Source organism: Mesorhizobium onobrychidis (genome assembly GCF_024707545.1).
GTDB lineage: Bacteria > Pseudomonadota > Alphaproteobacteria > Rhizobiales > Rhizobiaceae > Mesorhizobium > Mesorhizobium onobrychidis.
The window spans coordinates 2,930,000-3,152,139 of sequence record NZ_CP062229.1; the positions used below are offsets into that span (position 1 = coordinate 2,930,000).

A 222,140-nucleotide genomic window follows, 5' to 3' on the forward strand; every position below is an offset into this window, starting at 1 on the left:
CGTCATAGGCCAGCTTGTCATCGAACATCCCGGCGATGGTTTTCGCGGCGGCGGCCATCTCCTTCATCGAAGACTGGCGCGTCGCGACGATTGGGTCAGGTCCGGCCGCGGCCATCACTGCGGAGGCGCAGGCAAGCGACAGCATCACGGCGGCGGTCCATTTCACTGAACCATGCCTTCTCCCGCCAGTTCGTCGATGATCGGGCAGTCCGGCCGCTCGTCGCCATGGCAGTGCTCGACCAAATGATGAAGCAGGCCGCGCAATCCCACGAGTTCGGCGATCTTCCTGTCGATCTCCACCAGCTTGGCTTCGGCGATAGTCTTGACATCGGCGCTCTCGCGGTCCTTGTCTTGATAGAGCGACAGCAACTGGCGGCACTCGTCGACCGAAAAACCCAGGCTGCGCGACCGCTGCAGAAACCGGAGGCGGTGGATGTCTGCCATCGAATAATCACGATAGCCATTGTCCGTCCGGGCCGGGCGCAAAAGCCCGATGTCCTCGTAGTAGCGTATCGTCTTGGACGGCAGCCCGGATTTTTCGGATGCGATGCCAATGTTCATGATGAAATCTCCTTGCTCGGCTGAAAAGTAAACCTTCCTGTTACTGGAAGGTCAACCCGGCGCGGCAACTTAGGATGCGCCGCTGCAGCCGCCCGACAGTTCGAGCTGCCTGCCTGGCAACAGCACATGCTTGAATCGCGGGACGAAATCCGTTTTCAGAAACGTTCATCGAACAACACTCAAAGCCTGATGTCCAACATCTGGTGCCGATGAGCAATCAACCTCGGCGGTGGCCCTAGATTATACCTTGCACGACGCCGAGGAGACAGAATATGCCGGCCAAAGCGTATATCAACCGGATCGCGACAGCGGTGCCGGAATACGAGGTTCATCAATTCTATCTGCGTTTCGCGGCCTCCATGCTTGCGGCCGATCGCCGAAGAATTTTCAAACGCATGGCTGACCTTGCCGGCATCGAGCACCGCTATTCCTGTTTTGCACCTGCCGGCGACCCCGAAGGACTATCAGCAGATCTAGCCGGGAGGTTCATCCGGGGCGCCTTTCCAGGAACGGCCGAGAGAATGGCAATGTTCGGAGATGCCGCACCTGCTCTGGCGAAAAAAGGCGTCGACGGATTGGAGCTTGGTGATGGCGCTTCCCGCATCACCCATCTCATCGTTACCACCTGCACCGGTTTTGTAGCGCCGGGCATCGACCTGGAGCTGGTTACGCGATGCGGCGTGCCGGACAGGGTCGAACGCACGATGATCGGTTTCATGGGTTGCTACGCGGCGATCAACGGCCTCAAGCTTGCCCGCCACATCGTCCGCTCCGACCCACACGCCAAGGTCCTGCTGGTCAATATCGAACTTTGCACGATGCATCTGCGGGAAACCAGCGAACTGGAAAAGCTGCTGTCGTTCTGCCTCTGGGGCGACGGCTGTGCGGCCGCGCTCGTCACCGCCGAACCGCACGGCATCGAGCTCGATAGCTTTCACTGTATCGTGGCGGACGAAAGGCGGGAACTGATGAGCTGGAGCATTCGCGACCACGGTTTCGAAATGGTTCTTTCCGGCCAGGTCCCGGCAGCGATTCATGAAGCGTTGCAGAGCAACCGCGACGCCATCCTCGGCGGCCGGCCGACCGAGGCGATCGACCTCTGGGCCGTGCACCCGGGTGGACGTTCGGTTCTCGACGCCGTCGAAAAGGCACTGAAACTTGCACCCACCGCGCTGGCGCCATCGCGCGAGGTGTTGCGCCGGTATGGAAACATGTCGTCTGCGACCGTCATGTTTGTGATGAAAGAGATGTTGAAGGCGCCACCAGGCCTGCTCGGCTGCGGCATGTCGTTCGGACCCGGGCTGACGGCCGAAACCATGCTTTTTCGAACGGTGTCATGAGTGGCCTGGAGCACCGGCAGCTTGAGCCGGAAATCCTCGACGGACTTGCGGGCGACGATCCGCGCGCGCTTGCCGCGCGCCGTGACCTCCGTCGGATCAACGCGCTGATGTTTCAGGCGAAGATCATGGCGTCGCTGCTCAGGAAATTTGTGCCAAAGCCGCCACGCCGGATTCTGGAGATCGGCGCTGGCGATGGCAGGTTCATGCTGGCGGTAGCGCGGCGCATAGCCGGGCATTGGCCTGAGGTCGAGCTGGTGATGCTCGACCGCGTCGACCTCATCACCGCGCAATTGCGTGGTGATTTTGACAGGCTGGGATGGACGGTCGAAGGCGTCACCGCCGATGTCTTCGACTGGGCAAGAAAGAATGACGGCACGCGGTTCGACGCGATCACCGTCAATCTGTTTCTGCATCATTTCAACGATGCCGAGGTCGTGCGTCTGTTTTCGCTGATGGCGCCGAAGGCCCCGTTGCTGTTGGCGACAGAGCCGCTGCGCACGAAACTGGCGTTGGCCGCGACCCGTCTCCTTCCGGCAATCGGCGCCAATGACGTCACCCGAAACGACGCGGCTCAAAGTGTGCGTGCCGGCTTTCGCGGCAGCGAGCTTTCCGGTCTCTGGCTTGCGGCAAACGGCAAACCGGTCGAGGAACGGCGCGCCGGCCTTTTTTCCCACATTTTCGTCGGTGCCAGCGCTGGGTGATGACGTATGGCGCGATTATCGACCCACGACGCGATCATCATAGGCGCCGGCCCGGCGGGCACATCCGTCGCGCTCACGCTGGCCCGGCGCGGATGGGCCGTGGCTATTGTGGAAAAGAGCGCGTTCCCGCGTCGCAAGGTCTGCGGCGAATACATGTCGGCAAGCAATCTTGCGCTTCTGGACCAGCTGGAGATCGGTGAAGCGTGGCGTGCCAATGCCGGCCCCGAAATCCGTCGTGTCGGCTTCTTTTCCGGCGAGACCTGTGTCGAGGCGCCAATGCCTCACGCAAAAGATGGGCCTCGTGCAAACGACGGGCACTGCGCAAAAGATGGCTTCGGCCGGGCGCTTGGCCGGGACATTCTCGACTGTCTGCTTTTGCAGTCGGCGCGATCGGCCGGCGTTGAAATCTTTCAGCCTTGCCGCGCCGTCGCCATCGATCGGGATGGCGAGATGCAAATGGTGCGAATTCAAGCCGGAAACGAAACGACGATGTTGCGTGCGCCGGTGATTGTAGCCGCACACGGCTCCTGGGAACCAGGACCGCTGCCCAGCCAGCCCGGAAAGACCAACCGCCCGTCGGACCTGCTCGGCTTCAAGGCGCATTTCACCGGGTCGTCCCTGGCGCCTGATTTGATGCCTCTGCTGGCGTTCCCGGGCGGCTATGGCGGCATGGTCTCGGCCGATCATGGCCGGTTGTCGATCTCGTGCTGCATCCGGCGCGATATGCTCGCGCGGTTACGCACACACCATGGCCCCAAACACCAGAGCCGCGTGTCGGCCGCCGATGCGGTCTGCCGTCATCTGATGGAATCGTGCCGGGGTGTCAGGGATGCCCTGGAGTCAGCTCACGCTGACGGTGCATGGCTTGCCGCAGGTCCGATCCGGCCGGGAATTCGCTCCTGCTACGAACGGGACATCTTCCGCGTCGGCAATGCAGCCGGAGAGTCTCATCCGATCATCGCCGAGGGCATCTCGATGGCGCTTCAGTCCGGCTGGCTGCTGGCCTCGGAACTCGCATCCGCGCCAGACGGCCGTGCAGGGCGCGAGGCTGCCGGCAAACGCTATGAGGCGGCCTGGAAAAGACTGTTTTCGACGCGGGTCTACGCAGCTGCAGCACTTGCAGGGATTGCCCTTAGCCCCGGTAGCGCCACCTTGATGGCGGCAATTGTCCGGAATTTCCCGCAGGCACTGACATTGGGCGCGCAACTGAGCGGCAAGACAAAGCCGGTGCCCGGCTTTGTATAAGAAGTGGTGCGGCGCGTCATGGGCAAACCAAGGTATTCCTCAACAAGTGCTAAGCTCCGTCACTTCGGGCAGTTCTCCATGTCCGAAGTTGCAGTGCCACTGGCGGAGTTTGTATCCGCGTCGGCACCCGCGGTTTCCTTGCACCGGTCACCCAAGCCGTCGGAGCCTATGGTTGTTGAACCGGTTACGTTTGGATCGGCAGGAGTTGCATTATCGGTGCCGGGAGCCATGGTGCCAGTCCCAGAGCCGGTGCTTGCTCCCGGATCGCCGGTGCCGGAACCGGTACCGTTTGATTGCGCCATCGCCGAAGTGGCAAGGGCGATGCTGAGTGCGGTTGCGGAAAGAATTTTCTTCATCATGGTCGGTCTCCAATTCGAGTTGCATCGCTGATTGTGATAAATATCCAACGAGCGTTTTTTGGAGTTGTTCCGCCAGACAGAAATCGTGATCGAAGGGTTGAGCCCTATGGCGATCAAGCAGCAACGCTGGGCAGCAATGCTGGCGAAAACGGCAAACGGGCGCCGTCTTTTTTCGGTTTCGATGGAACAAGATCCGCCGGCCATGGTTGGAAGCGCAGTCGTTCTACTCCAGCGACTATGAAAGCCGTTCGCACGGCGTTCGGACAAAGGCCCCGCGCTTCCTCCCCGCGGGGTCTTTTCTGTCGCTGGAGGAACTTTCACGGAATTTGGAGCGCACCCGAAACGGGCCGGCTAGGCGCGCTGTTGAATGCCGCCGTTCACGGCTCGTCGATATCTTGCTTCGAGGGGTTGCGCGAGATGGCGCGTTCCTCTTCGTCGTCCGGCAGCGCCTCGTCACTTTCCTGGTACGGATTGTCGTCGTCTTCCTCGGGCAGTTCAGCCTCCTTCTCGACGTCGTAGCGGATGTCGCCGTTTCCCGGCACGCTGTCCGGTAGAATTTTGCCGCCTTTGATCGCGTCCCAATCCTGCTGTTCGATGGTCGGGCCTTCGGGCGGATCGTCGGGTTTTCTGCGCGGTGCCATCAGAGTTCTCCTCTGCATTGGTTGCTCATACGCCTAACTCCGCGGACCGCTGCGTAGTTCCTCGATCGAACCGGCGGAGACCGCCTTACGGCGATCCAGCACCCATCTCGGCTTGGCCTACCGGCGGGGCTTTTTACCCAGTCCTTAGTCTCAAAGAGAGCTAACCATTAGGCGGGTTGGGCAACACCGCTCAGCAAGCGACTAGGAACTTGCGCGTCTTCTAACATAAGGGCACACTTCGAAACGGGTGGAGGGAAAAACGGCCCAAAAACAATCGGGAGGAAAGCCATGGATAGCATGAGCCTCACCACGCTTGATCGCGGCAAGACGACGGTCGATGCCGCGGCCCTGGACGCGCTTTCGGCACAATTGCGCGGCACTGTGCTGAAGGAGGGCGACGCCGCTTATGACGACGCACGCAGCATCTGGAATGCCATGATCGACCGGCGGCCCGGGCTGATCTTGCGCTGCGCCGGCGCCGCCGACGTTATCGCCGCCGTCAATTTTGCTAGGGAAAACAGGCTGCTCGTCGCGGTTCGCGGCGGTGGCCACAACATCGCCGGCAGCGCTGTCTGCGATGGCGGCCTGATGATCGATCTGTCGCCGATGAGATCGGTGCGGGTCGATCCGGCGACGCGGCGGGCATGGGTGGAACCTGGCGCGACGCTCGCCGATGTCGACGCGGAAACACAGGCCTTCGGATTGGCGGTGCCGATCGGCATCAACTCGACCACCGGCATTTCAGGGCTGACGCTGGGCGGCGGCTTCGGCTGGATCACGCGGAAATTCGGCCTGACCATCGACAATCTTCTCTGCGCCGATGTGGTTACCGCCGACGGCAAGCTGCTGCGCGCCAGCCAGACCGAAAATCCGGACCTGTTCTGGGCGCTGCGCGGTGGCGGCGGCAATTTCGGTGTCGTCACGGCTTTCGAGTTCAAGCTCCACCAAGTCGGTCCGCAGGTGCTGTCGGGGCTTGTCGTTCATCCCTTCGCCGATGCCGAAAACGTGTTGGGGGAATACCGAGCCGCGCTCGAAGCAGCGCCCAATGAGCTGACCTGCTGGGTGGTCATGCGGCAGGCGCCGCCGCTGCCGTTCCTGCCGGCCGAATGGCATGGCAAAGAGGTGCTGGTTCTGGCCATGTGCTATTGCGGCGGCCTTCAGGAGGGCGAGAAAGCGACGCAGAGGCTTCGCGCCATCGGCACACCGATTGCCGATGTGGTCGGCCCTAATCCGTTCACCGGCTGGGAGCAGGCATTCGATCCGTTGCTGACGCCCGGCGCCCGCAACTATTGGAAGAGCCATGACTTCACCGAGCTTTCCGACAGCGCGATCGAGGTCGTCACGGCCGCGATACCCCGGCTTCCGGGGCCGGAATGCGAGATATTCTTCGCTCATATCGGCGGTGCCGCGGGCCGCGTGACAGCGGATGCAACGGCGTTTCCGCAACGCAGCGCGCATTTCGTCATGAATGTTCACGCCCGCTGGCGCGAACCGGAAATGGACCGCGCCTGCATCGACTGGGCGCGCGGTGTTTACGAGGCGGCCAGGCCCTATGCCGCCGGCACGGCCTATGTGAACTTCATGCCCGAGGACGAGGTCGACCGGGTCGAAGCAGCCTATGGCGGCAACTATCGACGGCTTCTGGAAATCAAGCAGCGTTATGACCCGCTGAACCTGTTCCGCATGAACCAGAACTTGCGGTCGGTGGAAAGCCTGCGCGCCGCATAGGCGCGCGCGCGCATGACAAAGGCCCGCGCCTCCGACGGAGGACGCGGGCTTCATTTTCGGATCATGCGCTGGCAAGACGGCCGGCAGCGCAGCCTGCGTGCAGACGATCACGGGTGATGCGATGCCTTTATCCCGAAACGGCCTTCAGCTGACGCCCGCCCAGGCAAGGTCTAGTCCTTTCGGTTTCTTGACTCGGCCGGCAAAAACGGGCAGCAAAGCCTGATACGGCGGGCATTTCCGCCATTTTCATACTTGTGGAGGGAGCTTTTTTGATATCGACCTTCGCCCAATCGGCGATCGGTAGAGGGATTGGTTAACCAAGTTTGTCCATCTTTTGAATCAATCGGCAACAGACGCGAAGCGTGCAGGGGGCACTAGGCGACTGTGATTGTGACGGCTGCGAGCCCCGCATGCCGCGAGGCCGATTGAGGTTGGTTGTATGGTGTTTGTGCGTTTGAAAAACCGGGGTGACAATCCTGATTCTCGATTGACTTTGATGAGGCCCGGCCTGCGCTGGGCCGCGATTCCCATTGTTGGCGTGGCGATCGCTCTGTGGTCGGTGGCGACCGTGGCCGGCCTCCATTCGATGGGAACCTCGCTCACCGCCGCCTCCAACAGTCTTCCGCCAAGCCTGCTCGCGCCGCGCACCATCGCGCTCGCCGATCCCCAGCGCACGCTTGCCAATTCATCGGCCAATTCATGGGCCAGTTCATGGGCGCCGTCGCTGGCGGCCAGCCGGCAGCGTCAGGCGTCGCTGCTCACCCGATGTGATGCCGGCTGCGCGCACGCTGCCGCGAGCTTCGTGCATGAAGGCAAAATGGCGCGTCTCAAGCCGTTAGCGAAGGCGAATACCGTGCCGGTTGTCGCAGAAATCTCGCCGCAAGCGCGTTTCGACAGCGTGGTGGCGAAAGCCGCGCTGTCGCCGCAAAAGCTTGCCGCTGCCTTTGCCCGAGCTTCCAGCGCGACCGCCCCTTTTGCGGTCGCCAGCCTTCCGGCGGCCGGGCGCTTTGCGGAGCCGGTGCGCCTGCCCGATCAGAACGGCCCGGCCTCGGTGCGCTTCGGGCCGGAGATCGCTGAGATCGAACGATCCTCGCGTCTGGCGCTGGCATTAGCGAATGCATTGCCGGAACAGATGATCGATGTGCTACCGGACGTGGCGACAGCCGACCCTGCTGTCCCGCAAGAGGGCGAGGTGCAGATGGCTTCGCTGCCGCCGCAGGACGAGATGCCCGACAGTGTTCCCTTGCCGACCTTTCGCCCGCATGCGGAAATCGATCAGTCAGACGAGGCGCCCGAGGTCGACGCACCCAAGGTCGACGCACCCAAGGTCGACGCACCCAAGATCAAAGCGCCCAAGGTCCAGGCATCGAAGGCCGCCAAGGCCCAGTCTCAGCCATCCAAAGCCAACAAGATGCAGACCGCCGACGCTCCGCAGGTCGATACGCCCCGGGCGCCAGCCTTGTCACCGAGGAGTTCGTCACCGGCGGCGATACCAAGCATGCAAGGCAGCCAGGGCATGCAGGGCAGCCAGGGCATGCAGGGCAGCCAGGGCATGCAGGGCAGCCAGGGCATGCAAGGCAGCCAGGGCAAGCCGGCCAAGCGGTCGAAGGCCGCAGACATGATGGCCTATGCCAAGCCCGACAGCCCGACGGGCGGCGGGGCCTTCCGTAACCTGTTCACCAAGCCCGGCAGCGGCGTCGCCGTCTACGACATCTCGGCGAAGAGCGTCTATATGCCGGACGGCTCGCGGCTCGAGGCGCATTCGGGACTGGGCTCGATGGTCGACCAGCCGCGCTACGCCAACCGGAAGAATGGCGGCCCGACGCCGCCTCACACCTACGATTTGAGGCTGCGCGAATCGCGCTTCCATGGCGTCGAGGCGCTGCGTCTCACTCCCATCGACGGCAAAAACAAATATGGCCGCGACGGCTTTCTTGCGCACACCTATCTGCTGCGCGGCGGCCGCGCGGAGTCGAATGGCTGCGTCGTCTTCAAGGACTATGCCCGCTTCCTCGCCGCCTTCAAGAAGGGCAAGATCAAGCGTCTCGTCGTGCGCGGTTAACCAAGCCGCTGATGCAGGTTGCGTCGGAAGGGCGCGGCCGCCTGACCCATCTGTGGCGGCGTAGAAATAAGCCGTTCTGTAGCGATCCTTCGCGCCCCCTCTGTCCTGCCGGACATCTCCCCCACAAGGGGGGAGATCGGCAGCTTCCACGCTCCGCTCATTCCTACAACGTTGGTGATTTGCGAAGCCGGCGTGACATCCAATCTCCCCCCAAGTGGGGGAGATGCCAAGTGGTGGCAAAGAGGGCAGGACAGAAGGGGGCGCTGTCCCGCCGACATCGCCGGATTTCCACCCAATTGTCAGCAGCCAGCCTCGAAAACGTTTTCATTCGCGGCCGAGGATACTATGACTGACCGGACCGAGGCGGCGGCTTCAACCAATCGAGAGGATGTCATGACTATACGCGCTGTCGTTTGGGGCGAGAATATCCATGAGCGGACCAACGAGGTGGTCGCGGGGATCTACCCCGAGGGCATGCACGCGACGATCGCCGACGCCCTGAAGCTCGACCCCGAAATTTCCGTATCGTGGGCGACGCTCGAACAGCCGGAACATGGCCTGCCGGCCGACCGTTTGGCGCAAACCGATGTGCTCATGTGGTGGGGACACAAGGACCATGGCGCCGTCGCCGACGAAGTCGTCGAGCGCGTGGCGCGCCGCGTTTGGGAAGGCATGGGGCTGATCGTCCTTCATTCTGGCCATTTCTCGAAGATCTTCAAGACGCTGATGGGCACGCCCTGCACGCTGAAATGGCGCGAGGCGGGCGAGCGCGAGCGGCTCTGGGTGACGAGCCCCAACCACCCGATCGCTGCCGGGATCGGCGAGTATTTCGAGCTCGAGAACGAGGAGATGTATGGCGAGCAGTTCGCCGTGCCGGAGCCGCTGGAAACGGTGTTCATCTCCTGGTTCCAGGGCGGCGAAGTGTTCCGGTCGGGGCTGACCTATCGCCGCGGCGCCGGCAACATCTTCTATTTCAGGCCAGGTCACGAGACCTATCCGACCTATCACGACGCGAATGTCCAAAAGGTGCTGCGCAATGCGGTGAAATGGGCGCACAACCCGCAGGGCTCGCATCCAGCCATCCTCGATGCGCCGAACGTGCCGGTGGAAAAGGCGCTCGAGCCGATCGTCGAGCGCGGCGGAAAACTCCATGCCGAGGGCGAAGCCGGCTATCGCTAGACCATGATCCCGAACCTTCGGTTCGGAAAATCCACGGTCGAATAAGAAGATAAAGCCTCATCCTAAGGATAAGAATCATGCGTCTCCTGATACTCGGCACCGGCTGGATGGCTGAAGAGCACGCCAGGCAGTTCAGCAAGATCGAGGGCGTCGAACTGATCGGCGCCGTCGATCTCGACCGCGCGCGTGTCGACAAGTTTTCGGACAGCTACGGTATCCCCAACCGGTTCGCGTCGCTGGAAGACGCGCTCGCATGGGACAAGTTCGACGCAGTGGCGAACGTGACGCCGGATCGTATCCACCATCCGACCACCATGATGCTGGTCGCGGCAGGCAAGCCGGTGCTGTGCGAAAAACCGCTGGCCGAAAATTACCAGAGGGCCAGCGAGATGGCCGATGCCGCACAGCAGGCCGGCATCATCAACATGGTCAACTTGACCTATCGCAACGTCGCCCCGCTGCAGAAGGCGCGCGCCATGGTGCTTGCCGGCGAGATCGGGCAGATCAGGCATGTCGAGGCGTCCTATCTGCAGAGCTGGCTGGTTTCCAAATTCTGGGGCGACTGGCGCACCGATCCGAAATGGCTGTGGCGACTGTCGCGCGGCCACGGCTCCAATGGCGTGCTGGGCGACGTCGGCATCCACATCCTCGATTTCGCCAGCTATGGCGCCGCGCTCGACATCGATCATGTGTTCTGCCGCCTCAGGTCATTCGACAAGGCGCCCGGCAACCGGATCGGCGAGTACGAACTCGACGCAAACGACAGTTTCACCATGGCGCTGGATTTCAGCAACGGCGCCTTCGGCGTCGTCCATGCCAGCCGCTGGGCCACAGGTCATCTCAATGAATTGCGGCTGCGCATCTATGGCGACAAGGGCGGCATCGAAGTCGTGCACAATCTGACCGGCTCGGAGCTGAAAGCGTGCATGGGCGAGAACATTGAGAACGCCAAATGGCAGGTTCTCGATGCCGGAACGGTGCCGACCAACTACCAGCGCTTTGTCGATGCGGTGCGCAACGGCGTGCAGGCCGAACCGTCATTCCACCATGCCGCCGAACTGCAGAAGGTGCTCGACCTCGCCGTCGTCTCCGACGAGAAGAGGGCAGAGCTGAGAGCGCATGCGGATACACAATAAGCTTGGGTTCCTCGCCCAGCGCGGCACCGCCGGTCGCAATCGTTCCGTCCGGTAGTTCCTCACCGTCCGCCAGCCCGGTCTGGTCGCCATCCCGGTGAGCGGCTTTCGCCGAGCTCGTTCCCGCCGCGCTTCCTGTCTTCTATCACCACAGCCGACGCTGCCAGTGGGGCGAGGTCCGCACTGAGCCTCTGGCGACGTTCGGCTGAAGACGCCGGCCACGGCAGGGTGACGTTTTAACGTCAAAATCCAATCACTCTGAACGTTCGACCCTAAGCGTTCACGAGCCACCGGCCAACTCATGCGCCGTTTCGGAAGTCGGCTCGCCCTGCAGGCGTTCAAGCTTGCATTTGCAGACGGCAGCTGGTCGTCACCCGATGGATCGGACCAAGCGGGCCGCGCTAGAGCGACGTGCGTCCACTTGGACGCACAAAGTACGCTCTAGCACTTCTGAATCTATGCATCGTGCTTTCCGAAAATCGATTCCGATTTTCGGGCCGATGCGCTAGGCCTCAAGGAAGTCCAGGGCCTTTTCCACGAAGGCGCCGTGATACTGGAAAATGGCCGTATGCCCGCCGTCCTCGTACAGGACCAGCTCGGCATTGGGAAAGCGCCGTGCCATGTCGACGGAATTGCTGGTGGGCACCATTCTGTCGTGATCGCCATTCACCACGAGGACCGGGTGCCGGATACGCGACAGGTCGGCAGGGCGCTCCTGGCCAAAGGCACGGACCGCCTTGAGCTGCTGGTTGAAGGCGCCGAGCGCGATGGGCTTGTCGCGGTCATTGGTCCGTTCCTTCAATCGCTGCAGAAACTCGCGCGCCGCCTTCTTGCCGTTGGGGCTTCGGGTGAAGAAGAGGTAGTTCTTTGGGTCCTTGATGGTCAGCGCGGCGCGGATCATGTCGAAGATGGTGACGAACGTCACCCTATCGATGCCGGTACCCCCGGCTGGGCCGGTTCCCGCGAGGATGATCTTGCGAACCAGATTAGGCTCCAGCTGAACAATCGCCTGGGCGATGAAGCCGCCAAGAGACAGGCCGAGCAGATCGACCTGCTCGAAACCGAGGGCCCGGACGAAGGCGATCGCGTCGCGGGCCATCGCCTCCACCGTGTTGGGAGTGGACCCGCCTGATGCACCAACACCACGGTTATCGAAGGTGATAACATGCCGCTTTGCGGCAATGCCGTCGACGACCCGGGGATCCCAATTGTCTAGAACCGCACTCAGATGGGTAAGAAAGATCACCGGTATCCCGGTTGTGGGCCCGAGCTCCCGGTAGGCGAATTTCGTACCGCCGACGTCGACCGTTTTCGTCGGCACGTCCCTGTGTTTGACGATCGCGGCAGGTCGCGACAGATGATGCACGTTCATGATGGTTTCCTTTCTTCTGGCTTGTCGTTCTCGCGGGGCTGGAGCAGCGCCTTCGCCGCCACCGCGCCTGCCTCAAGAATGCGATCGGACAGTTCGGTTCCGTTCACCGCGCGGGACAGCTCAAGCGTGCCTATCAGGGTCGCGAAGACGCCGAACGCGACACCTTCGGGGTCGCGAGCGTCGGGCGTAAGTTCGGCCGCCACCTGGCGTACGAGCTTGAGCAGGTGTTCGGCGTAAACTTGGCGCGTCTCGACCGGCTCACGCGCAATTTCGGGCAATAGCGCGGCTGAAGCGCAACCTTTGCCAGGGTTGTCTCGGTGTTCCGCTGACAGATACGCGTCGATGGCCATTGACGGGCCACCGGTGGCCAATAGTTCCTGAATCTGGGTCGCCTGAACCTCCAGGGCGGCCGCAACGCTCTCACGCACAAGCGCCGCCTTAGACGGAAAATGGGGATAGAAAGCTCCATTGGTCAGTCCCGCCTCGCCCATGATGCCGGCGAGACCTGATGCAGCGATGCCGTCGGAGCGAAACCGTTCGGTCGCCACATCCACGATCCGCTGCCGCGATGCGTCCTTCCTGCCCTTCTCGTAGCGCATGTTTTTCCCCTTCGATCAGCTATTGCATTACGATCATATTATCATTAAGTGATCGTAATGCAATAGGGCGACGCATCGGAGATGGCACCCCGGGTCTCCTCAATTTGGGAAAGCTACAATGAAGGCCTTCATCGTCGATCGATACGCAAAGAACGCTCGCCTCCGGCTTGGAGAAGTTCCGGAGCCGGAAGTCAGGGAGAATGACGTGCTGGTGCAGATCCATGCCGCCAGTCTCAATCTGCTGGACTCCAAGATCAGGGACGGAGAATTCAAACTCATCCTGCCTTATCGCCCGCCCTTCGTTGCAGGCCATGACATGGCCGGAACTGTCATTCGCGTCGGGTCGAAAGTCCGACAGTTTAAGCCGGGCGACGAGGTCTACGCGCGACCGCGCGATGGTCGGGTCGGGGCTTTCGCCGAGTACATCGCCATAAACGATGCGGACGTGGCCCTGAAGCCGAAGAACCTCAGCATGGAAGAGGCTGCGTCCATTCCCCTGGTCGGGCTGACCGCTTGGCAGGCGCTGGTTGAAAGAGCGAAGCTGAAGAAAGGACAGAAGGTCTTCATTCAGGCTGGTTCCGGCGGAGTGGGGACATTCGCCATTCAATTGGCAAAGCACCTCGGCGCGACGGTCGCCACGACAACAAGCGCGTCCAACATGGATATGGTCAGGAATCTGGGCGCCGATGTCGTCATCGACTACAAGAAGGATGACTTCGAGAAAGTCCTTTCGGGCTACGATGTCGTCCTGAACAGCCAGGACAACAAGACGCTCGAAAAGTCGCTGCGTGTGTTGAAGCCAGGTGGCGTTGCCGTTTCGATCTCCGGTCCGCCCGATCCCGAGTTTGCCAGGGAGAAGGGTCTGAGCATGGTGCTGAGACTAGTCTTGCGCCTTTTGAGCGCCGGCGTCAGGAGGCGAGCCAAACGCGCAGGTGTCCGATATTCGTTCCTGTTCATGGCGGCCAATGGGGAGCAGTTGACCAAGATCACGTCTCTCATCGAAACGGGCGTCATCCGCCCGGTTATAGATCGCGTCTTCCCGCTTGAGCAGACCAATGAGGCCTTGGCCTACATCGAGCAGGGCCGCGCCAAGGGCAAGGTTGTCATCAAGGTGAAATAGCCTTGCAAGGCTTCAGGCGGCGAACCTTCGCTTCCGGCAATCCTAATGCCGCAGGATCTTGCTCAGGAAGGCGCGGCTGCGGTCGGTCTTGGGATACGAGAAGAACTCGTCGGGCGTGCCGCTCTCGACGATGGCGCCGGCATCCATGAACACCACGCGCTGGGCGACCTTGCGGGCAAAGCCCATTTCGTGGGTCACCACCATCATGGTCATGCCTTCCTCGGCCACCGCGACCATGACGTCGAGCACTTCCGAGATCATCTCGGGGTCGAGCGCCGAGGTCGGCTCGTCGAACAGCATGATTTTGGGGCGCATGCCGAGGCAGCGGGCGATCGCCACGCGCTGCTGCTGGCCGCCTGAGAGTTGCGCCGGATAGGCGTTGACCTTGTCGGCAAGGCCGACCTTGGCGAGCAGCTCGCGCCCGGCCTTTTCGGCTTCAGCGCGTGGGATCTTGCGCACATGGATAGGCGCCAGCGTCACGTTCTCGAGCGCGGTCTTGTGCGGATAGAGGTTGAACGACTGGAAGACGAAGCCGATCTCGGTGCGCAGCCGCGTCATGTTGGTGGCGGGGCCACCGAGGCGCTGGCCGTCGACCACCAGGTCGCCGTCGCGGATCGTCTCCAGACCGTTGATGCAGCGGATCAAGGTGCTCTTGCCCGAGCCGCTCGGGCCGCAGACGACGACCACTTCGCGCGGCTCGACGCTGAGCGTGATATCCTTCAGCACATTGAGCGGGCCGAACCATTTGTTGACGCCGCGAAACTCGATCATGCCGGTACCATTTTTGCGCGGTTCAACGTCACAACTGCACCTCGCCATGAGCCGCACCGATGCGCTGCTCCAACCGGCGGGCCAGCATGATCAGCGGATAGCAGACGATGAAATAGCCGAGGCCGACGAGGAAGAAGACCAGCAGGCCGTTCGGCACGCGCTGCACCACCAGCCAGCCGACGCGGGTGAGGTCGGTGAGCCCGATAGCCGAGACGACCGAGGAGTCCTTGATCAGCAGCACATATTGCCCGACCAGCGGCGGCAGCACGATGCGCATCGCCTGCGGCAGCACCACCTGGCGCATGCGCTGCCAACGCGACAGGCCGGATGCCAGCGCCGCCTCGACCTGGCCGGTCGGCACCGAACGGATGCCGGCGACGACGATCTCGCAGATGAAGCAGGCGGCCAGATTGGTCAGCGCGATGATGCCGGCGGTGAAGGCGTCCAACTCGATGCCGAGTTCCGGCAGGATGAAGAAGATCAGGAAGATCTGCACCAGGAACGGCGTGCCGCGGATCAGGTCGACCCAGGCGCCGATCGCGCCGCTGATCAGCCGGTTTCCGCCGGTCCGCAGGATGCCGAGGCCAAAGCCGATCAGCGTGCCCAGCACCAGGCTGATCAGCGACAGCACCACGGTCATGCCGAGGCCGCGTAAGGCGAGGGGATAGCTGCCGGCGAGGATTTGCAGCTGCTGCCAGATCATGTCCGTGCCCCCGCTAGGCCGAGCCAGCGCCCGGACAGCGCCGCCAGTCCCTTCAGCCCGTAATAGAGCAGCAGGTAGAAGGCGGCGATGGTGATGAAACCTTCCGCCGGCATGAAGCGGTCGGAGGCGAGCAATTGCCCGGCGCGCGTCAGTTCGGCGACCGCGATCAGCGAAAGCAGAGCGGAATCCTTGACCAGCACGATCGCCTGGCCGAGCAGCGGCGGGATCGTCACCTTGAACGCCTGCGGCAGGATGACCAGTCGCATGCGCTGGATATAGGTCATCCCCGAAGCGACGCCGGCCTCGACCTGGCCGCGCGGGATCGACAGGATGCCGGCGCGGATGATCTCGGCGACATAGGCGCCGCTGTTCAGCGACAAAGCGAGGATGCCGACGACGAGCTCAGGCAGGATGATGCCGAGCCGCGGCAGGCCGAAATAGAGGAAATAAAGCTGCGCCAGCAAGGGCGTGGCGCGCACCGCGTCGATATAGGCCTTGGCCGGCATGCGGAACAGCCGGCCGCGCTGCAGGTTCATCGCGGCGAGCACGATGCCGATGGCGAGCGCGCCGGCAAAGGCGAGGACAGACAGCCACACGGTCGTGACGAGGCCCTGCCCAAACAGGGGCAGATATTCGACGATGGTGCGGAAGCTGAAATTTTCGAGCATCGCTGGAAGGGGTCCCTCGGGCGGTCAAGCGGCTTCGCGAAGCGCCGAGGCGCACGCGAAACCGCTCGGATCTACCGCTGCTTAGTGGTCTTTCTTCCAGTCGTCGGAATTGACCCAGTAGTCGAGGTTCTTCTGCAGGCGGCCATCGAGGCTGACCTGGTCGAGGAACAGGTTCATCCAGGTCAGCAGATCCTGCTCGTCATAGCGCGTGGCGAAGGCCAGCGGCTCCTTCGACAGCATGTCCGGCATGATGGTGAAGCTGCCGGCCGGGTAGGCGGTCGACTGGCCCTTGACCGCCGAGACGTCGTTGACGCCGCAATCGGCCTGGCCGTTGTTGACGGCGTCGAGCAGCAGCGGGCCGCCACCCTTGTAGCTCTTGATGTCGGCGTCGGGGAAGGCCTTCGTGGCCTCTTTCTCGCCGGTGGCGCCGAGCAGCACGGCGATCTTGGTGCCCTTGGCCTTGCAGTCCTCGGTGGATTTGAACTTGCCGTCGGCCTTGGTGAAGACGGTGCTGCCGGTGTACATGTAAGGCTTGGTGAAGGCGACCTTCATCGCCCGCGCCAGCGTCGGCGTCATGTCGGCGACCAGAAGATCGGCCTTGCCCGACAGCAGCGCCGGGATCAAGCCGTCCCAATCGAAATCCAAAAAGGTGATCTTCACGCCCATTTCCTTGGCCATCAGTTCGGCAAGCTCGACCGAACTGCCGGTGCGTTCGCCGGCGGCTCCGACCAGTGAGAAGGGAGGTCCCTGCGTCTGCACGGCAACGCGCAACTCGCCGCGCTTGGTGATCTCGTCGAGCGTTCCGGCACTGGCCGCGGCAGTGAGGCCGGCGAGCGCAAGGCCTGCGATGAAAAGCTTGGCAATCGTCATTGGGCATTCCTCCTTGTTGTCGTTTGTTATTTCACTTTGTTGTTCCACCCCTTGGGGGTGCTTTTTGAGCGGCAGCGCCGTTGCCGGCGGCGACCACCGTTCGAAAACTTTCAGTCCCAGTCGATCGTTTCGGATACGCGTATACCGCGCCGGGCCAGCTCATCGAGAAAGCGGCCGTCTGGCACATGCAACAGTGGGTTGAGCAGGCCGGGCTCGGTGATTTCGCCCCGCGCCAGCATCTGCGCTACGATGCTTGCGGGATAGCCGACGCCGAGGCTCATCCCGAACAGGCCGGATGCGAGGTCGCGTTCGATGATCAGGTCTGATGTCACCGTCTTGCGGCCGCCGCCTTGGGTGCCTGAGAAGACATTGCGCATCACGCAAAGGTCCTTCTCATCTGCGCCATATTGCAGTTGCGGGCCGAGCAGTCGGCCGAGAAATTCACGTGGGCTGGCGCCAACGCCAGGCACCTTGTCTTCGGATAGAAAGCCAAGCTCCTTCAGCGGCGCCCAGAACGCCGACCAGCCCGGCCAGCGCAGCGAGTAGCGGCCGGAGCGCTGCAGCCCCTTGGCGGCGGCAAGCATGCCGGCATAATGCGATGCATCGCCGTTCGGGAAGGCTTCCAGCCTGCCCAGCCCCGCGACCTCGATCTCGTGGATAAAGCGATTTTCATGTTGCTGGCCGGCCGGCACATCGACCCGCTTGCCGTCCTCGACCAGCACGCTGTCGCGGTTCTGGCTCATCAGAACCATGTCGAAGTTCCAGCTCACCTTGTAGCACAGCGGCTTGGCCATCGCCTTCGGCTCGGGGATACCGCCACAATAGGAATCGATCGCGGTGATGGCGTCGAACTGCCTTGCAGCGCGCGCGTAGAGCACGAGGTCGATTCCGGGGTCGAGCCCGCATTCGGTCACGATCGAGACGCCGGCCTCTTTCGCCGCCGGCGCAAGGTCGGCGATCGTCTTGCCGTAATTGGTGGTGACCAGCGGCGTGCGCGTCGCGATCGCGGCCTGCACCGCCTCGCGCATCAGCGGCTGCGGCAACAGGTCGATGGCGGCGTCGACACCCGTCAGCACCTCCGCCAATACTGGAGCGATTGCGCCTTCAGGCACGACGAAACGCACGCGGGCAAGATCGGTCAGGCCGCCAAGACGTGCTGCCCCATGCGGCGCTGTATCGACGCAGACGACTTCTTCGACGCCGGCGCTAGCGACGAGATCGGCGATCGCCGCCCGGCCTTGCAGGCCGAGGCCGCCGAGAACCGCGATCTTCATGGCATTTCCTTTCGGCCAGTTTCGTCGCGCTTGGTCTCGTCCGACCAGCAGCCTTCCGGCAGGCTGACCCATTTGTTGCAGGAGGCCATGACGACGAACGTCTCGCTGCGCACGACTTCGCCCGGTTCGCCCGCGCCGGGAATCAGCTCGCTGGTGACGCGGTAGAGATCGGCGACATCGCCGGCCACCGTCACGTCGACGATGATGTCGAAGCGTCCGGTGACGACGGAGGCCGAGTTCACGAAAGGCAGTTCGGCGATGCGCTGCGCCAGTTCCCGAGCCCGGCCTCGGCCCTGCGCATTGATGCCGACGATCGCCGAGATCAATTCTGGGCGCTCGGTCAGGTTGAGCAGCCCGACGATCTTGAGCAGGTTGCGGTCAAGCAGGTTGCGTAGCCGCATGCGCACCGTCGGGACGGAGACGCCCATCTTCTCGGCGAGCCGATTGACGCCAAGCTGCGCATCCTGCGACAGCAGCTTGACAAGTCGCCGGTCGGTCTGATCGAGATGTTCCCGCAAACACTCAAGCTTTCATAAATGAAAAGAAATGATGGAGTTTTCTTTCTGATATGAAAATAGCTTAGGGTGTTTCTTTTGAAATCGCAAGAGCGTTCGGCCGTCTGTCAACAGGGCCGGACGGTGTATCTCGGAAGACGGGAGGGTTTTGCCGGTGCCGTAGCCGACCGAGGGCATGCCGACTAACGCGGTTTCTCGATCCCCGGAATGCCGCCAATCCGCTCGGCGAGAAAAACGACCAGCAGCCGGACCCTGGCAATGCCCGCGCGCTCCGGGACGATCAGCATGCTCAGCGGTACGGGAGGCGGGGTGTAGTCCGGCAGGATCACTTCCAGCCGGCCGGCGGCGAGGAGATCGTCGACAAGCCAGTGATGGGCAGGTGCGATGCCGCGCCCGGCGACGAGCGCTTCGCGCGCGGCAAGCCCATGGTCGATCCGAAATCGGCCGCCAAAAGGCACCGCATGGCGTTCGCCGCCCGGCCCCTGCAGGGCGAGCGTGTCGCTTCCTGCGATGTTCGACATCCGGATGCCTTCATGGCCAGGCAGGTCCTGCGGGACAGCCGGTCTGCCCCGCGCCGCCAGATAGGCTGGTGCTGCCACCAGCAAACGCCGGGACTGGCCTAGCGCCCGCAGTTTCATCGAGCTGTCGGTGAGCGGACCGAGGCGAAGCGCGATGTCGACGCCCTCCCGCACGAGGTTGATGCGCTCGTCGGTGAGGCTGAGATCGATCCCGATGTCGGGATAGCGGTCCTGAAAGGCGAAGATCAGCCGGCTGATGTGCAAGACCCCGAGCGCCGCAGTGCAGGATATCCGGATCGTGCCGGCCGACGCGCCGCGGGTGCCCCGCGCTTCATCGCCGGCCTGCTCAACGAGGCGCAGGATTTGGACGGCGTCGGCATAGTAACGGCTGCCTTCATCGGTCATCATGACACGCCGGGTGGTCCTGCTGAGCAAGGCCACGCCGACGGCCTCCTCGAGCTCGCGCAGATGCCGTGTGACCGTCGACTGCCCAATTCCGAGTTCGCGCGCCACCGCCGAGAGGCTGCCGCGCTCGGCGACGCGAACGAAGGTGCGCATGCGCTCGAGTGTGACGTCAGACCTATCCATTATTCGGCATAATCTTATGCATTGCTCAGATGTAGCGGATCATCCCGGGGCTGGCTACCTTCAGCGCCATCATCCTTCTTCGGAGTTGACCCATGAAAGTCCTGCTTGTTTTTGCTCATCCTGAACCGCGTTCGCTCAACGGCGCACTGCGTGATGTCGCCATCAGGGAACTCGAGACCCAGGGCCACGAGGTGCGGGTGTCGGACCTTTACGCCGATGGCTGGAAAGCCGAGGTGGACCGCGCCGACTTTCCGTCGTGGCAGCCAGAAGCACGCTTCCTGCCGGCTGGGGCATCAAAAAAAGCTTTTTCGACCAACACGCTAACCGAAGATGTTAAAGCAGAGATCGACAAGTTGCTGTGGGCCGACACGCTGATCCTCCAGTTCCCGCTGTGGTGGTACGCCATGCCGGCGATCCTCAAGGGCTGGGCCGACCGGGTGTACGCCTACGGCTTCGCCTATGGCGTCGGCGAGCACAGCGACAAGCGATGGGGCGACCGCTTTGGTGAGGGAACGCTCGCCGGCAAGCGCGCGATGCTGATCGTGACCACCGGCGGCTGGGAGGAGCATTACTCCGCCCGAGGCGTCAACGGCCCGATCGACGACCTGCTGTTTCCGATCAATCACGGGATCCTCTACTATCCGGGCTACGACGTGCTGCCGCCGTTCGTGGTCTATAGAGTGGATCGTTTCGGGGAGGCCGATTTCGAGCCCGTCGCGGAGCGGCTGCGCGAAAGGATGCGGACGCTCGAGACAATCCGGCCGATTCCCTATCGGCAGCAGAATGGCGGTGACTACCACATCCCGAGCATGCAGCTCCGCCCCGAACTGGGCGATCCGGGCGCGACGGGCTTCGCGCTTCACGAGGATCGCGCCGGCGCCAAGTCGGTGACGCCACGTTCGACTTTGCGGGACGTGGCCTGACGCAGGATCCCGAAAGATCGGGCAAGGCGCCCGAAACCTATGGGATGAATCAGCGACTGGCCCGGAGAATCGCCACCGCAGCAGCCGTCAGTGCGGCATTGCCCCATGCCGTAGTGCCGTCCGGAAGCGCCTTGCCGTCTTCCAGCCCGACGCGCGTCGACCAGTTGCGCTCCGCCGCCCTGCGCACGAACGGCCACACTGTGGCGTCGGCGCCGTGCAGCAATATGGCGCGACGCACCCCGGCGTGGTCGAGCACCGCCGCGATGCCGTCGCAGACCTCCAGCGCCGCGTCCAGCTCCTGCTCGGAAATCTCGATCAGGATGCGCAGCACCTGGCTGCCGCGGTCGAGGCGGACCAGGCGCTCGGCATCAGTGACGGAGGCGAGCCCGGCCTCGATGCCGACGCCGCGCTGCCGCAGCCGCTCCATGACCTCGGGCGCGGCATCCTCGCTCAGATTGACCGACGCGTAGTCGGGCAGCTCGCCCCAGCCGGCGATCGCCGCCAGCGTCCGCTCGTCGTCGTTCTCGATCCAGGTGCCGGTCGACACGCCGATCAGCGTTCCCGGGCAGGCGCGCCGGAGCGCCAGCACGGTCGGGTTCATCGCGTCAGGTGCGAGGCTTTCGCGGCCATCGAGCCCGCGTGCATGGACGTGCAGCTCGGCGGCACCGGCAGCCACGCAGGCGGCGCCGACCCGCGCCATGGCTTCCGCGTTAAGCGGCAGTTGCGGGTGGAAATCGGCGCTGCGCGCGCCATTGATGCAGGTCTGGACAATCATGGACGTGCGCCCGGTTGCGGTTGCTCAGTCTAGCGCAGGGCCGCGAAGATCGGAAACTCCTCCGGGATGCATTCCTTACAGATGGCCTTACAGATGAGCGCGGTCCGGCCTGAATTAGTTTGGCAGGGTTGGGCTCTAAGGCCGCATGCCGAGTTCGCGCAGGGCAAGCCTGGCAGCACGGTATTCGTCGAAATTCCTAGGGCAAGTGCCGACCGCGATCTTGTAAAGCCGCAAGGCTTCATCGTCGTGTCCCTGAAGCCGATTGAGTTCGGCAGTATAGAAATTGGCCTCACATACTTGTCCAGTTTTCGTGGTCACATCCAAGTCATCGGCAGCCGCCAGCACCGCGGCTGGCGTCTGTTCCCCAAGCAGCATGTGAACCACCGGCGCTGGCCATTTCGTCATGTCGAGCTTGCTTGCCGCTTCCCGCAAATAGCCCGCCATGGCATTGCCCGTTTGGCCATATCAAGCCAGATCGCAACATAGATATCATCGGGCTCGAGCTTTGCTGCCTGCTCGAAATCGGCTTGTGCCTTGGCAAGCCCGCCGGAATAGAAATTGAGAATACCTCGACCCAAGTAGCCGTAGACATATTTGGGATTAAGGCGGATCACCGTGCTGTATTCGGCAATGGCCCGGGCATTGTCACCCTTGGCAGCCCAAATCAGTCCTCGATTCTTGTACGCATCGATGTTTTTGGGATCGAGACTGATCGCCTGGTTGTAATCGATCATGGCGCGATCGTCGTCGCCCTTGGCGGACCACGCCATGCCTCGATTGTAATGAGCATGGGCGTTTTTCGAATCGAGGCTGATAGCCTGATCGAAGTCGGCCATTGCGCGGTCGACGTGACCCATGCGTCTCCAGGCCAGTCCTCGATTGCTGTAAGCGTCGGCCTGTTTCGGATCGAGGTCGATTGCCTTGTCGTATTCGGCGATAGCGCGCTCAGTTTCGCCCTTGCTGAACCAGACGAGGCCTCGACCGTTGTGGGCTCCAGCATGTTTCGGATCGAGCCTGATCGCCTTGTCGTAATCGACCAGGGCCTGGTCGAAATCGCGCTTGTGCATACGGGCCAAGCCTCGATTCACATAGGCGTCGATCTGCTTCGGCTCGATGCGTATGGCCTGATCGAAATCGGTGATTGCGCCGTCATAGTAGCCTTTGCTTAGCAAGGCAGCGCCCCGGCTGTTGTAGGCGTCCGCGTATTTCGCATCGGCGCCGATCGCGTGATCGTAGTCGGCGATCGCCGCGGTCATAGTCGCCCTTCGCGGCTCGCATCAGGCCTCGATTCCGGTAAGCGTATGCGTATTTCGGGTCGAGGCCGATCGCTTGAGAAAAATCAGCGATCGCTCGGTCGCCGTCGCCCTTGTGTGACCAGGACATACCTCGGTTGTTGTAGAAGATTGGCTCCCTCGGATTGATGCTGATCGCCCGGTCAAAATCGGCAATGGCGAGGTCGTATTGCTCCTTGTTGTACAAGGCCAAGCCGCGGTTGCTGTAGATCTTGGCATTAGTCGGATCGAGCCGAATTGCTTGGCTGTAGTCGGCAACGGCGCGGTCGTTGTCGCCCGTTGCTGTCCAGGTGTTGCCTCTGTTGTAGTAGGCATCGCCAAATTTCGGATCGAGCCTGATCGCTTCGTTATAGTCGGCGATGGCACGGCCATTGTCGCCCTTATTGGCCCACGCCAGACCTCGGTTGGAATAGAAGATGGCATTTTTCGGATCGAGGCTGATCGCCTGGTTGTAGTCTGTAATGGCGCGGTCGTGCTCGCCCTTCTCAATTAACAGCAGTCCTCGGTTGTTGTAGGCGTTTACGAATTTCGGATCGAGCGTGATTGCCTGTTCATAGTCGGCGAAGGCGCCGTCACTGTCATTTACGCTGGCTCGAGCTACGCCTCGCCCATAATAGGCTTCGGCCTGCTTCGGATCATTGCTGATCGCTTCGTCATAGTCGGCGATTGCCTGTTGATAGTCGCCCTTGTAGGCCCTAGCAGCGCCTCGATTCGTATAGGCATATTCGGTTTTGGGATTGAGGCTGATCGCTTGGCTATAGTCGGCGATGGCGCGGTCGTAATCGCCTTTGTGTGTCCAGGCCACCCCTCGACCATTGTAGGCGTCGCCCTGTTTCGCATCGAGGCTGATCGCCTGGTCGAAATCGGCGATGGCACGATCAAAATCGTTTTTGCGTGTCGAGGCGAGACCCCGATTGGCATAGGCTTGGGCGTTTTTGGGCTCGAGGCGGATCGCCTGATCGAAGTCAGCGATGGCACGAATATCATCCCCGTGGTATGCCCAGTTCAAGCCACGGCTGTTATAATATTTGCTGACGCTGGGAGCGAGGCCGATTGCCCGGTTGTAATCCGCGATGGCGTGGCTGAAATCGTGTTTGTTCGACCAGGTGACACCCCGGTAAAAGTAGTATTCGGCATTGTTCGGATTGAGGTCGAGCGCCTTGTCGAAATCGACAATGGCACGGTCATAGTCCGCCTTTACGCCCCAGCTATTGCCGCGCAGGAAATAGGCGGTGCTAAGCTTGTCGGCGGGTCCACTCCCGCTCTCGATGATCTGCGTGCAGGCCTCGATTTGCCGGATGGTCCCGACGGCTTGACCAACGCAGTCCGCAAAATTTTGGTCAACCGGGGCACAAGATGCCATTGCCAGCAAGACGATAACGCCCGTCAGTGCCCGCCAGAAAAAACTATGCCGTTCTCGAAACATGCGCCCACCCCCGCCAGCCTATGGGTCATCATCTCATGGAAATGGCAAATGGATATTTACTTATCGCAGGAAGGCTTGAGCCAATCGAAGGTGCGGCGAAGCCTCGCGTCCCGTTCCACGCCAAATCCGCTTTTGGCAGGAAACGGTTGGTTGCGCGCGCTGTTTCACCCATATGACGGCCACACCGTCGGCGTCATCTTCCACGACGCGAAGTAGCCGAGCCGCTCGGCCGAGGCGCCGGCCCCTTATCTGGAAAACTCGCTGCGCACGATGCCGTGGCGCTGGAGCTTGTCGTAGAAGGTCTTGCGCGGAATCCCCAGCGCTTCGATCGTGCGCCTGACATCGCCCTCGTTGCGGCCAAGCGTCTCGCGGATGATGTCGGCCTCGTAGCGCTCCAGCCGCTCCGGCAGCTTCATGGCGGCATCCGGCTGGGTTGGGGCAGGGGATGGCGCTCCGGCACCTTCCTCCAATCCAAGCACAAACCGCTCGGCGAAATGCGCGAGTTCGCGCACATTGCCCGGCCAGTCATGCTCCCTGAGATGGCGGTGCACCGAGGCCGGCACCGCCGGCACCGGGCGCCGGAAGCGGGCGGCGGCGCGCTCGGCGAAATAGAAGAACAGCAGGGCGACGTCGTCGCGGCGCTCGCGCAGCGGCGGGATGGAGATCGTCACCACGTTGAGCCGGTAGTAGAGGTCCTCGCGGAACGTGCCGCGCTGGTGCGGGTCGCCGAGATCGACCTTGGCGGCCGCAACGACGCGCAGGTCGACGGGTCGCATTTCGTTGGTGCCGAGCGGCGTGACCTCGCGCATCTCCAGCACGCGCAGCATCTGCACCTGTGTCGAGACCGGCATGCTTTCGATCTCGTCGAGGAACAGCGTGCCGCCGCTGGCATGTTCGATGCGGCCGATCCGCTTCTTCTGCGCGCCGGTGAAGGCGCCCGCCTCATGGCCGAACAATTCGCTCTCGATGACCGTCTCCGGCAGCGTGCCGCAATTCAGCGCGACGAAATTGCCCTTGGCGCGGCGGCTCCAGCGATGCAGAAGGCTGGCCACCACCTCCTTGCCGGAACCGGTTTCGCCGGTCACCAGCACGTCGACATCGGTGTCGGCGATCTGGCGCAGCGTGCGGCGCAGCCTTTCCATTGCCGGCGTCTGGCCGATCAGCGGCAGGCCGTCCTGCGCCTCTCCGGCCGCCTCGCGCAAGGCGCGGTTTTCCATGACCAGGCCGCGCTTTTCCGCGGCGCGGCGCACGCTCTGCACCAGCCGGTCGGCGGCGAAGGGTTTTGTGATGAAGTCATAGGCGCCGTCCTTGATCGCCTTGACCGCCATCGCAATGTCGCCATGCCCGGTGACGAGGATGACCGGAATGTCCGCGTCCAGCCGCAGGATGCGGTCGAAAAGTTGTAAGCCGTCGATCTGAGGCATCCGGATATCCGACACCACCACGCCGGCAAAACCGGCGTCGAGCCTGGCCAGCGCCTCGGCCGCCACCGAAAAAGCCAATACCGAAAAGCCGGCAAGCTCAAGCGTCTGCGCGGTGGCCTTGAGAAGGTCGCTGTCGTCATCGATCAGGATGACCGGCGCTGCGTCGTCGTTCGTCATGCTGCCTTGGCCATTACGCTGCTTTCAAGAGATGGATGGTGAAGCGGGTGCCGCTGTCGTTGCTCGAAACCTCGATGCGTCCGCCATAATCGGCGACGATATCTTTCGAGATGACGAGGCCAAGACCGAGGCCTTTTTCCTTAGAGGTGTTGAACGGCGTGAACAGCGATCTGAGAATCCCTGGCGGAATGCCCGAGCCGTTGTCGGACACGCCGACCGTCACGCTGTCCGCCGTGTCCTCGACCGAAACCCGCACATGAGCGTCGTCGCGGCCTTCCAGCGCTTCAAGCGCGTTCTGGAAGAGGTTGATCAGCACCTGTTCGAGCCGGACCCGGTTGCCCATGACCTTGAGGCTCGGTGGCGGCAGGTCGATGGCCAGGGCGTCGAGCCGGCCGGCGAAGCGGCTTCTCAAGAGCACCACGGCGCCCTCGATGACACCGCGCAACTCGACAGGCTCGGCAGCGGTGCGGCCCTTGCGGGCAAAGGCCTTCAACTCCTCGGTGATGGTGCCGATGCGTTCGGTAAGTGCTGCGATGGCGCCGAGGTTTTCCTCGGCAGGCGCAGTCTGCTTGCGGTCGAGGAAGACGCGGGCGTTGTCGGCATAGGCGCGGATGGTGGCGACCGGCTGGTTGATCTCATGGGCGACGCCGGCGGCAACCTGGCCGAGGATGGCGAGGCGGTTGGCCTGGACAAGGTCCTGCTGCACCACCTGCAGCTTGGCCTCGGTGCTGCGGTGGCCTGATATCTCGGCCTGCAGCCGGTCGCGGGCGCGGCTCAGATCCTCGGTCCGTTCGACGACGCGGCGTTCAAGCTCGGTGCGCGCCGCCTGTTCGGCTGCGATCCGCATCTGCGCCGACTGCCGACGCCACAACAGATACGCAGCAAGGCCGAGCAACGGAACGATGACGCCGAGCGCAAGGAGCCGCATTTCACGGACCGCGGCGGCGATCGGCGCCTCGGCCGGGACGAGATAGTCGAGCCGCCAGGGGGTCGAAGGAACCGGCGTGGAAAGCCTGAGATATTCCGCATCGCTGCCGCCGGGCGTCACGGCATGGACGATCGACATGTCCGGGCTAAGCGCCTGCGGGCGCGTGATCGGCAATGGCATCAGCAGTGCATCGCCGAACTGCTGGCTGTCCTGGATGGCGGCAAGATCAGGCCCGGCAAGCCGTGTCGTCGTCATGAAGCGCCAGGACGGCACGCTGGTGATCAGGACGACGCCATGCTCGTCGCTGACATAGGCCGGGCGGTTCGCCTCGTGCCAGTCGGCTTCGAGCTGGTCGAACTCCGCCTTGACGACGACGACGCCGAGCGGTGCGGCAGCATCGCCGACGCGTCGCGAGATGTAGAGGCCGGGGCGTTTGCTGACATTGCCGAGCGCAAAATATTCGGCGGTTCCGGATTGCATCGCCCCGGAGAAATAATCGCGGAAGCGGTAGTCGTTGCCGACGAAGCTGATCGGCTCGCGCCAGTTGCTGGAGGCGATCGCCAGCCCGTCGGTGCCGATGACATAGAGCACCGAAGCCTTGGTGCCGGAGACCAGCCCTTCGAGCTTGCGGTTCAGCACATCGATTGCAGCGGCGTGTTTCTGCGCCAGCGCGTCTCGGACCTGCTGGTCTTCCGACAGCAGCAGGGGCAGGGCGCGTGGGCTTTCCAGCACGGCGCGCAGCAGCGCGACCTTCAGATTGGCATCGGTGCGGCCTTGCGCCGCCAGCGCCCCGACCTCCGTGGTGCGGCCATAGAGACCGGCGCCGTAAAGTGCGGCCGTGGCGATCGCAAGGGCGATGGCCGCAAACAGCAGCCAGGCATGGCGCGCTCGCCTGCCGAGTTGCTCGGGCGTCGACGGCAAGGCAGCGGCGGGGCGTTGCAGCATCACCCATTTGTGCATGATTTCGCACAAAGCACAATTCGGCCACGCGAATATCCGCACTTTCTGGATACGAGGCGAAGCCTTGCGTTCGAGAATAGTCAATAAAATCAGATTGATGGTCTCTTCCGCGCGGTCTGGCACGGCAGTTGCAAACGCAAATTCAGCGGTCGCGAGGCTGCTGGGGGTCAATGCAATCGCTCCGGGAGGTCGAGCTTTCGATCGGAGCACAATGGAGGACGTCATGCAGACAGCATTCGCTGCCGCCGAGCCGCGCGGCAAACTTCCCTTCTACCGGCATCTCTATGTGCAGGTGCTGGCGGCGATCGCCGCCGGCGTGCTTCTCGGCCATTTCTATCCCGAAACCGGTGAGGCGATGAAGCCGTTCGGCGACGCCTTCATCAAGCTGGTGAAGATGGTGATCGCGCCGGTGATCTTTTTGACGGTGGCGACCGGCATCGCCGGCGTTTCCGACCTGCAGAAGGTGGGCCGCGTCGCCGGCAAGGCGATGATCTACTTCCTGACATTCTCGACGCTGGCGCTCGTCGTCGGCCTCGTCGTGTCGAACGTCGTGCAGCCGGGCGCCGGCATGCATGTCGATCCGGCCACGCTCGACGCCACGCAGGTGGCGACCTACGCCGAAAAGGCGCACGACACCAGCATCGTCGGCTTCCTGCTGAACATCATCCCCGACACGATCACCGGCGCTTTCGCAAAGGGCGACATCCTGCAGGTGCTGTTTTTTTCGGTGCTGTTCGGGCTCGCCCTGGCACTGGTCGGCGATCGCGGCCGCCCGGTCGTCGATTTCCTGCAGGCACTGACCACGCCGATCTTCCGCCTCGTCGCCATCCTGATGAAGGCCGCACCCATTGGCGCCTTCGGCGCCATGGCCTTCACCATCGGCAAATACGGCATCGGCTCGATCGCCAACCTCGCCATGCTGATCGGCACATTCTACCTGACGGCGCTGCTGTTCGTGCTGGTGGTGCTTGGCGCGGTTGCCCGCTACAACGGCTTCTCGATCCTGGCGTTGATCCGTTACATCAAGGAAGAGCTGCTGCTGGTGCTCGGCACCTCGTCCTCGGAAGCGGCACTGCCGGGCTTGATGGCCAAGATGGAGCGCGCCGGCTGCAACCGCTCGGTGGTCGGGCTGGTCATCCCGACCGGCTATTCCTTCAACCTGGACGGCACCAACATCTATATGACGCTGGCCGCGCTGTTCATCGCGCAGGCGACAGACACGCCGCTCACCTTCGGTGACCAGATCCTGCTGCTCGCCGTCGCCATGCTGAGCTCCAAGGGTGCCGCCGGCATCACCGGTGCCGGCTTCATCACCCTCGCCGCGACGCTCTCGGTCGTACCCACGGTGCCGGTCGCCGGCATGGCGCTGATCCTCGGCGTCGACCGCTTCATGTCGGAATGCCGGGCGCTGACGAACTTCGTCGGCAATGCGGTGGCGACCGTGGTCGTGGCGCGCTGGGAAGGGGAACTCGACCAGACCAAGTTTGCCGCCGCGATGGCCGGCGACTTGCCGGAGGAAGCTGACCTGTCGCTGCCAGGGCTTCAGGCCGCCTGACTGTTCAGGTCTGCGACCATACAGACCCGGAGCCGGCTCGCCGGCTCCGGGAAGAGCGCCGGCCTTCGTCTGAAACGCAATGCCAACCCTGTTTTTTGGCGCAGGGCTTGCCCCGGCCGCATTTGAAGCTCAGTATCCACCTGCCTTCATTCGTCCGCCTCGATCCCGACCTGATCGCGATCGAGGGCGAGACATTCCGTCGGGCTCGGCTGCGACCGGCCGAAAACCGTCGGAGCTTTTGCTGCCGCCGACCACGACCTTGACCAAGGCGGCAGCCCTCGAAGGCATGGCGGCCTCAATACGAAGTCGCAAAGAGACACGTGACCCGTCTCCTGCTGGAAAGCGCAGGCCTTTCTCTCAGGAACTCGTCGCGCTTGAAGAGGGGGCAGGCCCGTGAGCGGGTTTTGCCGAAACCAAAGCAAGATGCGAGGTCAAATGCGATGCAGTCTGTTCCGAGAATTCCGGTATCCATCATCATCCCGAACTACAATTACGCGCGTTTTCTCAAACGCAGCATCGACAGTGCCCTGGAGCAGGACTACGCGGATGTCGAAGTCATTGTCGTCGACGATGCATCGCAGGACAATTCCACGACAATCATGAAATCATATGGGGACAGGATCCTCGCCTGCCCGCGAGCGCAAAATGGCGGGCATGCCGCCGCGTTCAACACCGGCTTTGCGGCAAGCTCGGGCAAGATCGTCCTGTTCCTCGACGCCGACGACTTTCTCTATCCGACCGCCATTTCCAGGATCGTCGACGTCTGGGACGCGGCAACCGCCCAGGTGCAGTCCAGGTTGCATATCGTCGACGAACGACAACGCATCAAGGACGTCTTTCCGCCGCCCGAACTGCCCTTCGACAGCGGTGACGTCATGCCGAAACTCCTGCACAAGGGCCGCTATCAGACGACTGTGACCAGCGGGCTGGCCTTTGACCGAACAACCCTCGAATCGATCATGCCGATTCCCGAGCCGGAGTTCCGCCAGGGCGCCGATGGCTATCTTGCAACGCTGGCACCCATGTACGGGCACGTCCGGTCCATCGACGAATGCCTCGGCGCCTACCGGATCCACGGCGCCAACCATTCGGTCTTCGGTGAAAAGCTCGCCGAGCGGGCACGCTGGAGGGTAACCCACGATTTCCGCCGCATGCAGGCGCTGTCGGACCAGGCTTCCGGGATCGGCCTGACCATTGTGCCGTCGGAGGCTGTCCGCCACGATCCGGTCCATCTGGAAGAGCGGCTGGCGTCGCTGTGCGCAGACAAGCGCCAGCACCCCGTGGCCAATGATTCCCGGCTGGCGCTCGGGGCGGCGGGCGCCGTGGCCAGCCTCGAAATGACGGCGTCCCTGCGCCGGCGCGCCGTCCTTGCCGCCTGGTTCCTGTCGGTCGGGGTGTTGCCGCGGAAAATGGCGACGGCGGTGCTGTCGTGGAAGCTTGACGCGTCGTCGAGACCGGCATTCCTTAGCCGTCTGTCGAAGACCATTCGCCACGCCATGGGATAGGGCGATGCCGTGTCATAGCTCGGCCAGGTATTCGGTCCGGTCCGGCAATCCAATACAACTAAGGGACATGGCGGCCCAAACCAAAGGATAATCAACCATGACCTCTTATGAGCCGAAAAGGCCGATCGAGCGCTGCCCCTCCCATCCCGGCGCGCTTCTCGATGACATTATTCCCGCAACCGGCAAGACCAAGGTGGAAATCGCCAACCTGCTCGGGATCTCGCGCCAGCAGCTTTACGACATCATCCGTGAGAAGAAGCCAGTGTCGCCGGCTGTCGCCGCCCGTCTTGGAAAGATGTTCGGCGACGGCGCCGCGATCTGGCTCAGGATGCAGGCCGGCTACGATGCCTGGCATGCTGAACGCGAAGTAGACGTCAGTGCCATTCCAAGGCTGCATGGTGCCTGAAACGCGCGCCCAACGGACGCGCTGGCGAGCCGCGCTCCGTCCGGCTCCCGAATTCACGACGAATGCTCGATGGCCAGGGCGAGCAGGCCCGGCCACTCACTCGACCAGAACATGCGCCTCCCGCGCGGCGCCGACAAAGGCATCCCTTGCGGCTTCGGTTGTAACATCGCCGCTCATGGCCCGGCGGCATGCGCGCAGTGCGGCGCCATGTTGCAGGCTGCCAGCGTCGCGCCACTGGCCTGTCAGCAATTCGACAGCCTGTTGTGCGTTGGAAATATGTCGGATCGTTCCAGTGATGCCGACCGAAACAGCAACCGGCTTGGAAAACCATCCTTGATCCATGGTGGAACCTTTGGTGAGTTGAACGCACCAAAACGCATGGCGTGGTACAAGGTTTCATTTGCGGCTGTCATCATGGCGTGAAAGCGGCGTTCCGCCGCCAGAAGGTCGGCGGGCGTCCCGTTCCAATCGGAGTCGCCAACGAGCCGCTCACCAGCATAGCAACGAACGCATGCCGACCCCGGGTAGGGCAGGCACGCGTCTGCCTACCACTACTGCGCCCGGCGCAGCCTGACCACAGCACCGCGCGCCGCGAGCACCAGCACCGTGATGATGATCAGGATCACTGAGAGTGCGGCAATCGCCGGGTCGATGTTGTCGCGCAGGCCCATCCACATCAGCCTGGGTAGCGTGATGGCGTTGACCGAGGTGATGAACAGGGTGACGCCGATCTCTTCCCATGACAGCACGAAGGACAGCAGGGCGGCGGTGACGATGCCGAATTTGATGTTGGGCATGATGATGCGTGTGGCGCGCTCCCACACGGTGGCGCCGAGGCCGCGTGCGGCAAGGTCGATACGCCGGTCGAGCTGGCTGAGCGACACCAGGATCAGCACCGTGGCGAAGGGCACCGTCATCACTGCATGCGCCATGGCGACACCGAGCCAGGTGTCATAGCCGAAGAACGAGCTGGCACCGGAGATCGAGGTCAGTAGGAAGTAGAGCGTGATCGCCGAGACCACCGGCGGCACCACCATCGGCAGCAGCACGAAGCCGACCAGCGCGGCGGTAAAGCGCGGCTGGAACATCCACACGCCAAGGCTAAAGCACAGCGCCAGCACGGTGGAAAAGGCGCTGCTGACGACGCCGATCCTGATCGAGAGCAGGATCGAGTTGATCCAGCGCGGATCCTCGATCAGCGCCCGGTAGTGTCGCAGCGACAATTCGCCGGACGGCATCGCCAGCATGCGGGTCGGCGTCAGCGACACCGGAATGACGGCAAGCAGCGGCAACAACAGGAATAGCGCCACCAAGGCGGCGAGGATCAGCGAGACGGGGCCCGGGCGGTAGGTCGGCATCAGATCAGCTGCCTCGGCCTGACATAACGGAACACCAGCGCCATCAGTGCGCCGACGAATAGCACCAGTACGACGCTGATCGCCGCCCCCAGGCCCCAGTCCGGGCTCTGGAAGATGCGGAGATAGATCAGCTCGGCGACCATCACGCTGCGGCCGCCGCCGAGGATCGCCGGCGTCACGAAGAAGCCGAGCGAAAAGACGAAGACGATGAGCGCCGAGCCGATGATGCCGGAGCGCGTCATCGGCACGAACACCGACCAGAAGGTGCGCATGCGGCTGGAACCGAGCCCGCGCGCCGCCAGCAGCACGCGGTCGTCAAGGCTGCGCATCGAAGACGCCAGTGGAAACACAGCGAAGGGAATGAGGAAATGCGTCATGCCGACGATGACGCCGAATTCGTTGCGCACCAGCGTCAGCGGTTCGGAGATGAAGCCGATCGCCTGCAGCCAGGTGTTGAACAGGCCCCGATTGGAAAGCAGCGCCACCCAGCCGAAGGCGCGCGTCAGCACCGAGATCCAGAACGGCACCAAGATGCAGAACTCGGCGATCACGCGCTGCGCCGGCGTGCCGCGCACCCACACCACGGTGATGGCGTAGGCGGCGGCAACCGAAACAATCGTGACGATTGCGGCGATGCGCAGCGTGCGGACAAACACCGACTGAACCAGCGGGTCGCTAAGCAGCGTGCCATACTGCCCGAGCCCCGGCTCGGGCAGGGTGAAGCTCCAGTTGACAACGCCGAAGAATGGCCAGGCGTAGGCGGCGCCAAGGAACAGGAGCAGCGGCGCCATCAGCAGCGCCGCGCCCATCCTGTCGGAGAGATATGCTTTCATCTCGGCCCCGGTTATCCCGGTCTATCAGGCGGAGATGATCTTCGTGTATTCGTCGAGTGCTGCCCCGTAGTTCTTGGCGTACCACTCCATGTCGAGCGGGATCTGCTTCTTCATGTTTTCGGGGTCGACCGGGTTGATGCGCTTCTTGTCGGCGGGGATCAGCGCGTCGGTGGCCGGATTGGCCGGACCCTGGCCGAGCTTGTCGAACATGATCAGTTGCTTCTCCGGATCCTGGGCGCTGGCGATGAACTTCATCGCCGCGTCCGTGCCGCCGGGATTGCCCTTGAGCACGGCGAGCGCGCCGGGCGAGATCAGGCCCTGGTCCCAAATGAACTTGATCTTGCCGCCGGAATCCTGCTCGATCAGTGAGGCGCGGGTCGACCAGACGATCGCCATCGAAGCCTCGCCGTCGAGCAGCACACTCTGGCTTTCGGCGCCGCCGCCCCAATAGGCCACGACGTTTTCCTTGAAGGCGGCGATCTTGTCATGCGCGCGCTTGAGGTCGAGCGGATAGAGCGAGGCCGGCGCGATGCCGTCGGCGAGCAGTGCCGCTTCCCAGCTCGACACGCCCCATTTGTAGAGCGAGCGCTTGCCGGGGAATTTCGTCACGTCGAAGAAATCGGCCATGCCGGTCGGTGCCTGGCTGCCGAATTTCTCGGAATCATAGGCGATGACATAGGAGAAGAAATAGGTCGAGGCGGCGTGCTCCCAGCCGAAGCCCTCGCGCATCTTGTTCTTGTCGACGATCGAATAGTCGATCGGCTCCAGCATGCCTTGCGCACCGAGCGTGATCGCCGAGAACGGATCGACGTCGACAAGGTCCCAGGTCGGGGCGCCGCTCTTGAACTGCGCCGCGATCGCGCCCTCGGTCGGGCCGGAGCCATCCATCTTGACGGTGATGCCGGTTTCCTTGGTGAAGGCCTGGCCATAGGCCGCGTCATAGGCGGTGATGGCGTCGCCACCCCAGTTGACCAGCACCAGTTCCTTGGCTTGCGCGAAGGCGTCGGTCGAGCGCAGCAGCATCGGCGTCCCGGCCAGCACGAGTGCGGCCAGCTGCGTGAACTGCCGGCGCGAGATCTCGCCGCGCACCGCCCTGGCGGACAGTGTCTCGATGGAGTGTTTCTTGGTTTCGCTCATCTCTGAATTGTTTGTCATGTCAGTTCCCCTTTTTTGTCGTTGATATTTCCCGAAAGCCAGCCTGGCGAATTTCAGCTTCGCCACGCCGGTCGTCATTGTCCTCCGTCCGGAAGGAGGAAACCTTTTTCCGCAGGCCATGTCAGCCACACGGAATTGCCCTTGCTGAGTGCCGAAGCGGCGACCTCGTTCGGCACCGAGACCGTCACCTTGGCACCCTGGCGCGTCGTGAGATCGAGCCGCGTCGCAGCGCCGAGATAGGTCGAGGCGACCGCAGTCGCGGCGATGCCGTTCTCGCCGGCTGTCGCTTCGGGCGCGATCGACATGTATTCGGGCCGGATCGCCAGGATGGCGTTGCTGCCGACGGCGCTTGCATTGCCGCGCAGCGTGATGGTGCGGTCTTCGCACAGACCGGTGGCGCCGTTGTCGGCATTGCGCACGCCCTTCAGCGGCAGCATGTTGATCTCGCCGAGGAACTCGGCGACGAAGCGGTTGGCCGGCCGGTCGTAGACCTCGTCAGGCGCGCCGACCTGCAGCAACTTGCCGTGGTTGAAGATGGCGACGCGCGACGACAGCGCCAGTGCCTCGCTCTGGTCATGGGTAACGAAGACGAAAGTGGTTCCGGTTTCCTGGTGCAGCCGCTTCATCTCGGCCTGCATCTGGCCGCGCAGGCCCTTGTCGAGCGCCGAGAACGGCTCGTCGAGCAAAAGCACGCCCGGCTCGAACACCAAGGCACGCGCCAGCGCGACGCGCTGCTGCTGGCCGCCGGACAATTGCGACGGCAGTTTCTTCTCGTGGCCCTTCAGCCCGACGCGCTCGATCATCTCACTGATGCGTCGCTTGATCTCGGCCGCCGATTTCTTGCGCACCTTGAGCGGGAAGGCGATATTGGCCTCGACGCTCATATGCGGGAACAGCGCGTAGCCCTGGAACACCATGCCGGCGGCACGCTGCTCGGCCGGCCGCTCGGTGATGTCGACGCCGTCGCTGAACAGGCGACCGTCGGTCGGCTGCACGAAACCGGCAAGGATCATCAGGAAGGTAGTCTTGCCCGAACCCGACGGCCCGAGCAGGGTCAGGAACTCGCCGCGGCCGATGTCGAGCGTCAGATCGTCCAATGCACGGAACGAGCCGAAGCTCTTGCCGATCCCGATTGCCTTGATCTCTGCGGCACGGCCGGGTTGCTGCATCCTGCCTTTGTCCTCAACGCTGATTGAAATCGTAGGCAGGGCGGCGGCTCACCGCAACCGAATAGTTTTCGCCTGACCGGCAAATTTGATTCATCTATGGCGCCAATCTCCCCCCTCGAGGGGGAGATGTCGCCGAAGGCGACAGAGGGGGTCGTCTCGCGTGGAGTGGCGACTTCCTCTTTCTTTGAAAGCAGACCGGGCCGAGCCCAGCCGAAGCGACCCCCTCTGGCCGCTTCGCGGCCATCTCCCCCTCAAGGGGGGAGATTAACGCTGGTTCTCCGACAGCTTCGACCGCAACCATCCAACGAAAACATTCAGCACCGGGTGGCTCGCCTTCGCATGTTCGGAAACGAGGAAATAGGAACGCGGCGATTTGATCGCGATGTCGAACGGGCGGACCAGCCGGCCTTCGCTCAGCGCCCGACGGCTGGTCAACTCGTCGCCCATGGCGATGCCCTGGCCGGCGATCGCCGCCGAAAAAACCAGGTTCATATCGGAAAAGAAAATGCCCCCTTCGATGTCGGGATTCTCGACCTTCGACAGCGCCAGCCAGCGCGCCCAGTCCTCGGTGTCGCCGAGATGCAGGAGATTGGCGCGCAGCACGTCGGCGGGCCTGGAAAACCCGCCGATCTTGTTGAGCAGGGTCGGGCTGCACAGCGGCGTGAACGAGATTTCGCACAACAGCTCGACGGAGCGGTTCGGCCAGTTGCCGACGCCGAAGGCGATGAAGGCGTCGGCTTCGGCATTGCTGACATCGTCCAGCCGCCGCGGCGTCAGGATACGCAGCGCGACATCGGGGTACATCTGCCGGAATTCGCCAATGTGAGTACACAGGAACAGCGACGCGAAGCCCGGCGTGCAGCTGACGCTGAACGAGCCGCCGACGCCGGTGCCGGCATGGCGCGTTACCGCATCGCCCAGCACCGTCAGCGCCTTGCGCACGTCACTGGCATAGCGTTGGCCGCGCGGCGTCAACGCCACGCCCTTGCCGATGCGCTCGAGCAGATCGAAGCCGAGATCGCGTTCGAGCAGGCGAAGCTGATGGCTGACGGCGCTGCGGGTCAGATGCAGTTCGTCCGCGGCGCGCCAGACGCTGCCGTGGCGGGCAAAACTGTCGAGGGCGCGCAGCGCCTGCGTCGATGGAATTCTCAAGAGGTGAACCGAATTTGCATGAGCCGGGAAAACATATCACTTTTTGGCGAGGCGCTTCACTGCTTTCTTTCACCCATGGAGGAACCGGTGACCACCTCGGCCCAAGCAACCGCGCTTTCCTGTCTCGACGATATCCAGCCGTCGCTGTCGGCGTGGACGCGGACGATCTTCGATTTCGGCGAGACCGCCTGGCGCGAATACCAGTCGGCCGCTTGGTATGTCGAGCATCTGAGGCACGAGGGCTTTTCGGTCGAGGAAGGCTCCGGCGGGATGCCCACCGCCTTCTGCGCCCACTGGACCAACGGCGCCGGGCCGACCATCGGCATGTATGCCGAGTATGACGCGGTACCCGGCAATTGCCAGGATGCGGCGACCGTCAAGCGACCGCGTCCGGGTCTAGGCGCTGAGGCCGGCGGCCACACCGATCCGCATTCGGGGCTGGGCATTGCCAGCCTCGGCGGTCTGCTGGCGGCCAAGGCGGCGATGCAGCGCCACGGCATATCGGGCACGCTGCGTTTCACCGGCGAGCCGGCGGAGAAAGTGCGAGGATCGAAGCCGATCCATGCGGCAAAGGGCTACTATGATGGCCTCGCCGGCATGATCTCCTTCCATCCCTTTTACATGCTGCCGCTCTGCAACACGGCGCGCTGGGACACACATTGCGGATCGGCCTGCGCGATGATCTACCGCTTTGTGTGCGACGAACCCGAAAATTGGGTTCGCGCAAGCGATGGCGCACCGATTCCGCAGGCGCATTCGGCGGTGAGGGCGCCCGGCGCCAACGACGCGCTCATGATGATGTACATGGCCTCCAAGGCGCTGCGCGATTCCATGCTGCCGCATCAGGGCGGCTGGTCGATCAGCGAGGCGATCCTGACGGCAGGGCAGGCGACCGCCGACAATCTGCCGGCGGGCCTGGCCGAGATCCAGTACATGATCCGCGTGCCGACGCTTGCGATGGCCGAGCAGGTCACCGCCGTGCTCGACCGCAATGCCGAAGCCGCCGCGAAAATGAGCGGCTGCCGCTACGAGCGGCACTGGGTTTCGAAGTCGCGGCCGGGGCTTGCCAATCACGTCATGTCAGGCATCGCCTTCGATGCGCTGGCGACCGTCGGGCCGCCGCGCTGGGACGAGGCGGCCAAGGCGATCGCCCGCGAAATCCAGGTCAATGCCGGCGGCGCGGCGACCGACGAGCCGTTTATCGCCGAGTTGGAGCAGCTGATTGCGCCTGAGGAGGCGGAGGCGATCCTGCGCCGCGACCTGCCGCCGTCGCAGCTGAATTCCACCTCCGACGATTACACCGACATGTCGTGGCACACGCCGACGGCGCGGTTCTACGTCGCCCGCCCGGCGTTGCGGTCCGAGAACGGCCACGCCTATCCGTCCTGGGCGATGAACGCGCTGGGCGGCATTTCTGCGACGATCGATCCGATGGTCACCTGTGCCGCGAAGACGATTGCGCTCGCAGCACTTCGCCTGCTGGAAGACAAGGCCGCCCGCGATGCGGCGATGGACGAATTCGTCGCCCGCACCGGTGGCGGCATCGGCGGCAGCAAATGGCTGGCGCCGCTCTGCGACTACGAACCGCCGATCCATTTCCGCTGGCCGGAATATGTCACCACCCCGCGCGGACGCGACTGGTGGATACCAAGCAACCCGCAAGCCGCGTGATCACCCAAGCCAGGAGACCCCCATGACCGTCCATGACCGCATCGTAGCAGAACCGTTTTCGTTGCAGCGCCGCAATCCGGCCGGCGGCACCAAGCCGCTGACCGCCTGGGGTTTTGCCAACGAGACCGATGTGCTGACCGACGTGCTGCTCGGCTCGCCGAATTTCCTGCGCCACCTTTCGACCAGCTCGCTGTCGCGCAAGCATCTGCGCGAGGCGCCGTGCAACGTCCAGATCGCGCAGGCGCAGCACAAGGACCTGGTCGCCGCCTACGAGCATTTCGGCGTCAACATCCACTGGCACGAGCCGACGCCGGAACTGCCGATGCAGGTTTATTCGCGCGATTCCAGCGTCATGACGCCGTATGGCGTCATCATCACCGCAATGGCCAACTGGTGGCGGCGCGGCGAGAACTATGCGGCGATCCGCACGTATGAGAAGCTCGGCATCCCGATCTACGACATGGTCACCGCGGGCACTTTCGAAGGCGGCGACTTCAACGTCATCGAGGACGGCGTCGTGCTGATCGGCTGCGGCGGCGCCCGCACGCAGGAGGAGGGCGCCCGCCAGGTCCAGGCCTGGTTCGACAAGGAGGGATGGGAAACCCGCATTGCCTTCATCGACGAATATTATGTTCATATCGACCTGATGGTGGTGCCGATCGCCGAGAAACTCACCGCCGTCTGCCTCGCCTGCACCGAGCCTGGCATCGTCGACTGGCTGAAGGGCAAGGGCCACGAGATCATCGACGTGCCGTTCCAGGACACGATCGCGCTCGGCTGCAACTTCATGTCGCTGGGCAAGGACAGGGTGATCGCGCCGACATCCAGCCAGACGCTGATCGGTCAGCTCAAGGCGCGCGGCTTCGAAGTGGCGGCCATCGACATGAGCGAGATCTCGAAGACCGGCGGCGGCATCCACTGCATGGCGCAGGCGCTGAAGCGCGAGCCGACATGAGGGGCCGGCCTTTAAGCCCGACCGCCTCGGCGAAAACGCCATTGTCAGCAACGTCGATCCCAACCTGGCTCGCGGCACGCGCCTACAGCACGACGAGCTTTCCCTTGGGCACACGCCGGGCGCAACGGTAGGCGAGATCGGCGGCGACCATGTCTTCCATGGCAATGCCCATCGCCTTGTAGGTGGTGATCTGTTGATCCGAAACGCGGCCCGGCGCGCGATCGAGCAGCATGGCGCCAAGCTCGGTGCCGAAATCAGGGTCGATGCCGGCAAGCTCGCAAGAACCGACCGGGGTCGGTTTGAATGCATCCTTGGTCTCGACAAAAAGACTGGATTTGCCGATGAGCTCGATCGGCATTTCACCGCCCGGCGGCGCCACCCCTACCGACGAGACATGCGTGCCCGGCTGGACCCAGCCTGCGTCAATCACCGGATGGTAGGAGTGGGTCGCCAGGCACACCACATCGGAACTGCGCACTGCCGCCTCGAGGTCGGCGACCGCCACCACCGACGGATGCAGCCGGGCAAGCGCTGCCGCATCGTCGAAGCTCTTCGAGGTGACGCGGATTTCGGCAAAGTCGCGCACCAGCGGCAACAGATGCAGGTGCTGGTTGGCCTGCACGCCGGCGCCGACCACTGTCGCTATCCTGGCATCCCGGCGCGCAAGCGCGCGCACCGACAGCACGGCGGAGCCGGAGGTTCGCACCGCGGTTATGAAGGTGCCGTCCATGATGCAGACCGGCAGGCCGGACAGCGGATCGAACAGGCTGATGGTGGCGAGGTGGCTGGGCAGGCCGATTGCCAGGTTGCCTTCGAAGACGTTGACGATCTTGACGGTCAGGTTCATTCCCTCCATCCAGGCCGGCATGGCGAGGCTGTAGCCGGCCCCGGGGATGTCGAGTTGTGGTCGGGGTGGATTGACGACCTTGCCTTGTGACAGCGCCTTGAAGCCGTCTTCCAGAGCATCGAGAAGCTGGCTGAGGTCGATGCACGCCATCACGTCGGCTTCGCTCAGCACCAGGATCTCGGTCGGTCCCTTGCTGATTTCCGTCGCACTCTTGGCGGCTGGGCTGAACGCTTCCTTGGTCATCCTGCACTCCTGTGGTCTAGAAATCGGCTCACCACGTTTGCTTTGAGCGGGTGAGGGAAGCGCAGGCTATTGCGAGATTTCATGTGATGAAATACGTTTATTTTGACGCTCTGCGTGAAATCAGCACACAAATCTCTGAAATAGCGTGGATTGTGAAATGGGCGACCTCGACCAGATAGACCGCAGCCTGCTCCGGCTGCTGCAGGAGGACGGGCGCCGGACGACGCTTGATCTTGCCGGGCGTGTCGGGCTGTCGCCGACCGGAACCAGCCAGCGGGTGAAGCGCCTGTTCCGCGACGGGTTCATCACCGCGGTCAGGGCCATGCTCGATCCCCACAAGGTCGGCAGGGGAACGCTGGTTTTCATCGAGGTCCGGCTTGACCACACGGCGCCGCATGTCTTTGACCGCTTCGCCGAAGCCGTGGCGAAAGCTCCGGAGGTTCTGGAGTGCCATATGGTGGTTGGCGGTTTCGATTATCTGGTCAAGGCGCGGATCGCCGATATGGCGGTGTTCCAGGATTTCCTGCAGCAGGTCATCCTGCCACTGCCCGGCGTGCGCGAAACGCACACTTTCGCCTCCATCGCCGATGTCAAGCCGAACGCCCTCTTGCCGGTGTGATCGGGTGGGGGACGGGAACGCTGTTCAGGGCGACCTTGCATCGCATCTTCGCCTTCTTATCGCTCCCCTGGCACGCCTTCCGGTGCAGAGATGCCGGAGACCGGCTCTAGCCTTGCGGGGTCAGCAGGTTCGCATCGCGGGCCAGCCGCCACTCACCATCCGCCTCCTTGCGCAGGAGCGTCAGCGTATATCCCGATTGACGCACCGGCTTCCCGTTCGGCGGCGTCGCGGTCATATCGATACGACCGCGCATAAAGGCCCAGTCGCCGAGCAGCTGTAGTTCAACGATCTCGTTCGTGCCGTCGACATGAACGCCGGCCATCTCCTGCGCGGCCGCCGCGAAGATCTCCTTGTCGAAGGGCTCCCGGCCGGGAACCATGAAGATCGCGTCGTCCGTCATCAAGCTGAGGACGGTCGCGGTGTCTCCACGCTTGCTCGCATCCATCCACGTCTCGACCAGCTTTCGGATTGCTCTTTCGTCGTCCGTCATCCGTTATCTTCCTGGCTTCTCGCCGTCATCGGTACCGAACGGCGCTCCTCCTCGCCGCAATATAGGGCTTAGATCGCTACCGTCATCGATTGCAGTGTTTATTGACGTCGCGCTGCGTGGGGCATGGTCCGTGAACGACCGGTCCGCGCCCCTCTATGCCTACCGCCAACCGCCCGAGGCGGTGATGCGCTCGCCGGTCAGCCACGATGCCTCGTCGGAGGCGAGGAACACTGCGATGCGGGCGATGTCATCGGGCTGGCCGAAGCGCCCGAGCGGGGTCATGGCGACGATCTGCTTTTCGAACTCGCTGCCGACGATGCCGATCCGCTGCAGGCCTTCGGTGTCGACGCCGCCCGGGGCAATGGCGTTGACGCGGATGTTGCGGGCGCCGAGCTCCCGCGACATCGACAGCGTGATCGAATCCACCGCGCCCTTGGTGGCGGCGTAGACCAGCGAGTTTGGCTGCGGGTTGAGGCTGGCGACCGAGCTGATGTTGATGACGCTGCCGCCTCCGGCGCCGAAATGATTCACCGCTTCCCGGATGGTCAGGATAGTGCCCAGCACATTGGTGTCGAATTCGCGGTGAAACTCGGCCTCGGTCACTGCTTCCAGCGGCTCGAATGCGAAGACGCCGGCATTGTTGACCAGGATGTCCACCGCGCCCAACGACGATTTGGCCGCCTCGAACAGGCGGCGCACGTCGGCGGCTTGCGACACGTCGCCGTGGACGGCAACGGCCCGGCCGCCTGCGTCGTTGATCGCGGCAACGACGCAGTCGGCACCTTCCCGCGACGAGGCATAGTTGACGACCACGGCAGCACCGGCCGCCGCAAGACCCTTGGCGATGCCGGCGCCGATACCCTTGGAGGCGCCGGTGACGATGGCGACCTTGCCGTTCAGTTTGCTCATCAAATCTCTCCTTTGTCGATGATGAGCGGTACTTAATGATGATCGGATAGCGTATAAGGATCATCTCGATCGGTTCTTTCATGCCTGGAATTCTTGAATGACCACCATCCTCGAAAAGACCGCTGGTCTTGTCGCCTTCGTGCGTACAGTCGACGCCGGCTCGTTTCATGCCGCCAGCCGGCTGGTCGGCTCCAGCCCGTCGGCGGTGTCGAAGAGCGTGGCGCGGCTCGAGCGCCGGCTGGGCGTGCGGCTGATCCAACGCTCGACGCGCCGGCTTGGGCTGACCAGCGAAGGCGTCGCCTATTACGAGCGGGTGGCGCCCTTGCTCAGAGCGCTGGACGATGCCGAGGACATCGTCCAGATGGCTGATACGGCGCGCGGCCTGCTGCGCGTTACGGTCTCCGTCGAACTCGGGCGCGGCCTGATCGCCTCTTGGGCGCAAGCGTTCCTGGCTCAACATGGCGAGGTGAGACTGGAGCTTAGCGTCACCGACCGCCATGCCGATCTGATCCGCGAAGGCTATGACGTCGCGGTGCGCATGGGGGCGCTGTCGGACACTGGGCTCGTGGCGCGCAAGATCGCCAATCTGCCGATCGTGCTGGTGGCCTCGCCGGCCTATGTCGAAAGGTGCGGCCGGCCGGCCTCGATCGAAGCGTTGCAGAGCCACGATTTCGTCCGCTACCGGATGGCCGGCCGGCCTTATCCGGTCACCTTCGCCGACGGCACGGCAATCGTGCCGAACGGGCGGCTCGATACCGATGACGGCGGCGCTATCCGGCAAGCGGCGCTTGCCGGAGCCGGCATCGCGCATCTGATGCAGTTTGCCGTGCAGGACGATCTCGACGCAGGCCGCCTGGTCCGCATCCTGCCCGAGGTGGCGATGCCGACCATGCCGGTGCACATCGTCCATGCGTACGGGCGACAGCTACCGGTCCGCGCCCGGCTGTTCGTCGATTTCCTGGCGGGCCGGATGGCGGCGCTGACGCGATAGGGCGGGCGGGCTGGCCTTCGCCGTGATCCGACACCCGGTCATCAAAACGCAATCTTCACCGAAGCGGCGCTGCGGTTGGCTGGGCCGTGAAAGACGGCCTCTATGTTGTTGCCGTCGGGGTCGAGCAGGAAGGCGGCGTAGTAACCGGGATGGTAGTGCTGCCGCTCGCCCGGTGCGCCATTGTCGGTGCCGCCGGCCTCGAGCCCGGCCTTATAGACGCCGTCGACCATCCCGCGGTCCCTTGCCTGGAAGGCAAGGTGGTGGCGCCCCGTTAGTTGTCCGCTGGCCGCCCGGCTGTCGATGCTGGAGACGAACAGTTCGTCGGCCCAGAAATAATCCTCGGCGCTGCCGCCGATGGGAACATCGAGCACCTTGAAAACCGCCTCGTAGAAGCGGCGGCTGGCCTTGAGATCCCTGACCACCAGCTGGACGTGGTCGATGAGACGGCCGCGATGAAGTTCCATGCCTGTTAGCTCCTGATCGCCAGGTTGGAAATCTAGCTCAGGGCGGTGCACGGTCAATGCAATGGAGCAATTGAGTGGCGCGATTTCCTGACTAGATAAAAAATGCAACCGGATTGTAGGATTCGAAATGTCGCCATCGTCCTTCGGACGCAAGCGGTGTGACGAAGCTCGAAAGAAGTCGCGCCGTGTCCAAACGATCTCGGGAGAAAAATATGCGCATTTCCTATCGTTGGGTCATCGTCGCGGCTGGCGCCCTGATGACCTGTGTCGCCCTCGGGGCGATGTTCTCGCTGGCGATCTTCCTCGAACCGATTGCGCTCGACACAGATTGGTCGCGCGCCGGCATATCGAGCGCGATGACGCTGAACTTCCTGGTAATGGGCCTCGGCGGCTTCGCCTGGGGCGCCATTTACGATCGCTACGGCGCTCGCATTGTCGTGATGATAGGTGCGGTGCTGCTCGGGCTGGCGTTGGTACTGGCCAGCCGCACCGGCTCGCTGCTTGTCTTCCAGATCACCTATGGCGTGCTCGTCGGCCTCGCGGCAAGCGCCTTCTTTGCGCCGATGATCGCGCTGACCACGGCCTGGTTTGACAAGAACCGCAGCCTTGCCGTTTCGCTGGTTTCGGCCGGCATGGGCGTGGCACCAATGACGATCTCGCCCTTTGCGCGCTGGCTGATCTCGGCCTATGACTGGCGCACAGCCATGTTCGTCATCGGCGTCGCGGCCTGGGCACTGCTGGTGCCGGCCGCATTGCTGGTGCGCCAACCGCCCAAGCCCGCCGCTAACGACGCCGCCTCCGATCTTGCGGCCGGCGATACCGGCATGTCGGTTCCACAGGCGCTGCGCTCGCCGCAATTCATCGTTCTGGCACTGACCTTCTTTGCCTGCTGCGCGGCGCATTCCGGGCCAATCTTCCATATGGTGAGCTATGCGATGTTGTGCGGCATAGCGCCGATGGCGGCGGTCAGCATCTACAGCATCGAGGGCCTGGCGGGGCTGGGCGGCAGGCTTTTATACGGCGTGCTTGCCGACCGGCTGGGCGTCAAGCCGGTGCTGATTACCGGTCTGGCGATACAGTCGGTGGTGATCGCAGCCTATCTTGCCGTCAGTGAGCTTGGTCAGTTCTATACGCTCGCCGTCATCTTCGGCGCCACCTATGGCGGCGTGATGCCGCTCTATGCGGTGCTGGCGCGCGAATATTTCGGCCAGCGAATCCTCGGCACGGTGTTTGGTGCTGTGACCATGCTGTCCAGCATCGGCATGGCCTTCGGCCCGCTCGCCGGCGGCATGGTGTTCGATGCCTATGCCAGCTACTCCTGGCTGTTCATCGGCTCGGCCCTTGTAGGACTCGGCGCCGTGGCGGTGGCGATCGCCTTCCCACGGCTGCCGCGCAGGGAGTTGCAACCGGCGTAGCACGGCTGAGAGAGGATGCAGGGGGTCGAAATTGGACACGCTTACGTCAGCTTTTGACCCCGTTGCGAGGCGTCCATTGGCAACCATAGAGCCAGGTCAAGTCTGTGCAGGACCCAGCTCCCTTTATTAGAAATCGATCATGATGCAGCGCAGTGCATTCACGTCCAAATGTCGATTGCCGGTAGGCTGAGGTTCGGACGACCGTCAAAGAATGGCAAATCAAGGGCTTTTTCATGGATTGTGCGCCGCGCACTCACGCGACTATTTCAACTACGTTAACATTTTGTGTTTGCGGCGCAGCATTTTTTTCCTATCCTCCCCTCAGGGCTTTGCGCATTCGATTGCGTGAAGAACTGGCGTGAGGATCCCTAAAATGCAGCAGGCAAAGCGAGTCTTGGTGACGGGGGGCGCAGGTTTTCTGGGATCGTTCTTATGCGAGCGGTTGCTTGCTGAAGGCCACGAGGTTGTATGCGTCGACAATTTCTTCACAGGAAGTCGGAGAAACGTCTCGCATTTGCTCGACAACAGATCCTTTGAGATCATTCGCCACGACGTGACATTTCCACTCTACATAGAAGTTGATGAAATATACAACCTTGCTTGCCCGGCAAGCCCAGTTCACTATCAGTTCGATCCGGTCCAGACGACAAAGACCAACGTCCATGGGGCGATCAATATGCTGGGGCTCGCCAAGCGGGTTCGCGCAAAGATCCTTCAGGCGTCCACGTCTGAAGTCTACGGCGATCCCGAGATTCACCCGCAGACCGAGGACTATTGGGGCAGGGTAAACCCGATAGGTCCCCGTTCCTGTTACGACGAAGGCAAGCGGTGTGCCGAAACCCTGTTTTTCGACTATTGGCGGCAGCACAGGCTGCGGATCAAGGTAGCGCGCATCTTCAACACTTACGGTCCGAGGATGCGTCCTGACGACGGCCGCGTCATTTCCAACTTCATCATGCAGGCACTGCGAAACAAGCCGATAACTGTGTACGGCACCGGCCAGCAGACACGCTCATTTTGCTACGTCAATGATCTCATCGACGGTCTGGTTCGCCTGATGCACACGGCCGACGATGTTACCGGTCCAATCAATCTCGGCAACCCGGTCGAATTCACGATGCTCGAACTTGCCAATCTCGTGATCGAACTTACCGGAAGCCGATCCAAGATCAGGTTTTTACCTTTGCCCGTCGATGACCCAAGGCAGCGACAGCCTGATATCGGGTGTGCCTTGCGCGAGCTCAATTGGAAGCCAAGAATCGCATTGCGCGACGGTCTCGCCCCGACCATTGCCTATTTCGAAGACTTGGTCTCATCGGGATATGCTCGGTCCGCTGCAGCCGAATGAAAACAGTCTTGGTCACTGGCGGGGCGGGCTATATCGGCTCACACTGTTGCAAGGCCTTCGCCGAATCCGGTTGGTCGGTCATTGCGTATGACAACCTCTCGCGCGGCTGGCGCGACGCGGTCAAATGGGGACCGCTTGTCGAGGGCGATATTTGCGATGTCGCAGCGGTGGCAGCAGCGCTGCACCAGTATCGGCCGGATGTGGTAGCGCATTTCGCCGCTTACGCCTATGTCGGCGAGTCCGTCGAGCGCCCGGAACTCTACTACCGAAATAACAGTTTTGGGACGCTGGTCTTGCTCGAGGAAATGCTGAAGATCGGCGTCGACAAGTTGATCTTGTCGAGCACCTGCGCGTCTTACGGCGTTCCGATTCGTTCTCCGATTGACGAAACGCATCCGCAGTCGCCCATCAATCCCTATGGATGGTCGAAATTCATCGTAGAACGAATGGTGGACAATCTTTCGGATGCCCATGGCCTCAACGCGGTTGTGCTGCGGTATTTCAACGCGGCCGGATGTGATCCCGACGGCGAGGTCGGTGAGCGGCATGAACCGGAAACGCATGTCATTCCGCTCGCTATCGAGGCGGCGGTTAGATCGGGCCGGATTTTTACCATTAATGGCACCGACTTCGACACCCGGGACGGAACCGCGGTGCGGGACTATGTCCACGTCACCGATCTCGCCCGTGCGCACGTTCTGGCAGGGGAGAAGCTTCTGCGCGATCCGGGAGTCCACGTCTACAATCTTGGCACCGGAACAGGAACGACGGTGAGCGAGTTGGTCGATGCGGTGAGCCGGGCTTCGGGAACGCGCCTTCCTGTGGCGTACGGTCCGCGCAGGGCAGGCGACCCGCCGGCGCTAGTGGCCGCGGCCGGCAAGGCGACCCGGGAACTCGGCTGGGTACCCGGGCAATCCGGAATCGACCGGATCGTCGAAACGGCGCTGGCCTGGTATCGCCGCCGGATGTGACGATCTTTTTGCGGAAGAGCCCTACCGCCTGGTCAACAAACAATCGAGAGCGGCGGCGACTGCGGCAAGCGAGAAATATCCGTTTTCGCGATGCCTACCGAGGCGTTCCCGCAAGCCCGGATTGTCCTTCAGTCTTTGCAGGGCGTGCGCGATTTCAGCGCTGCGGTCGCGCGGTCGACGGATTGAACTACATACATCGAAGATTCATTCGCCAGGACGTCACTCCACGCGCCTTCAATCCACCTTAAGCAACTGGGCAGAATGCGACAGTCGCACAATCCCGTGCTCTTTCAGATATGGCCAATAGGAGTCATTGACTGTTGCTGCAACAACGTCGAACGTTAGCAAGTTCTCGCTTGCGAGGTCCGGGTCATCCTCTCCCCACGCATAGAGAGCCGCTCCAGCGCTATAAGTGCCAGGCAACAATCCCAACGATCGCACGCTGAATACGACCTTGGCCTGCCCAACTATGTCAAATTGACCAACACCTTCCGCGAGGCTTTCGAGCACAGAGATCAAGTTGCCTTCCTGATCAAAAATCTGGATATGAACCACGCTTCGGTGAAACGAATTCCTCGCGCCCAGCTTCAGCACAAAATCGTAATCGCCGCCAAACTTGAGCTGGCTGCAGCGCTCGCGCGTACCCGGATACACAATAGCCACTTGCATCCAGAGGTCATCATCGCCAACGCGCTCGGATCCGTTGCTGCTCGGGGCGGTGTTCGACAGGTACGCATCGATGATCGATGATGCCTCGCCAAAATCCTTCAGAAGGCCGCGGTCCAGATAAATCGCTTTTGTGCAATGCTGCCGAACCATGGCCATGTTGTGGCTCACGAACAGCACGGTCCGACCTTCACCCGCGACGTTCTTCATCGTGCCGAGACATTTCCTTTGAAATTCAGCATCGCCAACAGCAAGCACCTCGTCGACGACGAGAATCTCCGGCTCCAGATGAGCAGCGATCGCGAAGGCAAGCCGAACATACATGCCGGACGAATAACGCTTGACCGGCGTTTCGAGAAAGCTGCCGATATCGGCAAATTTGATGATCCGGTCTAGCTTACGCGTGATCTCGGCCTTACTCATGCCGAGGATCGCGCCGTTGAGGTAGATGTTCTCGATCCCGTCGAGATCCGGATGGAATCCGGCCCCTACCTCCAGCAAGCTTCCGATCCGGCCTCGCATCACTGCCTCGCCCTCATCCGGAGCCGTGATCGAGGTCAAAACCTTGAGCAGCGTGGTCTTTCCCGAGCCGTTGCGTCCGATGATACCGCACACGGTGCCAGTCGGAACGGAAAAAGTGATGTTCCTGATGGCGAAGAATTCGTTGAGGGAAGCTTCGGCTTCCCGCGAGCGCAAACGCGCGACAAGTTGTTCGACTTCCTCACGCAATGAGCGCACGCCGATCGCGCCGCGCCGGTAGCGCTTGGAAAGTCCTCGGACCTCAACGGCTGGCAATTCTGTCATCGATCTCAAGCCGTAACATTTGCGGTTCGACTGCCGGGTTGATCCGCGGTCAGCCCGTCCTTCACGACGCGCGCCGTGACAACGATAGGATAGGCGGTATCCCGGACGTCGAGCTTCTGGTCAGAAACTTCTTCCTTGGCGAGTCCCTGGAGAAAACAAACTGCCGCAAAGACGTTGCCGTGGGTTTCGAGCGCCATATTCGCCGTGCTGAAGGATTTCGCAAGCAACTTCGCCAACGCCGCCTGCGTCAATGACCAGAACCACGTGCTGCCCCACTCGCCGCGATCGACAGGGGTGATGCCAGGAACAGTTAGCAGCAGCACGCCCCCGGGCTTGAGCGCTTCGGCCAGTGCAGCGACCGCGGCCGACATGTCGAAGATCAGATGAAGTGTTTGCGTGAGGATGATGCAGTCGAAGGCGTTTGGCGGCAGGACTCCGGGCTGCGACAGGTCGCCTATGATGGTCGCGTTTGGATCATCGGGATCAACATGCAGCACGTCGCTCTTGACGACATGAGCACCGCCAAAATGCATCGTGTAGCTGTTGTCGCCGATTTCCAGCACACGGCCATGTATGTCGGCCGCATTCAATTGTAGGAAATTCTCGATATAATACCGATCTATTGGCTTGCCGCGATCATATCCAAATGAGCGGCTCATCGGCATTGTGCGCGCGAAATCCCCAAACTGCACCGAACCGACGCGCGGAGCCCGCCAATCGGCGCCGGAAGCTCCGAGCAGCCGTTGCACATGCCTGCCGACCTTGCGTGTTATCTTAAATGCCGCCGTTTGCAGCGTGATCGGCGGCGACATCTGCAAAGCCTGCCGCAGCATGCGAATCGCTTTGGCGGGTTCGGCGCGGATCGCGCGCAAGGCATCAGTAGTCAACTCTCCGGTATAGTAGGTCTTCCAGAACCGCCTACCATCGCGGACTGCAAGACGCACACCGTCGTCAACCGGACCTGCCAACTGCTTGTCAAGCACCGACAATGCTGCAGCGAGCATCATCGATCGATTCTTCGACATGTTGTCGCCGTGCATGCGATACTCGGCGACGACATCGTCGTGCGTTACGATCGAACCGCGCCGGGCGATTCGCAAGAATAGCTCATAGTCTTCGCAGGACCGCATTGAAACGTCGAACCCGCCCATGGCCGCGAGCCTCTCCCGCCGATAAACCACGGTCGCATGCATCGCAATGAAGTTTCCCGTCCGCAGTAACTGAACATAAGGATCTTCAACAAGCGCGATGTGATGCTTGTCTGAGTCAATCGCACCGCTTCCATTGATGAAGCGATGAGCTCCGTAGGCGAGAACCGTATCTGGATGCGCAACCAGCATTCGCACGCCCGTCTCCATGGCATTCGGAAGGAGACGATCATCCGCGTCCAGAAAGGTGATGTAATCGGATCTGGAAGCCGCCAGTCCGGTGTTTCGGGCGGCCGCGAGCCCGCAATTGTCCTGCCTGATCAGGCGCACGCCTGGATGACGCTCGACAACCGATGCCGGATTGTCGGTGGATCCGTCGTCGACCACAATAATTTCATCCATCGGCCGGCTTTGACGAAGACAGCTCTGAATGGCTTCCTCGAGAAAGCGAGTATGGTTGTAAGTTGTTATGACGACTGCGATCATGAGACAGCCAAATTCTCCTTAGCTTCGCAGAGAGGCAACGGGCTGGTGTTCGTTGCCAGAAATCGAACGCGACCGTAGGCCTCACAAACAGAATTTTGGCACAGAAATGATGGACACTGGTCAGTTTTAGCACGTCGCCCCCAGTGAGGCGATGCGACTTGTCATTCACGTAGAACGGTATCGTTAATATCAGAAATCTCAGGCTCGGTCGCGATCCAATCCGCGCCACCGGTCCTGCCCACTACTTCAGCCTGAACACCTTCGACAGGATGCGACGTGGCGTCAGCCGCCGAGCGAACCGGCGTCCGGCTTCGATGGCGAGGTCAAACCTATCGCGAAGTGTCAGGGGCCGACGCTGGGCGGGATAGCGCGCAAATGCGAAGCGGAGCGCCCGCTGCAACTTCGGCGTCATCAATCCCGAGGCCGATGCATGCATCTCAACCCATTCGAGGAAGCCAATGCGAGCAGCATGCGGGTGCAGTCGATCGTAGATGCCGGAAGCAGTCGCCTTGGCCGATGTCGAATCGAGGTGCTGCCTGTATCGGCCGGTGGGCGTGGATGTCACGAATACCGGATAGCGCAACAGCAGCTTCACTAGAAGGGTCTGGTCTTCGTAGAGCTCGAACGCCTCATCGAAGCCGCCCACCGCTACCAAAGCTTCGCGGTGAACCATGATCGAGCAGATGCACGGCACATGAGCCCGCTGGCGCACGATGACCTGGTCGAGCAGGTCGGGCGGCATGTGCAGACGGTCCGATTGGCGTGGCATCGAGTCGGTCCAGTTCCTGTGCGGCTCATCGGGGAACCACCACAGGGTCGGTCCGTAAAGGACCTTGGCGCGAGGATGCGCATCAAAGATCGCAAGTTCCGTCTCGAATTTTTCCGGCTCAAATATATCGTCGCCATCCAGGAACGTGAAGAACATGCCCGACGCGGCCGCGATTCCGGCATTGCGCGCCGCGGCGGCGCCGCGACGCTGGCCGTTCGATCGAATGAAACGGATTCGCGGATCGCCGGTTGCTGCAGCCACCGCGATTGCAACGCTCCCGTCGAATGATCCGTCGTCAATGAGAAGCATTTCCCAGTCGGTGAAGGTTTGCGCGCGCACGCTTTCGATCGCGTCCGGAAGAAACCGCTCGACATTGAGGAAAGGCGTGATGACGGAGATCAATGGCATCGGCGTCGTGCCCATTGTGCAGAATGCGCGGCGGCCGACGAAGGGCGACCTTCACTCTCTACGGGGCCGCAAGGGTTGTCATTTCTCTTCACAGCATGTCCATGGCCGTTCGTTCGACGCGTTGAAAGATCACGACGCCGATGAACAGCACGACCGAGGTCGTGACAAGCGCTGCAGCGATTTGTGGCGCACCGACTGCCGAAGTGCCGAAGAAGCACCAGCGCCCTTCATCAATTATGACAGCGAGCGGATTCAGAAATCCGATCAGCGTCCGGTACTGCTCGGGAATAGCCGAAAAAGGAAAGATGATCGGCGTCACGAACAGCCAGATCTGAATCAAGAACGGAGTCATATGAGCTGTATCGCGGTACTTCGCGGTTGACGCTCCTAGACAAAGCCCAACAGCCAACGAGAATGCCGCGATCTGGATGATCACCAGCGGAAAGAACGCGAGGCGCCACGACAACCCGTCCACTTTTCCTGTCAGCTGGTACCAGAGCAAGAAGGCCAATGCGACGCCAAGCTGGATCGCCAGGGCCACAGTGTTCGACAGTAGCGACGACACGGGAACGACGAGTCGCGGGAAGTAGATCTTGCTGAAAAGATGACCGTTAGCAATGAAGACCTGGCTCGCGGTGGAGACGACTTGGGAAAAATACGACCACAGCACCAGCGCTGTCAGATAAAAGATTGGCGCGGGATGGCCACCGGTTGAAATGCCCGCGATACCGCTGATGACGGTGGTCAACGCTGCGGTAAGCGCCAGGGGCTGCAGGATCAGCCAAGCCGGACCAAGCAAGGTCTGCTTGTAGCGGACTTTGATGTCGCGCATCGCGAACAGGAGCAGCAGATCGCGATAGCGCCACAGGTGCCAGAAATCGAGGTCAAACCAGCCGCGTCGAGGAGTGATAATGGTAATCTGCTGTGCGTTCATCAGAACAGATGATCCTCGATTTTTCGCAAGAATTCGTCCCCTGACCAGTTGCCGACATACAATCGAGGTAAACGCAGCACGTCTGCCTCGGGCGTAACGCACCCGGCGCGCGTCGTGCATGCGAACTCAAATCCCGCTTCCCTGACGGCAGTTACCGACAGAGCGTCATGGTCTCCGAATGGATATGCAAAAGAGAGGACGCGTTTTCCGGTCATTTGCTCACAGGCCGAACGGCCGTCGACGATCTCGCGAAGCTGGGTCGCGAAGGAATGGGCCGGAAGCGTGGGATGACTGACAGTATGACCGCCGATCGTGATCAGGTCGTCACTGATGTCACCAACCTCCGCGGGAGTCATAATACAGTGCTCTGGCCTGGCGTCGAGACCAACGCCCGCCCATTTCGCAATGTCTTCGACGTGTGCGTTCTGTCGCTCATACGGCAGCGTTCGGAGCGCCGACCACACCTCCCGGTAGACTTTGTCACGGCCGGCCTGATCCACCATCTTCGGGATAAGCCAGTGATGCCTGCCTCCCTCGATCGTGATGTCGAGTTGGTCAGGCAGTTCAGGCGTCTCAAGACAGATTCGCGTGAGCGCATCCCACCAGAATTCTCTGCCGCTTCCGATTGCTCCCGTCGCAACAAACAGCGTCATCGGGCAGTCGTGACGCTGCAGGATCGGGCGAGCGTTGCTGTAGACGTCGTGATAGCCGTCGTCAAACGTGACAACCGCAAGCGGTTTGCCTGGCTTTCCCCGTGCGATGACATCAAACAGCTCATGCAAATGCACCACCCGCCGACTCCGCGTCAGCGCTTCGATTTGTTCGTCGAACCTCGCCGGATGGACGGCTAGGCTCCACGGATCGACGGCGATATCTGCCACGCGATGGTACATCAATATGATGGGAGCACGGCGCAGGCGTCGACGCCGGACCAGCCGACCAAGCTGCAGGAGAACGCGCGGAATCACCATCGGTCTCCCGCCGCAGGAACCGTAAAAACCACGCTCATGTCCGATCGTGGATGCCATCCCGATCGGCAGAAACGCGATACATGTGAGTGTTCAAGCATATAGCTGATGGCAATAAGACCACGAGGCCACGGGCACGGATGTGAGCGAAATGAAAGGAAGCATGAAGGCATCCACAAGTTTGGGCGGATTGAAACCAGCATATTAGCACGTGTCGCCGCCGTAAGTGCGAATACCGGGCGAATTCTCAGACGTTGAAGTAGCCGTAGGGAGAGGCGCGGCTTGATACTAGCCCGCTCGAGCATGCTAGTATTTAGGCCGGTGGCGCTCCCGTCTTTCTTTCATCCTTCATCAAAAGCAGGCTTTTTTCGATATGCAACCCGCAGTTTCCGTCATCATTCCTGCCTACAATGCGGAAAAGACCATCCGACACACCCTTCAGTCGGCCGCCTCGCAAACTTTCAAACAGCTAGAGATCATAGTTGTCGATGACGGGTCGACCGACCGGACCGCTGAGATCGTCGAGGCATTTGCAACCAGTGATCCGCGTATTTCCCTTCTGAGACAGCAGAACCGAGGGGTTGCTGTCGCCAGAAACCTGGCAATTCATGCGGCGAAGGGTGAATTTATAGCGCCACTTGATGCGGATGATGTGTGGCACCCGACAAAGCTGGAAAAGCAGCACAGCCTCTTTCAGTCGCGGCCTTCTCTCGGCCTTGTCTACGCATGGTATCGGGTCATCGATGATGATGATTGGGTGATCGAATGCTCCCCGCCAACTCTCGCTCGCGGGGACGTCCACAACTGGCTGCTGGTTGAGAATTTTATCGGCAATGCAAGTTCACCGCTAATCAGGCGATCAGTTCTTACGGCAACCGGGGGATACGACCCGTCGCTCAGAGCCGCAGGCGCCCAAGGAGCCGAAGACTTGCAGATGCAGCTCAACATTGCCGCGATCTGCGATTATGATGTCGTTCCCGAGTATCTGATTGGTTACCGGCGATCACTATCTTCTATGTCGACCAGGTATGTCGTCATGCTGACATCGCACCGGATCGTCCTTGAAACAGTCCGCACGCGACATCCCAAGCTAGCTTCTTTCTTGTTTCGTTGGTCCGATGGCGTGGCTTCAGCGTATTATGGCAGCGAAGCCGCCCGCACGTCGCCAGGCGCGGCCATCGCTCCGCTTGTCCACGCAACACGGATCGATCCGGCCGCGCTGTTTCATGTCTTCGCAAAGCCGTCCGCACAAGACATGTGGCGGCGGCTGCGTCGCTTTGTGCCAAGAATGCTTGCCGTTAAACAGCGCATGATTCCGACCTCACCGCATTCCATCTGTACCTCCGAGCGTTTTTTCGACGCCGATCCGACCTTCATCTGCCAGCCATTTCCTCCGGAGTGGCTTCGAAGGCGAGTCCAGGTGGCCCTCAAGACGCCGACGCCGCGCCAGCTTCGCGAGTCAGGTCCGAGGAGAATTGATCCGTCCGCTCTCGTCGAAGACGGCGCTTAAGGTCTCAGATCACGAGGTGCACCTAGACCCCCGTGACGGAAGAGCCGCTGCAAGCGCGCGAACAGGAATACGCTCACATTCACCAGATAGTCTCTTCATAAAGGCGTCGAAACTCGGCGTTCTCGTTTCGCATCCGCTTCACTCGAATTTTGACCCAGCGAGGAACCAGCCTGGCCCGGCAGTACATGTCGATCATGTTGGGCAGGCGGGAAATTGCCGTGCGCGGTTCCAGGACGAAGTATCTCTTCAGCAGGTCGCCGGCTGCGAACAGCCGCCCGCCGACCAAGGCTCTGATGGCAAGCCAATGGATCATGTCGACCAGATGCGCATCGAGATCGCTGCCGAACTGCGGATATTTTTCGCGATACTCGGCAAGGACGATTTCACATGAACGAAGCATCTGCATGACATCGCTCGACATGTTGACGTTCGTCATCCGATAGCCCACCAGGTGCTGAGGCACGACACGGAATTCGTAACTTTCCGCTATCCTGAGGCACATCAGAAGGTCCTCGCAGCCTTGTGCATTCCTGGCCCTCAGGGAAGGATCGAATTGTCCCGCCTGCTCGAATGCGGAGCGACGCATCAGCATCGAACTTCCGTTGCCGACAAAATTCATTCTGCACATCCGTTGCAGAACGCGGCCATCGGCATCGGGTCGGTATAGTGAGAATACCCGGCCGTCCTCGTCGATTTGGGCAAACCAGCAATATGCCAGGCCCGCAGAAGAGCCGCCTTCCTGCAGGGCGCGCAGTTGCAGTGCGATCTTGGATGGGGCCCAGAGATCATCCGCGTCGACAAACGCCAGAAACTCCGCATCGGTAGAGGCCGCACCGCTGTTGCGGGCCTGCGCAACACCGGCGTTCGACTGCCTCATTAGGCGTATACGCCGGTCTCTCTCAGCACAGGAGGCCACAATCGAGGCGGACTGGTCCGTCGACCCGTCGTCCACCACGATAATGTCCAGCGCCTGATGGTCCTGCTGGCAGATGCTGGTCAAGGTGGCGCGAATGGTTCGCTCGGCATTGAACATCGGCACCACGACGCCGACCCTGGCATTGTCCTGGATCATAGGAGCCTTCGTTTTGTCTGCAGGAGTTGGTAAACGGATGGCGCCAGCATTGCAATCAGCACCGCTCTTCAATGATTGGAGCGAATTCGAGGCAAATGTGGTCGGTCATTCAGCCTGGCCTACCGTAGCTGGCGGATTCGGACCGCGACGAAAGCAACGCCAAATCCGAAAACAGACACAAGGATCGGTCGCGTAACGCTGCCCTATTAGCCTTTACTGAATAAGCCGGTCAACCGGTGCCGCGCGACGCGGATTGGCGGCCGCCCGCAACGCCGACTAGCGCGTGCGCGGGGCCGTGCTGGTCTTCGTTGTTGATGATTGCCAGGTCCTGGGCGACTATCTCAGTGATTGGCAGCGACACTATGCCACTGGGAACGGGTCACCTGGGGAGGCCGCGTCGAGATTGGCGATGCCAGCGATCTGCCGTTTACGATCAAACGGTCGCCGGTCCGCGAGCGACTGACCCTGATGTCCATCCCGGCGGCTTTGTCCTGGGCTGCAACATGACGATGTACGGCGATCTTGATGCCCGTATCGGCCTTGGACGAGCGGTTCGGACCCGGGGGCCACGTTGGGACGAGGAAGGTCATCACTCGGCCGGGCGCGAGAAGTTTGTGGCCGCAGCCTTGCCTCGTCGTATCGGTCGCTTCCCCGATTGCCGATCGGATGCCTCCGTTGTCGCGCGATCCGGTGCCGAGACGTTTCCGACGAGCGATGCAAGTTCAGCCTCGCTGAGCGTCTCGATTTCGAGCAGCTTGCGCGCCGTCTTTTCCAGCAGATCCCGTCGCTCAGTGAGCAGGCCGACGGTTCGCGCGAAAGCTGTGTCGACGATGCTGCGAACTTCCGCGTCGATAGCTTCGGCGGTGGCCTCGCCGTAATCATGCTCGCGCGGACCGCCGGCGAGTGGGTTGGGGCTCAGGAAGGAGCGCTGGTCCTTTTCCAGCGCCACATGGCCGAGCTTTTCCGACATGCCGTAACGCGTAACCATGGCGCGGGCGATATCGGTCACTTTGGCAAGGTCATCGGCGGCCCCCGTCGACAGATGCCCGAACACGATCTGCTCGGCCGCTCTGCCGCCGAGCAGCACCGCCATCTTGTTCTCCAGTTCCTCGCGCGTCATGAGGAATCGGTCCTCGGTCGGCCGCTGGATCGTGTAGCCCAACGCGCCGACGCCGCGTGGGATGATCGATACTTTGTGCACCGGGTCGACGCCGGGCAGCGCCATGGCTACCAGAGCATGGCCCATTTCGTGATAGGCGACGACCTCACGTTCCCTAGGGTTCAACAGCCGGTTGCGCTTCTCGAGCCCCGCCACGATGCGCTCCACCGCATTGTTGAAATCGTCCATCGTCACGACATCTGCCTTCCGGCGCGTGGCAAGCAGGGTCGCCTCGTTGACCAGATTGGCGAGGTCGGCGCCGGTAAAGCCCGGCGTCAGCGCGGCAACTTTCTCGGCCTCGACATCCGCTGCCAGCTTCGCCTTCTTCATGTGGACCTGGAGTATCTGGACGCGACCTTGCTTGTCCGGCCGGTCGACCAGCACCTGCCTATCGAAACGGCCGGCGCGAAGAAGTGCCGGGTCAAGGATTTCCGGACGGTTCGTCGCGGCGAGCAGCACGACGCCGATTTTTGGATCGAAACCGTCGAGCTCGACCAGGAGCTGATTGAGTGTCTGCTCCTTCTCGTCGTGGCCGCCCATCATCGGGCCCGCACCCCGGGCGCGGCCCAGCGCGTCGAGCTCGTCGATGAAAATGATTGCCGGGGCTCTGGCGCGTGCCTGCTCGAACAGGTCGCGCACACGGGCGGCGCCGACGCCCACGAACATCTCGACGAATTCAGAGCCTGAGATCGAGAAGAACGGAACTTTTGCCTCGCCTGCAACGGCCTTCGCGAGCAGCGTCTTGCCGGTGCCTGGCGGTCCGACCAGCAGTACGCCCTTGGGCATGCGCCCTCCAAGACGGCCATATTCCTGCGGGCTCTTCAGAAAATCCACGATCTCCTGCAGCTCGGCCTTGGCCTCATCGACGCCCGCCACGTCATCGAACCTCACGCCGGTATTGGCCTCGACATAGACCCTGGCCTTGCTCCTGCCGATTTGCATCAACCCGCCCATGCCACTGCCACCGCCCATGCGTCTCATCAGCAGCATCCACAAGCCGAAGAAGACGAGGATCGGGACGACCCAGGAGAGCAGGTCGCTCAGGAATGTGCTTTCGATCTGGCCAGTGACGGTGACGCCGTGTTCCTGCAGCTGCCGCGCGAGATTCGGCTCGACCCGCGTTGTAATGAATAGAGGCTTCCCGTCCTGCGGCTGCTTGAAGCGGCCCTGGATGAAGCGATCGGAAACCTGCACGTCGGCGATCTTGCCGTCGCGTAGCAGGGTCTCAAACTGGCTGTAGGGAATCTGCGCGACGTGCTGCGTGGCAGTGTAGACATATTGGAAGATCATCAGCCCGACGAAGGCGACGATCCAGTACCAGATATTGAACTGCGTCTTCCTGTTGCCCATGTCCATGGCGTCTCCTCCAGCGTCACATCGATGCAGGTTGCCGAACTGCCACGGCACGCTTGGGTGCCGTGGCCAGCCGGCGAACCCGACATCCCTCGCTCCAGCAATTGGATTTGCCATTGGAGCCGCGACAATCGGCTTCGGAGCGTGCCTTGGGAGAACGTCGGGGAGCGCAAAGTGTTGCAAGGAGTGCTGCGAGGGAGCCTTGGGATTCGCAGTCGCCCGCGACAGCTATCCGCCCAATCGGGACCTTCTTGAACGGAAATCGATTGCCGAAGGAGACGTAGCCGGACTCACGATGCCGAGCCTGCTGCAAGCCAGGCATCGCTTGGTGATCCGCCCTCAAGAGGCGGCTGCTTCGGGCACGCCTTCCAAGCAAAGCCATCTATTCTTTCTGTGAGGCCAATGGAGCATTGTCGGGGGTGGGAATTCCGGGTCCTCCAGGCAGCCGACCGATACCGACAGCGCATCCTTCAGCCCTTCTGCTCGCATGAAGACGACCGACCCGCATGTGGTGCAGAATGTCTGCTCCAACCATTGTCCCGACGAGCCGGTTCTGCGCCAGGATCTGGTCTCGCCTTTCTGGCCGACGAGGGCGGAACCGGCGTAGATGGCCCGGTACGAGAACGCCGTTCCGGTGCAGCGCTGGCACTCCATGCAACTGCACGCATAGACGCGTCGCGGCTCTCCGGCGAGGACAAGTTCCACGCCCCGGCATGAGCAGGTCGCGGTTCGTTTCGTCTTGCCGCTATGCATTCGCCGGCTCCCGGCTCTGGCGTGGCGAACCATTTCGAAACAGCGGCGCAAGAGATGCAAAATCATCTTCCATGCTGCCGAGCGAGAGCGCCTGCTGGAAAATCATGTCCATGGCGCGCGGCATAGCCGCGTTTAAGCGCCGCTCCTCGCAGGCCTCAAGCAGGTGCTGGAAGGCGCTGTAGTGGGCACCCAAGGACGCCAGCGTTGCGTCGTCGCCGGCAAAACGGCGCGCATTTGTTCTATCCACCAGGTTGAACAGAGCGGCATCGACAACAGGCTTGAATGCGGAAAGATGGTTCCTGAACGTCTCCAGGTCGAGACCTTCGGCCTCGGCGACAGCCATGCCCTGGAGTGCTCCGAAGAGCCCGCCCCACATCTGGGTGAGCAGAGCGGTATCAAGCGCAGAGGCTTGATCCGGCAGCTCCCCGACATAGCTCGTGCCGCCGCCGAGTGCGAAAAGCAGGGGCTTGTGCTTCTCATAAACGTCGCGGGAACCCGAATAAAGCAGTGCGGTCTCTGGTTTGCCGATAAAATCCGGAGTGGCCATGATCGCCCCGTCCAGATAGCCGGCACCATGTGCCTCCACCCAGCGCGCTTCTTCCCGCGCCAGACGCGGCGATCCGGAGGTGAGTTGCACGACGGCTTTGCCGGCCAATGCCGAGGCGATGCCATCCCGCTTCAGCAAAGCGTCGCTGGCGGCATAGTCGAGAACATTGATGATCACGACGTCGGCCGCTCGGATTCCATCCTCCACTGACGGGGCGACCTTCGCGCCAAGGGCCGCCAATGGGTCGCACTTTGCCACGGTTCGATTCCAGACCCATGTTGGATAGCCGCGGTCGAGCAGCGTTCGAGCAATGGACGAGCCCATTCGGCCCGCGCCGAGCACGCAGACATTCGATGCCATAGTAACTTCTCCGATAGACTGATGGCCCTCTCGCCGAGGGTCCGTTTTCATGTTTGGCGCGCTCGATCCGAAGATATAAATTCTTGCTGCGTTGAGAAGTACGCACCTTGAGGTAAGCTATCGCCATCATGACAGGAGCTGCCAAATGAGGCGCAAGGAACCAGACAGCTGCGGTTTTGCTGCCGCGCTGCAGGCCATCGGCGGAAAGTGGAAAACCTCGCTGCTATGGGAACTGCACCTGCGGCCATACCGCTTTGCCGAACTGCGCCGGTTGCTGCCTGGCGTCAGCGAAAAGGTGCTCACGCAACAATTGCGGCAGATGGAAGCCGACGGGCTGATCAGCCGGCGCGCCTATGACGAGGTGCCGCCTCGCGTGGAATACTCGATCACGCCGCTCGGCTTTAGCCTGAACGATGCGGTGACAGTCATGTCGGCGTGGGGCAAGCACCACGAGACATGGAAATCGCACCGTAAAGCGGCCTGACGCGGGCAGGCCTATGGAGGCTTTGGCCGACCGCCGCACGACATTCCTAGTCGATGCGCGGTCGCTGCTTGCCACGGCGGGCCAGAAGATTGGCAACGACGAGCAGCACGATCGACAGTGCCATCATCAGCGTCGCGGCGGCGGTGATTGCCGGGCTCAGCTTCTCGCGCAGGCCGATGAACATTTCGAGCGGCATGGTGCGCTGATTGGCGCTGGCCAGGAACTGCACCACGACGACCTCGTCGAACGAGGTGACGAACGCAAAGGCCGCCCCTGACAGCACGCCGGGCAGGATCAGCGGCAGCATCACCCTGAAGAACGATGTGATGGGCTTTGCTCCGGAGATGGCGGCGGCGCGCATCAGATTACGGTCGAAGCCGGTGAGGCTGGCTCCCACCGTGACGACGACGAAGGGACTGGCGAGCGCGGTGTGCGCCAGGATGATGCCGGCATAGGTGCTGGCAAGGCCGACGCGTGCATAGAACAGATATGAGCCGACGGCGGTGATCACCACCGGCACGATCAGTGGCGACAGCAGCAGCGGCATGACGATGCGGCGGCCGGGAAACTTTTCGTCGGAAAGCGCAATAGCCGTCAATGTGCCGAGTATCGTTGCGATCAGCGTCGTCCCGAACGCAACGATCAGGCTGTTGCCGATGGCTGCTTGCCAGCGATGGGTTCCAAGCACGACCTCGTACCAGCGCGTCGAAATTCCCTCCAGCGGAAAGATGAAGAAGGCGCCGCTGTTGAACGACAAGGGAACGGGAATGAGGATCGGCACGAGGAGGAACAGGATCACCATGCCGCACCACAGCCAGAGCAGGGTGATGCGGATTCTCTCGCCTGTCGTCGGATAGGGAGACAGCAACATGGCTACACCAGCTTGAGACGGTCGAGGCCGAGGATGCGGGCGAAGATGCCGAACAGCGCCAGTGTGAAGACGAGCAGGATGAAGCTGAGCGCCGCCGCCATCTCCCAATTCAGTTCGACATTGACGTAGCTGGCGATAAAATTGCTGATCAGCTGGTCGCTGGCGCCGCCGATCAGCGCCGGCGTGATGTAATAGCCGAGGCAGATGATGAAGGTGAGCAGACAGCCGGCCATCACGCCAGGAAAGACCTGTGGAAGGTAGACGCGGCGGAAGGCGGTAAAAGGTTTTGCGCCGAGCGAATAGGCAGCCTTCATCTGCGAGGGTTGGATGGTGCGCATGACGCTGTAGATCGGCAGCAGCGTGAACGGCAGCTGGATGTGGGTCATGGCGATGATCAGTCCGATGCGGCTGTACATCAGGTCGAGCCGGTCGTCGGCAACGCCGAGCCACAGCAGCAGGTCGTTGACCAGGCCGAATTTCTGCAGGAGCACCGTCCAGGCCGCGGTTCGCACCAGGATCGACGTCCAGAACGGTAGCAGCACCGCGACGATGAGGATGGCGGCGAGGCCCTTGGGCACGGAGGCGATGAGGTAGGCGAGGGGGAAGCCCAGTATCAGCGTGGCCAGCGTCACCGCAGCGGCGACGAAGAATGTGCGCATGAACACCTGCAGGAAGATGGCCTGTTCGGGCGGCACCCTTTCGATGCCGCCATCGGCATTCCAGCGCAGATCAAGCGCGCTCAGCAGGTAGAACGACGTCACGCTATGGGTGCCGCTCTCGATGACCGGCCATGTGCCCGGGGCCGACCAGAACGGCACCGCTTTCATCACCTCCAGCGGCGGCCTGTCGGCGGCCTCGAGTTGACGCACCGTCTTGAGCACCTGGCTGCGTGCACCTGGTAGACGGGCGTTCAGGCTCTTGGCGAGTTCGTAGGCGGTGCCCTTGGCCTGATTGCTCCGGAGATCGGCGGCAAGGGCCAGGAACGCAGCATCGTCGGGCAGTCCCGTGCCGTTCCAGCCGGCCAATGCCTGGCTGGTCTGCGGCAAAGCGTCGGCAATCGTCGGATCATAAACAGCGCGCGACAGAAGCAGGACGATCGGGATGCCGAAGCTCAGCGCCAGCAGCACAAGCAAAGGTGCCGCCAGCGCCAGCGACCGCAGACGGTCGCCGAGATCGGCGCGGCGAAGCGCCGCCGCGACCGACCTTGCTGTGCCGGAATCGGCGGCCGACCAGTCGCGGCTTGCCCGCGGCCGGTCCAGTTTCGTGGGCTCAAGCGCCGACATTTTCCCCTACTGCGCGAGCCAGGCGTTGAAGCGCTTGACCAGATCCTCGCCATAGTCGCCCCAGAATTCGGTATCGGCGACCAGGTAAGCGGTCATGTGGTCAGGTGCGTTCGGCAATTTCGGCAGGGCGTCCGGCGCGACGAAGGAAGCCGCATCGATGCGCACCGGCCCGTAGGTGATGTAGCTGGCGAGCTTGGCGTTGATTTCCGGCTGGCTGATATAGGCAAGATACTTGTAGGCCAGGTCCGGGCTCTTGGCGCCCTTCGGAATGGCAATCATGTCATATTCGAGGATCTGGTTGTTCCAGACGATCTTGAACGGCGCCCCGTCCTTGTCGATGGCGTTCTGGATACGGCCGTTCCAGGCGGTGGTCATCACCACTTCCTTGGATGCGAGGAGCTGCGGCGGCTGTGCGCCGGCATCCCACCAGACGATGTCCTTCTTGATGGTGTCGAGCTTCTTGAAAGCACGATCGACACCTTCGGGGGTTGCCAGCACCTCGTAGACATCGGCCGGCGCGACACCGTCGGCCATCAGCGCCCATTCGAGGTTCTGCGCCGGAAACTTGCGCATCGCGCGCTTGCCCGGAAACTTCGTCGTGTCGAAGATGTCGAGGACCGAAGTCGGCGCCTCCTTCAGCACGTTGGGATCATAGGCAAGCACGTCGCCATAGGCATCAAGGCCGACGCCGCAGTCGAGTGCCGAACCTTCGATGAACTTTTCACGGGGCGCGATCTTGGAATAGTCGAGCCGCTCGAGAATGCCGGCGTCGCAACCCTGCAGCACGGTCGCGGTTTCGACCGTCACCAGATCGATCGGCACGTTGCCGGTGTCGACCATGGCTTTGACCTTGCCGAGATCGCCAAGATATTCCTGCTCGATGATCTTGATCCCGGTCTCCTTGCTGAACGGCTCGAACCATGCTTTGCGCTGGGCATCCTGCCAAGCGCCGCCGCTGGCCATGATCGAAAGCTCGTCGGCGAAGGCGGCATGTCCCGACGTGATGAATGCTGTGGCTGCCGCGATAGCAAACAGCCGAGCTTTTGTGATTTTCATTGTTCTTATTCCCCTGTTTTCGAGATGGAACCGGCCGTTCCGGCATCGGCAGGAAAAGCACGGCAGTCGTTGGGCGCGCAGGAAACCGTGACCGGTTCCCCGTTGCCCATGGTCGCTTCGGGGCCGACTTTAACGGTCAGCACCTGTCCGTTTTCAAGCCTGGCCAGAAGACGCTGGTGGTCGCCGAGGTAGATGCGGCCATCGACGGTGGCGGCTAACGCATTTGCTCCGTTCGAAGCGGACGCAAGCTTCAACCGCTCCGGGCGGACGGCGAGATGGCAGGCCGCACCCTCCGCAACGCCGATGGCCAGCGCGGTTACCGAACCGCCGCCGTGCAGCGTGACGCGGCACTCCTTGCCGGAGATGCGCTCGACCTTGCCTTCCAGCGTGTTGTTCTCGCCGATGAAGCTCGCGACAAAGGAGCTCTCCGGCGTGTTGTAGAGGTCATCAGGCGAACCGAGCTGGGCAATCCCGCCATTGTTGAACACGGCAACGCGGTCCGACATGGTCAGCGCCTCGCTCTGGTCGTGCGTCACATAGACGATGGTGACGCCGAGCATCGTGTGCAACTGCTTGATCTCGAGCTGCATATGCTCGCGCAGCTTCTTGTCGAGCGCGCCGAGCGGCTCGTCCATCAGCACCAGGCTCGGCTCGAACACCAGCGCGCGGGCAAGCGCGACACGCTGCTGCTGGCCGCCGGAAAGCTGTGCCGGCCGCCGGTCGCCGAACTGCCGCAGCCGCACCATATCGAGCGCGCGGCCGACGCGGGATGCAACGTCCGCCTTGGTGATCTTGCGGACGGAGAGCGGGAAGGCGACGTTCTCCTCGACGCTCATATGCGGAAACAGCGCGTAGTTCTGGAACACCATGCCGATGTTGCGTTCGTAAGGCGGCCGCCGGTCGACCGACCGGCCTTCAAGCGTAATGACGCCGCTGGTCGGCCGTTCGAAACCGGCAAGCATGTTGAGCGTCGTCGTCTTGCCCGAACCGGAGGGGCCGAGAAGGGTGAGGAACTCGCCGCGCGCCACGCTGAGGTTCAGCCGTGTTACCGCGAACGTGCGGCCGTCATAGGATTTCTCGACATCGACGAACTCGACAAATCCTTGGCGGGCGTCTGGTGCCGCAGCGGCGCTGTCGGCTGACAGGACTGTCGCTTCGGCGATCACGGACGGAAATCCGTTGAGCGGCGGCAATGGCCGCTTGTCGAAACGAGGTGGTGCTTGCCGTGCATGTGTCGGTCTCGCATGACGCTGGCCGCGCAAGGCGGCAAACCAAACTTGTATGCTCACACAATCAATCGCTAAAGAACCATAGATGCAGACAAGTTTGCCCGTCAAGCGGCTTTCTTCGAGATTGTGTGAGATTTTTCGGCCGGATTTTGAAAACATGTACCGGACAAGTGCTATTGTCCGGAGCATTGTCTTATGCTAGATGCGCCGGTAGCCAGAGAGTCAACACACCGAAACCGCCAATCCGCATGCTTCAGGACCTGCAACTCGCCTCGGATGAAGGCCCGGTCTACCGGCGCCTTGCTGACGCTATTGCCGAACGGATTACAGCCGGCACGCTTGCAGTTGGAGACCGGCTGCCGCCGCAGCGCGAGATTGCCCGCGCACTTGGCATCAACGTCACCACGGTGACGCGCGCGCTGTCGACGCTGCAGCAGCGCGGACTGCTCGAAGCGCGGCCTGGACGCGGCACCACGGTCGCCGCCCGTGACGGCGGCGAAGGACCAGGTTTCGTGTCGGCGCCGAGCGAAGACACCGGCGTCATCGATCTTTCCGTTAACCGGCCGGCGACCTCGGCCTATCTCGACGCGCTGGCGCTGCTGTTGCCGCGCCTGTCCAAGGACCGGCACTACGCCACGCTTCAGGACTATCATCCGCCCGAGGGGCCGCTATGGGCGAGGGCGGCAATCGCCGAGTGGATGCGGCCGGCGGCGGGCGACGGCGATCCCGGCCGGGTAGTGCTGGCGGCGGGCGCCCAGCATGGGCTGGATTGTGTGCTTGGCGCCGTGACCAGGCAGGGCGAGGTCGTGCTCGCCGACGAAGTGACCTATCAGGGCATCAATGCACTGTGCCGGGTGCATGGGCTCGATCTCAGAGGCGTCGCAATGGACCGTGGCGGCATGCGGGCCGACGCGTTCGAGGCTGCCTGCGCGCAGCTTCGCCCGCGCGCGGTCTTCCTGGTGCCGACCCTGCACAACCCGACCACCATCACACTGGGCGAGGAACGCCGGCACGAGCTGGTGGCCGTCGCCCGTCGCCATAACGTGCTCATCATCGAGGATGACGTCTACCGGCCGCTGGCGGACAGTCCGCCGCCGTCGCTTGCCAGCCTCGAGCCCGAATTGACGGTTCACATCGGCGCCTTGTCGAAATGCCTTGCCCCAGGGCTGCGCCTCGGTTTTGTGATCGCGCCACGCGCCATAGCCGGCCAGGTCGCCGCAGCTTTGCGCATCAACTGCTGGAGCATCAGTCCTTTGACCGCGCTGATCGGCGCGCGGCTGATAGAAGAGGGCTCGGCGGCGCGTATCATCGAAGCCCAGAAGCAGGAGCTTCGTCAGCGCCAGGCCATCCTCACCGAAATCCTCGGCCGCTACGATGTCCAGAGCCACGCCACCTCGACTCATGCCTGGCTGCGCCTCCCGGAGCCGTGGCGGGGCGCGGGTTTCGCTCGCACCTGCCTGGAACGTGGCGTTGCCGTTCTTCCCGGCGATGCCTTCGCGGTTGGGCGCGAGCCGGTACAGCACGGGGTGCGCATCAATGTCGGCGCCGCGCGCTCGCTCGACGATCTGCGCACGGCCCTGAACACGATGGCCGAACTGCTCGCGGCCGGGCATCTGCAACTGCCTGGCTTTGTCTAGACCATGATGCCGGAAAATAGGCGCCGGTTTTCGGAAAAGATCGTGGTCAAACAAGAAGATACGGCGGTGGCAACATCTGAAACGACCGAAATCGCCATAGTCGGCGCCGGCATTGTCGGTTTGGCAACGGCACTTCGGCTTGCGGCCGAGGGGCGCGAGGTGCTGCTCATCGACCCCAACGAGCCTGGCTCCGGCGCCTCGTTCGGCAACGCCGGAACGCTCGCCGAATATGCCTGCATGCCGGTCGGCAATCCGGCCCTGCTGCGCCAGCTGCCAAAACTGCTTCTCGATCCGGCCAGCCCTTTCGCATTGCGCTGGACGGCATTTTTCCAGCTTGCGCCCTGGCTGGTCCGCTTCGTGCGGCAGTCGCTTCCGGCGGCCACTCGCGCCAATGCGGTGGCGCTCGCCGGGCTTCTGGCTGAGGCCCTGCCGGCTTGGGAGGAGATGGTGAAGGAGGCCGGCATAGCAGATCTGATGCGCCGCAACGGCTGTCTCTACCTGTATCGTCGCAAGAGCGATTTCGCCAAGGCCGCTGGGGGCAGGGCACTGCGCGCCCGGTTCGGCGTCCATCAAGACGTTCTGACGCCGGATGAGGTGGTCGCGCTGGAGCCCGGCCTGCCGGCGACCGGGGCCAGCGGACTGTACTTCCCGGATTCGATGAATGTGACCGATCCGAAGGCGCTGATGCGGCGGCTGCTCGATGCCGCGACCGCCCGCGGCGTGTCGGTGGCGCAGGCTGCTATAACCGGGCTGCGGGTCGAGGCGGACGGTGTCAGGCTCAGCGGTTCCGGCCTTCGCGTCAAGGCGAACACGGTGGTGATCGCCGCAGGCGCGCAATCGCGGGCGTTGGCGGTGCAGGCCGGCGACAGGGTCCCGCTCGAGACCGAACGCGGTTATCATCTCGAATTCCCGACCGATGCGCCTCTGCTCAATCGTCCGGTCTGTCCTGTCGATCTCGGCTTCTACATGACGCCGATGACCGGCCGGCTGCGTGTCGCCGGAACCGTCGAACTCGGCGGGCTCGCAGCGCCGGCAAATCCGCGCCGGCTGGCGCTGCTCGATCGCGGTGCCAGGCAGTTCTTTCCGCAACTCGGCCGGCCTTCATCCGAGTGGCTCGGGTTCCGGCCGTCGCTGCCCGATTCCCGGCCGGTCATCGGTCCGTCGCGTGGCAGCCCCAGGGTGATCCATGCCTTCGGTCATGGTCATCTCGGCCTCACACTGGCGCCGATCACGGCCCGCATGGTCGCCGACCTGATTGCCGGACGCGGCAGCTCCGTAAGTCTTACGCCCTTTGCAGCACACCGCTTCGGTGCATGAAGTTACCTCGGCTCAGCCGCGATAGCGCAGCGCGTCGACCAGCACCGCAAAGGCCGGCGAGTTCTGCCTTCGGCTCGGATAGTAGAGGTGACAGCCTGAGAAGGGCGGGCACCAGTCGGCGAGCACACGGACAAGCTGCCCGTCGGCAATGTAAGGCCGCGCCTGATCCTCGGGCAGGTACGCCAGACCAAACCCGGCCAGCACCGCGTTCAGCCTGAGCGCGGAGGTGTTGAAGACGAACTGCCCTTCCACCCGCACCTTGAGCTCGCGCCCGTTTTTCTCGAACTCCCAGGCGTAGAGCCCGCCATAGGTCGGCAGTCGCAGATTGATGCAGTCGTGCGCCGTCAGATCCTGCGGTGTCTTTGGTGGCTTGCGCCTGGCGAAATAGGACGGCGCGCCGACGACCGCCATGCGCATATCGGGCCCGATGCGCACGGCGATCATATCCTTTGCCACCTGCTCGCCGAGACGGACGCCGGCGTCGTAGCGTTCCGCGACGATGTCGGTGAGGCCGTAGTCGACGATGATCTCGACCTTGATGTCGGGATAGTCCGGCAGCAGCCTGGCCAGCGCGGGCCAAAGGACCGTGTCGGCCGCGTATTCGCCTGCCGTGATGCGGATGGTGCCGGCGGGCTTGTCGCGCAGCTCGCTCAGCGAGGCGAGCTCCGTCTCGATCTCATCAAACCGCGGGCCAACATTTTGCAGCAGGCGTTCGCCTGCCTCCGTCGGAGAGACGCTGCGTGTTGTGCGGGTCAGCAGCCGGAGGCCGAGCCGCTCTTCAAGCCCCCGGATCGTATGGCTGAGCGCCGACTGCGAAACGCCGAGTTGCGCGGCCGCCCTGGTGAAACTTCGCTCCTTCGCCACAGCGAGGAAGGCAAGGAGGTCGTTGACGTTTGTGCGCGCCATTCATGAATCCATCTCATAACTTCATGCCAATTCCAGCATCTAATTGCAAGCAGGCGGTTCCCTTAGATTTACAAGGCCGCCTTTCCCTTCGGCTCAATTCCACCCACGCAAGGCTATTCATGAAGACCATATTGAGCCGCATTCCATTGATTGCTTTGATCTTTGGCGCTGTTGGCCTTGCCGGCTGGCAGGTGAACGCCGAGCCCACTCGAGCGACGTTCCCCGACAACCTTGATCAACTCGTGCACTACGCAACCATCAAACGCGGTAATGTCACGGAGCATATTCTGACCACGCGTGAGGCGGTTGATGCCGTCAAGAACGGTCAGTCTATCCCCAATGGCACGCATTTCGTTCTGGTCGACTACCGGGAGGGTGAAGTCTTTCGGTACTTCGTCATGGAGAAGGGCGAGGGCTGGGGCACGGAGTTTCCCGAGGACCGGCGTACGGGCGATTGGCAGTTCCAGTGGTTCAAGCCCGACAGGACCATCAACATGGCCGAGAACACAGCCCGCTGCCAGTCCTGTCATCAGTCGCGGGCGGACCAGGACTTCCTCAACACCTTCGGCCAGCTACAGCAATTCGACGGAACCGTAGTGGATTAGGAGGCGCGCCTTGAGCCATGTGTTCCTTTTGCGATTGGCGCTCGATTTCACGGCGGCGGGCCTGCTGCTGGCAGGCCTCGCCTATTATTGGCTGGACAATGTTGCCCACGAACTGATCGGCACGGGCATGTTCCTGCTGATCTTCGTCCATAATGTCTTCAACCGCCGTTGGTACAGCACGATCCCGAAAGCCAGGGCACGCGGGCTGATCAACATCGCAATCACCCTATCGCTTTTGACAGCGATGGTGCTGCTGCTGGTTACCAGCTTGATGATCTCGCGCACGGTGTTCTCCTTCCTGCCGCTGAATGGCGGATACACGGCGCGCCAGATCCATACGCTCGCCGCCTACTGGGCCTTGATCATCGTCTCGATCCATCTTGGCCTGCGCTGGTCAGTGATCATGAACGCGGTACGCAGCAAGTTTGGGATCACCACCAAAAGCACAGCTCGTGCCGTCGCACTGCGTGCGACCGCCGTCGCCATTGCCGCCTATGGCGTCCGGAGTTCGTTCGACATGGGTATCGGATCAAAACTTGTCGCCCACGTCACCATGGACTTCTGGGACTTCGAGAACTCGACGCTGGGCTTTTTCCTGCGTGTCCTATCGATCATTGGGCTTTACGCATCCCTCGCCCACTACACATTGAAGCGGATCCAGAACAGGAAGCGCAGAGAAAGCTCTGGCGTTGCTGCTTCCGAACCGTGCGGCTGAGCGCAGACTGCGAACGCCGAGTTTCGCGGCCGCCCTGGTGAAGGAAGGCGAGCAGGTCGTTCCCTCGCGCCATTCATGAATCCATCTCATAACTTCATGCCAACTCTGCCAGCTAGTTGCATGCCGGTGCAGTCGCTAATTATCCGCCATCAGCAATCGCGCGACGGACGACCTTTTCCGTCACGCCGGCAGTCAAGAAGAATCAAGCCTATGGACATCAAGAGAAGTGGCGCGCAGGCGTCGGGCAAGGGACCGGCCGAGTGGTTTACCGGTACGGTCCGCATCGATCCGCTGTTTGCGGCCAATGCGCCGGCGCGTGCGGCCGGCAATGCCGTCACCTTCGAACCCGGCGCGCGCACCGCCTGGCACACCCATCCGCTGGGTCAGATCCTGATCGTCACCGCCGGCTGCGGCCGCGTCCAGCGCTGGGGCGGCCCGATCGAGGAAATCCGGCCGGGTGACGTGGCCCGGTTCGAGCCGGGCGAGAAGCATTGGCACGGTGCTGCCCCGACCACGGCGATGACGCACATCGCCATTCAGGAAGCGCTCGACGGCAAGGCTGCCGACTGGATGGAGCATGTCTGCGACGAGCAATACGCCGGCTCGACGGCGGAGCGCGTATGATGACCGCTGCTTCTGCCTCCAACAAAACGGCCGTGCTGACGATTGTGCTCACCAGCTATCTGATGATCGTGCTGGACATTTCGATCGCCATCACCGGCCTGCCGAAAATCCGTGAGGATCTCGCTTTTTCCGCCACCGGCCTGTCCTGGGTGCAGAACGCCTATATGTTGAGCTTCGGCGGCTTGCTCATGCTCGGTGCGCGTGCCGGTGACGTGTTCGGGCGGCGGCGCATGTTCCTCATCGGACTGGTGCTTTTCACCGTCGCGTCGCTCGCCATCGGCCTGGCCGAGATGCCCGCCTGGCTGCTCGCCGCGCGCGCCGTCCAGGGCGTCGGCGCGGCGATTTTGGCGCCGACGGTTCTGGCCCTGCTCTCGACGAATTTTCCCGAAGGTGCCGCGCGCACCCGCGCCTTGGCATATTACTCCATGGTGGCCGGGGTCGGGTCGAGCCTGGGGCTCGTGCTCGGAGGCCTATTCGCGGACTGGATTTCCTGGCGCGTCGGATTTTTCATGAACGTGCCCATCGGCATCGCCCTGATGCTGGCTGCGGGTCGTTTCCTGACGGAAACCGAGCGGAGATCGGGCGCCTTCGATGTCGTCGGCGCAGTCAGCTCCACCCTCGGTATGACGATGCTCGTCTATGGAATGGTTCGGTCCGCCGAAGTGGGATGGAGCGATGCCTTGACGCTGTCGGCGATAGCGGCCGGCCTTTTCTTTCTCGTCGTTTTCGTCCTCAACGAAAGGCGCGTCCAGCAGCCGATCCTCCCACTTTGGCTTTTTGCGAGCCGCGAACGCTCGGGGGCATATGTCGCACGCATGCTCTTCGTGGGCTCGGTAATGGGTTTCTTCTTCTTCACAACCCAGCTGATGCAGGGCGTTCTGGGATACACGCCACTCCAGGCGGGTCTCGGTTTTCTCCCGATGACGGTTCCGACCTTCGCCGCTGCCGTGGCCGTCCCTTCCTTCACGCGGCACCTGGGCAACGGCGGCCTGCTGACCTTGGCCCTGGCGTTTTTGGCCGCCGGGATGCTCTGGCTCGGCAGGGCAGATGCGGAAACCAGCTACGTGGCGGGCATCGCACTGCCGATGATCCTGATTGGTTTCGGCAACGGCTTTGCCCTCGGTCCGCTCACGGTAGCGGGGGTCGCCGGCGTTGCCGACAAGGACGCGGGCGCGGCGTCGGGACTGGTCAATGTCGCCCACCAGCTTGGCGGTTCGCTAGGCCTTGCCATCCTGGTGGTTGTTTTCGCCGCAGCCCGGACCGGGGGATTTGAAGGCCGGGAGCCGTTGGCACATCAGATCGCGACCGCGATCACTGGCGCCGGCGTCATGCTCGTTCTGGCGCTGGTTCTTGTCTTCACCCTGATCGTCTGGCCGCGCATGGCTGTTCGGCCGCCAATCGCATCAACCATACAGGATTGACCGGTGAGGCGGCCCTGACAACGGCCGCCTGCCTCAACAAGGAGAGAGCCAGTGCAGAAACGCAAACTTGGCAATGACGGCCTCGAAGTCTCGGCCATCGGTCTGGGCTGCATGGGGCTGAGCTTCGGTCTGGGACCTGCCGCGGACAAGAAAGAAGCGATCGGTGTGATCCGGTCGGCTGCGGAACGCGGCGTCACGCTCTTCGACACCGCCGAAGGCTACGGGCCGTTCATCAACGAGGAACTGGTCGGCGAGGCTCTGCAGCCGGTTCGCGATCAGATTCTGATTTGCACCAAGTTCGGCTTCAAGATCAACGAGAAAAAGGAAACCGTCGGGCTCGATAGCCGGCCCGCGCACATCCGCGAAGTCGTCGACGCTTCGCTCAAGCGTCTGCGGACTGACCGCATCGACCTTCTTTACCAGCACCGGGTCGACCCGGCCGTGCCCATGGAGGATGTCGCCGGTGCGGTGAAGGAGCTCATCGGACAAGGCAAGGTCAAGCATTTCGGGCTGTCCGAGGCGAGCGCCGCGAGCATCCGCAAGGCTCATGCCGTGCAGCCGGTGGCGGCGATCCAGGATCACTATTCCTTGTGGATGCGCGAACCCGAGCAGACGAAGTTTTCAGTCTGCGAAGAGCTGGGCATCGGTCTCGTTGCATGGGGACCGCTGGGCCAGGGGTTCCTCACCGGCGCGATCACCAGGGACATGAAGTTCGACGACCCCAACGACCTGCGGAAGCATTTCCCGCGCTTCACGCCAGATGCGCTGGAGGCCAACTTCAAGGTGGTCGATTTCCTGAAAGGGCTTGCCGCCCGCAAGGGCATCACGCCGGCCCAAATCGCGCTGGCCTGGCTGCTGGCACAGAAGCCATGGATCGTGCCGATCCCGGGCGGCACGAAGGTGGCACATCTCGACGACAACCTGGCGGCAGCCAGTGTCGAACTGACGGGCGAGGATCTGCGCGAAATCGACAATGCCTTCGCCACCATCGACATCAAGGGCGCACCTTTGTCGGAGGGACTGGACGCGGCGATTGATCGCTAAGCAAGCAAGGAGAAGAACAATGCAAAAGCGCAAACTTGGCAATAGCGGCCTCGAAGTCTCGGCCCTCGGCCTGGGCTGCATGGGGCTGAGCTATGGCCACGGCCCAGCTACCGACACGCAGGAGGCGATCAAGCTGATCCGGTTGGCCCATGAGCGCGGCGTCACCTTGTTCGATACGGCCGAGGCTTACGGCCCCTTCGTCAACGAGGAACTGCTGGGCGAGGCCTTGGCCCCCGTTCGCGACAAAGTGGTCATCGCAACCAAATTCGGCTTCGCCGGCGGGGAGGTTTCGCGTGGCATGGACAGCCGCCCCGAGCACATCAGGCAGGTTGCCGAGGCTTCGCTGAAGCGGCTGAAGACCGATGCCATCGATCTCTTCTACCAGCACCGCGTCGACCCTGATGTGCCCATCGAGGACGTCGCCGGAACCGTCAAGGAACTGATCTGGGAAGGCAAGGTCAGGCATTTCGGGCTGTCGGAAGCAGGCGCGCAGACCATCCGCCGTGCCCATGCCGTGCAGCCGGTCGCAGCGCTGCAGAGCGAGTATTCGCTGTGGTGGCGGGAGCCCGAGAAGGAGGTCCTGCCGACGCTCGAGGAACTCGGGATCGGCTTCGTTCCCTTCAGTCCGCTGAGCAAGGGCTTTCTTACCGGCGCAATCAGTGAGAACACCACCTTCGACAGCAACGACTTCCGCAACATCGGCCCGACGCTGACCATGGGCGCGCAAGGCAAATCAGGCCCTGGTCGACGTGCTGGGTTATATAGCGGCAAGCAAGCAGGTCACCGCAGCTCAAATCGCGCTGGCCTGGCTGCTGGCGCAGAAGCCATGGATCGTGCCGATCCCCGGCACCACCAAGCTGCGCCGCCTCGAGGAGAACATCGGCGCGGCGGACGTCGAACTGACGCCAGGTGATCTCGACGCCATCGAGAGTGCCGTCTCACGGATCACGGTGCAAGGCGACCGCTACCCGGCCCATCTGCAAGCCCGGGTCGGCCGCTGAACGGTCCGTCGCGGCCTCTGGACAATCACGAAGGAAAAATCATGGCAGAAGGTATTCAAAACAAGGTTGTCGTCATCACCGGCGCCAGCAGCGGACTGGGCGAAGCGGCGGCACGGCTTCTTGCCCAGCAGGGCGCCAAGCTGGTGCTGGGCGCGCGGCGCCTCGACAGGCTTCAGACGCTCGAAAAAGAGCTGTCGCTTGGTGATCGCGCCGTCGTGCAGACGGACGTCACCAGGCACGAAGAGGTCAAACAGCTGGTGGACCACGCGGTCGAGGTGCACGGACGCATCGACGTGATCATCAACAATGCCGGGCTGATGCCGCACTCGCCGCTTGAACGCGGCAAGATAGAGAATTGGGATCGCATGATCGACGTGAACATCAAAGGCGTGCTCTACGGCATCGCCGCCGCGCTGCCGCACATGAAGGCGCAGAAGAGCGGCCACATCATCAACGTGTCCTCGGTCGCCGGTCACAAGGTGGGGCCTGGAGGCGCCGTCTACGCCGCGACCAAGCATGCGGTGCGGGTGATCTCGGAAGGGCTTCGCCAGGAGGTGAAGCCCTACAACATCCGCAGCACCGTCATCTCGCCGGGCGCGGTCGCGACCGAGCTGCCCACCAGCATTACCGAACCGGACGTCGCCAAGGGCGTGCAAGAACTCTACGACCGCGTGGCGATTCCAGCCGAGTCTTTCGCCCGCGCCGTGGCCTTTGCCATGAGCCAGCCTGAGGACGTCGATATCAACGAAATCTTGTTCAGGCCGACGCGGCAGGAATACTGAGCGCCGCGGCCTGCGCGGACGCGGCGGATACAGGCGAGCAACCACCATGACCAAAGTTCTTATCCTCGGCGCCAATGGGCAGCTTGCGCGCAACACGACCAAAGTGTTCCTGGTAGATGCGGTTTTCCTGGAAGATGCCGATTTCACGTTGACGCTCTACCTCAGGCGAGCCGGTCGGCTCACCAATCCCGACCCGAGGCGGGTAGCCATCGTCGAGGGCGACGTGCTGGATGCAGGCACGCTGCGAGCCGCCATGCAGGGCCAGGATGTGGTGTACGCCAATCTTGCCGGCGACATGGCGCGGCAGGCCACCGCGATCATCGACGCGATGCATGCCACTGGCGTGAAGCGGCTGATCTTCATCAGCTCGATGGGCATCTACGGCGAAGTCCCCGGCGAGCGCTACCGCAGCATTCTGGACCCCTATCGGGATTCGGCGGCCCTGATCGAGCAATCCGATCTCGACTTCACCATTCTTCGGCCGGGCTGGTTCACGCGCGACGAGGAAGTCAGCTACCACATCACCCAAAAAGGCGAAGCCTTTGAGGGACATGATGTTTCCCTGAACAGCCTGTCCGACCTGATCGTCAAGCTGGCGAAATCTCCGGCGCTCCATGCCCGCTGCAGCCTCGGGATAGGTCAGGCATGAGGCGCCGCAAGTTTCTCACCTCTTCCGGTTTTCTGGCGGGCGGACTTTTTCTGATGCCGGCAAAGATTCTTGCCCATCCGGCAATACCAGGCATTGCGGGGCGAAAGATCCTGATCCTTTATTATTCGCGCACCGGCCACACCAGGACTGTCGCCACCCAGATCCGCTGGTTGGCGGCGACCTGGTGGAGATCCGGACCGTGGAGCCCTATCCGGACGACTATGACGCGCTTGTCGCACAAAATGCCGAGGAGCAGCGCTCTAATTACATGCCGCCATTGCGGACAACCGTCGACAATCTGGCGGAGTATGACCTCGTCTTCATCGGCTCGCCACTTTGGAACATCAGGCTGACGCCGCCCGTCCGCAGCTTCCTGTCCAGCCATGATCTGTCGGGCAAGATCATTGCGCCGTTCGTCACCTACATTGTGAGCGGCCTGGGGCGGTCGCGGCGGGATATCGAAGAATTATGCCCGGATGCCACCATTCTGGATGGCCTCGCGGTCTTGGGTGAGGATGCGAGCGAGGCTCAGACCAAGGTGCTGGACTGGCTCCGAGGCATGCGATTGCCGTGAGCCCCTCATCACACTGAGCGTTGGATGAGCAGTTCGGCATCCTCTTCTGCCCCCCAAACTGAAGCCAGCCTGCGTCAATTGCGGATGCCGGCTCCGACCCGGAGCACCATTCAAGCAAAAACCCGCCCCGGTCTCCGGAGCGGGTCTGTTGCCTGAGGCGGAACTCAACACATGTCCGCAGCAGCAAGGTCGCCTCGCGATGCTGAAGATCTGGTTAACCGGCCAAAATTGATTCAAATCCAGCTGTGGATATTCGCCTTTGGGTAAATCGAAATGGCCATCCTTGTCGGACGGCGGGCAAAAGGAGAATCCATGACTAGCGACTTTGCCGCCGCCCACCTCCATCTTGAACGAGCCTGCCACTATTTGCGCGGCGATGACGAGACGAGCAGCGCTGCTCGCGCGGCTCTGGATATTCTGATCGATGCAATTGCCGCAGCCCAGTACAAGCGCCCGCCGGCGGACGTAGTGGAATTTCCCAAAACGGCAAGACAGCGATAGTCGGCGAACTCTTAAAGCGCGTCGCATCCGAAGGGCTCCGTGCGTGGCTTTAAGTTTTGGCGTCGCAGAAATACAGCTAAACAATAGATAGAGCGGGATGGCCAGTTCAATTTGAACGCATCCCGCTCTACACCGTGCCTGCTAGCAGTCTCTCAATGGCTGATGCCCAGTAGGAGGAGCTACCGACGACACCGGATTGACTCTTATCTAAACCCGTGCTGATGTTGCAGTGCAACATAGAGCAATGGTTCCGAAGGCGGCAAGCCGTCCCCAGTTGGACGTCGAAAGAACCGCCAAAAGGATCTTTGAGGGGGCCTAACTAGTGTCTATAGGGCAGCAGCAGTCCTCAGGCGCCATACCGTTATGGAATATTGGTCGCGGCAAAATCGCGAACGTCAGCGGTCGGGACGACACATTTGACGGGTTGACCGCATTTACTCCTTTCTGGGCAATGGCGGCGATCTTCAGTATCGCCGGTGATATCTACGCCATGCTTGGCTACAAGGGGCCGCTTTTTGCCGCTCTGAGCTGGTCGGTCGTCCTGTTCAGCTTGCTACTCCTGCTGTACCCACGGCGGACCGAGTTTTTGATCGGGCTCGTGATGGTATCGCTTGTGCTATACGCGCTGCGCATGCCGGTCGCTTCGAATAACAAGACGATCACGGCGGTGATGAACGGGGCTATCCTGCTCAGCGCAGCGGTGCTCTATCTGCGGGCCGCCGGCCACGGCGCCGCCCTGAACCGGATGGACCTCTATCAACAGATCCGGATCGTCGCCCGGTCGCTGCTCGCCATCATGTATTTCTACGGCATCTTCCACAAGATCAACACCGACTTCCTTGACCCTTCCGTGAGTTGCGCGGTGGGCCTCTACGCTCCGCTGGCTCGTCCGTTCGGCCTCGAGGACAATCTCTTTGGCCGGTATCTTGCGATCTTCGCCACCTTCGTCATTGAGGCGATCGCGATCGTGTCTCTCTACTGGAAGCGCTATTTCGCCGCGGGGTTCATCCTCGCACTCGTCTTCCATTACGTGATCCCGATCTCGGCCTATTCCTGGTACATGGACTTTTCCAGCCTGGTGTTCGCGCTGTATGTGCTGAGCATCCCCACGCCCGCTAGCGAGGCGCTCTATCGCACCTCGCTGGAGTTTACCAATCCGCTGCGCGAAACGTTCGGCCGGATCGGTATCTTGCTGCCGGGCGCGGCCGTGATGCTATTCGCGGTCACTCTCGTCATTCTGCTCACCTATGCTTTTCCCGAGCGGTCCTTCGACATGATGGTCCACTCTGTCTGGATCCTCATTTGGGCGGTAGTGGCTGGCGCGGCGATGGTCGTGCTGGCCTATGTGGCTCTGCAGAACCTGCCTTGCCGGACCGTTTCCTCGCCGCGCCAGCCGCTCTGGGTCTATTTGGTGCCGGGCTTGTTCTTCCTCTCCTGCCTGTCACCCTATGTCGGGCTCAAGACGGAGAGTTCTATCAATATGTTCAGCAATCTGCACACGGAAGCCGGCCAGACCAACCATCTGCTCTTTCCCAAACTACCATACCTGTTCAACTATCAGAACGAGGTGGTGAAGATCATTGATTCCTCGGAGCCCCATCTCGTCCGGCAGTCGCGAGCGGGCAATTACCACGTCCTCCTCGATCTGAAGAAACAGCTGCGCCGGAAGCCCGAGGCCTGGGTGACTTACGTCAAGGATGGCGAGACGATTACCCGCGCCAATGCGTCGACCTTCGCGGACGAAATGCCCAACCTCCTCGAACGCAAGTTCCTTAACTTCAAGTTGGTGGATTTCTCGCGGCCGAAGGTCTGCACGCACTGAGCGCCGCGCTGGGAGAACCGTCGCCGGGCAGTCGGCTTAAGCCATATATTTCGCCCGGAAATTTCTAGCGCCGGTCAAGGTCGGCAGGGATGAGCGAGCGGCCGCGCAGCCTCAGGGTGGCCCGGCGTCCAAGCTTGAGTGCTGGATAGATCAGCCGCGCGGCCGTCCTGTTTGAGAGAATCCTGCGGTTGAGCCAGCCGAAGAGCGTAGAAGAGGAGCTGAGGATCGCCAGGAGATTGATGGCTTCCTCGCCGTGGTAGACGCGGTCCTCGAAAACGAAGAGCATGCCCTCGTTCAGGTCGAAGCCCTGGCGCTGAAACCCGACAACGCGCGGGTCGCCTGAGCGCGCGTCGAGCAACTCGACAGGACCGACGGCGTCGCGCAGCCGGGCAAAGCGGACATAGCTCTGGCAGAAGATGCAGTCGCCGTCATAGACGATAAGCGCCGTCTTCCCGGGTGGCTTCATTGATCTGTCGGGTCCAGACTGAGCTCGATCGGTGCTTCGGCGGAGCCATCGATCGCGCAGTTGCCGTAGAACGCACAGCCGGAAACGACCGGCAGGTTGCTGAAGGCATCGAGGACAGCGACGAACAGCAGCCCGATAATGCCGAGCATCATCATTTTCTTGTAGGCGGACAAGTCGCGAAGCATCTTGGTATGTGATCCCTTGCTGCCTCAAATCGGACCTGGCCGATCCGACGTCAAAGCGCGATCGATTTCAACAGCCCGCTGCCTTTCGCAAAAACGGTAACCGGTGCCGGTCAACGTTTCCTATCGAAAGGCCTTGAACTGACACATCGGCACTATCCCGATATTGTGCAGCGCAACAATGCGTGAGGATCGGCGTAAAATCAAGCGGAATGCTGAATCTCGCCGGCTGAATGGGACTATCGGCAATCCGGAGCATCCGAGCTAATTCGCACTTGCCACAAGGTATGATGCGATGCACAATCGCCATCGAAACCGAAGGACCGGGCCGGCCGGTAGGCCATATCCAGGAAACGCTGAAGTTGAACCTGCCCATGCGTGAGACCTGGCTGGACACCGCCAAGGGCTTGGGAATCACCCTCGTCGTCATGGCCCACGTCCTCGACCACAGCACCTGGCGATGGGCGCAACCGGTTCACTTTGCGGCATCGCTCTTCTTCATGCCGTTCTTCTTCATCATATCCGGCTACCTTTTCGCCGTCACGGACAGGAAGGCGCTTTTCCGGAAGCGCGCCCAGGGCCTGCTCATCCCCTATGTGACGTTTCTCGGCGCGATCATGGCGAGCGTGCTCGTTGTGGACCTTTTGCGCGGCGACACCCCGGCGCCCTGGCAGATCAGGGAACTCATCACCGACGCCCTGCTGGGCGGACGGCACCTCACGCGCGAACTCGGCGTGTTCTGGTTCGTCACCTGCCTCGTCGCCACGCAACTTGTCTACAACGAGGTCGCGATCAGGACTAGCGGACCGACCGATCCCGGCATGCTGATCTTCGTCGGCGCATCCGTCGGCCTCGCCTATTCAATCCAGACCTATTGGCAGGAGGTGCGCGCGCCGCTGGCCCTGACGAACGTGCCGCTCGCCATCGGCGCATTCTGGTTCGGACATTTCCTGCGCGAACGCGGCATAAGCGCGCTGTGGTCGGCGGTGTTTGTCGTGGCGGTTGCCGGGGTCGCGCTCGCGGCGGCGCGGACGGGTTCCGACTTTACCTTCAGCATGAAGGATGCCATCTTCGGCCCCCCACTTCTCGGCCTGCTCGTTGCACTGGCGATGTCGACCTTTGTCCTCGCCCTCATCCGCTTCATGGAGATGCCGAGCTTGCGCATCGCTCCGTTGGCGGAAATCGGGGCGGCCTCCCTGGTGATCATGTTCGTCCATCAGTTCGTTCATTTCACGCTGCGTGACTTCGGAATGTCTTCCGAGTTGGCGCTCATCGCCCTGTCGCTCGGACTTCCCTATCTGCTCTATCGCGGACTGAGATCGTCCCGGATACTGTCTCCCTGGTTCATTGGAAGCGGAGACCTGTCGCTCAGCATCCAACTGATGAGGCGGAGCCTCGCGTTCCGGGCAGTCTGAGCACGAACTCGTCCGGTGACGGCAGCAGCGATTTCCTTCCGATCGGAGATGTCCAGCGCCCGGTTCGTCTGCCTTGCGGGCCCGTTTCGGGCGAGCGTGTGGGCATCCGAGTACGATTCCGGGCAGACCTACCTGGCCCCCTGTTCCCGCGAGCGCGGCGGGCGTATTCTCGCGGTCCAATGGGTCGAAATTATCAGGGGAGGAGATTGCGATGGCTGAGGCAACGCGCCACGACGCCTGGCAGGCCGGGGATAGCTACGACCTCTATATGGGGCGATGGAGCCGTCAGATCGCTCCACCGTTCCTGGATTGGCTCGATCCGGCGGAGGGTCTGGACTGGCTGGAGGTGGGTTGCGGAACCGGGGCGCTCTCGGCAGCCATCCTGGCCCGTTGCAATCCCAGGAGCCTGGTGTCCATAGACCCGTCGGAGGGTTTTCTCGCCAAGGCGCGGGCAAACGTGCCGGACAAGCGTGTCGAGTTTCTCGTAGGCGATGGGCAGGCCTTGGCAGTCGAATCGGGCAGCAAGGACATGGTCGTGTCGGCGCTTGTTCTCAACTTCGTCCCCGACAAGCAAAAGGCGCTCGCCGAGATGCGGCGAGTGGCCCGCCCTGGAGCGACGATTGGATTCTATGTGTGGGATTATCCTGGCGGCGGGGTGGAATTCATGCGGGCCTTCTGGACCGCTGCGACGGCGCTTGACCCCGGTGCTGCCGACCTTTCCGAGGACAGGCGCTTTCCGTTCTGCACCCGAGACGGATTAACCGATCTCGCGGAGAAGGCGGGCCTGGGTTCCGTCGACTGCACCCGGATCGAAGCGCCCGCCGTGTTCAAGGATTTTGAAGACTACTGGCACCCCTTCACCCTGGGTGCGGGGCCCGCACCCGGCTACTGCATGAGTCTCGACCCCGCAGCTCGCCAGAGATTGATGGAGAGGCTCCGCGATAGTCTGCCGCGCGGCGAGGACGGGTCAATTCCCCTGAAAACAAGAGCGTGGGCGGTCAAGGCCAAGGTTCGCTGATGACCGGCAGCCCACGTCGCGCCAGACCGGTAGGCCGCCAACGACAAGCTGTCCGGCTATAAGCTGTCCGGCGCAAAGTTCGGGTTGACCGGCCTTGTACGCGAAGCGACTATTCGTCTGGACAGCCGAAATGCTGGCTGCAGGAGGAAACACGATGGACGAGTCCGATCGGTGGCGTCACATGTCGAGCGCGCCAAGGGATGGCAGCCGAATTCTTGTCACGGTTCGGCCGTCTGAACAGGGGCCGGCGGAAGTCGACCTGGCTTATTGGTCTCGAGCCGACCAGTTCGGCAGCGAAGGATGGCGCGCTTCCGACTCGTCTCCGGGACGCGTGGTTGAATACGCCGAACCCGAGCTGAAGTGCTGGATGCCGCTGCCAACCGCCAATCTGAGCAAGGGCTCAATGCCGAGCCCCTGGGACGAAGAAGATGTCCCGCTGCTGGATGGATCGGGGATATGAGGCTGAGCGGGAAGGGGAGCTTTTCACCGTAAAAAAGGGCATTGGGATCGAGCCGAAACCCGCTGTCGTGCTCACCGACGCCAGAACGAGTTGCTTATCTCTGCTTCGATCTGCGCCAGCCTCAAGCCAATATCGTCGGTCAACTTAAGTGCATTTTTCATAGCGATGCGCCGTTTGAATGGATGCAGTCGCCGGAAAAAATCACGCCCGAGACGCGGGATCAGCGCGCATGCGCGGATCGCGGTGGTTCGGAAATCGAACGGGCGGACTGTTGATACCCGGCAGGCCCGCTGCTTCTCGAGATAATGCGTAAGCGCAATATCATGGCGTAGTGGCATAAGCCCGCCGCGCGACTGCTCATTCTGACCGGGATCATCATGCCATATGGGCCATTCGGCCGAACTCGGGCGTAGCATAGTGTCCTCCTGAAATAAGGGTTGCTCGTCCGGACAATCTCGAGCACGGCCGTGAGAGGCGCGTTGGAACCAGCGTGAAGGATTCGTGAAAAACGCCAGGCCGGGAAAATGACGGTTGAATTAGGGGCAACTACAGGAAAGGATCGCAAAGAAGTTGTGGCTGTGGCGGATCCGATGACGCACCCTCATCTCTGTCTGCTAGGCGGTTTCGACTTCGCCGGAGGCGCTGCGGCGGCCCCGGTTTTCAGCCGCAAGGCGCGCGCCATGGTGGCTTATCTCGCCCTGCAGTCCGGACACTCCCAGTCACGCGAGAAGCTCGCCGCGCTTTTGTGGGGCGGCAACAGCGAGGCCCAGGCGCGGATGAACCTCCGGCAGGCCCTGTCCGCCATAAAGAAAGGAATGGACGCATCCGACGGCGGCAGGTTCCTGACGGACGGCGATAGCATAACCCTCAATCTCGATAATCTCGATTTCGATGTCGCGCGTTTCCAGGCTCTAGCCGCCAACTCGATGCCTGAGGATCTCGAACAGGCGCTTCTCGTCTATCGCGGCGACCTGCTCGACGGCTTCGGCCTGAAGGAGGAGCCGTTCGAGGATTGGCTGCGGGTCGAGCGCGAGCGCCTGAGGGCGATGGCCGTCGGGGCACTGGACAAGCTCGTCGCGCATTACTGCACTGCGAACGATCCTGCCTCATGCGTGCGCGCGGCAACGCGTCTGCTCGCCATGGAACCGCCGAGGGAGGACACCCACCGCGCCCTGATGCGAGCCTATGCGGCCCAGGGCCGGCTCAATCTCGCGCTGAAGCAATATGAAAATTGCCGCGGTGCGCTGCAGCGGGAACTGAACCTGCAGCCTGAGCCGGAAACCCGACATCTTTATGAAGACCTGCGGACGCGCCGCATGACACCGCAAGCCGCCTCCCGGATAGCTGCCTCGGCGTCGCCTTCCCAGACGCCGCCGCCCTCGCCAGCCCGAACCGGCGAGCGGCCGGCGTTCCGGGCCGAGCCGATGCGCCCCGCGACCCATTATGTCAAATCGGCCGGGATCAACATCGCCTATCAGGTGACCGGCGACGGACCGGTCGACCTGATCTATGTGCCTGGATGGGTCTCAAACCTTGACCTTGCCTGGTCGTCGCCGCGGTTTTCGCATGTGCTCCATCGCCTCGGCGCCTTCTCGCGCCTGATCCGCATGGACAAGCGCGGCACGGGGCTGTCCGATCGAAATGTCGGTTTGCTAACGCTGGAAGAGCGAATGGAAGATATGCGGGCGGTGCTGGATGCGGTCGGCTCGAAGCACACGGTTCTGTTCGGCAGCTCGGAAGGCGGCCCCATGTGCATGCTGTTTGCGGCGACCTATCCCGAGCGGACAGCGGCTCTCGTCCTCAACGGAACCTATGCCAGCGGCCGATGGTCGAAGGATTACCCCTGGGCAAGGACAAGCGAGCAGGTGGAAGAAGATCTTGCCGCCGTTGAGAGACAGTGGGGGGAGCCGGCGGATATGAGCAACGCCGCGCCTAGCCTGATGAATGACAGTCTCGAGAGAGAATGGTTCGCCGCGTATCTCAGGAATTCAGCCTCGCCTGCCGACGCGATCGCGCTCTGGCGCTGGGGCACCGAAATCGATGTTCGCACCCTTCTCCCAGTCATTCACGTCCCGACACTGATCGTCCAGACGGCAGGGGACCGCTGGGTGAAACCGGAAGAGGGGCGCTATCTGGCAACGCATATCGAGGGCGCCAGTTACATCGAGCTTGCCGGCCGTGATCACGTAATCTGGGGCGAGAATTCCGATCGCCTGGTCGACGAGATCCAGACCTTCGTCACCGGCGCTTTGCCGGCAGCGCCGGGCGAGCGCGTGCTTGTGACGGCGCTGCACGTGGAAGTCGTCGGGTTGCCGTCGGCTCTCGTCAACACCAGCAACCAGACGTGGCGCGATCTGATGCAGCGACACGACGACGAGATACGCAAAGAATTGCATCATGCGGACGGTCAGGAAATCCAGCGCACCGGAAATGGGTTTCTCGCGGTGTTTCAGCGGCCAACGCGGGCGATCCAATGCGCACTCGCGATCCGTCGTCGACTGGGCGAATCCGGCCTTCGGATTCGCGCGGCAATCCATATTGGCGAATGCGAAAGGCACGGCGACGACTTCACCGGTATTGCGATTCAACTGACATCGCGTCTGCTCGATCATGCCGGACCGGGTGAGATCATCGCGTCCCGGACCGTTCGTGATCTCACGGCCGGTTCGGGCCTGACGTTTGAGGAGCATTCCGAGATGGAGTTCCCCGGAACGCCAGGTACCTGGCAGCTTTTTTCGGTCGGCGAATCGGCTGTGTGACGTTGGTTGAGTTCCGGGAACGATGGGCTGCAGAACCCGGCAAGGCTGGTGGGACAGCGCCCCCTCTGTCCTGCCCTCTTTGCCACCACTTGGCATCTCCCCCGCAAGGGGGGAGATTGGCAGCTTCGCCGTCGGCTCTTCTCTCAGACCCTCAGAACAGGAATGCAGCCGTGGCGGGGTTCGATCCGGTGCGACCGTCTGATGAATCCATGCCTCGAATGAGCTTGAGGTCTGCGGCGTCCAGCTCGAAATCGAAGACATCGAAATTGGCGGCGATGCGGTCCTGGTGGATCGACTTTGGAATGACGATCAGTCCTTCCTGAAGGTGCCATCTGATGATCACTTGCGCGACGGACTTGCGGTGTTTTCCGGCGATGTTTTCAAGGGTAGGGTCGCTCAACAGCCGGCCGCTGCCCAGCGGGCTCCAGCTTTCGATGCGGATGTTGTGCGTGCCATGAAATTCCCTGATGTGGCGCTGTTGAAACCGGGGATGGAGTTCGATCTGGTTGACCGAGGGCGTGACTCCGGTCTCGCCGATGATCCGCTCCAGATGGTCCTGGTTGAAATTCGAAACCCCGATCGACCTGATCCGGCCGCCATTCCTGAGTTCGATCAGGGTCTTCCACGCCTCGACATATTTGCCCTGGCTGGGCACTGGCCAGTGGATCAGGAACAGGTCGATCTGATCGATGCCGAGCTTGCTCATCGTCTCGTCGAAGGCCCGGAGGGCGGCGTCACGCTGATGCGCGCCGTTGCGCAGCTTCGAGGTGATGAACAGCTCGCTTCTCGGCACGCCAGCCGTGCGGATCGCTCGCCCGACGCCTTCCTCGTTCTGGTAGCCTTCGGCGGTGTCGATCAACCTGTAGCCGGCCTCGATCCCCCAACTCACCACCTGGCTCGTGATGGCTGGATCGACCTGCCACACGCCAAGGCCGATCTGGGGAATGGCTGAGCCATCATTCAATGTGATCTGTTCAGGCTTATTCAGGGTAATCTGTTCAGGCATGCTCAGGTCCTTCTGCATCGCTTCGCCCCAGCGCAGTGCTTATCTAGGCTCGGTGTCCGCCAAGGCGAGTCGACAGGTGGAGAAAGTAGAAGTGCGCCGTGAAGCCGGGATGAGATCCGGTTCGAACCGCCCAGCGTTTCCAAACACGATTCCAGAGATCAATAAATTGGACCGGGGGATGGCACGCCAATCCGGATCGATCTCGAAAAGTCTGGCGAAAGGCCCGACGCCCGCGCACGGCCGTCAATGTGGGCCGCCTCCCTCAAAACCGACATCGGCAAGCTGACATCGAGTGCACCCCGTGCATACGCATATTCGGGAAGATAGCCGTTAACGATGAGGCGCCAGTCAAGGGGGACCACGTCACCGACGGCTCGCATCATCCTGACGATCGTGGTCGTGCAGTTCGTCGTGATGGAATTATAGAACTCTGGAGTCGTGGAAAGTGCATTTGCGTCCAAGACGTATTCCAGCAAGAGCGCCCGGGCCGCCTCCGGTGACGCTTTTAGCCGATAGATTTGGACATCCTCTCCGCGAACGTTTGACCTGACGCCGACGACGTCTCGCTCGTCAGCCGCGATAATGACCAGGGGATTGCTCTTGAACAGGTCTGCCATGGGAGAAAACTTGCCGCCTCCCTGGCGTCGCACCTCAATCGACCAGGCAAGATAGTCACCTCCTGCAAAGCCGAAGCTTAAGATGACATGGGCGATTTTGGTCCCGGACCAATAAGACATGAAGAGGTCGACCGTCTGAAGGTTGGAGAGGTCGTAGGTCCGCGTTGTCCAGCGTTCGGTGAAATCAGTAGCGCTACGCCATTCGAAGTCGCGCACATCAGTCAGCGTCAACAGGTTCCCGTCGCGGGTGCCGGTCACCTGACGGGCGACGTCGGGCGCCCAGTCCGCGTGATCAAAAGGCCTGATGGTGCTCCACCAAACCAGAACCACAGCAAACGCAGCTGCAAACAGGGCAAACGCCCTGATGCGAAACCGGCTGAACAGCGCGATGACGGTGGCGAGGCCGAACAAGGTGAAAAGGACGCCGGCCACAGCCCGTCCAAACTCAGCCACGGGCAGGCGATACCACATGGCAAGTCCGGCCCAGGCAGTCAGGATTGCGACGGCTAGCGAAAGGATGATGGCAAGCGATATCCGAGCGATGCGACGCATTCATCCCCCTCTGGCGGTCTGCTGTCTAGCGGCCTGTCATTGCCTGGATGCCATTTCTCACGGAACGCTCGAAGACAACAACTCTACATGTCCATATTGGAGCACCAATCGGTCCGATACCATTTTCGCCGCGGATTTCGCAGGTGTGGAGCGAGCGAGAAGGTGCCCACGCGAAACGGACGCGCTCGGCATCGGCCGTTCGATGAAGTGACCGCGCGAGCTCACGGGCCCTAACAAGTTCCTTCATCCATCCATCCGTACCTCAAACACCCGTCCATCTACCCGGAACAGGTTCTCTCTGTTCCAGTCCAACAAAACCGATACTCGACTCGCTGGAATATCTAACGCGACTCCGTCATGATCTTTCCGCCTTGCCGAGCGTCGCTGCCGAGCGCGGTGACGCCGACGCAGGTCATGAGAGTAGGCTAGGCCAGTGCAGCGGATCCACCCGACGACCTTTCTTTTTGCGGCCCGAGCCCTGCGCGATATGGGCGATGGCTTCGTGGCCGTTCTGTTGCCGGTCTACCTGCTCGCATTGGGCTTCACGCCTCTGCAGGTCGGCATCATCGCGACCGCATCGCTGCTCGGTTCAGCGCTCTTGACCATCGCCGTCGGAGTCCTTGGTGCCCGACACGATCACCGCCGTCTCCTGCTTGCCGCCACCAGTCTGATGGTCGCCACGGGTGTGGCCTTTGCCCTGGTTCATGACTACGCGCTGTTTTTGGTGATCGCGTTCGCAGGCACCATCAACCCGTCGGCCGGCAGCGTCAGCGTGTTCGTGCCATTAGAGCATGCCGTGCTCACACGCGAAGTCACTGATGCCGCCCGGACCAAGATGTTCGCGCGTTACAGCTTGGTGGGCGCGCTTGCAGGCGCCGTTGGCGCACTCGCTTCGGCGACCCCTGATCTTGTTGCTCCATCCGGCCTCGACCAACTCACCGGCATCAAGGCCATGTTCGTGCTCTACGCGTTGCTCGGCCTGCTCGGCGGCCTCTTCTACGCGCGGATCCCGCAGCGCCGTCCCACGTCGGACACAGGTACCGCGTCCGCGCTCGGCCCCTCGCGCAATATCGTTCTCAAGCTCGCGGCCCTTTTTAGCCTTGATGCTTTCGCCGGCGGCTTTGTCGTCCAGTCGCTGCTTGCCCTATGGCTTTTCGAAAAATTCGACCTGTCGCTTTCGGAAGCGGGATTTTTCTTCTTCTGGTCCGGCGTGCTTTCGGCGTTCTCATTCCCCGTTGCAGCTTGGCTGTCCCGGCACATCGGACTCATCAACACGATGGTGTTCACACACATTCCGTCCAGCATCGCCCTAATGCTGGCGGCGCTTGCGCCGACGCTACCTCTGACACTGGCCCTGCTGCTGGTCCGCGCCGCGCTTTCGCAGATGGACGTCCCGACGCGCTCATCTTACGTCATGGCCGTTGTCACGGAAGCGGAGCGGGCGGCGGCCGCGAGCTTCACATCTGTCCCGCGCAGTCTGGCCGCGGCAGCCAGTCCGGCGCTGGCGGGCGCTCTGCTTGCTGCCTCTTTCCGAGCTTGGCCCCTCCTCATCTGCGGTGCATTGAAGATCATTTATGACCTGCTGCTGCTGCTGCAGTTCCGGCACTTGAAGCCCCCAGAGGAGCGGTGAGGCCAGCCTTGTCGGTTTGGGGCGTTTAGCCAGGGGGATCGATCGCGGCGGCAAAGCGTTTGAAAGGTGTCGACCGTTTTGAGCTGGCTCGGAGCGTGAAATGTCGCCTCGCTTCCTCCTGACGTTATTCGCCGCCCTTTATCCGGCATCATCGGTGCACGCCGGTGTCGATGTCGAGCGCGCACTGGAAGCCTTCCACAGCACCTGCCTGGCACACGGTCCCGATTTCGACCGGACAGCAGCAGCGGCGGGGAGGCTTCGATGGACGCCGGTTTCCTACGATGCTTTTTCGAACTTATCCCCCATCGCGAATGTAAATGAGGCAAAGACGTGGACGACTGCGGCAGACGATACCATGCCGAAGGGGGCCATCGTCGGGGTAACAAAAGCCAGGTTGGACGGTAAGGCGGTGCAGACATGCACCGTCGCCATGACCGATGTCGATCACGAGACCTTCCTGAAGAGCTTTTTCACCCGGACCGATGCTGAGAAGATCGACGAAAAACGAGATGGGTTGCAGATATCCAGGCTCTATATACTGATCGCCGGGGGGCGCGAGCAATTCGTCAATTTGAAGTTCCCGGCTTCGCCGTCAGCGGACGGATTGATGGTGGCGAGTTCCATCGCTGACGACTGAGCAAACCAGGGCGACACCGTTACTTCACAGGATTCCATGGAGGGCAACGGCGACAAGGACTGCGCCGGCGACCGCTTCGACCGAGCGGGTCACGACCGCGACGAGTTTCGGACGCGATTTCAGCAGACTGATCAGCTGGCTGCAGAAGAACACCGTGACAAGGGCGACGGCCGAGAGGGTGAACGCGACCCCTGCCATCATCGCTACGGCGAACGCGATGCCTGCTTCCGGTACGCTGCGTATCATGGCGAATGTCATAGCGAAAAGCGTCAGCGGGCAGGGGATTAGGCCTGCCATGATGCCAACCGCCACACCTTCCCGGTCACCATGGGCGTGAACCGCGTGCCGGAGCGCCCGCCACACCATCCAGAGCCCTATCGCGCCGAGCAAGCTTCGGCTCAAATCTTCCAGCAATGGCGCACGGCCGACGGTTCCCAGCGCGACTGACACGAGCGGCAGCGCCAGGAGCGCGATCAGCACCGCCACGGCGACGTGCGTGAAGGAGAGTGCAAGGGACACTATCAGGCTGCGCCCCAGTCCGGCCGATGATCCGGCGAGGTACGTGGCAAGCACCGACTTGGAATGTCCGGGCGTCATCGCATGGACCGCCCCGAACACGATGCCCATCGGCAAGAAGGCCGCGAGTGCCCCCCAATTGCCGTCTTGGGCGAACGTCTTTATGTGCCCGGCGAAGGCCAGATAAATGTCGCGTTGAACATCGATGATCGTCTGCAGCATGCCGGGGCTATATCCTGCTCACTCGCTGCCGCTTAAGGCTCGCGCGGCCATTCCGGATGCAGCTTATCGATTACAAAGGCGTGAGCATGGCGATGTCCGAAATGGTCCGATCCCTCAGCCCAATGCGGATCATGCTCGGGAAGGCCGCGATGCTGGTGTTCAAGGACTTCTGGATCGGAAGCTGGCCACACTAGTAACGCCGTAAACAGGGCAGCGCCCGCGATGCAGGCGAGGATCACAAATGTCGCCGATAGCCCGAAAGTCACGCCCAGACCGAGAGCTACCGTCGCAAGCCCGGTACCGATCAGTGCGATCACCTGAGCCGCGAAGAGATGACGATAGATGCGGTTTGCAAGAATGCCAAGCACGGTCGGCCTCAGAGGTACTTCGTTATTTCCGAATGTCGCGGCCTATTATTCATCGATCAAGATCACCGTTCAGGTTCCGCCATGAGACCAGCTCGCAGAGCCTGGCTACGTCACCGAGCGATCACGGGTTCCATCCGCCGCTGCCGTACTGACGGGTAATGATTTCGAGAAGATGACCGTTCGGGTCCTCGAAATAAACGCCGCGGCCGCCGTCGTGGTGGTTGATCTCGCCCAACTGCGTCCAGCCAGGGTCAGCCCAGTACGGGAGGTTCCGTTCACGAATCCTACCGAAGATCTCGTCGAACTCGGCTTCGCTGACCAGGAAGGCGTAATGCTGCGGCGTGATTTCGGCGTCGGTATCCATGTAGTCGAGGTTGGCACCGTTTTCGGTCGTGACCATCTGGAAGGGTCCCCAGCGCCTCGGGGCTGGAAGGCCAAGCATTTCCGCCAAGAATTTTGCCGACGCCTCGCTGTTGCGGGCCGGCAGGATTGTGTGGTTGAAATCGATAGCCATGCCATCACTCCCTTTGATCTCACGTCGTTGTTCCACGACTGAAGCGCTGCTGCACGAGATGGGGTCGAAGGCCATGATGCTCAAGCCGGCGTGGCAACACGCCCGATGACCTGCACGGGCTCAGCCTCATGAATACGGGCGACGATCATTTCGCCGCTATCCGGCACCTCGCCGGTCAAGCTGGTGATGTTGACCTGATGCGTGACAAGGATGGCGGGTCCGCCGAAACGCTGCCCGCGAAGCCAGGCCAAAAGGGCAGCGGTGCGCTCCTCTGCGGCCGAACTGTTGCCAAAGAATGAATTGAGCAGCTCAAGAGGCACAACTTCGCCGATCCCGAGCAGGCGAGCGGTATCGAGGCAACGACACCACTTGCTCGAATAGACGGCTGCCGACGAGATGCCATTTGCACGGAACAGGTCGCCGATCGCGCGGGACTGCGCACGACCTTCTTCCGACAGATTCCGCTGGGTGCTGCAATCACCGAGCCTGAAGCCATGCGGATCGCCGGAGCCTGGGGCTGCGGCATGGCGCAGCACGGCAATGGCTTCTCCGGATCGCAGGGCTGCCCAGAATGGCTCGGAGGCGTATGCCTTGCCGAGGGCAGCCGCTCCGAGCGACAGGACCAGAAATTGCCGACGTCCAATTCGCATCTCGCTTCTCACCTTTCCGATAGCGGCCTCGGAGAGTGCCGGCAAGCTACTGCAGGTCGGGTCGCAGTGCTCAACGGCCTTGCCGTCTACGATCCGCCGCATGTCGAACTAGGTGGTGGTATCGGGGTGCTTAGGATCCTTGACCCGACGCGGACCAGCACTTTCATTCCGTATGTCCCAACATAAATGTTAGTGCCGACGATTTCAGGGCCGATCAGGAGCTGGAAAGATTCCAGCCGCGAGACGGGCCCGCGTCAGCCTCCGCGATACCCTCCACATCAGGAAGGCGGCGGCAAGACTGTAGACGCCCATCAAGGCCAGTTGCAGCGAGTAGTCGACGCCGGCGTCGATCAGGTATCCGGTGATGCCGGGACCCATCGCCGACGCGAGAACCATCACGGCCACCACAACCGAGCGGATCGCGCCGAGATGCGCGGTGCCGTAGATCTCCGGCCACATGGCGCCCTCCAAGGTCGAGGAGAAGCCGTAGCTGATGCCAAGCAGCGCCATGAAGACGAAGATGGCGAAAGGCGCCGTCAGATAGGCAGCCGCGAAGCACGCCAGCGCCAGCGGCAGAAGGAATAGAGGCAGAAGTTGGACCGCCGAGAGGCGGTCGATCAGCCACCCGGCCAGAAGCGCAAAGGCCATCGTCGTGGCGGACAGGACGGCGAAGCCGCTCGCGAAGAGTTGCAGCGGCCAGCTTCGGAGCTCGGTTAGGTAGACCTGGTGAAAGAAGATGGTCGTGCCGACGAAGGCGGGAGCCAGGACACCCAGGCAGATGGCGTAGAACGTCGGATCGCGCAGGACTTCCGCCCGCGTCCAGTGCTTCACTGCGCGTTGCGCCCTCGGCTGGGCCGCGCTCTGCGGATTGCGTTCCTTCCAGACCAGCGCACAAACCAGAGGCAACGCCACGACCAGGATGAAGGCTGCGCAGACGAACCAACTTCCCCTCCAGCCGACGAGGCCGGCCACGAGGACGAACAAGAAAGGCAACAGAGCGCCGCCAACATGAAAGCCAAGCGTGACGACCGAGACGGCGCGGCCCCGGTTCGCGGCGAACCAGCGGCCTGTCGCCGTCAAAGCGGTCTGGGTCATCATGCCCTGCCCGAAAAGGCGCAGCAGGTAGAGCGCGAGGAGCAGGGTTGGCAGCGAACCGGCGAACCCCATCGCGATTGTGGCGCAGGCGAGCATGAGCATCGCCGCGATCGCCATGGTCACTGTCGAATACCGGTCCAGCGGCCGACCCAAAAACGGCAGAGTCGCTGCGCTGAGGAGCGTTGCCAGCATATAAAGCCCGCCGAACTCGCCATGACTCAACCCGAACGTCTCGCGGATCCCCCCGTTCGACAAGGCGATGAAGAAGGTCTGCCCGAAGGACGAGACGAGGGTCAGCAAAAAGGCGCCCAAGAGCCAGCGGACATTGTTGACGACGAACGTACTGAAGGACTGCATGATCTGTCTCGATAGAGTGCGCGCTTACGGTTCGTTCTCTATCGGCCTCCGCTGCCGGAGGATATCGGCCAGTTCCGCTTTGATCAGAGGCCTGGCTTCAAGTCCGAGCGGTCCAACTTCCATGCCGATTACCAATGAGCCAGCCCGACCTCGGCGTCCTCGCCACTCTGCTTGCGAGTGAAGTCAGTCGGACGCCGTCGCGCTCTTAAGTCAGGCAGTCACAGGCATCATGCGACGAACGGGCGAGATATCAGGAGAATGTGAAGCGCTGATCCCGATGCCACTTCCGGTCATAACCCGACATCGCTCCAGCTTTTAACCCCAACGCGCTGGGGCCGCCCTTCACACGCGGATTGTATTTGCCGGACGCTGTCGAATGTGAAAGGCTTTTCGATGGAAGCCGGTCATTCGGTGGATGTCGGCCGAACCGGAACAATGGTATCCTGCGGGGAGCATTCGGGGAGGCGACTGCATTGACCGAGAGCTTGGAAGCCGAAGGGGCGAGAGGTTGGTCGAATCTGCTGTTCGCGGCAGAAAGCGGCGATGCGGAGGCCGTTCGAGCGGAGTTGGCGGCCGGCGCCAATATCAACGAGGCGGACGGCGGCGGCTGGTCAGCACTTCATCTCGCAGCCCTCAATGCCCGCACTGCGGCGGTCGAGGCGTTGATCGAACACCCAGCAATCGATGTGAATTCCAGAAACAAATGGAAGAGCACGCCTTTGAGCCTTGCTTCGGCCAAGGGCCACTACGCCTCTATTTTAGCCCTCGTGAAACATCCCGAAATAGAGATCGATGCAAGAGCCGACTACTACGGCAGAACGGCGCTTATTGAAGCAGCAAAGAACGGGCATCTGGATGTCGTTAAGTTGCTTGTCGAGAATGGCGCCGACGTGAATCTTACTGACAAGACCGGAAGAAACAACGCGCTTATCGAGGCTATCAAGGGACGGCACTACGAGGTCGCGGGATACCTGCTTGATTCTCGGAAAATGAACTTTCTCAACAAGGATATGAGACTGAACGCCCTGATCTGGGCTGGAAGCTGCCATAACCCTCAACTCATCGAAAAGCTGGAAGTCTCGATTCATACTTTCTTCGAAGGCAAGTGAAGGTCCCGCTTCCGCCGCAGTTGCCATTTGTGGTTACAATCCGGAAGGCTCGTCAGCCCTTCGCGATAAGCGCGCTGCTACTCACGATGTCCGGGCAGGGCGGCGCCGACCGGGCCGGCCTCATATGCTGCAAATGCTTTGGCGACGCCGGCAGTGAAGTGTTCAATATCGCTCGCATGTTCGAACGCTATCCTGGTTTGCGCAAACTCCAGTGGCGAATAGTCAGGCGCTATCCGCTTGACCTCTGCGATAATGTTCTGGGCTTCCTTGAGATCGCCGAGTTGCGCATGGCACGCCGCGAGCCTTGTCAGCCGCCAGGGTGCCTTCAATGGGAGCTTCGACATGCTAAGGAGCGCGGCCTTGTAGTCTCCTGAAGAGTAAAGCGCGATAGAGCGATCATAATGGTACCAATCAGGATGGATCGGGTTGATCCGTATCGCACTGTCAAGCGCCGCGAGTGCTTCAAGAGGCCTGCCTCTCATCGTGAGCAAGTATCCCATTTGAGCAATCGTATCGGCGTCATACGGATTGAGGTCGAGCGCGCGTTGAAGGTGATGTTCGGCTGCTTCGAACCGACGGGCTGAGAGGAAAGCCTGGGCGAGTACGCGATGGCAGCGTGGCTCTTCCGGCGCCAAGGTCACCGCACACTCTGCGCGGTCGATCACTGAACCAAGCAACGCTGGGGATGCCTCAGCATAGCCACCGATAATGAGATCGGCGAGCGCGATGTAGGAATGCGCCAAGGCATAGGTCGGGTCCTTCTCGACCGCCGCCTGGAAAAGACTGCGCGAAGCCTCATTGTCGTCATCACCATAGCCGCGCAGCCGGGCCAGTCCACGCAGGAGAAGTTCGTATGCGGCCAAGCTGTCCGTAGGTTTTGGGGTTGCTTGTTTAATCCCTGCGTCGTCGAGCCGAGCGACCAGCCGGTTCACCACACGGCGAGCGATTTCTTCCTGCATATCGAAGATCTGGCCGCCAGACGCAGAAAAATTATCGCTCCAGAGAACTCCACCCGTCGAGGCGGTAATGAGGCTGACGGTGACCCGCATGCCGTCTGCGCGAGTCGTCGCCCTGCCACGGACCAAATAGGTTGCGCCAAGGCTGTCGCCAATGGCACGCCAATCGGAAGCGGAATCCGAGACAAATGCAAATCCGGAATTGCGCGCCAGCACAACGACCGTTCCAAAGCGAGCCAACGCATTGACAATGTCCTCGGCGAAGCCGTCAACCAGAGGGGTGTCTTCCGGCGCACCTTCATTGCTGAAGCGCAGTACCGCAACGCTCGGCTGTCCAGAGCTCTCTGGCTTTGGCGCATCGAGAAGAGAGAGGACGTAGCCGCGTTTGGCGACCGTGCGGATAATGGTTTGGCTTTCGTCCTGCAGCGCCTTTCGCAACTCCCTGACGGCTTGCGTCAGTGAGTCCTCGGTCACGAAGACATCAGGCCACACCGCTGACATCAGTTCTGACTTGGTCGCGACACGTCCAACATTCCTGCTGAGATAGGTTAACAGATCAAACGCCTTGGAGCGGAGGGCAACAGGTTTCCCGTCGCGGAGAAGGAGGCCGCGCGCAAGATCAAGCTCGCAACTGCCAAGTGCCAGAACGTGCTCTGGATTTTCTTGCGACATCGAATGCCGACCTGATCAGCCTGACTAGACGCTGCCTGATTGGGGTCTCAATTCGCTCAGACGTCAAGGGATCAAAGGAATTTGATTCGCTTTCACTTTGGCTGGAAGCCATCCGCCTCTCCATGGCGATGATCTCGAGCATTTCGAACATCGTTCCAGGCATGGGCGCACAAGGCGACGCAGCCATAACGCAAGATACATATTCGAGGAGTTCTTGCCGGGCGGCTTGGCGCGTGTTCTCATTCAGTGACATGGTCGACCTCATCCGGTTCTTTCTTTCTTGAGAACAATGAAGCCAAAGAACGGGCGCGTACCGGAAGATTTCTGAAATTCTGCTGAATCTGCCGTAGCAGGGTTTTCCCACAATCATTCAACCAATCGGTTGACAATTCGAAGGCGTGTCTCTATATTCAACTACATGGTTGAATTAGAGACACGCCAGATCGACGCGGTTTTTCACGCTCTTGGCGACGCCACCCGCCGGAGGATGCTTCGCGACCTCGCCGGCGGCGAGCGAACGGTGAGCCAGCTCGCCGAACCCTTCGCCATGTCGCTGGCGGCGGCCTCCAAGCACATCAAGGCGCTGGAGAATGCCGGGCTTATTCGTCGAGAGGTGAGGGGCCGCACACATCTTTGCCGCCTCGAACCCGGACCGCTGGCCAGCGCCCACCAATGGCTGGGCTTCTACGAGCGCTTCTGGACCAACCGTCTCGACGTTCTCGAACGCCTCCTTCGCGAGGAGGACGCAAGCAAAGCCAAGGATGATTCCAGGAAATCGCCCACCTCAAAAGAAGGAGACGACCAATGAACCAGATGAAAAACATCGAAGCCTATGGCGAGCTGACCGAGCCCGCCACGTTCACCATCCAGCGCCTTTTGCCCGGCCCCATCGAGCGGGTCTGGGCTTATCTCACCGAGAGTGACTTGCGCCGGCAGTGGATGGCTGCCGGCCAGATGGAAATGAACGCCGGCACCTCGTTCGAGTTGGTCTGGCGTAACGACGAGCTGACCGACCCGCCCGGCCAGCGCCCCGCGGGCTTTCCCGAAGAGCATCGGATGGAGGGCCGGATCACCGAGCTTGATGCGCCGCGCAAGCTCGCCATCACCTGGGGAAACACCGGCGGGGTTTCCTTCTTGCTGGAGCCGAAGGGCAATGATGTGCTGCTCACCGTCATCCATCGCCGGCTGCCGGAACGCGCAATCCAGCTCAACGTCACCGCCGGCTGGCACATGCACCTCGACATGCTGGCCGCCCGCCTCGCGGGCAGGACGCCGACCTCGTTCTGGGATGGCTGGAGCCGCCTGCGGGAAGAATACGACCGCCGCCTGCCGGCCTGACACGATCGCATCGACCACCCCTGAAGTCACCGCCCAGCTTCCACGGGCATCCGCCCATGGAGGCTCGCACACCAGCACCGATGAAACGATGAACGTGCTTGCATTGTGCAAGCCTGATGGAGGACGTCATGCGCAAATTGATCGCCGGAATGAAGGTTTCCGTCGACGGCAAGATGGAGGGACCCGAGGGTTACGCCGATTGGGTCGACGCGTGGTCGGAGGAGTATGGGCTGACGCCGCAGATCGATGCCTGCCTGCTCGGGAGCGTCATGTACGCCGGCTACGAGCGCTACTGGAGCGCGATCCAGAATGAGCCGGACAAGCCGCTGCCGATGACCGGCAAGTTGCCGACGCCGGCCGAGCTCGAATGGGCCCGCTTTGCCGAACAGACCCCGCACTATGTGCTGTCGAACACGATGACTTCGGCGCTTTGGCCAAAGACGCGCTTCGTGCGGAGCCTCGACGACATCGCTGGCCTCAAGCAGCAGCCCGGCAAGGATATCTATCTCATGGGCGGTGCGCGAATGACCGCGAGCCTCATCGATGCCGGGCTGGTGGATGAACTGCGGCTGATCCTCTATCCGCTGCTCGTCGGCGAAGGGAAGGCGCTATTTGGAGCAACGCAAAATCGCTGCGGGCTCGAACTGCGGAAGGTTCAGCAACTCACGGATGGGCGCGTGAGCCTGGTCTATGGGATTGGCTAAAGCGCGTCGCGTTTGGCCGGCCTCATGCGACGCGCTTTAGGTTGTTGTTTTATGCATGTCGTTATCGCAAAACCGCTGCACACTTTTGCGCGACATGCATTAACTCAGCCGGTCTTCACAGACCTCGCGGCGCTGCCCGGCTGAAATTTTCTGAAAGGCACGTCGCAGGTCAGAGGGAGACCGATAGCCCACCGTCAACGGCCAGTACATGTCCGTTGACGTAGGCGGCAGCGTCGGAGGCGAGAAACACCACGGCTCCGCCGAGCTCCTCAGGCTGGGCCCAGCGGCCCGCCGGGGTTCGTGTCTCGACCCATTTGGTGAAGGCCTCGTCGCTCATAAGTGCGGTATTGAGCTCGGTGGCGAAATAGCCGGGGGCGATCGCGTTGACGGTGATGCCGTGACGGCCCAGCTCAGCGGCAGTGGAGCGTGTCAGCCCGTGCAGGCCCGCCTTTGCCGCCACATAGGCGTGAATGGTGGGACGGCCAAGTATCGCTGCAACCGATCCGGTGTTTATTATGCGCCCGAACTTGTTTGGCAGCATCAGGCGCACCGCGTCGCGCATCATGCGGAAGCAAGCCGAAAGATTGACGGCAATCACATGGTCGAAATCCTCGTCCTGCCATTCGATCAACTGACTTCGATGCTGGATGCCGGCGTTGTTGACCAGAATATCGAGGCGGCCGTGGCGTTCGACGATTCCTTCGAGCGACGCCCTTGAGATCGCCGCGTCGGTGACATCGAACGGCAGGGCTTCGGCCCCGATCCTTTCGGCCGCCGCGGCGAGGGCGGCCGGATCGCGGGCATTGACGATCACTGTCGCGCCGTTTTCCGCAAGTGCCTTGGCCATGGCGAAGCCGAGACCACGCGAAGCACCGGTGACCAGCGCGACACGGCCGTTGAGCGAGAACAATTCCGACATTGAGATCCCCTATGAAATGGGCAGGAGTTTCCTCCCGCTCGGCGGGAAATCCCCGGCCACGGTCTTGACCACGGAGGGCTTGCCGGCGCCGTTGTCCCCCATCAGACCCACGACTTCGCCTCGCTCCACCTGGAAGCTGACGTCGCTCAGGGCCTGGATGGCCCCGAAATTCTTGGAAACGTGGCGAACCTCAAGCACCGGCATCGCGGTCCTCCCCGGACAACGTTTGCCAATCTTGTCCCGGACTTATGCAAGACAGCTAATCAGCGAAATGTATTCGACACAATACTTATTCGAAGGAGACCGGCATCCATTGTTAGAGGGGGGCAGGTGGACCCCTGAGCAGATCGTCACTGCGCCGGCTTCGATGGAACGAGCTTCGGTTCCGACTATCCAGGGTCGAAGCAGAGATGTGCCGCTGAGGCGGCGAAGGATCTGAAACATGTTCAGGCCGATAAAGAACAGTTCCAGGCAACCACGTTAAAGCATTGGCCCCGGCCGGCTGTAAAAAAATAGCATTTTTCGAGGGGGAACAGTTCAGGCGCGGGCGTGGATGGGGGGGTAGGCCCCGCGGAGTTCGGCGCCGAAGTGATGACGGCAACCGAGAGAATAGGGACTTGCCAAGTTGTAGGATGACCGTATGATCGGACCCATGTCTACGGCTCATCCGTCTCTTCAACGCGAAGCTTCCGGCGCAATTGTTGAGCTGCCCGCGCAGTTGGCGGGTGATGCGCTGATAGACGGACGGTCGCCACTGGCAGAGCGCTACCTCATCGATTGGGGCCGCGACAGGCGCGGAAGTGCCCGCTTCATCGTGCGTCCAGGATCCGTGGAAGACGTCCAGGCGTTTGTGAGATGGTGCTCGCAGAGCGGTGTCGCGATCGTCGTGCAAGGCGGCAATACCGGACTTGCCGGCGGCGCGATTCCAGACAATTCGGAGTTCGCCGTGCTGTCGCTTGAGCGTCTCAACCGGATACGCTGCGTCGATCCGCTCGACTTCACGCTGCAAGCGGATGCCGGTGCCGTGCTGCAGGACGTCAAGGACGCCGCTGAAGCATCCGACATGACCTTCCCTCTCGCGCTTGGTGCGCAGGGATCGTGCACGATCGGCGGCAATGTCGCGACCAATGCGGGTGGCATCAATGTGCTGCGGTACGGCATGACGCGTGATCTGGTGCTCGGGCTTGAGACGGTTCTGCCGGACGGCACACTGTGGAACGGCATGAATGGGCTGCGCAAGGACAATCGCGGCTACAGCCTTAAGCAATTGATGATCGGCTCGGAGGGGACGCTCGGGGTCGTCACGGGCGTAGAGGTAAGGCTCTCGCCCCGGCCGACGCAGGTCGAGACCGCCTATGTCGGACTGGGCAGCTTCCGCCAGGCATGCGAACTTTTCCGGATGGCGAGGCATCTCTGCTCCGACCTTCTCAGCGCGTTTGAGGTTATCGGCGAGGAGTGCCTGCCGCTTGCCCATCTCATCGATCCGAACCTGCGCTCGCCGTTGACGCAAGCGTGTCCGGTTCATGCGATCGTCGAACTCGCCTGTGGGCCAGGGATAGATGCCGGCGGACTTCTTGAAACGATGCTGGCGCGCGCCCTTGAGACCGACCTGATCAGGGACGGCGTCGTCGCGCAAAGCCGCTCGCAGGCCGCCACATTCTGGGCCATCCGGGAGGGCCTGGTTGAGGGTCAGGCGCGGCGTGGCTTTCATGTCCGCACCGACCTCTCGGTTCGCCTCAGCGAAGTGCCGAAGCTGATTGAGCAAGCACGCGCGTGTATCGTGCGCGAGTGGCCAGGCTGGACATCGCTGGCCTATGGCCACGCGGGCGATGGGAACATCCATTTCAACGTGCTGCCTCCCATCGATTGCGAGCCCGGCGAAGCGAGGGCCGTGGGCCAGGCGGTTTTGACCCGACTTTATGAACTGGTCGGAGCGCTCGGCGGCTCGTTCAGCGCAGAGCATGGCGTGGGTCGCAGCCGCAGCCATGTGTTCTGGGCCGGTCTGTCGCAGCGCGAGCGGCAGCTACATACCGCGATCAAGGCAGCCTTCGATCCGACAGGCCTGTTCAATCCCGGATGTCTCATGCCTGATCGGGGCGATTTGTAGGGGAAGCCGCATGAAGCAGCGTTCGTCCATCATAGGCAGCGTGGAGGCGCTTCCGCATCGCGTCGCCTCGCATCTGAGCCGCGAGATCGAGGGCGGCGATATCATCCCGGGAGCCCGGCTTCCGACCGAAAGCCAGCTCGCCGACAAATTCGGCGTCAGCCGCAATGTTGTCAGGGAAGCGATCGCGCAGCTTCGCGCCGATGGCATGGTCGAGGCGCGTCAGGGCGTAGGCGCATTCGTCATGGCGCCGGAACAGCGAACAGCCATCCGGATCGACCGCGAAGCGCTGAAAGACCAGCGCAACATGGAGCAGCTCTTCGAGCTGCGCAGCATTCTGGAGACCGAATCCGCCACGCTGGCCGCGACACGCTGCGCATCCGATGATCTTGACGCAATCAAGGCTGCGCTGGACCGCATGGGTGGCGAGGAGCGCTGGGAGGATGGCAGCATCGAGGCCGATCTGCTTTTCCATCGGGCGATCGCCCGGGCGACGGGCAACGGCTATATCTACACCTTCATTTCCTTCGTCTGCGAGCAGATCCGCCAGTCGATCCACTATGCCCGCCTCACCAACCCGCTCCACGACCTGGTCGAGGTCAACGTCGCCGAGCATGTGCGGATCTACGACGCGCTCGCCGCGCATGATCCGCAGGCTGCCGGCGAGGCGATGCGCCGGCACATCGATGGCGCGGCATCGCGCGTAGGCGTCGAACTCACCGCGAAGATCAATCGAGGCAAATGACCATGTCGCTCGGGCAGACCAAGGCAATCACCGATATCTGCCTCCTTGTGGAGGATATCGACCGCACCATCGACTTCTACACGCAGAAGCTCGGCTACCGGATCAGACGCCGCGCCGAAGGCTTTGTCGATTTTCATTCCGAGCGCGTGACGCTCGCCGCATGGGAACTGGATCACATCAATCGCCACTGCGGCGTCTCGAATGTCCGCTCACCGAAGCAGGCGTACAAGGCATGTGTCGCCATGGAACTCGAAAGCGCCGGCGAGGTCGACCGGCTCTACGCTGAACTGTCGGACAAGGGAGTGCCGTTCGTCGGGCCTCCCGGCGACTATGTCTGGAACGCGCGCTGCGCCTACTTCCACGACCCGGACGGGACGCTGTGGGAGCTCTACGCCTGGACCGGCGCGGGACCGGGCGACTATCACGACACGCAAGGATGATCCGATCGCGACGGCCTCACAAGAAGGGCCGCGCCGCATGCAAAACAGTCCAACAACGGAGCAAGAAGATGAGTGGGAACACATCGCAGTGGAATCGCAGATCGATCCTGAAGGCCGGCGCTGCCAGCCTGGCGGCTTTCGGGCCGGGTCTTCAGCTGTTTGGCGCCAGCGCATCGGCAGCTGCCAAGCTGGTCGTCCAGTATGACTGGCTGATGTCGAACGGCCAGATTGGCGACGTGGCAGCCGTCGCCAATGGCTATTTCAAAGAAGCCGGGCTCGAAGTCGAGTTCAGCCCCGGAGGGCCGAACGCCGCCACCGTGCCGCCGGTGGTGTCCGGTGCCGCCCAGCTCGGCCAATTCTCCGAATCGCCTCAACTCTATGCCGCGCGGGCGAGCGGCGTTCCGGTAAAGATCATCGCCTGCGGCTATCGCACCGGGCCCTATGCGCTGACGTCGAAACCGGCGAAGCCGATCCGGTCGGTGGCGGATCTGAAGGGGATGCGGATCGGCACGCAGCCGACCGCGCGCTTCGCCATCGACGCGATGCTGGCGAAGAACAAGATCGACCCTTCCGAGGTCACCATCGTCAATGTCGGGTTCGATAAGGCGCCGCTCGTCCGTGGCGACGTGGATGCGATCGGCGGCTGGATCACCAACACGCAGGCGCTCAGCGTCGTCGGCGACGATCGCATCGATCTGCTGTTGTCGGAGCTGGGCCTGGCGTCCTATGCCGACGTCTACTTCGCGACCGACAGCGCCATCGAATCCGATTCCGAGACCCTGGCAAAATTCATCGGTGCGGTCGCCAAGGGTTGGGGCTGGGTACACGCCAATCCCGAGCAGGCGGTCGACAAGCTCGTCGCGGCCTATCCCGAGATCGACGCAGGCTGGGAAAAGAAGACGATCCCCCTGGTGCTGAAACTGTCGTTCGACGACAACACGAAAAAGGATGGATGGGGCACGTTCGATCCTGCCTCGATCGAGAGCCAGATCGCGCTGCTTGACCAGATTGGCCAATACCCGAACGGCAGGCCGAAGGCCGAGGACGTCTATACGACTGAGATTCTCGAACTCAGTGCGGCTGAACGGCCGAAGCTCGGCGCACCTGCCTCTTGATGGCCGCGCCGGCCATCGAAACCTCCGGGCTCGACGTCGGCTATCCCGGCCGGCGCTCGCCAGTGACGGTGATCTCCGGTCTCGAACTGACAGTCGAGGCCGGGACGTTCCTGTCGATCCTCGGGCCTTCGGGGTGCGGAAAGTCGACGTTTCTGCGGGTTGTCGCCGATCTTTTGGCGCCGCTCGCGGGCACGATACGCGTGATGGGCGAAACGCCGTCGGCGGTGCGCTCCGGCCGCGGCGTGGGTTTTGTCTTCCAGGACTCGACCCTTTTGCCGTGGCGCACGGCGCGCGAGAATGTACGGCTGCCGATCCAGGTGGGCCGCCGCAGCCTGTCGCGCATGATAGACGACCGGGCCGACGAACTGCTCGAACTCGTCGGCCTGTCGGCGCTCGGTGAGCGCCTGCCACATCAGCTCTCCGGCGGACAACGCCAAAGGCTGGCGATCGCCCGGGCGCTGCTTGGCGAGCCACGTCTGCTTCTGATGGACGAACCCTTTGGTGCGCTTGACGAGATCACCCGCGATCGCCTCAACGACGAACTGCTGAACCTTTGGCGGCGGACCGAAACGACCGTGCTGTTCGTCACACATTCCATTGCCGAAGCGGTCTATCTCGGACAGCGCGTGATCGTGCTTGCCGCCCATCCCGGAAGGATCGTCGCCGACCACGACCTTCGTCCGCTGAAGGGGCCGGACAACAGATGCTCGCGCGAGGATCCGGCGATCGTCGCGGCGATGGCCAGGATGCGCTCCGCCCTTGGAGCGGCCTCGTGAACCGGGGGCCGCTTTCGCCGTTCGCACAGACCGTGCTGCCGATCATCGGCGCCGGCTCGCTCATTCTCGCATGGCAGGTCCTGCTGCCGCTCGCTGGCGTGCCCGCATACATCGTTCCGACGCCGACCGCGATAGCGGGCGTGTTTGCCAGGAACGGATCGCTTCTCCTGTCGAACCTCTGGCCGACGGCCATCGAGGCGCTCTCCGGCTTCGTGCTCGGCAACCTCGCCGCAGTGCTGCTGGCGATCGTCTTCGTGCACAGCCGTACGCTGCAGGCTGCCTATTTTCCGGTCGTGCTGTTCTTCAATACGATCCCGGTGCTTGCGCTGGCCCCGGTCGTCATCCTCATCTTCGGCCTCGGCATGCTGCCCAAGATCGTGATCGCGGCGGTGATCTGTTTCTTCCCGACGCTGATCAACATGATCCGGGGCCTGGAATCGGCGAGCCCCAGCGAGCACGAGCTGTTCCGCGTGCTGTCGGCGACGCGTTGGGAAGTATTCTGGCGCCTGCGTTTGCCGCGTGCGCTGCCAATGCTTTTCGCTTCGCTGCGGATCGCCTCGGCGACCGCGGTGATCGGCGCGATCGTTGGCGAATGGATCGGCTCCGACAAAGGTCTCGGTGCGCTGATCATCCAGGCAACCTTCAACTATCAGTCCGACCGGCTCTACGCCGCTATCGTGCTCTCATCGCTGTTGTCGATCGGGTTCTTCATGACGGTCGTCGCCGCTGAGCGATGGTCCGTTCGCTACCGTTGACCGGCTGGCTCCCGGGATGGCCACTTGGGGTCGCACAGGAGACTTCGCTCTACCGCGCAGGCGAGGGTTGGCCTTTCCTGCGTCGGCCTGTAGTATGACCAGTGCTTGCAGGGGAGAGGGGGAGTTCGAGCGTGGGGCTGGGTCGGAATTTCCGCCGTTGGGGGATGTGGGCCTTTATCGCCGTCTTGGTGCTTTCGCCGCATGCAGCGTCGGCCGATACCATCACGCCCGAGCGGATTGCCGCCGCCCTGTCGAAGTTCGAACTGCTCGCCGAAGGCGTGGTCAAGGACGGTGCCGTACCCGGTCTCGCCATCGGGGTCGTGCATGGCGACGAGGTGATCTTCCTCAAGGGGTTCGGACATCGCGAGGCCGGAAAGCCGGAGGCGGTCGACGCGGACACGGTGTTCCAGATCGCCTCCCTCTCCAAGCCGGTCTCCGCAACGATAGTGGCGGCGCTGGTCAGCGAGCGCATCGTTTCCTGGGATGCGAAAATCGTCGATCTCGATCCGGCCTTCCGGCTCGCCGAGCCCTATCCGACCAGTGAACTCACGGTCCGCGACCTGTTCTCGCACCGCAGCGGACTTCCCGGCACCGCCGGAGACGACCTCGAGGACATTGGCTACGATCGCGCGGAGATCCTGCGTCGTCTGCGGTTCGTGTCGCCATCGTCGAGCTTTCGTGCCGGTTACTCCTACAGCAATTTTGGACTGACCGAGGGTGCCACCGCGGCCGCGAAGCCGACAGGCAAGTCCTGGGAGGAGGTCGCCGAGGAGAAGCTCTACCGTCCGCTTGGAATGACCTCGACCAGCTCCCGTCATGCGGACTTCATCAAGCACGCCAATCGCGCCGCGCTCCACGTCAAAATCGACGGCGTCTGGGCCGCGAAGGTAAAGCGCGATCCGGATGCGCAGGCGCCGGCGGGCGGCGTCAGCTCCACGGCACGCGATCTCTCGCAATGGGTGCGCCTCGTGCTCGGCAACGGGGTCTATGCCGGCGAGACCCTCATTGCCGCCGATGCGCTGGACCAGACGCATGTTCCCCTGATGGCGCGCGGCAAGAACCCCGTCTCCGGTGGCGAGTCCTTCTACGGTCTCGGCTGGAATATCGAATTCGGCCGGCACGGTCTGAGCTGGGGTCATGCCGGCGCGTTCAGCGTCGGCGCCCGTACCCTGGTGACACTTTTTCCGGAGGAGAAGCTTGGCATCGTCATTGTCGCCAACGCCTTTTCGACAGGCGTGCCGGAAGGGCTGTCCGAGAGCTTTGCCGATATGGCCTTTGACGGAAAGGTCGAGAAGGACTGGATCAAGGCATGGGACGACGCCTATGCTAGCCTGTTCGGCCCGGCGGTCGCCGCCGCCAAGGCCACCTATGCCGCGCCACCGTCTCCGGCAAGGCCGGCCGGACCGGCCAGTGCCTATGAAGGCCGCTATTCCAACGACTTCATTGGCGATGCGATCGTTTCGAGTGCGGGAGACGCCCTTGTGCTCAAGGTCGGGCCGGCCGGCGCCCGGTCCTATTCATTGAAGCATTTCGACGGCGACCTCTTCCTGACCTTCCCGGACGCCGAGACGCCGGACAGGCCCTCGGGCGTAGGCTTTGACATCGGCCCCGACGGCAAGGCGTCGGCTATGACCATAGAGTTTCTCGACGATAACAATCTCGGCACGCTGCGGCGCGTGGGTGATTAGCGTCAAAACCCAATCAATCTGAACGACCGAGTACGACCCTCAGCGACGGCCCGTTCGCGCTCGGCCGAATTCACGCCCATGACCCAAAGCAGCCATAGAAAGCTGCGGAATTCCCTGGCTGGCTAAGAATTGTGTTGATAGCCGAGCCCTTTCTAGGCCCTGCATGACAGCCCAGGTCTTGGTCGGCGATGGTAGCGACATGGTTGTCCAGTCATCCGCCAGCAAGACGCGGCAGCAGGAATATCTCAGCGCCTTGTGGCAATTCCTTCGACCAGGTGTCGCGATAGATAACCCCGTCGATAGCGACTGCGATGCCGCGGTCGATGTAGGGCTCGAAGCCGGGATACTGCTCAGCCAGCTTCCTGAACAGCTCCCGAATATCCTTCGCCTCGATCTCGACCTTGCTCTTGCCTCCGGCGATTGCGCCGAGCGATCCCCAGAGCGTTACTTCGACCATCAGCCTCCCCGTTCCGCCTCGATCGCCGCGAGAATCCGCGGCGGCGACATCGGGATATGCGTCATCCGCACGCCCGCGGCGTTCGACACCGCATTGGCGATCGCCGCCAGCGGCGGCACGATCGAGGTCTCGCCGACGCCGCGCACCCCGTAAGGATGGTTGGGATTGGGGATCTCGAGGATCTGCGTGTCGATCATCGGCAGGTCCGAGCAGACCGGGATGCGGTAGTCGAGGAAGCCCGGGTTCTGCAGCCGCCCGTCCTTGCCGTAGATGTACTCTTCGTTGAGCGCCCAGCCGATGCCTTGCGCGGCACCCCCCTGGTACTGCCCCTCGACATAGGTCGGGTGCACCGCCTTGCCGGCATCCTGCACGACGGTGTAGCGCAGGACCCTGGTCGCGCCGGTCTCCGGATCGACCTCGATATCGCAGATATGGGTGGCGAAGGAGACGCCGGCGCCGTCGGCGACGAGCTCGCTGTGGCCGGCGATCGGCCCGCCCGTCTTCCCTGACGCGGCCGCGATCTCCTTAAGCGACAGTGCAGCGAGGTTGCCGTACTTCTCGCCTTTGGCGATGGCGTGGCCCTTTTCCCAGACCACGTCGTCGACGGGAATGTCCCACATCTGCGCGGCGCGGTCCCGCAGGATCTTGATGGCGTTGCGGGCGGCCGAGATCGTCGCCATAGAGGAGGAGAAGGTGCCGCGGCTGCCGTCCGTCATGTCGTTGTAGCCGAGGCTGGAGGTGTCAGCCACCACCGCCTTGACCTGCTCATAGGCGATGCCGAGTTCCTCCGCCGCCACCAGCGATAGCGAGGCGCGCGAGCCGCCGACATCCACGGTTCCGACGGCAAGCGAGACCGAGCCGTCCATGCCGATGTTGAGGTCGGTGCAGGTCTGGCCGCCGAAGTTGAACCAGAAGCCGCAAGCCATGCCGCGGCCCTGGTTCTTGCCCAGCGGTGCCTTCATGTGCGGATGGTTCTTCGCCGCTTCCAGCGTCGGGCCGATGCCAATCGGGCCGTATACCGGGCCGTAGGACGATCTGGTGCCTTCCTGGGCGGCGTTCCTGATCCGGAACTCGACCGGATCCATGCCGATCTCCTTGGCCAGCTCGTCGACGGCACTTTCCACCGCAAACGCCGCCATCGGCGCCGATGGCGCGCGATAGGCCGCCGTCTTCGGCCGGTTGACCAGAACTTCGTAGCCAACCGTCCTGACGTTCTCGAGCCGATAGCAGGCGAACGCCGTCATGGCGCCGATCTCAGCCCACATGCCGGCATAGGGGCCGCAGGAATAGCGCAGTGTCGCCTCGGCCGCGGTGATCGTGCCATCCTTGCGGGCGCCGATTCTGACGTCGATCGAGGTGGCGCTGGTTGGGCCGGAGGCGCGAAACACCTCGTCGCGCGTCATCACCAGCTTGACCGGCCGTCCGGCCTTGCGCGACAGCGCCAGCGCCACCGGCTCGGCCCAGACATGGGTCTTGCCGCCGAAGCCGCCGCCGATCTCCGACGAGGTGACGCGCAGCTTGGAGGCTTCCATGCCAAGCAGTTGGGCGCAATGCTGGCGGTAGACGAAATGGCCTTGCGTGCAGACCCAGAGGTCGGCGGTGCCGTCGGAGCTGACGCTCGCCACGCAGGCATGTGGCTCGATGTAGCCCTGGTGCGTCTGCTCGGTCTTGAAGGAGCGTTCGACAATGAAATCGGCCTGCCCAAAACCCTCATGAACGTCGCCATGGCCGTACTGGGTGCGCTTGGTGACGTTGGACGGCTTGGTGGGCTTTTCCTCGACGCCTTCGGTGAAGATGGTGTCGTTGAGTACGGGCGCTGAGTGCTTCATCGCCTCGTCGACATCGGTCACATGCGGCAGCACTTCATAGTCGACCTCGATCAGCTTCAGCGCCTGCCTTGCCGTGCGGGCGTCGACCGCGGCGACCGCGGCCACCGCATGGCCGTCATAGAGCGCCTTCTTGCGCGCCATGCAGTTGTCGAGGATGTCGTACATGGCGGCATCGCCGTCGGTGAGGTCGGGGAGGTCGGCCGCGGTGATCACCGCCTTCACGCCGTTGAGCTTCTCCGCCTTTGAGGTGTCGATCTTCCTGATCGTAGCGTGCGCGTGCGGGCTTCTCAGAACACGCCCGACCAACTGGCCGGCCATGTTGAAGTCCGCGCCGTAGCGCGCGCGGCCTGTCACCTTGTCGACGCCGTCGGGGCGGATGGGACGCGTGCCGACGGAGGCGAAATTGCGTCCGGAATAGCGCGGATCGAAGTTCATCGTCAGGCTCCCTTCATCACGCTTGCGGCGTCCTGGACGGCGCGCACGATCTTGTCATAGCCGGTACAGCGGCAGAGGTTCCCGGCGAGGCCGAAGCGGATTTCCTCCTCGGTCGGGTCGGGATTCTTGGCCAAAAGGTCCTTCGCCGCGATCAGGAAGCCCGGCGTGCAGATGCCGCATTGGAGTGCTGCGTGCTCGAGGAACTTCTGCTGCAGTGGATGCAGCCTGTCGCCATGCGCCATGCCCTCGACGGTCTCGACACGCCGGCCCTCGGCCTCCGCGCCGAGCACCAGGCACGAGCACACCAGCCGGTCGTCGAGGATGATGCTGCAGGCGCCGCAGTCGCCGGTGCCGCAGCCTTCCTTGGCGCCCGTCAGCCCGAGGCGGTCGCGCAGGACGTCGAGCAGCGTCTCGTCCGGTTGGCAAAGGTACTCGACATTGTCGCCGTTGACTGTCGTTGAGACTGCTACACCAGCCATCATTTGCCTCCTGCACGTGCATAGGCGGTCGTGGCGGCCCGCCTGGCCAGCACACCCGCAACTTTTCTTCTGAACTCGATGGTGCCCCGCTTGTCGTCGATAGGGCGGCAGGCCCCCGAGCAGACCTTGGCCAGCCGCTCCAGCGCGGCTTCGTCCAGCTTCCTGCCGATGAGGGCCTCGGCGGCCTCTTCCACCAGCAGCACTGTCGGCGCCACGGCGCCCAGTGCCACGCGGGCCGATTTGACGACACCTTGTTCATCGAGCGTCAGGTTCACCCCGGCGCTGACCACGGCGATGTCCATCTCCGTGCGTGGAATGAAACGCAGATAGGCATCGCCGGAGCGCGGCGCGCGCCTGTCGAGCACGATCGCCTCGATGATCTCGCCCTTGGCGAGCGACGTCTTGCCCGGCCCGGTCGGCACTGCCTCTACCGCGACGGTGCGCCTGCCTCCTGGCCCGGCTATCAATGCCATGGCGCTGGCGGCTACCAGCGCCGGCACGCTGTCGGCTGCCGGCGAGGCGTTGCAAAGATTGCCGACGATGGTGCAGCGTCCCTGTACCTGCTTGGAGCCGATCAGCTTGGCCGCTTCGACGACGCCCGGCCATTCCCTCTTCAAGGCCGCGCTCTCTCCCATCAGGGCGCAGGAGACCGCCGCACCGATGCTGAAGCCCTCCGCCGTTTCCCTGATCTCGCCCAGTCCGTCGATCGCTTTGATGTCGACGATCAGGTCGGGCTCGATAAAGCCGCCTTTCATCCTCACCAGGAGGTCGCTGCCTCCCGCGAGAATGGCGGCCGTGCCAGACGAGCCGGCCAGCTGGCCAACGGCATCTTCCATTGAAAGCGGACGTATGTAGCGCATCGTCTCCCCTTGATCATCGCAATTCTGTCGGCCTGTTATAGAGCCTTGGATCGGAATGGTCATCCGGTTCTGCATTAGCAGCGATTAGGCCAGGCGCCGCAAGACAAATGGCAACATTCCACCCCCATATCGGCCATCGGCGGTAACCAGCTGACTGAGACTGAGTCCTAGAGCGGCGGGGGCGGCGAGCCTTTCCGGGCGCGTTCTCAACTCAGGACGCCGGACCGACCTGGAGCAATTTGAAGCAATCGCCGCTTCCCGACTTCAACTGCGTCAGGAAGCGTTTCGACCGATCGATCCATTCCTGTTGCGACCTGGCATCGGCTTCGATTTCGTTGACCGGCCCAAGGTTGACGAAGCTGCGCCCCTCGCTGAAAAGCCAGCACGCACGGCCGAGAAGCCTCCTGCTGCGCTGGCGCAAGAGGTCGGCATCATAAAAGATGTCGAGCACCTCCTGCTTGATCTTTGCCTCCTTTTCAGGATTTGCGATCGCAACCGCGATTGAGTCTCCGCCGATCGCATCCTGCAGGTCTTTGTAGTCGAGGGCGAGCTGAGTGGTGGCATATTTGATCTCACTCTCGTCCCGGACGATGTTGAACCACAGCGTGGGATCGAGTTCGTTGACGACGAACGATGCTTCGAAATCGCGCGATAGATTCAGGATCTCGAACCCTTGAACCTCAACGTCGCGCTCGACCAGAAGGATCTCGGCGACCTGCTTGCCGAGTTCCGCCCCGTGCGCGCTGATCGCGGCGTTCGTTCCACCGAGCTCCGGACTGATGTAGGGCCCGCCATCATCCAGCAGCGCATCAAATTCGCCAAGGAATTCGACGACGGCGGCGCCGCGAGCAATGCGCGCCGCCAGTTTGGCGAGAACCAGCTGCAGCTCCGTTTCGCGTTTGCGCTGGTCCTGATAGTTCTGCTGAAAAAAGAAGATGAACAGGGAAACGCCAATTCCGATCAGGATCACGCCGAGTTGGGAAAAGATGTTGCGATAATACTCCAACAGCTTTTCACGATGGCGCATGTCGTGGCGCACGCTGTGTGCCACACGAATATTGACGATCAGCGAAAGGATCAGGAGCCCGGCACCGACGAGGATGAGGCCGCCGATGAGGAAATAGCCATGGCCTGAGCTGAAATCCATGCGTTTGCCGCGTCCCTGAAGCCCCAGACCGCGCAGACTAATACCATTCCGCTTCAACACCTACATCTTCGTAGGAGGCGTCAACGACCGGAAATGACCCGATCCGGACTTTCCCCAGGCGCTCCGGCGGCTCGTTAGCGGACCTTCATCTGAACCAGCGCATGGCAGTGACCAGACGTTTCACTGATGTGACAAGCCAATGCCTTTTCACGCGAGGCTGTCGGAATTTTTCGTCGAGGCGCTGGCGCGTGAATGCCTCGGCCACGGATTCGACGAAGACGCGCGTCTCGGCCGGCATCAATGGCTCAGGGGCCGCCCAAAGGATAGCGAGGGCTCTATTCACCTCAAAGTATCGAGCATTGCTTTGGCCTCTTTGAGGTCCGGTGTCGCAAAGCCTTCGGTGAACCAAGCATAAACCGGCGCGAGCAGATCGCGTGCGTCGGCATGCTTGCCCTGGACACGCCAGAGCCGGGCGAGACTGGTGGCCGCGCGTAGCTCCCAGGACTTCGCGGATTGAAAGACACCCGTCGCTCTGACCACGATGCGAGCTTCAGGAATTCCGACACCACGAAGCTCTCGAGCAAAGCACCGAACCCGATCGGTCCTACGTCCTTCATCTACGGCCCGTCACAAGATTGTCAACAATCTTTAAGAGTTTTGTTGACAGGTGATTGATTTGAGCCTTCACTCACAAAAGTCCGCGTATCGGTCGAGTTCTGTCGCAACAATGCGCGGCCTCCAAGGGGAAGAACAATGATCAACAGACGTTCAATAATCACATTCGCCGCGCTCGGCGCCGTCTCCGCGCTGGCAATCATGGCCGGCGGCACAATAACGGTGCACGCCGCCAACAAGGAACTCAAGATCGGCTTTGTCGGCGTGACGAGTGGCGCGGCCGCTGCGTGGGGCACATCCAACGTCCGCTCGATGCAGACACGCGCCGCCTGGATCAACGAAACCGGCGGTGTGAAGATTGGTGACGAGACCTATGACATCAAAATCGTCACCTTCGACGACCAGAAGGACCCGAAGCGGGCGATCGCCGGCATGGAGAAGATGGCCCAGGAGGGCATCCACTATGTCGTCGGTCCGAATGTCGACGACGGCGCGGCGGCGGTGCGTCCCGTGGCAGAATCCAAGGGCATCATCTATTTTCCCTACGCATTCCCGAAGGAACTCTACACCCCGCCGGCGTCCAACGCCGTGCTCGGCATGATCGCCAACTACCAGTCGGCTCCGGCGATCTACAAATATCTCATGGAAAACAGGGGCGTGAAAAAAGTTGCCTTTGTCGCCGCCAACGAATCCGATCCGCTGAGCCAGCGGGATGGCGGTGTTGCCGCGGCAAAGGCGCTCGGGCTCGAGGTTGTGGCTGCCACGGATGTCTACCAAAACGATACCCGCGATTTCACGCCGGTACTGACGCCGATCGTTTTGCAAAAACCGGACCTGCTGGTGCTTTCGGGTGTCGCGCCCGGCAATGCGCCGCTGCTGATCCGCGCCGCGCGCGAGCTCGGCTACGAAGGTCTGATCTCCACCGAAACGGCGCAGGATGCCAAGGTGCTGGAAGAGGGCGCGGGCGAGTTGGCCAACGGCTTCATCTCAGTCGGCGGCGCATCGACGCCCGAAATCGCGTCCGACACGATGAAGGAGTTCGTCGACCGCTATACGAAAATGTTCGGCGAATACAATGACGAGTCCAACACCAAGGTCTACGCGCTCGAATACATCATCGAGACGCTGAAGGCGAACCCGGCCGCGATCGACAATGTTGAGGGGTTCAAGAAGACGATCGACACTTTCTCGGCGCCCAATCCCTATCTGAAGGGCGATGCTAAGCTGACCTATGTCGGAATGACGTCGTTTGGCCAGAAGCGCCAGCTTTCGGTCCCGATGGTGGTCACGGAATACCGCGACGGCAAGTTCGAGACGCTCTTCGTCGCTCAAGTCGATTGACGCAACTGCACTGAAGCGGATTGCCGCAGAGGCTCGTGCATTCGCCTTGAGCCTCTGAATGGCCGGGAACCATCCTGATGGAACAAGTCATCGCCAACGGGCTTTATCTTGGCGCGCAATACGCCTTGATCGCGCTCGGTCTGACCCTGATCTTCGCGCTGATGAACGTGCTTAACTTTGCCCATGGGCAGATGTACGTTCTCGGCGGCTTCGTCACCTACACCGTCTATGGCCAGCTCGGCATGCCTTTCGTCGTCGCGCTCGTCGCGTCCGGGATCACGCTGCTGGTCATTGGAGCGCTGGTCGAGAAATTCCTTTTCAGAACGGTGATTAGGCGAAGCGTGCGGGAGGAAAGTACGATGCTTCTCGCGGCGGCGGTCGCATTCTTCCTCGACGCCGTGATCCTCCTCCTGTTCGGTGAAAAGCAGCGCGGCGTGCCGAAGATCGTCAACGGCGTCTTCGTCTCCGACAGCCTCATAATGCCTTACGACCGGCTGCTGGTCGGCGCACTCGCCATACTGTTCATCGCCTCCTTCGTGCTTTTCATGCAGTACAGCAAGCCGGGACGCGCCATGCGGGCGCTGGCGCAGGACCGGGTCGCGGCGCAGCTGATGGGCGTCGAGGTCGACCGCTATTCGATGATCGGCTTTGCGCTCGGCGCCATGCTTGCCGGCATAGTCGGCGGGCTGCTGGTCGCCATCACCGGCGTCAATTCGGGCATCGGCGGGCCGATCTCGATCAAGGCGTTCTTGATGGTGATGATCGGCGGGGCCGGCGTGGTCAGCGGAGCGATCGCCGGCGGCTTCATCCTCGGCATGATGGAATCGGTCGGCCTGACGGTGCTACGCCAATATGGCGACGTCACTTATCTCGTCATCTTCGCCGCGCTGATGGTGTTCCTGAGCATCCGCCCGAACGGGCTCATGGGCAAGCCGTGGGGATGATGGACATGAAGCGTACACGCAACATCCTCGCCGTCGCTGTCTTCCTGCTGGTCGTACTCGTCGGCGTGCCCTGGCTGATCGAGGCGACCGGTCGGCTCGACCTCTACTACACGCTGACCTCGGTCGCGCTGCTCAGCATCGCCAGCGCCGGGGTGTGGGTGACTTTCTACATCGGCCGCATCAATATCGGCCAGGGCGCCTTCGCGCTTATGGGCGGCTATGTTTCGGCCATTCTTGTCGTCCAGTACGGTGTGTCGTTCTGGCTGACACTGCCGCTGGCTGGGCTATTCTGCGCCGCTGCAAGCGTGCTGATCGGACTGCCCATCCTCAGGCTTCGCGGCGTCTATTTCGCCATGGTCACGCTGGTTTTGACCGAAGTGGCGCGGCTGCTCGCGCTGGCACTGCCGATCACCAACGGAGCCAAGGGTATGGTCAGCATTCCGCTCCCCGGCGGCATCTCGATCTTCGGGCTGACCATCCTTCCAGATTTCGCGACGCTCGCCAATCCGCGTCCCGCCTTCTATCTGGTGTCGGTTGTGCTAATGGTGCTGTGCTTTGCGGCGCTCTACCGCCTAGTCCATTCGCGCATCGGCAAACTCTGCCAGTCGTTGCAGCAGAACGAGGAACTGGCCTCCTCGATCGGCGTCAACATCGCCTATCTGCGCGTTATCGCCTACGCCATCTCCTCATTCCTCGGCGGTCTCGGCGGTGCGATGTTCGTCGCCATCTCGCAGTCGATCTATCCGTCGAGCTTCACCGTCACCGACTCGGTGAACTTCATGCTGAACTGCTTCCTCGGCGGGCTCGGCCACGTCTTCGGGCCGATGATCGGCACCTTCGTGCTCTATTTCGGCTGGGATTTCCTGTTCGAGACCGGCGAGTTCCAGTTGCTGATCTTCTCTTCGGTGCTGATCGCGCTGATGCTGTTCCTTCCCAACGGCCTGCTCAGCCTCAGGCTGTTCGGCAAGAAGCAGGGCTAGGTCCATGACCGAGCTTCTTCAGATCAAGGCCGTGACCAAACGCTTCGGCGGGCTGGTCGCGGTCAACAATGTTTCCTTCGCGGTCCGCGAACGCGAAATCCTCTCCGTCATCGGCCCCAACGGCGCCGGCAAGTCGACGCTGTTCAAGCTGATTTCCTCTTTCCTCAATCCGACCTCGGGCGAAGTGCTGTTCCGGGGAGAGCGGATTTCAGGCCTGGCGCCGCATATCGTCGCCCGGAAGGGCGTGGTGCGCACGTTCCAGGAGACGACGATCTTCAAGGGCATGACGGTGCGCGACAATGTCATCATCGCGCATCACCTGCGTTCCAATGCCAGCCTTGCCGGCTTCTATCTCGGCACGAACACCGCACGGCGCGACGAGGATGAATTCGGCCGCTCGGCCGACGAGATCATCGACTTCCTCGATCTCGGCGCGCAACGGCATGAGGTCGCCAGCACGCTGCCGCACGGCCATCTGCGCGCGCTCGGGATTGCCATCGGGCTCGCCACGAACCCGACCGTGCTTCTGCTCGACGAGCCCTTCGCCGGCATGAACCATGACGAAACCGTGCGCGCGGTGGAGATGGTGCGCGGCGTTCGGAAGCGCGGCGTGACTGTCCTGCTGGTCGAGCACGATATGCCCGCCGTCATGAACATTTCCGACCGCATCGTCGTCCTGAACTTCGGTGTGAAAATCGCCGAGGGAACGCCGAAGGAAATCCAGGAGAACGAAAAGGTCATCGAGGCCTATCTCGGCGCCGAAGATGAGACGATCGGATTTTAGCCATGGGCGAACTGCTGAAAGTCTCCGAGGTCGAACTCTACTACGATCATGTCTATGCACTGAAGGGCGTGTCGCTCAACGTCAACGAGGGCGAGACCGTCGCGCTGATCGGCGCGAACGGCGCGGGCAAATCCTCGATCCTGCGCGCCATCACCGGCCTGAAGAAGGTCCGCAGCGGCGAGATTCATTTCCAGGGCCTCCGCATCGACGGAACGCGCCCGGACGAGCTGGTCAGGATGGGCATCGCCATGGTGCCGGAGGGTCGGCGCGTCTTTTCCTACATGACGGTGCGCGACAATCTGATGATGGGTGCCTTCACCCGCACTGACAAGGCCGAAATCGCCAGGACGCTGGACATGGTGCTCGGGCGATTTCCGCGCCTGAAGGAACGCTATTCCCAGACGGCGGGCACGATGAGCGGCGGCGAACAGCAGATGCTGGTGATCGGGCGGGCGCTGATGGCCAAACCGAAGCTTCTGCTGCTCGATGAACCCTCGCTCGGCGTCGCGCCGAAGCTCGTCCAGGACATCGCCCGCTCCATCGTGGCGATCAATCGCGACGAAAAGGTCAGCGTTCTCTTGGTCGAGCAGAATTCGCGCATGGCGCTGCGCATCTCGCAGCGCGCCTACGCACTGACGACCGGAAAGATCGCGCTGGCCGGACATTCGGCTGAGCTGCTTGGCGACGACCGGGTCAAGAAACTCTATCTCGGCGGCGAAATATGAAAGCGCAAATGGACATACTCGTCGTCAATCCCAACACCACCGCGTCCATGACCGAAAAGATCGGCGAGGCGGCGCGCGGCGCGGCTTCGGCCGGCACCAGGATCATCGCCGTCAATCCGAAGGACGGGCCGCCGAGCGTCGAAGGCTATTTCGACGAGGTCTTCGCCATCCCGGGAATGATCGGGGAGATCCAGAGACATCCGGCGGCGAGCGCCTGCGTCATCGCCTGCTTCGACGACACCGGCCTCGACGCAGTACGCTGCGTTGGCGAGATGCCGGTGGTTGGCATCGGCGAAGCGGCGTTTCACATGGCGAGCCTGATTGCCGGCAAGTTCAGCGTGGTGACGACGCTGTCGCGTTCGGTGCCGGCGATTGAGCACAATCTGGTGCGCTACGGCCTCGCCAGCCGCTGCGCCAGGGTGCGGGCAAGCGACGTTCCCGTTCTGGAGCTCGAAGTGCCCGGCTCCAACGCCCGCCATCGAATTTCGGAGGAGATCGAGCGCGCCATCCGCGACGACCGGGCCGAAGCGATTGTGCTGGGATGCGCCGGAATGGCCGACCTCGCCGCCGCGCTCAGCCGCGAACATGGCCTTCCCGTGCTCGACGGCGTCGCCTGCGCGGTAAAACTCTGCGAGAGCCTCGTCGGCCTTGGCCTGTCGACCTCGAAGCGCGGCGGCTACCAGGTTCCACTCGAAAAATCCTTCGCCGGAATCTTTGCGCCCTTTTCGCCCTCCGGCCGTGTATCCTGATGCGTGCAAAATTGTTGACATTCCCACACAGGATGTTCGATGTCCGGCCGGAAACGCGGTGTTCGCGCCGCTATGCGATCCGGCCGCCGGGACAATGAGACGATGGACCTGCTTGGACCAAAGACACGGGATGGCGACAAGCCGACGATGCGCTGGTTTCCGGTCTATGCCGGCCTGCGCGACGCCATCGTCAGCCACCGCCTCGCACCGGGCACAAAGCTGCCCGAGGACGAACTCGCCTCGATCTATTCGGTGAGCCGCGCGGTGATACGCGCGGCGCTGCAGGCGCTGTCGCATGACCGCTTGGCTCGGCTCGAGCCGAACCGCGGCGCGTTCGTCGCCCAGCCGACCAAGCAGGAAGCGCGCGAGGTGTTCGAAGCGCGGGCGCTGATCGAGCCCAAGGTCGCGGCGCTTGCCGCCGAAGTGGCAAAGCCGGCCGAGATCGCCCAACTGCGGCTTCATCTCGAAAAAGAGCACGAGGCCCTGCATGCCGGCCGCGACAGCGACGCCATAATGCTGTCGGCAAAATTCCATGTCGGCATCGCCGAAATCGCCGGCCATTCGATCCTGACCGGCTTCGTCAAAGACCTGTTGTCGCGGTCGTCGCTGATCATCGCGCTCTACTGGCGCCGCCGCGACACCACCTGCGAAAGCCACGCCCATCACGCCCTCGTCGATGCCATCGAAAAGCACGACGCAAAAAACGCGTCCGACCTGATGCGAAGTCATCTCATCGACCTTCTGTCGGGCCTTGATCTGTCGCTTGGCGAGAAGAAGCCCGAGAGCCTGTCGGACATCTTGCGCTGATCTCCGCTGTCAAACTCTTCGCCGGAGTTCGCCCATGTCCGCACCATGCTGGGCGTGATCGAAGCAATGCATAGCATGCATCGGTCCATGAGGACTGCTTCTTCGTTCCTGCCGTCATAACAGTAGCGCTCGTTGAGTCCGCGGCGCTGCCCTCCAGCTGCACCTACTCCTGCTGGGCCATAGAGTCCCTCCCGCACAACGGTCGGGCAACGCGCCCGATCAGAGCTTGACGCAGCTTCCTGGCGGGGGCCCTGAGCGCCTGCGTCAGCGCGCCGCCGCCGCCTCAGGAGCAGATGTCGAGGACGCAGGTCGAGACGGCTCCAGCCGATCTGCAGCTTCTTTGCGCCAATGCGGCCGCCAAGGCGAGCGGCGTCGACAGCACCAAGATCCTTCCGGTTTCCTCGAACAAGATCGATTCCAAAACCTATCAGGTCGAACTCGATGCCAGCGGCAAGAAGACAAGCTGCCTGGTGGATACCGAAGGCAATCTCTTGTCCGTGAAGGAGGCTTAAGTCGGATCGCCCGCAGTGACAAAGCGGTCGACGACATGTATTTCCAGCGGGCCACCCAAGCGTATATCTGGGCGGGACGGCGGCCTGTCTGACCGTCAAAGGTTCGGAGCGGCTTGAGACAATTTGCCGGTCTCGGGAACAAATTTGGATCGACGACGTTTCTTCCAGTTAATGACGACGTTTCGCATACGGCAAACATTGCCACCAGCGAGGACGCGATCATGAGGTTCCTGTCAGGCATAGCGACCTCCCTGGTCGCCACTTTTGCACTTACGAGCACTGTTCCAGTTGATGCCGCACCGATCTTCGTGCCCAGGGCACAAAGCGCGCAGTCCGATGTCATCCAAATTCGAGATGGCTGGTACAGGGGTTATCGCGGCTACCGCCACTATCGTCCGGGATACCATAGGCACAACGACTTTTGGTTCCCCGCCGGCGCATTTGTCGCTGGAGCGCTGCTCGGCAGCATGATCGCCAACAACAACGGCTACTACGGCGGGTATTACCGAAGCGGCTTCTACGGCGATCCGTATTACGGCGGACCCTATTACGGCAGACCTTATTATGGCAGACCTTATTATGGCGGATCCTATTATGGCGGATCTTATTATGGCAGACCTTATTACCGCGACCGGTATTACCGCAACCGGTATTATGGCGACCGGTATTATGGCAATGGGTATCACTCAAACAGGTCCTATCGCCCATGCTCGCCCCGGGAAGCCGATTCCGGTAATTGCTACTAGCGCGGCCTGTCGCGACACATTCTACCGCCTATCGCGAATTTGACCTTGATGTGCCCACATGGCATCATGGAATGGTAGCTGGACTGCGAAGACAAGACTTCTTGCCGCGGCGGCCGATCCCTTCAACGTGCGGCTGGCAGCCTGCCTCAGTCGACTACCCTGCTGATTTACGTCTTGCGGTTGGGTGGGCATGAATTGAGCCCAACGAACGAGATTGGCAAGACGTCGATCTGCCTCTGTGTTCTATTCTCGAACGGTTTCGAGTGGAGGAGAAAATGGCCAACATCAAAGACACAGCTTTAGACATAAATGCGGCGCCGCCGAGCGCTGAGCAACTGCGAATGGCTCTCCTAGAGGAGCAGATGGCGGAGGCAGACAAGCAGGAAAAGCTGCGGGCGCGAGAAAATCAGGAGCTCACGAAGTTCACAGAAAGTTTCCTCAAGGACCAGGTGAACGAGAATGAAATCGCGATGGTCCGCCGCCTGGTGATGAACGCTGTCAAGAACGGCAAGTACGAAGCACTAGTATATAGTTTTCCGTCGGCCCTTTGCACTGACAGCGGCCGAGCCATCAACAGCGCTGATCCGCAATGGCCCGAAACGCTCCAGGGCAAGGCCAAGCAGCTCTATGAGCGCTACCAGAAGAATGCGAAGCCGCAGGGTTACAAACTCAAGGCCATGGTTATTAACTTCCCAGGCGGAATGCCTGGTGACATCGGCTTCTTTCTCAGTTGGGCCCCGGAAACTAAATAGGTTCCGAGTGCCACTCGGTCAGAACACGTCCGGCACCAGGTTGCGCGGAGTTGCATCGTCCACGAAGTTGTCGGGCCGCTTCTGGCGTTTGCTGAAGTTAGGTTTTTCGAACTCGACGCGCTCATAGGGGATGGAGCTCAGAATGTGCGAAATGCAGTTGATGCGCGCGCGCTTCTTGTCGTTTGACGGCACAATCCACCAGGGCGCATGCCTTGTGTCTGTTGCACGGATCATCTCGTCGTAAGCGCGGGTGTAATCCCACCAGCGGTTGTACGATTCGACATCCATCGGGCTCAGTTTCCACTGTCGAAGGGGGTCGTCGGCCCGCTGTCGGAAACGCCGCTCCTGTTCTTCCTCACTCACATCGAGGAAGTATTTGAGCAGCGTTATGCCGCTTTCGACCAGGGCGGTTTCAAACGTCGGTGCCTGTTCGAGAAAGCGCCGCGCCTGCTTGTCGCTGCAGAAACCCATGACGCGTTCGACGCCAGGACGGTTGTACCAGGAGCGGTCGAATATCACGATCTCGCCTCCGGCGGGCAGGTGCTGGATGTAGCGCTGCATGTAGATCTGGGTCTTCTCTCGATCGGTCGGAGCCGGCAGGGCGACGACGCGGAACACTCGTGGGCTGACCCGCTCGGTCAGGCGCTTGATCACGCCGCCTTTCCCGGCGGCGTCACGGCCCTCGAAAATGATCGCGATGCGGGCACCAGACTTCTTCACCCAGGCCTGAAGGTGGGCAAGCTCAACATGCAACCGGGCGAGTTCCTTCGCATATTTTTTTCCTCCCGATTTCGCTTCCTCCGCCGGTTCGGATATCGTAGCCGCCGCCCTGTCTCTATTCTTCTTACTCATGTCTTCCTCCACTCCACTGGCACGCAGCCATTAAAATGACAGTTGGGTGACAGCAGGAGAGTCCCTGAACTGTCACGCTTGGGCCTCGAACGCATGATACGCCTCTTCGAGAATGTCGAAGACCATGTCGGAGCCAATGCGCTCGATCACGCCGGCGCGAACAAGGATATCGCGCGCTTCGGCGTGAAGCTCCGCTACGCCAAGCCTGATCCCGCGATTGCGCAATTCGTCACATAGCTCCTCCAGCATTGCCGCTGCCGAGCTGTCGATCTGGGAAATTGCACTTGCATCAATCAGCAGCCAGCGTGTGTCGGCCGTCAATTCCTCGGCAATGGACCGCAGCCGCGATGCGACGTAGTCGGTGTTGAAGAACAGCAGGCTGCCTTGAATGAGGCATACGGCGAGGCCGGGTACCTGACGGGCCTCGGGCGTTCGATGCAGTTTGTAGAAACCGTCATGGCCTGGAACACGGCCGAGCATAGCGTCGCGGGGAAACATCAGCTTGCGCAAAACATAGACCAGCGTCGCGACGATCGCGATGACAACCCCGTTAAGGACGCCCAGACCAATCGGACCCCACATCGCAATGAGGGCGAAGACGAACTCCATGCGGCTGATGCGCCAAATCTGCCTAAGGGCGGCGAGATCTATCAGGCTGATTGCAGTAGCCGCAAGAATCGCCCCGAGCGCAGGGATCGGGATAATCCTTAGGGTCGGACCGAGAAACAGCAGTGTCGCGATCAGGGTCGCGGCAGCCACGATGCTCGTCACCTGCGAGCGTCCGCCAACGGTAAGGTTGACCGCCGTGCGCGAGTCGGAGGCCGTCACCGGGAAGGCGCCGAAAAGGCCCGCCCCTATGTTCGCAGCGCCAAATCCGATGAGTTCGCGGTTTGGATCGACCGGGTAGCCGCCTATTGCCCCAAAGCTGCGGGCCGTAATGATGCCGGCGCCGTAGCTCACGAGGAAGATCGCCGCGGCGCCGAGGGCCAATGTCTGGATCGGAAGGTCAGCGATCGCTGGCAACGACAACGAGGGCAACCCTGTCGGAATATCGCCGACTACGGCGATGCCGCGTCCTTCAAAGTCGAAAACGGCCGAAAGCACTACGGAGAGGACCACGACCAGCACTGGCCCGGGAACCGGAAAACGCATGGCCCGCGCGATCTGCAACAAACCGAACATCCCCAAGGCCAGCAGAAGAGACGGCCAATGTATCGATCCGGCCTTGCGCAGAACTTCGAGGACCGGTGCGAGCAGGCCTTCCGCCTCGATCTTGACTCCGGTGAAGCGACCGATTTGGCCGATCAGGATCGAAAGCGAGATGCCGATGAAGAACCCCGTCAGGATGGGACGCGACAGGAAGGTTGCAAGAACGCCGAGCCGAAGCACCCACGCCGCCAGGCAAAACAAACCGACGCCAAGCGCGAGGATTGCTGCGATCGCAGTTCGGTCCACTTCGAGCCCGACTGGCACGCTCGCGGTAACCGCGACCAAAACCGCCGCAAGCACCGTCATCGTAGCCGCGTCCGGACCGACTATGAGCTGACGCGAGGGGCCAAAGATCGCGTAGGCAACCAGCGGCGCGATGCTCGCGTAGATGCCGGTCTCAGGCGGCAGGCCCGCTATCGCAGGATAGGCGATAGCACTGGGAAGCCCAACCGCGGCAACTGCAAGCCCGGCAGAGACATCGCTCCGCACCCAGCCCGGTTGATAACCGGAAAGGCTCGTAAGCACGGGAAGGCGCAAGCCCACCGGGTTGAATCCTTAGCTGGCATAGCTATTTTTTTAGCTTCAGCTACTCTATAGCCTTGCACCGGGCCTGACAACACACAGCCATGAGCGAGATCGAGCTAAAGTTTCTCCTCGACGAACTGACGTCGAGCGAGCTTTGGGGGCGCGCGAAGGCGCTGAAGCTGGCCAGCGGCAGCCCAAAAACGAGAACGCTCAGAAGCATCTATCTGGACACTCCCGAACACGCGCTGAAGAAGGCGGGGATCGCGCTCAGACTCCGGCGCGACGGGCGGCGATGGATACAGACTGTCAAGACCAGGGCCGAGCTGCATGGCGGCCTCTCGCAGGTTGGCGAGGTGGAGAACCCGGCTCCGGGTGGGCGGCTGTGTCTCGAAGCGATTCCGGACGCAGCAGTCCGAGAGGAGGTCGTTCGCCGCGTGAGTGGCGCGCCGCTTCAGCCGGTCTGCGAGACCGTGATCAGGCGTTCCGCCAGCGAGTTGTCCCTTGAGGACGGCACGCGTGCGGAACTGGCAATAGACATCGGCGAAATCCACGCCGGGGGGCGCTCGGCCGAGTTGCGTGAACTCGAGATCGAACTCATCGAGGGCAGCCTGGGCGGACTGTTCGACATTGCACATCTACTGTTTCCTGAGGGGGGCCTGAGGTTCTCCCGCCTTTCCAAGGCGGCGCGCGGCTATCTGCTCGCGGAACAGGGATGGATCGACCCGCCGCTCGCGCCCCGCAATGCCGAGGACGTTGCACTCGATCGGGCTCAGATCGCCGAGCAGGCGGCACGCGACGTCCTTCGCGAGTGCCTCGATCAGGTCGCCACGAATGTCGTGGTGATCCGGGAGCTGGACGATCCCGAAGGGCCGCACCAGTTGCGGATCGGCCTGCGCCGATTGCGAAGCGCGTTCTCTGTCTGCGCTTCCGTTCTGAAGAGCCCGGAAATGACGCGGCTCAGCATGGAAGCCCGCTGGCTTGGCCAGGAGGTCGGGCGTCTCAGGGATATCGATGTGGTGGCGAACAATATCGTACGGCGGGAGGCCGAGGCCCACGCGGATGAACCGGGTCTGCCGCCCCTTGCCGATGCTCTCTCGAGGCAGGCGGGGGGACTGCGCGATCACCTTCGCAAGGTTCTCCCCGACGCGCGCGTGCAGGCGTTCCTGATCGACCTGGCGCGTTTCGTGGAGGCGCGAGGCTGGCTCGTTCCTCAAGATTTTGGCCAGACCGAGCGGCTTGCAGCGCCGGTCGCGGAGTTGGCCAGCCAAGCGCTCGGCAAGCGCTGGAAGAAGGTTGGCAAGCGTGCACGCGGACTTGAGACACTGACAGTGGAGCAGCGCCACGAGTTGCGGAAGGAGCTAAAAAAATTGCGCTATGCGGTCGAGTTCTTCTCTCCCTTGTACCCGGCCAAGCGTGTCGATCCATTCCTGAAACGCTTGAAGAAACTTCAGACGGTCTTCGGCGATCTGAACGATGCGGCGGCCGTCAGAGCCATGTTGACGGGAGCGGAAGCGCCCGGCGCCGGCGATCCGGCCGCGCAACGCGCCATCGGATGGGTGATCGGAGCGAGTCAGGCGCGCGCCGAATTTGGCTGGGCTGGCGCAAAAACCTTGTGGGGAAGCCTCGACGAGACCCGCCCCTTCTGGAAGTGACCGGCCCCGCTGGATGGAGATCGCTGGCCCGGCTTTGGCCTCCGGAAGACGCGGCGATTGTATACTTGACAGACCAAACTTTGCGTTGATGGCGTTTCCCCGCAATCCTGCTAATATGCTTGGCGTCGCCAAGTGGAGTTTTGCTGTGGAAGCGGGCGAGATGCAGGCTATTGCCGACACCCTGATGCGGGTCGTGACGCCAGACATGACGCCCAAGCAATTGACCAAGGCGGCAATGAAAGCGCATCCGAACGCGTCAAAGAAGGATATCGCCTGCGCGGCGTTCTTCTCGATTATTGCCAACCGCCGATCAGGACCACGGCAAGGTCAAGAACCTGCAGGCGTTCGCAATAGCCGAGCGCGTAGCCGGCGGCTCTTGATCGGGAGCATGGCGCTTGCGTCCAACCAATGCCGACCGAATAGCAATCCGCGATCAACAGATTGAGCTTTGCCGCGACATGATTGCGTGGGAAGCGTCATACCATTGGGGCGATGCAGTCCAACTCGCGCATTTCTCGACTGATATCATCGAGGAATACAAGCGCCTGATCGCCACGCTGCAGCTAGTCAGCGACGGGTTGCGGAACCTTGAACCAGTTCAGTGACTAATTCACTGGCCGCGTCCCGTGCCATCTTATGAACGGCGCATTCTTCCCGGTGATCTCCACCCGCGTACAGAGCCTGGCCCAGCCTCCGGAATTGGTACGTCGCAAAACTCAAACGGCTTCTGATACCCGACAAATCGAAGAGCCCGCATGGTCTTGCCGTCAGTCGTATGACCCTCCTGTCGTTGACCCTGGGCAGGACCACAAGATACACGCACGCAACACAGAATCCAAAGAACGTCGGCGCGCCGCCCCTCAGTAAGAAGTTGGTGGCGCTGGGGTCCGCATCCGCCCGCCTGGCTGTGTAAGGGTGAAGTGCCGGTCTGGGTTCTTAGTTGGGTGACGGACTTCTTGCGCTGACCCTAAACTTGCCAGATGACACTATATGCGCGAAACTTGGTTTTCGAAGAGCCACTCATAGAGCAGATGTGGGAATAGCGTGGTTGTCCAGACCACCGTCACAACCGGCATCAAAAATAACGGCGAGCAAAGTGGGGTCCAATCAAATGGCATATGTCGCGTCTTGGCGGAATCCTCGCGTGAAGGCGCGTGGTATGGTCATAAGAGCAACTTTCGCCGCCACTGCGTTATCGCAGTTAGCGGCCATCGCGCATGCCAGCGAGGGATCATTTGATGACTTTCCCTTCTTAGTACATTGCGAGGTTAGCGGCCTGCATCGTGCTTTCTATTTGTCCACAATTGGCCAAGACGGGGTTGCCGTCTATATTTCGCCAGACAGGCAGGCCGGCACCATAACTGTAAGCGGCAAGGCCGATCCGGTGGGCGGAGACGGGTCGGGAAGTTGCGCAGGAAAAACACTTGAGCAACTACGATCGACGGGTCAAGCATATGACTTGCAACACTGATCTTTGAGGAATGTTGTCTTATCTTTGACCTACTATCTCAGCTGGGACACCGGCTGCGGCCGGCTGAATGCCCGGTCTTCGTACGTGCCTTCCTTCGAGCCAATGCTGCCTGTCTCGCGCCTGACAGAGTACATGGGATGACAGCGAAGTTCCATCCGACCGCTCTTCACGGCAGGATCCCCAGTCATATTCACGCCCACCGAGAGGTGGCTCACGACCGAGCGCCAATGGGTGCCTAGTTTTGATTGAAACTCGTCGTATAGTGCTGGATGGCTCCCCGTACGCTGGAGAATAGGCGCTCGGGTCCTAGTCGATCGGCGAAGCCAGAGGCCCGGATGTATTCGAGTACGCTGGGGTTCAGCGCCACTATCCAACACGTCATTCCTTGCTCGGTTATGCGGCGTTCACCCTCCATTATCATCTGGAGGGCGGAATACTCGATGTCGAAGACCCGGCTCATGTCGAGCGCGAGGACGCGCGGCTTGTGCTCGACGACCAGGGCCTGGATCTGATCCGCGACCCGTTGGGCATTGGCGAAGAAGAGCCGTCCCTCCGGCCGGAGGATAAGCAGGCCCTCGAATGTCTCATCGTCCGGGTGCTCGGGTGACAACGGACGGATTACGTCGGTGCCCCGCTTGCGGCCGATCACGTAGACATTTGGGTTGGCCGACTGACTGGCCAAGCCAACGAGCGACAGAACGATCGCCACGACGATGCCCTGCAGCGTGCCGAAGGCAAGTACGCCAAGGAAGGCCGCCAGCGCCCATCGAAACTCCATTCGCCGTACCTTGCGGATCGACACGAACTCGGCCGGCTTGATCAGTCCGATCGAGTAGACGATCACGATTGCCGCCAGCACAGCCTGAGGCAACAGGCTGAGCAGCGGGGCCAGGAGCAGCATGGTGGCCGCCGCGGCACAGGCCGTGACGAGAGATGCCTTCTGCGTTTGTCCTCCGACCGCGCGGACCACGGCAGTCTGGGAAGTACCACCGCCCGCCGGCATGGCGCCGAACAACGCACCCGCCAAGTTGGCGGCCCCTGTTGCAAGAAGCTCGCGGTCGGCCTTGATGAGCGGCTCGGCGGGGGCGGCGAAGGCTCGCCCGGCGGCGATCGATTCAGTGAAGCTCATCAATGCGATGCCGAGCGCGCCCGGCAAGAGTTGCTGGACGAGGCTGAGAGTCGGTAGGGTGATCGACGGGAGCGACTGTGGGATGAACCCCACAATCGCGACGCCCACAGAATCCAAACCGACGAACCATGAGAGCCCAATCCCCGCGCTCACCGCTACGAGGGGAGCCGGCGAATGGGGCCAGAGCCGCTCCATCGCCAACAGCGCCAGTATTGCTGCGATGGCGATGGTCAGAGTGAGCAGCGACGTGTTGGGTAAATGGTGCGCCACACTCAGAATGTCGCGGAGGAAGCCTTCCTTCGCAATGTGCACGCCGAGCAGCTTCGGCACCTGATCGAGTACGATCACAAGACCGATACCGGCCTTGAAGCCGGTCAGAACGGGAGACGAAATGAAATTGGCGACGAACCCGAGGCGAAGCACTGAGGCCCCGATCAGCAGGGCTCCGGTCAGCGCGGTGAGCGTCGCAGTTGCCGTGATCAGCTTATCCGGATCACCGTCCGGAACTGCGAGCCCGAGCTGTGTCCCAGCGAGGATCGCAAGGGTGGTCGTAGAGCTTACACTCAGGACGCGCGATGTGCCAAGCAACGCGTAGACGATCATCGGCACGAAGGCCGTGTAAAGTCCGACACTCACCGGCAGGCCCGCAACCGTCGCGTAGGCCATCGCCTTTGGCAGGACGACGGCTGCGGCCGTCAGGCCTGCGACCACGTCGAGGCGTTGGATTGCAACAATCGAGGGCTTTTTCACGCCGCTTTGCCAGCGCTCGTCAATCGAGCGACCTTGCCGATGTCAGTTATGGGGTTCTCAACCTAGTCTAGCTAGGGCGTAACTCCTCGGCAGGGAAGGTACTTAACTGTATCCTACTCCAGGAATTTCGGTTCAGTCTGGCGACGCAGCGATGGTAGGTTCCGATGACCTCGCGCATGTCCTCCGGATCTAGGCGGCCTGCGAGTGCCGTCGAGCCGACGACGCCAACGAACATGACCGTTAGCTGCCGCCGCTCAGCCTCTAGAAGCGGCGGGGCTGTCCCTGAGATCGCCGCCAGGGATCGCGTGGTCGAGGTGGCCGCTGTATCCGAATTCGCGCGCAGGGCGGCGATAGCGGCGAGCAGCTTGCGGCGATGACCAATCGATGTGACCCCGAGCGCCACGAGATCGTCGGCCGTGAGCTGGGTAAGCGTTTCAGCTTCAATGTCGTTGTCGCGAAAAGCCTGCTCGTATTGCTGCAGGCCGAGGCTCCGTAGCCATTTCGCGATATCCACGCCCCTTCTCCTCTTCGGCTGCGGGGGGCTGCCCTGTTCTCCCAACTATATCCCAAATCGATGGAGTAGGCGGAATCTCTTTGGAAGAGGCCGCTGAAACGGAGATATCGGCGTGGAACGGGTGGCCTGACGACGAGCATCGCGCTTCTCGAAAGGATGCCTGCTCTGAGGTCAGGACTTGCCCATGCTCTTGCCTCGGGGAAGGTCAGCTTCGGAGAAGCGCCGGCAATGTCAAGAAATGGCGCGTAGCCGACTTCGTTCTAGCTAGCGCCGCGCTTTCGGCGGCCCAGCCTTCACCCACTACCCTTGGTGCCCTTGCCAGCCCCAAACCTCAACCCGTCCATCAGCAGCGACACCAGCCGGCGGGAGCGGTCGCGCCAGTCCTCGGTGTCGGGCGCTGAATAGATGCCGCCCAGCGCGTCGGAGGCGTCGACGTCGCTGCGAATCGAGCCATCGGCCACCGCCGCTTCGATCAGCTGCCGCAAAGTCGCTGAAAATGCGGACTGGAACTTGGGTCGCGACGTGGTCTAAATGTTCCCCGGATCGAAACGAGCCGAGCCTTCATTGGTCGCGTGATTTCGGGCAACCTCGCCACCTCCCGTAAGCCATCTTGCATCGAACCAGCGGTCCGCCGGCCCGTCATAGGGCAGCCGGGTGACATCCCAGTGGCTGACGAAGCGCGCATAGGCGTCCCACACCGGTGGACCGCCGCCGATGAAAACGACACGGCCGGCAAAGCGTTGGAGCGTGTCCTCGGGATCCATGCTGGAGCGAACAACGACAAGTTCCCGATCCGCGCGAGCAAAATCCGGAACGCTTGCGATCGTCTTGGGGCCGGCGAGCAAGACGTGTCCTCTCGTGACGTCGAAAAACCGTGCGACGTCGGCGACGAACTCCGGCGACCGGTTGCCTTCCCAGGGAAGGCCCCCATTGAGGCCGAGCTGCCCCGCTTGGCCGATGGCACAGACAACCCTAACGACAGTCTTCTTCATGAGTACTCCACCGATAGCCGACTAATCGCATTCGCTACGTCTGGACGTCATGCGGCGCAACGGGTTTCCGTAAGGTGTTGCGTCCGACAACCGCCTCAAACGCTAATATTGCCTTCATCTCTCAATCGATCGTGCGGCTCGTTCGCTATCACCCGTGCATCTTCACGTGATTTGAAGGGGCCAAGGGTGCGTCTATCGCGACCGGCCACGTTCACTTCAATATACCAGCGACCGTCCATCTCCTCGACGTCGATCGTGGTCTGCGGACGCTTCGGCAATGAGATGGCACCGTTTCTGTTTGCCCAATGTGAGAAAAGCATTTCGCGGCACTTCCGGCAAATGCGGCATAGCAAGGTCGCAGCGGTGTTCGGGTACCGAACGACCTCCGAAGCGCTCGGCCTAATACTTTAGTTGTAATCTCTCGCGTGTTTGATATCGTGACGGCGGGAGGAATTCAGATGGCGGTGGAGTGCACATCCGCGCCCCATATGGGCGTCTTTTCAACCATTGAACTGGATCTCTTGAGGGGTGTGGTTCGGGAAATTTTGCGGTCCGGCCAAGCGGAGCTTGACAACGAGGACGCCGAAATGATCACGCGCGTGGTCATCGCAACCTACAAGGATGGCGCCTCGGGTCGCGACGAATTGCTTGAAGCCGCCCGGATTGCCGCCAGGCGCTGCGCTCTCGACCATTTTTACGATCGAGCAGTGGGCTTGTTCGCATAGGATTTCGCATCTGACGCGCAATTCAGGGCGGAGTTACTCGTTCTTGCTCCGCTGGCATTCCGCGCTGCGGGTGCAGAGTCCTGTGAATGGTGCCAGACTTCCGATCAGAGGGCCCGAAGCTCATCGGCCGATGATTTACCTGATCGTTTGTCCTGCACCAGCTCGTAGCTGACCTTCTGGCCCTCATCGAGACCCCGCAGACCGGCGCGCTCGACGGCGGAAACGTGCACGAATACATCGATTCCGCCCTGATCAGGTTGACTGAAACCAAATCCCCATCTCGTCAACCTGCGGCCCAGCCTTCACCCGCCACCCTTCGCGGACTTCGCCGCCCCAAACCTCAGACCGTCCATCAGCAGCGATACCAGGCGGCGCGAGCGGTCGCGCCAGTCGTCGGTGTCGGGCGCCGAGTAGATGCCGCCCAGCGCGTGCAGCACATCGGAGGCGTCGACGTCGCCGCGGATCGAGCCGTCGGCCACCGCCGCTTCGATCAGCTGTCGCAAGGCAAGTGTCACCCGGCCGGACATGTCCGAGAACAGGGTTGAATTGGTGTTGAGTAGGATACGCAGGCTGGTGGCCAGGCCGCGCTTGGTGGCGATGTAGTCGACGAAGCGCTGCATCCATTGTTCGAGCGCGACGTCGGGCGGATGGTGACTGGCGAGTTCGTCAGCGGCCGCACACAGGCTTTCCACTTCGCGCCGGTAGACCACCTCGACCAGATGCTCGCGCGTCGGAAAGTGCCGGTAGAGCGTGCCGATGCCGACGCCGGCCTGGCGCGCGATCTCCTCCAGCGAGGCATCGACGCCATGTGCGGCAAAGGCCACTGCCGCGGCCTCGACCAGCGCGTCGCGGTTACGCTGGGCGTCGGCGCGCAGCGGTTTTGCCGCTGTCGCGTCGGGCTTGTCTTTGGGGGTTGCGGGCGGCTGCGAAGCCAATTTTTTCTCCACTGCAAATATGGGGCTTGAACCGGACGGGTTCAGCCCCCACGTAATAAACGGAGGCGCCTCCGTTTTAGTGGAGCACCTTTATCATATAATCAGGGGAACCGGTATGTCACGTCCCTCCAGCCTGCAAGCTGTTACTCCTCGCCACTGGAGATTGGCGCAGGCAGTGGAGCTGCCAATCTCCCCCACACGGGGGGAGATTGGCTCTCGCCACCGCTTTCGCCAATCACCAAGGAGCTGCCAATCTCCCCGTGAACTAAGACCTAGCCACCTGACGCCCTTGCCGCTCGCCGGCCGGGCATCAGATCATTCGCCCTCCGCGTCAAGCAACTGGAGCCAGACGCCCCATGACAAGCAAAACCCGAATTCCCATCCAACTTCAAATCAACGGACATCGCCATGAACTTGAGGTCGAGCCGCGCGTCACGCTGCTCGACGCCTTGCGCGATCATCTCGGCCTGACCGGCACCAAGAAGGGCTGCGACCAGGGCCAGTGCGGCGCCTGCACCGTGCATGTCGACGGCCAGCGCGTGCTGGCCTGCCTGACGCTCGCTGCCCAAGCCGAGGGCAGGGCGATCACATCAATCGAAGGGCTTGCCGAGGGCGACGGCATGCTGCACGCGGTGCAGGCCGCTTTCCTCGAACAGGACGCCTTCCAGTGCGGCTACTGCACGCCGGGACAGATCATGTCGGCTGTCGCCTGCATCCGCGAGGGCCATGCCGGCTCGGATGACGAGATCCGCGAATATATGGCCGGCAATCTCTGCCGCTGCGGCGCCTATCCGCACATTGTCGCCGCCGTGCGCCAGGCGGCACTGGAGGTTGCGTCATCCATGGAGACCGCGTCATGAGGGATTTTTCGTATCTGCGCGCCAATTCCATCGATGCGGCACGCCAGGCGGCGGCGCTGCCCGGCGCCATGCTGCTCGCCGGCGGCACGACGCTCATCGATCTCGCCAAATGCGGCGTCACCGAACCCGAAACCGTGGTCGACATCACCCATCTCAAGGGACTGGATGGGATCACGGTCGATGACCGGGGCGCCACGATCGGAGCGTTGGCGAGGATGAGCAGCGTCGCCGACCATGCCGAGATAAAAAGCCGGTTCCCCGCCGTCTCGGATGCGCTGTGGCAGGCGGCCTCGGCGCAGCTCCGCAACATGGCGACCATCGGCGGCAATCTGATGCAGCGCACGCGCTGTCCCTATTTCCGCGATCCGGCGAATTTTCCGGCCTGCAACAAGCGCACGCCCGGCAGCGGCTGCTCGGCGATCGGCGGCGTCACCCGCGGCCATGCCGTGCTCGGCACCAGCGAAGCCTGCATCGCCACCTATCCCGGCGATCTGGCGACGGCGCTGGTCGCCTTCGATGCAACAGTCCATCTCGGCGACCGCCAGGTCGCAGCCGACGACTTTTTTCTCCTGCCGGGTACTACGCCGGAGCGCGAACATGCGATCGCGCCAGGCGAGATGATCACCGCGATCAGCATTCCTGCTTCCGCCGCAGCACGACGTTCGACCTATCTGAAAGTCCGCGACCGGCAATCCTACGAATTCGCCGCCGCGAGTGCCGCCGTCGGCATCGAGTTCGAGGCTGACGGAAGGACTATCCGTGACCTGCGCGTGGCGCTCGGCGGTGTCGCCACCAAGCCGTGGCGCGCTCGCGCCGTGGAAGAGGCGCTGAAAGGCAAGCTGCTGGAGCCCGACACGGTCCGGCGCGCCAGCCTGCTCGCCATCGAGGGCGCCGTCGACCACGGCGCCAACCATTACAAGATCGAACTGGCGCCGCGCGTCGTCGCCCGCGCCATTCTCAAAATGGGAGAGACGGCATGACCGTTCATGAGATCAGAACCAGACATGGTGATCCGAAAAGGGGCGACGCATCGGACGGCGCCATCTTCGCAGAGGCAGTGGGCGGGCGGCTGTCGCGCGTCGATGGTCCGGCCAAGATCACCGGTGCCGCAAAATACGCAGTCGAGCAGCAGCTCGAAGGGCTGAGCCACGCCGTCCTCGTCGAGAGCACGATTGCGGCCGGCAAGGTGCGTTCGATTGACACGGCTGCGGCCGAAGCAGCGCCGGGCGTGCTTCTGGTGCTGACGCCGGACAATGTGTTGCGCCTCAACACCGCAACGGACTGGCTGGGCACGCCGCCGCCTGACGCACCCTATTGCCCGCTGGCGCGCGACATCACCTTCAGCGGTCAGCATGTCGCGGCGGTGGTGGCCGAGAGTTTCGAGCAGGCCGTTGCGGCCGCAGCACTGGTTAAGGTCGCCTATGACGAGACGCCGGCAATCGTCGATCTCGACGATCCCAAGGCCGGCGACGGCATTCCGATCGACACGATGACCAAGGAATGGGGCGATGCGCAAGCGGCTTTCGCCGCCGCCCCGGTGCGGATCTGCGCCGCCTACAACACGCCGCGCGAATACCAGACGCCGATGGAGCCGCACGGGCTGATCGCGCACTGGCAGGGCGACCGGCTGACGGTGTGGGAGCCCAGCCAATGGCTCGACGGCATGGCGCGGACCTATGCCGAATGGTTCGGCGTGCCGTTCGAGAATGTGCGCCTGGTCTCGCCCTATATCGGCGGCGGCTTCGGCTCCAAGGCGTTCGCGTACGGCTACGGCGCGGTGGCGGCGATTGCCGCGAAAATGCTGGGACGGCCGGTGAAGCTCGCGGTCACAAGACCGCAGACCTTCACCGCCTATGGCGGACGGGCGGCGACGCGCCAGACGGTGGCGCTCGGTGCCGACGCCGAGGGACGGATCCAGTCGATCGTGCATCGCGGCGTCAACGAGACTTCCGTCGACGGCATGTGGGTCGAGCCGCTCGGTTCAGTCACCTCGATCATGTATGCGACGCCGAATTTCTCGTCGCGCCAGAATGTCGTGCGGGTGAATACCGTTGTGCCGGGGGCGTTACGCGCGCCGGGCGAGAACCCGAGCGCCTTCGGCATCGAAAGCGCCATCGACGAACTGGCTTACGAGGTCGGCATCGATCCACTGGAAATCCGGCTCAGGAACTACGCCGAACAGGATCCGGAGGCGAAAAAGCCGTGGTCGACACGGCAGTTGCGCGAGGCTTTCGCTACCGGAGCTGAGGCCTTCGGCTGGTCGAAACGCAGCCTTCAGCCGCGCTCGATGCGCGACGGCAACCAGCTGATCGGCTGGGGTGTTGCCGCCGGCACCTATCCGGTGCGGCGCGCCTATGGCGAGGCGATGGTGCGCATCCTCGCCGACGGCTCGGTCGAGGTCGAAAGCTCGAGCATCGACATGGGGCAGGGCACCTATACGATCCTGGCGCAGACCGCTGCCGAAGTGGTGGGCGTGCCGGCTGAGAACGTCGTGGTGAAGCTGGGAGACTCCCGCTATGCCCGCGCCGGCGTCACCGGCGGGTCGCGGCTGGCCGGCGTGATGACGGGCGCCGTGCACAAGGCGGCGACTGCCGCGCTCGATGAGCTGGTCGGGCTGGCGATCAGCGATCCAAATTCACCGTTCCATGCGCTGCAGGCCAACACCCTGGTCGTTGCCAATGGCCGCATCGCTTCACCGCGTGGCGACGGCCCTGAAGTCTCGATCGCCGAGCTGCTCGGCAGCGTCGGACGCAGCCAGATCGAGGCGATGGGCGACACCATGCCGGCCAATTCGACGGCTGACGATCGCTACAAGAACTACACGACCATCGCGACGGCGCTGTCGCACACCGAGGGCGACCATTCCCGCCACAGCTGGTGCGCGCATTTCATCGAGGTGCGCGTCGACGAGGATTTTGGCACGGTTCGCGTGTCGCGCGTGGTGTCGGCGCTGGATTCGGGCCGGCTCTACAACCCCAAGCTCGCCGAAAGCCAGTGGAAGGGCGGCATCATCATGGGCATCGGCCAGGCGCTGCTGGAGGAAGGCATCGTCGACCGCCGCCACGGCCGCATCGTCAACAACAATCTGGCCGACTATCTCATCGCGACCAATGCCGACATTCCCGACATCGAGGTGATATCGGTCGGCATCCCCGACCCGCATTCCTCGGCGCTCGGCGGCAAGGGTGTGGGCGAACTCGGCATCGTCGGCGTGGCGCCGGCGATTGCGAACGCGGTGTTCCACGCCACCGGCAAAAGGGTGCAGGATCTGCCGATCACGCTGGAGAAGCTGATCTAGGGGCGAGACGGCGAAACTGCGGATCTCCCTCCTCCTTGTGGGGGAGACCACGCGCTCGGCCGCAACGCTCTCCCTTCTCCCCCTGTGGGAGAAGGTGGCCTCGCGAAGCGAGGTCGGATGAGGGGTGTTCCAGCTTGGCACCGACGGCGATCCTTCCAACACCCCTCAACCGTCTCGGCGCTGCGCGCCGATCCACCTTCTCCCACAAGGGGAGAAGGGACAGGCGCCCTCACTTCTCCCCATCCTGCTTGATGAAATGACCGAGCAGATCCATCGGCACCGGAAACACCACAGTCGACGAGCGCTCACCGGCGATGTCATGAAGAGCCTCGAAATAGCGCAGCTGCATGGCCTGCGGTGTCCCGGCCAGCATCTTGCCGGCCTCGACGAGTTTTGCCGCCGCCTGCTGTTCGCCGTCGGCATTGATCACTTTGGCACGCCGTAGCCGTTCGGCCTCGGCCTGCTTGGCGATGGCGCGGACCATGTTTTCGTTGAGGTCGACATGCTTGATCTCGACGTCGGAGACCTTGATGCCCCAGGCATCGGTCCGCTGATCGAGGATCTCCTGGATATCGCTGTTGAGCTTGTCACGTTCGGCCAGCATTTCATCGAGTTCATGCTTGCCGAGAACCGAGCGCAAGGTGGTCTGTGCCAGCTGGTTGGTGGCGGTCATGAAGTCCTCGACCTGGATCACCGCCCGCTCGGCGTCGACGATACGAAAATACAGCACCGCGTTCACCTTCACCGAGACGTTGTCGCGCGAGATCACGTCCTGCGGCGGCACGTCCTGGACCACCACTCGCAGGTCGACCTTCACCATCTGCTGCACGAAGGGGATGAGGATGATCAGGCCGGGCCCCTTGACCCCGGTGAAGCGGCCGAGCGTGAAGACCACACCGCGCTGATATTCCCTCAGGATGCGAATGGCCGCGGACAGGAACATGACCACGACGAGCGCTGCTACCAGATAGGCCACATAACCGAAGATCATTGCCCTGCTCCGTCGCTTCCCGCATTGCGGCGCCGTATCGTCAGCACGAGACCCCTGACATCGGCCACCTCGACGCTGTCGCCCACTGCAAGGGGTTCGTCGGCCGTCGCCCGCCAGCGCTCGCCCCGGGCCAGCACGTGGCCCTCGTTGCCCTCCCAGTCGAGGACCTTGGCCGGCAGCCCTTGCATGGCCTGTGCGCCAACACGCGGAAGGTTCTTGCGGGCCGCCCACAGATAGCTGCCGGTCAACAGCGCCAGGCCGAGCGTCAGGACGGCGGCGGTGCCGATGACGGCCCACGACATCTCGAAGCCGGGACCTTCGATCCTGAGCAGCATGGCAGAGCCCAGCAGAAACGCAGCCACGCCTCCCAGCCCAAGCACCACTGTGGGATTAAAGACCTCGACGACGAGGAAGATGATGCCAAGCAGCATCAAGGCAAGGCCGGCATAGCTGATCGGCAGGAGATTGAGCGCATAGAGCCCGAGCAGCAGGCAGATCGTGCCGACCACGCCGGGCGCGACCGCGCCTGGGCTGGTGAACTCGAAGACGAGGCCATAGACGCCGATCAGCATCAGGATCACGGCGATGTTCGGGTCGGTGATGACGGCGAGAAGCCGGATGAGCCAGCCAGGCTCCAGCGTTTCAACCGGCAGCCCTTTGGTCGCCAGCACCTCTTTCCTGCCGGCGATCTCGACCGTCCGGCCGTCGGCCAGCTGAAGCAGTTCGGTCGTGTCGCGGGCGACGAAGTCGACGACACGTTCCTGCAGTGCCGCGCTGGCCGACAGGCTGGCCGCCTCGCGCACGGCCTTTTCACCCCAATCGGCATTGCGCCCGCGCAGTTCAGCCAGGCTGCGGATCAGGGCAACCGCGTCGTTCGTCGCCTTGGCGATCATCGCATCGCCCGACGGTGGGTTCTTTGGGTCCTTGCCGGCTTCCGGGCCATTGTTCTTGTCGTCGCCGCCGGGAAAGGATGGCAGCGGCCCGCCCATCTCGATCGGCGTTGCCGCGCCCAGATTGGTGCCGGGCGCCATCGCCGCCACATGGGTTGCGTAGAGGATGTAGGTTCCGGCGCTCGCCGCATGCCCGCCGGCGGGCGCGACATAGCCGATGACGGGAACCGGCGAGGCGAGGATGTCGGCGATGATCTCGCGCATGCTGGTGACCAACCCGCCGGGCGTGTTCATCTGCAGAATGAAAACCTCGGCGTTCCGTTCTACGGCCACCGCAAGCGCTTCCTCGAACTGCATGGCGCTCGCCGGACCGATGGCGCCGTCTATCTCGATGCGCAGCGCAGTCCTCTCCTGGCCGTTCGCCTCTCCGGTTGCGGAAGAAGAACAAACAGCCACAGCGGCTAAAAAAGCCGCGGCAATCAGGGCTACACGCGCGAGTTTCACGCTCAAAGCTCCCTATCAGGGATATGGGCCTGATTTTGCCGAAATCCATGCTGCGTCGCGCAGCGGCGCAATGGCGATTGGCGATCTCCTCCGCTTGGCCCCTTGCGGGAAGATGTCCGGCAGGACAGAGGGGTGGGACGGATCACGGCTTTATTCCAGCTCGGGTTCCTCGCCCCCACGAAGGTGGGGAGAGGTGGCTCGGCGAAGCCGAGACGGAGAGGGGGGAACCGCGCCCTACGAAAGCCCCCTCTCCGGCCGCGGAGCCTGTCCTCGGGCTTGCCGAAGGCAAGACCCGTGGGCGGCCACCTCTCCCCCGCTTCGCGGTGGGCGAGGAACCCAGGTCTTGAGAGGCCGGCAACGCCCCCTCCGCCCTGCCGGGCATCTCCCCCGCAAAAGTCCTCAAGGGGAGATCGGCAGCTTCAACCTTGTGCCTAACCCCATTGGCATGAAACGGGTGGTTTGCGTGCGCTGCTTCACCCATCTGATTGCAGAAGCCGATGAAGCCAGAGGAGGCAGAGCCATGACCATACACACGGTTCCAGAAGCAGCGGTCCGATCGGCGGAAGCGCGGGTCTCCAAATATGACTGGCAGGCGCTGGCCGAGGAGATGAGCGGCTATGGCTGCGCCGTGATGGAAAAGCTGCTGACACCGGAAGAATGCCGGGAGATCGCCGGGCTCTATCCCGACGAAAGTCATTTCCGCAGCCACGTCCACATGGCGCGGCATGGCTTCGGCAAGGGCGAGTACCGCTATTTCCGCTATCCCTTGCCCGAACTGATCGGCGGCTTGCGCACCGCGCTCTATCCGCGCCTGGCCGCGGTCGCCAACGACTGGAACGAACGCATGGGCGTCGCCCAGCGCTACCCGGACGAACACGCCGCGTTCCTTAAGCAATGCCACGAGCAGGGCCAGACGCGGCCGACGCCGCTCCTGCTGCAATACATTGCCGGCGACTTCAACTGCCTGCATCAGGATCTCTACGGCGATCTTGCCTTCCCGCTGCAGGTGGCGATCCTGCTGTCCGAACCGGATAAGGATTTCATCGGTGGCGAGTTCGTGCTGACCGAACAGCGTCCGCGCATGCAGAGCCGGGCCGAGGTGGTGCCGCTGCGCCAGGGCGACGCGGTCGCCTTCGCGGTCCACAATCGTCCGGTCCAGGGCAGCAAAGGCAGCTACCGCGTCAATCTCAGGCACGGCGTCAGCCGGCTTCGCTCCGGCATGCGCCACACCGTCGGCATCATCTTCCACGACGCGAAGTAAGGCTGTCGTAGACTCGAGTGGGGCTGCAGCTCAGGCCTAAAACATTGCCCGTTCATCGGCGATTTGATGGCGTGCCTTGCCCTTGGCAAGGTCGCCGAGCTGCAATTGGCCGATCGCGCACGAGCCGCGGGCTTGCCGAACAATTCTTCAGGCAACCGCGGCAATCGCAGAAAATCCGAATAAAAAGTTTCACCGACAAAGATCTTTGTCATCCAATCGTTAACCAAGGTTCATACGATGAGCGATGTTGTTTCTCTGCCGGCGTTCGTTCGCCGGGCGGATGACTGTTGATGTCTGCCAAGACTGAAAAGTAGCTATTCGTTTGTGCAGTATAGTCGGGGGTCGCCATGATGTTTCCAGCAGGCTTTGCGTCACTAGGGCGCAAATGGGCGAAAATAGCGGAATCAAGTGGCGCCATCACGCTGGCTGTTGCCTTGATGATCGGGGCCGCTGCACAGGCCGAGCCTATTCGCGGCGCCGGATCGACACTGGCTGCCCCGATCATCGGCAAATGGGCAACGGCCTACGAGAACGCCCGCGCCGATGGCGGCGACTATATCTCGCCCGATTGGCAGGTCGACTATGAAATCGTCGGCTCGCTCGCCGGCGTCCTGCGTCTCGATCAGCCGGACATGGACTTTGCCGCGACGGATGCGCCGATCGACGCCGCCGAACTTAGGAAAGCCGGCCGCCAGCAGTTTCCGATCGTGATGGGCGCCATCGCCGTCGTCATCAATCTCGACGGCATTGGCCCGGGAAGCCTTCGCCTGACGGGGCGGCTTCTGGCCGACATCTATCTGGGCAAGATCCAGTCGTGGTCCGATCCGGCGATCAAGGCGGCGAATCCGGACCTGACGCTCCCCGATCTCAGGATCAGCGTTCTTCACCGCAAGGATGGTTCCGGCTCGACCTTTGTCTTCACGGAATATCTGTCGGCGGTCAGCGAGGAGTGGAAGACCAAATACGGCGCCAATACACTGATTTCGTGGCCGCTCGGCGCCGACGCGGAAGGCACACAGAACCTCATTCGAGCGGTGCATGACACGAAAGGCGCGATCGCCTATGCCGAATCCGGTCAGGCCCAGCGCGCCAGTCTTTCCTACGCGCTGATCGAGAACAAATCCGGCAAATTCGTCAAGCCGGAGCCGGAGGGCGTGCAGGCTGCCGCGACATCGATCGACTGGGCGCAAACGACCGATTTCTTCGCTTCGCTGACCGATCGAGACGGCGACGCCGCCTATCCGATCAGCACGGCGGTGTTCGCGGTCGTTCAGGTCTCGGGCCGTTCGGAACATCGCTATCGCCGCGTGCACGACCTTTTCCGGCTCGCCTTCGCACAAGGTGCGGGCGACGCCGCCGCACTCGGCTATGTGCCGCTGCCGAAGACGCTCGTCGATCAGGTCGAACAATACTGGGCAAGGCAAGAGCCCGTCGGAAACTGAGCGGAAGAGCCAGGCTACTGCTTCGCGCAGCACCTGAACTGAACGTCATATCGCGCCGTGGTGACGGCTTGTTGGGGACTGCGTGACATGGACATAGATATCTTTAAGGACATCCTCGTGCCGGTGATCGGCGGGTTGGGCATCTTCATGCTTGGCCTCGACTTCATGGCAAACGGCATCCAGGCGCTTTCGGTCAACCGGATGCGCGCCTTTCTCGCCAAGGCTGCCGGAACGCCGATCAAGGGCGTGCTGGCGGGAACATTGATCACCGGCGTCATCCAGTCGTCGACGGCGATGAGCGTCATGGTCGTCGGCCTGGTCAATGCCGGCGTCATCGCGCTTCGACCGGCGATCAGCGTGATCATGGGCGCCAATATCGGCACCACGCTCGGCAACGGGCTCATCGCCCTGCCGCTCGGTCCGCTCGGGTTGATCCTGGCCGGCGTGTTCTCGCTGGTCTACTGCTTCGCCAAAAGCGAAAAGGTCAAGAACATAGCGCTCGCCTGCATGGGCTTCGCGCTGATCTTCTATGGCCTCAACCTGATGACCGGCGGCCTGCGTCCGCTTCGCAACCTGCCCGAAGTGATGGCGCTGCTGCAAACCCTCACGGCCGACTCCTACCTCAACCTGCTCAAATGCGTGTTCATCGCCGCTGGCGTGACCGCTATGATCCATTCGTCCTCGGCGACGATCGGCATTGTGATGGGCCTTGGCGCCGCCGGCATCCTCGACTGGACGACCGCCGTCGCCTTCTCGCTCGGCGCCGATCTCGGCACCACGATCACCTCGTGGATGGCTTCGCTCAATCTCTCGAAGAATGCCAAGCGGACCGCTTACGCGCACATCTCGTTCAACATCATCGGCGTGTGCATCACCATCCCGCTGTTCTTCGTCTCCATGCAGGTCCTGGAGTGGGCCATGCAGTTCTTCGGCGGCGATCCCGCCATTCCGGTGATCGTCGACGGCAAGGAGACCTTTCCCCTGGTGCCGGTGGCGGTCGGCCTTTACTCGACGTTCTTCAACATCTTCAACACGCTGTTGCTGTTCCCGTTCATCGGTGTGTTCGAGCGGGTTCTATCGCGTGTCGGCCGCACGGATGCCGAGGATGCCGAGGATTTCTCGACACCGAGATTCCTCGACCGCAAGCTGGCCGGCGATTTTGCCAAGGCGGTTCCCGCCGTTCAGCAGGAGACGGCCCGTCACCTCCAGGCCGGCGCCATGTTCCTCGACATCGCACGCTCATCCAAGAAGGCGCCGTCGGATCCGGGCGAGCACTATCTCGCAACCGACATCCTCAGCCGCGATATCCGTGCCTACACCGCCGAGCTGATTAAGGAGGATTTGCCGTACGACCAGCTCGACCTGATCGCCAGCCTGATCGAGGAGGCCGACTTCACGGCCGCCCTGACGGAATCCATGCATCAGGTGGCGCGCCGCGTGCGGCGCGAGAAATTCAGCGGTCCGGCGCAGGCGATCGTCGACGTCGCGCTGAGCAAGCTCGATGCTTCGCTGCGGGAGATCTTGCCGACTTACGGCATCTCCGACCCGAATCTGCCGGCCGGGCATGTCAATCTTCCGGAGGTCGAGGAACTGCGCGCCCGCACGCTGGCGCTCGGGCCGAATGCGGGCGCCGCCGAACGCGGCACGATCCTCGCCCTGCTCGGGTCGATCGAGCGCGCCGAAATCCTGATCCAACGCATCGATGCCGAGCGCAAATCTGTCAACCGGCAAAGCGTGCTCGCCCGTGCCTCGGCACGCAAGGAAACCAGGCCGCACTCGATGGGCGATCCAGGCCTCAGCCCGGTTCCGGCCGAGTAATCGTCGAGGTCGGGCGGCGGGATAACCCAATTCGTGGAAGGGGCCAGTTGTCGAGGTCGGCGCGGCCCTTGTATCTGCCTTGCAGCGTTGGTGGTCGGCGAAAGCCGAAGTGAAATCCGATCTCCCCCCTTGCGGGGGAGATGTCCGGCAGGACAGAGGGGGGTGGGAAGGATCGCCAACTTCCGACTTCAGCTTCCCAGCCGGGATTCAGCCTAAGGGCTTGGCTGCGATTGGTTGACAGGTCGGAGGGACAGCACCCCCCCTCTGTCCTGCCGGACATCTCCCCCGCAAGGGGGGAGATCGGCAGCTTCACCGAGGGGCGCCTCCTTCGGAAGGTTTAAGGTGCCCCGGTAGGCAGGTGAGGGGCAGCGCCAACCTGAAGCGATAGGCCTGCCGTTCCGCTTTGCCGGGTCGCTTCGGCATCTTCGCTCAGGCCTGAAACAGCGCCAGCTCTTCGGCGGTGAGGTGGCGGGCCTTGCCCTTGGCGAGCTCACCGAGCTGCAACGGACCGATCGCCACCCGCACCAGGCGAAGCACCTCGACATCGTGCGCACCGAGCAGCCGGCGAATGTGGCGGTTGCGGCCCTCGTCGAGGGTGATTTCGAGCCAGGCGGTGCTGGTGCCGCTGCGCAGGATTTCAATCGACCGCGCCGTCAAAAGCTCGCCATCGACGGTGGCGCCGGCGCGCAACAGCGCCAGCATGGCCTCGTCGGCCAGGGCGCCGATCTGCACGTGATAGATCTTGGCAAGGTGCGAGGCGGGGTCGAGCAGGCGCTGGGCGAAGCGCGTGTCGTTGGTCATCAAAAGCAGGCCTTCGCTGGCCTTGTCGAGGCGGCCGACCGGCGACACGAAGGGCAGGTCGAGTTCTGCCAGGCAGTCATAGACGGTGCCGCGATCCTGCGGGTCGTCGCGGGTGGTGACCAGCCCGCGCGGCTTGTTGATCATCAGATAGACCTTGCGCTCGGCGACAACGCGGCTGCCGTCGACCTCGATGCGGTCGCGGCCGGGATCGACGCGCAGCGAGCCGTTGCGCACAATCTTGCCGGCGACACGGACGCGGCCTTCGGCGACCAGAACCTCCGCCTGCTTGCGCGAGCACAGGCCGAGTTTCGACAGCGCACGGCAAAGGCTCACTCCTGGCGGATTGGCTCCGGCATTAGGCGAGGGGCGTTGCCGGCCGATGCTGGATCGTGGGGTCATGGTCTTGCGTGGCCGTTCCGGCAAGGTCAGGACTTTCCCGCCAGCCCGTCTCCAGCCTCGGCGAGCATTTCCATGCCGTCGCTGAGGTGCTTTTTCAGGACGCGGACGGCTGCCTCGGCGTCACGGTGGCGGCAGGTCGTCAACAGGTCGCGGTGCTCCGACTGCGAGCGGCTGCGATAGTTGAGGTTGGACAGGAGAATGCGAACGTAGCGGTCGGCCGCATTGTGGTGGGCTTCGATCAGGCCGAGCAGCCTTGTGTTGCCGCAGGCGCTGTAAAGGGCCAGATGAAAGGCACGGTTCAGCGTTCCCCAGCGGCCGACATTCGGCTCGGCATCGATCTGGTTGAGGACATAGCCGGCCTCGTCTAGTTTTTCTTTGCCGAGGTTGGGGATCGAGAGCCGCAGCGCTTCGCCTTCGAGCAATGCGCGGACCGCAAAGATCTCCCTGATCTCGGCAGCGTCCATCCTGGCGACATGCGCGCCCTTGGTCGGATGGATCGACACGATGCCTTCGGCTTCGAGCTGGCGAAGCGCGTCGCGGACCGGCATGCGGCTGAAGCCGAACCGCTCGGCCAGGTCGTCCTGACGCAGCGGCGTGCCGGCCGCCAGGCTGCCCTCGGCAATCGATTCGCGCAGCACATTCGCCACTTGCTCCGCCACCGTCAGCGGCTTCTGCATCAAGCCTTCGCCAAGTCCGCGCAATCGACTCTCCCGTCAGGTGAGCCTTGCTAACAGAAAGCCGCCCGTGTGGATATCTGTATCCTCGTATACGAGTATCCAGAAACGAGGGGCGACGCAGAGCGCCTCGATTACGGTGCTGACGATGTCCCGCAGGCCATTGCATGCGCGTTTCAAGCCGGCGATGATGGCCAAGCCAGCCGGTTTAAGCCCAACATGAAAGTCCTTGTCGTCTATTGCCATCCCTGCACCGACAGCTTCAACGGGGCTGTGCGCGACACGGTGCTGGAGACGCTTGCCGAATGCGGCCATGAGGTTCATCTCCTCGACCTCTACGCGACCGGTTTCGACCCGGTCATGCGCGCCGACGAGTGGCGCGGCTATCACGACAAGGCGGCGAACCTCGGGCCGGTGCATGACCGGGCGCAGGAACTGCTTTGGGCGGAGGCCGTCATCTTCATCTACCCGACCTGGTGGTATGGCCTGCCGGCCATGCTCAAGGGCTGGCTGGAGCGGGTGCTGGTGCCGGGCTTCGCCTTCGAGATGCCGACGGCGCAGCGTGGCGCACGCCCTAAATTGCGGCACATACGTCGGGTGCTGGTGATGACCACATGCGGCGCGACGCCGCTGATGTCGTGGATCATGGGCCAGCCCGGCCGGCGCACCCTGCTGCGCGGCTTCCGCTCCGTTTGCCATCCGCTGTGCTCGACAAAATTCCTGGCGCTCTACCGGATGGACACTGTCTCAGCGGTGGAGCGCCAGGCGCATTTGCAGCGTGTCAGGAAAGCGGTCGCCAGCCTCGGACGCGCCGCTTTCCTGGCCTCCGACGTGGTGCCTGGCTGATCGCCGGGGGCACCGCGATCGTCAGTTTGTCCTGGGCTCGTCCTCGACAACGAAAGACGCGGCAATCAGGTCGTCGGCATCGAGCCGTAGGGAGCCTTCGCCTCCTCCCATGATGGCGGCGACCTTCTGAAAGGTTTTCATCTCGTGTTCGGTAATACGGGCGCTTCGCATCCTGGCTTTGAGATCAGCGACGCGCAGCCCCAATGTGTGGGACGTTCCAATTTCGCGGTTCGACATCACAATATGCTCCTCCCCAACCCATGCATTTGCCTCCCCGCCGGTATTCGCCCGTCGCCTATGTTTGCCTAAATATGAGGCATGACGAATACAGCGCCCCGAACGCGTGGTGCGAGGGAAGGTTCCCGCGCGACACGGTCACGAAATAATACGGCGCGACCGGCGGCCGGCAAAGCTATCCGTAGGAGGGTGGCAGGTCGCTGGGCGCCGAGGGTTTTCTTCGGGCTGTGGGACACTCAGCGGCAAAGTAAAGTAAGTCGAAAAGATTGACTATATCCCCGGGGGGAGGATACAAAAGAAGCATGTCCGTAAGCATCCATCGTTCACATCCTGCTATCCTGAATCGTCTGAAGCGCGCGCAAGGCCACCTTGCGGCGGTGCTGTCGATGTTCGAGGCGCATCGTCCTTGCGTTGATCTGGCGCAGCAACTCCACGCCGTGGAGAGCGCCATCAGCAGCGCAAAGCGCGAACTGATCCACGATCATATCGAGCATTGCCTGACGGACACCGCGGAAGCCGGCGGCAACTCGCTGGCGGAACTCAAGCAACTGGCGAAATACCTGTGAGCCGTCAAATACCTGTGAGCCGTCTCGGCGCGCACATTCTCGACTGGTTCGGGTTCGGGTCGCGCGATCACGCCGTGCATGGTCATGGCCATCACGATCATGCGAGCGGGTCGCACGGTCACACCCACGGGGTCATAGATGCGACCATTGCGACGACCGACCGAGGCATCTGGGCGATCAAATGGTCGTTCGTCATCCTGGCATTCACCGCGGCACTGCAGATGGTCGTGGTCGCGTTGTCGGGCAGCGTGGCGCTGCTGGCCGACACGATCCACAACATCGGTGACGCCACCACCGCCATTCCGCTGTGGATCGCCTTCCTGCTGGCCCGGAGCAAGCCGTCGCCGACCTTCACCTACGGCCTAGGCCGGGTCGAGGACCTGGCCGGGATGATTATCGTCGGGATCATCCTGTTCAGCGCCATTGTCGCCGGCTACCAGGCCATCGACCGTTTGATCAATCCACGCGTGGTGACCCATCTGGGCTGGCTGGCGGCGGCGGGCCTTGTTGGCTTTCTCGGCAATGAGGCCGTCGCGGTGTTCCGCATCCGCGTCGGCCGGGAAATCAACAGCGCCGCACTGATTGCCGACGGCTATCACGCCCGCACCGACGGCCTGACCAGCCTTGCCGTGGTCATCGGGGCGCTCGGCGTCTGGCTCGGTTATGCGCTGGCCGACCCGATTGTCGGCCTGCTCATCACGCTTGCGATCTTCGGCATCGTCTGGCAATCGGCGCGCTCGGTGTTGACCCGCATGCTCGACGGTATAGAGCCTGATGTCATCGGCGAAATCCACCATGCCGCCGCGCATGTGCCGGGAGCGCGCATTGTCGAGGCCAAGGCGCGGTGGATCGGTCACAGGCTGCACGCCGACATTGCCATCGCCGTCGAAGAAAGCCTGCCGGTCTGCGAAGCGAAGAAGATTACGGCAGCGCTGCAAGATGAGCTGTTCGAGCACATGCCGGCGCTTGCGGCGGCCAATATAAGATTGGCGAACGCGGATGCGGATCATCCCCACGAACATGGCCACGGCGAACACGACGGGCACTAACGGTCGCTCCGACCGGCTCGTTTCTGTTACCCTCAGTTGATGTTCCAAATTCTTGTCGAGTTCCAACGAACGATCTATCTGGCGCTCGGCGAGCAGATCAGACTGCTCTCGGTCGGAGGCGACTGGCTGGCGTTCATGGGCTTCCTGCCGATGGGCGTCGTCTTCGGCGCCGCCCATGCGCTGACGCCCGGCCACAGCAAAGCTGTGCTAGCGACATATCTTGCGGGTTCGGATGCAAAGGTTCCGCGCGGCCTTTTCGTATCGATTACGCTGTCCTCGAAAGGTGTTGAGCCCGCCGCGTCTTAGTCCATTATCTGTGAGCTCGTGCACCGCTTGACCGGAGCGCCAAGCGTGGCCGGAAACCGGATTGGGAAGATGCCTCAGGCGCCACTTATCGCAACCCTTGTCGCCGGGCTCGGACTCGCCTTCATTCTCGGCACGTTGGCGAACCGACTTCGCCTGTCACCACTGGTCGGCTACCTCGTTGCTGGTGTCTTGATTGGCCCGTTCACGCCCGGCTTTGTTGCCGACCAAGCGCTGGCGCGCCAACTCGCCGAACTCGGCGTGATTCTGCTGATGTTTGGCATAGGGCTGCATTTTTCGCTGAATGATCTGCTCTCGGTAAGAAAGATCGCGATTCCTGGCGCTGTCGGTCAAATGGCTCTGGTGACAATGCTCGGGCTCATCGTGACGCAGGCGATCGGCTGGCCGATCGGAGCCGGAGTGGTGTTTGGGTTGGCCCTGTCGGTTGCAAGTACAGTCGTGGTTCTACGGGCGCTGCAGGAAATGCGGCAGCTCGAAACGGATGGCGGACGCATCGCAGTCGGCTGGCTGGTCGTAGAGGACCTCGCCATGATCCTCGCGCTGGTACTGTTGCCGGCCTTCGCCGGCGTGCTCGGTGGCAATGTCAACGAGGCAAACCTTAACGGCAAAGACCTGTTCACGTTGTTTGAGCCGCAGACCATCTGGGGTGCGCTCGGGCTTACGTTGGCCAAATTGGCGGCCTTCTTCGCGATCATGGTTGTCGTCGGCCGACGTGTCATTCCGCCGATACTCCACTACGTCGCTCACACGGGCTCGCGAGAACTTTTCCGTTTGGCCGTGCTGGCGATTGCCCTTGGTGTCGCTTTCGGAGCAGCCGAGCTCTTCGGCGTCTCGTTCGCTCTTGGGGCGTTTTTCGCAGGAATGATCCTTGCCGAATCCCAGTTGAGCCAAAGGGCCGCTCAGGAAACGCTGCCGCTCCGCGACGCATTTGCCGTCCTTTTCTTCGTCTCCGTAGGCATGCTGTTCAACCCCATGATCCTGGTCGAGCAGCCGCTGCTCGTCGGCGTGACATTTCTGATCATCGTCATTGGCAATGCCACGGCCGCATCAGCCATCGCATTCATGTTCGGCTATCCGTCCTACGTGGCCCTGACACTCGGCCTAAGCCTGGCACAGATCGGCGAGTTCTCCTTCATCCTTGCGGGGTTGGGTGTCGAACTCGCGCTTCTTCCCGAGGCGGGACGTGACCTGGTGCTTGCCGGAGCAATCCTTTCGATCCTCATCAACCCGCTCCTATTTGCGGCGCTGGATCGGCTGACGCCGTGGCTCAAAGCACGAGAGCGAACCATTGCCACGCAAGAAGGTAGAGCCGAAACACCCGAACTCGCGGCTACCAGCCTGACAGACCATGCTGTGCTTGTCGGCCATGGACGGGTCGGAAGTCTGGTCGCAGAGACGTTGCAAAAGGCAAGGCAGCCTTACCTGGTGATCGAGGAAAGGCAAGTGATAGTAGATCAGCTGCGCGTCCGCGGCGTTGATGTCATTGCGGGAAATGCCGCCCAGCCGGGACTACTTGAGGCGGCCAACGTTGCCTCAGCCCGGTGGTTGATCAGCGCCATTCCCAATCCTTTCGAGAGCGGCAATCTCATCGAGCACGCCCATGCCATCAATCCAAAGCTCGAGATCATCGCCCGTGCGCATTCCGATGCTGAGGTGGATTACCTGAAGAAGTTCGGCGCCGACCTGATCATCATGGGCGAGCGGGAGATCGCGCGAGGCATCTCGGATCACATTCTGAGCCGGATCGATGCGCCAGCCGCCCCCGTCGCTGACCAGAGCCAAAACGCGCGCCAGGTCGACTCAAACCCGATGGCTGGGTGATGCGCTCCAATCCGAGGCGGCAGAGAACGCTCGCCCACAGGCAAGGACGACGCGGGCCGCCGAAAAGAATTATGCCGAGCCGAGAATCTTTTCAGTAACTCCGGTCGTCTTCTGCTCGGACCAACCATTCAGGAGACGAACCATGGGCTACAAACTCATTCGCTACAGCGTGAAAGACACCGGACTGGAAGAGAACCGCGCCCTGGTGGCTAAGGTGTTCGAGGCGCTGGATGAGGCGGCGCCGCAAACCGTGCGCTATCTCGTGCTCGAACTGGACGACGGCGAGTTCGTCCACATCGTCGGCGAGGGAAATGATACATCCGCGCTGACCGGGCTTGCGGCCTTCGAGGCGTTCACGCAAAACCATGCGGAGCGACGTTCCACCCCGGTCAAGCGATCGCCTGCCAAAATCATCGGCAACTACCATGTCCTTGAGGACGGCAAAGCCGGATAGAGCGACAGCGCCAGGGCCGAGAGAACGCCATGAGCATACGGAAATTCGATCGGCCGGCGTTGGAGGCGATGCTCTCGGGGTTGCGCCCCAAACTGCACCGCTACTGCGCCCGCATGGCCGGCTCGGTGATCGACGGCGAGGACATCGTGCAGGAGACGCTGCTGAAGGCGCTGCAGGCGGTGGACGGCAGCATGGCGGTCGAGCGGCCCGAGCAATGGCTGTTTCGCATCGCCCACAATGCCGCGCAGGACCATCTGCGCCGGCGCCATCGGGAAAGGTCGCGCATGACCGAGACCGACATGACCACGATCGAAGATCCCTCCGGCAGCGCCGACGCACGGCTCGCCGCGGCGGCCGGTCTGCGCAGCTTCATGCAGCTTTCGGTGGCGCGGCGCAGCGCCGTGATCCTGGTCGACGTGCTGGGCCTTTCCCTGCACGAGACCTGCGAGGTGATCAGCGCGACGCTCGCCGCCACCAAGGCGGCGCTGCATCGCGGGCGGGCGCAGCTGCGCATATTGGCAGCCGAGCCCGAACAGGCCGCCGCGCCCCGGCTCGACGCCGATGACGAGCGACGGCTGCGCCGCTATGTCGATCTGTTCAACGCGCGCGACTTCGACGCGGTCAGGGCGCTGATCGCCGAGGATATCCAGCTCGAAGTCGTCAACCGCCTCCGCCTGCGCGGCAAGGCCGAAGTGTCGACCTATTTCGGCAATTACGATCGCATCACCGATTGGGCGCTGTCGCTGGGCTTCGTCGACGGCAGGCCGGCGATCCTGATCCGCAATCCGCAGGAGCCGGATGGCGCCGTGCGCGGCTTCATGCTGGTCGAATGGCGGGACGAGCGGGTCGTCCAGATCCGCGACTTCCGCTACGCACCCTGGTGCCTGATCGATGCGGAGATCAGCACCGTGCAGGGGTGAGGGGAGGGCTGGAAATGGTGCGGAGATGGGGCGCGAAAGCGACATGGCCAAGGTTGCGCCACCGGCTACCCTATTTATCGAGGTGGCATTGGCACAGCCTGCGGTCGCGGGTGGAACCTTCCGCCGTGACCCGGAGGCGACTTCCCTGGTGGAGCTTCGAATGACCGCTTTGCGCCCAATGTCGGACGTTGAGTTCAGCTTTGCCGCTTACTGAAAGCCGACATTCCAAGCGACCACGCTGACGGTCGCGGTTGCGCCAGAAGCCGTCATTGCCGAGCAGATACTCTAACGTCGCGTTCTGGGCCGGAAGCGGAAGATCCGCTTTCGGGATGATTGGGCTAAAAAGCCGACCTTCGCGTCCAGCATAGCGTGGACTGCTTTGCGCCACTTCCGGTCGTTCATGACGAATCTCCGAACCGGACGTTCGCGCTAGGCCCGGAATCGACCCCATAGCTGCCGTTCCCGCGATACAAAGAGCTGTTGCAAGCTGGCATCAGCTGGAGCCGACGCTGAGCCGTTGCGGAACTCGTCGCGGAACCATAATCTTGGGCACTGATGTGAGCCCGTGATACTGCGCGAGGTCCCGCAATGGCTTACGAGGCCGCCAAAAGACCGTTGTTCCGAAAACTCGACAACTATCTACTGCATGTGAGCGATCTTGACGAAGCCATATCCTTTTATCGGGATCGGCTCGGCCATGCCCTCATCTGGCGGGACGCGGAAGCTGCCGGCTTCGCGTTGCCTGAAGCAGATGCAGAACTAGTAGTTCATCTTCGTATTGGTCCAGAGACTGATATTCTGGTTGATGATGTGGACACGGCATTTCGAGAATTTTTGGCAGCGGGCGGAACGGCAGTGGAACCGCCGTTCGACATCGCGATCGGACGATGCGCCCGTGTATGTGACCCTTTCGGCAACGTGCTTGTAATATTGGATCAATCGAAGGGAACGTTCACGACGGACGCGGAGCAGAATGTTACCGGCGTAGAGCCCGCGGGTAATCCAACCTGAACGTCGGGCTCTCAGTCGTATTGGCACTCGTGGTGGGCCACTAGAGCCCCCGATGATGCGATGTCCGGCAGATGAGGGGCTCATCACTCTTGATACCACGATGCAACAGCAGCTAGGACCGACCATATTTGTTACGAATGGTGTCGATGTCGGATTGATCGCCCCGGTCTCGTCGTTCCAGAAATGAAGGAGCAACGATATGTCTGAAAAGGAAGTCTTGTCTGTCATCCGGGGCCAGGAAGACGCAACTGCCAAGGGGGACGCCCGCGCCAACGTCGATGCCATGGACCCGGATGTCGTGGTTTTCGATCTGCCGCCGCCGCTTGCCTATCGAGGCGAACAGGCACGCGACGTCGAAGGGATAAATGCTTGGTTTGCAACTTGGCGCAACGGCGTCACCGTTCACATGGCTGACCCGCAGCTCATGATCGACGGCGATCTTGCAGTGGCCTTCGGGCTGTCGCGCATGACTGGCATTAAGACCGATGGCACAAAGGTCGACTCCTGGAGCCGGCGAACCATCGTGCTAAGGCGCATCGCCGGTTCTTGGAAAATCATCCACAAACATGCCAGCTTCCCTATGGCAATGGACGGAAGTGGGCGCGCTGTGACGGATCTCTTGCCGTAGTTCCGGAACGCCTAACGTCCTCAACAGGGATGTCGGCTTTCACGCGGCAAGGGGTCGTAGGTGAACGGTCGATTTGGCGGCGCGTTGCTGACAGTCAGCCTTGGGGCCGTTGGCGGACTTGCGGCTTAGAGGCTCGGAATGTCAGAAGCGGACCCTCAGTCGGGCTGCGTGCATCGACGTGAACTGACCCATTCCGGTCATCGCCTCATTCCACCTGAAGGTCGCGAAAAGGGTGCGAACCCGGGCTTCACACAAACGCCCATCGTCTCAGCGTTTAAAGGTTTGGCGATCTCCTCGAGACGTTCGCAGGGCGCGTTTCCCGATGCGGCCGGCTTTGCAATGCGCTACACTCCCAGACCGCCGCGTCCGCGACGACGGCACCGCCTGCTGGGGTGATGATTGGTCGCCCCCTGAAGGAGCTTCGCCCATGAAGCGCAGAATGGCCGCCCTGATGGTAGGCGATATCGTCGGCTATTCCGGAATGATGGAGCGAGCCGAGGAGCAAACCGCGGAACGCTTGGCTAGCTGTCAGGCCCTCATTTCGGAAAAGGTCGATCTGCTCGACGGCCGGGTTTTCAAGACGACGGGTGACGGGGCCCTCGCCGAATTTCCGAGCGCCGTAAACGCCGTGCGCAGTGCATTCGAGATCCGCAGCGCGCTTGCAGGCGCGCAAGAGCCCGACACCGAACCTTTGAGGATGCGGTTCGGTCTCCATATCGCGGATGTCGTGGTGCAGGGCGATGATCTGGTCGGAGACGGCGTCAACCTCGCGGCGCGCATACAGGCGGCAGCCGAACCAGACTCGATCTATGTGAGCGGTGCGCTCTTCGATCATGTCCGCCGCAATTCTGCGTTCATATTCGACGATATGGGCGAGCGGGCGTTCAAGAACATTACGGAATCGGTGCACCTCTATCGGGTCCGCGGCGAGATCGGAGCGCATCGGCTGCAGTCGGCGCCGACGCAACTGGTCATCACGACGGAACGGCGGCCGGCATCGGTCGCGGTGCTCCCTTTCCGGGTTTCGGGCGACGACGAGAACCAGCGCTATCTCGCTGAGGGCCTCACCGAGGAGCTTATTGTCGAACTGGGGCGGTTTCGGCGTCTTTCGGTCAGTTCGCGGAGTGCGAGCTTCGCGGTTGCGGACTCCCACCCGGATCCGGTGAGGGTCGGCGAGGCTCTGGGCGTTCGATATGTGCTTGAGGGACAGGTGCGCAAGATCGGAGAGCGGGTTTCGATCAGCCTCACGCTGTCGGAAACCGACCAGGGGACGGTGGTCTGGAGCGACAAGATCCAGCGTCCGTTCGAGGAAATTCTCGCTTTGGTTGATGGAACCGTCGCGAGGATCGCCGCGACGGTATCCGGACGGATGGAGGACGCAGCCATGGTGGCGGCGCGCCGAAAGCCGCCAGAAAACATGACCGCCTTCGACTGCCTCTTGCGCGGGCTCGATCATCACCGCCTGGGCGGCGTCACCGACGACAATGCTCGCCAGGCCGTCGGCTGGCTTTCAAAGGCGATCGAGGCCGATCCGCACTACGCGGCCGCCTATGCGTGGAGGGTCTGCGCAGCGTCAGGGCTGCCGGGTTTCGACCCCGAGCAAGGTCGACGGGACATTTGCCGCGCGCTCGAGCTTGACCCCTGCGATGCCGAGGCAAACCGGATCATGGGCGCGTTTGAACTTATGGGTGGCAACTTCGACGAGGCCCTGGCGCACAGCCGCAGAGCAATGGAATTGAACCCGACGGATGCCTACATCAAGGCAAGATGCGCCGCGGTCTTTACCTGTGTGGGCGAAGCAGAGCGTTCATTGTCCTTGCTCGACGAAGCCGAGATGCTCGACCCGTTCCTTCCTGTGTGGTGCGTCGAGGAACGGGGTGTGGCTCTTTATGCGCTGGGCCGCTATGCCGAGGCTATTGAATCCCTCCGCAAACTCACGTTTCAGACCACTCGATCGCGCCTCTATCGGGCGGCCGCGCTCGTGGCGCTCGATCGATCCGACGAAGCCGGCCGGATGGTCAGGGAAGCTGTCGGCAGCGAGGCAGCTCTAACGGCCTCCAACTTCACCAGCCGCGAGTGTTACCGCGATCCTGAGAAGGCTCGGGAGCTTGGCCGCTTGCTAAGGGAAGCAGGTTTGCCGCCATAAGATCGGTGGCGACGGTCTGCCGCTAACGACAACCCGTTCAGCACACACACTGTCGAAGTCTGCAACGGGTCGACTCCGGTCGTTTGCGATCGAAAAGGGAATGGCCGCTCATGACGCGACTACGATGTCCAGGGTGGTCGCCGGCAACGTCTGCTATCGGGCAACAGCAAAGATCACCTCAACGGCCGACATTAGGCGCAAAGCGGTAATTGATGTGCCGGCGCGGGGGTCGGCACGGTTCAATTCACAGCCGCTGATCTTGACGCCGTCCGACCTTATGCGAAGCTGATATGGTCATTCGATCTGGGGGCAGTGAATGTCGTCATCGCATTATACGCATGGATCAAGTGAAGCCGAGCAGCAACGGCTGACGGCTTTAAACAAGCGTCTTAATCAACGATGTCTCGACGCTGCACAGCTGGTTGTTGGCGAGCGGGTCGTCGATTTCGGTGCTGGGTTAGGGCAGTTTTCGAGAATGATGGCGCGGGCCACCGGTGTTCCGGTCTTGGCTTTGGAGCGAAGCCCGGAGCAGATAGCGGAGGCGCTACGACAGGCCGACGCCGATGGGGATTTGGCATTTCTGGAGATGAGGCAGGGTGACGTGCTTGCTCCACTTCTTACCGACAACGAGCTTGGACAGTTCGACGTTGCTCATGCGCGGTTCGTTCTCGAGCACCTACCTGACCCGTTGCTGCTTGTTCGCAACATGGCCGGCGCAGTGCGACCGGGCGGACGGGTGATATTGTCAGATGACGACTATGATGGGCTTCGGCTCTGGCCCGAGCCACCGGGATTTGCCTCACTATGGCATGCCTATCAGCGAACCTACGACCGACACGGCAATGATCCAATCATCGGACGTCGCCTTGTTCAATTGTTGCATCAGGCCGACTTGCGTCCACGACGTATCACATTTGTCTTTTTTGGCGGATGCGCCGGCGAGCCTGACTTTGAGGCAGTTGTCCGGAACATTGCGAGCATCATCGATGAAGCGATCGACGATATCGTCGCTATCGGATTGCCCCGCCAATCCGTCACTGCGACGCTCGACGCCCTGATTGATTGGAGCAAGGAGCAGGACTCGGCCGTCTGGTTTGGAATGTCTTGGGCTGAAGCCGTTCGACCGGTCTAGTCGATGGGCTCTTGTGGTTCGTTTTGCCGTAACCATGAGGTAGATTTCTGAACAGCGCGTCCGCTTTCGGTTGCCTCTGCCCTCGGGTGGAACGACTGAGATAGGCGCAAAGCTGCCGTCCACCTCGCGGTAGACGTCAGTCGTCTTTCGGTCATGAGCGCTGGCTGGACCGAATGTCGGGTTTCTGGAGGGAAAGTAGGTCCCGAAAGGTCCGCATCGGGTCAAACCCGGACATCATGCCGCCTCAGCCGAACGTCTGCTTTCAGGAAGTCGCAAACTGATCTTTTACGGCTGACAGTGGGCGCATTGCTGCCATTCGCAACGAGCAGAATGAAGGTCTCCGATGGGTCAGTTGGAGACTTCAATCCCACCTGGTCGAATGTCTGCTGTCGCTCTTCGGATGCCAGGAGCTGCCAGTCCGCTAACGTGAAGAGTTTCGGGCGCCGGCAGGCGTACGAAAGTCCCCGAGGAAGGAACCCGCGGGCCACGGCGATGGCTATGGAGATTTCGATTTTCGGCTGGTGACGGGGATGGCGCGACCGCCGCCGGGAAGCGGCGGGATTGATGCACACGGACCGCCTTGTCTTCCGGCCGTGCGGCATCGTCGGCTCGGCACGCGGTCGGACGCAGCCCTGTCGACGCCGATGATCACCATGGACGCGCGTGGGTTCGTTGCCGGAGGCTGAGTGCCTGCGCCTGAAGGCTGCATCAAGCCATGCCGGGTCATGGGGCGTTCTCCCGGCCCGGTGTCCAACGTGAAGAGTTTCGGGCGCCGGCAGGCGTACGAAAGTCCAACGTGAAGAGTTTCGGGCGCCGGCAGGCGTACGAAAGTCCCCGAGGAAGGAACCCGCGGGCCACGGCGATGGCTATGGAGATTTCGATTTTCGGCTGGTGACGGGGATGGCGCGACCGCCGCCGGGAAGCGGCGGGATTGATGCACACGGACCGCCTTGTCTTCCGGCCGTGCGGCATCGTCGGCTCGGCACGCGGTCGGACGCAGCCCTGTCGACGCCGATGATCACCATGGACGCGCGTGGGTTCGTTGCCGGAGGCTGAGTGCCTGCGCCTGAAGGCTGCATCAAGCCATGCCGGGTCATGGGGCGTTCTCCCGGCCCGGTGTCCTTGCGTAGGGCGGTCCGCGCGGCTGCCTCCACCGTTCGAACACCTCGATGACGATCATGCGTCCGCCGCAGCATGGGCACGGCGGGCGGAAGTCGTCCGGTTCGGCCGATGGATCGTTCGTGGCGGGAGGCGCGGCCGCGAGCAGTTCGCGCGCGAGTGCGAGGCTGGCCTTGCGGGCGGAGCTGGCGAGCAAGCCGTAATGGCGGATGCGATGGAAGCCACGCGGCAGGACATGGAGCAGGAATCGGCGGATGAACTCGTCGGTCGCGAGCGTCATGACCTGCTGGCGGTCGGCGTCAGGGCGGCGATAGTCCTTGTAGCGGAAGGTGACGTCGCTCTCGTCGAGGCGGATGATGCGTCGGTTCGAGATGGCGACCCGGTGCGTGTAGCGCGACAGATAGGCGAGCACCGCTTCCGGCCCGGCGAAGGGCGCCTTGGCGTAGACCACCCTTGCGACAGGCTAAGCCCTGGAAAGGAGAATGGAATGTAGATCCTGAAACCTTTCGAAGCGATCCAGAGGGTTCGACCCCCTCCCGGCAAAGGCGCAGCACGCCAGCCGGAAGCGAGTCTTGCATGGGCGGCGGCAACATCGCTCGTGAAGCGTAGACAGCGGATGCTGAAGCCATGTGTCAGCCTCGAGATTATGTGCATGCGGAGGCCTTCGGCGTGGGTAGCCCGGGGGCAGCATCGTCGGAACCGCCAAGGGCGAGGTTCTGGCGGCTCGGCCGGGGTCTTGGAGCAAGGCAAAGGCATGGGATGGATCGCCAGGGAACCTGTGAGATCCCGCTTACGTCCACAAGCGAAGTACGCCGGAACAGGGACCGCCGGTTGACCATGGGTCCAGGCTCGATGAGCGTCCTCCACGCTCATCGGGAGCGCCTCGGCGAGCACGAACATGGGAGGCGCATGTGGGGCCTGTTACCGAAACTATAAGGGAGCAGGTATGCGTGAGCGGGAAGTCGTAGCGCCTTCATAGTAGCAGTGAAGACGGGGAACTGGGCTCACCGGGACCCGACGGAGCGAAGGGAGGCGTCATGTGTAGAGAACCGTTGACCTGAAACATGGGAGGGGGCTCTGAACCCCACAAACCTGTCTACGAACCGACAACGGATAGCCGAACTGGCGAGGACGAAACGGGGTGTGGCGCTGTGCTCGCTCCACCATGTCATCGATCTGGACTGGATGAAGGAGGCCTACCGGCTGACCCGCAAGGATGGTGCCCCTGGCATCGACGGCGTCACGGCGGCGGACTATGAGGTGAACCTGGAGACCAGACTTCTGGACCTCCTGGAGCGCATCAAGTCCGGCCGATATCGTGCGCCGCCGGTCCGGCGGGCCTATATACCCAAGGCGGATGGGTCGCAAAGGATGCTCGGCATTCCGACCTTCGAGGACAAGGTGGCGCAACGCGCCATTATGATGGTGCTGGAGACCGTCTATGAGGAGGATTTCTACCCCTGCTCATATGGGTTCCGACCGGGCCGCTCGGCCCATCAGGCGCTCCGCAATATGCAGAACGTGCTGTGGGCAAAGCGGCTCTATTGGGTGATCGATCTCGACATACAGAAATACTTCGACTCGATTCCGCACTCTCACCTCCGGGCGTTCCTCGACCAGCGAGTCACGGACGGCGTCATCCGACGGATGATCGATAAATGGCTGAACGCAGGAGCCGTCGAAGACGGTCTTCTGCACCGAACGGCCGAAGGATCCCCGCAAGGAGGCGTGGTCTCGCCCTGCCTCTCGAACATCTTCCTGCACCACGTGCTGGACGAATGGTTCGAGACCGAGGTGCGGCCGCGGCTCCGTGGGGGCTGTACCATTGCCCGCTACGCTGACGATGCGCTCATGGCGTTCGACAACATCGTCGACGCCCAGCGTGTCCTGGCAGTGCTGGACAAACGTCTTGGACGGTTCGGGCTTACGCTCCATCCCGACAAGACGCGTCTCGTCGACTTTCGCCCGCGAAGGACGGAGAGCACACGGCATCCGGAGACGGATGGCACCAAGTTCGACTTTCTCGGCCTGACCCACGTGTGGGGACGGTCGCGCAGAGGCAAGGACATGGTGATGCAAGTCACGGCCAAGGGCCGTTTTGCTCGTGCGCTGGCTGCGGTAAGTTACTGGTGCCGGAAACACCGGAACTGGTCGATCCGCGATCAGCATCGCCATCTCTCGTCCATGATGCGGGGCCACTTCGCCTACTATGGCGTCGGGGGAAATGCTCGGCGATTGCGATGGTTCGCCCACCAGGTCGTGAGGATATGGCGGAAATGGCTATCTCGGCGAGATCGTCAAAGCGTGTTCCGATGGAACCGCCTTAACGAAATCCTGAAACGCCATCCGCTGCCGCCAGCCAGGATTCTTCATTCGTTTGCCACCGTGAGCGAAACTCTACCATGAGGAACCGGATGCGGGAAAACTGCACGTCCGGGTCTGTGAGGGGTGGGGGCAGTAACGCCCCCACCTACTCGGCAGCGCTTGTTCCGGATCGGCGACAGGTGCCGCAGGAAGGCCTGCCGCTCGACGAGACGAGCAAGGGTGCCGAAGAAGGCGAGCTGGCCGGCGTCGTGGAGGGCGATCAGCCGGGTGAGGAACAGGCGGCGAAACAACTTGCCGAGTACCCTGACCGGGAGCAGGAAGGCCGGCCGCGACGATATCCAGCGGCTCCCGTCCGGCGCGATGCCGCCGCCCGGCACGATCATGTGCACGTGGGGATGGTGGGTCATCGCCGATCCCCATGTGTGGAGCACGGCGGTGATGCCGATGCGTGCGCCGAGATGCCTGGGATCGGCCGCGATCGTCAGCATCGTCTCCGATGCCGCCTTGAACAGCAGGTCGTAGACCAGCGCCTTGTTGTGGAAGGCGATCTCGGCGACCTCGGCCGGCAGCGTGAACACGACGTGGAAGTATCCGACCGGCAGCAGGTCGGCCTCCCGCTCGGCAAGCCATGTCCTCGCGGCCGAGCCCTGGCACTTCGGACAGTGCCGGTTGCGGCAGCTGTTGTACGCGATCCGCCGTTGGCCACAGTCCGCGCAGGCCTCGACGTGGCCGCCGAGCGCTGCGGTGCGGCAGAGTTCGATTGCCGACATGACCTTGAGCTGCTGTAGGCTGAGCTGCCCTGCATGGGCGACCCGGTAGGCAGGCCCGGCAGCACGGAAGATGTCGGCGACCTCGATCGAGGCGTGCACGCTCAGCCGTCGGGCGAGATCTCTCCCGGCTTGAACAGGCCAAGCTTGTCGAGCGGACTGGTTACGGAGCGTACCGTCCGGGTCGCGACCTTGGCGTAGAGGGCCGTGTTGTCGAGCTTGGCGTGCCCGAGCAGGACCTGGATGACCCGGATGTCGGTGCCGTCCTCCAGCAGGTGGGTGGCGAAGCTGTGACGCAGCGTGTGCGGCCCGACACGCTTGGCGATGTCGGCGGCCTGTGCAGCCTCGACGACGATGCGATGGAGCTGCCGCGTGCTGATCGGCTTCATCGCGTGCTGCCCCGGGAACAGCCAGCCGTCGCGATGCATCACACCCTGTTGCCGCCCGACCTTCCACCACTGGCGCAGCAGCGCGAGCAGGTCGGCCGACAGCATGGCATTGCGGTACCGCCCGCCCTTGCCACGCTCGATGCGCAGCAGCATGCGCTCGCTGTCGACGTCGGTGACCTTCAGCGTCGACACCTCCGCGACGCGCAAGCCCGCGCCATAGGCGACCGACAGCGCGGCCTGGTGCTTGAGGCAGGTGGTGGCGTTGAGGAGACGGGCAACCTCGTCGCGGCTCAGGACCACGGGCAGCTTGCGCGGATGCGACAGGCGAACCAGCCTGCGCGCCAGGTCCGGGCGGTCGAGCGTGTGGGTGAAGAAGAAGCGCAGCGCCGACACAATGCTGTTCATGGTCGGCACGGGAACGCCGTCATCCTGCTGCCCGACCTGGAACCGGCGCAAGTCATCCGCTGTCGCCGTGTCCGGCGATCGGCCAAGGGAGCTTGCGAACCGCCCGACATCGCGGACGTAGTTGCGCTGCGTCTCCTGGCTGAACCGGCGCATGGTCATGTCGTCAATCAACCGTTGGCGCAGCGGGCTGATCTGTGCATCGAGAACAGGATGGGGCATGGTCAGGCTCCTTGTTGAAGAAGCCTGTGATGCTCTGCCGCCGCCGAACGACGCTCAATGCGGGCGCGGCAACCGGATCGTGACCTCTACCTCACCGCGCGCGCCCATCCCGCGCAGCGGGTTCGTTCACCGGCCCAATCGAGACGTTGAGAGCTTTGCAGCAAAGCGTCCGCTTCTGGCGCAAAGTGGGCTTCGGCATTGCACCGCCCGGCCAAGCCGGCTCACAATTCCCTTTCGGTTCCTTTTCGGTCAGTTCGAAAATCGGAATTTTTTTGTTGCGAAGGCTGCGGGACGGCGCCCCACTCTGTCCTGCCGGACATCTCCCCCACAAGGAGCAGGGCTGTCCGGGGAAAGTTTTGAGTGAATCGAAATGCCACATGTGCATGCCCCGTAAAACGGGTTTTGTCCGTCTTCTCTCTGGTTGTCGAGACTCAGAAAAGGAACGGGGCATGCGCTTTGCACCTAGCATCTTCGGGCAGCTTCTTGAACCCATCGATCGGCGTCAATTCCAAGCAATTGTGGATCGCCACGACGGGGATGCGTACGACAAATCGTTCAGAAGCTGGGATCATCTGGTGGCGCTGATCTATGCCCAGTTCTGCGGCAGCAGCGGCTTGCGTGGCCTGGAAGCCGGCTGGAACGCCAACAGCCAGCATCATTATCACCTGGGCAGCGGTCCCTTGATGCGTTCGACCTTGTCGGACGCCAACAGACGGCGTCCGGTCGCCATCTTTGCCGAGGCGTTCGGTCTGGTGGCGGGTCTGCTTGACCGGCAGACGCGGCGCGAGGGCACAGAAATGCTGCGGCTGATCGACTCGACCCCCATTCCGCTCGGCAAACTGTGCGATTGGGCCAAGTCGAACGGGCGCATCCGCGGCATGAAGGTGCATGTCGTCTATGACCCGAAGGCCGACTGTCCGCGCGTCCTCGACATCACCGACGCCAACGTCAACGACGCCCAGGTCGGCCGCCAGATCACGATCGAAGCTGGAGCGACCTACGTGTTCGACAAGGGCTACTGCCATTATGGCTGGTGGACGGCGATCGCCGAAGCCGGATCGATCTTCGTGACGCGGCCCAAGGCCAACATGGGGCTGGCGCTGGTGTGCGATCGCCCTATAGCCGAGCCGCAGGGCGACGGCTTCCTGGTTGTGGAAGACAGTGAGGTAAGCCTGGTCAGCAAGGGCGTTTGCAAGCTGCCGATGCGCCTGCGTCGCCTGCGCGTTCAGCGCGAAGAGGGCGACACCATCACGCTTTTGACCAACGATCTGGAGCGCTCCGCCATCGAGATTGGACGGCTCTACAAAGGCCGCTGGCAAATCGAGCTTCTGTTCCGATGGATCAAGCAGCACCTCAAGATCCGCAAGTTCCTCGGCAACAACGGCAATGCCATTCGCCTGCAACTCTTTGCCGCAATGATCGCCTATGCGCTGCTGCGCATTGTCGCGCGCACCCGCCGCGTCCCTATTCCAATCTTGAGGTTCACAGAACTGGTCGCTCAATACTTGTTCGGGCGGCGGAAAATGCACACCATCCACAAGCCGCCACCGGTCAATCAAAGCCGACCAAAAGACCGAGCCTCTCCCAATCAGATGGCCTTCATATATGAATAACTTTCCCCGGACAGCCCTGCACAAGGAGGGAGATTGGCAGCTCCACCGGCAGCGTTTTTTAATCCAGCGTTGGAGACTGGCGAACGCGATGGCGATATCCGATCAAGTGGGGAGATGTCCGGCAAGGGGGCGACGTAGAGCAACGGCTTCAATGCTCGCCACGCGCAGTCTCAGGGCGTGGTGGTGTGCGCGTAGGTTTCGGCCAGGCGTCCGGCAACGTATTCGCCGGCGGCGGATATTTGGCCGCCGGTTTTCGCCGCTGCAGCTCGGCAGCAGAAGCGCGTCGTAATTGGTGTCGAAGAAGAAGGGAATCGAAGCCGTGGTCAAAGTCGCCCGGCGGTGTGCCCGCCGCCGCCCTTTTGATTGAGCTTGCGAAGGGGCGCGCCAGCCCTCTCCGCAAGCTTTCGGATCAGGCAGCCTCCTCCTGGGTGATCCAAACGCAATTGCCACATGGCAGCAAGTTCTTAGAGCGGTTCCGGTTCTCTTGGAACCGGTCGCTCTAACTATCTGTTTTGCCGCATTTATGCGGACGCAAATAATTCCATTTGGCTGCAAAATGCTCTAGTCGACACGCACGCGGCGCGTCACCTGGCCATTGCTTTCCCAGTATGTGTGTTTCTTGGCAATCAAGGAATCGTCCATTGCCGGTTGAACTTGTCCCGTGGTGCTGACCGCGCGCGAGGTCACCGTGTGTTCTCCTGGAGAGGGATTTGCCCAATCCAGGGACCAAATCTTCCAGGCGTGTTCGGCCTCCTCACTGCGGTCAATGACCGCTGAGGCCCATGGCGCTTGATCGATTTGCACTTCGACCCGGTCGATCGGCGCCCCCCAAGCTGCCCCAATGACGCGGTAGTTTGAGTCTTTCCGGGTGACCTTCGCAGGCGCCGACTTTATCAGCGCTCGCCCGACTGAAGTCTCGGTCCACACGGTCTCGCCGTTGTGCTCTTCCTCCCGGATGGTGACATAGTCACGGGCCATCAGAAGGCTCATGAAGCGGGTGTCGCGAACCTCGATGCGCTCCAGCCACTTGACGTTAGCGATCCCGTACCAGCCTGGAGCAATCAGCCGCAGCGGAAAACCATTGGCCGCCGGCAAGGCGGCTCCGTTCATTTCATAGCAGAGCAGATTGTCGGGGTTCATCGCGTCGGCGAGCGACATGCTGCGAGCGAAGTTCTGCTGCATCTTGACGTCGCGTATTGCGACCTCGCCATTGTCAGTACCGAAAAAGACTACCTCGATGCCTTTCTCCAGAACGCCGGCTTCCTCGAGGATCGGGGCGAGCGGCGTCCCAGCCCAGCGGGCATTGCCGATGCCGCCGGTGAAAAAGGGAAACCCGTGGTTGCCCGAGCATTCCACTGTGAAAACGACCTCCTGCCGCGGTCGCGCCCTGATGTCGGCGAGCGTTAATTTTAAGGGCTTCTTGACCAGGCCTCCGATCTCCATCGACCATGTCTTCTCGTCGATCGTTGGCCGGTTGAAATGCGAGATGCTGAAGAACTTGTCGTTTGGAGTTATCCAGCTATCCAAATCCTCCCAGACAAGCTGCTTCTGGATACCTACCGGATCGGGATTTTCGGTCGGCTGATCCAGCCATGGAATAACTTCCTCGCTCGGCCGTTTTGGAAAAGCGTAAGCCCGACGCGAGGTATAGAGAGCAGCAATTGCGGCAAGAGCCGCGCTTCCTTGAACAAGAAGTTCTCTGCGCTGAAAATCAGGCATGTTGTTTACCTCCCAGTTGATCCGGAACGGGCTGCAACGTGCCTTAGGCCGTAGCCTGATCACGGATAGGCGACACAATGTGAGGTCTGCCCAGCCGGAAGTATCCGGATAGGTCAGGCAATCACCGACGCAAGTCAAGCATGTGAAGCATTGGACGAAACACTAGCTCGCGTTTCGCACGCTAAGAGTGCGCCTTTGAGAAGGAAGTGTCCACAACCTGGACGGGCATGATGATGATTGCAGCATTCGAGACCGATTTCCGCTCGGATCGCTATAGGAAACGACCGCTTTTGGGTCATTTCCGGACCTTCGCGGGTGCGGTCGGAAAGGCCCGTTCCGCCCCCCATCTCTGCTGTTCCGATGTCGGCCTCGCCATCTCCAGGGCAGATGTTCACCCAATTTTCGGCGAGAAACCGCCTTGGCCTGCCGTCTCTTGGCGCGACGAATGGCGGTGCGGCCGGCGCAGGTGTATGATGATGGTCTAATATTTCGAGATCAGGGAGGACAGCATGACGTCTTGGGAAATCAAGGGACGTGAACTCGTCAATTGCACCTGCGAATATGGCTGCAACTGTCAATTCAATGCGCTGCCCGACAAGGGCCATTGCCATGCGGTGGCCGGCATTCAGATCGATGAGGGTCATCATGGCGAGACGCCCTCGATGGCCTGCGGATCGCCGCGATCTTCAAATGGCCCGGCGCGATCCACGAAGGCAATGGCGAAGCCATCGCCTTCGTCGACGAGAAGGCAACCGACCGGCAGCGTAACGCGCTGCTGCGCATCATGACCGGCCAGGACACCGACCCGTTCGCGACGATGTTCGCCGTCTACGCCTCAACCGTGACAAAAATGAATGAGCCGGTTTTCACCAAGATCGATCTCGACCTCGATATCGACGGCCGCAGGGGCCGCATCTTCGTCAAGGACTACATCGAAACGGTCGGCGAACCGATCCGCAACAAGGTGACGGGCGCGGACTCGCGGGCTCAGATCGTGTTGCCGAACGGCTTCGAATATGCGGTCGCCGAGATCGGCAGCGCTTCGAGCACAACCAGCGGGCCGGTTCAGGTGAACATGAAGGACAGTTACGGCCAGTTCGCGCGGCTGCATCTCAACAATCACGGGGTGGTGCGAGCCTGACGCCTCGCATGGACGGCGCGTCGCCACTGGAACGCCTGCTCAGACGCGACGGCGTCATCACGATCGCGGGCGTGGTGGCGCTGTGCCTGCTGGCCTGGCTTTATATCGTCGCCGGTGCAGGGCTCGGCATGAATGCGTGGGAGATGACGAGGCTCGCGCTCTTCCCCCATCAGCAAACTGCCGGCGTGACCTCCGATATGCCCGGCATGGATATGTCCGGCATGGACATGCCCGGCATGGACATGAGCGCGATGGCCGCGGCGACGGAACCGCGGGTCTGGGGGGCCGCGAACTGGGCGCTGATGATCGCGATGTGGTGGGTCATGATGATCGCCATGATGTCCCCGAGTGCGGCGCCGACTATCCTGCTCTATGCGCGCGTGCATCGCCATGCGCTCGCACAGGGCCAGATCCAGGACAAGCTCGCGCCGACCGGCGTATTTATGGCAGGCTACCTCCTGGTCTGGCTGGGGTTCTCCGTCGCGGCGACCGCGCTGCATTGGCTGCTCGATCGCGAAGCCTTCGTTTCCGCGACGATGATGAGTTCGCAAAGCCGCTGGCTTTCAGCCATCGTCCTGATCGCCGCGGGCCTCTATCAGCTCTCGCCGCTCAAGAACGCCTGCCTGTCGCATTGCCGGGCACCGACCGCGTTCCTTGCCCGACACTGGCGTCCCCACGCAGTTGGCGCGCTGCGTTTGGGCGCACTGCACGGGGCGTTTTGTGTCGGATGCTGCTGGATGCTGATGGCGTTGTTGTTCGTGGGGGGCATAATGAACCTGGTGTGGGTTGCCGGGCTCGCCATTCTGGTGCTGGTTGAAAAGGCGTTTCCTGCCGGCCGGTGGGTTGGCCGGGCGGCCGGCACCATCCTGATCGCCTGGGGCGGCGCAACGCTTTTGGTCTGACGACCAGGGCCGCCTATGTCGGCATTCAAAGGCCTGGAGGAACTTTGAATCCTCGCGTCCGTTTATCGAATTCGTGGATGGTAGGTTCCGCCGATGAATGTCAGCGACGAAAGGACCGTATCCCTCCGGGCGGCGACCGAAGTAGCGCCCGATGCGGTGCCGCTCGGGAAGGGCGAACAGGTCGATGTCGTGGTCCTCGGGTCTGGAATTGCCGGACTGTCGGTCGCCTACGAACTGGCCGTCGCCGGGCAAAAGGTGGCTGTCCTCGATCGCGGCCGGATTGGAAGCGGCATGACGGCTCGCACCACCGCACACCTGTCATCCGTCTGCGACGACTATTTCTCGGAACTGATCAAATTGCGCGGTGAGGACCTGGCGCGGATTTTTTATCAAAGCCAATCGGCCGCTATCGACCGCATCCAATCAATCCAGGAGACGGAGAGTATCGCGTGCGATTTCCGGCGCCTCGACGGCTTTCTCTTCCCGGCTTCCGGCAGGCAGGAATCCGATACCGAGCGCGAGCTGGACGCCGCTCTGAAAATCGGGATCGACGTCGAGAAGACCAGGGGCGTGCCGTTTGCAGGCTTTTCGGACGCACAGGCCCTTCGATACGCCAATCAGGCGACCTTCCACCCGCTCAAATATCTCCGCGGGCTGGCCGCAGGCATCCGCGCACGCGGCGGCGTGCTTTATGCCGATACCATCGTCGAAAAAGTCGAGGAGACTGACGGCGGCGTGCGCGTAACCACGGTTTCGGGCTTAACCGTGTCTGCCAAATCGGCCGTTGTCGCCACCAATTCGCCGATCAACGATCGGGTCGCGCTCCATACCAAGCAAGCCCCCTATCGGACCTACGCGATGTCGCTCGAGATCGCGCGCGATATCATACCGGATGCGCTGTATTGGGATACTGAAGACCCTTATCACTACGTTCGGCGTCAGCCTGGCGAGGGTCGGACCGACTTCCTGATCGTCGGTGGTGAAGACCACAAAACAGGACAGGCCGATGATGCCGGTGATCGCTTCGCGGCCCTGGCGGCCTGGACCAAAAGGCTGGTGCCCGATGTCGGCGTGGAAACCAGGCGATGGTCCGGGCAGGTGATGGAGACCGTCGATTATGCGGGGTTCATCGGCCGTAATCCTGGCGACCGCCGCGTCTTTGTGGCGACCGGAGATTCCGGCCAGGGCATCACCCATGGCGTCGTGGCCGGCCTGTTGATTTCCGACCTGATTCTGAAGGGGGAAAGCCCCTGGCGCGAACTTTACGAGCCGTCTCGCAAGACGGCAGGCGCGATCGGCGATTATCTGTCGGAGAATGCAACAGCGATCAAGAGTTTTGCCGAATATATCGCGCCCGGCGAAATCGATTCCGTCGACAAGCTGCAACCGGGAGAAGGTGCCATCGTTCGCGAAGGGCTCACCAAAATCGCTGCGTTTCGCGATGACGACGGTACGCTCTACAAGTGTTCGGCCGCATGCACGCATATCGGCTGCCATGTCCACTGGAACTCCCTCGAGCGCTGCTGGGACTGCCCCTGCCACCGCTCGCATTTTGCTATCGATGGCACGGCTTTGAACGGACCGGCCGTGTCGCCCCTGGCTTCGCTTGGGTAGGGCAGTAGGGCAGTAGGGCAGTAGGGCAGAAGGGCAGAAGGGCAGTAGGGCAGTAGGGCAGTAGGGGCCAATTTCTCTACTTCCTTGCACTGGCCAAGCCGGCTCACAATTCCTTTTCGGCCAGCTCGCGAAACGCGTCGGGGACCGACCGCCACTGGCCGAGCGCGACCGAGGCATAGCCGACCGCCTCCCAGCCGAAACGGTCGCGGATCTTGTCGATGGCGCGGTCGGCCGTCCAGCGCGCCGCACCCTTCCTGGTGCCGGGGCGGCGGCGGTCGTCGTCGAGGCCGAGCGGCAGTTCCAGCTGCAGGACCGATTGCTTCTCCAGATGCGAAACGGCGATCGCCAGCAGCGAGATGGTCTTTTCGTGCGGATGATCGACAAGCACCTTGCGCACCAGCGCCTCGGCGATCTCGGCCAGCATCGCGGTTGCCGAAATCGGCTGGTCGAGCGTGATCGAGCGCGTCACCGAGCGCAGATCGGCAAAGCGGACGCGAACCGTCACGGTGCGCCCCGGCCGGGATTTAGCCCGCAGCCTGGTGGCGACTCTGTCGGCCAGATGCAGCAGCGCCGGCACGAAGATCTTTGCCTCGGCCGGCTTCCTGCCGAGCGCCGATTGCGCGCCGGCCGATCGCGCCCGGCGCTGTGTCTCGAGCTTGCGCGGATCGCGGTTCCAGGCCAGTGCGTTGAGCTTTTCGCCCGCCGCCGGGCCGAGCAGCCGCTCCAGTGACGAGCCCGGCGTTTTCGCCAGCTCGCCGATGGTGTTGACGCCGATGCCGGCCAGCCGCTCCCTGGTGACCGGACCGACGCCCCACATCAGCTCGACCGGCAGATCGTGCAGGAACTCCAGCTCGTGGCGTGGATCGACGACCACAAGCCCGTCGGGCTTGGCCACCTGTGAGGCGATCTTGGCCAGGTGCTTGGTGCGCGCCACGCCGACCGAGATCGGCAGACCGAGCTCGGCCCGCACGCGACGGCGGATGGTTGTGGCGATCTCGGCCGGCGGACCGAACAGGTGGGTGCAGCCGGCGACGTCGGCAAAGGCCTCGTCGATGGAAATCCGCTCGACCACAGGCGTGAAATCGCCGAGCACTTGAATAGCCGCGTCGCCGAGCCGCTGGTAATCCTTGAAATGGCCGCCGACGAAAATCAGCCCGGGGCAGAGTTCCCGGGCGCGCCGCCCCGGCATGCCGCCACGCACGCCAAAGGCCTTGGCCTCGTAGGACGCGGCCAGCACCACACCGCCGCCGACGGCGATCGGTTTGCCGCGCAGGGCGGGGTCGAGCAACTGTTCGACCGAGGCATAGAAGGCGTCCAGATCCGCGTGGAGAATGTTGGCTTCCATCCGGCCCGTTCGCCCGCGGCGGTTCGAACGCCGCCGCATTGTCTTGAGGGTGGTCTCACCTGGAACATAAAGAGAACATTGCGGATGGATTGTCAAGGAGCTTGGAGGGTAATCGCTTCAGGTTTGCGCTGCCCCTCATCGCCCGCCGGGCACCTCTCCCCGTCTAGAGACGGGGAGAAGGGACACTTCGCCCAAGGATTTCGCCATCTCCAGCGTTGCAGAAAAGGGTGCCGACGCTAAGGCCAGCCCCTTCGCCCCGTCACTATACGGGGAGAAGGTGCCGGCAGGCGGATGAGGGGCAGCGCCAACGTACCTCTGGCCGCACTCGGTTCAAAATCTAACAGCTTCCGAGCGAGATTCTAAAGAAGAGGCATAGAAGACTGCGGGCATTTTCGCCAAATGGGGTTGCCTTGGTCAATAGTTCCGTCATCGCCAGCGTCGTGCTGACAGCGGTCATTGTAGTGGGGATCCCTGCAACGGCGGCAGCCGGTGCATCGCTGAAACCGAAAGACGGGCAGGCCGGCACTTGGACAGTCGAAGGCGAGTGCAAGCGCCTTGTCGCCCGGAACGAGAAGCTCGTTTGCACTGGTGAGGTCACGCGGGCGAAATTCTCCGACGGGACAATTACTTTCAGGTTTTCCGACGGTGAGAACTGGCTGGTCTTTCGCACGAAGGAAGCGACGGCCCGGCTGCGGCAAGGCTACAAAACCATTCTCGACATCGATGGTGTTGCCTTCGGCCCAGTCGGCAGCGAGCCTGAATTCATTACCAAGATAACTAACGCGGAATGCTCGTATGGGGCTCCGTATTTCGGTCAGGCCAAAATAGATTGCATGGCCATTGTCGATTTCCGGATGTGGGCTGCGACGGTCAAGACGGACGGGCGGCTGCCGGTGCCGGATAGCGAATATATTCCGCCAACGCGGTCCGCGCCGTAGTTGCCGTTCGCGGGGTCTCGCCGACCTCCAGCTTACGCGGCCTGCCGTGGCCAGAGGCGGTGGCCGTAGCGGCGGAAGAAGCGCGCCAGGAGCCGCTGCTGCCTGGCGCGGGCGAGATCGGCGCCGCGCCTTTCCTGGCGCCAGCGCGGCATGTTGCGGAACAGCACAATGAAGCGGGCGGCGTCCTCGAGCGCCTCCTCGGCCGACTGCGCCGGGCGGACCGCCGCCAGGAACAGCGCCTCGCCATGCTTCAGCCGGTCGACCATCGCTTTGCGCTGGTCATGGCCCTGGCGGGCCTTGCCTATGCCGTCGTGGCGGATGGCGGCGAAGGCCGCCAGCATGGCCGGGCTGTCGCCAGTATAGCCGCAATCGCGGGCGAATTGAGCGGAGAGGGCGTCCATCCTCGTTTCCTTGGCTTGCGGCGGCCGCGACGGATGCCCGGCCTTGCCGCCTATCCGATCGTCCGCGGCGCTAACTATCCATCGGTATGTGATACAAGCATAACTCAAAAATATGCGCAAGTTAAACTTTTGCACGGGTTGGGCAGAACTGACTCGACTCTTCGGGAAAAACCCCTAATGATGTGAACAAAACAGGAACTGAGGCACTAGGGACGATGGCATTGCCGGGCAAGGAAGCGACGATCGCCGAGGTCGTCTCGATCGCGGTCGAGTGCATCGATTGCGGCCGCAACAGATGGTGGAAGCCGGCTGAGCTCAAGCGCTTCGGGGTGACCGCGCAGACGCCGCTGGCGGCGCTTTCGGGGCGCCTTCGCTGCTCCGCCTGCCGCGCCGACGGGCTGCCGGGCGCGGCGATCTCGATCCAGGCGGCGTTCATCGACGAGCAGCAGCAGCGCCGCGCCGAGGCGCGGATGCTTAGCGAGCGCGAGATTCCCCTGGAGCGATCCAGGCGGGCTTGATGGGTGATCCCTTCTCCCCTTGCGGGAGAAGGTGGCCGAGCCCACGGGTCTTGCCTCCGGCAAGCCCGAGGACAGGCTCCGCTCGGTCGGATGAGGGGTGTTGGACGGATCGCCAACGCCTGCCTTTGCTGCGGGGAAGTGAAGTGAAGGCGGACGGATTGCCGATGCCCTCATTCCGTCCAGCACCCCTCATCCGGCTCGGCGCTGCGCGCCGATCCACCTTCTCCCACAAGGGGAGAAGGGCGCGCGCTCCGCCGCCGCCCTAGTACCCCAGCAGTTCCTTGAGCGGGATGACGCGCCAGACGTGCTTGATCGCATAGCGGTTGAAGGTCAGCGTCTTCGGCGGATTGTACTGCTCGACGACCAGCTCGGCGGCGGTGCGCTTGACCAGTTTTTTGATGAAAGCCTTGCCGTTGCGCTCGTTTTCCTCGGGAAACATCTCGATCACCACGTGGTCGCCGGGCACAGCATCGCGGCCGCCGCAATAGAGCATCTCGCCGGGCTCGTAGCGCGGCACCATCGAGTCGGAGAGCACATGCAGCGCGAACACCTTGCGCAAATGGGCGATGCCGGGCGGGCGCTGGACATAGCCGGCGACCTCGCCGTTGAAGGTGAAGTCGCCGTCGTCGCCGCCGACCGCCGCACCCAGAAGCTCGATGTCCATCGGGCCGGCGGGCAGGGGGGCGGCGTCGGTGACGATCTCGGCGTCGGCGACATTGTCGGCGTCGTCGAGGAAGACGACCTCGCCCTTGCCGAGCGCCACCGGGTCGACGCGCAGGAAGGCGGCGGTCTTCAGCAGGTTCTCGGTTTTTGGCAGGTTGCGGCCGGTTTCCCAATTGCCGACGGCGGCGACGTCGGTGTCGTTGTGCTCGGCAATGTGGCGCATCACCAGGCCGCGCTGCTTGCGCGCCTTGCGGATCGCCGCCCCGACCTTGATCGACAATGAGGTTTTCGCCATGGCGCCATCTGAAACATAAGAATCGGTTCCGTCCATGAAAGAATGGCTTGCATAAGTTTTTGAGTTATGCTTATATACGGCCATGCACAAGCCACGTCGCTCCATCCCGTTTTCCCATCCGTCCCGGCTGTCCTCCTCCCCGGCCGGGACGAAGCCCGAGGCTAGCGCCTCGGCTCCGGTCACCCTGCCGTCACCGGCGGCGAGCGGAACGGCCGGAGCCGTTCCCCTCACGGCTCCGGCCACGAATTTCCGCGCGTGCAATGTGGGCCTTTCGTGCATCCGCACCGAGGACGGCACCGTCATCGTCTTCGACCGGCGCACGGGCAGGGCGGTTTCCGGCGCCACCCGCGAGGCGGCCGGGGCGAAGCTTGGCCGCCGGAGGTGATCTTTCTTCTCCCCGTGAACGGGAGAGGGACGAGCTTCGGCCTTTCAAACGGATCAACATCATGCCTGCCGACACAAAATTGCAAAGCATCCCCCGCACGTCGGCCAGGCTGGCGCCACCGGTCTGGCTGCCGCAGCGCCAGTTCGTGCGCGAGATCCACGGACCCGACGGCGAGGCTCTCAAGGTGCCGGCGTCGCGCCCCGTTGTCGCCGTCGGGCGCCAGCCTGACGTCGCAGCCATGCGCTTCATCGACTGCCTGTTCGACCGCTGCCGCGCGCCGCTCGATCTGACGCTGGAGGAAGATCCCGAAAACGACGCGCCGGGCAGCCGGCCGGCACTGGACATGCTGTGCTGCGGCCTGCGCACGCGGCCGCTGAAAAGCTACTGCGCCTATCACGCGGCACGCTTCTGCGACCATCGCCGCACCGCTCTGGCCGACGCGGCGTGAGCGGCATCGGTCGAGATTCTTCTCGCAAGCACGGCGGCCTAGTTCCTCGCCCCCGCCGCGCGGGGGAGAGGTGGCTCGGCGAAGCCGAGACGGAGAGGGGGGCGCCCTACGCAAAGCCAAAGCCGGATGAGGAATTGCAAGGGCCAAACCGATGAAGACCTAAGCTCTTCAACGACGAAATCGCCAGCGTGCGGCGCGACTGCCCCTCTCCGTCTCGGCTTTGCCGAGCCACCTCTCCCCACTCCGTGGGGCGAGGAACCCAGATCCTGCGAAGGCAGCAATCAAACGAGGAGCCACAGATGAGCAAGAAGACCGCCCAAAAGGCCAAGCCGGCCAAACTATCCAAGGGCGAGGCCGAGCAGGTGCGCATCCGCAAGGAGGTCGGCCATGATTTCGCGCTGAAGGACGACGCCTTCGGCCGCAAGCGGCTGGCGACCGGCACGCTGGAGGCGAGGCGCATCTATGAGGTTTCCAATGACACCTCGACCGGCGGCATTGTGCGGGTGCGCAATGTCGACCCGCTGACCGGCATCACCTCGCTGTCGCGCCAGCAGCGCGAGGCGGGTATGCGCTACCGCGAGGATTTTCGCGTCTCGGCGCAGGACGGTGTCAAGCCGATAGCGCTGACCGAGCGCGTCGACGGCGGCCGCATCGGCGGCGGCGTTGCCGACCGCATCCTGTCCGCCGGCCGCGCCTATGCCGACGCCACCAGGGCGCTTTCGCATTGGGAGGTGTCGGGCGTGGTGCAAAAAGTCTGCTGCGCCGGCGAAACGGTAAAAAGCCTGGCCGAACAGACCGGCGAGCCGCGGGATGTGGTGTCTAAACTGCTCAAGATCGGGCTGGATTTGTTGGCGGTGCATTACGGGATGATGCTGATGCGGCGGCCGCGGGGGTAGAGGGCAAACGGGGCGGGCGCTATGAACTTGTCATGCCGTCAGAGGCTGCCTACCTGACCAAGAGATGTGAGGGTTGGCAATGCGTTTCATGGGCGTTGTTTTGGGGGCAATCTTAGCGATCGTCGGCATTGTTGCGGCAACGGCGGCTGTGTCCAGCGCCCATCCGATTTTTAATCTCTCGCTTGTCTTTGCGCTCTTGTTTGCCGCCGCAGTGCTATGGGCTCATCTAAAGCCCCAGAAGCGAATGTAGCTAAGCCGCATCCTGATTTTCGGGGCGCGCAGCGAGCCTCGATCGGCCAGCGTCCTCCAATTGAAGGGCGCGGGCTTCTCGACGGCCTGTTACGGTGCGCCGTTGCTGGTAGATCGCAATGCCAAAGCCACCGCTAGACCCTCATTTCGCAGACGTGGCGCCGACGTCTTCGGTGCTGACCGCGTATGACGAGCACTGCATGCTGACTTACATGCGGCTGCTCGATGCTTCGGCGGACGGGGCCGATTGGCGTGAGGTCGCCCACACTGTTCTGCACATTGATCCGAACCAGGAGCCGGAACGGCATTCCGGGCTTGGGCGACGCACTGGCGCGCGCTCGCTGGATGACCGGGAATGAGGGTTGGCGCCGAGCGGCACGATGAGCGGCGTGGATGACGCCGGGCATTTTCCGTGGAACTGCCGTCCCGGTTTGCCCGTTTAGATAGGAATCCAACTGGGAAGCACCCGATGAACTCTTGGCAAATCAACACTTTGGAGGCGTGCTGCCTTCTTGCCGTTCCGCTGTCGATGATCCTTACGGTTCTGGTAGCGGGTCTCATCCTTGGCTGAATCCCCCGCTGCACTGTCCAGTGAAGAAGGCTCTTCCCGGCCGGCATGGTGGCACGGGGGAATCGCGGGTTGCGCCTCTACCTTGGCATTTTGCGGATCAGGCGCCGTAGCGAGCGCTCACCGTATACTTATGGGGACTGTTAAGAGACAGGATTAAGGCGTATTAGCAAGTTACGGTTAACAAAGGGTTTTCAGGTGACGCTGCTTCAAATCTCCTCGATCGTGGCCGAACTCGCGGTCTCCTACGTCACGATTGCACTCACCTACCTGGCAGCTGTGTACGCGATTTGCTCCCGCTACTAGCCGCCGCGCGCCCAGCCGGCTTCCAGCACGCGAGGCCTGTCGCCCCGCAAGCGATCCACCAGCCTCAATCCTTCGCCCGCTCCACATAAGCGCCATCGGCCGTCATCACCACCACGCGGGTGCCGGCGCTGATATGCGGCGGCACCAACGTGCGCACGCCGTTGGACAGCGTTGCCGGCTTGTAGGACGAGGACGCCGTCTGGCCCTTGGTCACCGGCTCGGTCTCGACCACCTCGAAAGTGGTGCGCTGCGGCAGCACCAGCGAGATGGCGATGCCGTTGTACTGGGAAATCTGCACCGCCATGCCTTCCTTGAGATAGGGCGCCATCTCGCCGACCACGCTTTCGGGCACCGCGACCTGGTCGTAGCTTTCCGGGTTCATGAAATGGAAGCCTTCTGCGTCGCGGTAGAGGAAGGTGTGCTCGCGCTCCTCGACATAGGCGCGCTCGACCTGCTCTGTGGTGCGGTAGCGCTCCGAAACCTTCACCCCGTCGGAGATACGGCGCATGTCGAGCTGGGTCACCGGCGTGCCCTTGCCCGGATGGATGTTTTCGGCAAAGAGGATCACATAGAGCTTGCCGTCCTTTTCGACGACATTGCCTTTGCGTAGGGAACTGGCGATGACCTTCACGGGCTTTATTCCTAAGAGCGTTGACTGGCCTGGGAGCGCCGACCGGCGCAAATCGGCTGCGGGAGCCGTTCGGTGCGGCCTAGCGCATCTTGGCGGCAATCGCCAGTCCTCCATGCAAATCCTGTCGTCATGACCACCGCCTCGCCCTGGTGGACGCCCGATGTTCACGCCGACCGGCGGCCGCGGCTGATCCTGCGCAATGCCATCATCGCCGCCCTGCGCGACTGGTTTGCCCGCCGCGACTTCGTCGAGGTCGAGACGGCGGCGCTGCAATTCTCGCCCGGCAACGAGGCGCATCTGTCGGCCTTCGCCACCGAGGCGATCGGGCCGGACGGACAGCGTCTGCCGCTCTATTTGCACACCTCGCCGGAATTCGCCTGCAAGAAGCTGCTCGCCGCCGGCGAGACGCGCATCTTCAGCCTGAGCGCCGTCTATCGCAACCGCGAGCGCGGTCCGTTGCACCATCCGTCCTTCACCATGCTCGAATGGTACCGGGCTAACGAGACCTATGAGAGCCTGATGGAGGATTGCGCCGGGCTTGTCGCGCTGGCCGCCGAGCGCGCCGGTGCAAAACGTTTTGCCTTTCGCGGCCGCGAGGCCGATCCGTTCGCCGAGCCCGAACGGTTGAGCGTCGCCGAGGCCTTCATGCGCCATGCCGGCATCGACCTGCTGGCCACGGTAGCCGCTGACGGCAGCACCGATCGCGAAGCGCTGCACGCAGCGCTGGTCAAGGCGGGCTTACGCACCGCGCCCGACGACAATTGGGCCGATCTGTTCAGCCGGGTGATGGTGGAAAAGATCGAGCCGGCGCTGGGGCAGGGGCGCGCCACCATCCTTTACGGCTATCCGATTTCGGAGGCCGCCCTTGCCCGGCCGAGCGCGGATGACCCGCGGACCGCCGAGCGCTTCGAGCTCTATTGCTGCGGCGCCGAACTGGCCAACGCGTTCGGCGAGCTGACCGACGCCGCCGAGCAGCGCCGGCGCTTCATCCTCGAGATGGACGAGAAGGAGCGTATTTATGGCGAACGCTATCCGATCGACGAGGATTTCCTCGCCGCACTCGCCATCATGCCGCAGGCAAGTGGCGCCGCACTCGGCTTCGACCGGCTGGTGATGCTGGCGACGGGGGCGATGCGCGTTGAGGATGTGATGTGGACGCCGGTGGCGGAGTGAGGGGGGCGGTGCTCTACGGCGCCCCCCTCTGTCCTGCCGGACATCTCCCCCACAAGGAGGGAGATTGGCAGCTTCAACGCCCGGCTCACTCCTGAGACGGCGGAGGTTAGCGAAAGCGGCGGCGATGGCCGATCTCCCCCCAAGTGGGGGAGATGTCCGGCAGGACAGAGGGGGGCGCTGTCCCGCCGACCTGTCCGCCGCCAGCCTTGCTGTGGTTTCCATCCCCCTACCGCCCCATCAGCAAGGCGACGATGAGCTGCTGCAGATTGCCGCGCGGGGCGAATTCTGCCCGGTCGAAATCGCGGCTTGCCTGCCGCTGCGCCTGGGAGAGTTCGGCAAGCCGCCTTGTCATTTCGGTCCTGATCCTGCTGCAGCCGGGATCGTCGGGGACGGACAGGCCGATGGTCGCCGTCTCGATCTTGCGGACCATGTCGACGATGATGTCGCCATGCACCTTTTCGTGGGCGGCGAGGCCGGTGGCAAAAACGTCCCAACTCCTCTGCACGGCGGCCGGCACCGGCCCGGACGTTTTGGGCAAGGTGTAGGTTATGATGAGCTTCGGCCGCGCCGACACCAGCACGCAGGCGTCGCCTTGTCGCTGATAGTCCCTGACCCAGGTCAGCTTGAAATTGGTGTAGGCCATGGCGCGGACCTTGCCCTTGCCGATCATCGGCCCGCGCTCGCCCATCGAGGCATGGAGCTGGGGACCGGTCTGCCCTGAAACGGCGTAGGTCTCGACCTTCTCGACCGGCTTCCATCCCGCCTGCGCCGGCGAAGCCAGCAAACAGGCCAGCAGCAGATACGTCAGAACGGCTGTTTTCATGCGAATCCCCGGGCCGATGGCTTTGGTGCGCTTGAGATCATCAACGCGTGGCCGGAATGCGGTCAAGGCGCCATTGCCAAACTCGGCGTTCGCATTTCGCGTCAAAAGAACCAATCGACGACGATGTGCCGCAAACTCAATCCGCTTGGCGGGTTCGTTTTGAAATCTTCTTTCTGATCTAATTCTATAAACTCAGTAGAGTTAATGCACAGAAGCCGTTTTGCGAGGAACCCAAAATGTCGAAAAAGCTGGTGGTGGGGCTGTCGGGCAACCTGACCCGTCCGTCGAAGACCAAGGCGTTCATCAGCCACATCGTCGCTGAGGTGGCGAGCAGCACCGGTGCAGCCTCGACCGTTTTCGACATCGAGGATCTCGGTCGGTCCTTCCCGCAGGCAAGGCGCATTGGCGAGCTGGATCCGTCGGCCAGGAACTTCGTCGAGCAATTGTTGGACGCCGATGTCCTGGTGATTGGCTCGCCGACCTTCAAAGGCAGTTACACCGGGCTTTTCAAGCATTTCTTCGACCTGCTCGATCCGTCATCCCTGAGGGGAAAGCCGGTCATCCTTGCTGCGACCGGCGGCGGCGATCGTCATTCGCTGGTTGTCGAACATCAGCTGCGGCCGCTGTTCGGCTTCTTCGAGGCGCTGACCCTGCCGACCGCGATCTACGCCTCCGACAAGGACTTCGCCAACGGCGTGCTGGTGTCCGAAGCCATCCATGCTCGCGCCAGGCAAGCGGTCGCCGAAGCATGCCGGGTGGTGCCACGCAGCGTCGGTCTTGCCGCCTGAACACCGGCCAGTGACCCTCGATTCCCTTTCCGCACAGCTCAGAAGGAACCCGCAATGACCAGACCCAGCAAGTCCAGGCAGATCAAGCTTGGTGCTTTCCTGCCCGGTGGCGGACAGCACATCGCAGCCTGGCGCCACCCTGACGCTCCGGCCGACGGCGCGACGAATTTCGAGTTCCACAGGCAGCTCGCGCTGACCGCCGAGCGCGGCCTGTTCGACGCCTATTTCCTCGCCGACAATCTGACCGTCGGCCTTGGCGCCCGCGAAGGCGGCAATGCCAAGATCGCTGGGTTCGAGCCGGTGACGCTGTTCGCCGCATTGGCGCCGCTCACCACGCATCTGGGCTTCATCGCCACCGCCTCCACCACCTATGAGGAGCCCTATACGCTCGCCCGCAAGTTCGCCTCGCTCGACCTGCTGTCGAATGGCCGGGCCGGCTGGAATGTCGTGACCTCAGCGGGCGACGAGACCGCGCGCAATTTCAATCGCGAGACGCAGCCTGCCCACGCCGAGCGCTATGCCCGGGCGCATGAGCATGTCGAGACGGTCAAGGCGCTGTGGGACAGCTGGGAAGACGATGCCTTCATCCGCGACAAGAAGTCGGGGCGCTTCTACGACAAGGACAAGCTTCACGACATCGACCACAAGGGCCGGCATTTCAGTGTCAAAGGCCCGCTCAATGTGCCGCGCCCGGTGCAGGGTCACCCGGTGGTGGTGCAGGCCGGGCAGTCGGAGGACGGCCGCAGGCTCGCCGCTCATTCGGCTGAGGTCATCTTCACCGCCCATCAGAATCTGGCCTCGGCGCAAGAGTTCTACCGCGACATCAAGGCGCGCGTGACGGTGGTCGGCCGCGATCCCGGACAGGTGCTGATCATGCCGGGCGTAGCTCCCTTCGTCGGCCGCACCGAAGAGGAAGCCCGCGCCAAGTACCAGCAGCTGAACGACCTGATCCTGCCCGAGGATGGCGTGGCCCTGCTCAACGGGTTGGCCGGCCAGACGCTCGACATCAGGGGGTATCCGCTCGACGGACCGCTGCCGCCGAGCAAGGAAACCGAAGGCATGAAGAGCCGCCAGGCGCTGATCCGCCAGATTGCCGACGAGCACAACTTCACCATCCGCCAGCTCTACCAGTGGGTGGCGACGGCCCGCGGCCACTACACCGTCATCGGCAGCGCGGTGCAGGTCGCCGATCAGCTGGAGGAATGGTTCGGCAACGACGCCGCCGACGGATTCAACATCCTGCCGCCCTGGCTGCCTGGCGCGCTCGAGGATTTCGTCGACCTGGTGATCCCCGAGCTGCAGCGCCGCGGCCTGTTCCGCACCGCCTACGAAGGCAGGACGCTGCGCGAGAATCTCGGCCTCAGGCGGCCGGAAAATCCCTGGACCGCCGGCCGCTCCAAGGTGCTGGCCGCCGAATAGAGTCTCTTAAAGCAAAGGGCAAGACGATGAGTTTGCAACACATCGAGCAGCGGGTCACGATCGGTACACATGACGGCAGAACCAGCCTTGGCGCCGTTTTCCCGCGCCTGGCCAACCGGACTGTCGTCCGCTTCCTGTCCCGCTACGGCATCCTGATCGCCTTCCTCGCGATCTGGCAGGTCTCGAGCCGCGCGGGATGGGTCAACGCCGCGGTGCTGCCGCCGATCGACACGATCGTCACCGCATTGTGGAACGGTCTGGCCGGCGGCACCTTGCTTGGCGACATCGCCATCAGCCTGCAGCGCGCCGGCCTCGCCTTCGCGGCGGCGGTGGCGGTTGCTATCCCGCTCGGTCTGTTCATGGGCCAGGTGCGCGCCGTCGAAACCGCGCTTGACCCGATCCTGCAGGTTTTCCGGCAGACCTCAGCGCTGGCGCTCTACCCGGTGTTCATCCTGCTGCTCGGGCTGGGGGAGGCATCAAAGGTCTTCGTCATCTTCTGGGCGACGCTGTTTCCGCTGCTGCTCAACACCATCAGCGGCGTCAAGCAAGTCGATCCGAAACTGCTCGAGATGGCCCGAGCCTATGGCGCCGCGCGGCTCACCGTGTTTCGCCGTGTCGTGCTTCCAGGGGCCGTCCCGTCGATCTTCGTGGGCTTAAGGCTGAGTGCGACCACGGCGCTCTTGCTGCTGATCGCCTCCGAAATGATCGGCGCCAACAAGGGCATCGGCTTCCAGGTGATGAACGCGCAGTACAACTTCCAGATCCCGCTGATGTTTGCGGCGATCGTCATCCTCGCCGGCCTCGGCCTGATCGCCAACCAGGCGCTGGTCAGCCTGCAGCGGCGGCTCTGTCGCTGGAGCAATCCCATCGACTGACCAGCCTTCACCATCCTCCCCAACAGGCACCATCCTCTCCAACAGGAAAGACCGGACCATGCCAATCACTCGCCGTTCCCTGCTTGCGGGCGCTCCCTTTGCCGCCGGCATCATCGCCACCGGCCTGCCCCGCTTCGCCGTTGCGCAAGCCGCGCCGGTCACGTTGCGCTACCTCGCCAGCCGCGGCAGCATCTCGCCGCATGAACTGGCGGACGCGCTCGGCTATTTCAAGGACGTCGGCGTCAAGCTGGAGAATGTCGGCTACTCGGGCGGCGGCCCGGAATCGCTGTTCGCGCTCGCCTCCGGCAGCGTCGATCTCGGCTCGGCCGCGACCGCTGCCGTGATCAACTCGATCTCCGGCGGCAACGACTTCGTCGCCGCTTATCCAAGCAACGGCATCAACGGCCAAGTGCGCAGCGTCTTCTACGTGCTGGAAGACAGTCCGATCAAATCGATTGTCGACATCGCCGGCAAGACCATTGCGGTCAACACGCTCGGCGCCCATCTCGACTACACCGTGCGCGAGGCGCTGCACGGCGTCGGCCTGCCGGCGGATGCCGCCAACCTCGTCGTGGTGCCCGGGCCGCAGCTTGAACAGACCTTGCGGTCACGCCAGGTCGATATCGCGGCACTGGGCTATTGGCAGGCGACGTTTGCCGGCGCGCTGGCCGACAATGGCGGCGTGCGCGGCGTGTTCAACGACACCGACGTGCTGGGCGAACTGGCCGGCGGCTTCATCGTCCTGCGGCGCGACTTCATTACGGCGCATCCGGAGGGCGCCCGCAATTTCGTTGACCAGTCGGCCCGCGCCGCCGACTGGTCGCGCCAGAACCCGGACGAGGCGCGCAAGGTGCTCGCGGACATCCTCGACAAGCGCGGCGAAAATGGCGAGCTGGCGCGCTACTGGACCGGCTTCGGCCTGCGCGAAGGGGCGAAGGCTGACGATCGCGACATCGACTTCTGGGTCAGCGTGCTCGAGCGCGACGGCCGCCTGCCCAAGGGCGAGCTGAAAGCCGCTGACATCCTTTACCGGCGCGGCGAAACGAAAACCAACTGACCGGGAGACGGACCATGGCCACCACAAGCGGCGGCGAGGTCACGATACGTGACCTCTCCAAATCCTTCACCCTTGGCGGGCGCCCGCTTGCCGTGCTGAGGGCGCTCAACCTCGACATCCGCTCCGGCGAATGTCTCGTCATTGTCGGCGCCAGCGGATCGGGCAAGACCACGCTGCTGCGCATTCTTGCTGGGCTAGAGGCTGCCGACAGTGGCGGTGTCGCGATCGACGGCAAGCCGGTCCATGGCGTCGGCTCCGAGCGCGCGGTGATCTTCCAGGAACCGCGCCTGCTGCCCTGGCTGACGGTACTCGGCAACGTCGCCTTTGGCCTCGAAGTGCGGGGCGTGCCCAAGGCGGAGGCGGAGGACAAAGCCCGCTTCTATACCGCGCTCGTCGGTCTGGCCGAATTCAGCGATGCCTATCCCAGGCAGCTTTCGGGCGGCATGGCGCAGCGCGTCGGCATCGCCCGGGCGTTGACCGTGCGGCCTGAAATCCTGCTGCTCGACGAGCCGCTAGGCGCGCTCGACGCGATGACCAAGATCGGCATGCAAGAGGAACTGGCGCGCATCTGGAGCGAAGAGAACGTCACCATGATCATGGTCACCCATGATCTGGAAGAAGCGATCTATCTTGCGGACAGGGTGCTGATCCTGCCCAGGGAGAAAGGCGGCACAGCACGGCTGGTCGACGTTGAACTGCCACGCCCCCGCGATCGCAGCGAAAGCCGCTTCGTGCGCTATCGCGAAGAACTGCTGCGCGAGTTTGGCTTGCACTGAGACAGCGGGTGAAAGGCGCGTCTTTGCGCCACCATTATTTCTCCGCCGCCCCGGTCGAGAACAGCGCGCGCTCGACCGGCGGCTCCAGCGTTTGCGCAAAGGGCGTCGCCATGTGGTGGCGATCGCGGTAGGCCAGCTTGCCGTCGATGAAGACATGGCAGGTCTGGGCGTCGCAGAACTGGTCGGTCATGTCGATATAGGTCGCGTTGGGGACGGCGCGCACGACGTCGCGCTCCACTGCGGCCACGGCGTCGTTGGCGGCGTCGGTTCGCGGCGCGTCGCATACCGATGGCGTCTGTCCACGCCACAGCGCGCGGGCCACGCAGGTGTCGACAAACATGCTGTTGAACGGCACATCGCGGATGAAGGCGACCTTCAGCCCGGCCTGGCTGAACGCCTCCAGCGTTGCGCGAAGGCCGGCCTGCCAGTCCTGATCCAGGCTGTCGGCTTGCTTCGCGTCGGGCGACAGTTTACGCGAGCTCGTCAGCGAGATCTCCGAGATCACCACCAGGCTCGGGCGCAGGGCGATGATCTCCTTGATCGATTGCTCGCGCCATTGATCGCACTCGGTGTAGTCGCGCTTCAGCTTCGAGCTCCAGACCGTCAGCCGCGAGGCCCGGCAGGCGGTTTTGAGCCAGGTGACGACCTTGTAGTTGTTCTTCTTCGCTGCCTCGATCAGCGGCGTCGACCAGTGGTCGGCATGCGAATCGCCGAACAGCGCGATCGAGCGCTCGGCATTCTTTTGGCCGAACACGCAGGGCTTCGGCGTCACGGTCTCGTAGTCGAGAACGCAGCCCACCTTGGCGCGCGCTGTGGAGGGCTGTGCGGCAGTTTCGGCAATGATGCGTTGTGAGGGGTCGAGGTCGTCCACGGCAAGGCGCGCATTGGCGTAGGTCGCCATGACGCCGGCGCCGGTCAGCATTGCGGCGGGGATTAGCGCGCGCGCCGCGTTCGCCATCAGCCAGCCATTGCGACGGATCGGGTTTTCGATGAAATTATAGGTGAAGATCGACAGCGCCAGCGTCAACGCCGCGCAGGCAAGCCGCCCGGGCCAGGAGAGGTCGGGCACCATCATCGTCGCATAGACGATGACCGGCCAGTGCCAGAGATAGAGCGAGTAGGAAAGTTTCCCCACCCATTGCAACGGCGGCAGCGCCAGCATGGCACTCGGCCCTCTTTGGACATTGCCGGAGCCGCTGAGCAGCAGGAGCACGGTGCCGGCCACCGGCACCACCGCCGCGACGCCGGGGAAGGGGGTGTCCCCCTCGCTGAAGGTCAGATAGGCGCCGGCGATCAGCGCCAGGCCAAGCCATGCCAGTGCTGCGCCCAGTTGCGGGCGCTCTCGCCAGAATTTTGCCGGCGCCATCGTCGCCAGGCCGCCGGCGGCGAATTCCCAGGCCCTGAGCGGCGAGAAATAGAAGGCCCAGGGCTGCGCCACGGTGGTGAGCCAGGCGCAGACGGCGAACGACACCGCGCCGGTGAGGCCGATCACCAGGATCGCAGTGCGCTTGCCCGGGCGCAGCCATGCCGCCAGCAGAAGCAGCCCCGGCCATACGAGATAGAACTGCTCCTCGACCGAGAGCGACCAGAAGTGGATGAAGGGGTTGTTCGCCGCATCGGGGGCGAAATAGTCGAACGACCAGCGGATCAGCCAGAAATTGATCGCATAGGCCGAGGCATACATGGCGCCTTTCGAATAGAGCGACTGTTCATCCGGCGAGAGGATGAAGTAGCCCGCGACCAACGTGGCGAAGATGACGAACAGTGAGGCCGGCAGCAGGCGTCGCGCGCGCCTTGCATAGAACCGCCACAGGTCCAGCCTGCCATCCTCGGCGATTTCCCGCAGCAGCTGGCCGGTGATCAGGTAGCCGGAAATGACGAAGAAGATGTCGACGCCGGTGAAGCCGCCCGGCAGGTCCGACAGACCAAAATGGAACGCGACGACGCCGGACACCGCCAGCGCACGCAGCCCTTCGATATCAGGCCGAAACGATGCTGACACGGCGAAAACCTCACATAGGTCGTTGAAAAAAGGTCGTTGAAAAAACCCCGTTGCGAAGACTCGACGCAATGCATTGATATTGCAATGCAACAAATCTAACGCAATGCAACATAAGCGGAAGTTCGCGGAGTGTAGCGGGGTGCTCGTTCGGCGTCTATACCAGGAAGCGCCGCGGCGGCGCTGCCATCTGCACCCGCCGGGCGGTTGGTTTTTGAGCACAAGGAAATGATTGGCCCGGCTAGCGGGCCTGCGTACCGATCTCAGGCTTAGGAGGAGCCCGCCGCTCGCGCGCCGGGTTCCTCCCCTTGGTCGTCACCGATCACGCATGCGCTGGCGGATGATGACGGTAGTCCCAGACTGCCCAGGCCGATGCCGCGACCACCAGCACGCCGAGGACCACATGGGTCCCCATCGCGTTGAAGTTCGCCACAAAGCCGAGCAGCCAAGGCGAAACGATCAGCCAGAGCCCGACAACAAGGTTCACCCACTCTTCCCATTCGGCGAATACCGAAAGCGTGGCGAGAGCCAGGGCGCCGAGCACGATGCCGGCAATCCAGGCGTTCCACGCAGGATTGGCTTCAGCAGCGAAGCCGATGATCCAGGGTGAGATGAATAGGCAGATCGCAAGGACCAGATTGATCCAATCCTGGCCCTTCTTTCCTTCCATCATTTTAATTGCCATGACAACCTCCACAGATGAAGCTTGACCAAAGCACTACGTTTCGCGTGCACCGCACGCTTAGTTATTGATATAGTTGCGTTTCAATGGCCTTCAAGGGACCTGCCCCGGCGCCGGGGCGCGGCGTCGGTTCTGCGCAGAGCATAATGGCGGCGCTGGGCTGGCCGGCGCGAACACGCGGGCATCCGCGCCATCAGGCGATCACGCCTTTTTCAGGAACTCGGTCTTCAGCACCAGGCCCTTCACCTGCCTGGTGTTGCCCTCGATCTCGCCGGGATTGCTGATGAGGCGAATGTTCTTCACCAGCGTGCCGCGCTTGATCGTCTCCGACGTGCCCTTAACCTTCAAATCCTTGGTCAGGGTCCCGGAATCGCCCTCGTTCAGCTGGGTGCCGTTGCTGTCTCTTACGATCGCGTCTGTCATGTCGGTTCTTTCATGGGGCCGGTCCACGGACTATCCGGCGGATGGCGGCCAGGTCAAGCGTGCCGGGCACCCGCGTTGCTCATCTCAGGCGCTTCGGCTATTGACCGGCAGCCAATGCCGGCACAGTTCCAAACGGAGCCCGACCATGACAGAAAAGACCATCCTCAAATTCGGCGCGGTTGAAAACGCCGAGGCGGGCGATCTCGCGGGCTGGGTCGTGGTCGACGGCAACCCGACAATGAAGACCGCCGTCCAGCACACCACAGCGGACGGCAAAGTCATGTCGGGAACCTGGCAGGCCACCCCCGGTACCTACCACGCAACCTACAGCGACTATGAATTCGTGCACATGATCGCTGGGCGCATCGTCATCACGCCCGATGGCGGCGCGCCCGTCGAAGTCGGCCCCGGCGACGCCTTCGTGGTTGAAGCCGATTTCAAGGGAACGTGGAAAATCATCGAGCCGGTGACGAAGCATTTCGTCGTCAGGGTCGGCTGAGGCCGGAGGCGAACGGAACAATCCTATCACGGCCTGGCGCGGCGCCAAGTCTGTTGATCCCGAGGCCTGTCGACCCCAAGGCCTGCCGATCCCGGGCACCGCAAGCGTGGTACGGTCGAAATAAAAAGATAGAGCCCCTCCGTCAGGGATGGATGAAACTCTAGAAATCGAAATAGATCGCCGGCGGATACGGACTGGACACATTCTTGTCGGCCGGCGCCGCCATTGCACCGGACGACGCGGTGATCCCGCCGGTGGACTTATTGTCGAGCGGCGGCCGGCTTTTCTCGGCCGCGGCCGCTTTCGCATCGGTGGCAACGACTTTCGTTTTAGCCTCCACGGTTTGCGAAAGTACGAGCACGGCGAGAAGTGCAGACAGAGCAAGTTTCATGACGGCGTCCCTCTTCTGGTTAACGTAGCGTTAACCCCAGCCGCCGGCCCGAACACCGCGGCAGTGTGGAAAGGCGTGGAATTCTCTGGAATTCCTTGGAATATGGCTCGTGGAAAGTGCGGGCCGCGGGGGAACCGGCGCGAGATCGGCGTGCAACTGCATCAGGGCAGCCGAATGGCGCGCGGTATATCGCGCAGAATTTGACGGTCACTTCGTCCTTGGTGACCGTCGTCTGCGCATAAGGGCGTCGCGGCCAGCGCTGGTGTGAAGATCAATCCCTGAAGCCGGTCGAGTCGAGCAGGGCGACCTGCTTGCCGTCGATGTAAAAGCGTATCACGTGCGCGCCGCCGTCGACTTCGATGCGCGTCGGATCGTTGACCGGCGCCGCAGGAGCCGCCTTGCCATATGTCGCTGCCGCGCGCGAGCCGGCAGCGGCACGCGACGGTCCATCCGGCCCGAAGGTCAGCAGCAGCAGTGCAGCGGATCCAGCCGCAACCGCGGTGAAGGGGATTTTGGGAGAAGCAGTCCAGGACATCGAATTATTCCTTCCTTGTTGAGGCGGCATCTACGCTGGTTTGTGCTGGTTCGAGAGTTGGGCTTCGCCGTCGTTCAAATGACTGAGGAAGGGAGTTGGTGTTCAAGCCTGCATAGCGTTTCATGTGATCTGCCCTTGCCCTGCGCGACCTTAGCGCCGCCCGGCGGGGCGAAAAGGGCAGCCGCGTGGAGCGGCGTGGAATTCTGCGGATTTCCTGGAATATAGACTTTAGGAGAGGTCCAGCCCGCAATGAATGCGGTGGGAGCAATTGCTGGCACATGCTATGCCTTGCGGTGGCATAAAGGGGCAGGTGGGGGATGGCACAGCATATCGCGCAGAAGTTACGGTTGACCGCAGCCCTGCTGGGAACCGTCACCCGCAAGGACCTTGCGGCGGCGTTCCGGGGCGTCAACCCGAAGACGGCGTTCGATCTCGGCCGCGCCGATAAATGGCTGCAGGGCCGCGCCCAGCCGCGCGAGCTCAGCGTCTACGACGATTGGTCGAAGCTTCTCAAGCTGGAGCAGCCCGGCGCCTGGATCGCCGAGAGCGACGTGCCAGGGTTTACGGCCGCGATCTGCGCCCGCCACGGCATCGAGAGGGCCGAACTGGAACGCCGCGCCGGTGCGCATTTCGAGACGGCGTCGGGGCATGAGGAGCGAAGCCTTGGATTGGCCCTTGCCGGAACCTACGCATGTTATTCGCATGCCTTGTCGCCCTATTATCGCGGCCGGTTAATCAGGGGCAGCCTGTCGATAGAGGCCGGGCCGGGTGCACACGGCCTGACTGCCGCCTATCGCGAGGTGTTGCCGACCGGACAACTGCAGGTCGGCGGACTGGTGAGCCCGGCAAAACGCGGGCTCTATGCGTTTCTGAAGGAAACCGGCGGCGATGCCCATTTCTTCCTTTGCCTGTTCCCGCACTCGCGGCCAGGAAGCGTGCTTGGCGGCTATATGGTCGGCGGCGCCATCATCGGCCCGGAGCCGCAGCCATCCCTGACCAGGATCCTGATCGTCCGCTTGCGCGATCCGGCGCCCGAGGCCTGGGGCGGATATCTGCCGCCCGATGCGTCGATCGCTAGGGATTTGGCTTCGCTCGGCGTGGCAATTGAGCAGCCGGAAATGGTCGACCGGCAGCTGGCGCAATTCCTCGTCGGAGACAGCAAGGACGGCGGTGCCAGCCAGATCCCGCCGGCCGAGTTCCGATCCATCCTCGACGTGTTCGACCGTCATTGGCTGCGTCATTCCGGCTAGGTCTGACCGCAGCAACGCGCCGGCCGGTGTCGTCCATCACTATGACGGGACATTTCGCGCCATCGCGCCCATGCAAAGCAACTTGGCGTTCAGGATCATTTCCTGCTGATTGTCAGGTCGCCCAGATGAAGCTGGTGGGGGCCGCACCAGTGCGGGCGAGATGCCAGACCGAAAGGCGGAACCTATCGCCATGTCCAGTGGTTGTGTCGGGGAAGGCAGCCCATGCCCCTCACGGTCCGAACCACGCTCTGCGACATTCGAGACGATCTGCACGCTCTGCGCAGGATGGTAGCAGCCCGTGGTCACATCGAGACGATCCAGGCCATCGATGCGCTGATCGGCGTCGCCGAAGCAGAGGCGGTCCAGGCCATCCGGCGTATCGACCAGCTTGCCTGACCGGCAGCAGAAAGAAAATCGCGATGAATATTAGGGAGATGACGCGGCCAGAATGCATTGCCCTGTTGAGATCGGCCAGGCTTGGCCGCCTGGCCTGCGTCAGGGACAGCCGGCCTTATGTGGTGCCGATCCATTTTGCCTTCGGCGACGATTTCATTTTCAGCTTCTCGCTGCCCGGCAAGAAGGTCGAGTGGATGCGGGGCAACCCTCACGTCTGCCTCCAGGTCGACGATGTCGGCAGCGTCCACGGCTGGAAGAGCGTCGTCGTCGACGGCGTCTTCGAGGACCTGCCGAAGGTGCCCGCCCTGGACCGTACCGCTCCGGCCATCGACCAGTTGGCTCCCGTGTTGGACCATGAGCGCGAATTTGCCTGGTCGCTGCTGCAGAAGCACGCCAACTGGTGGGAGCCCGGCTCGCTCAATCTGGGCGCCAGGCCGGCCACTGCGGGCAGCCATCTGTTCTATCAGATCAAGATCGAGACAATTTCCGGACGGCAGGCGTTCCGGTAGGTCCTATGGTCGGGCAGCGCCCAGGCTCTATGTCAAATGACGTACCCGTTACCGGGCGGAAGGCGCAAAAAAACCCGCGTTCCGGAGGGGGTCGGGAAGCGGGCTCTTTAACGACCGAACGCTTGGAATGTTCGGTATGTCATTTAACATAGCAGCGAAGGGTTGGTTCCACTCGAAGCAAAATTAATCGATAGACTGGATTGCTTGCGTTTTTAGCCCCCCTTTGCGACGTAGCCGGCGGTGACCTCGCCCTTGTGGGCGGCGAAGGCTGCCAGGACCTCGTCCGTCTCGGGCTTCGGCACCTTGAGGAAATCCAGGGTCCGTCCGAGTTCCGCCGCGACCTCATCGAATTCCGTGGGAGAGATCCGCAGGTCCCGGTGGGCCTCCTCAAGGCCGAGCGGCGTCGTGCCGGGCTTGGTGGCCGTGAACTTGAAAGGCCCGCCAGAAACGTCGCAGACCCACAGCGTGCGCATGAATTTGAGGCCGGGCAACCTTCCAAGGTTCTTGGTGTGCCATTCCCGCAGCTGCGGGTTCTCGGACGTCTGGCCGACGATGGGGTTCTTCACGATGGCGTCGCTGAAGTGATCCACCACCGCTGCGATGGCGAAGACGCCACCCAGCCGCTCGTACAGACTGTTCTCAGGCGTGGTTTGGTTGGCCTGCGCGGAGGTACTATCCGCCGCCAAAGCCATCGGGGCGACGGTCAGCCCGGCGACGACGCTTCGTCTGGTGATAGAAGTCGAGACAGCCTGCGCCATCGTCACACCTCATGCGGTAGGCTAAACGGCTACCTTGGGAGATTGTTCCAGGCCGAAACAAGAAAGCCCGCGTCTCTCGGCGGAGGACGCGGGCGGGTCTACGGGTCCCGATCCAGCAGCAATATCCGGGAAATATCGCTGCCGATGCATGAACTCTTGGCGTTGGCTAGGGTGATGTATCCAAACGACCAAGCGGTTGCCGCGACAACGCCAGAAGTTCCGCCTCGTCCGTGATTCCGGCTATGTAGTTGGCGACGATTCGAGACGCCAGTGCTTCTCGATGAGCTTCAGAATCACCTTTCCGCTTCGCCCGCTCGAACACGCGTTCAAAGAGCCCTACCTCGGAAGGCGTGAAAATGCGGGCCTCTCTGATCTTGCGATTGATCGACATGTCCACCCGCCTTTTTCCGGTGCGAAAAACAAGCGCCGATCCTGACGTGCAGCTATGGGGGCTCGGGTGGGCCGGCGCTCAGCGCCAAGCTAATGATCTCTCGATGCCGTTTAGTACCAGCGTCCACGGCCGTAGAAGCCGCCGCCGCCTAGCAGCAAAACAATAAGAACGATGACCAGTATTGTGGTGAGATCCATGTTCGCCTCCTATGAGCGCGCCCAGCGGTATTCGCCGTGCGCCGCTCTTGCCCTGAGCAGTGCGTGAGTTGTGCCTGTAACCTCAACCAACGCTCCGCAAGCGTTCTTGTTCCATGAACGGATCAAGCATGGCCGCTTCGCTCTTGGTCGACACATTCATCGATCAATGAGAAAGAAGGCGTGCGAGTTTGGTGGTCAGTTCATCAAAGCTGAACGGTTTGCGAAGCACGGCACGGTTGCTGAAGCCTTCGCGCATGTCGCGACCGTTGTTGCCGGTCGAGTAGATGAACGGCACGCCACGCTCGGCAAGCGCGTCGGCCACGGTATTGCTGTCGTCGCCGTCCAGATTCATGTCCAGCATGGCGGCATCGAAAATCTGGGCTTCGATCAGGGCGATCGCCTGTCTGATCGTGGCGGCTGAGGTGACGGACTCGCATCCAAGATCGCCCAGCATGTCCTCGATCATCATCAGGACCAGAATTTCATCTTCGACAACGAGGAGACGACGGCCAGACAGCAGTTTATCCATCGCGAATTCCCGGTACCGGAATGTTCATCGTGCAGATCAACCCGTCCGGGCGATAGTCGAGTTGCACAGTGCCTTCGAGCTCGTGGGCCAGGCCGCGCTCGATCACGCGCGAGCCGAACCCCTGTCGCAACGGTGGCGTAACCAGCGGCCCGTCCTTCTCTCGCCAGGACAGGATCAGTCGGCGGCCCTCCGACGTTGGCTCGGTCGTCCAGTCGATCCGGATCGAGCCCTTGTCATTGGAAAACGCACCGTATTTCACCGCATTGGTCGCGAGTTCGTTGAACGCGATGCCAAGCGCCAGGGCCGCCTTGGTTGTGAGGCGGATGTTCTCGCCGGCAATCACCAGGCGCTCCGCCCGCCCGTCGGTAACGTCGAACGGTTCCAGGGCATCGTGGAGCACGTCGAGCAGCCCTGCGCCATGCCAGTTTTCGCGCGTCAGCAAATTGTGCGACCGGGAGAGCGCAAACAGCCGGGACTCGACGGCTTCGCGGATCACCTTCGGGTCGGAATTGGCTCGCGACGCCTGCCAGACGATCGACTGCACCGTTGCAAGCGTGTTCTTCACGCGATGGTTCAGTTCGTCGATGAGCTTCCGCGATTGCGCCTGCTCCTCCTTGTGTCTGGTGAGATCGACGAAGGAGGTAAAATATTGGACGATGGCGCCGCTCTTGTCGTGGACAGGATTGGCGAAAAGGGCCGCCCAAAATTCGCTGCCATCCTTGCGTCTGTAAAGGATTTCCGTATCCGCCGCACCCGCCGCCGAATTGGCTTCGAACTCCGCCCTGATACGTTTCAGCGCCCTGGCGTCGGTGCCGTCCGCCATCAGGAAATTGAAGGGCTGACCCAGGACTTCTTCCCTGGCGTACCCGGTCAAGGCGAGGAAGGCGTGATTGGCAAAAATGATGGGATTGCCGGGTTCTTTTGCGTCGGTGAAAACCATGGCCATTCGCGTTGTCTCGGCGGCAACCACGAACGGACCAAGGTCGTTGTGAAAGCCCTCGACTTCGGCTTCGGCGTCCTTCTGCTCTTCGGACTTGTTAACTATTCTGGACATGTTGAAGATCAATCCCGCCCGCTAGCGCATGGCAACGCGCCATTCTTCTTCAAGGCTTCCATGATAGCTCGCTAGGGGGACGAAAGCGTGATCGACTCTTTCAATCGCCAGAGCCACAGGCTGACGACCCTTGCTTTGTACGCTTCCGACAGTCGGTTAGCGAGTCATTCCGTCGCCGGGTTGCGGCTTGGTGCGTCATCTCGATCTTGATCACGACTCGCTGGAACGATTGTCTGGAGCCTGGCGTTCCTTGACTGCTGCGGACCGCGTCAACCGGGCGTGGCGGCACGGTGAACAGGATGGTTTTCCCGGTTTCATATCCTGGCCAAGCAATGGCAAGACCATCTGTCCCGCCCCGGTCTGCAGCATCCAACATCTGTTGAACGGAAGGAGCCATTCGTTCGGGAGCCTCACCAGCGCGCGGTTCTGCCGGCGCATCCGGCCAGAACCGATCGCGGCGAGTTTCCCAAATTGGGCGACCTTGCACCCGAGCGGCGCCGGCACGCTACGCTGCCCGCGGTATGCGCGAGGTGAACGTCGCCCTGGTCACCGACACGCTGGTGCCGTCGGTGTCGCTGATGACCTCGATCTTGGCCTCCAACTGCTTGACCAGCGCCTCGACGATGGCTGTCCCCAGGCCCGCGCTCGACGGCTCGCCGGCGGCTTTCCCGGTGCCATTGTCCGAGACCGTCAGCTTCCAGTCGTCGCCGTCGGTTTCGTAAGACACCTGGATCAGCGCCTTGGCCTTCTCCATCGGAAAGGCATATTTGATCGCGTTGAGAACGAGCTCGGTGACGATCAGGCCGAGGCTCACCGCCTTCTGCGAGTCTATTCTGCCGCCTTGTGCCGTGACGTTGACCGCGATCGGTTGGTCTTCACCAACCATCGAGACGGCCAGGCTGCTGCACAGCTTCGACAGATAGGACACGACGTCGATCTCTTCGACGCCGGTCGAAGTGTGGAGGTGGCGCTGCACTTCGGCGACCGACAGGACCCGCTGATGGGCATCCTTCAAATGCTGACGAGTTTCCTCTGATGTGACGGAGCGGGCCTTCAACAAAAGGATGCTGGCGATGATCTGCAGGCTGTTGGCGACCCGGTGCTCCATTTCGCGCAGCAACACATCCTTTTGCCGCAGCAGATCTTCGGTGCGGCCGAGAAGCTCTTCCTTTTCCCTCTCGATGGCACGGCGGGCCGTGATGTCGTTGAAGGCGAGCAGGATGGTCACGGCTGAACTGTGGTCGTAGAGAACCTTTCGGGCGTTGAGCAGCATTGTTCGCGGGCCGATATTCGGGAAATCATGCTCGACCTCAAAGCCGTCCATGGCTGTCTTCTCGGGGATGATCGTCTCCAGGAGCAGGCGCAGTGCCGGAATGTCCCACTGGCCGTCGCCGAGCGCATAGAGCAGCGAGCCGCGCGTCTGCTCAGGGTCGACCTTGAAGGTCTGGTAGAAGGAGCGGCTGGCCGCCAGCACGCGAAACTTCTCGTCAAGGACGAGGAAGGGCTCGGCGATCGTGTTGACGATGGCCTGCGCCAGCGTCTGCACATCTTCGATATTGGCAATGGGATGAAACAAGGCTTGCAGCCGATCTGGGGATTTTGCCCCTCTTGGGGCCTATATACTGTTGCCGGGCCGATGTCGCGAAATGAATCAGCTGAACATCGGCCTGCCTCTGCCCTTGTGGAGTGAGCAGCCGGTCGGCGAAGCGCGCCCCTTGCCGCTCGCCGTCTGGCCCCCGGGTGTGAAGGGCGTGAAGGAAGCGAAGTTGCGCGCCGGCTCAATATGCCCGATCATGGTGATTGGCAGGGCGGAGGTATCAAGTGGCGGCCAATCGTCGAAACGGCATGCACCCCGCCGAGACCGGGGTGATGGGCGTTGTTTCCTCTGCCAGAACCCTCCCGCGCATGTCACTGCCCACCGTCGCGACTGTCGTGGCGGCGGTTGCGGCCCTGTATTTCGGGCGCGAGGTTTTCCTGCCGATCGCAATCGCTCTGCTGCTTACCTTTGCGCTCGCGCCCATGGTTTCCGGACTCAAGCGAGTCGGCCTTCCCCGTCTCCCGGCCGTCATCGCCAGCGTGCTGAGTGCATTCACGGTCCTCGCGCTATTCTCCTTCATTGTCGCCACGCAGGTCAGCGAACTGGCGCAGAACATCCCGCTTTACCAGTCGAATATCCTGACCAAGGTCCGATCCCTGAAGGAAACCGGCATCGGCGGAGGCATCATTGCCAGGCTGAGCGGGGTGATCGAAAGCGTTGGCCAGGAACTCGACAGGCAGGAAGCCTCACCGCCTACCGCAGATGAGCCAGAGCGCGAGCCGGTGCCTGTCGAGATCATCGCGCGCGAAAGGCCGCTCCAGGTTCTCCAGAACCTGATCGGACCGCTGATCAGCCCGCTGGCATCGGCCGGCCTGATCATCGTCGTCGTCATCTTCATGCTGCTCGAGCGCGAGGACCTGCGCGATCGTTTCATACGCCTTGTCGGCTATGGCGACCTTCATCGAACCACCGAGGCGCTCCAGGATGCCGGCAAGCGCGTCGGCCGGTATCTTCTCATGCAATTGGTCGTGAATATCCTTTATGCCATACCGATTACAGCAGGGCTTTGGGTCCTGGGCATACCGAATGCACTGCTGTGGGGATTGCTGGCGCTGGCGCTGCGCTTTGTTCCCTATATCGGCCCGATCATTGGTGCGCTGCTGCCTTTGTTCCTGGCGCTTGCCGTGGCTCCCGGCTGGTCGCTCGTGCTGTGGACCGCCGGGCTGTTCGTGGCCATGGAAATGATAACCGGCAACGTCGTCGAACCATGGCTCTACGGTTCACGAACGGGGCTTTCACCATTGGCCATCATCGTTGCGGCGATCTTCTGGACCTGGCTCTGGGGCCCGCTGGGCCTGGTTCTGTCGACGCCGCTCACGGTCTGTCTCGTCGTGCTCGGCAGGCACGTGCCGCAGTTCGAATTCCTCGACGTTCTGTTCGGCAACGAACCCGTACTCGAGCTACATGCCCGTCTCTACCAGCGGCTGCTGGCCGGCGATCCGGAAGAAGCCACTGATCACGCCGAGGAGATCCTGGAGGAAAAATATCTGTTCGAATTCTATGACAAGGTCGCCATTCCCGCACTTCTGCTCGGCGAACAGGATCGGGTGCGGGGTGTCATGGGCGATGAGCAAAGACGGCAGGTGGCGGCCAGTGCGCAGACGCTGGTGGCGAACCTCGACGACAGCGCACGGGAGGAGGCGGAGGAGGACGACCCAGCCGCAACAGAGCCTGCCACAGCGGACGAGGACAAGCAGGCTCAAGCGGAGGGCGAGGACGACACCGAACTGCCGGATGGCACGGACATCTCGGTGCTGTGTGCCGGCGGACGCGGCGAACTCGACGATGCCGCCGCCGCCATGCTGGCGCAGGTGCTCGAAGTGCAAGGGGCGACGGTCTCGAAGGCGAGCTTTGCCGATATGGATCCGGCAAGCATTCGCCGGCTCAAGTTCGACGCTGTCGACACCGTCGTGGTCGGATTCCTTAACCGCGACTCCGTCAAGCACGCCCGTTTCCTGGTTCGTCGGCTGAAACGTGCCAAGTCGGCGCTGCGGGTAGGCATCGTGTTCTGGTCGGATGGCGGCGACGACAAAGAGACAGCCGTCAAATTGGCCAATGACATCAACGCCGATTTTGTCGCGCATGGCATGGTCGAAGCCGTTCTGGGGGCGTTGTCGAGCGATCCGCCGGTTGCGCTGAAGGTCGCTGCCAAGCGCCGCATGCGCCGCCGGCCGCGCCCTGCCGAGAAAGCGCCGCTTGCCGCTGCAAAATGAGACCGTAGCTCGATCTCACGTCCAGAAATAACGCACCGTGTGAAAGAAAACCGGGGCGGCGAAGACCAGGCTGTCGGCGCGGTCCATCATGCCGCCATGGCCCTCGATCAGATGGCCCCAGTCCTTCACCCCCTGGTCGCGCTTGATGGCGGAGGCGACCAGCCCGCCGAGAAGTTGCGCCGCCTCGGTGGCCTGACCTTATTCAGCCACCTTCGCCACGATGCAATCTAGCGAAGGAAGTGGCGTCAAACCGTCCCTAGTCCTTTCTCTTGGCTCGGCGGTTCCGTCCCCTTCAGCAGCACATTTATAGGTCGCTTCAATCACCAAGCCCCGAATTCTCGCGTCAGGAAGCGTGGAGTAGTCGAAGTATCCCTCTCTCGTTGGAAACCCTTGCAAGTAATCAAGTGCCGCATGGACGCATCGATCAAGCGTTGCCGTGCCATTTTCGCGGAAGTTGAGCTCGTTTATCAAAATGACACCTACAGATGCCCAAGTGTCTCTGCTTGTAAACTTATACGCCGTACATCCGTCCAAGCTGAGCTCCGCCTTTGCAACGAAATCTTTGTACCATGGCAGCAGGCGCGAACTGGTTAAGGCCGACGCTACGTCCTTTTGCCAGTTCGCGCCGTCGGCAGCGATTATGGAAATCTGGGCCGTGCCAATAGCCGGGAGAAGACCATTCAGATCGCCTCTGAGAGCTTTATATCGCTCGATCGAGCTGCGTACGTTCAGACGATTGGCTACAACTTCGTAAGGCCGATGCCATGACGGCCAAACATGAATTTTCCTATCATGCGGCAGCGACCGCAAATAGTTAACGGCGGCGTCTTTGGTGGCCTGCGCTTGAACAACTTCTTTTTCAGTTGGCCAAGCATGATTGCTCAATAGCATCACCGACAGCGACGCGTATAACCATATCTGGAGCGCCTTATAGGTCATCATCTCCACCCGCCAAGGAAAGTGCCAGAACTCTCTGGCTGGAGGAGGCTTAACAGACCTCAGAGCGAAACGGCCAGTCAGATTGCTGAATTAGGTCGATGCATTAATGACTAGGGGGTGCCGGCCCTTGCAGCTGGAGCGCCCTCACACCGTCCAGAAATAGCGCACCGTGTGGAAGAACACCGGGGCGGCGAATACCAGGCTGTCGGCGCGGTCCATCATGCCGCCATGGCCCTCGATCAGATGGCCCCAGTCCTTCACCCCCTGGTCGCGCTTGATGGCGGAGGCGACCAGCCCGCCGAGGAATCCCATCAGGCAGGCGATGAAGGCGACGCCCGCCGCCTGGAGCGGCGAAAACGGCGTCAGGAACGACAGCAGCGCGCCAAGCAGGCTCGACGTCGCCAGCCCGCCGACCAGCCCTTCCCAGGTCTTCGACGGCGAAACCTTCGGCGACATCAGGTGCCTGCCGAACAGCTTGCCGAAAATGTATTGCAGCACGTCGCTGCCTTGCACGGTGATGATCAGGAAAGCGATCAGCAACAGATTGCGGCCTTCGAAGCCGGGCACTTCGAGCGTCAGCAGCGCCGGCACGTGGCTGACGCAGTAGACTGAGATCATGACGGCCCATTGCTGTGCCGAGACACGCTCGAGAAAGCGCTCAGTGTCGCCATGAAGCGCGGTGATCGCCGGCATCAGCAGGAAGCAGTAGACCGGGATGAAAATGGTGAAGAGGCCGTACCAGGCGGTCCACACCAGCCAGTACTGGAACGGGATGACGATGCCGAACATGCCGAGCAGCACCCAATGGTCGCTGCGGCGGCTGTGCGTCAGCGTCACGAATTCGCGCAAGGCGGCAAACGAGATCAGCGCGAACAGGATGGTCATGCCGGAGCGGCCGAAGAAGAAGGCGACGGTGATCGCCACCACCATCACCCACCAGGCGTTGATGCGCTGGTTGAGGTTGACCAGCGTCGAGGACAGCGGCTTCGGCGCGCGCCACGACAGGATGCCGGCGACCAGGCGTGCCGTGGTCAGCACTGCAGCGAGGCCGATAACCAGGATGAGGGTTTCGTGCATTGGCATGTTGTTCTAGTCGTCCCCCCGAGCATCGTGCCGGATATCGGATCCTGCACGATGCTCTAAGCCCTTTTGGTCGCATGATGTTTTCCGGAAAACCGGATTCCACTTTTCCGCATCATGCGTTGGCGGGCGGGGATTCAGCGCCAGCAGTGTTTGGCGGGCGCGGTCGAGAAAGGCGCGGCGTTCTTCATCCGGCGCAATGGCGATCGGCGCGCCGAAGACGACGCGGCAGAGCAGCGGCACCGGCACGAACTGGCCCTTGGGCAGCACCCGCGACATGTTCTCGATCCAGCACGGGATGAGTTCGACGTCGGGCCGTGCCATCGACAGATTGTAGAGGCCGGAGCGGAACGGCAGCAGCGGCTCGTCGGTCATGTTGCGCGTGCCTTCGGGAAAGATGATCAGCGAGTGGCCCTCGTCGAGCACCGACAGCATGATCGAAATCGGATTCTCAGCCTCATCGGTCCACTGCCGGTGGATGAGCACGGAGGACAGCATGTCCTGCGCGATGAACCGGCGCAGCCGCGATTTTCCCCAATAGTCGGCGGCAGCGACGGCATGGGTGCGGGCGCGCTCCTTCTCGCTGAGGCAGGCCGACAGCAGGATGAAGTCGCCATGGCTGGCATGGTTGGCGAAGTAGATGCGCTGCCGATCCGACGGCTGGCTGCCGTTCCAGATCGGCCGCACGCCGGTTACCGCCCAGGCAAGCGCCGACAGGCCGACCGAGGTCACGGTCTGCAGCAGGGTGAAGGTCTTTGTGCCGAGCTTGCTCATCGTCCGGCTCAGAAGGACAAGGCGACGAGGGATGCCGCCACGAACAGGCCGAGCGCGATGCGCTGCTTCATCAGCAGGCGCTGCGTGCCCGCGATGCGCCGGTCGAGCGAGCGGATGCCGGCAGCGGCCGGTTTGACGCGCATGCGCGCCAGCACGTCGTCGACCGAGGCACCGCCGGCGGCCTCGCTGATGTGGCTCGCCATCAGCCAGAACAGCAGTGCGTCGAAGGTAAGCAGGGCCGAGAGGGCGAGGGTGACCACGCCGCTCGCTGCCGCGATCAGCCAGGCCGCCGCCGACAGCATCGTTGTCTGCAGCTGCGCCGCCACGGCAATGACCGGCGCGGCCACCAACGCGGCGAGCACCAGCAGCAGCGGCCACACCGCCTGCGTCATCAAGCTGGCGGCGAAGGCCTCGGCTTTGTCTCGATGGGCACTCATGCCGACTCGTCCGCCGCGATCCGAAGATGCACCGGCCGGCCCGATGCCGCGAGCCGTTTATGCGCCTGCGCCGGCGTTGGCGAGCGGCCGCTGGCAACCAGCCATTCGGCGACGACGCCGGCGCTGCGCTGGAAGCCGAGCGCGCAGCAGACCAGCACCGTGCCGTGGCCGCGGGCCGCCTCGATCGCCGCCACCGCTTGCGCTTGCGCCTCTGGCGATGGCGGCAAAAGGTCGACCATGGCGACAGCCGTCCACCGGCAGGTCACGCCGCGTGGCCGTTCCAACTCGCCGGCAAGGTCGATCACCGTGCCGAAGGCGTCGGCCTCGGCGGCGGTGGGAAAGCGGCCGACGAAGACGCCGTCGGCAATGGCGACATGCGGCGGCAGCTTGCGCGTCCATGCCCATCTATTGATCCTGGCGCCAAGCCGGTAGGGCAGCAGCAAGACACGGCTGGCCAGCGAGACGCTGCCGTCGGCCGTCTTCTGGAACACTTTGGCGCCGGCCCCGGCATAGGCGAAGGCGACGATGGCCAGCGCCAGCGCCGGCCACAACAGGATCAGCCACAGCGCCGAGACGAAGGCGCCGGCAACGGCGCCGGCCAGCACAAGGGCTGTGCCAAGCGCGTAGAACAGCGCCAGCCGCCTGGCCCTGGCGTCGGCGGTTAGCTGAAAGCCGGCGAACGGCAATTCGCCGTCGCGCGGAAACAGCCACAGGGCGAAAAAGCCGAGCAAAGCGCCGGTCGGGATGTCGATGACATGGTGCTGCCAGGTCGTCAGCACCGAGGCGCCGATCAGGAAACACCAGGCATGCCAGACGGTGGCGGCCATGCCTTTGAGCCGACAGCGCCAATGATCCCAGATGATGACCAGCAGCGCGATGTGCAGCGACGGCGCCTGGTTGAACGGCTTGTCGAAGCCGCCGAGCACCGCAAACATGAAGCCTGGCAGGCCTGATGTCTGCGGCCGCATGAAGGTCGCCGTCAGCGGGAACAGGATGAAGCAGGCGACGGCGACGATTTGCGCCGTCAGATAGCGGCCGGCAAGACGGTCGACGCCGCGCTTGGTATCGTTCAAGAGCAGCGACAGGCCGTAGAACAGATTGATCGACCAATAGGGCACGATCGTCCAGGCTATGAACGGGATGCCGCGCTCCCAGGCAAAGACGATGCTGCCGACATCGTCGCGCTGCGACGCCAGCCAGTTGGCGAAGCCGTAGGTCGCGTAGAAGAACGGCGCCAGGAATGCGAGCCACAGGGCCGCCCGCAGCACGATGCCGGCGTACGGCTCGCGTGCAGAGGCGGAAGGGGCAGGGGCAGCGGCAGGGGCAGGGCCAAGGCCAAGGGCAGGCAAGACCATGCTCAGACGCGCCGCGCGACCGAGACGGTGAAGATGCCCCACCGGTCGATGCGCTGGTCGAGCTTCTCGAAGCCGGCCGCCGCCACCAGCTGGTCCATCTCGCCTTGCGTGCGCCGGCGCATCACCCAGGCCTGGCCGCCGCGATGCGAGGTCAGGCTGCGCGCGATCATTTCGAGCTGCGGATGCCAGGGCTGGTTGGTGTAGAGAAGCAGGCTGCCTGGCTGCATCGCCTTGGCCAGCCCGCCGAGCGAGCGGGCGATCATGGCGTTGTCGGCAAACAATTCGTAAAGCCCGGAGACGATGGCGAGGTCCGGCGCCGGCTCCAGCCCGGCAAGCATCTTGGCGTCGAAGGCGTCGGCCTGGTGGAACGAGATGCTGGTCGGCAGGTGCCGTTCGGCGATCAGCTTGCAGCCGAGCGAAACGTTGAGCTCGGAGAAATCCTGCAGCCGCACGCTGGCCGGCGGCTCAGTGCATTTGGCGACGGCGTCGAGCACGTAGCGGCCGTGGCCGGCGGCGATATCGACGATATGGACCGGTCGGCCGGCGGTCTTCAGCGTCTCAGCGGCGCCGCCGATCAGCTCTTCCAGATGCAGCTTGCGCTGGCGAATGCCGCGCCAGCCGATGGCGTCGAGAAAGGTGCGATCGATCACGCGGCCGAGCGGACCGGCGCCCCGCGCCTCGTTCTCATAGACGTAGTCGAGAGTCGAGCCGGAATCGAAGCCGGTGGCAATCCCCGTCTTCATGCCTGACGACAGCCACGCGCCCATGCGGATCGAGGCGCGGCTCATTGCCCAGTAGAGGCCTTTCGGTGACAGCAGGGCGAGCGGCGAGGCGAGCCGGTCGGCCTCGTCGCGTGTGTAGCCAGCGCGGTCGGCCGTGGTCAGGTCGACCGGCTTCTCCGGCGTCGCGAACTGTCTTTCGAGGAACGGCTTGATCAGGTCGAGTGCCTTGCCGCGGTCGCGTTCGCCGAGCGTGTCGTGGAAGAAGCCGGGCAGCACATGCCGCTCCTTGGCCGGGCTGGCGAGATTGACGAAGAACTCGTGCTGCGGTCCATGCCGCACCACCCAGTCGCTGCCGGAGATCAGCAATTGCGTCGGCACGGTGATGGCGCGGGCGTCGGCGACGATACGCGCGGCGTGGTCGTAGAGCTCGACCAGGATGTTGGAGGCGATCGGCCGCGTGATCAGCGGATCGGCCTCGAAGGAGGCGATGCGCTCGGGGTCATGCGTCAGGAACTTGGCCTTGACGTAGGAATTGACGAAGAAGCGGCCCTTGATCTTCTGCCACAGCGCAATGCCTTGCTTGGCGAAGGGCACATAGAGCTTGACCGAAAAGGCCGGCGAGGCCAGCACCAAAGCGCGAATCTGCGGTGCATAATCATGCACCCAGGCGGCGGCGAGCACGGCGCCGAAGGATTGCGCGATCAACGCGATGTCGCGTTGGCCGAACCCGTCTCTGCCGATCTCGCGCACGAAACAATCGATGTCGCGCACAAGTGCTGCAAAGGACGGCGCATAGCCGCGCTCGCCGGCCGAGCGGCCATTGCCGCGCGCGTCCCAGGCGTAGAAGGCATGGCCGGGCATGTCGAGTTCATCGACCAGATGCGCCATGCGGCCGCCATGCTCGTGGCCACGGTGGAACAGCACAACCGCGCCCTTGGCGGGGTTCCCGACCGCGGGCCAATAGCGGTAGAATATCTCGGTGCCGTCATGCGTGCGGAAGGTGCGCTCCTGCGCCACCCGCTGCTCACTTGCGGAAGCGGTAATCGTTGGTTCATGAAGCATGTTGTTCCCCTGGCGACCGGAATTTCAGTCACCGCTCCCGTTAAGCCCGCTGCGTATCCGGTTGATGGCGGTCACCAGCGAGAGTGTAGCCATTGCCGGAAACACAAACGGCGTGATCGCGTCCACCCACAGGCCGCAGGCGATGAGAAAGGCGATGAAGCCGAGCGCCAGCGCCCGGTCGCTCTTGCCGAACGGCCCGGCATAATTGCGCCCCGTGCCCGCCGCGATGCCGAGCACGCCGGCGAATTCCACAAGCACTGCTGTGACGGCAAAGGCGACGACGCCCCAGGCAGGGAAGAGAGCGGCAAAGGCCAGGATCAGCGCCAGGTCGGAAACGACGTCGCAGAGTTCGTTGAGATACATGCCGAGCTTGGAGGCCTGGCCATGTTCCCGCGCAAGCATCCCGTCGATGGCGTTCAGCGCCATGCGCGCAAACAGCACCACCGGCATCAGCAGGAAGACCGCGCGATGGCCGGCAAGGGCCGCGACCACAACGCCGGTGGCAACCGACAGGGCGGCGGCCAGCAGCGTGATCTGGTTGGCGGTGACGCCGGCCCCGGCCAGCCGGTCGGCAAGCGGCCGCAGCTTCGCCTGGAAGGCCGGTTTCAGCGCATAAAGCGTCGGCATGTGCGAACCCCCCGGCCGCGGTGCAACTAACCTCTGCGAGGATGGTCAATTGGCGCGCAAGACGCAAGGGCGACGAGCGGTTGTACATGGTTACGATTAGCAGCGCTGGACGAGGCAACAAGCGACCGCTGTGCGAGCTCGGAATAGAGCGCCTGATATGTGTGGGGACTTTGCTGCAGGTGCGTTGTTACCGTTTTCGCGAAAACGGTAACAACTCCGCTTCGAACTGCGTGGACGCGGGCCGAAAATTACCCGTCGGCAGTCCGCCTTTCCTTCCCGACATACCCCTCCGATGCGCGCACCGCGGCCACCATCATCCGGGTCGAAACAGCCCCCGCCGTTTGGTGGGCATGGTTCACCTTCAAATGAGGACTTTACAAATATTCAAAAATATGTGAAGTTATGTCGACAAAAGGGTCATCTATGACAACCAATCGTTTCGCCACTCGCCTGAATTCCTTTGCCTCGCGGCCACAGGCCGAATGGCCGGATCTCGTCGGCAAGCCGTCCATGCTGCAGATGGCGGCGCGTGCGGCGAAGGTTGCGGGGCTGACCGACCTCGATCTCAACTTTCCCGACCATGTCGATGAAAAACCTGCGGAAATGGCGCGAAAGCTCGGCGATCTCGGGCTTTCCGTCAATGGCTTCGCCATGCGCTACTATTCCAATCCGGCCTTCAAGCTCGGCGCCTTCACCAATCCGGATCCCGCAGTTCGCCGCGAAGCCATCGACCTGACCAAGGCGGGCATCGACGCCGCGCGTGAGGCCGGCACCAATCTGATGACGCTGTGGCTCGGGCAGGATGGCTTCGACTATGCCTTCCAGGCCGATTATGCGGCGCTCTGGCAACACGAGATCGATGGAATTCGTGAAGTTGCAGCGCATGACCCCGATTGCCAGATCAGCCTGGAATACAAGCCCAACGAGCCGCGCTCCTACAGCCTGATGCCTGACGCGGCGACGACATTGCTGGCGATCCGCGAGATCGGACTGCCCAATCTCGGCGTGACGCTTGATTTCGCCCATGTGCTCTATGCCGACGAGCAGCCGGCTTTCGCCGCAGCACTCGTGGCGCGCCACAGCAAGCTGCTCGGCGTGCATCTCAACGACGGCTACGCCAAGCGCGACGACGGCCTGATGGTCGGCGCCGTGCACACGCTGCAGACGATCGAACTGCTCAGGCAGATCCGCCGCGACGGCTATGCCGGCGCCATCTACTTCGACACGTTCCCCGACATGACCGGGCTCGATCCTGTCCACGAATGCGAAGTCAACATCGCCACCGTCAAGCGCATGCTGCGCGTCGTCGAGCGGCTGGAAAAGGACAACCGCCTGTCCACCGCCGTCGACCGTCAGGACGCGGTGGCATCGCAAGCCATCATTCAGGAAGCCATGCTCGGGCCGGACAGCTGACGCCGGCGCCGTCACCGTTTTTCAACAAGGGAGGAAAGACCATGAAATTTCTGCTTGCCACCGCTGCCGCTACCCTGATGGCGCTGTCCATCGGTTCGGCATTTTCGGCGGACCTCGCGCCGCTCAATTCCGACACGGAGAAGGATCGCATCGACTGGTCGCAGCTCGAGGCCAAGTTCGGGGCGTTCCCCAAGCTGCCCGACGGCACCAAGGCAGGCGCCGTCTCCAAGACGCTGACCAACGAATACTGGCGCTCGCTGGGTGAGGGCTACAAGTCGTTCGGCGACCGCGTCGCTGTCCCGGTCGTCTACCAGGCGGCGCAGAGTGAGGGTGACCAGCTCGGCCAGCTCACCATCGCCGAAGGCCTGGTCACGCAAGGCTACAATGTGCTGCTCGTCTCGCCGCAGACCGACTCCAACCTGCAGCCGATCATGGAACAGGCCAAGGCCGCCAACGTGCCGGTGGTCAACGTAAATGACGCGGTCATCCCGCAGGCCGAGCACTATGTCGGCAATGTCCAGCGCGACAATGGCGTGCGCGTCGCCAAATGGTTCATCAAGAACCGGCCGGATGGCGGCAAGGTCGCCATCGTCGAAGGCCAGGCCGGCGTCTATGCCGCCGTGCAGCGCACCGACGGCTTCAAGTCCACGATCACCGAGGCCGGCAAGTTCGAGGTCGTCGCCAGCGTTCCGGGCAACTGGGATCGCCAGACCTCCTACGACGCGGCCACCAACATCCTGCAGCAGCACCCCGACCTGATCGGCTTCTATGCCAACAATGACGGCATGGCTCTGGGCATCGTCGAGGCGGTCAAGGCCGCCGGCCTGCAGGACAAGGTCGCCGTCTTCGGCACCGACGGCATCTCCGATGCCTATGCTTCGATCCGCGCAGGCGAGCTGACCGGCACCGTCGATAGTTTTCCGGTGCTGACCGGCGAAGTGGCTCTGGAATCGGCGCTGCGACTGGTGGCCGGGCAGAAGCTGCCGCGCGTCGTCGCCACGCCGCAGGCACTGATCACCAAGGACAATGCCGACCGTTATTCCGGCGCCGGCGATGCCGTGCGCAAGGCGCTGCTCGAGGACGCGGCAGCGGGCAATTAAGGGGCAACAACCGGGGCTGTTGCATCCCCCTCATCCGGCCGCTTCGCGGCCACCTTCTCCCCGCTGGGGAGAAGAGCAGGGCGCCGGCGCTGGCGATCTCCTCTCCCCTCGGGGAGAGGTCAGCCGAGCGAAGCGGAGGCTGGGTGAGGGGTCTTTGAGAGACCGCTTGGAGAATAAAACCAATGCCTGTCCCGCGGCTGCAATTCGAGGGCATTTCCAAGGAGTTTCCCGCCGTGCGGGCGCTGAGCGAAGTGTCGTTTTCGGTCGGCGCCGGCGAAATCCGTGGCCTGCTCGGCGAGAACGGCGCCGGCAAATCGACGCTGCTGCGCATCCTGTCGGGGGTCTACAGGCCGACGGCCGGAAGCGTGCTGATCGACGGCAAGCCGGTGACGCTGAACAACCCGGTCGCGGCGCGTGCTGCGGGCGTGGCCATGATCCACCAGGAATTGCAGCAGGTGCCGCAGCTCAGCGTCGCCCAGAACATGTTCCTCGGCCATCCGCTGACGCGCGGCGCCATCTTCGTCGCAAGGCGCGAACAGGAGCGTCGCGCTGCGGAAGCCCTTGCCGCGATCGACCCGACCATCGATCCGGCAGCGCCGCTCGGCAGCCTGAAGGTCGCGCAGCGGCAGATCGTCGAGATCGCCCGGGCGCTGCTCGATCGTGCGCGCATCGTGGCGATGGACGAGCCGACATCGAGCCTGACGCCGAGCGAGTTCGAGCGGCTGGCCGAAGTCATTGCCGGCCTGGCCCGCGACGGTGTCGCCGTCGTCTATGTCTCGCACAAGCTGGACGAGGTGTTCGGCATCTGCCAGCGCGCCACCATCATGCGCGACGGCGTCGTGGTCGGATCCGTCGATCTCGCGCAGGTGTCGGAAAAAGCCGTCGTTTCGATGATGGTCGGCCGCGAGCTTGCCCAGGAACAACACCGCTCGCACGCCTCCAGCGAGGTCAGGCTGAGCGTGCGTGGCCTCGCCTCGGCAACCAAGGTCCATGACGTCTCGTTCGAGCTGCATCGCGGCGAGGTGCTGGGGATTGCCGGCCTGGTCGGCTCGGGCCGCACCGAACTGCTGCGGCTGCTGGCTGGCGCCGACCGCGCCTCATCAGGCATGGTCGAGATCGACGGCAAGGCGATCAAACTTTCCAGTCCGCGCAACGCGATCGCCGCCGGCATCGGCCTGGTGCCGGAGGAGCGCAAACGCGAAGGCATCGTGCCGTTGCGGTCGATCTCCAACAATATGGCACTGGCGTCCATGGGCGTGTTCGCGCCGCGCGGCCTCATCGATCACACCAGGCTGAAACGGGTCGCGGCCGAGAAGATGAAGCGGGTCAATTTGCGGCCGTTCCTGCTCGACCGGCCGATCCGGCTGTTCAGCGGCGGCAACCAGCAGAAGGCGATCATCGGCCGCTGGCTGGCGGCGGGAACGCGTATCCTTTTGTTCGACGAGCCGACACGCGGCATCGATGTCGGCGCCAAGGCGGAGATCTACCACCTGATCGAGGAGCTCGCCGCCGAAGGCCATTCGGTAATCGTCGTGTCGTCCGAGCTTCCCGAGGTGATCCGGCTCGCCGACCGCGTGCTGGTCATGCGCGACGGCACTGTCGCGGCCGAACTTGACCGGGCCGATCTCAACGAACAGGCGATCGCGGCGCACGCCATACCCCAATCGGAGACTCAGGCCGGCAAGGCGCAAGGCCATCGGGCCGGTGCATAACGGACAGGACCAGCGGATGACTGATATAACCGAACACACAGCAGCGCGGCCAATGGCTGAATTCCTGCACCGGTTTTCCGTGCGCGACGCCGGCACGCTGATCGGCCTGGTGGTGATCCTCGCCGTCTTCGGCGCGCTGGTCCCGGGCTTCTTTGCCGAGCGCAACCTGATCAACATCCTGCAGCAGTCGAGCATCAACGCCTGCCTGGCCTTGGGCATGACGCTGGTGATCATCTCGGGCGGCATCGATCTGTCCGTCGGGCCGACGGCAGCCCTTTCGGCCGTCATCTCGGCCTCGATGCTGGTTGCCGGCGTGCCGTTTCCGCTGGCCATCGCCGCCGGCTTCGCCATCGGCCTTGTCTGCGGGCTGCTCAACGGCGTGCTGGTCGCCTATGTCGGACTGCAGCCTTTCATCGTCACGCTGGGAACGCTCAGCACCTACCGGGCACTGGCGCTGATCTATACCGGCGGCAATCCGGTGCTCGGCCTGCCTGCCGGCTTCCGCGCCATCTTCAACGGTTCGCTGTTCGGGCTGCCATTGGCGGTCATCATCGTGGCCGTGGTCGCGCTGATCGCCTGGATCATCCTCAAGAAGACGCCGTTCGGCGAATATCTGCTCGCCGTCGGCGGCAATGAGGAGGCCGCCTACATAGCAGGCGTGCCGATCGCCCGCACCAAGATCGCCGCCTATATGATTTCGGGCCTGCTGGCGGCCCTTGCCGCGCAGATCCTGATCGGCCGGCTGGGTGCCGCCGAGCCCATTCTCGGCAATCTCTGGGAGCTCGATGCGATTGCCGCGGCGGCCATCGGCGGCGCCTCGCTGATGGGCGGCAAGGGCAGCGTGGTCGGCACCATCCTGGGCGCCGTCATTCTCGGCACCATGCGCAACGGCCTGACGCTGATGAATGTCCAGTCCTTCTATCAGCTCCTGGCAACTGGTCTTATAATCCTCGCCGCGATGCTTATCGATCGCGTGACGAGGGGACGTGGATGACCTTGACCAGCCTGGATCTGAAAGCAGTAGGACCGCGGATCCGCATGATGATGCCGCATTTGACGCCGCTCGAGGCGAAGGTGGTGGAAACCGTCTTCGGACGGCGCGGCTTCGACGAGACCATTCCGCTCAAGCAGATCGCCGAAGAGGCCGGCGTGTCGGAGGCGATGGTGGTCAAGATCGCCAAGAAACTGGGTTTTTCCGGCTATCGCGACTTCCGCACCGCGGTCTATGAATACAGCCGCCTACCAACCGCCGAAATGCATCAGGAACTGTCGGTCGACGACAGTTCGGCCGAGATCGTCCAGAAAGTGTTCCGCACCTCCATCCAGGCGTTGGAGGAAACGCTGGCGATCCTCGACATGGACGATTTCGACCGCGCCGCCGATCTTCTCTACCGCGCCAAGAACCGGGATTTCTATGGCGTCGGTGGCTCGGCGCAGATCGCGCGCGACGTCTCGCATAAATTCCTGCGCATCGGCATCCGCGCATCAGTCTACGACGATTCGCACATGATGCTGATGTCGGCCTCGCTGCTCGGCGCCGACGACATCGCCGTCGGCTTCTCGCATTCCGGCAACACCAGCGCCGTCATCGATGCCATCCATCTCGCCCGCAAGAGCGGAGCGCGGACGCTGGCGATCACCAACTACGACAACTCGCCGCTGGCCGCCGTTGCCGACATCGTGCTGTGCTCGACAGCGCAGGGCTCGCCGCTGATGGGCGAGAACGCGGCGGCGCGCATCGCCCAGCTCAACATTCTCGATGCGCTGTTCGTCGCGGTGGCGCAGCGCGACTATCAGGCGGCGGAGCGCAATCTCGGCCGCACCATGTCGGCGGTGACGTCGAAACGCCGGGACAGGGGTACATGACGGCTCCGCTGGTCACCGTGTTCGGCAGCCTGCATTACGACATCATGGTCGAAGCGCCTGACCGCCCGCGCAAGGGCGAAACGGTGACCGGCCATGCCTGGCAGCCGAAATGCGGCGGCAAGGGCGGCAACCAGGCAGTGTCGGTGGCGCGAGCCGGCGTGGGCTCGGCGATGATCGGCGCCGTCGGCGATGACGATTTCGGCCGCGCGCTTCTCGATAATCTCTACCGCTGCGGCGTCGACAGCCGCTTCGTGCGGGTCGCGGCTGGCGCCGGCTCCGGCATGAGCGTGGCGATTTTCGACGACGGCGGCGACTATGGCGCGGTGATCGTCTCAGGCAGCAATCTCACCTTGGGCGAGAAGGACATCGCGGCCGCGACCGAGATGGTTGCGCAAACGGCGGTGCTGCTGCTGCAGAACGAGGTGCCGGAAGCCGCCAACATTGCCGCAGCGCAGGCGGTGAGGAGACACGGTGGTCGCGTCGTCCTCAACGCCGCGCCCGCGCGAAAACTGTCCGGCGAACTGATCGCACTCACCGATATCGTCATCGTTAACGCCATCGAGGCGGAATTTCTGGCCGGCATTCCGGTCGTCGACACGCTCGAGGGGGCTGCCGAGGCGGCACGCATGCTGGCCGATTTCTATCCGGCCGCGATCGTCACGGCCGGCGGGGAGGGCGTTGCCTATTGCGACCGCGACGGCCAGGCGTTCGCGCTGGCGGCCATCCCGGTGAAGGTCGTCAGCACCCATGGCGCCGGCGACGAGTTCGTTGGCGCGTTCGCGGCAGGCCTCGCCCGCGGGCATCAGGTCGAGGCCGTCCTCGCCGCCGCCAACGCCGCCGCAGCCTTGCTGGTCGCCACGCCGGAACGGGAGCGCGAGCGACCTGAGACCGGTGGCCGCCTCCGCCGTTGATCGTAACAGGCGACAACAAGCGGATGGCGAGGACTTTTCGCTCGGCTCCGACAGGCCGATAAAGTCCGACAATTGATACGAAAGCCCGCCACCCTTTCGGATGACGGGCTCCGTTGCCTGGCCGCCAGGAACGCCACGGTAGCGACTCTGCTACTAAATGCTCCCGCAGATACTCTATATGCGGCCTTCGGGCCGTCAGGCGCATCGGCTAAACAAATGAAGCCCGCGCCTTTGGCGGAGAGCGCGGGCCCGATCGGGTTGCAGCCCGATCCGCAGCAGGAACCCGGAGGTTCCGCTGCTCAGGAACAGTTATTAGAACTTTCTAATATTCCTGCATCGTCTGGATGAATGATGCCCTCGTAAACGAACACCTTGGCAGGAGATTCTCTTGCCTGAAGCAGTCATGTTTGCTCCCTCTCCGCCGGGCCTCAAGCAAACTTGAGACAACATTCGTATTGGTGGACGGAGATGCGCTTTCGGGGAGAAAGCCGTGGGCAGACAGCAACGCACCGTTTTTTGGTCGCGGTCTTTGCGTCTGTCCTTGGCTTTGTGCTGTTGGTCCTGATCCTACAGATAATGAGTCTGCTTGACTAGAACTCGGTCACGGCCAGTTCTTTTCCGCCCTTGCGCTCAGCTTGCGCGCTTTTGGATTTTGGGTAGGACGCCGCATGGCGTTTCTGACGGGGACATTGGCAGCGCTTGCGAGTTTTTGCATTGACCCTGATCCTGCCAACGGTCGGCGGGTGATCAAGGGGCCAACTCAAATCACGACGCCGGCTGAGCCGTAAACCTCATGCATCCAGATATGACTATTTGATCTCTTCGCCTGTCAGCGCGCGGACACCGAGCCGGCTGCGGGTGGATTTTTCGCCGGCAAGCGTAGGGGAAGCGTCCTTCCTGCGTATCGGTCAGCAGTCGCCGCTTGCGGCCAATGACAGCGAAAGGACCATCACCATGCAACGTTCAGCACTCTTTGCGGCCCTGCTTCTGGGGCTCGTACCGCTTTCCGCCGCGCACGGGCAAGACATTTCAGGAAAGGACATTTCGGGAAAGGACATGCCGGGCAGGCGCATCCTGCAGCGGGTCGACACCAATGGTGACGGCGCGATTTCAAAGGACGAGATGCTTGCGGCGCGCGAGCGCATGTTCACGAAGCTCGATCGCAATGACGACGGCGTCATCGAGGAGAAGGAGATCGAAGGCGCCCGCGACGCCATTATGGACCGCGCCGACGCCGCGCAAGCCAGGCTCGGCAACCGCTGGCGGCGCATGGACACGAACGGCGACGGCAAGGTCTCGGAGGACGAGTTCCGCAACCGTATGCCGCTGTTCGACCTCGCCGACCGCAATGGCGACGGCACGCTGTCGGCGGACGAGATCGCCGCCGTTCGCAAGCTCTTTGCCGATCGCGCCGGCTGACGATCTCATCACGTTCCTTGTTCAACTAGATAGATCCAGTCTTTTTTCAACACAATCAAGGAGTAAGAAATGCTTTCTTCAGCGAAAGTTCATCTGTTTTGCCTCGGCGCGATGCTTGTCGCGTCGGCTGCCGTGCCGGCCGCCGCCGAGGAATGGCAACGGCCGACATTGCATGGCGGCGAGATCAGCCGCAGCGTCAGCCGGGAGGGCGGCGTCTACACCGGCTCGACCACGCGCGCCGGCCCCAATGGCGGCAGCTATACGTCGAGTTCCAAATGCGTGGCGGGCGTTGTTGACCGCTGCGCCAGAAGCTACTCTGGCACCGGGCCGGACGGGCAGTCCTTCTCCGGCAAGCGGGTGTCGGCGCGTGGGCCGTTCCGTGGCCGCTCGGCCGGCAGCTTCACCGGCCCGGACGGCAACACGGTTTTCGGGTCCCGGCGCTGGCGCCGTTGACGTTCAGGAGCCTGGCCAGTTGGTGCCCGCCGCCGTGCAGCATGAGGAGCCCCGTGAGGACGACGAACTGCTGGCATGGGTGGCGGCGGGCAACCAGGGCGCGCTGTCTGAGCTCATCGCCCGCCATGGCCGCGGCTTGCGGGTGTTTGCGGCGCGCTATCTCGGCAATGCCGGCGACGCCGAGGATGTGGTGCAGGAGGTGTTCGTGACCATCTGGAAACAGGCTGCACGGTTCGACCCCGCCAGGGGACGCGCCTCGACCTGGCTGTACAGGATCACCGCCAATCGCTGCATCGACCAGCGCCGGCGCCGGGCGCTGCGGACCTTCATCGGGCTCGACGATGTCCGGGATGAGGTGGCCTCGCAAGAGCCGGGTGCCGAAGCGACGACCGCCGCGCGACAGGAGCTTGCGATTGTCCGCGACGGCCTGTCGCGCCTGCCGGAGCGGCAGCGCATGGCCGTGCTGCTGCGCGCCGTCGGCGATCTCGATATCGCGGCAATCGCCGAGGTGATGGGCGGCAGCGCCGGCTCGGTGGAGCAATTGCTGGTCCGCGGGCGACGGGCGCTAAGGGACCATTTGCGGGATCATTTGGCAATGGCGGCAGAAGGCCTGGAAAGGAAGTCCTCATGACACGGGACGAGTTCGAACGAAACAAGCGTCGCTTCGGCGACGATGTCGACGCCTGGCCGGCTCCCTTCCGGCAGGAAGCACGGGCCTTTGTCACGGGCGAAACGGACCGATCGCCGCAAGACGATCCGGATAGCGCGCTCGATCGCCTCGTGCTCGAGGCGGCGCTGATGGCCAGCGACGAACAGGCGCTGACACGCAAGGTGCTGGCCCGCATCGATGCCGGCCGGAGGTCAACGTGGTCGTCATTCCTGCCGAGGTTCTTGCTTGAGCCGGCCGGACTTGCGGCTTGCGCTGCGGCCATGCTCGTAGCCATGACGCTGGCAGGCTACCAGGTGGCGCGGCTGCAGGATGATCTGCCGGATTCGGAGCTTCTGGCGCTGGCTTCCGGCGCGCGGCTGTCTGACAATGGGCTGTCCGACAATGGCCTGTCTGGCGATGGCCTGTCCGGCATTGCCGCCGATCCCGCAGCGGGGGAGGATTCGCTTTGACGAGGCGTTCCCTGTTATGGACGGCGACGCTGGTGCTGCTCGGCCTTTCGCTTGCCGGCAACTTCTTCCTGCTCGGCTATGCGGCTCATGGCTTGCGCCAAGGATCGGCGGCGGGTGGGCTGATCACCGAGATCGCCGGCGCCTACTCGCCCGAGGTGAGGAAGGAGTTCCGCAGCATCCGCCGCGCAAACCGTCCGCGCACCTTGGCGGCACTGCGCGAGCTGCGCATGGCGCGGGCCAATCTGGCGGCGGCGCAGCAGGTTTCGCCCTTCGACGAAGTGGCGGTGAAGGAGGCGATGGCGGCAGTGCGCATCGCCACGACAAACCTCCAGGCGACGATGCAGGACTATCTGTTGACCGCGCTGAAGAACGTCAAGGCCAAGCCTGCCGCCGGAAGTTGATGCTGGTTGGGCTTGCCCTTCCAAGGTATCGGGCGGCCGGCGGACGGCTGGATTGCAAGCAGGAACGGGTGGGTGGCGTATCCACCGACTGAGCGCAGCCGGGCGCTTGCGCGTCCGGCTGCCAATGTCGTCAGTGCTTGCTCTTGCCGGGACTGGCGGCACTGCCACTGATGGCGATGCGCTTGGCCTTCACCTGCGCGCGCTCCGTCTTGGGCAGCGTCACGGTGAGCACGCCGTTATGGAAGGCGGCGTTCACCTTGTCCTCCTCGACCTCGTAGCCGAGCGGGATGCGGCGCTCGAAGCGGCCGTAGAACCGCTCGGAGAACTGCCTGCCCTTGTCCTCGGCCTCGGAGCGCTTCTCGCCGCGCAGCGTCAGCACGCCGTCATCGAGCATCACCTCGACGTCCTTTTCGTCCATGCCGGGAATTTCCGCGGTCACGCGGATCTCCTTCTCGCCGTCGGAGATTTCGACGCTCGGCCAGCTGCCGCGCGCCGACGAAAATCCGCTGAGCGAAGGCATGCGCGTTTCGAAGCCGCGGAACGCGTCGTCGATCAGGCGGTTCATCTCGCGATGCAACGCCATGAACGGGTCCCGGTCCTCGTCACGATAGAAGCTGGGAACCGGACTGTTCTCCCGGCCCCAGGGGATGAGATCACGAATAGCCATTGCTGTTCTCCTTTCTCGACTGGTTGGGCGAACGCCAGAGATCGCCTTCGCTCAGGCGGCCTGCTTCGGCTTCTCGACCTGCCCGGCCTTCCGCGCGCCGTCGTCCTTGGCGATCGTGATGCGACGCGGCTTCATCTCCTCGGGCACTTCGCGCACCAGGTCGATCGTCAGCAGGCCGTTGTTGAGCGAGGCGCCGGTGACCGTCATGTGATCGGCAAGCTCGAAGCGCCGTGTGAACGGTCGCACCGGAAGACCGCGGTGGAGATATTCCACCTCGTCCTGTTCCTTGCGCTCGCCCGAGACGATTAGAAGGTTCGGCTCGTGGCTGATGTCGAGATCGTCTTCGGAAAAGCCGGCGACGGCGATCCTCACGCGATAGGTGTTCTCGTCGCTTCGCTCGATGTCATAAGGCGGCCAGCTGTCGACTGCCTGAGGCGCGTTTTCCAGCAGGTTGAAGATGCGGTCGAAACCGATGCTCGACCGGTAGAGCGGGGAAAAGTCGAATGCGGTTCTCATAGCTATATGCTCCATCGAGCAACATAGTACGAGGGACGCCAAAGAGCTTGGCGCTCCCTGGGTTCTGCCGGTCCCATTCGGCAACCGGCAATTTGGATTTGGTTATTGTCAGCCCGAAATCAAGACCCAGATTCTGTCCCGCTGCCAGATTTTTTGTTGCCAGATTGTACTGGTAATGCCGGTTTCAACCTTCATTTGAGGGTCGCGACGGCACGCCGCATGGAGGATATCATGACCATGACACGCGACGACATCATTTCGGTGCTGGGCCCGGTGGACGACGCCGTCATCGCCGACATCGCCTCGACCGGCGCGACGATCGAGGAGTTGCGCGAGGCCTTTGCCTGGGTCGGAGCCGATGAGGCGCTGGTCAATGAGGGCCGCGCTCTGCCGTCGGCAAGGGTGGCGACACTGATCGGGCTTCTCGAACCGCCGGACGACGACATATAGCCGGCCGTTGCATCGGGGACGGGGGCCAGGGGTTTGAGGCGGGGAGGTCTTGAAGCGTGCAGGCACACGAACCATCTCGTCCATCGGCGCCGATCGGGCCGCCTCCTGCTTAATCGAGGATGTTACTTGCTCTAAAAAACAGAAAGAAGGAGGAAGTGATGAACGACGTCCCATTTTCCGAGCCGATCACGCTCAAGCTCCAATCCGTCGGAGAGCGCAAGGTCGCCAGCAGCTGGGAAGCCATCGAATGCATGCAGCAATGGCCGGACCGGGCGCGCGGCCGGAGCTGGCGCGCAGCCTATCGCGCCTGCCGCGACGCGCTCGACGGTTGGCGCACCGCCGGCGAGGCTCGCACGGCCTTCGTCAAGGCGGCTCGCACGGCCGGACTGCTTGTCACGGGACGTAAATCCACCTGAACGGCCGTTGCTCCGAGCGCCCCTGTCTCACTGCAACGCAATGACGTCTCACTGCAGCGTAATAACACCGTCCACCGCCCGCCATTCGGAGGGCTGGATCAGACGGTGATGGGCGACACGCACGGAATGCAGCGGGCCTTCGATCTCACGTTCCCAATATTCGAGGAAATGCTTCAGCGTCGGGAAATCCGGAGCGATGTCGTATTCCTGCCAGATGAAGAGCTGCAGCAGGTCCCGATAGTCGGGAAGACGATAATGGATCTCTGCCGTCGTCAGGCCAAAACCCTGCATCTGGAGCTGGAACTCGTTGCTGACCATGCACGTCTCCTTTCTGTCCTACAATCAGGCGCCGACGCGGTGGAGGCCGCCGTGGCGGCTTCGGCCGGCGCCGGCGCCTTGAGATGGACCTGCGCCATCGAGTGACTGCAGCGCGTCCATGATCTCTTCAAAGGCGATTGGAGCTTTGGCGCCGGGCGGCTTGCGCAGCGCCGGCATGGATTCGACCGCGCAGGCATCGGAGGCCCATGACGACAGGATCGCGCGCTTTTCACCGACGTCCAGCGTCGCGTCGGCCAGTACGTCTTGTGGACGGTCGAAATGCCGGATCGAGCAGCCGGCTGAGATCGGGATATTCCGGCGCAATCGAAATCGTTGGGACATCGCGTTCCATCGCTTTGCTCCGCATGCAAAAACGCCTCCGCTTCCTCATCGGTTCCGGCCGTCGGCAGACGGTGCCGGGATCGACGACGATGTCGGAAGGTTGGGCCGCGGTGTCAAGCCGCATCCGACGTGTCAATTCCTGGAATAGCGCCATCATTACAGTGCGTTGGCACTCGACCACGGCGAGTGCTAAAATTTTTTCGACCTCCTCTTGAAAGCCTGGATCGGCAGACTAATTCGATATGCGCGTGATGCCTGAGCAGCGGTCGCGCACCGTCCCATCGGCCGTTGTACCGGTCGGCTGCGAAGGGAGGTCCAAGAAAATCTGTTTGTTCCTATGAGGAGAACGACATGGCGTTCCGTCCATTGCATGACCGTATCCTGGTCCGCCGCATCGAGGTCGACGAGAAGACCGCGGGCGGCATCATCATTCCCGATACCGCCAAGGAAAAGCCGCAGGAAGGCGAGGTGATCGCCGCCGGTCCCGGGGCGCGTGACGATAGCGGCCAGTTGCAGCCGCTCGACGTCAAGGTCGGCGACCGTATCCTGTTCGGTAAATGGTCGGGCACCGAGATCAAGCTCAATGGCGAGGATCTGCTCATCATGAAGGAAAGCGATGTGCTGGGCGTGATCGAATCGACCGACAAGATGCAGCAGGCCGCCTGAGCGGGGCCTGGACAAGCAATCAGTCAACGAAAAGCTGCCTATTTGAAGGAGTTATCCAATGGCTGCCAAGGATGTGAAATTCCATACCGAAGCCCGCGAGAAGATGTTGCGCGGCGTCAATATCCTCGCCGACGCAGTGAAGGTCACGCTCGGTCCCAAGGGCCGCAATGTCATCCTCGACAAGTCATTCGGCGCCCCGCGCATTACCAAGGACGGCGTTACCGTCGCCAAGGAAATCGAGCTTGAGGACAAGTTCGAGAACATGGGCGCGCAGATGGTGCGCGAGGTCGCATCGAGGACCAGCGACACCGCCGGCGACGGCACCACGACCGCGACGATTCTGGCCCAGTCGATCGTCCAGGAAGGCGCCAAGGCGGTTGCTGCCGGCATGAACCCGATGGACCTGAAGCGCGGCATCGACAAGGCGGTCGAAGCAATCATCGCCGAACTGAAGGCCAATGCCCGCAAGGTGACCAGGAATGACGAGATTGCCCAGGTTGGCGCCATCTCGGCCAATGGCGATGCCGAGATCGGCCGCTTCCTCGCCGAGGCGATGGAAAAGGTCGGCAATGAGGGCGTCATCACTGTCGAGGAAGCCAAGACCGCCGAGACCGAGTTGGAAGTGGTCGAAGGCATGCAGTTCGACCGCGGCTATCTCTCGCCATATTTCATCACCAACCAGGACAAGATGCGCGTCGAGCTCGAAGAACCCTATGTGCTGATCCACGAGAAGAAGCTCTCCAACCTGCAGGCCATGCTTCCCGTGCTCGAAGCCGCCGTGCAATCCGGCAAGCCGCTGCTGATCATCGCCGAGGACGTCGAAGGCGAGGCGCTGGCGACGCTGGTCGTCAACAAGCTGCGCGGTGGCCTGAAGGTTGCAGCCGTCAAGGCGCCGGGTTTTGGTGACCGCCGCAAGGCGATGCTGGAAGACATTGCCATCCTGACCGGCGGCACGGCAATCAGCGAGGATCTCGGCATCAAGCTCGAAAACGTCACGCTGGAGATGCTCGGCCGCGCCAAGAAGGTGCTGATCGAGAAGGAGAACACCACCATCGTCGACGGTGCCGGCCGCAAGGATGAAATCCAGGCGCGCATCAGCCAGATCAAGGCCCAGATCGAGGAAACCACCTCCGACTACGACCGCGAGAAGCTGCAGGAGCGGCTGGCTAAGCTCGCTGGCGGTGTCGCCGTCATCCGCGTCGGCGGCTTGACCGAGGTCGAGGTCAAGGAGCGCAAGGATCGCGTCGACGATGCCATGCACGCCACACGCGCGGCGGTCGAGGAAGGCATACTGCCCGGCGGCGGCGTGGCGCTGCTTAGGGCGGCGAAGGCGCTCGACAACGTCGCCGTCGACAATCCCGACCAGAAGACCGGTGTCGACATCGTGCGTCGCGCCATCGAAGCGCCGGTGCGCCAGATCGCCGAGAACGCCGGTGCGGAAGGTTCGATCATCGTCGGCAAGCTGCGCGAGACGACCGACTTCGGCTATGGCTGGAACGCCCAGACCAACGAGTTCGGCGACCTTTACGGACAGGGCGTCATCGATCCGGCCAAGGTCGTGCGTACCGCGCTGCAGGGCGCCGCCTCTGTTGCCGGCCTGTTGGTGACCACCGAGGCGATGGTGGCCGAGAAGCCGAAAAAGGAAGGGGCCGCTCCGGCCATGCCGGCCGGCGGCATGGATTACTGACGCCAGGCTTCTGAGGACAAACGACCGTGCCCGCCGACGCGAAGGCGGGCACGGTCGTGCCCGGTACCATATGCAGGTGTTGCCATGGACATGATGAACAGTTTGGGAAAGATCGCCGCGCCGACCCTTCCCAGGACAGATTTCGACTATGAAACGGAGTGCAAGACGGCACTGGCCCGCTTGTCGACGGATTGCTGGACGCGGTCGAGTCGGCCGGCTGGGATCGCCGCAAGGCGGCCTATACGTTGATGTTCCTGTCGGCTCAGCGATTGGGAGCCGGCAAGGAGGAGCGCAAATGATTGCGGCGCGGATGCGTGAGTGCCTGAGTGGGCGCCTTTCAGCCAACATTGGAGACTGGCGAAAGCCGAGGTGACATCCAATCTCCCCCCTTGAGGGGGAGATGTCCGGCAGGACAGAGGGGGGCGCTGTCCCGCCAGCTTTGCGCGATCCAGGTCCGCGACCAACGCTCAACCCATGTCCGCGCCTGCTAGGCCCGCTGCGATCACGATGTGCTGACAGACGTTGTCGAGGTCGCGAACGACATCGTCGTTCCAGAAGCGCAGGATGGTCCAGCCAATTGCTTCAAGCCTCGCGCTTCTGCGAGCATCCGATGCCGAGGGTTCGGCCTGAGCGTGCTAGAGCCGTCGAGTTCGACGATCAGCCTTTTGTCCGGACAGGCAAAATCGACAATGTAGCCGGCTATGGGCATCTGTCGCCGAAACGCCAATCCCATGAGACGGTGCGCCCTGATCTCATTCCAGAGCTTCAGCTCGGCATCCGTCATGGCCTTCATCTTGCGCGCATTGCCGCGGTTGTTCGGCGACACTGGGTAATGAGTCATCGCCTTATCTCGCTCTGTCCTGCGCTCGAACACCCCCCTCTGTCCTGCCGGACATCTCCCCCTCAAGGGGGGAGATTGGCAGCTTCGCCGACGGCGCTCTTTCGGAGTCCCGTCGAGCTAGATACGTACTGCCCCCTCACCGCCGCACCCGCGATTTCAGCCAGCGGTCGAAGGCCACGGCGAGGATGAGGATCAAGCCGATGACGATGCTTTGCGTATAGGAGGAGACGTTGTTGAACTGTAGCCCGTTCTGCAGCACGCCGATCAGTGCCGCACCCACCACCGTGCCGCCGACGGAGCCGATGCCGCCGAACAGCGAGGTGCCGCCGATGACGACCGCCGAGATCACCGTCAGCTCATAGCCGATGCCGGCGACGGCTTCCGAGGAATTGAGCCTCGCCGACAGCACGAAGGCGGCGAGGCCGGCGAAGAAGCCGACGATGACATAGACCGAGATCAGGATGCGGTCGACGCGCAGCCCCGACAGCCGCGCCGCCTCGGCATTGCCGCCGACGGCGTAGACGGCGCGGCCGTAGCGCGTGTAGCGCAAGACGATGTGGCAGAGGATCGCCGCCGCCGCGAAAATGATCGCCGGCACCGGGACCGGGCCGATCAGCCCGGTGCCGAACCAGCGCATCGAGGCGTCGAAGCCGGAGATCGGGCCGCCGTTGGAGATCGTCAGCGTCAGGCCGCGAAAGACGGTGAGGCCGCCAAGCGTGACGACGAAGGGCGGCACCTTCAGCCTGGTGATGGCAAAGCCCTGGACGCCGCCGGCAATGGCACCGACGACGACGGCGGCCAATAGGGCTGCGAACCAGCCAAAGCCTTGCGTGCCGGACGTCGACAGCGACAGCGTGTTGGCGGTGCCGCCCTTGGCGACCACCGCCGCGACCATGCCGCAAAAGGCCAGCAGCGAACCGACCGACAGGTCGATGCCGGCAGTGAGGATGACAAAGGTCATGCCGAGCGCGATCAGCCCGGTGATCGAGATCTGCCGCATGATGTTGAAGATGTTGATGGGGTCGATGAAGCTCGGCTTCAGGACGGTGAAGACGATGATCAGCAGCGCCAGGAACATCAGCGGGCCGAAGCTCATCAGCAGGCGCGCGACATTGATGCCGCCGCGCTGGGTCTGTTCGGTCGTGCTGGTCATTGCGTCGCTTCCTGCGTTTGATCGAGCGCCATCAGTTCCATCAGTTTTTCCTCGGTCGCCTCGATGCCGGGCATCTCGCCGGTGATGCGGCCGCGCCGCATCGTGACGATCCTGTCCGACACCGCAAGCACTTCGGGCAATTCCGACGAGATCATCATGATGGCGATGCCGCGCGCCGCGAGCTGCACCAGGATCTGGTGCACCTCGGCCTTGGCGCCGACATCGACGCCGCGTGTCGGCTCATCGACGATCAGCACCTTGGGGTCGCGCGCCAGCCAGCGGGCAAGGATGACCTTCTGCTGGTTGCCGCCGGACAGCCCCTCTATGGGCTGCTCGGGCGAGGCCATGCGGATCGACAGCGTCTTCCTGTAGCTTGCCAGCGCTTCGCGCTCGCGGCGCTCGGTCATGAAGCCGGCGGCGTTGGAGTAGCGGCCGAGCGCGGCGATGGAAAAGTTGGTGAGGATGCCGAGCGCGGCGAAGATCGCCTGGTGCTTGCGGTCTTCCGGCACCAGGCCGATGCCGAGCGCGATGGCGTCGGCGGGTGTTTCAGGCGCGATCGTCTTGCCGTCGAGCGTGATGGTGCCGGCGGCGATGCGGTCGGCGCCGAAGATGGCGCGGGCCAGTTCGGTGCGGCCTGAGCCGACGAGGCCGGCGACGCCGAGGATCTCGCCCGCCTTGAGGTCGAGATCGACGCCTTCGAGCACGATGGCGTGCGGCGCCTGCGGATCGCGCACCGTGCGCAGGCCGCGCACCGAAAGCCTGACGTCGCCGGCGACGTCGCGCAGCGTCGGCCTGGCATAAAGCTCGGACGCGGCGCGGCCGACCATCTTCTCGATGATTTTCGGCAGCTTGATCGGCCCGCCGTCGCGGTCGAGATGGCCGGCCAGCCTGCCGTCGCGCAGCACCGTCATGCGGTCGCAGATGGCAGAGGCCTCTTCCAGCCTGTGGGTGACGAACATGATGGCGACGCCATCCTTGCGCAGCCGGCCCATAATCGACATCAGCTTCTGCACTTCGGTTTCGGTCAGCGCCGAGGTCGGCTCGTCCATGATGATGAGGCGGCTCTTCAGCGACAGCGCGCGGGCGATCTCGACCAGCTGCTGTTCGGCGACAGACAGTGCCGACACCGGCGTAGTCGGGTCGAGGTCCAGACCAACGCGGGCGATGATCGCGCGCGAGTCTTCCTCCATCTTCCGCCAGCTGACCAGGCCGAGCGGCCCGAGCGGCGCGCGGCCGATGAAGATATTCTCCGCCACGGTCAGCGTCGGGATCAGGCTCAGTTCCTGGTAGATGGTGACGATGCCCAGGCGCTTGGCGTCCTGCGGGTTGTGCGGATTGAATTCGACGCCGTCGAAGACGATGCGG

Annotated in this window: 223 protein-coding genes and 9 pseudogenes (2 of these 232 running past the window's edge); 123 read left to right on the forward strand and 109 right to left on the reverse strand. The window is 62.6% G+C overall.

Annotated elements, in window-relative coordinates:
- Window positions 1–145, reverse strand: partial view of a cytochrome c gene (locus IHQ72_RS14540; protein ID WP_258123056.1) — the beginning only. The gene continues 395 nt to the left of window position 1, outside the view; the window shows 145 of its 540 coding nt (coding positions 1–145); the start codon lies at window positions 143–145; its stop codon lies off the left edge, out of view.
- A gap of 17 nt (window positions 146–162) precedes the next feature.
- Complete coding sequence (gene cueR, locus IHQ72_RS14545) at window positions 163–561, reverse strand: Cu(I)-responsive transcriptional regulator (protein WP_258123057.1); 399 nt, start codon at window positions 559–561, stop codon at window positions 163–165.
- Window positions 562–833: 272 nt separating this feature from the next.
- Between cueR and IHQ72_RS14550 the strand changes: the two genes are divergently transcribed.
- Genes IHQ72_RS14550 through IHQ72_RS14560 form a run of 3 tightly spaced genes read left to right on the forward strand, consistent with a single transcriptional unit; the run spans window position 834 to window position 3,847 of the window.
- Window positions 834–1,901, forward strand: coding sequence for a type III polyketide synthase (locus IHQ72_RS14550; protein WP_258123058.1), 1,068 nt, complete (start codon window positions 834–836; stop codon window positions 1,899–1,901).
- Window positions 1,898–2,602, forward strand: coding sequence for a methyltransferase domain-containing protein (locus tag IHQ72_RS14555; protein WP_258123059.1), 705 nt, complete (start codon window positions 1,898–1,900; stop codon window positions 2,600–2,602). The genes IHQ72_RS14550 and IHQ72_RS14555 overlap by 4 nt, the downstream gene beginning before the upstream one ends.
- A 6-nt stretch (window positions 2,603–2,608) precedes the next feature.
- Window positions 2,609–3,847, forward strand: coding sequence for an NAD(P)/FAD-dependent oxidoreductase (locus IHQ72_RS14560; protein WP_258123060.1), 1,239 nt, complete (start codon window positions 2,609–2,611; stop codon window positions 3,845–3,847).
- Window positions 3,848–3,906: 59 nt separating this feature from the next.
- On the opposite strand, the gene IHQ72_RS14565 is transcribed toward IHQ72_RS14560, so the two are convergent.
- The gene (locus IHQ72_RS14565; RefSeq protein WP_258123061.1) at window positions 3,907–4,473 is read right to left on the reverse strand and encodes a hypothetical protein; all 567 of its coding nucleotides are present in this window, start codon (window positions 4,471–4,473) and stop codon (window positions 3,907–3,909) included.
- Window positions 4,474–4,583: 110 nt separating this feature from the next.
- A complete protein-coding gene (locus IHQ72_RS14570) occupies window positions 4,584–4,847 on the reverse strand; it encodes a hypothetical protein (RefSeq protein WP_258123062.1) in 264 nt (87 codons plus the stop codon).
- Between the two features lie 288 nt (window positions 4,848–5,135).
- Between IHQ72_RS14570 and IHQ72_RS14575 the strand changes: the two genes are divergently transcribed.
- From IHQ72_RS14575 to IHQ72_RS14590, 4 genes are all read left to right on the forward strand, one after another.
- Window positions 5,136–6,575, forward strand: a complete 1,440-nt coding sequence (locus tag IHQ72_RS14575; RefSeq protein ID WP_258123063.1) for an FAD-binding oxidoreductase — start codon at window positions 5,136–5,138, stop codon at window positions 6,573–6,575.
- Window positions 6,576–7,071: 496 nt separating this feature from the next.
- A complete protein-coding gene (locus tag IHQ72_RS14580; RefSeq protein ID WP_258123064.1) occupies window positions 7,072–8,637 on the forward strand; it encodes a tlde1 domain-containing protein in 1,566 nt (521 codons plus the stop codon).
- Between the two features lie 393 nt (window positions 8,638–9,030).
- The gene (locus IHQ72_RS14585; RefSeq protein WP_258123836.1) at window positions 9,031–9,816 is read left to right on the forward strand and encodes a ThuA domain-containing protein; all 786 of its coding nucleotides are present in this window, start codon (window positions 9,031–9,033) and stop codon (window positions 9,814–9,816) included.
- 77 nt (window positions 9,817–9,893) lie between these two features.
- Window positions 9,894–10,952: a Gfo/Idh/MocA family protein gene (locus tag IHQ72_RS14590; protein ID WP_258123065.1), complete on the forward strand. Its 1,059-nt coding sequence runs from the start codon at window positions 9,894–9,896 to the stop codon at window positions 10,950–10,952.
- Between the two features lie 502 nt (window positions 10,953–11,454).
- Here the strand turns inward: IHQ72_RS14590 and IHQ72_RS14595 are convergent.
- Both IHQ72_RS14595 and IHQ72_RS14600 read right to left on the reverse strand, forming a co-directional pair.
- A complete protein-coding gene (locus IHQ72_RS14595) occupies window positions 11,455–12,321 on the reverse strand; it encodes an alpha/beta fold hydrolase (protein WP_258123066.1) in 867 nt (288 codons plus the stop codon).
- A complete protein-coding gene (locus IHQ72_RS14600; protein WP_258123067.1) occupies window positions 12,318–12,920 on the reverse strand; it encodes a TetR/AcrR family transcriptional regulator in 603 nt (200 codons plus the stop codon). The genes IHQ72_RS14595 and IHQ72_RS14600 overlap by 4 nt, the downstream gene beginning before the upstream one ends.
- 118 nt (window positions 12,921–13,038) lie before the next feature.
- Between IHQ72_RS14600 and IHQ72_RS14605 the strand changes: the two genes are divergently transcribed.
- Window positions 13,039–14,040 (forward strand): NADP-dependent oxidoreductase, encoded by a 1,002-nt coding sequence (locus tag IHQ72_RS14605; protein WP_258123068.1) that lies wholly within the window; start codon window positions 13,039–13,041, stop codon window positions 14,038–14,040.
- Window positions 14,041–14,082: 42 nt separating this feature from the next.
- Here IHQ72_RS14605 and IHQ72_RS14610 read toward each other — a convergent pair whose 3' ends face one another.
- The 7 genes from IHQ72_RS14610 to IHQ72_RS14640 all read right to left on the reverse strand — a co-directional run bounded on the left by IHQ72_RS14610 (window position 14,083) and on the right by IHQ72_RS14640 (window position 19,947).
- On the reverse strand, window positions 14,083–14,811 hold the full coding sequence (locus tag IHQ72_RS14610; protein WP_258123069.1) for an amino acid ABC transporter ATP-binding protein: 729 nt from the start codon (window positions 14,809–14,811) through the stop codon (window positions 14,083–14,085).
- A 28-nt stretch (window positions 14,812–14,839) separates the two neighbouring features.
- Window positions 14,840–15,514: an amino acid ABC transporter permease gene (locus IHQ72_RS14615; RefSeq protein WP_258123070.1), complete on the reverse strand. Its 675-nt coding sequence runs from the start codon at window positions 15,512–15,514 to the stop codon at window positions 14,840–14,842.
- Window positions 15,511–16,182: an amino acid ABC transporter permease gene (locus tag IHQ72_RS14620; RefSeq protein WP_258123071.1), complete on the reverse strand. Its 672-nt coding sequence runs from the start codon at window positions 16,180–16,182 to the stop codon at window positions 15,511–15,513. The genes IHQ72_RS14615 and IHQ72_RS14620 overlap by 4 nt, the downstream gene beginning before the upstream one ends.
- A gap of 81 nt (window positions 16,183–16,263) precedes the next feature.
- Window positions 16,264–17,052 (reverse strand): ABC transporter substrate-binding protein, encoded by a 789-nt coding sequence (locus IHQ72_RS14625; protein WP_258123072.1) that lies wholly within the window; start codon window positions 17,050–17,052, stop codon window positions 16,264–16,266.
- A 110-nt stretch (window positions 17,053–17,162) separates the two neighbouring features.
- Entirely contained in the window at window positions 17,163–18,326 is a 1,164-nt protein-coding gene (locus IHQ72_RS14630) for a saccharopine dehydrogenase family protein (protein WP_258123073.1), read from the reverse strand.
- Entirely contained in the window at window positions 18,323–18,844 is a 522-nt protein-coding gene (locus IHQ72_RS14635) for an Lrp/AsnC family transcriptional regulator (RefSeq protein WP_258123074.1), read from the reverse strand. The genes IHQ72_RS14630 and IHQ72_RS14635 overlap by 4 nt, the downstream gene beginning before the upstream one ends.
- Window positions 18,845–19,023: 179 nt before the next feature.
- Entirely contained in the window at window positions 19,024–19,947 is a 924-nt protein-coding gene (locus tag IHQ72_RS14640) for a LysR family transcriptional regulator (RefSeq protein ID WP_258123075.1), read from the reverse strand.
- Between the two features lie 92 nt (window positions 19,948–20,039).
- On the opposite strand from IHQ72_RS14640, the gene IHQ72_RS14645 reads away from it, so the two are divergent.
- Entirely contained in the window at window positions 20,040–20,870 is an 831-nt protein-coding gene (locus IHQ72_RS14645) for an NAD(P)H-dependent oxidoreductase (protein WP_258123076.1), read from the forward strand.
- Window positions 20,871–20,919: 49 nt separating this feature from the next.
- Here the strand turns inward: IHQ72_RS14645 and IHQ72_RS14650 are convergent, their stop codons facing one another.
- From IHQ72_RS14650 to IHQ72_RS14670, 4 genes are all read right to left on the reverse strand, one after another.
- Window positions 20,920–21,645 (reverse strand): 3-keto-5-aminohexanoate cleavage protein, encoded by a 726-nt coding sequence (locus IHQ72_RS14650; protein WP_258123077.1) that lies wholly within the window; start codon window positions 21,643–21,645, stop codon window positions 20,920–20,922.
- A 135-nt stretch (window positions 21,646–21,780) separates the two neighbouring features.
- The gene (locus IHQ72_RS14655; protein ID WP_258123078.1) at window positions 21,781–22,020 is read right to left on the reverse strand and encodes a hypothetical protein; all 240 of its coding nucleotides are present in this window, start codon (window positions 22,018–22,020) and stop codon (window positions 21,781–21,783) included.
- Window positions 22,021–22,046: 26 nt separating this feature from the next.
- Window positions 22,047–22,901, reverse strand: a complete 855-nt coding sequence (locus tag IHQ72_RS14660) for a tetratricopeptide repeat protein (RefSeq protein WP_374120353.1) — start codon at window positions 22,899–22,901, stop codon at window positions 22,047–22,049.
- Window positions 22,795–24,363, reverse strand: coding sequence for a tetratricopeptide repeat protein (locus IHQ72_RS14670; protein WP_374120354.1), 1,569 nt, complete (start codon window positions 24,361–24,363; stop codon window positions 22,795–22,797). The genes IHQ72_RS14660 and IHQ72_RS14670 overlap by 107 nt, the downstream gene beginning before the upstream one ends.
- Between IHQ72_RS14670 and IHQ72_RS14675 the strand changes: the two genes are divergently transcribed.
- Window positions 24,346–24,579, forward strand: a complete 234-nt coding sequence (locus IHQ72_RS14675; protein WP_258123079.1) for a hypothetical protein — start codon at window positions 24,346–24,348, stop codon at window positions 24,577–24,579. The two genes, IHQ72_RS14670 and IHQ72_RS14675, sit on opposite strands and share 18 nt — an antisense overlap.
- A 29-nt stretch (window positions 24,580–24,608) precedes the next feature.
- On the opposite strand, the gene IHQ72_RS14680 is transcribed toward IHQ72_RS14675, so the two are convergent.
- On the reverse strand, window positions 24,609–25,964 hold the full coding sequence (locus IHQ72_RS14680) for a sigma-54-dependent transcriptional regulator (RefSeq protein ID WP_258123080.1): 1,356 nt from the start codon (window positions 25,962–25,964) through the stop codon (window positions 24,609–24,611).
- A gap of 13 nt (window positions 25,965–25,977) precedes the next feature.
- Window positions 25,978–27,852, reverse strand: coding sequence for a sensor histidine kinase (locus tag IHQ72_RS14685; protein ID WP_258123081.1), 1,875 nt, complete (start codon window positions 27,850–27,852; stop codon window positions 25,978–25,980).
- Between the two features lie 223 nt (window positions 27,853–28,075).
- Here IHQ72_RS14685 and IHQ72_RS14690 point away from each other — a divergent pair, with 223 nt between their 5' ends.
- The 4 genes from IHQ72_RS14690 to IHQ72_RS37405 all read left to right on the forward strand — a co-directional run bounded on the left by IHQ72_RS14690 (window position 28,076) and on the right by IHQ72_RS37405 (window position 31,741).
- Window positions 28,076–29,407, forward strand: a complete 1,332-nt coding sequence (locus IHQ72_RS14690) for a dicarboxylate/amino acid:cation symporter (protein ID WP_258123082.1) — start codon at window positions 28,076–28,078, stop codon at window positions 29,405–29,407.
- A gap of 440 nt (window positions 29,408–29,847) precedes the next feature.
- Window positions 29,848–30,912: a glycosyltransferase family 2 protein gene (locus IHQ72_RS14695; protein ID WP_258123083.1), complete on the forward strand. Its 1,065-nt coding sequence runs from the start codon at window positions 29,848–29,850 to the stop codon at window positions 30,910–30,912.
- Window positions 30,913–31,009: 97 nt separating this feature from the next.
- Entirely contained in the window at window positions 31,010–31,318 is a 309-nt protein-coding gene (locus tag IHQ72_RS14700) for a HigA family addiction module antitoxin (RefSeq protein ID WP_258123084.1), read from the forward strand.
- 69 nt (window positions 31,319–31,387) lie between these two features.
- A complete protein-coding gene (locus IHQ72_RS37405) occupies window positions 31,388–31,741 on the forward strand; it encodes a hypothetical protein (RefSeq protein WP_441338647.1) in 354 nt (117 codons plus the stop codon).
- A 128-nt stretch (window positions 31,742–31,869) separates the two neighbouring features.
- Here IHQ72_RS37405 and IHQ72_RS14710 read toward each other — a convergent pair whose 3' ends face one another.
- The 5 genes from IHQ72_RS14710 to IHQ72_RS14730 all read right to left on the reverse strand — a co-directional run bounded on the left by IHQ72_RS14710 (window position 31,870) and on the right by IHQ72_RS14730 (window position 36,985).
- Window positions 31,870–32,676, reverse strand: a complete 807-nt coding sequence (locus tag IHQ72_RS14710; protein WP_258123085.1) for an ABC transporter permease — start codon at window positions 32,674–32,676, stop codon at window positions 31,870–31,872.
- Window positions 32,676–33,509, reverse strand: a complete 834-nt coding sequence (locus IHQ72_RS14715) for an ABC transporter permease (protein WP_095496496.1) — start codon at window positions 33,507–33,509, stop codon at window positions 32,676–32,678. Before IHQ72_RS14715 ends, IHQ72_RS14710 begins: the two co-directional genes overlap by 1 nt.
- 24 nt (window positions 33,510–33,533) lie before the next feature.
- Window positions 33,534–34,646 carry an ABC transporter substrate-binding protein gene (locus tag IHQ72_RS14720; protein WP_258123838.1) on the reverse strand — a complete coding sequence of 371 codons (1,113 nt, stop codon included), beginning with the start codon at window positions 34,644–34,646 and terminating at the stop codon, window positions 33,534–33,536.
- 92 nt (window positions 34,647–34,738) lie between these two features.
- Window positions 34,739–35,833, reverse strand: coding sequence for an ABC transporter ATP-binding protein (locus IHQ72_RS14725; protein WP_258123086.1), 1,095 nt, complete (start codon window positions 35,831–35,833; stop codon window positions 34,739–34,741).
- Between the two features lie 264 nt (window positions 35,834–36,097).
- A complete protein-coding gene (locus IHQ72_RS14730) occupies window positions 36,098–36,985 on the reverse strand; it encodes a LysR substrate-binding domain-containing protein (RefSeq protein ID WP_258123087.1) in 888 nt (295 codons plus the stop codon).
- Between the two features lie 75 nt (window positions 36,986–37,060).
- Between IHQ72_RS14730 and IHQ72_RS14735 the strand changes: the two genes are divergently transcribed.
- The gene (locus tag IHQ72_RS14735) at window positions 37,061–38,656 is read left to right on the forward strand and encodes a zinc-binding metallopeptidase family protein (RefSeq protein WP_258123839.1); all 1,596 of its coding nucleotides are present in this window, start codon (window positions 37,061–37,063) and stop codon (window positions 38,654–38,656) included.
- A gap of 22 nt (window positions 38,657–38,678) precedes the next feature.
- Window positions 38,679–39,611, forward strand: a complete 933-nt coding sequence (locus IHQ72_RS14740) for a dimethylarginine dimethylaminohydrolase family protein (protein ID WP_258123088.1) — start codon at window positions 38,679–38,681, stop codon at window positions 39,609–39,611.
- Between the two features lie 82 nt (window positions 39,612–39,693).
- Here IHQ72_RS14740 and IHQ72_RS14745 read toward each other — a convergent pair whose 3' ends face one another.
- On the reverse strand, window positions 39,694–40,701 hold the full coding sequence (locus IHQ72_RS14745; protein ID WP_258123089.1) for an ornithine cyclodeaminase family protein: 1,008 nt from the start codon (window positions 40,699–40,701) through the stop codon (window positions 39,694–39,696).
- A gap of 157 nt (window positions 40,702–40,858) precedes the next feature.
- Between IHQ72_RS14745 and IHQ72_RS14750 the strand changes: the two genes are divergently transcribed.
- The gene (locus tag IHQ72_RS14750; protein ID WP_258123090.1) at window positions 40,859–41,320 is read left to right on the forward strand and encodes an Lrp/AsnC family transcriptional regulator; all 462 of its coding nucleotides are present in this window, start codon (window positions 40,859–40,861) and stop codon (window positions 41,318–41,320) included.
- A 106-nt stretch (window positions 41,321–41,426) separates the two neighbouring features.
- On the opposite strand, the gene IHQ72_RS14755 is transcribed toward IHQ72_RS14750, so the two are convergent.
- Window positions 41,427–41,810, reverse strand: coding sequence for a YybH family protein (locus tag IHQ72_RS14755; RefSeq protein WP_258123091.1), 384 nt, complete (start codon window positions 41,808–41,810; stop codon window positions 41,427–41,429).
- Between the two features lie 159 nt (window positions 41,811–41,969).
- Window positions 41,970–42,719, reverse strand: coding sequence for an SDR family NAD(P)-dependent oxidoreductase (locus IHQ72_RS14760; RefSeq protein ID WP_258123092.1), 750 nt, complete (start codon window positions 42,717–42,719; stop codon window positions 41,970–41,972).
- A gap of 97 nt (window positions 42,720–42,816) precedes the next feature.
- On the opposite strand from IHQ72_RS14760, the gene IHQ72_RS14765 reads away from it, so the two are divergent.
- Window positions 42,817–43,710 carry a LysR family transcriptional regulator gene (locus IHQ72_RS14765; protein WP_258123093.1) on the forward strand — a complete coding sequence of 298 codons (894 nt, stop codon included), beginning with the start codon at window positions 42,817–42,819 and terminating at the stop codon, window positions 43,708–43,710.
- A 41-nt stretch (window positions 43,711–43,751) separates the two neighbouring features.
- On the opposite strand, the gene IHQ72_RS14770 is transcribed toward IHQ72_RS14765, so the two are convergent.
- Window positions 43,752–44,174 (reverse strand): VOC family protein, encoded by a 423-nt coding sequence (locus IHQ72_RS14770; RefSeq protein WP_258123094.1) that lies wholly within the window; start codon window positions 44,172–44,174, stop codon window positions 43,752–43,754.
- Window positions 44,175–44,386: 212 nt separating this feature from the next.
- On the opposite strand from IHQ72_RS14770, the gene IHQ72_RS14775 reads away from it, so the two are divergent.
- From IHQ72_RS14775 to galE, 3 genes are all read left to right on the forward strand, one after another.
- On the forward strand, window positions 44,387–45,589 hold the full coding sequence (locus IHQ72_RS14775) for an MFS transporter (protein ID WP_258123095.1): 1,203 nt from the start codon (window positions 44,387–44,389) through the stop codon (window positions 45,587–45,589).
- Between the two features lie 373 nt (window positions 45,590–45,962).
- Entirely contained in the window at window positions 45,963–46,937 is a 975-nt protein-coding gene (locus tag IHQ72_RS14780) for a UDP-glucuronic acid decarboxylase family protein (protein WP_258123096.1), read from the forward strand.
- On the forward strand, window positions 46,934–47,908 hold the full coding sequence (galE, locus tag IHQ72_RS14785) for a UDP-glucose 4-epimerase GalE (protein WP_258123097.1): 975 nt from the start codon (window positions 46,934–46,936) through the stop codon (window positions 47,906–47,908). The genes IHQ72_RS14780 and galE overlap by 4 nt, the downstream gene beginning before the upstream one ends.
- A gap of 234 nt (window positions 47,909–48,142) precedes the next feature.
- Here galE and IHQ72_RS14790 read toward each other — a convergent pair whose 3' ends face one another.
- The 5 genes from IHQ72_RS14790 to IHQ72_RS14810 form a co-directional block, all read right to left on the reverse strand.
- Entirely contained in the window at window positions 48,143–49,378 is a 1,236-nt protein-coding gene (locus IHQ72_RS14790) for an ABC transporter ATP-binding protein (protein WP_258123098.1), read from the reverse strand.
- A gap of 5 nt (window positions 49,379–49,383) precedes the next feature.
- Window positions 49,384–51,012 (reverse strand): glycosyltransferase family 2 protein, encoded by a 1,629-nt coding sequence (locus tag IHQ72_RS14795; RefSeq protein ID WP_258123099.1) that lies wholly within the window; start codon window positions 51,010–51,012, stop codon window positions 49,384–49,386.
- 241 nt (window positions 51,013–51,253) lie between these two features.
- Window positions 51,254–52,189 carry a glycosyltransferase family 2 protein gene (locus IHQ72_RS14800; RefSeq protein ID WP_258123100.1) on the reverse strand — a complete coding sequence of 312 codons (936 nt, stop codon included), beginning with the start codon at window positions 52,187–52,189 and terminating at the stop codon, window positions 51,254–51,256.
- Window positions 52,190–52,277: 88 nt separating this feature from the next.
- The gene (locus IHQ72_RS14805; RefSeq protein ID WP_258123101.1) at window positions 52,278–53,123 is read right to left on the reverse strand and encodes an ABC transporter permease; all 846 of its coding nucleotides are present in this window, start codon (window positions 53,121–53,123) and stop codon (window positions 52,278–52,280) included.
- Window positions 53,123–54,094: a polysaccharide deacetylase family protein gene (locus tag IHQ72_RS14810; RefSeq protein WP_258123102.1), complete on the reverse strand. Its 972-nt coding sequence runs from the start codon at window positions 54,092–54,094 to the stop codon at window positions 53,123–53,125. Before IHQ72_RS14810 ends, IHQ72_RS14805 begins: the two co-directional genes overlap by 1 nt.
- Before the next feature lie 370 nt (window positions 54,095–54,464).
- On the opposite strand from IHQ72_RS14810, the gene IHQ72_RS14815 reads away from it, so the two are divergent.
- Window positions 54,465–55,601, forward strand: a complete 1,137-nt coding sequence (locus IHQ72_RS14815; RefSeq protein WP_258123103.1) for a glycosyltransferase family 2 protein — start codon at window positions 54,465–54,467, stop codon at window positions 55,599–55,601.
- 79 nt (window positions 55,602–55,680) lie between these two features.
- Here IHQ72_RS14815 and IHQ72_RS14820 read toward each other — a convergent pair whose 3' ends face one another.
- Window positions 55,681–56,745 carry a glycosyltransferase family 2 protein gene (locus tag IHQ72_RS14820; RefSeq protein WP_258123104.1) on the reverse strand — a complete coding sequence of 355 codons (1,065 nt, stop codon included), beginning with the start codon at window positions 56,743–56,745 and terminating at the stop codon, window positions 55,681–55,683.
- Window positions 56,746–56,917: 172 nt separating this feature from the next.
- Between IHQ72_RS14820 and IHQ72_RS14825 the strand changes: the two are divergent.
- A pseudogene (locus tag IHQ72_RS14825) lies at window positions 56,918–57,237 on the forward strand (glycosyltransferase family 2 protein); the annotation flags it as partial.
- A gap of 25 nt (window positions 57,238–57,262) precedes the next feature.
- Here IHQ72_RS14825 and ftsH read toward each other — a convergent pair.
- From ftsH to IHQ72_RS14840, 3 genes are all read right to left on the reverse strand, one after another.
- Window positions 57,263–59,188 (reverse strand): ATP-dependent zinc metalloprotease FtsH, encoded by a 1,926-nt coding sequence (ftsH, locus tag IHQ72_RS14830; RefSeq protein WP_258123105.1) that lies wholly within the window; start codon window positions 59,186–59,188, stop codon window positions 57,263–57,265.
- A 336-nt stretch (window positions 59,189–59,524) separates the two neighbouring features.
- Window positions 59,525–60,004 carry a GFA family protein gene (locus IHQ72_RS14835; RefSeq protein ID WP_309508865.1) on the reverse strand — a complete coding sequence of 160 codons (480 nt, stop codon included), beginning with the start codon at window positions 60,002–60,004 and terminating at the stop codon, window positions 59,525–59,527.
- On the reverse strand, window positions 59,931–60,827 hold the full coding sequence (locus tag IHQ72_RS14840) for an NAD(P)-dependent oxidoreductase (protein ID WP_258123106.1): 897 nt from the start codon (window positions 60,825–60,827) through the stop codon (window positions 59,931–59,933). The genes IHQ72_RS14835 and IHQ72_RS14840 overlap by 74 nt, the downstream gene beginning before the upstream one ends.
- 163 nt (window positions 60,828–60,990) lie before the next feature.
- Between IHQ72_RS14840 and IHQ72_RS14845 the strand changes: the two genes are divergently transcribed.
- Entirely contained in the window at window positions 60,991–61,329 is a 339-nt protein-coding gene (locus IHQ72_RS14845) for a winged helix-turn-helix transcriptional regulator (protein ID WP_258123107.1), read from the forward strand.
- Window positions 61,330–61,375: 46 nt separating this feature from the next.
- Here the strand turns inward: IHQ72_RS14845 and IHQ72_RS14850 are convergent, their stop codons facing one another.
- Genes IHQ72_RS14850 through IHQ72_RS14865 form a run of 4 tightly spaced genes read right to left on the reverse strand, consistent with a single transcriptional unit; the run spans window position 61,376 to window position 65,705 of the window.
- Window positions 61,376–62,200, reverse strand: coding sequence for an ABC transporter permease (locus IHQ72_RS14850; protein ID WP_258123108.1), 825 nt, complete (start codon window positions 62,198–62,200; stop codon window positions 61,376–61,378).
- Between the two features lie 2 nt (window positions 62,201–62,202).
- Window positions 62,203–63,483 (reverse strand): ABC transporter permease, encoded by a 1,281-nt coding sequence (locus tag IHQ72_RS14855; RefSeq protein ID WP_258123109.1) that lies wholly within the window; start codon window positions 63,481–63,483, stop codon window positions 62,203–62,205.
- A 6-nt stretch (window positions 63,484–63,489) separates the two neighbouring features.
- A complete protein-coding gene (locus tag IHQ72_RS14860; protein ID WP_258123110.1) occupies window positions 63,490–64,539 on the reverse strand; it encodes an ABC transporter substrate-binding protein in 1,050 nt (349 codons plus the stop codon).
- A 5-nt stretch (window positions 64,540–64,544) separates the two neighbouring features.
- Window positions 64,545–65,705: an ABC transporter ATP-binding protein gene (locus tag IHQ72_RS14865; protein WP_374120355.1), complete on the reverse strand. Its 1,161-nt coding sequence runs from the start codon at window positions 65,703–65,705 to the stop codon at window positions 64,545–64,547.
- A gap of 311 nt (window positions 65,706–66,016) precedes the next feature.
- Between IHQ72_RS14865 and IHQ72_RS14870 the strand changes: the two genes are divergently transcribed.
- Together IHQ72_RS14870 and IHQ72_RS14875 are read left to right on the forward strand one after the other, a co-directional pair.
- The gene (locus tag IHQ72_RS14870) at window positions 66,017–67,405 is read left to right on the forward strand and encodes an aminotransferase-like domain-containing protein (protein WP_258123111.1); all 1,389 of its coding nucleotides are present in this window, start codon (window positions 66,017–66,019) and stop codon (window positions 67,403–67,405) included.
- Between the two features lie 66 nt (window positions 67,406–67,471).
- Entirely contained in the window at window positions 67,472–68,722 is a 1,251-nt protein-coding gene (locus IHQ72_RS14875) for an NAD(P)/FAD-dependent oxidoreductase (RefSeq protein WP_258123842.1), read from the forward strand.
- A 12-nt stretch (window positions 68,723–68,734) separates the two neighbouring features.
- On the opposite strand, the gene IHQ72_RS14880 is transcribed toward IHQ72_RS14875, so the two are convergent.
- Window positions 68,735–69,628 carry a LysR family transcriptional regulator gene (locus tag IHQ72_RS14880; RefSeq protein WP_258123112.1) on the reverse strand — a complete coding sequence of 298 codons (894 nt, stop codon included), beginning with the start codon at window positions 69,626–69,628 and terminating at the stop codon, window positions 68,735–68,737.
- Window positions 69,629–69,747: 119 nt separating this feature from the next.
- On the opposite strand from IHQ72_RS14880, the gene IHQ72_RS14885 reads away from it, so the two are divergent.
- The 11 genes and pseudogenes from IHQ72_RS14885 (at window position 69,748) to IHQ72_RS14935 (ending at window position 79,366) form a co-directional block, all read left to right on the forward strand.
- Complete coding sequence (locus tag IHQ72_RS14885) at window positions 69,748–70,233, forward strand: cytochrome P460 family protein (RefSeq protein WP_258123113.1); 486 nt, start codon at window positions 69,748–69,750, stop codon at window positions 70,231–70,233.
- Between the two features lie 10 nt (window positions 70,234–70,243).
- Window positions 70,244–70,948 (forward strand): DUF4405 domain-containing protein, encoded by a 705-nt coding sequence (locus IHQ72_RS14890; protein ID WP_258123114.1) that lies wholly within the window; start codon window positions 70,244–70,246, stop codon window positions 70,946–70,948.
- Between the two features lie 210 nt (window positions 70,949–71,158).
- Window positions 71,159–71,572, forward strand: a complete 414-nt coding sequence (locus IHQ72_RS14895; RefSeq protein WP_258123115.1) for a (R)-mandelonitrile lyase — start codon at window positions 71,159–71,161, stop codon at window positions 71,570–71,572.
- Between the two features lie 62 nt (window positions 71,573–71,634).
- Entirely contained in the window at window positions 71,635–72,993 is a 1,359-nt protein-coding gene (locus IHQ72_RS14900; RefSeq protein WP_258123843.1) for an MFS transporter, read from the forward strand.
- Between the two features lie 51 nt (window positions 72,994–73,044).
- Window positions 73,045–74,037, forward strand: a complete 993-nt coding sequence (locus IHQ72_RS14905; protein ID WP_258123116.1) for an aldo/keto reductase — start codon at window positions 73,045–73,047, stop codon at window positions 74,035–74,037.
- Window positions 74,038–74,056: 19 nt separating this feature from the next.
- Window positions 74,057–75,038 (forward strand): annotated as a pseudogene (locus tag IHQ72_RS14910) (aldo/keto reductase).
- Window positions 75,039–75,079: 41 nt separating this feature from the next.
- Window positions 75,080–75,820 (forward strand): SDR family oxidoreductase, encoded by a 741-nt coding sequence (locus IHQ72_RS14915; protein ID WP_258123117.1) that lies wholly within the window; start codon window positions 75,080–75,082, stop codon window positions 75,818–75,820.
- Window positions 75,821–75,866: 46 nt separating this feature from the next.
- On the forward strand, window positions 75,867–76,469 hold the full coding sequence (locus IHQ72_RS14920) for an NAD(P)H-binding protein (RefSeq protein WP_258123118.1): 603 nt from the start codon (window positions 75,867–75,869) through the stop codon (window positions 76,467–76,469).
- A gap of 184 nt (window positions 76,470–76,653) precedes the next feature.
- The gene (locus IHQ72_RS14925; RefSeq protein WP_258123119.1) at window positions 76,654–77,043 is read left to right on the forward strand and encodes a flavodoxin; all 390 of its coding nucleotides are present in this window, start codon (window positions 76,654–76,656) and stop codon (window positions 77,041–77,043) included.
- A 273-nt stretch (window positions 77,044–77,316) separates the two neighbouring features.
- Window positions 77,317–77,544, forward strand: a complete 228-nt coding sequence (locus IHQ72_RS14930) for a hypothetical protein (protein ID WP_374120356.1) — start codon at window positions 77,317–77,319, stop codon at window positions 77,542–77,544.
- A 451-nt stretch (window positions 77,545–77,995) separates the two neighbouring features.
- A complete protein-coding gene (locus IHQ72_RS14935) occupies window positions 77,996–79,366 on the forward strand; it encodes a thiol-disulfide oxidoreductase (RefSeq protein ID WP_258123120.1) in 1,371 nt (456 codons plus the stop codon).
- Between the two features lie 64 nt (window positions 79,367–79,430).
- Here IHQ72_RS14935 and IHQ72_RS14940 read toward each other — a convergent pair whose 3' ends face one another.
- Window positions 79,431–79,832, reverse strand: a complete 402-nt coding sequence (locus IHQ72_RS14940) for a DCC1-like thiol-disulfide oxidoreductase family protein (protein WP_095496521.1) — start codon at window positions 79,830–79,832, stop codon at window positions 79,431–79,433.
- A complete protein-coding gene (locus IHQ72_RS14945) occupies window positions 79,829–80,005 on the reverse strand; it encodes a hypothetical protein (RefSeq protein ID WP_258123121.1) in 177 nt (58 codons plus the stop codon). The genes IHQ72_RS14940 and IHQ72_RS14945 overlap by 4 nt, the downstream gene beginning before the upstream one ends.
- A gap of 371 nt (window positions 80,006–80,376) precedes the next feature.
- Here IHQ72_RS14945 and IHQ72_RS14950 point away from each other — a divergent pair, with 371 nt between their 5' ends.
- From IHQ72_RS14950 to IHQ72_RS14960, 3 genes are all read left to right on the forward strand, one after another.
- Window positions 80,377–81,429: an acyltransferase family protein gene (locus IHQ72_RS14950; RefSeq protein WP_258123122.1), complete on the forward strand. Its 1,053-nt coding sequence runs from the start codon at window positions 80,377–80,379 to the stop codon at window positions 81,427–81,429.
- A 211-nt stretch (window positions 81,430–81,640) separates the two neighbouring features.
- Complete coding sequence (locus IHQ72_RS14955) at window positions 81,641–82,447, forward strand: class I SAM-dependent methyltransferase (RefSeq protein ID WP_258123123.1); 807 nt, start codon at window positions 81,641–81,643, stop codon at window positions 82,445–82,447.
- Window positions 82,448–82,601: 154 nt separating this feature from the next.
- Window positions 82,602–82,907: a hypothetical protein gene (locus IHQ72_RS14960; protein WP_258123124.1), complete on the forward strand. Its 306-nt coding sequence runs from the start codon at window positions 82,602–82,604 to the stop codon at window positions 82,905–82,907.
- Window positions 82,908–82,978: 71 nt separating this feature from the next.
- Here IHQ72_RS14960 and IHQ72_RS14965 read toward each other — a convergent pair whose 3' ends face one another.
- A complete protein-coding gene (locus IHQ72_RS14965) occupies window positions 82,979–83,323 on the reverse strand; it encodes a hypothetical protein (RefSeq protein ID WP_258123125.1) in 345 nt (114 codons plus the stop codon).
- Window positions 83,324–83,497: 174 nt separating this feature from the next.
- Here IHQ72_RS14965 and IHQ72_RS14970 point away from each other — a divergent pair, with 174 nt between their 5' ends.
- Window positions 83,498–85,666, forward strand: coding sequence for an alpha/beta fold hydrolase (locus tag IHQ72_RS14970; RefSeq protein ID WP_258123126.1), 2,169 nt, complete (start codon window positions 83,498–83,500; stop codon window positions 85,664–85,666).
- Between the two features lie 151 nt (window positions 85,667–85,817).
- On the opposite strand, the gene IHQ72_RS14975 is transcribed toward IHQ72_RS14970, so the two are convergent.
- Both IHQ72_RS14975 and IHQ72_RS14980 read right to left on the reverse strand, forming a co-directional pair.
- A complete protein-coding gene (locus IHQ72_RS14975) occupies window positions 85,818–86,672 on the reverse strand; it encodes an aldo/keto reductase (protein WP_258123127.1) in 855 nt (284 codons plus the stop codon).
- A 158-nt stretch (window positions 86,673–86,830) separates the two neighbouring features.
- On the reverse strand, window positions 86,831–87,841 hold the full coding sequence (locus IHQ72_RS14980; protein WP_258123128.1) for an Lnb N-terminal periplasmic domain-containing protein: 1,011 nt from the start codon (window positions 87,839–87,841) through the stop codon (window positions 86,831–86,833).
- 487 nt (window positions 87,842–88,328) lie between these two features.
- Between IHQ72_RS14980 and IHQ72_RS14985 the strand changes: the two genes are divergently transcribed.
- Both IHQ72_RS14985 and IHQ72_RS14990 read left to right on the forward strand, forming a co-directional pair.
- Window positions 88,329–89,471, forward strand: a complete 1,143-nt coding sequence (locus IHQ72_RS14985) for an MFS transporter (RefSeq protein ID WP_258123844.1) — start codon at window positions 88,329–88,331, stop codon at window positions 89,469–89,471.
- Between the two features lie 100 nt (window positions 89,472–89,571).
- On the forward strand, window positions 89,572–90,108 hold the full coding sequence (locus tag IHQ72_RS14990; protein ID WP_258123129.1) for a hypothetical protein: 537 nt from the start codon (window positions 89,572–89,574) through the stop codon (window positions 90,106–90,108).
- A 24-nt stretch (window positions 90,109–90,132) separates the two neighbouring features.
- On the opposite strand, the gene IHQ72_RS14995 is transcribed toward IHQ72_RS14990, so the two are convergent.
- The 5 genes from IHQ72_RS14995 to IHQ72_RS15015 form a co-directional block, all read right to left on the reverse strand.
- Window positions 90,133–90,846, reverse strand: coding sequence for an ABC transporter permease (locus IHQ72_RS14995; RefSeq protein WP_258123130.1), 714 nt, complete (start codon window positions 90,844–90,846; stop codon window positions 90,133–90,135).
- Window positions 90,847–90,878: 32 nt separating this feature from the next.
- Window positions 90,879–91,214, reverse strand: coding sequence for a hypothetical protein (locus IHQ72_RS36890; protein WP_309508866.1), 336 nt, complete (start codon window positions 91,212–91,214; stop codon window positions 90,879–90,881).
- A 121-nt stretch (window positions 91,215–91,335) separates the two neighbouring features.
- Window positions 91,336–91,728 (reverse strand): VOC family protein, encoded by a 393-nt coding sequence (locus IHQ72_RS15005; RefSeq protein ID WP_258123131.1) that lies wholly within the window; start codon window positions 91,726–91,728, stop codon window positions 91,336–91,338.
- An 80-nt stretch (window positions 91,729–91,808) separates the two neighbouring features.
- A complete protein-coding gene (locus IHQ72_RS15010) occupies window positions 91,809–92,264 on the reverse strand; it encodes a histidine phosphatase family protein (protein WP_258123132.1) in 456 nt (151 codons plus the stop codon).
- A 318-nt stretch (window positions 92,265–92,582) separates the two neighbouring features.
- A complete protein-coding gene (locus IHQ72_RS15015) occupies window positions 92,583–93,830 on the reverse strand; it encodes an MFS transporter (protein ID WP_258123133.1) in 1,248 nt (415 codons plus the stop codon).
- A gap of 473 nt (window positions 93,831–94,303) precedes the next feature.
- On the opposite strand from IHQ72_RS15015, the gene IHQ72_RS15020 reads away from it, so the two are divergent.
- Window positions 94,304–94,939 carry an ankyrin repeat domain-containing protein gene (locus IHQ72_RS15020; protein ID WP_258123134.1) on the forward strand — a complete coding sequence of 212 codons (636 nt, stop codon included), beginning with the start codon at window positions 94,304–94,306 and terminating at the stop codon, window positions 94,937–94,939.
- Between the two features lie 77 nt (window positions 94,940–95,016).
- On the opposite strand, the gene IHQ72_RS15025 is transcribed toward IHQ72_RS15020, so the two are convergent.
- Window positions 95,017–96,567 (reverse strand): winged helix-turn-helix domain-containing tetratricopeptide repeat protein, encoded by a 1,551-nt coding sequence (locus tag IHQ72_RS15025; protein ID WP_258123135.1) that lies wholly within the window; start codon window positions 96,565–96,567, stop codon window positions 95,017–95,019.
- A 418-nt stretch (window positions 96,568–96,985) separates the two neighbouring features.
- Between IHQ72_RS15025 and IHQ72_RS15030 the strand changes: the two genes are divergently transcribed.
- The 3 genes from IHQ72_RS15030 (at window position 96,986) to IHQ72_RS15040 (ending at window position 98,609) form a co-directional block, all read left to right on the forward strand.
- Entirely contained in the window at window positions 96,986–97,375 is a 390-nt protein-coding gene (locus IHQ72_RS15030; protein WP_258123136.1) for an ArsR/SmtB family transcription factor, read from the forward strand.
- A complete protein-coding gene (locus IHQ72_RS15035; RefSeq protein ID WP_258123137.1) occupies window positions 97,372–97,905 on the forward strand; it encodes an SRPBCC family protein in 534 nt (177 codons plus the stop codon). The genes IHQ72_RS15030 and IHQ72_RS15035 overlap by 4 nt, the downstream gene beginning before the upstream one ends.
- Window positions 97,906–98,033: 128 nt before the next feature.
- The gene (locus IHQ72_RS15040; protein ID WP_258123138.1) at window positions 98,034–98,609 is read left to right on the forward strand and encodes a dihydrofolate reductase family protein; all 576 of its coding nucleotides are present in this window, start codon (window positions 98,034–98,036) and stop codon (window positions 98,607–98,609) included.
- A 169-nt stretch (window positions 98,610–98,778) separates the two neighbouring features.
- Here IHQ72_RS15040 and IHQ72_RS15045 read toward each other — a convergent pair whose 3' ends face one another.
- Complete coding sequence (locus tag IHQ72_RS15045; RefSeq protein WP_258123139.1) at window positions 98,779–99,528, reverse strand: glucose 1-dehydrogenase; 750 nt, start codon at window positions 99,526–99,528, stop codon at window positions 98,779–98,781.
- 36 nt (window positions 99,529–99,564) lie between these two features.
- A pseudogene (locus tag IHQ72_RS15050) lies at window positions 99,565–99,732 on the reverse strand (ATP-binding cassette domain-containing protein); the annotation flags it as partial.
- 436 nt (window positions 99,733–100,168) lie between these two features.
- Here IHQ72_RS15050 and IHQ72_RS15055 point away from each other — a divergent pair.
- From IHQ72_RS15055 to IHQ72_RS15085, 7 genes are all read left to right on the forward strand, one after another.
- The gene (locus tag IHQ72_RS15055; RefSeq protein WP_258123140.1) at window positions 100,169–101,635 is read left to right on the forward strand and encodes an FAD-binding oxidoreductase; all 1,467 of its coding nucleotides are present in this window, start codon (window positions 100,169–100,171) and stop codon (window positions 101,633–101,635) included.
- A gap of 10 nt (window positions 101,636–101,645) precedes the next feature.
- A complete protein-coding gene (locus tag IHQ72_RS15060; RefSeq protein WP_258123141.1) occupies window positions 101,646–102,377 on the forward strand; it encodes a FadR/GntR family transcriptional regulator in 732 nt (243 codons plus the stop codon).
- A 2-nt stretch (window positions 102,378–102,379) separates the two neighbouring features.
- Window positions 102,380–102,817 (forward strand): VOC family protein, encoded by a 438-nt coding sequence (locus tag IHQ72_RS15065; protein ID WP_374120358.1) that lies wholly within the window; start codon window positions 102,380–102,382, stop codon window positions 102,815–102,817.
- A 68-nt stretch (window positions 102,818–102,885) separates the two neighbouring features.
- On the forward strand, window positions 102,886–103,932 hold the full coding sequence (locus IHQ72_RS15070; RefSeq protein ID WP_258123142.1) for an ABC transporter substrate-binding protein: 1,047 nt from the start codon (window positions 102,886–102,888) through the stop codon (window positions 103,930–103,932).
- Complete coding sequence (locus IHQ72_RS15075; protein ID WP_374120359.1) at window positions 103,932–104,708, forward strand: ABC transporter ATP-binding protein; 777 nt, start codon at window positions 103,932–103,934, stop codon at window positions 104,706–104,708. The genes IHQ72_RS15070 and IHQ72_RS15075 overlap by 1 nt, the downstream gene beginning before the upstream one ends.
- Complete coding sequence (locus IHQ72_RS15080; protein ID WP_258123144.1) at window positions 104,705–105,463, forward strand: ABC transporter permease; 759 nt, start codon at window positions 104,705–104,707, stop codon at window positions 105,461–105,463. Before IHQ72_RS15075 ends, IHQ72_RS15080 begins: the two co-directional genes overlap by 4 nt.
- Window positions 105,464–105,594: 131 nt before the next feature.
- Complete coding sequence (locus IHQ72_RS15085) at window positions 105,595–107,151, forward strand: serine hydrolase (protein ID WP_374120360.1); 1,557 nt, start codon at window positions 105,595–105,597, stop codon at window positions 107,149–107,151.
- Window positions 107,152–107,362: 211 nt separating this feature from the next.
- Here IHQ72_RS15085 and IHQ72_RS15090 read toward each other — a convergent pair whose 3' ends face one another.
- From IHQ72_RS15090 to IHQ72_RS15115, 6 genes are all read right to left on the reverse strand, one after another.
- Window positions 107,363–107,608 carry a MoaD/ThiS family protein gene (locus tag IHQ72_RS15090; protein ID WP_023799104.1) on the reverse strand — a complete coding sequence of 82 codons (246 nt, stop codon included), beginning with the start codon at window positions 107,606–107,608 and terminating at the stop codon, window positions 107,363–107,365.
- Entirely contained in the window at window positions 107,608–109,872 is a 2,265-nt protein-coding gene (locus IHQ72_RS15095) for a xanthine dehydrogenase family protein molybdopterin-binding subunit (protein ID WP_258123145.1), read from the reverse strand. Before IHQ72_RS15095 ends, IHQ72_RS15090 begins: the two co-directional genes overlap by 1 nt.
- Before the next feature lie 2 nt (window positions 109,873–109,874).
- Window positions 109,875–110,351 carry a (2Fe-2S)-binding protein gene (locus tag IHQ72_RS15100; RefSeq protein ID WP_258123146.1) on the reverse strand — a complete coding sequence of 159 codons (477 nt, stop codon included), beginning with the start codon at window positions 110,349–110,351 and terminating at the stop codon, window positions 109,875–109,877.
- The gene (locus IHQ72_RS15105) at window positions 110,351–111,211 is read right to left on the reverse strand and encodes an FAD binding domain-containing protein (RefSeq protein ID WP_258123147.1); all 861 of its coding nucleotides are present in this window, start codon (window positions 111,209–111,211) and stop codon (window positions 110,351–110,353) included. Before IHQ72_RS15105 ends, IHQ72_RS15100 begins: the two co-directional genes overlap by 1 nt.
- 211 nt (window positions 111,212–111,422) lie before the next feature.
- Entirely contained in the window at window positions 111,423–112,358 is a 936-nt protein-coding gene (locus IHQ72_RS15110) for a hypothetical protein (RefSeq protein ID WP_258123148.1), read from the reverse strand.
- 339 nt (window positions 112,359–112,697) lie between these two features.
- Window positions 112,698–112,898 (reverse strand): hypothetical protein, encoded by a 201-nt coding sequence (locus IHQ72_RS15115; RefSeq protein WP_258123149.1) that lies wholly within the window; start codon window positions 112,896–112,898, stop codon window positions 112,698–112,700.
- A gap of 213 nt (window positions 112,899–113,111) precedes the next feature.
- Here IHQ72_RS15115 and IHQ72_RS15120 point away from each other — a divergent pair, with 213 nt between their 5' ends.
- The 10 genes from IHQ72_RS15120 to IHQ72_RS15165 all read left to right on the forward strand — a co-directional run bounded on the left by IHQ72_RS15120 (window position 113,112) and on the right by IHQ72_RS15165 (window position 121,313).
- Window positions 113,112–114,314, forward strand: coding sequence for an ABC transporter substrate-binding protein (locus IHQ72_RS15120; RefSeq protein ID WP_258123150.1), 1,203 nt, complete (start codon window positions 113,112–113,114; stop codon window positions 114,312–114,314).
- 77 nt (window positions 114,315–114,391) lie between these two features.
- Window positions 114,392–115,258, forward strand: coding sequence for a branched-chain amino acid ABC transporter permease (locus IHQ72_RS15125; protein ID WP_091600116.1), 867 nt, complete (start codon window positions 114,392–114,394; stop codon window positions 115,256–115,258).
- A gap of 5 nt (window positions 115,259–115,263) precedes the next feature.
- Window positions 115,264–116,238 carry a branched-chain amino acid ABC transporter permease gene (locus IHQ72_RS15130; RefSeq protein WP_023797267.1) on the forward strand — a complete coding sequence of 325 codons (975 nt, stop codon included), beginning with the start codon at window positions 115,264–115,266 and terminating at the stop codon, window positions 116,236–116,238.
- A gap of 4 nt (window positions 116,239–116,242) precedes the next feature.
- Entirely contained in the window at window positions 116,243–117,022 is a 780-nt protein-coding gene (locus IHQ72_RS15135; RefSeq protein WP_258123151.1) for an ABC transporter ATP-binding protein, read from the forward strand.
- Window positions 117,023–117,024: 2 nt separating this feature from the next.
- Window positions 117,025–117,747 (forward strand): ABC transporter ATP-binding protein, encoded by a 723-nt coding sequence (locus IHQ72_RS15140; RefSeq protein WP_258123152.1) that lies wholly within the window; start codon window positions 117,025–117,027, stop codon window positions 117,745–117,747.
- Between the two features lie 8 nt (window positions 117,748–117,755).
- Complete coding sequence (locus tag IHQ72_RS15145; RefSeq protein ID WP_123147304.1) at window positions 117,756–118,496, forward strand: aspartate/glutamate racemase family protein; 741 nt, start codon at window positions 117,756–117,758, stop codon at window positions 118,494–118,496.
- Between the two features lie 102 nt (window positions 118,497–118,598).
- On the forward strand, window positions 118,599–119,303 hold the full coding sequence (locus IHQ72_RS15150) for a GntR family transcriptional regulator (RefSeq protein WP_123147303.1): 705 nt from the start codon (window positions 118,599–118,601) through the stop codon (window positions 119,301–119,303).
- A gap of 293 nt (window positions 119,304–119,596) precedes the next feature.
- On the forward strand, window positions 119,597–119,815 hold the full coding sequence (locus IHQ72_RS15155) for a hypothetical protein (protein WP_258123153.1): 219 nt from the start codon (window positions 119,597–119,599) through the stop codon (window positions 119,813–119,815).
- Between the two features lie 113 nt (window positions 119,816–119,928).
- On the forward strand, window positions 119,929–120,561 hold the full coding sequence (locus IHQ72_RS15160; protein WP_258123154.1) for a hypothetical protein: 633 nt from the start codon (window positions 119,929–119,931) through the stop codon (window positions 120,559–120,561).
- Between the two features lie 275 nt (window positions 120,562–120,836).
- Window positions 120,837–121,313 carry a histidine kinase gene (locus IHQ72_RS15165; RefSeq protein ID WP_258123155.1) on the forward strand — a complete coding sequence of 159 codons (477 nt, stop codon included), beginning with the start codon at window positions 120,837–120,839 and terminating at the stop codon, window positions 121,311–121,313.
- Between the two features lie 18 nt (window positions 121,314–121,331).
- Here IHQ72_RS15165 and ppk2 read toward each other — a convergent pair whose 3' ends face one another.
- Together ppk2 and IHQ72_RS15175 are read right to left on the reverse strand one after the other, a co-directional pair.
- Complete coding sequence (gene ppk2, locus IHQ72_RS15170; protein WP_128169706.1) at window positions 121,332–122,165, reverse strand: polyphosphate kinase 2; 834 nt, start codon at window positions 122,163–122,165, stop codon at window positions 121,332–121,334.
- Between the two features lie 72 nt (window positions 122,166–122,237).
- The gene (locus tag IHQ72_RS15175; RefSeq protein WP_258123156.1) at window positions 122,238–123,917 is read right to left on the reverse strand and encodes a SulP family inorganic anion transporter; all 1,680 of its coding nucleotides are present in this window, start codon (window positions 123,915–123,917) and stop codon (window positions 122,238–122,240) included.
- 83 nt (window positions 123,918–124,000) lie between these two features.
- Between IHQ72_RS15175 and IHQ72_RS15180 the strand changes: the two genes are divergently transcribed.
- Window positions 124,001–125,551, forward strand: a complete 1,551-nt coding sequence (locus IHQ72_RS15180) for a CYTH and CHAD domain-containing protein (protein WP_258123157.1) — start codon at window positions 124,001–124,003, stop codon at window positions 125,549–125,551.
- Window positions 125,552–125,564: 13 nt separating this feature from the next.
- Complete coding sequence (locus IHQ72_RS15185) at window positions 125,565–125,996, forward strand: hypothetical protein (RefSeq protein WP_258123158.1); 432 nt, start codon at window positions 125,565–125,567, stop codon at window positions 125,994–125,996.
- A gap of 1,261 nt (window positions 125,997–127,257) precedes the next feature.
- Here IHQ72_RS15185 and IHQ72_RS15190 read toward each other — a convergent pair.
- The 5 genes and pseudogenes from IHQ72_RS15190 to IHQ72_RS15210 form a co-directional block, all read right to left on the reverse strand.
- On the reverse strand, window positions 127,258–128,817 hold the full coding sequence (locus tag IHQ72_RS15190) for a SulP family inorganic anion transporter (RefSeq protein ID WP_258123846.1): 1,560 nt from the start codon (window positions 128,815–128,817) through the stop codon (window positions 127,258–127,260).
- A 151-nt stretch (window positions 128,818–128,968) separates the two neighbouring features.
- On the reverse strand, window positions 128,969–129,415 hold the full coding sequence (locus IHQ72_RS15195; protein WP_258123159.1) for an SAM domain-containing protein: 447 nt from the start codon (window positions 129,413–129,415) through the stop codon (window positions 128,969–128,971).
- Window positions 129,416–129,708: 293 nt separating this feature from the next.
- A pseudogene (locus IHQ72_RS15200) lies at window positions 129,709–129,909 on the reverse strand (SbtR family transcriptional regulator); the annotation flags it as partial.
- Window positions 129,910–129,942: 33 nt separating this feature from the next.
- Window positions 129,943–130,407, reverse strand: a complete 465-nt coding sequence (locus IHQ72_RS15205; protein WP_258123160.1) for a thymidylate synthase family protein — start codon at window positions 130,405–130,407, stop codon at window positions 129,943–129,945.
- Window positions 130,408–130,502: 95 nt separating this feature from the next.
- Window positions 130,503–130,727, reverse strand: a complete 225-nt coding sequence (locus tag IHQ72_RS15210) for a hypothetical protein (RefSeq protein WP_258123161.1) — start codon at window positions 130,725–130,727, stop codon at window positions 130,503–130,505.
- A gap of 105 nt (window positions 130,728–130,832) precedes the next feature.
- On the opposite strand from IHQ72_RS15210, the gene IHQ72_RS15215 reads away from it, so the two are divergent.
- The gene (locus IHQ72_RS15215; protein WP_258123162.1) at window positions 130,833–131,132 is read left to right on the forward strand and encodes a hypothetical protein; all 300 of its coding nucleotides are present in this window, start codon (window positions 130,833–130,835) and stop codon (window positions 131,130–131,132) included.
- A gap of 104 nt (window positions 131,133–131,236) precedes the next feature.
- On the opposite strand, the gene IHQ72_RS15220 is transcribed toward IHQ72_RS15215, so the two are convergent.
- Window positions 131,237–131,431, reverse strand: coding sequence for a cold-shock protein (locus IHQ72_RS15220; protein WP_258123847.1), 195 nt, complete (start codon window positions 131,429–131,431; stop codon window positions 131,237–131,239).
- Window positions 131,432–131,434: 3 nt separating this feature from the next.
- Entirely contained in the window at window positions 131,435–132,067 is a 633-nt protein-coding gene (locus tag IHQ72_RS15225) for a TetR/AcrR family transcriptional regulator (RefSeq protein ID WP_258123163.1), read from the reverse strand.
- A 356-nt stretch (window positions 132,068–132,423) separates the two neighbouring features.
- Here IHQ72_RS15225 and IHQ72_RS15230 point away from each other — a divergent pair, with 356 nt between their 5' ends.
- Genes IHQ72_RS15230 through IHQ72_RS15240 form a run of 3 tightly spaced genes read left to right on the forward strand, consistent with a single transcriptional unit; the run spans window position 132,424 to window position 136,225 of the window.
- On the forward strand, window positions 132,424–132,927 hold the full coding sequence (locus IHQ72_RS15230; RefSeq protein ID WP_258123164.1) for a (2Fe-2S)-binding protein: 504 nt from the start codon (window positions 132,424–132,426) through the stop codon (window positions 132,925–132,927).
- Entirely contained in the window at window positions 132,924–133,907 is a 984-nt protein-coding gene (locus IHQ72_RS15235) for an FAD binding domain-containing protein (RefSeq protein WP_258123165.1), read from the forward strand. The genes IHQ72_RS15230 and IHQ72_RS15235 overlap by 4 nt, the downstream gene beginning before the upstream one ends.
- Window positions 133,904–136,225, forward strand: coding sequence for a xanthine dehydrogenase family protein molybdopterin-binding subunit (locus IHQ72_RS15240; protein ID WP_258123166.1), 2,322 nt, complete (start codon window positions 133,904–133,906; stop codon window positions 136,223–136,225). The genes IHQ72_RS15235 and IHQ72_RS15240 overlap by 4 nt, the downstream gene beginning before the upstream one ends.
- A 229-nt stretch (window positions 136,226–136,454) precedes the next feature.
- On the opposite strand, the gene IHQ72_RS15245 is transcribed toward IHQ72_RS15240, so the two are convergent.
- Both IHQ72_RS15245 and IHQ72_RS15250 read right to left on the reverse strand, forming a co-directional pair.
- Entirely contained in the window at window positions 136,455–137,216 is a 762-nt protein-coding gene (locus IHQ72_RS15245) for a slipin family protein (protein ID WP_258123167.1), read from the reverse strand.
- Window positions 137,213–138,610 (reverse strand): NfeD family protein, encoded by a 1,398-nt coding sequence (locus IHQ72_RS15250; RefSeq protein WP_258123168.1) that lies wholly within the window; start codon window positions 138,608–138,610, stop codon window positions 137,213–137,215. Before IHQ72_RS15250 ends, IHQ72_RS15245 begins: the two co-directional genes overlap by 4 nt.
- A 520-nt stretch (window positions 138,611–139,130) precedes the next feature.
- Between IHQ72_RS15250 and IHQ72_RS15255 the strand changes: the two genes are divergently transcribed.
- The 3 genes from IHQ72_RS15255 (at window position 139,131) to IHQ72_RS15265 (ending at window position 143,131) form a co-directional block, all read left to right on the forward strand.
- A complete protein-coding gene (locus IHQ72_RS15255; RefSeq protein WP_258123169.1) occupies window positions 139,131–139,871 on the forward strand; it encodes a 2OG-Fe(II) oxygenase in 741 nt (246 codons plus the stop codon).
- Window positions 139,872–140,218: 347 nt separating this feature from the next.
- Window positions 140,219–141,313, forward strand: coding sequence for a phosphate ABC transporter substrate-binding protein PstS (gene pstS / locus IHQ72_RS15260; protein ID WP_258123170.1), 1,095 nt, complete (start codon window positions 140,219–140,221; stop codon window positions 141,311–141,313).
- Window positions 141,314–141,400: 87 nt separating this feature from the next.
- Entirely contained in the window at window positions 141,401–143,131 is a 1,731-nt protein-coding gene (locus tag IHQ72_RS15265; protein WP_258123171.1) for a Na/Pi cotransporter family protein, read from the forward strand.
- A 429-nt stretch (window positions 143,132–143,560) separates the two neighbouring features.
- Here the strand turns inward: IHQ72_RS15265 and IHQ72_RS15270 are convergent, their stop codons facing one another.
- A complete protein-coding gene (locus IHQ72_RS15270; RefSeq protein ID WP_258123848.1) occupies window positions 143,561–144,331 on the reverse strand; it encodes a pseudouridine synthase in 771 nt (256 codons plus the stop codon).
- A 26-nt stretch (window positions 144,332–144,357) separates the two neighbouring features.
- The gene (locus tag IHQ72_RS15275) at window positions 144,358–145,032 is read right to left on the reverse strand and encodes a GntR family transcriptional regulator (RefSeq protein WP_258123172.1); all 675 of its coding nucleotides are present in this window, start codon (window positions 145,030–145,032) and stop codon (window positions 144,358–144,360) included.
- A 192-nt stretch (window positions 145,033–145,224) separates the two neighbouring features.
- Between IHQ72_RS15275 and IHQ72_RS15280 the strand changes: the two genes are divergently transcribed.
- Window positions 145,225–145,851: an NAD(P)H-dependent oxidoreductase gene (locus tag IHQ72_RS15280; RefSeq protein ID WP_258123173.1), complete on the forward strand. Its 627-nt coding sequence runs from the start codon at window positions 145,225–145,227 to the stop codon at window positions 145,849–145,851.
- 21 nt (window positions 145,852–145,872) lie between these two features.
- On the opposite strand, the gene IHQ72_RS15285 is transcribed toward IHQ72_RS15280, so the two are convergent.
- Window positions 145,873–146,088, reverse strand: a complete 216-nt coding sequence (locus IHQ72_RS15285) for a hypothetical protein (protein ID WP_258123174.1) — start codon at window positions 146,086–146,088, stop codon at window positions 145,873–145,875.
- A 302-nt stretch (window positions 146,089–146,390) separates the two neighbouring features.
- Here IHQ72_RS15285 and IHQ72_RS15290 point away from each other — a divergent pair, with 302 nt between their 5' ends.
- The 11 genes from IHQ72_RS15290 (at window position 146,391) to IHQ72_RS15340 (ending at window position 156,139) form a co-directional block, all read left to right on the forward strand.
- Window positions 146,391–146,654, forward strand: coding sequence for a metal-sensing transcriptional repressor (locus tag IHQ72_RS15290; protein ID WP_258123175.1), 264 nt, complete (start codon window positions 146,391–146,393; stop codon window positions 146,652–146,654).
- Window positions 146,651–147,703 (forward strand): cation diffusion facilitator family transporter, encoded by a 1,053-nt coding sequence (locus IHQ72_RS15295; RefSeq protein ID WP_309508871.1) that lies wholly within the window; start codon window positions 146,651–146,653, stop codon window positions 147,701–147,703. The genes IHQ72_RS15290 and IHQ72_RS15295 overlap by 4 nt, the downstream gene beginning before the upstream one ends.
- A 39-nt stretch (window positions 147,704–147,742) precedes the next feature.
- Complete coding sequence (locus IHQ72_RS15300; RefSeq protein ID WP_258123176.1) at window positions 147,743–148,009, forward strand: hypothetical protein; 267 nt, start codon at window positions 147,743–147,745, stop codon at window positions 148,007–148,009.
- Between the two features lie 69 nt (window positions 148,010–148,078).
- The gene (locus IHQ72_RS15305) at window positions 148,079–149,848 is read left to right on the forward strand and encodes a cation:proton antiporter domain-containing protein (RefSeq protein ID WP_258123177.1); all 1,770 of its coding nucleotides are present in this window, start codon (window positions 148,079–148,081) and stop codon (window positions 149,846–149,848) included.
- A 142-nt stretch (window positions 149,849–149,990) separates the two neighbouring features.
- Window positions 149,991–150,302, forward strand: coding sequence for a hypothetical protein (locus tag IHQ72_RS15310; RefSeq protein ID WP_258123178.1), 312 nt, complete (start codon window positions 149,991–149,993; stop codon window positions 150,300–150,302).
- 29 nt (window positions 150,303–150,331) lie between these two features.
- Window positions 150,332–151,222: a sigma-70 family RNA polymerase sigma factor gene (locus tag IHQ72_RS15315; RefSeq protein WP_258123179.1), complete on the forward strand. Its 891-nt coding sequence runs from the start codon at window positions 150,332–150,334 to the stop codon at window positions 151,220–151,222.
- Between the two features lie 25 nt (window positions 151,223–151,247).
- A complete protein-coding gene (locus IHQ72_RS15320; protein ID WP_258123180.1) occupies window positions 151,248–151,436 on the forward strand; it encodes a hypothetical protein in 189 nt (62 codons plus the stop codon).
- Window positions 151,437–151,810: 374 nt separating this feature from the next.
- Window positions 151,811–152,233, forward strand: coding sequence for a VOC family protein (locus IHQ72_RS15325; RefSeq protein WP_258123181.1), 423 nt, complete (start codon window positions 151,811–151,813; stop codon window positions 152,231–152,233).
- Between the two features lie 199 nt (window positions 152,234–152,432).
- A complete protein-coding gene (locus tag IHQ72_RS15330; RefSeq protein ID WP_258123182.1) occupies window positions 152,433–152,861 on the forward strand; it encodes a YybH family protein in 429 nt (142 codons plus the stop codon).
- A gap of 427 nt (window positions 152,862–153,288) precedes the next feature.
- Window positions 153,289–155,007: an adenylate/guanylate cyclase domain-containing protein gene (locus IHQ72_RS15335; protein WP_258123183.1), complete on the forward strand. Its 1,719-nt coding sequence runs from the start codon at window positions 153,289–153,291 to the stop codon at window positions 155,005–155,007.
- Between the two features lie 316 nt (window positions 155,008–155,323).
- Complete coding sequence (locus IHQ72_RS15340; RefSeq protein WP_084646999.1) at window positions 155,324–156,139, forward strand: class I SAM-dependent methyltransferase; 816 nt, start codon at window positions 155,324–155,326, stop codon at window positions 156,137–156,139.
- A gap of 1,093 nt (window positions 156,140–157,232) precedes the next feature.
- Here IHQ72_RS15340 and IHQ72_RS15345 read toward each other — a convergent pair.
- Window positions 157,233–157,709 (reverse strand): annotated as a pseudogene (locus IHQ72_RS15345) (IS91 family transposase); the annotation flags it as partial.
- Window positions 157,710–158,401: 692 nt separating this feature from the next.
- Here IHQ72_RS15345 and ltrA point away from each other — a divergent pair.
- On the forward strand, window positions 158,402–159,664 hold the full coding sequence (gene ltrA, locus IHQ72_RS15350) for a group II intron reverse transcriptase/maturase (RefSeq protein ID WP_258120451.1): 1,263 nt from the start codon (window positions 158,402–158,404) through the stop codon (window positions 159,662–159,664).
- 83 nt (window positions 159,665–159,747) lie between these two features.
- On the opposite strand, the pseudogene IHQ72_RS15355 reads toward ltrA, so the two are convergent.
- Window positions 159,748–160,452 (reverse strand): annotated as a pseudogene (locus IHQ72_RS15355) (IS91 family transposase); the annotation flags it as partial.
- A 2-nt stretch (window positions 160,453–160,454) separates the two neighbouring features.
- Window positions 160,455–161,363 carry a tyrosine-type recombinase/integrase gene (locus IHQ72_RS15360; RefSeq protein ID WP_258117986.1) on the reverse strand — a complete coding sequence of 303 codons (909 nt, stop codon included), beginning with the start codon at window positions 161,361–161,363 and terminating at the stop codon, window positions 160,455–160,457.
- Window positions 161,364–161,812: 449 nt separating this feature from the next.
- Between IHQ72_RS15360 and IHQ72_RS15365 the strand changes: the two genes are divergently transcribed.
- Complete coding sequence (locus tag IHQ72_RS15365) at window positions 161,813–162,976, forward strand: IS4 family transposase (protein WP_258117380.1); 1,164 nt, start codon at window positions 161,813–161,815, stop codon at window positions 162,974–162,976.
- Between the two features lie 561 nt (window positions 162,977–163,537).
- Here IHQ72_RS15365 and IHQ72_RS15370 read toward each other — a convergent pair.
- On the reverse strand, window positions 163,538–164,695 hold the full coding sequence (locus tag IHQ72_RS15370; RefSeq protein WP_258123184.1) for a sulfite oxidase: 1,158 nt from the start codon (window positions 164,693–164,695) through the stop codon (window positions 163,538–163,540).
- Window positions 164,696–165,219: 524 nt separating this feature from the next.
- Between IHQ72_RS15370 and IHQ72_RS15375 the strand changes: the two are divergent.
- From IHQ72_RS15375 to IHQ72_RS15385, 3 genes and pseudogenes are all read left to right on the forward strand, one after another.
- Window positions 165,220–165,836, forward strand: a pseudogene (locus IHQ72_RS15375) (DUF1326 domain-containing protein).
- 8 nt (window positions 165,837–165,844) lie between these two features.
- Window positions 165,845–166,738 (forward strand): DUF2182 domain-containing protein, encoded by an 894-nt coding sequence (locus tag IHQ72_RS15380; protein WP_258123185.1) that lies wholly within the window; start codon window positions 165,845–165,847, stop codon window positions 166,736–166,738.
- Window positions 166,739–166,831: 93 nt separating this feature from the next.
- On the forward strand, window positions 166,832–168,352 hold the full coding sequence (locus IHQ72_RS15385; protein ID WP_258123186.1) for an FAD-dependent oxidoreductase: 1,521 nt from the start codon (window positions 166,832–166,834) through the stop codon (window positions 168,350–168,352).
- Between the two features lie 103 nt (window positions 168,353–168,455).
- Here the strand turns inward: IHQ72_RS15385 and dinB are convergent, their stop codons facing one another.
- Window positions 168,456–169,697: a DNA polymerase IV gene (gene dinB, locus IHQ72_RS15390; RefSeq protein ID WP_258123187.1), complete on the reverse strand. Its 1,242-nt coding sequence runs from the start codon at window positions 169,695–169,697 to the stop codon at window positions 168,456–168,458.
- A 410-nt stretch (window positions 169,698–170,107) separates the two neighbouring features.
- Between dinB and IHQ72_RS15395 the strand changes: the two genes are divergently transcribed.
- Window positions 170,108–170,635, forward strand: a complete 528-nt coding sequence (locus tag IHQ72_RS15395) for a hypothetical protein (protein WP_258123188.1) — start codon at window positions 170,108–170,110, stop codon at window positions 170,633–170,635.
- 32 nt (window positions 170,636–170,667) lie between these two features.
- Here the strand turns inward: IHQ72_RS15395 and IHQ72_RS15400 are convergent, their stop codons facing one another.
- A complete protein-coding gene (locus IHQ72_RS15400; RefSeq protein WP_258123189.1) occupies window positions 170,668–171,036 on the reverse strand; it encodes a hypothetical protein in 369 nt (122 codons plus the stop codon).
- A 215-nt stretch (window positions 171,037–171,251) separates the two neighbouring features.
- Between IHQ72_RS15400 and IHQ72_RS15405 the strand changes: the two genes are divergently transcribed.
- The gene (locus IHQ72_RS15405) at window positions 171,252–171,554 is read left to right on the forward strand and encodes a hypothetical protein (protein WP_309508972.1); all 303 of its coding nucleotides are present in this window, start codon (window positions 171,252–171,254) and stop codon (window positions 171,552–171,554) included.
- Between the two features lie 262 nt (window positions 171,555–171,816).
- On the opposite strand, the gene IHQ72_RS15410 is transcribed toward IHQ72_RS15405, so the two are convergent.
- Window positions 171,817–172,512 (reverse strand): XRE family transcriptional regulator, encoded by a 696-nt coding sequence (locus IHQ72_RS15410; RefSeq protein WP_077382554.1) that lies wholly within the window; start codon window positions 172,510–172,512, stop codon window positions 171,817–171,819.
- A 262-nt stretch (window positions 172,513–172,774) separates the two neighbouring features.
- Here IHQ72_RS15410 and IHQ72_RS15415 point away from each other — a divergent pair, with 262 nt between their 5' ends.
- From IHQ72_RS15415 to IHQ72_RS15430, 4 genes are all read left to right on the forward strand, one after another.
- Window positions 172,775–172,897: a hypothetical protein gene (locus tag IHQ72_RS15415; protein WP_258123192.1), complete on the forward strand. Its 123-nt coding sequence runs from the start codon at window positions 172,775–172,777 to the stop codon at window positions 172,895–172,897.
- A 61-nt stretch (window positions 172,898–172,958) separates the two neighbouring features.
- Window positions 172,959–173,345: a hypothetical protein gene (locus IHQ72_RS15420; RefSeq protein WP_258123193.1), complete on the forward strand. Its 387-nt coding sequence runs from the start codon at window positions 172,959–172,961 to the stop codon at window positions 173,343–173,345.
- A gap of 299 nt (window positions 173,346–173,644) precedes the next feature.
- Window positions 173,645–174,241: a DUF6456 domain-containing protein gene (locus tag IHQ72_RS15425; RefSeq protein ID WP_258123194.1), complete on the forward strand. Its 597-nt coding sequence runs from the start codon at window positions 173,645–173,647 to the stop codon at window positions 174,239–174,241.
- Between the two features lie 368 nt (window positions 174,242–174,609).
- Window positions 174,610–174,849 (forward strand): hypothetical protein, encoded by a 240-nt coding sequence (locus tag IHQ72_RS15430; protein WP_309508873.1) that lies wholly within the window; start codon window positions 174,610–174,612, stop codon window positions 174,847–174,849.
- A gap of 579 nt (window positions 174,850–175,428) precedes the next feature.
- Here IHQ72_RS15430 and efp read toward each other — a convergent pair.
- Window positions 175,429–175,995: an elongation factor P gene (gene efp, locus IHQ72_RS15435; RefSeq protein WP_258123195.1), complete on the reverse strand. Its 567-nt coding sequence runs from the start codon at window positions 175,993–175,995 to the stop codon at window positions 175,429–175,431.
- Window positions 175,996–176,124: 129 nt separating this feature from the next.
- Here efp and epmA point away from each other — a divergent pair, with 129 nt between their 5' ends.
- Window positions 176,125–177,168 (forward strand): EF-P lysine aminoacylase EpmA, encoded by a 1,044-nt coding sequence (gene epmA, locus IHQ72_RS15440; RefSeq protein WP_258123196.1) that lies wholly within the window; start codon window positions 176,125–176,127, stop codon window positions 177,166–177,168.
- Window positions 177,169–177,394: 226 nt separating this feature from the next.
- On the opposite strand, the gene IHQ72_RS15445 is transcribed toward epmA, so the two are convergent.
- Window positions 177,395–177,991, reverse strand: coding sequence for a DUF922 domain-containing Zn-dependent protease (locus IHQ72_RS15445; RefSeq protein ID WP_258123197.1), 597 nt, complete (start codon window positions 177,989–177,991; stop codon window positions 177,395–177,397).
- Window positions 177,992–178,227: 236 nt separating this feature from the next.
- Between IHQ72_RS15445 and msuE the strand changes: the two genes are divergently transcribed.
- Genes msuE through IHQ72_RS15470 form a run of 5 tightly spaced genes read left to right on the forward strand, consistent with a single transcriptional unit; the run spans window position 178,228 to window position 182,906 of the window.
- Window positions 178,228–178,779 (forward strand): FMN reductase, encoded by a 552-nt coding sequence (gene msuE, locus IHQ72_RS15450; RefSeq protein WP_258123198.1) that lies wholly within the window; start codon window positions 178,228–178,230, stop codon window positions 178,777–178,779.
- Window positions 178,780–178,833: 54 nt separating this feature from the next.
- Window positions 178,834–180,198, forward strand: a complete 1,365-nt coding sequence (locus IHQ72_RS15455; RefSeq protein WP_258123199.1) for an LLM class flavin-dependent oxidoreductase — start codon at window positions 178,834–178,836, stop codon at window positions 180,196–180,198.
- A gap of 26 nt (window positions 180,199–180,224) precedes the next feature.
- Window positions 180,225–181,073: an ABC transporter permease gene (locus IHQ72_RS15460; RefSeq protein WP_258123201.1), complete on the forward strand. Its 849-nt coding sequence runs from the start codon at window positions 180,225–180,227 to the stop codon at window positions 181,071–181,073.
- A 58-nt stretch (window positions 181,074–181,131) separates the two neighbouring features.
- The gene (locus IHQ72_RS15465) at window positions 181,132–182,130 is read left to right on the forward strand and encodes an ABC transporter substrate-binding protein (protein WP_258123203.1); all 999 of its coding nucleotides are present in this window, start codon (window positions 181,132–181,134) and stop codon (window positions 182,128–182,130) included.
- Between the two features lie 14 nt (window positions 182,131–182,144).
- Window positions 182,145–182,906, forward strand: a complete 762-nt coding sequence (locus tag IHQ72_RS15470) for an ABC transporter ATP-binding protein (RefSeq protein ID WP_258123204.1) — start codon at window positions 182,145–182,147, stop codon at window positions 182,904–182,906.
- A 34-nt stretch (window positions 182,907–182,940) separates the two neighbouring features.
- Here the strand turns inward: IHQ72_RS15470 and IHQ72_RS15475 are convergent, their stop codons facing one another.
- From IHQ72_RS15475 to IHQ72_RS15485, 3 genes are all read right to left on the reverse strand, one after another.
- Window positions 182,941–184,908 carry an acyltransferase family protein gene (locus IHQ72_RS15475; protein WP_258123205.1) on the reverse strand — a complete coding sequence of 656 codons (1,968 nt, stop codon included), beginning with the start codon at window positions 184,906–184,908 and terminating at the stop codon, window positions 182,941–182,943.
- A gap of 319 nt (window positions 184,909–185,227) precedes the next feature.
- Window positions 185,228–185,590 (reverse strand): SPW repeat protein, encoded by a 363-nt coding sequence (locus IHQ72_RS15480; RefSeq protein WP_258123206.1) that lies wholly within the window; start codon window positions 185,588–185,590, stop codon window positions 185,228–185,230.
- 198 nt (window positions 185,591–185,788) lie between these two features.
- On the reverse strand, window positions 185,789–186,010 hold the full coding sequence (locus tag IHQ72_RS15485; protein ID WP_258123207.1) for an alkylphosphonate utilization protein: 222 nt from the start codon (window positions 186,008–186,010) through the stop codon (window positions 185,789–185,791).
- Window positions 186,011–186,155: 145 nt separating this feature from the next.
- On the opposite strand from IHQ72_RS15485, the gene IHQ72_RS15490 reads away from it, so the two are divergent.
- On the forward strand, window positions 186,156–186,509 hold the full coding sequence (locus IHQ72_RS15490; RefSeq protein ID WP_258123208.1) for a cupin domain-containing protein: 354 nt from the start codon (window positions 186,156–186,158) through the stop codon (window positions 186,507–186,509).
- A gap of 160 nt (window positions 186,510–186,669) precedes the next feature.
- Here the strand turns inward: IHQ72_RS15490 and IHQ72_RS15495 are convergent, their stop codons facing one another.
- Both IHQ72_RS15495 and IHQ72_RS15500 read right to left on the reverse strand, forming a co-directional pair.
- A complete protein-coding gene (locus tag IHQ72_RS15495) occupies window positions 186,670–186,900 on the reverse strand; it encodes a hypothetical protein (protein ID WP_258123209.1) in 231 nt (76 codons plus the stop codon).
- A gap of 271 nt (window positions 186,901–187,171) precedes the next feature.
- Window positions 187,172–187,435: a hypothetical protein gene (locus IHQ72_RS15500; RefSeq protein WP_258123210.1), complete on the reverse strand. Its 264-nt coding sequence runs from the start codon at window positions 187,433–187,435 to the stop codon at window positions 187,172–187,174.
- Window positions 187,436–187,752: 317 nt separating this feature from the next.
- Between IHQ72_RS15500 and IHQ72_RS15505 the strand changes: the two genes are divergently transcribed.
- The 3 genes from IHQ72_RS15505 (at window position 187,753) to IHQ72_RS15515 (ending at window position 189,590) form a co-directional block, all read left to right on the forward strand.
- Entirely contained in the window at window positions 187,753–188,685 is a 933-nt protein-coding gene (locus IHQ72_RS15505) for a hypothetical protein (RefSeq protein WP_258123211.1), read from the forward strand.
- A 222-nt stretch (window positions 188,686–188,907) separates the two neighbouring features.
- Window positions 188,908–189,081: a hypothetical protein gene (locus tag IHQ72_RS15510; RefSeq protein WP_258123212.1), complete on the forward strand. Its 174-nt coding sequence runs from the start codon at window positions 188,908–188,910 to the stop codon at window positions 189,079–189,081.
- 23 nt (window positions 189,082–189,104) lie between these two features.
- Window positions 189,105–189,590, forward strand: a complete 486-nt coding sequence (locus tag IHQ72_RS15515; RefSeq protein WP_258123213.1) for a pyridoxamine 5'-phosphate oxidase family protein — start codon at window positions 189,105–189,107, stop codon at window positions 189,588–189,590.
- Between the two features lie 212 nt (window positions 189,591–189,802).
- Here the strand turns inward: IHQ72_RS15515 and IHQ72_RS15520 are convergent, their stop codons facing one another.
- From IHQ72_RS15520 to IHQ72_RS15540, 5 genes are all read right to left on the reverse strand, one after another.
- The gene (locus tag IHQ72_RS15520) at window positions 189,803–190,348 is read right to left on the reverse strand and encodes a group I truncated hemoglobin (protein ID WP_258123214.1); all 546 of its coding nucleotides are present in this window, start codon (window positions 190,346–190,348) and stop codon (window positions 189,803–189,805) included.
- Between the two features lie 166 nt (window positions 190,349–190,514).
- The gene (locus tag IHQ72_RS15525; RefSeq protein WP_258123215.1) at window positions 190,515–190,739 is read right to left on the reverse strand and encodes a hypothetical protein; all 225 of its coding nucleotides are present in this window, start codon (window positions 190,737–190,739) and stop codon (window positions 190,515–190,517) included.
- 360 nt (window positions 190,740–191,099) lie between these two features.
- On the reverse strand, window positions 191,100–191,465 hold the full coding sequence (locus IHQ72_RS15530) for a response regulator (protein ID WP_258123216.1): 366 nt from the start codon (window positions 191,463–191,465) through the stop codon (window positions 191,100–191,102).
- Window positions 191,458–192,519: an HWE histidine kinase domain-containing protein gene (locus IHQ72_RS15535; RefSeq protein ID WP_258123218.1), complete on the reverse strand. Its 1,062-nt coding sequence runs from the start codon at window positions 192,517–192,519 to the stop codon at window positions 191,458–191,460. The genes IHQ72_RS15530 and IHQ72_RS15535 overlap by 8 nt, the downstream gene beginning before the upstream one ends.
- 505 nt (window positions 192,520–193,024) lie before the next feature.
- Entirely contained in the window at window positions 193,025–194,095 is a 1,071-nt protein-coding gene (locus IHQ72_RS15540; protein ID WP_258123219.1) for a sensor histidine kinase, read from the reverse strand.
- Window positions 194,096–194,340: 245 nt separating this feature from the next.
- Between IHQ72_RS15540 and IHQ72_RS15545 the strand changes: the two genes are divergently transcribed.
- On the forward strand, window positions 194,341–196,329 hold the full coding sequence (locus IHQ72_RS15545) for an AI-2E family transporter (RefSeq protein ID WP_258123220.1): 1,989 nt from the start codon (window positions 194,341–194,343) through the stop codon (window positions 196,327–196,329).
- A 15-nt stretch (window positions 196,330–196,344) separates the two neighbouring features.
- Here the strand turns inward: IHQ72_RS15545 and IHQ72_RS15550 are convergent.
- From IHQ72_RS15550 to IHQ72_RS15585, 8 genes and pseudogenes are all read right to left on the reverse strand, one after another.
- Window positions 196,345–196,497 (reverse strand): annotated as a pseudogene (locus IHQ72_RS15550) (phosphatidate cytidylyltransferase); the annotation flags it as partial.
- 30 nt (window positions 196,498–196,527) lie between these two features.
- Window positions 196,528–197,271, reverse strand: coding sequence for a hypothetical protein (locus tag IHQ72_RS15555; protein ID WP_258123221.1), 744 nt, complete (start codon window positions 197,269–197,271; stop codon window positions 196,528–196,530).
- 141 nt (window positions 197,272–197,412) lie between these two features.
- Window positions 197,413–198,345, reverse strand: a complete 933-nt coding sequence (locus IHQ72_RS15560) for a phosphatidate cytidylyltransferase (protein ID WP_258123222.1) — start codon at window positions 198,343–198,345, stop codon at window positions 197,413–197,415.
- A 12-nt stretch (window positions 198,346–198,357) separates the two neighbouring features.
- Window positions 198,358–199,122, reverse strand: a complete 765-nt coding sequence (locus IHQ72_RS15565) for a lysophospholipid acyltransferase family protein (protein ID WP_258123223.1) — start codon at window positions 199,120–199,122, stop codon at window positions 198,358–198,360.
- A gap of 8 nt (window positions 199,123–199,130) precedes the next feature.
- Window positions 199,131–199,559 (reverse strand): hypothetical protein, encoded by a 429-nt coding sequence (locus IHQ72_RS15570; RefSeq protein WP_258123224.1) that lies wholly within the window; start codon window positions 199,557–199,559, stop codon window positions 199,131–199,133.
- Window positions 199,556–200,914, reverse strand: coding sequence for a phosphatase PAP2/dual specificity phosphatase family protein (locus IHQ72_RS15575; protein ID WP_258123225.1), 1,359 nt, complete (start codon window positions 200,912–200,914; stop codon window positions 199,556–199,558). Before IHQ72_RS15575 ends, IHQ72_RS15570 begins: the two co-directional genes overlap by 4 nt.
- Before the next feature lie 2 nt (window positions 200,915–200,916).
- Window positions 200,917–202,698, reverse strand: a complete 1,782-nt coding sequence (locus tag IHQ72_RS15580) for a bifunctional alpha/beta hydrolase/class I SAM-dependent methyltransferase (protein ID WP_258123226.1) — start codon at window positions 202,696–202,698, stop codon at window positions 200,917–200,919.
- Between the two features lie 24 nt (window positions 202,699–202,722).
- Complete coding sequence (locus IHQ72_RS15585; RefSeq protein ID WP_258123227.1) at window positions 202,723–203,325, reverse strand: CDP-alcohol phosphatidyltransferase family protein; 603 nt, start codon at window positions 203,323–203,325, stop codon at window positions 202,723–202,725.
- Window positions 203,326–203,748: 423 nt separating this feature from the next.
- Between IHQ72_RS15585 and IHQ72_RS15590 the strand changes: the two genes are divergently transcribed.
- The 11 genes from IHQ72_RS15590 to IHQ72_RS15640 all read left to right on the forward strand — a co-directional run bounded on the left by IHQ72_RS15590 (window position 203,749) and on the right by IHQ72_RS15640 (window position 213,719).
- On the forward strand, window positions 203,749–204,738 hold the full coding sequence (locus IHQ72_RS15590) for a sugar phosphate isomerase/epimerase family protein (protein ID WP_258123228.1): 990 nt from the start codon (window positions 203,749–203,751) through the stop codon (window positions 204,736–204,738).
- Window positions 204,739–204,779: 41 nt separating this feature from the next.
- Entirely contained in the window at window positions 204,780–205,838 is a 1,059-nt protein-coding gene (locus IHQ72_RS15595) for a sugar ABC transporter substrate-binding protein (protein WP_258123229.1), read from the forward strand.
- A gap of 182 nt (window positions 205,839–206,020) precedes the next feature.
- Window positions 206,021–207,550, forward strand: coding sequence for a sugar ABC transporter ATP-binding protein (locus tag IHQ72_RS15600; RefSeq protein WP_258123230.1), 1,530 nt, complete (start codon window positions 206,021–206,023; stop codon window positions 207,548–207,550).
- 16 nt (window positions 207,551–207,566) lie between these two features.
- Window positions 207,567–208,544 (forward strand): ABC transporter permease, encoded by a 978-nt coding sequence (locus tag IHQ72_RS15605; protein WP_258123231.1) that lies wholly within the window; start codon window positions 207,567–207,569, stop codon window positions 208,542–208,544.
- Complete coding sequence (locus tag IHQ72_RS15610; protein ID WP_258123232.1) at window positions 208,541–209,416, forward strand: MurR/RpiR family transcriptional regulator; 876 nt, start codon at window positions 208,541–208,543, stop codon at window positions 209,414–209,416. Before IHQ72_RS15605 ends, IHQ72_RS15610 begins: the two co-directional genes overlap by 4 nt.
- Window positions 209,413–210,327, forward strand: coding sequence for a ribokinase (locus IHQ72_RS15615; protein WP_258123233.1), 915 nt, complete (start codon window positions 209,413–209,415; stop codon window positions 210,325–210,327). The genes IHQ72_RS15610 and IHQ72_RS15615 overlap by 4 nt, the downstream gene beginning before the upstream one ends.
- Before the next feature lie 954 nt (window positions 210,328–211,281).
- Entirely contained in the window at window positions 211,282–211,746 is a 465-nt protein-coding gene (locus IHQ72_RS15620) for an EF-hand domain-containing protein (RefSeq protein WP_258123234.1), read from the forward strand.
- 69 nt (window positions 211,747–211,815) lie between these two features.
- A complete protein-coding gene (locus IHQ72_RS15625) occupies window positions 211,816–212,199 on the forward strand; it encodes a hypothetical protein (RefSeq protein ID WP_258123235.1) in 384 nt (127 codons plus the stop codon).
- A gap of 22 nt (window positions 212,200–212,221) precedes the next feature.
- Complete coding sequence (locus IHQ72_RS15630) at window positions 212,222–212,830, forward strand: RNA polymerase sigma factor (RefSeq protein WP_258123849.1); 609 nt, start codon at window positions 212,222–212,224, stop codon at window positions 212,828–212,830.
- The gene (locus IHQ72_RS15635) at window positions 212,827–213,318 is read left to right on the forward strand and encodes a hypothetical protein (RefSeq protein ID WP_258123236.1); all 492 of its coding nucleotides are present in this window, start codon (window positions 212,827–212,829) and stop codon (window positions 213,316–213,318) included. Before IHQ72_RS15630 ends, IHQ72_RS15635 begins: the two co-directional genes overlap by 4 nt.
- Window positions 213,315–213,719 carry a periplasmic heavy metal sensor gene (locus tag IHQ72_RS15640; protein WP_258123237.1) on the forward strand — a complete coding sequence of 135 codons (405 nt, stop codon included), beginning with the start codon at window positions 213,315–213,317 and terminating at the stop codon, window positions 213,717–213,719. The genes IHQ72_RS15635 and IHQ72_RS15640 overlap by 4 nt, the downstream gene beginning before the upstream one ends.
- 130 nt (window positions 213,720–213,849) lie before the next feature.
- Here the strand turns inward: IHQ72_RS15640 and IHQ72_RS15645 are convergent, their stop codons facing one another.
- Complete coding sequence (locus IHQ72_RS15645) at window positions 213,850–214,386, reverse strand: Hsp20/alpha crystallin family protein (RefSeq protein ID WP_258123239.1); 537 nt, start codon at window positions 214,384–214,386, stop codon at window positions 213,850–213,852.
- A gap of 51 nt (window positions 214,387–214,437) precedes the next feature.
- Window positions 214,438–214,902 carry an Hsp20 family protein gene (locus IHQ72_RS15650; RefSeq protein WP_258123240.1) on the reverse strand — a complete coding sequence of 155 codons (465 nt, stop codon included), beginning with the start codon at window positions 214,900–214,902 and terminating at the stop codon, window positions 214,438–214,440.
- A gap of 231 nt (window positions 214,903–215,133) precedes the next feature.
- On the opposite strand from IHQ72_RS15650, the gene IHQ72_RS15655 reads away from it, so the two are divergent.
- Entirely contained in the window at window positions 215,134–215,352 is a 219-nt protein-coding gene (locus IHQ72_RS15655; RefSeq protein WP_374120361.1) for a hypothetical protein, read from the forward strand.
- A 158-nt stretch (window positions 215,353–215,510) separates the two neighbouring features.
- Window positions 215,511–215,768 (forward strand): DUF982 domain-containing protein, encoded by a 258-nt coding sequence (locus tag IHQ72_RS15660; RefSeq protein ID WP_258123241.1) that lies wholly within the window; start codon window positions 215,511–215,513, stop codon window positions 215,766–215,768.
- Window positions 215,769–215,816: 48 nt separating this feature from the next.
- Here IHQ72_RS15660 and IHQ72_RS15665 read toward each other — a convergent pair whose 3' ends face one another.
- Window positions 215,817–216,086, reverse strand: a complete 270-nt coding sequence (locus IHQ72_RS15665) for an usg protein (protein WP_258123242.1) — start codon at window positions 216,084–216,086, stop codon at window positions 215,817–215,819.
- A gap of 24 nt (window positions 216,087–216,110) precedes the next feature.
- Window positions 216,111–216,410, reverse strand: coding sequence for a hypothetical protein (locus IHQ72_RS15670; protein ID WP_258123243.1), 300 nt, complete (start codon window positions 216,408–216,410; stop codon window positions 216,111–216,113).
- Window positions 216,411–216,779: 369 nt separating this feature from the next.
- Between IHQ72_RS15670 and IHQ72_RS15675 the strand changes: the two genes are divergently transcribed.
- The 3 genes from IHQ72_RS15675 (at window position 216,780) to IHQ72_RS15685 (ending at window position 219,080) form a co-directional block, all read left to right on the forward strand.
- Window positions 216,780–217,094 (forward strand): co-chaperone GroES, encoded by a 315-nt coding sequence (locus IHQ72_RS15675; protein ID WP_258123244.1) that lies wholly within the window; start codon window positions 216,780–216,782, stop codon window positions 217,092–217,094.
- Between the two features lie 58 nt (window positions 217,095–217,152).
- Window positions 217,153–218,781, forward strand: a complete 1,629-nt coding sequence (groL, locus tag IHQ72_RS15680; RefSeq protein WP_258123245.1) for a chaperonin GroEL — start codon at window positions 217,153–217,155, stop codon at window positions 218,779–218,781.
- Window positions 218,782–218,939: 158 nt separating this feature from the next.
- On the forward strand, window positions 218,940–219,080 hold the full coding sequence (locus IHQ72_RS15685) for a hypothetical protein (protein WP_258123246.1): 141 nt from the start codon (window positions 218,940–218,942) through the stop codon (window positions 219,078–219,080).
- A 168-nt stretch (window positions 219,081–219,248) separates the two neighbouring features.
- Here IHQ72_RS15685 and IHQ72_RS15690 read toward each other — a convergent pair.
- The 3 genes and pseudogenes from IHQ72_RS15690 to IHQ72_RS15700 form a co-directional block, all read right to left on the reverse strand.
- Window positions 219,249–219,622, reverse strand: a pseudogene (locus IHQ72_RS15690) (endonuclease domain-containing protein).
- 136 nt (window positions 219,623–219,758) lie between these two features.
- Window positions 219,759–220,775, reverse strand: a complete 1,017-nt coding sequence (locus tag IHQ72_RS15695; RefSeq protein WP_258123247.1) for an ABC transporter permease — start codon at window positions 220,773–220,775, stop codon at window positions 219,759–219,761.
- Window positions 220,772–222,140: the 3' portion of a sugar ABC transporter ATP-binding protein gene (locus tag IHQ72_RS15700; protein WP_258123248.1), read on the reverse strand. Its footprint extends 206 nt past the window's final position; the window shows 1,369 of its 1,575 coding nt (coding positions 207–1,575); its start codon lies off the right edge, out of view; its stop codon occupies window positions 220,772–220,774. The genes IHQ72_RS15695 and IHQ72_RS15700 overlap by 4 nt, the downstream gene beginning before the upstream one ends.

Excerpts from the sequence above, each read along its gene's own strand:
- cueR (WP_258123057.1), bottom strand. The coding sequence starts at position 561 with ATGAACATTGGCATCGCATCCGAAAAATCCGGGCTGCCGTCCAAGACG.
- IHQ72_RS14550 (WP_258123058.1), top strand. The coding sequence starts at position 834 with ATGCCGGCCAAAGCGTATATCAACCGGATCGCGACAGCGGTGCCGGAA.
- IHQ72_RS14555 (WP_258123059.1), top strand. The coding sequence starts at position 1,898 with ATGAGTGGCCTGGAGCACCGGCAGCTTGAGCCGGAAATCCTCGACGGA.
- IHQ72_RS14560 (WP_258123060.1), top strand. The coding sequence starts at position 2,609 with ATGGCGCGATTATCGACCCACGACGCGATCATCATAGGCGCCGGCCCG.
- IHQ72_RS14570 (WP_258123062.1), bottom strand. The coding sequence starts at position 4,847 with ATGGCACCGCGCAGAAAACCCGACGATCCGCCCGAAGGCCCGACCATC.
- IHQ72_RS14575 (WP_258123063.1), top strand. The coding sequence starts at position 5,136 with ATGGATAGCATGAGCCTCACCACGCTTGATCGCGGCAAGACGACGGTC.
- IHQ72_RS14580 (WP_258123064.1), top strand. The coding sequence starts at position 7,072 with ATGAGGCCCGGCCTGCGCTGGGCCGCGATTCCCATTGTTGGCGTGGCG.
- IHQ72_RS14585 (WP_258123836.1), top strand. The coding sequence starts at position 9,031 with ATGACTATACGCGCTGTCGTTTGGGGCGAGAATATCCATGAGCGGACC.
- IHQ72_RS14590 (WP_258123065.1), top strand. The coding sequence starts at position 9,894 with ATGCGTCTCCTGATACTCGGCACCGGCTGGATGGCTGAAGAGCACGCC.
- IHQ72_RS14595 (WP_258123066.1), bottom strand. The coding sequence starts at position 12,321 with ATGAACGTGCATCATCTGTCGCGACCTGCCGCGATCGTCAAACACAGG.
- IHQ72_RS14600 (WP_258123067.1), bottom strand. The coding sequence starts at position 12,920 with ATGCGCTACGAGAAGGGCAGGAAGGACGCATCGCGGCAGCGGATCGTG.
- IHQ72_RS14605 (WP_258123068.1), top strand. The coding sequence starts at position 13,039 with ATGAAGGCCTTCATCGTCGATCGATACGCAAAGAACGCTCGCCTCCGG.
- IHQ72_RS14610 (WP_258123069.1), bottom strand. The coding sequence starts at position 14,811 with ATGATCGAGTTTCGCGGCGTCAACAAATGGTTCGGCCCGCTCAATGTG.
- IHQ72_RS14615 (WP_258123070.1), bottom strand. The coding sequence starts at position 15,514 with ATGATCTGGCAGCAGCTGCAAATCCTCGCCGGCAGCTATCCCCTCGCC.
- IHQ72_RS14620 (WP_258123071.1), bottom strand. The coding sequence starts at position 16,182 with ATGCTCGAAAATTTCAGCTTCCGCACCATCGTCGAATATCTGCCCCTG.
- IHQ72_RS14625 (WP_258123072.1), bottom strand. The coding sequence starts at position 17,052 with ATGACGATTGCCAAGCTTTTCATCGCAGGCCTTGCGCTCGCCGGCCTC.
- IHQ72_RS14630 (WP_258123073.1), bottom strand. The coding sequence starts at position 18,326 with ATGAAGATCGCGGTTCTCGGCGGCCTCGGCCTGCAAGGCCGGGCGGCG.
- IHQ72_RS14640 (WP_258123075.1), bottom strand. The coding sequence starts at position 19,947 with ATGGATAGGTCTGACGTCACACTCGAGCGCATGCGCACCTTCGTTCGC.
- IHQ72_RS14645 (WP_258123076.1), top strand. The coding sequence starts at position 20,040 with ATGAAAGTCCTGCTTGTTTTTGCTCATCCTGAACCGCGTTCGCTCAAC.
- IHQ72_RS14650 (WP_258123077.1), bottom strand. The coding sequence starts at position 21,645 with ATGATTGTCCAGACCTGCATCAATGGCGCGCGCAGCGCCGATTTCCAC.
- IHQ72_RS14655 (WP_258123078.1), bottom strand. The coding sequence starts at position 22,020 with ATGCTGCTTGGGGAACAGACGCCAGCCGCGGTGCTGGCGGCTGCCGAT.
- IHQ72_RS14660 (WP_374120353.1), bottom strand. The coding sequence starts at position 22,901 with ATGACCGCGGCGATCGCCGACTACGATCACGCGATCGGCGCCGATGCG.
- IHQ72_RS14675 (WP_258123079.1), top strand. The coding sequence starts at position 24,346 with ATGCCGTTCTCGAAACATGCGCCCACCCCCGCCAGCCTATGGGTCATC.
- IHQ72_RS14670 (WP_374120354.1), bottom strand. The coding sequence starts at position 24,363 with ATGTTTCGAGAACGGCATAGTTTTTTCTGGCGGGCACTGACGGGCGTT.
- IHQ72_RS14680 (WP_258123080.1), bottom strand. The coding sequence starts at position 25,964 with ATGACGAACGACGACGCAGCGCCGGTCATCCTGATCGATGACGACAGC.
- IHQ72_RS14685 (WP_258123081.1), bottom strand. The coding sequence starts at position 27,852 with ATGCACAAATGGGTGATGCTGCAACGCCCCGCCGCTGCCTTGCCGTCG.
- IHQ72_RS14690 (WP_258123082.1), top strand. The coding sequence starts at position 28,076 with ATGCAGACAGCATTCGCTGCCGCCGAGCCGCGCGGCAAACTTCCCTTC.
- IHQ72_RS14695 (WP_258123083.1), top strand. The coding sequence starts at position 29,848 with ATGCAGTCTGTTCCGAGAATTCCGGTATCCATCATCATCCCGAACTAC.
- IHQ72_RS14700 (WP_258123084.1), top strand. The coding sequence starts at position 31,010 with ATGACCTCTTATGAGCCGAAAAGGCCGATCGAGCGCTGCCCCTCCCAT.
- IHQ72_RS37405 (WP_441338647.1), top strand. The coding sequence starts at position 31,388 with ATGGCCAGGGCGAGCAGGCCCGGCCACTCACTCGACCAGAACATGCGC.
- IHQ72_RS14710 (WP_258123085.1), bottom strand. The coding sequence starts at position 32,676 with ATGCCGACCTACCGCCCGGGCCCCGTCTCGCTGATCCTCGCCGCCTTG.
- IHQ72_RS14715 (WP_095496496.1), bottom strand. The coding sequence starts at position 33,509 with ATGAAAGCATATCTCTCCGACAGGATGGGCGCGGCGCTGCTGATGGCG.
- IHQ72_RS14720 (WP_258123838.1), bottom strand. The coding sequence starts at position 34,646 with ATGAGCGAAACCAAGAAACACTCCATCGAGACACTGTCCGCCAGGGCG.
- IHQ72_RS14725 (WP_258123086.1), bottom strand. The coding sequence starts at position 35,833 with ATGCAGCAACCCGGCCGTGCCGCAGAGATCAAGGCAATCGGGATCGGC.
- IHQ72_RS14735 (WP_258123839.1), top strand. The coding sequence starts at position 37,061 with ATGGAGGAACCGGTGACCACCTCGGCCCAAGCAACCGCGCTTTCCTGT.
- IHQ72_RS14740 (WP_258123088.1), top strand. The coding sequence starts at position 38,679 with ATGACCGTCCATGACCGCATCGTAGCAGAACCGTTTTCGTTGCAGCGC.
- IHQ72_RS14745 (WP_258123089.1), bottom strand. The coding sequence starts at position 40,701 with ATGACCAAGGAAGCGTTCAGCCCAGCCGCCAAGAGTGCGACGGAAATC.
- IHQ72_RS14750 (WP_258123090.1), top strand. The coding sequence starts at position 40,859 with ATGGGCGACCTCGACCAGATAGACCGCAGCCTGCTCCGGCTGCTGCAG.
- IHQ72_RS14755 (WP_258123091.1), bottom strand. The coding sequence starts at position 41,810 with ATGACGGACGACGAAAGAGCAATCCGAAAGCTGGTCGAGACGTGGATG.
- IHQ72_RS14760 (WP_258123092.1), bottom strand. The coding sequence starts at position 42,719 with ATGAGCAAACTGAACGGCAAGGTCGCCATCGTCACCGGCGCCTCCAAG.
- IHQ72_RS14765 (WP_258123093.1), top strand. The coding sequence starts at position 42,817 with ATGACCACCATCCTCGAAAAGACCGCTGGTCTTGTCGCCTTCGTGCGT.
- IHQ72_RS14770 (WP_258123094.1), bottom strand. The coding sequence starts at position 44,174 with ATGGAACTTCATCGCGGCCGTCTCATCGACCACGTCCAGCTGGTGGTC.
- IHQ72_RS14775 (WP_258123095.1), top strand. The coding sequence starts at position 44,387 with ATGCGCATTTCCTATCGTTGGGTCATCGTCGCGGCTGGCGCCCTGATG.
- IHQ72_RS14780 (WP_258123096.1), top strand. The coding sequence starts at position 45,963 with ATGCAGCAGGCAAAGCGAGTCTTGGTGACGGGGGGCGCAGGTTTTCTG.
- galE (WP_258123097.1), top strand. The coding sequence starts at position 46,934 with ATGAAAACAGTCTTGGTCACTGGCGGGGCGGGCTATATCGGCTCACAC.
- IHQ72_RS14790 (WP_258123098.1), bottom strand. The coding sequence starts at position 49,378 with ATGACAGAATTGCCAGCCGTTGAGGTCCGAGGACTTTCCAAGCGCTAC.
- IHQ72_RS14795 (WP_258123099.1), bottom strand. The coding sequence starts at position 51,012 with ATGATCGCAGTCGTCATAACAACTTACAACCATACTCGCTTTCTCGAG.
- IHQ72_RS14800 (WP_258123100.1), bottom strand. The coding sequence starts at position 52,189 with ATGCCATTGATCTCCGTCATCACGCCTTTCCTCAATGTCGAGCGGTTT.
- IHQ72_RS14805 (WP_258123101.1), bottom strand. The coding sequence starts at position 53,123 with ATGAACGCACAGCAGATTACCATTATCACTCCTCGACGCGGCTGGTTT.
- IHQ72_RS14810 (WP_258123102.1), bottom strand. The coding sequence starts at position 54,094 with ATGGTGATTCCGCGCGTTCTCCTGCAGCTTGGTCGGCTGGTCCGGCGT.
- IHQ72_RS14815 (WP_258123103.1), top strand. The coding sequence starts at position 54,465 with ATGCAACCCGCAGTTTCCGTCATCATTCCTGCCTACAATGCGGAAAAG.
- ftsH (WP_258123105.1), bottom strand. The coding sequence starts at position 59,188 with ATGGACATGGGCAACAGGAAGACGCAGTTCAATATCTGGTACTGGATC.
- IHQ72_RS14835 (WP_309508865.1), bottom strand. The coding sequence starts at position 60,004 with ATGATTTTGCATCTCTTGCGCCGCTGTTTCGAAATGGTTCGCCACGCC.
- IHQ72_RS14845 (WP_258123107.1), top strand. The coding sequence starts at position 60,991 with ATGAGGCGCAAGGAACCAGACAGCTGCGGTTTTGCTGCCGCGCTGCAG.
- IHQ72_RS14850 (WP_258123108.1), bottom strand. The coding sequence starts at position 62,200 with ATGTTGCTGTCTCCCTATCCGACGACAGGCGAGAGAATCCGCATCACC.
- IHQ72_RS14855 (WP_258123109.1), bottom strand. The coding sequence starts at position 63,483 with ATGTCGGCGCTTGAGCCCACGAAACTGGACCGGCCGCGGGCAAGCCGC.
- IHQ72_RS14860 (WP_258123110.1), bottom strand. The coding sequence starts at position 64,539 with ATGAAAATCACAAAAGCTCGGCTGTTTGCTATCGCGGCAGCCACAGCA.
- IHQ72_RS14870 (WP_258123111.1), top strand. The coding sequence starts at position 66,017 with ATGCTTCAGGACCTGCAACTCGCCTCGGATGAAGGCCCGGTCTACCGG.
- IHQ72_RS14880 (WP_258123112.1), bottom strand. The coding sequence starts at position 69,628 with ATGGCGCGCACAAACGTCAACGACCTCCTTGCCTTCCTCGCTGTGGCG.
- IHQ72_RS14885 (WP_258123113.1), top strand. The coding sequence starts at position 69,748 with ATGAAGACCATATTGAGCCGCATTCCATTGATTGCTTTGATCTTTGGC.
- IHQ72_RS14895 (WP_258123115.1), top strand. The coding sequence starts at position 71,159 with ATGGACATCAAGAGAAGTGGCGCGCAGGCGTCGGGCAAGGGACCGGCC.
- IHQ72_RS14900 (WP_258123843.1), top strand. The coding sequence starts at position 71,635 with ATGATCGTGCTGGACATTTCGATCGCCATCACCGGCCTGCCGAAAATC.
- IHQ72_RS14915 (WP_258123117.1), top strand. The coding sequence starts at position 75,080 with ATGGCAGAAGGTATTCAAAACAAGGTTGTCGTCATCACCGGCGCCAGC.
- IHQ72_RS14920 (WP_258123118.1), top strand. The coding sequence starts at position 75,867 with ATGACCAAAGTTCTTATCCTCGGCGCCAATGGGCAGCTTGCGCGCAAC.
- IHQ72_RS14930 (WP_374120356.1), top strand. The coding sequence starts at position 77,317 with ATGGCCATCCTTGTCGGACGGCGGGCAAAAGGAGAATCCATGACTAGC.
- IHQ72_RS14935 (WP_258123120.1), top strand. The coding sequence starts at position 77,996 with ATGGCGGCGATCTTCAGTATCGCCGGTGATATCTACGCCATGCTTGGC.
- IHQ72_RS14940 (WP_095496521.1), bottom strand. The coding sequence starts at position 79,832 with ATGAAGCCACCCGGGAAGACGGCGCTTATCGTCTATGACGGCGACTGC.
- IHQ72_RS14955 (WP_258123123.1), top strand. The coding sequence starts at position 81,641 with ATGGCTGAGGCAACGCGCCACGACGCCTGGCAGGCCGGGGATAGCTAC.
- IHQ72_RS14960 (WP_258123124.1), top strand. The coding sequence starts at position 82,602 with ATGGACGAGTCCGATCGGTGGCGTCACATGTCGAGCGCGCCAAGGGAT.
- IHQ72_RS14965 (WP_258123125.1), bottom strand. The coding sequence starts at position 83,323 with ATGCTACGCCCGAGTTCGGCCGAATGGCCCATATGGCATGATGATCCC.
- IHQ72_RS14970 (WP_258123126.1), top strand. The coding sequence starts at position 83,498 with ATGACGCACCCTCATCTCTGTCTGCTAGGCGGTTTCGACTTCGCCGGA.
- IHQ72_RS14975 (WP_258123127.1), bottom strand. The coding sequence starts at position 86,672 with ATGCCTGAACAGATTACCCTGAATAAGCCTGAACAGATCACATTGAAT.
- IHQ72_RS14980 (WP_258123128.1), bottom strand. The coding sequence starts at position 87,841 with ATGCGTCGCATCGCTCGGATATCGCTTGCCATCATCCTTTCGCTAGCC.
- IHQ72_RS14985 (WP_258123844.1), top strand. The coding sequence starts at position 88,329 with ATGGGCGATGGCTTCGTGGCCGTTCTGTTGCCGGTCTACCTGCTCGCA.
- IHQ72_RS14990 (WP_258123129.1), top strand. The coding sequence starts at position 89,572 with ATGTCGCCTCGCTTCCTCCTGACGTTATTCGCCGCCCTTTATCCGGCA.
- IHQ72_RS14995 (WP_258123130.1), bottom strand. The coding sequence starts at position 90,846 with ATGCTGCAGACGATCATCGATGTTCAACGCGACATTTATCTGGCCTTC.
- IHQ72_RS15005 (WP_258123131.1), bottom strand. The coding sequence starts at position 91,728 with ATGGCTATCGATTTCAACCACACAATCCTGCCGGCCCGCAACAGCGAG.
- IHQ72_RS15015 (WP_258123133.1), bottom strand. The coding sequence starts at position 93,830 with ATGCAGTCCTTCAGTACGTTCGTCGTCAACAATGTCCGCTGGCTCTTG.
- IHQ72_RS15025 (WP_258123135.1), bottom strand. The coding sequence starts at position 96,567 with ATGTCGCAAGAAAATCCAGAGCACGTTCTGGCACTTGGCAGTTGCGAG.
- IHQ72_RS15030 (WP_258123136.1), top strand. The coding sequence starts at position 96,986 with ATGGTTGAATTAGAGACACGCCAGATCGACGCGGTTTTTCACGCTCTT.
- IHQ72_RS15035 (WP_258123137.1), top strand. The coding sequence starts at position 97,372 with ATGAACCAGATGAAAAACATCGAAGCCTATGGCGAGCTGACCGAGCCC.
- IHQ72_RS15040 (WP_258123138.1), top strand. The coding sequence starts at position 98,034 with ATGCGCAAATTGATCGCCGGAATGAAGGTTTCCGTCGACGGCAAGATG.
- IHQ72_RS15045 (WP_258123139.1), bottom strand. The coding sequence starts at position 99,528 with ATGTCGGAATTGTTCTCGCTCAACGGCCGTGTCGCGCTGGTCACCGGT.
- IHQ72_RS15055 (WP_258123140.1), top strand. The coding sequence starts at position 100,169 with ATGATCGGACCCATGTCTACGGCTCATCCGTCTCTTCAACGCGAAGCT.
- IHQ72_RS15060 (WP_258123141.1), top strand. The coding sequence starts at position 101,646 with ATGAAGCAGCGTTCGTCCATCATAGGCAGCGTGGAGGCGCTTCCGCAT.
- IHQ72_RS15065 (WP_374120358.1), top strand. The coding sequence starts at position 102,380 with ATGTCGCTCGGGCAGACCAAGGCAATCACCGATATCTGCCTCCTTGTG.
- IHQ72_RS15070 (WP_258123142.1), top strand. The coding sequence starts at position 102,886 with ATGAGTGGGAACACATCGCAGTGGAATCGCAGATCGATCCTGAAGGCC.
- IHQ72_RS15075 (WP_374120359.1), top strand. The coding sequence starts at position 103,932 with ATGGCCGCGCCGGCCATCGAAACCTCCGGGCTCGACGTCGGCTATCCC.
- IHQ72_RS15090 (WP_023799104.1), bottom strand. The coding sequence starts at position 107,608 with ATGGTCGAAGTAACGCTCTGGGGATCGCTCGGCGCAATCGCCGGAGGC.
- IHQ72_RS15095 (WP_258123145.1), bottom strand. The coding sequence starts at position 109,872 with ATGAACTTCGATCCGCGCTATTCCGGACGCAATTTCGCCTCCGTCGGC.
- IHQ72_RS15100 (WP_258123146.1), bottom strand. The coding sequence starts at position 110,351 with ATGGCTGGTGTAGCAGTCTCAACGACAGTCAACGGCGACAATGTCGAG.
- IHQ72_RS15105 (WP_258123147.1), bottom strand. The coding sequence starts at position 111,211 with ATGCGCTACATACGTCCGCTTTCAATGGAAGATGCCGTTGGCCAGCTG.
- IHQ72_RS15110 (WP_258123148.1), bottom strand. The coding sequence starts at position 112,358 with ATGGATTTCAGCTCAGGCCATGGCTATTTCCTCATCGGCGGCCTCATC.
- IHQ72_RS15120 (WP_258123150.1), top strand. The coding sequence starts at position 113,112 with ATGATCAACAGACGTTCAATAATCACATTCGCCGCGCTCGGCGCCGTC.
- IHQ72_RS15125 (WP_091600116.1), top strand. The coding sequence starts at position 114,392 with ATGGAACAAGTCATCGCCAACGGGCTTTATCTTGGCGCGCAATACGCC.
- IHQ72_RS15130 (WP_023797267.1), top strand. The coding sequence starts at position 115,264 with ATGAAGCGTACACGCAACATCCTCGCCGTCGCTGTCTTCCTGCTGGTC.
- IHQ72_RS15135 (WP_258123151.1), top strand. The coding sequence starts at position 116,243 with ATGACCGAGCTTCTTCAGATCAAGGCCGTGACCAAACGCTTCGGCGGG.
- IHQ72_RS15140 (WP_258123152.1), top strand. The coding sequence starts at position 117,025 with ATGGGCGAACTGCTGAAAGTCTCCGAGGTCGAACTCTACTACGATCAT.
- IHQ72_RS15145 (WP_123147304.1), top strand. The coding sequence starts at position 117,756 with ATGGACATACTCGTCGTCAATCCCAACACCACCGCGTCCATGACCGAA.
- IHQ72_RS15150 (WP_123147303.1), top strand. The coding sequence starts at position 118,599 with ATGGACCTGCTTGGACCAAAGACACGGGATGGCGACAAGCCGACGATG.
- IHQ72_RS15155 (WP_258123153.1), top strand. The coding sequence starts at position 119,597 with ATGTCGAGGACGCAGGTCGAGACGGCTCCAGCCGATCTGCAGCTTCTT.
- IHQ72_RS15165 (WP_258123155.1), top strand. The coding sequence starts at position 120,837 with ATGGCCAACATCAAAGACACAGCTTTAGACATAAATGCGGCGCCGCCG.
- ppk2 (WP_128169706.1), bottom strand. The coding sequence starts at position 122,165 with ATGAGTAAGAAGAATAGAGACAGGGCGGCGGCTACGATATCCGAACCG.
- IHQ72_RS15180 (WP_258123157.1), top strand. The coding sequence starts at position 124,001 with ATGAGCGAGATCGAGCTAAAGTTTCTCCTCGACGAACTGACGTCGAGC.
- IHQ72_RS15185 (WP_258123158.1), top strand. The coding sequence starts at position 125,565 with ATGGAGATCGCTGGCCCGGCTTTGGCCTCCGGAAGACGCGGCGATTGT.
- IHQ72_RS15190 (WP_258123846.1), bottom strand. The coding sequence starts at position 128,817 with ATGGCCTACGCGACGGTTGCGGGCCTGCCGGTGAGTGTCGGACTTTAC.
- IHQ72_RS15205 (WP_258123160.1), bottom strand. The coding sequence starts at position 130,407 with ATGAAGAAGACTGTCGTTAGGGTTGTCTGTGCCATCGGCCAAGCGGGG.
- IHQ72_RS15210 (WP_258123161.1), bottom strand. The coding sequence starts at position 130,727 with ATGCTTTTCTCACATTGGGCAAACAGAAACGGTGCCATCTCATTGCCG.
- IHQ72_RS15230 (WP_258123164.1), top strand. The coding sequence starts at position 132,424 with ATGACAAGCAAAACCCGAATTCCCATCCAACTTCAAATCAACGGACAT.
- IHQ72_RS15235 (WP_258123165.1), top strand. The coding sequence starts at position 132,924 with ATGAGGGATTTTTCGTATCTGCGCGCCAATTCCATCGATGCGGCACGC.
- IHQ72_RS15240 (WP_258123166.1), top strand. The coding sequence starts at position 133,904 with ATGACCGTTCATGAGATCAGAACCAGACATGGTGATCCGAAAAGGGGC.
- IHQ72_RS15245 (WP_258123167.1), bottom strand. The coding sequence starts at position 137,216 with ATGATCTTCGGTTATGTGGCCTATCTGGTAGCAGCGCTCGTCGTGGTC.
- IHQ72_RS15255 (WP_258123169.1), top strand. The coding sequence starts at position 139,131 with ATGACCATACACACGGTTCCAGAAGCAGCGGTCCGATCGGCGGAAGCG.
- pstS (WP_258123170.1), top strand. The coding sequence starts at position 140,219 with ATGATGTTTCCAGCAGGCTTTGCGTCACTAGGGCGCAAATGGGCGAAA.
- IHQ72_RS15265 (WP_258123171.1), top strand. The coding sequence starts at position 141,401 with ATGGACATAGATATCTTTAAGGACATCCTCGTGCCGGTGATCGGCGGG.
- IHQ72_RS15270 (WP_258123848.1), bottom strand. The coding sequence starts at position 144,331 with ATGACCCCACGATCCAGCATCGGCCGGCAACGCCCCTCGCCTAATGCC.
- IHQ72_RS15280 (WP_258123173.1), top strand. The coding sequence starts at position 145,225 with ATGAAAGTCCTTGTCGTCTATTGCCATCCCTGCACCGACAGCTTCAAC.
- IHQ72_RS15285 (WP_258123174.1), bottom strand. The coding sequence starts at position 146,088 with ATGTCGAACCGCGAAATTGGAACGTCCCACACATTGGGGCTGCGCGTC.
- IHQ72_RS15290 (WP_258123175.1), top strand. The coding sequence starts at position 146,391 with ATGTCCGTAAGCATCCATCGTTCACATCCTGCTATCCTGAATCGTCTG.
- IHQ72_RS15300 (WP_258123176.1), top strand. The coding sequence starts at position 147,743 with ATGTTCCAAATTCTTGTCGAGTTCCAACGAACGATCTATCTGGCGCTC.
- IHQ72_RS15305 (WP_258123177.1), top strand. The coding sequence starts at position 148,079 with ATGCCTCAGGCGCCACTTATCGCAACCCTTGTCGCCGGGCTCGGACTC.
- IHQ72_RS15310 (WP_258123178.1), top strand. The coding sequence starts at position 149,991 with ATGGGCTACAAACTCATTCGCTACAGCGTGAAAGACACCGGACTGGAA.
- IHQ72_RS15315 (WP_258123179.1), top strand. The coding sequence starts at position 150,332 with ATGAGCATACGGAAATTCGATCGGCCGGCGTTGGAGGCGATGCTCTCG.
- IHQ72_RS15320 (WP_258123180.1), top strand. The coding sequence starts at position 151,248 with ATGGGGCGCGAAAGCGACATGGCCAAGGTTGCGCCACCGGCTACCCTA.
- IHQ72_RS15325 (WP_258123181.1), top strand. The coding sequence starts at position 151,811 with ATGGCTTACGAGGCCGCCAAAAGACCGTTGTTCCGAAAACTCGACAAC.
- IHQ72_RS15330 (WP_258123182.1), top strand. The coding sequence starts at position 152,433 with ATGTCTGAAAAGGAAGTCTTGTCTGTCATCCGGGGCCAGGAAGACGCA.
- IHQ72_RS15335 (WP_258123183.1), top strand. The coding sequence starts at position 153,289 with ATGAAGCGCAGAATGGCCGCCCTGATGGTAGGCGATATCGTCGGCTAT.
- IHQ72_RS15340 (WP_084646999.1), top strand. The coding sequence starts at position 155,324 with ATGTCGTCATCGCATTATACGCATGGATCAAGTGAAGCCGAGCAGCAA.
- IHQ72_RS15360 (WP_258117986.1), bottom strand. The coding sequence starts at position 161,363 with ATGCCCCATCCTGTTCTCGATGCACAGATCAGCCCGCTGCGCCAACGG.
- IHQ72_RS15365 (WP_258117380.1), top strand. The coding sequence starts at position 161,813 with ATGCGCTTTGCACCTAGCATCTTCGGGCAGCTTCTTGAACCCATCGAT.
- IHQ72_RS15370 (WP_258123184.1), bottom strand. The coding sequence starts at position 164,695 with ATGCCTGATTTTCAGCGCAGAGAACTTCTTGTTCAAGGAAGCGCGGCT.
- IHQ72_RS15380 (WP_258123185.1), top strand. The coding sequence starts at position 165,845 with ATGGACGGCGCGTCGCCACTGGAACGCCTGCTCAGACGCGACGGCGTC.
- IHQ72_RS15385 (WP_258123186.1), top strand. The coding sequence starts at position 166,832 with ATGAATGTCAGCGACGAAAGGACCGTATCCCTCCGGGCGGCGACCGAA.
- dinB (WP_258123187.1), bottom strand. The coding sequence starts at position 169,697 with ATGGAAGCCAACATTCTCCACGCGGATCTGGACGCCTTCTATGCCTCG.
- IHQ72_RS15400 (WP_258123189.1), bottom strand. The coding sequence starts at position 171,036 with ATGGACGCCCTCTCCGCTCAATTCGCCCGCGATTGCGGCTATACTGGC.
- IHQ72_RS15405 (WP_309508972.1), top strand. The coding sequence starts at position 171,252 with ATGGCATTGCCGGGCAAGGAAGCGACGATCGCCGAGGTCGTCTCGATC.
- IHQ72_RS15410 (WP_077382554.1), bottom strand. The coding sequence starts at position 172,512 with ATGGCGAAAACCTCATTGTCGATCAAGGTCGGGGCGGCGATCCGCAAG.
- IHQ72_RS15420 (WP_258123193.1), top strand. The coding sequence starts at position 172,959 with ATGCCTGCCGACACAAAATTGCAAAGCATCCCCCGCACGTCGGCCAGG.
- IHQ72_RS15425 (WP_258123194.1), top strand. The coding sequence starts at position 173,645 with ATGAGCAAGAAGACCGCCCAAAAGGCCAAGCCGGCCAAACTATCCAAG.
- IHQ72_RS15430 (WP_309508873.1), top strand. The coding sequence starts at position 174,610 with ATGCCAAAGCCACCGCTAGACCCTCATTTCGCAGACGTGGCGCCGACG.
- epmA (WP_258123196.1), top strand. The coding sequence starts at position 176,125 with ATGACCACCGCCTCGCCCTGGTGGACGCCCGATGTTCACGCCGACCGG.
- IHQ72_RS15445 (WP_258123197.1), bottom strand. The coding sequence starts at position 177,991 with ATGAAAACAGCCGTTCTGACGTATCTGCTGCTGGCCTGTTTGCTGGCT.
- msuE (WP_258123198.1), top strand. The coding sequence starts at position 178,228 with ATGTCGAAAAAGCTGGTGGTGGGGCTGTCGGGCAACCTGACCCGTCCG.
- IHQ72_RS15455 (WP_258123199.1), top strand. The coding sequence starts at position 178,834 with ATGACCAGACCCAGCAAGTCCAGGCAGATCAAGCTTGGTGCTTTCCTG.
- IHQ72_RS15460 (WP_258123201.1), top strand. The coding sequence starts at position 180,225 with ATGAGTTTGCAACACATCGAGCAGCGGGTCACGATCGGTACACATGAC.
- IHQ72_RS15465 (WP_258123203.1), top strand. The coding sequence starts at position 181,132 with ATGCCAATCACTCGCCGTTCCCTGCTTGCGGGCGCTCCCTTTGCCGCC.
- IHQ72_RS15470 (WP_258123204.1), top strand. The coding sequence starts at position 182,145 with ATGGCCACCACAAGCGGCGGCGAGGTCACGATACGTGACCTCTCCAAA.
- IHQ72_RS15480 (WP_258123206.1), bottom strand. The coding sequence starts at position 185,590 with ATGGCAATTAAAATGATGGAAGGAAAGAAGGGCCAGGATTGGATCAAT.
- IHQ72_RS15485 (WP_258123207.1), bottom strand. The coding sequence starts at position 186,010 with ATGACAGACGCGATCGTAAGAGACAGCAACGGCACCCAGCTGAACGAG.
- IHQ72_RS15490 (WP_258123208.1), top strand. The coding sequence starts at position 186,156 with ATGACAGAAAAGACCATCCTCAAATTCGGCGCGGTTGAAAACGCCGAG.
- IHQ72_RS15495 (WP_258123209.1), bottom strand. The coding sequence starts at position 186,900 with ATGAAACTTGCTCTGTCTGCACTTCTCGCCGTGCTCGTACTTTCGCAA.
- IHQ72_RS15500 (WP_258123210.1), bottom strand. The coding sequence starts at position 187,435 with ATGTCCTGGACTGCTTCTCCCAAAATCCCCTTCACCGCGGTTGCGGCT.
- IHQ72_RS15505 (WP_258123211.1), top strand. The coding sequence starts at position 187,753 with ATGGCACAGCATATCGCGCAGAAGTTACGGTTGACCGCAGCCCTGCTG.
- IHQ72_RS15510 (WP_258123212.1), top strand. The coding sequence starts at position 188,908 with ATGCCCCTCACGGTCCGAACCACGCTCTGCGACATTCGAGACGATCTG.
- IHQ72_RS15515 (WP_258123213.1), top strand. The coding sequence starts at position 189,105 with ATGAATATTAGGGAGATGACGCGGCCAGAATGCATTGCCCTGTTGAGA.
- IHQ72_RS15520 (WP_258123214.1), bottom strand. The coding sequence starts at position 190,348 with ATGGCGCAGGCTGTCTCGACTTCTATCACCAGACGAAGCGTCGTCGCC.
- IHQ72_RS15525 (WP_258123215.1), bottom strand. The coding sequence starts at position 190,739 with ATGTCGATCAATCGCAAGATCAGAGAGGCCCGCATTTTCACGCCTTCC.
- IHQ72_RS15530 (WP_258123216.1), bottom strand. The coding sequence starts at position 191,465 with ATGGATAAACTGCTGTCTGGCCGTCGTCTCCTCGTTGTCGAAGATGAA.
- IHQ72_RS15535 (WP_258123218.1), bottom strand. The coding sequence starts at position 192,519 with ATGTCCAGAATAGTTAACAAGTCCGAAGAGCAGAAGGACGCCGAAGCC.
- IHQ72_RS15555 (WP_258123221.1), bottom strand. The coding sequence starts at position 197,271 with ATGATGACCTATAAGGCGCTCCAGATATGGTTATACGCGTCGCTGTCG.
- IHQ72_RS15560 (WP_258123222.1), bottom strand. The coding sequence starts at position 198,345 with ATGCACGAAACCCTCATCCTGGTTATCGGCCTCGCTGCAGTGCTGACC.
- IHQ72_RS15565 (WP_258123223.1), bottom strand. The coding sequence starts at position 199,122 with ATGAGCAAGCTCGGCACAAAGACCTTCACCCTGCTGCAGACCGTGACC.
- IHQ72_RS15570 (WP_258123224.1), bottom strand. The coding sequence starts at position 199,559 with ATGAGTGCCCATCGAGACAAAGCCGAGGCCTTCGCCGCCAGCTTGATG.
- IHQ72_RS15575 (WP_258123225.1), bottom strand. The coding sequence starts at position 200,914 with ATGGTCTTGCCTGCCCTTGGCCTTGGCCCTGCCCCTGCCGCTGCCCCT.
- IHQ72_RS15580 (WP_258123226.1), bottom strand. The coding sequence starts at position 202,698 with ATGCTTCATGAACCAACGATTACCGCTTCCGCAAGTGAGCAGCGGGTG.
- IHQ72_RS15585 (WP_258123227.1), bottom strand. The coding sequence starts at position 203,325 with ATGCCGACGCTTTATGCGCTGAAACCGGCCTTCCAGGCGAAGCTGCGG.
- IHQ72_RS15590 (WP_258123228.1), top strand. The coding sequence starts at position 203,749 with ATGACAACCAATCGTTTCGCCACTCGCCTGAATTCCTTTGCCTCGCGG.
- IHQ72_RS15595 (WP_258123229.1), top strand. The coding sequence starts at position 204,780 with ATGAAATTTCTGCTTGCCACCGCTGCCGCTACCCTGATGGCGCTGTCC.
- IHQ72_RS15600 (WP_258123230.1), top strand. The coding sequence starts at position 206,021 with ATGCCTGTCCCGCGGCTGCAATTCGAGGGCATTTCCAAGGAGTTTCCC.
- IHQ72_RS15605 (WP_258123231.1), top strand. The coding sequence starts at position 207,567 with ATGACTGATATAACCGAACACACAGCAGCGCGGCCAATGGCTGAATTC.
- IHQ72_RS15610 (WP_258123232.1), top strand. The coding sequence starts at position 208,541 with ATGACCTTGACCAGCCTGGATCTGAAAGCAGTAGGACCGCGGATCCGC.
- IHQ72_RS15615 (WP_258123233.1), top strand. The coding sequence starts at position 209,413 with ATGACGGCTCCGCTGGTCACCGTGTTCGGCAGCCTGCATTACGACATC.
- IHQ72_RS15620 (WP_258123234.1), top strand. The coding sequence starts at position 211,282 with ATGCAACGTTCAGCACTCTTTGCGGCCCTGCTTCTGGGGCTCGTACCG.
- IHQ72_RS15625 (WP_258123235.1), top strand. The coding sequence starts at position 211,816 with ATGCTTTCTTCAGCGAAAGTTCATCTGTTTTGCCTCGGCGCGATGCTT.
- IHQ72_RS15635 (WP_258123236.1), top strand. The coding sequence starts at position 212,827 with ATGACACGGGACGAGTTCGAACGAAACAAGCGTCGCTTCGGCGACGAT.
- IHQ72_RS15645 (WP_258123239.1), bottom strand. The coding sequence starts at position 214,386 with ATGGCTATTCGTGATCTCATCCCCTGGGGCCGGGAGAACAGTCCGGTT.
- IHQ72_RS15650 (WP_258123240.1), bottom strand. The coding sequence starts at position 214,902 with ATGAGAACCGCATTCGACTTTTCCCCGCTCTACCGGTCGAGCATCGGT.
- IHQ72_RS15655 (WP_374120361.1), top strand. The coding sequence starts at position 215,134 with ATGACCATGACACGCGACGACATCATTTCGGTGCTGGGCCCGGTGGAC.
- IHQ72_RS15660 (WP_258123241.1), top strand. The coding sequence starts at position 215,511 with ATGAACGACGTCCCATTTTCCGAGCCGATCACGCTCAAGCTCCAATCC.
- IHQ72_RS15665 (WP_258123242.1), bottom strand. The coding sequence starts at position 216,086 with ATGGTCAGCAACGAGTTCCAGCTCCAGATGCAGGGTTTTGGCCTGACG.
- IHQ72_RS15675 (WP_258123244.1), top strand. The coding sequence starts at position 216,780 with ATGGCGTTCCGTCCATTGCATGACCGTATCCTGGTCCGCCGCATCGAG.
- groL (WP_258123245.1), top strand. The coding sequence starts at position 217,153 with ATGGCTGCCAAGGATGTGAAATTCCATACCGAAGCCCGCGAGAAGATG.
- IHQ72_RS15695 (WP_258123247.1), bottom strand. The coding sequence starts at position 220,775 with ATGACCAGCACGACCGAACAGACCCAGCGCGGCGGCATCAATGTCGCG.